We start from the raw sequence: 225,995 nt of genomic DNA, 5'->3' as shown, positions 1-225,995 counted from the left end.
GGGTTCACTGCCCGCGCTCGGCCGCGAACAGGCGCGCGCGGCGGACCCGTTCGGTCTCGTCCGCGGCGTCGGCGACCACGCGCGCGAGACCGCTTCCGGACACCCACGCGCCGACCACTCCGAGCCCGTCGACCCCAGCGGCACGGGCGCGGATCTCCTCCGCCTCCTCGGGCTGTCCGAGGGCGGATGCGGGCCGCGCGAGCTCGAAGCGGGCGCGGTGGGCGTCCGCGACGGTCGGGAGGTCGACGCCCAGGAACGCCTCCGCCTCGGTGCGCGCGAGTTCGATCGTCTCGGCGTCGCCGAGCGCCGCCGTCGCGGGGGCCTGAAGAGAGGAGCCGAAGGCGACGGTGACGAGCTGACGCCCGGCGCCGAGCGCTCCGGTGAGCCACGGCCAGCGTGCCGACTCGACGACCACACTGTCGGCCGCGCCCGTCCCCGGCACGGCGTGCACGGTCGCGGCCCGCGGCGCGGCATCCGTGTCCGGTGTATCGACGACGAGGGTGACCACCTCCCGGGCGACCGAACGCGACGTCCCGAGGTCGCGGCCGAGAAGTCCGCCGAGCAGGCGCCGCGCATCGGTCTCGCCGGTGGCGACGATCACGAGGTCGGCGACGCGGGTGGGGGACGACTCTCCCTCGTCACCCTCGTCGTCCACGAGCACATGGTCCTCGTCCACGGCGACCTCGTACACGTCGCCGACGCGGACGATGCGCTCCACGCGCGTGCCGGTCTCGATCTGCACGTCGCGCTCGACCAGGCGCGCGACGAGCGCGTCGACGAGCTGCGGCATCCCGCCGTCGAGGCTCTTCAGCGGAGTGCTCTCCCCCTGCTCGGCGCGTTCGGCGCGCAGCTCCGCGACGGCGGCCTGCAGCGATCCGGTGCGCGTGAGCGCGGCGTTGAGCTTCGGCACGGCGTGCCCCACGTCGATCTCGTCGGGTGCCAGCCCGAACCCGCCGACGCTGAGGGGAGCGACCAGGCGATCCACGACGTCCTGCCCCATCCGGGCGCGCACGAGCGTGCCGAGGTTGCGCTCGCTGCCGATCGTGAGCGGGGGGCGCACGCGGTCGAGATAGGCGCGCCAGGTGCCGCCCCATCCGATCACCGCGCGCACGGACTCGTCCCACGCGTTCTCGGGGATGCCGAGGATCGTCGTCTCCGGCGCGGGCACCGCCCCGACCTTGGGCACGCGCGCGATCCAGGTCGCGGTCTCCGCAGCCTCGACGACCCGGTCGGTCAGACCCGCGTCGTCGACGAGCTCGTCCACGGCACCGCCGCGCGACGACCAGCCCCACGGGCCCGCACTCACCGTGGTCCCGGCCAGCTCGACGCGTCGGAGCGTGCCGCCGAGCTCGGGCGCGGCCTCGAGCACCGTGACGGCCATGCCGACCTTCGCGCACTGCCATGCCGCGGCGAGGCCCGCCAGGCCTCCGCCCACCACGACCACGCGGGTCTCGCGGGCGCGGGCGGCCAGATCATCGACGGTCATTCCGGTTGCACTCACGGCATCCATCCTTCCATTCGGACCTCCCCGCCACCTGGACGCGCCGGCGCGGCATGATGGAGCGCATGACGCTGCACATCACCGGGGACGCCGCGGCCGACGAGCTGCTCACCGACGACCCGCTCGCGCTCCTCATCGGCATGCTGCTGGACCAGCAGGTCGCGATGGAGGTCGCCTTCGCGGGTCCGCTGAAGATCCGCGAGCGCACGGGGGCGATGGATGCCGCAGCCCTCGCCGGCTACGACCCGGACGCGCTCGTCGAGGCCTTCCGCGAGAGCCCCGCGGTGCACCGCTATCCGGGGTCGATGGCGGGGCGCGTGCAGTCGCTCTGCCAGGCGGTCGCCGAGGACTGGGACGGGGACGCCGCGCAGATCTGGACACGGGACGACCCCGACGGCGCCACGGTGCTGAAGCGCCTGAAGGCCCTCCCCGGCTTCGGCGAGCAGAAGGCGAAGATCTTCCTCGCGCTCCTCGGCAAGCAGTACGGCTTCACGGGCGACGGATGGCGCGAGGCCGCGGGCGCGTACGGAGACGAGGGATCCTTCCGGTCGGTCGCCGACATCGTGTCGCCGGAATCGCTCGCGAAGGTGCGCGAATACAAGCGGGAGATGAAGGCCCGCAAGGCCTGACGGCGCTTAGCACAACCAGCCTGTCCTCCGAAAGGGGGACAGACCATGTCCACGAGCCTGGGTTAGCCTGTCGGAGTTCTTCATCGAGGACCTGATCGGTGCGCGTGCGCGGCCGAATGACGAGAGGAAGTGGACGCATGAAGTTCGCCATGGGTGCTGACACGCTGAGCGTGCTGACCAAGACCACCTCGGGCTCCAGCGACGATCTCGCCACGCTGGTGCGCCAGCTGCTCGAGGCGGCCGAGCCGCTCGAGGGCCGCTTCCAGGGCGCCGGCCGCTCCGCCTTCGATCGCTTCAAGGCGCGCACCGACGCGATCTCCGGTGAGCTGAAGGCATCGCTGGACGCCGTCCTCGTCGGTATCGGCGGGATGAACCGTTCCTTCCTCGAGGGCGAGTCCGCCATGGTCGACTCCACCCAGTCGCTCGAGTCGGGGTCGCAGTTCGACGCCGCCCGTTTCGGATCGCGCTGAGCGCAGAGAGGACGATCACCATGGTCAATCAGGGCGACCGTCGCGACTACGACATCGCGGCATCCCAGAACGCACAGGACAACTTCAACCGCGTCGCATCGCAGCTCGAAGCCGTCATCGACCAGCACGACCGCGATGTGCAGGCGGCGATGGCCGACTACACCGCGGAAGGCGTGTCGGAGGACTACCGCGCCAAGGAGCTGCGGTGGAAGAACGCCGCCGCCGAGGTCCGCGGCATCATCCAGACCCTGCGCTCGTCCCTCGAGCGCAACGATGAGTCGGCGCAGGATGCCCTCCGCAAGGCCCGCGCCGCTGTGGAGTCGATCGGCTGAGCCGGTCTGAATCGAGCCCATGACGAACTGGAGTATTCAGCCGTCGGGGGTCGCCGAAGTTCTCCAGTCCGTCAACCCGCACGCCGAGGCGCTCGGGACGGCGCTGGCTGAGCTCGCGCCGGCCCTCGAACTCGCCGTGACGGCGACGCAGTCGCCTGCCATCTCCGAGGCGGTGCAGTCCTACTTCCAGCAGGAGGAGGCACCGCGCATCCGGGCGATGAACGAGCGCATCGGCGCGGCGGCGAACGGCGTGGTCACCGCCACGCAGGCGTATGTCACCGGAGACCTGGAGATGGCCGCCAACGCGCAGTCGGCCAGTGTCGCCGCGATCTTCCCGCCCTCGCTCCCGCGGGGGGTGATGTGATGGCGACCGCGATCAATCCCGACGCCATCCCCGGCGCCGACCTCGATCCCGACACGATCGAGGCGCAGGCCGGCGTCGTCACCTCCGTCGCATCGCGCGTGCGCGAGAACGGCTCGGACGTCCACCTGAAGTGGCAGGGCATGGCGGGGGTGTACTCCGCTCCCGAGTCGGGGCGTCTCCTCGGCCTCATGCAGCCGGTGTCGTCACAGGCGACGGCCGTCGGAGACAACCTCGACGTCGTCGCCGGGGCTCTGAAGCGCTTCGCCGCCGACATCCGTCCGATCAAAGCGGAGCTGGACTCCCTCCGCGCCCAGGCTGTCGCGTTCAACGCCGAGATCGCCGGCGGTGTGAGCGTGCGCGAGGTCAACCCCGCGTGGATCACCTCCCAGTCGGGCTACGGGGGCGCGGCCTCCTACTCGTACTCGTCGTCGTCGCTCGGCGGCGGGTCGACCTCGACCGCCGACATCCCGCAGTACCGCACAGTCAGCAAGGAGTGGCACGAGGTCCAGTCCTACGTCGACCGCAACAACGACCTCATCGGTCAGGTCAACGCGCAGCAGACGGCCCTGTGGGAGGCCGAGCGCGCGTGCGCCAACACGATCCGCGCGCTCTACGGCGCCGCGGGCCTGCGTGCCTACCAGTCCGAAGACGACGCGCTCGGCTACGGACTGTCGGAGATCCCCGAGGGCACCGAGATGCCGTGGGGCGCCGAGGTGGAGCGCACCGAGGGCTGCGGTGAGGCCACCGCGAAGTTCGTGTTCAAGGACTTCCTGTGGGAGGGCATCGCCGTCGGCGGCGTATGGGGGACGATCGAGGGCCTCGGCACTCTCGTCCTCGGCTACAACCCCGAGACGGGCGACTGGTTCTCCGGCGACGCCTACGGTGCCGCGTGGGGCAACCTCGGCATGCTCGGAGCCGCCGGGCTCATGAACAGCGGGCTGCTCGCCCCGATCTTCCAGGCCGATTCCCTCGCCCAGTCGATGGGCGGGGACGGATTCCTGCCGCAGGAGGTGCGCGACTTCAAGGCGGATGCCGACGAGGTCGCCGTCAACACCGGCAAGGCGCTCATCGCGTGGGACAAGTGGGCCGATGACCCGGGTACCGCGCTCGGCGAGAGCGTGTTCAACGTCGGCACGATCCTGATCCCCGGCGGCGCCGCCGTCGCCGGTGTGAAGACGGCCGGGACCGCGGCATCCGTGCTGTCGAAGATGTCGCGCGCGGTCGATGTGATCGACCCCGGCGCGTGGGCCGTCAACGGCGCGACGCGCCTCGGCTCGCTCGGACTCGGCAGCCTCGACAACCTCATCGGCAAGGTCGACGGGTTCGAGTCGCCGAACATCGAGGTCTACACCGCCACCGACGCCGCGTCCGGCATGCGCCTCCTCGACGACTTCGGGGTCGACCCGAACACCGTCACCGCACGCGTGGACGGCGCCGGCAACAACGTCCTCGAGTTCCCCGGCGGAAAGATCGAGATGCCCGCGGGTACCTTCGACAACGCCGCAGGCGGCGCAGTGCGCGCCGGCGACGGCGGGGCGGAGACCTCGGTCGCGGCTCCCGTCCGCGAACCCGAGCTCGTCACATCGGGCGGCGCGCGCGGAGAGACGACGCCTGGAGCGGTGAACTCCATCGTCGACGACGCCCCCGTCCGCACCGAGACCGGCGGCACCGGTGGCGAGTCCACGGTCGTCCGCGAGCCCGAAACCGCCACGGGCGGCGACGCATCCGGAGGCGAGGGTCCGGGCGGATCCGGTGGTTCCGGCGGGGAGGGCTCCGATCTCTCCAGCGGAGGACCGGACGATGTTCCTCCCCCGGGTGGAAACGGTGGCGACCCCGCTCCCGCCGCGGCGGGAGACGAGGGTGGATGGCGAAGCTCCGAAGGGGCCGACCTCAGCCTCGACCCGGCGCAGCGCGCCGCCGTCGACGAGTACCTCGCCGGATCCCGCGCCGCCGAGCCGCGCATCACGGCCGACATGCAGGCCGTTCAGGATCTGCACCCCGAAGCACGGATGGAAGGCCTCGAGTATCGCCTCAAGGGCGACGAGTCGATGTACCGGAAGGTGGCCACCGAACTCGACCAGATGGCGCCGGGCGCGCCGGCCGGTCCGGTCGTCGGCGGGATGAAGGACAGCATCCGCTACACCTTCGTCGTCGCCGAGGATTCCTACACCGCCGGCGTGAACGGCATCATCGGCGACCTCTCCGCGCGCGGATACGAGCCCGTCGGGGCGCTCAAGAACACCTGGGGCTCCGACGGATACCAGGGCATCAACAGCAACTGGGTGGACCCGCAGAGTGGCCGCATCATCGAGGTGCAGTTCCACACGGACGCGAGCCTCGCCGCGAAGATGGACGCGCACGGGCTGTACGAGCAGTCCCGACTCCCGGGGGTCGACAGTGAGACCCTTGCGCAGCTCAACGCGGAGCAGGCGGACATCTTCGGACGCGTGGATCGCCCCGACGGGGCCGCCGACATCGACTGGCCGGCGCCGAGCCGCGGGGTCGGCATCGACGACCACGCGTTCTTCACCGGAGCCCTCGACGACCAGGGCTGGTCGACGGCCGAGGCGAACACGATTCGACGGACCCCCCTCAGCGATCTGACCGACGCGCAGGCCGAGGGTATCCACCAGTTGCGTGAGTCCGTCCCTCCCGTCACACCAGGAACTCCGATGTCGAAGGTGATCCCCATCGACGACATCGACAAGTACATCGGCGGGGAGTACTCGCAGCTGGGCGGGTTCATGACGCGCGCCGGCGACTACGACGGGGGGAGTCGCTCCCTCGCCGAGGTCGTCGACGAGCTTCGCCTCGACTACACCGACAGTCCGTTCACGCGCCCGGACGCGGACCGGTTCGCGGTCATCGACTTCGAGGCGGGGGCCGGGGTGTCCTTCGACGTCCCGTACGGACCGCGCCTCGGTGGTGACCACGATTGGCCCGCACCGTTCACGGGCAACGGGTTCACGGCTGCCGGGAGCGATGTGATGGTTCCTGAGTTCGTTTCTTCCGGCCGCTTCACTCCGCCCGAAGGCGCGGTGATCTCTGTCGTGGAGAATGGCTCCAAGACCCCGGTCGCGGTTTACACGAACGGTGAGTTCCGGCGAATCGGAATCGGAGGGGCGCAGTGACGAGCGGATTGCGGCGTGACGGCCTGTACGGGCGTCTGGATGGGGTCCTGTACGCCGCCAATCGCGACACCCGGGGCGATCTCGTGGTGACGTCCGACGATCCGGCGACCCTCGAGCACGGGTTCGAGGATCGCTACGGCGTCGGGACGTACACCCGGGCGGTCTCTCCGGGCGAACTCGACGAGCTGTTCTCGGTCTCCCACGAGGGGACCTATCGCGGGGCTGAGGTCTCGGTGGCCGTCAACGCGCGGGGGCGGGTGCTGGTCGGGACATCCCGTGCCGATCTCGCCGACACGCTCGATCTCCCGCGGGTCGACAAGGGCTGGTGGGAGCGCGAGATCGATCCCGACGACCCGGATCTGGTGATCCGCGAGGTTGTCGAGCGGCATCCGGTCGGCGGGACGGAGAACAGCGCACAGGCGGATGCCGGCATCGACCCCGACCGCTATTTCGCACAGTTCGGCCCCGACCGCACGCCGAACGGAATGCTGCGCCGCCACTTCACGCCGGCCGGTTTCGAAGACCAGGTCCTCCGGGACGTCGATGTCTGGGCTCCCGATCGCCACGCCAGCGTGCAGGCCGCGATCATCAACGCCCTCGAATCACCCCTGGAAGAGATCACCGCCGACCAGGCCCGCGAGTTCGAGCAGATGGTGGCGCGACGGAGCTACCGGCCGTTCTCGTCCTGATCCACAGTCCCGTCTCGAGCGGACCACGCTTTCCGAGAGATGTGGACACTTTGTCCACATCTCGGGACGCCGTGCCCAACCCGAGTGGCCCCGCCCCCTAGGCTGAGGGCACACTGCCGAAGGGGGATTCGTGCTGCTGCCGTTCCTGATCGTGGGCGGGGTCGGTCTGGCCGTCCTGCTCATCTCGCTGATCGTCGGCGACATCTTCGACCACTTCGAGATCGGCGAGGGGGCGATCTCCGGCACCGCCCTCGGCATCGCCGCCGTCGTCTTCGGCGCCGCGGGGGTCTTCACCTCGCAGTCCGGCCTCGACACCATCTGGGCCTACGTGCTCGGCGCCGTCTTCGCGATCGCCGCCTACGTGCTCGCCCTCGTCGTCGTCAAGCGCCTGACCAAGACCTCCGACGGCGCACCGCTCAGCGCCATCGGACTCACCGGCGTCTCGACGTCGCCGATCTCCGCGTCCGGCGGCGAGGTCAGCCTCGACGGCCCCGGTGAGATCGAGCGGCGCCTCGCGTACTCCGACGAACCGATCGCCGAGGGTCTGCGCATCCGCGTCATCGCGCACAGCGGCACGCGCGTCAAAGTCATCCCCGAGTAAGTCCCCTCGGGTACCACCCTGTCGTCCCCACTCCCCATCTCCGAGAGGACCCCATGTTGGACCCGCTCCTGATCCAGGTCATCGCGATCATCGCCCTCATCATCGCGGCGGTGGCACTGCTGATCTTCATCGCCCGCCGTATCCGTCGCGTGCCCCCGAACGAAGCCCTCGTCATCGTGGGCCGTGGCGCCGGGCGCGCCGCCCCCGGCGAGAGCGTCGGCCAGCGGGTCGTGATCGGCGGCCGCACCTTCGTCTGGCCGATCCTCCAGCAGGGCTTCTCGATCTCGCTCGAGCAGCGCCAGATCGGCATCACCGTCGAAGGTGTGGACAAGAACCGCATCAAGATCGCCATCAAGGCGTCCATCAACTTCAAGGTCTCGGGAACCGAGGAGGGCGTGCGCCGCGCCGCGCAGCGCTTCCTCTCGCAGCAGGGGACGCTGACCGACATCATCCGTGAATCCCTCGAGGGGTCGCTCCGCTCCATCGTCGGCGACATGACGATCGAGCAGATCATCTCCGACCGCAAGAGCCTGTCGGACCGCGTCGTCGCCGAGACGAAGGCCGACCTCGTCGAGCAGGGCCTCCAGGTCGACCTCCTCAACATCAGCGACATCTCCACGCCCGGCAGCGACTACCTCGCCAACCTCGGTCGCGCCGAGGCCGCGCGGGCCCGCCAGGTCGCCGAGGTCAGCGAGGCCGAGGCGTCGCGCGCGTCCGAGTTCGCCCGCATCGAGGCGCAGGAGCAGATCGCCGAGCGCCAGAAGGCCCTCTCGCTCCGCCAGGCCTCGATCAAGGCCGAGACCGACCGCGCGAACGCCGAAGCCGACGCCGCGGGTCTGTTCACCAAGGCCGAGCAGGATCGCCTGGTCGCCCAGCAGGAGCGCGAAGCGCTCGTCGAGCAGGCCCTCGTCACGCAGGAGCGCCTCGACATCGAGATCCGCAAGCCCGCCGAGGCCGAGGCGTACGCCGAGGTGCAGCGCGCGACCGCGCAGCGTGACGCGGCCAACGCCGCCACCGAGGCCGACGCGTTCAAGCGCACCAAGATCGCCGAGGCCAACAAGGTCGCCGCCGTTCAGGATGCCGAGGCCGCGGCCACGGCCGTGCGCCTGTCGGGTGAAGCCGACCGCGACCGCCAGGTGGCCCTCGCCGCCGGTATCGCCGCCGAGGGTGAAGCGCGCGCCGCCGCGACCCGCGCGGAGGGTGTCGCCGAGGCCGACGCGACCGACGCCAAGGCCGAGGCACTCAAGAAGTACGGCGAAGCCGCCCTCGCGCAGGAGATCATCTCGCGCCTGCCGGAGATCGTCCGCGCCGCCGCCGAGCCGATCGCCTCGATCGACACCCTCACCGTCGTCTCGACCGACGGTGCGTCCGAGATGACGAAGACCGTGGGCAAGGTCCTCGGCGAAGGCACCGAGGTCGTCAAGGGCCTCACCGGGCTCGACCTCTCCGCCCTCCTCCAGGGGATCGCCGCGCGCTCCACGGCGGGCGCCGGAGCGGGATCCGCCCCGAGCGGGGGTTCGACCTCGGCATCCTGAGTCGACGACGCGGGCGGTGTCCACGTCCCCCATTTGGGGGACAGGGCGCCGCCCGCCACCTGCGTTAGCCTGGATCGGCCATGAAAACCGGCCCCCGACCGGCGATTTCCCCCCTGATATGACGACACTTCCGAACGCTCCGATCCCCGAGGTCGATCCGCTCGTCGGCACCGCCCCTGCGCGGCCGCTGTCACGGGTCGCGGCGGCGACCATCGATCTCGCCGTGGTGCTCGTCCTCGCGGCCCTCGCGGTGATCGCCCTCGCCGCGGGGCTCGCCCTTCTCGGCGGGGTGCTGATCGTGCTGACCGTGCTCGCCGCCGGTGCGATCGTGCGCGGCCTCGCCCGCTCCGGCCGGACCCCCGGCCACGCGGCGATGGGGACGCGCACCGTCCGCCGCTCGACCGGCGCCTCCACCGGGCGGGCGCTCCTCCCCGCGCTCGCGCGACGCGATCTCGGCACGGTCGACCTCCGGCGCGGGCGCGATCCGTTCGCCCCGGCGCTGGCTCCCTTCGCGTTCCCCGACCGCGCCACCCTCCCGCCGGCACGTCCGGTGCGCGGCCGGGTCCCGGTCATCGAACTCGATTCGGGACAGCGGGTCTCCCTCGCCTCGGCGCTCGTGCTCGGCCGCAACCCCTCGGCACCCGACGACGCGCCCGCAGAGGTCTACCAGTGGCCCGACCTGTCGCGGAGCCTGTCGAAGTCGCACGCGCGCCTGGAATGGGACGGCCGTCGCGTGTGGGTCACCGACCTCGGCTCGACCAACGGCACGTTCCTGCGCACCGACGCGGGTTCCCAGCCCTTCCTCGCCTTCCAGCGCACCCCCATCCCGGCCGATGCGACCCTCGAACTCGGAGACCGCGAGCTCTCCGTCCGGACGGAAGGCTGACATGGGCCCCTCCTTCGCACCCCACCCTCTCGAGGACGGCGCCGGCCCCGGCTGGTCGGCGACCGAGACCCGTGCGCCGGTGATCGCGCTGACCGCGGGGATGAGCGACTACCTGCACCGCGTCACCGGCGACGGCGCGCGCGCGATCGTCATATCGGGTCCGCACAGCCGGATGACCCCCGTCCTTGCGGACGCCCTCGCGGCGGTCCGCGGGCACTGGGTGATCCGCACCCCGGAGGATCCCGCCGCGGTCGGCTACGACGCGCGCACCGGCCGCCGCCTCGCGCAGATCACCAACGTCCTGTCGGCGACGGCGCAGCTCGCGGCATCCGATCTCCACCCCGTGTTCCTGCGCGCACCGATCTCGAGCCGACTGCAGCTGGTGGCGACGATCTCCACGCGCCACCGGGTCTCGCGACCGGTGCGGCTCGGCGGCGTCATCGAGGCGGCCACGGAGACACTCGTCGACAGCGCGCCCTCGGCATGGGGTCCGACCGAGCCCCTCGTGGCCGCGTGGGACCGGGACGACCTCACCGAGCGCACGCGTCGACGGATGCCGACCGAGAGCCGCTGGGCGGCGAGGGCGTCGGCCGACCACGCGCTGCTGTCGACCCTGCAGGTCGCCCGCACCTCCGAGGGCCTGGAGGAGACCAGCCGCGTCTGGGCGGAGCTCGGCGGCCCGGGCGACGCGAGGACCGCGGATGCCGCGCTCTTCGCCCGGCGCCTCCTCGCGCGCGCCGCCGACATCGGGATGCCGCTCCTCGGCATCGCCTTCGCCACGATCGGCGCCCCCGACCTGGCCGTGCGACCGCTGACACCCGCCACCCCCGAACCGCTCGCGCTCCTCGTCGGCCCGCCCGGCATCCGCGCGCTCGGTGTGGACGCGGCGTCCTGGGTCGCTCAGCACGGCGGCACGGTCGTCGGCAGCCCCCGCATCCCGGGCGCCCTCGTCCCCCTCGGCTCGGTCGACGGCGGCGGCTGGACGCGTCTGACGGAGATGCTCGGCACTCTCGACGGAACGCGCCTGTCCGCCCTCCTCGGCGTGGCGCCGGAGGTCGCCGCGGCGCTGCGGACCGCCGACGCGGACGCCGCCGCCTCCTCGGCGGCTCCGGCCGCGCCTTCCTCACCTCGGCCCGGAAGCGAGGCCTGATGCCCGACCAACGCGACACGGTCCTCATCGAGCAGGCCAAGATCGAGCGGATGAGGCTCGGCGCCGCCCTGCTCTACGGCCACATCGGCGAGCGCCGCACCGTCAACGACCACCTGAAGCGCCTGATCGGGTCGCTCATCGTCGCGGCCGTCGCCTGCGCGGTCTGCGTCGGGGTGTCCTTCGTCGTGCAGCTCCTCGCCGACCGCGCCGAGGCGAGCACCGCCCCGGCCGCGGCATCCGTCACCGTCGTCCTCGCGGAAGAGTCCTCATGAGCATCTACACCCGCCTCACCGTCGCCGGCGCCACCCGTCGCAGCGAGGTCGTCGTCGCCAGCCGCGAGCCCCTCGGGGCGGCCGTGCCGCGTTTGCTCGACCTGCTCGGCGAGACCTCCGGCACCGTGTCGCGCCCGCTCACGCTCGTCACCCCGGACGGTGAGCAGCTCGACATCGGTCTCTCGCCCGAGCAGCTCGACCTCGTCGACGGCACCCTGGTGCGCCTCGTGCGGCTGGATGCCGCACCGCCGCCCCCGGTCGTCATCGACGTGACCGACGCCGCCGCCGACGCCCACGACGCCCGCCCCGACCGATGGGACGATCGCGCCCGGATGATCGCCGGCGGCACCGGGATCGCGCTCGCGTTCGCCGCGGCGGGCCTGCTCGCGCCGTTCGCCGAATCGGGGGTCGCTGTGGCCACCCTGCTCGCGGCGGTCGTCGTGCTGCTCGGCACCGCGGTCGGCCTCGGGCTCCTCGGCCTCCGCCGCGTGTCCGCGTGCGTCGGCGCCGCCGCGGCCGGTCTCGTCCTGCCCCTCGCCATCGCCTCGTCGAGCGCCGCGCTGGCCGCCGGTGCTGATCCGGGCGCGGCGCTGCTGCTCGCGGCATCCGTCGCCGTCGCCGCCGGCGGCACCGCGGTGCTGCTCGGACGCGGCGTGGCCCTGCGCGCGCCCGGTGCCGCCGCGGGCGGGGCGTGGGGCGCGGTGCTTGCGAGCATCCTCCTCGGGATGCTGATGGCCGGGGTCGCTCCGGCACCCGCCGCGGCGATCGCCGGGACGCTCGCCGCCTTCGCCACCGGGCCGCTCCCCTGGATCGCACTGTCGGCCGCGGGCCTCACCGACCTCGACCGCCGCGTCGCGCGCGGCGAGCGCCTGGACCGCCCGCGCGCCTTCGCCTCGATCGACGACGCCTACGCCGCCCTCACCTGGAGCGTCGTCGGCGTCGCCGCGCTCCTCGCGATCACGGGCACAGCCCTCGTGCTCGCCGACGAGCTGTGGAGCGGCCTGCTCGCGCTCGCCTTCGCGCTGATCGCGGCGCTCCGCTCGCGCGCCTTCCCGCTGCGGATGCAGGGCTGGACCCTCTGGGCCGCCGTCGCGGCGATCGCGCTCACGGCCCTCCTCACACAGCTGGCGGGCGAGCGGTCGTGGCTCGGCGTCGCCGCCGCCGCGGCCACCGCGACCCTCGTGGCCGTCGCGACCCTCGTCGCCCCGCGCGAGCACACCCGCGCGCGCCTCCGCGGCTTCGGCAACGCCCTCGAGACCCTCGCGGTCGTCTCTCTTCTCCCCCTCCTCGTCGGCGCGCTCGGGATCTACCCCGAACTCCTCGGCATGTTCGGCGGCGGATCGTGAGCCTCGACGTCCGCGCTCTCCCCGCCGCCCTGTTCGGCAGCGCCGCCGCCGAACGCGCGCGCGTGACCGGCTGGCACCGCGCAATCGCCACCGAGCTTCCCACCACCCGGCGGATCGGCTTCATCTCACTCGCCCCCGGAACGGGCACGAGCACCCTCGCCCACCGCGTGACCGGCATCCTGGCCTCCCGTCGCAGCGAACCCATCCTCGCCGTCGACCTCTCGTCCGGCGCGCGTTCGCTCGGCGCCCGACTCGGGGCGGACCCCACGTCGCCCGACGACACCCGCGCGGGGGCGCGCACGAGCGACGACGCCCGGACCGGCCTCCCCTCCGGCGACGGCTGGTTCGCCGTCCGTCCGGCTCCGCACGACGCGACGGATGCCGAAGAACCCGCCGCCGCCGAGAGCTGGCTGTCCGAGGTCGCGCCCATCGCCCGCTTCTTCGAGGTCACCGTCACCGACTTCGGGGTACGGCATCCGCTCGTCGACCTCGCGACGTGCGCGGCGCTCTGCGACGTGGTCTGCCTCGTCGCGGACGCCGGTCGGACGGCCACCGAGCTCGCCCGCGCCGTGGCGCCCGCCATCGTGTCGCTCCCCGAGCGACCGGGCGTCGTCCTCGCCCTCGTCGACCACGCGCGAGCGGGAGACGCCGTGGCCCGCGCGGTGGACGGCGACCCCGCCCCGGCCGTCGCGATCCCGTTCGACGGCGGACTCCAGGCGGATGCCGCACCCCGCACGCGACCGGCTGAACGGGCGCTGCTGCGCCTGACCGCCGCCCTCATGGCGGCATCCGCATCGGAGGTCGCCGCATGAGCGTCCACGTCGTCCACCGCCCCGCGCGCATCACCGAGCCCGTCAAGGCTCCCGCCGACATCACGCTCGCGCCGCCACCGCCGATCGGCGAGGGGTCCACGGGATTCCCGATCCAGTCGCTGCTGCCGGTCGTGGGCAGCCTGTCGTCGATCACGATGATCGTGCTGCTGCGCAACAACCCGATCATGGTCGTCGTCGGCGCGGTCATCCTCGTCGTCGCACTGGTCGGCGGTGTCGGTATGGCCTTCAGCGCGCGCGGGAACGCCGCCCGCCAGCGCCGGGTCCAGCGCGAGCGCTACCTCGACTACCTCGAAGAGCTGCGCGCCGACGTCCGCGAGACCGCCGACGCCCACCGGGAGGCCACGCGGCGCCTGCACCCCGACCCGGCGACGCTGGTGGAGATCGCCGCGAATCCCGCCCGGCGATGGGAGCGGCGACCGAGCGACGCGGACTTCCTCCACGTGCGCCTCGGCACCGGCGACCTCCGCGCGGTGGACGTGCTCCTCCCGCCGGAGCAGAACCCGGTGCAGCCGTTCGATCCGGTCATGAAGAGTGCCGCCGAGCGGGTCGTCCGCCTCGCCGGTATCGCCCAGGGCACCCCCGCGGTGCTCGACCTCGAGCGCGGCGGACACGTCTCGCTCATCGGCGAGCGCGCGCAGACCCTGCCTGTGTGCCGCGCCCTCGCCGCGCAGATCGCGGCCCTGCATTCCCCCGACGACGTCCACCTCGCCCTCGTCGTCCCCGAGGAGCGCCTCGGCGACTGGCGCGGCTTCGACCTCCTCCCGCACCTCGCCGGCGCCGAGCCCGCCCCGGGCGCCGTCGCCGCCCGCCGGGTCGCCCCGACCGTCGACGATCTCCTCGCCCTCATCGGCGGGGAGCTCCGCGACCGCAGCGCGACGGCCGCCGCGGCCCGCCGCGCGGGGCGACGCACCAAGCCCGGCCGCCTCATCGTCTTCATCGACGAGGGCACCGAGGCCGCCCGCGCACTCCCGCCGCTGGACGCCGTCCTCGACCTCTCCGCCCTCGGCATCACGGTCATCCACGTCGTCGACGACCGTCTCAAGGAGCCCTCCACCGTCATCGCGCGCGTCACCGTCACCGGCGGTGGGGGCGTGGCCGGGGCGGGCGCCGACAGTGACGGTGAGGACGCGCCCGTCGAGGCCGTGATCGAGACACCGGGGAGCGGCGAGCCGGCGGTCACCGGCATCCGTCCCGATCCGGTGGATGCCGCGCTGCTCGAGGTGATCGCCCGCCCCCTCGCGGGTCTCCGCCTCACCCGAACGAGCGCCGTCGACGCGCAGGGCGCCCTCGCGCCGGATGTCACCGAGCTCCTCGGCATGGACGACGTCGAGAACATCGACCTCCGCGAGGCGTGGCGCCCGCGCTCGGCTGCGGACTTCCTCCGCGTCCCGATCGGCGTCGACGACCGCGGCGGCCCCGTGCTGCTCGACCTCAAGGAGTCCGCGCAGCTCGGCATGGGCCCGCACGGCATCTGCATCGGCGCGACCGGGTCGGGCAAGAGCGAGCTGCTGCGGACGCTCGTGCTGGGCCTCGCCCTCACGCACTCTCCCGACGACCTCGCGATGATCCTCGTCGACTACAAGGGCGGTGCGGCCTTCGCGCCGTTCGCGCACCTCCCGCACGTCGCCGGCCTCATCGACAACCTCGCCGACGACCCGCAGCTGACCGAGCGGGCGCGCGAGAGCATCCAGGGCGAAGTCGTACGACGCCAGCGCCTGCTGAAGGAGGCCGGGAACGCGGCATCCATCGGCCACTATCGCGAGCTGCGCCGTGAGAGGCAGGACCTGCCCGCCCTTCCGCACCTCTTCCTCGTCATCGACGAGTTCGGCGAGCTGTTGACGGCCGAACCCGACTTCGTCGAGCTGCTGCTCACCATCGGCCGCATCGGCCGCTCGATCGGCGTGCACCTGCTGCTGTCGAGCCAGCGGATCGAAGGCGGACGCCTGCGGGGCCTCGACACCTACCTGTCGTACCGCATCGGACTCCGCACCTTCTCGGAGGCCGAGTCGGCGGTCGTCCTCGACACCCCGGACGCCTTCCACCTGCCGGCGATCCCCGGCTTCGGCTACCTCAAGGTCGACACATCGGTCTACACCCGCTTCCGCGCCGGGTACGTGTCGGGGCCCGTCCCCGAGCGGCGCGAGGACGTCCGACCCGACGACGCGCCCCCGCCCGTGCGCGAACTCCCCGCCTACGACCTCGTCGCCGACGAGACCGAGGACGACACGGATGCCGCGCCCGGCCCGGCCGCGCCGACCACCGGCCGAACCCTCGTCCAGGCCGCGACCTCGCGTCTCTCGCGCGGTGTCGCCCGCACCATGCCGGTCTGGTTGCCGCCGCTTCCGCCGGTGCTCACCCTCGGCGGCGTCCTGCCGAGCGCCGAGCAGCGCGCCGTGGGCGACCTGCGCGCCCCGATGGGACTCCTCGACGACCCGACGCGCCAGCGGCAGGCACCGTGGATGCTCGACCTCACCCGCTCGGGCGGCCACGTGTCGATCACCGGCGCCCCCCAGTCGGGGCGATCGACGTTCCTGCGCACGCTCGCGGCATCCCTCGCCTTCTCCCACTCGCCGCGCGAGGTCAGCATCTACGGCATGGACCTCACCGGCGGTGGCCTCAGCCGGATCGAGCCGTTCCCGCACGTCGGCGGCGTCGCCACGCGCGGGCACCGTGAGCGGCTCACCCGTCTGCTCGAGGAGCTCACCGCGATGCTCGCCACGCGAGAGCAGGTGTTCCGCGAACAGGGCCTCGACTCCCTCGCCGACCTCCGCCGACAGCACGCCGCGGGGCGGATCCCGCAGCTGCCGAGCGCCGACGTGGTCCTCCTCGTCGACGGACTCGGGGCGATGCGCACCGACTTCGAAGACCTCGAGCCGGCGCTGTCGGAGCTCCTCGAGCGCGGCGGCAGCTTCGGCATCCATGTCGTGGTCACCCTCTCGCGGTGGAACGAGCTGCGGATGAACCTGCAGAGCCTCATCGGCACCCGGCTGGAGCTGAAGGTCAACGACCCCGCCGACTCGCAGATCGCGCGGAAGCTCTCGGCGACGCTGCGCGCCGACGAGCCGGGCCGCGTGCTCACCGACGACAAGCTGTTCGCGCAGATCGCGCTGCCGCTGCTCGAAGAGGTCGACGACGCCGACGTGGGCGAGGCGCTCGAGGCGATCGCGCGCGATGCCGCCGCGCGCTGGGGCGGTCCCGGGGCGGCGCCGATCCGGCTGCTTCCCGACGACCTCGCCCCCGACGAGCTGCCGGACCCCCTCGACGAGCCGGACGAGATCCCGCTGGGCCTCCGTCAGGACACGATGCAGCCGGTGACACTCGACCTCGCCACGCGCGATCCGCACCTGCTCGTCCTCGGCGACAGCCGCTGCGGGAAGACGACCGTGCTGCGCGGCATCATCCAGGGAGCCATCGACCGGCACTCCCCGGAGGAGCTCGTCATCGCGCTCATGGACGCCCGCGGCGACCTCGTCGGCGACATCCCCGACGCCTACCTCGGCGGACACGCGACCAGCGGGCGTCAGGCACGGCAGCTTGCCGAGTCGATCGCGGTCGAGCTCGACAAGCGGGCCGGGAACCGGGATGCCGCGGGCCCGCGCATCCTCGTCGTCGCCGACGACTTCGACATCCTCGCCGCCGGCGGGGCCGAACCGCTGCGGCCGCTGCTCGCCTCGCTCGCGTCGGCGCGCGATCTGCGCCTGAACGTCGTCGTGGCGCGGCCCGTCGCCGGGGCATCCCGCGCGATGTTCGATCTCGCCCTGCAGTCGGTGCGCGACACCGGCGGCACCGCGCTGGTGATGTCCGGCGACCGTTCGGAGGGGCAGCTGCTGCCCAAGCTCTACGCCGAACCGATGATCGCCGGACGCGGACGCCTCGCCCGCCGTGGCGAGCGCCCCGCCCTCGTGCAGATCGCCCACTTCGCGCCCGAGGGGGATGACGTGCGGGCCGTCGCGCCGCAGCCCGCTGCACCGGTGCCGGTGGAGGCCGTGGAGCCGGAGCCCGTTGCCGCGGAGCCGGGTGTGGTGGATGTGCCGGACGCGGCCGCGCCGACGCCCCCCGCCGAGCCGGTGACCCCCGATGTGCCGGACTCTGGCCCGGACGACGACCCGCCGGCGCGGCGCCGAAGGAGACGCGATGCCCCGTAGCAGCGTGGTGCTGAGCCCGAGCGCGCTCGGCGCCGACGAGATCGAGGCCGCCGCACGGCGGGTGTGGGAGCTGGCGGGTGCGACCGCGCCGCTGAACCTGCGCGAGGTCGACGACGGTGCGGCGCTGCAGGTGCGCGGCGGCGAGACGGTCGTGCTCACCGTGCTGCGCCCGCGGCTCCTGCCGACGCTCGACGAGGTCGCGCGGCTCCTCCCCGGGGTGGCCGACCTGCCGTCCGGCACCCGGTTCTGGTCAGATGCCTACACGCCGTGGGAACCCGAGGGCGCGATCGGCGTCGCGATCCTCGACGCCGTGGTATCGGCATCCGGTGCCCGCGTGGTGCACCACGGCCTCCGCTGACCCGCCGCCGCCCACCTCCCGTGTCGAACTCCTCAGATTCGCGCCCCAATCCGCCCGATCCGCCCGTTCCGGCGCGAATCAGCCCGGATCAGAGGAGTTAGGCACGCCCCGGCGCCACCCCCGCGGTCGCCCGTGGGCGCGCGCGTCTACCCGCGCTCCCGTACCGAACTCCTCCGATCCGCGCCCGCACCGGCCCAAACACCCCGATCCGGGCCTCACCCGCACGGATCAGAGGAGTTAGGCACACCCCGGTGCTATCACCCGGGCCCGCGGCTGTCACCACGGCACGCGACACCCGCCGGAGGAAGGCCCTCAGGTCGGGTCGGAATCGCGGCCTTCAGCCGCCGCGCGCGCCTCGGCCTCGCGCAGCTCGCGGAGCTTCGTCCACGGGACGAAACAGATTCACGCGATCGAGGCGATGGACATTCCCATGATGATCGACGCGACATCCATACTCCGACGGTAGGTCGACGTCGGCGCCGACGCCTCCCCCCGAAGGCGGAGATCCGGCATCCGCTCCCCCTGCCCCTGGCCGAACTCCTCCGATCCGGCACCGCAAACGCCGAAACTCCCCCGGATCCGCCGCGGCGGGCAGGATCGGAGGAGTTCGGTACGGGACGGCGTGTACGCCGCCGGCCGATCAGGCGCCGCGCAGGCGCTCCGAGAGGTAGCCGATGAGCCCCTCGAGCGGCACGCGCTCCTGGGCCATGGTGTCGCGGTCGCGCACGGTCACCGCGTCGTCGTCGAGCGAATCGAAGTCGACCGTGACGCACAGCGGCGTGCCGATCTCGTCCTGACGGCGGTAGCGGCGGCCGATCGCGCCGGCGTCGTCGAAGTCGGTCGCCCAGCCCTGCGCGCGAAGGCGGTCCGAGACCTCCCGCGCCAGCGGCGAGAGCTTCTCGTTGCGCGACAGCGGCAGCACCGCGACCTTCACCGGAGCCAGACGCGGATCCAGGCCGAGGACCGTACGGGTGTCGGTGCCGCCCTTGGCGTTCGGCGCCTCTTCTTCGCGGTACGCGTCGACGAGGAACGCCATCATCGCGCGCGTCAGACCGAACGACGGCTCGATCACGTAGGGCGTGTACTTCTCGCCCGACGCCTGGTCGAAGTAGGTCAGGGACTGTCCGGATGCCTCGGTGTGGCTCTTCAGGTCGTAGTCGGTGCGGTTGGCGACGCCCATGAGCTCGCCCCACTCCTTGCCCGGGAAGCCGAAGCGGTATTCGACGTCGATGGTCCCGGCGGAGTAGTGTGCACGGTCTTCCTCGGGCACGTCGAAGCGACGCATGTTCGCCGCGTCGATGCCGAGGTCGATGAACCAGTTCCAGCACTCTTCCACCCAGTGCTCGAACCACTCGCCGGCGTCGGCGGGCGGGGTGAAGAACTCGATCTCCATCTGCTCGAACTCGCGCGTGCGGAAGATGAAGTTGCCGGGGGTGATCTCGTTCCGGAACGCCTTGCCGACCTGGCCGATGCCGAACGGCGGCTTCTTCCGCGACGCGGTGAGCACGTTGGAGAAGTTCACGAAGATGCCCTGCGCGGTCTCGGGGCGCAGGTAGTGCAGGCCGGACTCGTCGTCGACGACACCGAGGTAGGTCTTGACCAGACCCGAGAACGCCTTGGGCTCGGTGTACTGCCCCTTCGTCCCGCAGTTGGGGCACGGGATGTCGGCCAGGCCGTTCTCGGCCTTCCGCCCCTTGCGCGCCTCGAAGTCCTCGATGAGGTTGTCGGCGCGGAAGCGCTTGTGGCACTGGAGGCACTCGACCAGCGGGTCGGTGAAGGTCGCGACGTGGCCGGAGGCCTCCCACACGCGCTTGGGCAGGATGATCGACGAGTCGAGGCCGACCATGTCGCCGCGGCCGCGCACGAAGGTCTGCCACCACTGGCGGCGGATGTTCTCCTTCAGCTCCGTCCCGAGGGGGCCGTAGTCCCACGCCGAGCGGGATCCGCCGTAGATCTCGCCCGCCTGGAAGACGAACCCGCGGTGACGGGCGAGGGCGATGACTTTGTCGAGGCGGGACTGCTCGGCCACGGTGGCTCCAATGGTCGGGTGGGGGCGCGGGATTCCGCAGGACGCCGCGATGCGCGGCATCCCCGATTCTAGGTCAGCGGATGCCGCGCCCACACGCTGCCGCGACCGCCACCGCCGGCCGACGGGGGGTCAGCTGACGAAGCGGATCGTGAGCGGGTACGTGTACCAATCGCCCTGATTGGCCCTCACGGCCGCGACGATGCAGAACACGACGTTCAGCACGTAAGCCGCGAGGATGACGAAGAGCCCGATGACGACGATGGACAGGATGCCGCCCACGAGGTAGGCGATGAGGAGCGTCAGCTGGAAATTGAGTGCCGTGGCGGTGTGCGCGCGGACGAAGGGGCCCCGGTCCTTGAGGATCAGGTATCCGATCAGCGGGGCGAGGAAGCCGAAGAAGAGCCCGCCCAGGTGAACCAGGGTGGACCAGAGCTTCTCGTCGGCGGGCGACATCGCGGCCGCGGAGGGCGCACCGGCGGGCGGCGGCCCGTAGGGAGGGGTGGTCATGCGGTCAGCCTAGGACGCACGACCGACTCGGCACACGGGGGCTGTCCCCCAGTTCTGCGGGGGATCCGGGGCGTGGGCCGGGTCGGGCGCGTACCGAACTCCTCAAGAACGTCTGGTGGGACCGGTTCCGGTAGGCGGAGACGGCGTCCAGCACGCGGATCGGAGGAGTTCGGCGCGGCCTGCGCCCCTGTACCCCGCGCGCGCACCGGTCGGGCCGGACGCACGGGTCATCCCCGATCCTCCGTGCCGAACTCCTCAGAAACGGCGGGTGGGACCGGTTGCAGCCGGCCGTCCCGGGTCCGGGCGCGCGGATCGGAGGAGTTCGGCATCGGCCGCACCCGTCCCGCCCGGATCAGCGCCGGAGGGTCTCGCGGGCCACGGTGACGTCGTCGAGGGCGACGGGGTCGATGTCGATCCCTAGGCCGGGGCCGGTGGGCACACGGACGTGGCCGTCCTCGAGCACGATCGGGTCGCAGACGATGTCGCGGGCGTAGAACCGGTTCGACGCCGACACGTCGCCCGGCAGGGTGAAGCCGGGCAGGGCGGCGAGCGCGGCGTTCGCCGCCCGCCCGATGCCCGTCTCCAGCATCCCGCCACACCAGACCGGGATACCGGCGTCGCGACAGAGGTCGTGGATCGCGACCGCCTCGAGGTACCCGCCGACCCGGCCGGCCTTGATGTTGATGACGGATGCCGACCCCAGGGCGAGCGCATCGACGGCGGCCTTCCGCGACACGATCGACTCGTCGAGGCACACAGGGGTGCGCAGACGCGCAGCCAGCGTCGCGTGGTCGACGAGGTCGTCCTCCTGCAGAGGCTGCTCGATGAGCAGCAGATCGAACCGGTCGAGTTCGGCCAGGACGTCCGCGTCGGCGAGCGTGTAGGCCGAGTTGGCGTCGACCTGCAGCGCGATCGCCCCGAACGCCTCGCGCACCGCGGCGGTGTCATCGACATCCCGCCCGGGTTTGATCTTGATCTTGATCCGCGCGTATCCCTCGTCGAGGTAGCCGCCGACGACGTCGACGAGGGCCGTCGGATCGCGCTGGATTCCGACGCTCACCCCGCTCGGCACGCGGTCGCGCGTGACTCCGAGGTGCGCCCCGAGGGAGATGCCGTCCAGGCGCAGCGACGCGTCGAGCACCGCTAGCTCCAGCCCCGCCTTCACCATGCGGTGTCCGACGAAGGGCTCCAGGATGCCGGAGACCTCGGCCGGCCGCATCCGGTGCGCATCGAGGAGCGCGGGGATCATCCACCGGAGCGCCACGTCCCACGCACCCTGCGTGTACTCGCTGGAGTACAGGGGAGCCGCGGAGGTGACGATCTCGCCCCATCCGTCACCGTCCGGGGTGAGTGCCCGCGCGACGATCACCTCGCGGACGGTCTCGGTTCCGAACGACGTGGTGAAGGGGGCGACGAGCGGCAGGTGGAGCACACGCAGCTCGACGCCGTCCAGGGTGATCGGTGCGCTGTCCATGCGCCCAGGCTAGCGACCCGGGTCAGCGCCCGAAGATGTCACCGAGACCGGGGAGCTCGAACCCGCCGAACTGCTCGCCGAATCCCGAGATCTGCTCGCCGAGCCCCGACACCTGCTCGCCGAGCCCTGAGACCTGATCTTCGGCGAAGCCGCCCATGCTGCCGGCGATGCCCTCGACGTCGACCCCGCCCGCGAGGGCGTCGAGGTCGATCCCGAGGCCGGCCGCCTCGGCGAGCAGGGGTCCCGCGACCGTGCTGACCACCGCACCGCCGGCGACGAGTCCGAGCAGGCCCACTCCGGCCGCGGCCCCGGCCCCGACGGCTGCCCCGGTGCCGACGCGGGCGAGGAGGCCGCGCATCCGTCCGGGCTGGGAGGCCTCGGCACGGCCGGCCGCGCGCGCGAGGTCGGGAGCGCTGGCGGATGCCGGCCGCAGCGCCGGCGGGAGCTCGGACCGCATGCGCGCCTCGACCTGCTCCCGCTGGCCCGGGGTGAGCCGGGCGAACGCGTCGCGGTGGATCTGCTCGACCTGGTGCGGGTCGGCCGTCTGCAGCAGGTAGTCGTAGCGGGCGATGGCGCGGCGATCGGCCTCCGACCCGACGACGGGACGCGCAGCGGTCGCGCCGGCCGGCGGCGGTGCGAGCGTCGGCCGACCCGCGGATGCCGGGGCCGTCGGCGGCGTGTACGCCGGCGACGGAGCCGGATGACCGCTGGGCGCTGAGGTGCCCGACTGCCCTGCGCGGCCGTCGCCGGTCACCGCCTCGGCGACCTTGCCCACGAGGCCGTGCCAATCGGTGGCGCCGGCCGCACCCGGCCGGGTCGCGCCCGCACCGGACGGGGTCGAACCCTGCGCGCTCGATCCGGAGGCGGATCCGAGCGCCTTGGAGGCGATGTCGAACAAGCGGGAGAACGTGCTCATGACGAACCTTTCGAAAAGCCCATCAAGGTCTCCTCCACCCGGATGCCGGGCCGGCGGACCGGGACACGATCGCGTGTCCGTACTGACGGTTCCGCCGCATCGGGAGTACTCCCCTTGCGTCGGGAAGAACGTAGCTCTCCGTGCCTATGAATTCGCTCGACGCCGGCCCCGCGCGACCGGCCCCCGGTCAGTGGACCGTCGCGTGCGCCGGACCCCGCGCCCCGCCCCGCCGCGCCGCGACGGCGCGCGCGTGACGGGCGGTGCGGGTCTCGCGCCGCACCCGGCGCCGTTCGGCGCGCACCGCGGCGGGGTCGACGGCGACGAACGTCTCGCGGGTGACGCGAGGACGACGTCGGGCGTGGCGGCGCTCGGCGGAGAAGAACGTCCTGATCGCCTCGAACAGCGACTCCGTGTGCTCGTGCATGATCTGCTCCTTCGGATGATCGCGGCGAGGGCGATCGTGAAGAAGGAGGCGCGCACCCCCGCGGTGATACGACACGCGCACGATCCGCTGCGGCGGCAGACCCTCAGGAACGGACCCCCAGGGACGGACCCCCAGGGACGGAACGTCAGGGCCGGAACGTCAGGGCCGGAACGTCAGGGCCGCACGAGCAGATAGCCGCGGCGATCGAACCCGCCGATCGCGAGACCGTCGGCGAGTCCCGCCAGCAGCTCGTCGCGGACGCGGCGGCGCCAGGCCGCGGCATCCGTCACCGATCTCGCACGGATCGCGGCGATGTCGTCCGGCACCACGACGGTCGCCACGATCCGTTCCTCGGCAGGAGCGCCGATGCCGGGGGCGGCGAGCGCCCACGACACCATGATGCGGTCCGATTCGTCGCCGCGGTTGACGCCGTCGTCCATCGGGCCGTAGTGGTCGACGAGGAAGTCGGTGACCCGCGCACCGAGCACGGCGAGGTTGAAGTGGGCGTTCCGGGCGACGAGCGGGTCGAAGGTCCACGTGATGTGCCCGACGCCGCGGGCGAGCGCCCATTCCCGCTGGTGCTCCTTGAGCGCACGCCCGAGCCCGTGCCCCTGATGGGCCGGCAGGATCCCGGTGATGTGGCTGTGCATCGAGCGGGCGGCGGGAGCGGCGAAGAAGGCGACGGATGCCCCGATCATTCGCTCGTCGTCCCACAGACCCACCGCGTAGTTGCCCGAGTGCGCGAGCGCGCGGAGGAGGTTCGGCGGCATGCCGGAGCGGTCGCCGCCCCAGACGTCCGCGAGCACGGCGGAGGCGGTGAAGACGTCGGCGACCGTGTCGAGGTCGCGGATCCGGATGCCGGTCACCGACGCACCTCTAGGCCGATCGCCGATCGGGCCGGTTCGGGCGTCCCGTGGGCAGCGTGATCGCACCGGTGGCGGGGGTTTCGACGCCCGCGGTGATGACGTGTTCGGCGAAGAGCCCCGGCCACGCCATCACGCCGTACGGGGTGCGCGCGACGACGAGGCGACTGTGCGGGAGCGTCTCGTCGAGCTTCGTGGCGGTGCGGAGCGGATGCGTGTGGTCACCGGTCCAGGCGAGGATGAGCGTCGGCGTCGCGACGTCGACGAGGCGCTTGCGGGGCGGCAGGTCGGCGAGGGCGGCACCGCGGAGCACGGTGGGGAGGAGCGCCTCGTCGACCGCCGGCCCCGTCTGCGGCGCCTCGGCGAGGGCGGGCGGTACGGGGGTCGTGCTCCCGAGCTCCACGAATGCCGCGATCCCCTCGCGCTCGATGAGGTCGGCGCCGACGAGGTAGGACTGCGCCTGCGCAGGCCGGGTCCCCCATGCCGTCGGGGGCAGCATCAGCGTGAGGCTGTCGAATCGGGCCGGCTCGCGCAGCACCGCGTGCAGCAGGGTCCCGGTGCCCATGGAAGGCCCGAGCCCGTGCACGCTCTCGCCCGGGACGATGGCGTCGAGCGCGGCCAGCAGGTCGTCGGCGAGCCGATCCCACGCGTAGTCGCCCGGATCCCGCGTGCCGGACGAGCCGCCGTGACCGCGCGCGTCGAGGCGGATGACGCGGTGTCCGCGCAGGGCGCGCCCGAGGTCGAGGCCGAGCTGCGCGTCGCGCGTGCGGCTGGACATGAGCCCGTGCAGCTGGACCACGACCGGACCGTCGGCTCCGGTGATGTCGTATTCCAGGCGGGCGCCGTTCACGAGGACGGTGGGCACGGCACCTCCGAGGGAGGGAGAACGGACGTGGAAGCGAGAACGAAACGTCGAACCCCTACACTACGGCGAATGCGCCTGACCAACGTCACCCGAGTGGTCCTGCCTCGCGGCCGCGTGGGCAGCTACGCCGTGCGCATCGTGCCCGATGAGACCCGCCCCCTCCCGGTCTCGTTCGACCAGGGGCGTCACGTCGGCGCGGGCGATCGCCCGGGGTCGTGGATGTCGATCGCCCTGCGCCTCCCGGACGGGACGACGCGGGATGCCGTGGCCCGCGCGTGGGACGGCGTCGTCGCCGCGCACGGAACCCTCCGGACCGTCTTCTCGCGCGACGACGACGACGCCGGCGCCGTCCGGCTGCACGAGGGCACCGCATCCGCCGGAGAGTGGAGCGAGCACCCCCTCGAGGGCGACGGTGCGGGCGACGGTGCGGGCGAGGGCACGGGCGACGGTGCGGGCGAGGGCACCGTCCGCGACACGATCCGGCAGGTCTTCGATGCCCGGTGCCGCCCGTTCGCGGCACCGTCGCACCGGGTCGCCCTCATCGAACCGGGCGCGGGCTCCGCATCCGACGGCGGAACGGATGCCGCACCCGGGGGCGATCCGCGCCCGATCGCCGTGATCGCGGCTGACCACGCGCACGTCGACATGTGGTCGCTGCTGGTGCTCGCGCGGGACCTCCTCGCGCTCCTCGGCGAGGACGCGGCATCCGTCGTCGGCGAGCGGGAGTCGTTCGCCGCGCACACCACCGCCCTCGAGGCGCGCGCGTCCGCCCCCGCGGAGGTCCACACCGCGTGGCGCGAGATCCTCGACGCCGAGGGCGGCGTGATGCCGCGCTTCCCCCTCCCGCTCGGCGACCTGTCCGCGCCGCGGCCGGAGGTCGTCGAGGTCCGGGACGTGCTCGACGCCGCCGAACTCGCCGCGTTCACCGCGCGCGCAGAGGCGGCGGGGGTGCGCGCGACGGCTCTGGCGCTGTCGGCGCTCGCGCGGGCCTGCGCGGAGGTCGCGGGGGCACCGCTGCGCGCGGTCTTCCCCGTCCACAGCCGCTACGAGGAGCGCTGGCACGACGCCGTCGGGTGGTTCATCACGAACTCGGTGATCGCGTGCGCCGATCCCGATCCGCGCGCGTGCGCGGCATCCCTCCGCCTCTCCCTCGCCCTCGGGTCGCACCCGCTTGCGCCGATCCTCGCGCCGTGGGGCGGGATGCCGCAGTCGCCCGGGATGTTCGCACTGTCGTGGCTGGACGTGCGGCGCCTGCCCGTGCGCCTGGCCCGCGACACCGAGGCGCAGTGGGTGTCGGCCTCCATCGAGACCGACGGGGTGATGATCTGGTTCGTCGTCGGCGACGACGGCCTGCATCTGCGCTGCCGCTACCCCGACACCCCGGAGGCGCTGCAGAACGTGGGGCGCTGGCTCGACGCGGTCGAGCGCGCCGTCCGAGACGAAGCCGTGGCGGGCGAGACCCCGGCGGCGGGCGAGAGGGTCGTCGCCCGGGGTTAGCCTGATCGGATGGGCGCGCGCGGAGATGACAGCAGATCGCGCCTGACCCGGATGCCGCCGCAGGGCGCGATCGTCGCGGTCCTCGCCCTCGCGGGCCTGGCGTCGTCGTTCATGTTCACGCTGGTGGTGCCGATCCAGTCGCAGCTTCCCGACCTGCTGAACGCCTCGCGCGATGACACCGCGTGGGTGGTTACCTCCACGCTTCTCGCCTCCGCCGTGATCACCCCGATCGCGGGACGTCTCGGCGACATGTACGGCAAACGCCGCATCGTCCTCGTGCTCCTCGCGCTGCTCGTCCTGGGTTCGGTCGTCGCGGCGCTCTCCCCGGGCATCCTCGGCGTGATCGTCGGGCGCACCCTGCAGGGCGCGGTGACCGGGGTCGTGCCGCTCGGCATCTCGATCCTCCGCGACGTGCTGCACCACAAGCGCGTGGACACCGCGATCGCGCTCATCAGTGCGACCCTCGGTGTCGGCGGCGCCCTGGGCCTGCCGGTGTCGGCGTTCATCACCGAGTACGCCGACTGGCACCTGCTGTTCTGGGTCTCGGCGGCTCTCGGCGCCGTGGTGTTCGCCCTGGTGCTGTGGATCGTGCCGGTGAGCGTGCTGCGGACGGCGGGCCGCTTCGACCTCGTCGGCGCCGCGGGGCTCGCCGTCGGCCTCATCGGCATCCTGCTCGCCATCTCGCGCGGCAACGAGTGGGGGTGGACGTCGCCGATCGTCCTCGCCCTGGGGCTCGGCGGTGTCACGGTGCTGGTGGTGTGGGGATGGTACGAGCTGCGCATCCCCGAGCCGCTTCTCGACCTCCGGGTCGCCGCGCGCCCCGCGGTGCTGCTGACGAACATCGCGTCGGTGGCGATGGGGTTCTCCCTCTTCGCCTCGAACGTCATCTACCCGCAGATCCTCGAGCTTCCCGAGAGCGCCGGCGGCTTCGGGCTCTCGCTCATCGCCGCGAGTCTCGTGGTCATGCCCGCCGGCATCATGATGATGCTGCTCTCGCCCTTCTCCGGACGCCTCGCGCGCACCGTCGGCCCGCGGCTGCTGCTGATCCTCGGCGCGGTGTCGCTCATCGTCGCGTACGGCTACACCCTGCTGTTCTCCGCGGAGGTCTGGCAGCTCGTCGTGGCGAACATCCTCATCGGCGTGGGCATCGGGTTCGGCTACGCGGCGATGCCGATGCTCATCATGCGCGCCGTCCCGGCGACCGAGACCGGTGCGTCGAACGGGCTGAACGCGCTGTTCCGCTCCCTCGGCACGTCCACGGCCGCCGCGGTGGTCGCCGCCGTCCTCGCCGCGAACACCGTGGACGTCGGCGGGATACCGACACCGACGCCCGCGGCGTTCACCACCTCGTTCGTCCTCGGCGGCCTCGCCGCGGTCGTCGCGCTCGTGGTGGCGGCGTTCATCCCGCGCCGGCAGAACCCCCTCGAGCGGCATCCGTCACTCCGGGATCAGTGACCGAGCGAGATGCCCGACGATACGCCCGACGCGTCCGAAGACGCCGACCGCGCACTGCCGGGCCCCGCCGCCGTCGGCCCGTACGACATCGAACCCTAGCCTACGCGCACGGGAAGCCCGTGTCCGGTGTGCCGGCACCCGATGTCGGAGCACACCGTCGACCGCATCGACCCCAAGCCCCTGCTGCACTGCCCGTGAGCGCCTTACCAGAAGACGACACCCCGGAGAAGAACCGAGGCGATTTCATCGGATCACGCCCGATCGGGACTGGGCGGCGACATAATCGGGGGCATCAGCGTCGCCGGACGGCCGGGACGCGCGGTGGAAGGACAGTGCGATGACGGACTCGAACCCCCAGAACCCCCAGGCCCAGGCCCAGGCCCAGGCCCAGGCCCAGAACGACCCCTTCGCGTCGCCGGACGGCCCCGAAGGGCACTCGATCACCGACTGGACCGACCTCGGCCGGGAGATGTGGTCGTATCTCACGGGCCGCGGCGCCGCGGTGAACTACTCCTTCGTCGACATGACCGTCGAGGTGCCGCGCGACATCGGGCCGGATGCCCCGCGCGCGACCTGGAAGCTCAACGGCACGCTCCGCGTCACGACGAGCGATGACGTGTCGGCGGGGTCGGACGAGTTCCGGAAGTCCTGAGCCTCCGGCGATGATCCGCCTGGACATCGACCTCGCCCTGGCGGAGGTCGTCACCGGCGACGGCGTGCCCTTCGAGGCCACGGTGCGCGCGTCGGGCACCGAGGTCGTCGTGTACGTCAGCGATCCGACGCGGTTGCCCGGGAACGGCCGCCGCTCCCTCCGCGACCTCGACGTCGTCGGCAAGGGACTCGCCGACCGTGGCATCTCGGTCCGCGTGGACGGGCCGGACGGCCCCATCCTCGCGCTCGGCAACGTGCAGCGGAGCGCGGTGCAGCGGGCAATCACGGGGTCGCCGTACGTGCGGGTCGGCAGTCCGTCCGCGCTCGCCCCGCTCCTGCGGCGTCGGAAGGATCGCGCGGCGACCATGATCGCTCCGCCCCCGACGACGATGCTGCCCCTCGCCCCGACGCTCAACCGCTTCGTCCAGCGACGCGTCACAACGACGCACTACCTCCCGGGATCGGGCCGGCCGCGGCTGATCTTCGCGGTGGGCTCGACCACGTGGGACGGTCGCCGCCCGCGCGAGTTCGACCTCACCGCCGATCGAGTGACCATCGGGTCGGATGCCGCGTGCGACCTGGTGCTGGACGGCCTCGCCCCGCTCCACGCCGAGATCCGGCACGAACGGGGCGACGAGTACATCCTGTACGCGATCGAGGAGGTCGGCGGGGGCAGCGCGCCCGAACCCGGCCGGCCGCCGGAGAAGCGACGGATCCTCCGCACGGGAGCGCGGATGGAGATGGGGCCGTGGCGTCTGGCGTTCTTCCGCGAGGAATTCGCCGACCACGGGCGCCCCTTCGGCGGACGCCAGGGCGGTGAGTACGCGGTGCAGCGGCGGCAGAGCCCCCGTCGCACGACACCCGGCACCGCCGGCACGGACGACCGCTCGATCTACCCGCAGGGCTGAGCAGCCGCCACGGCGGATCGGTCGCCGGCTGCGCGTCGACCGTCGTGGGACGATGGCGGACGTGGCGAACTCCTCCTCCGGCGACTCGGTGACCGACCGCCTCGTGCGGGTCCTCGAGACCTTCACGCCGACCCGGACGGCGCAGACCGCCGCCGAGATCGGGCGGCGGGCGGGACTGCCGAGCTCGAGCGCGCACCGGATCGTCGGCGAGCTCGTCGAGAGCGGACTGCTCGAGCGCGACGACGACCGGCGCGTGCGCATCGGCATGCGCCTGTGGGAGCTCGCCACGCGCTCCTCCCAGGCCCTCCGCCTCCGCCAATCCGCAATGCCGGCGATGGAGCGGGTCCAGGCCCGGATCCGCGAGCACACGCAGCTGGCGATCCTGGAGCAGGACGAGGCGCTGTTCCTGGAGAGACTGTCGGGGCCGGCATCCGGATCCAACGTCACGCGCGTGGCCGGGCGCCTCCCCCTGCACGCCTCGTCGTCGGGCCTGGTGCTCCTGGCCTTCGGCGACCACGATCTGCAGGAGCGCATCCTCTCCTCCCCCCTGCCGCCGCTGACGCGGGAGACGATCACCGACCCCGCCGCCCTCCGGCGGAAGCTCGCCGAGGTGCGCTCCCTCGGGCACGCCGTCGCCCGCGGGTTCATCGAGGCCGTCTCCACCGGCGTCGCCGTCCCGGTGCGCGATGAGACCGGTCAGGTGGTGGCGGCGCTGTCGGTCGTCCTCCGGCGGGACGCGCCCGTCGAACCGGCGCTCGTGGAACTGCACGCGGGCAAGCGCGAGATCGAGCGCGCCCTCGGCTTCCGCGGCTGACCGAGAGCAGAATCCCGTTCAACGGGAGTCATCCGGCGCATCCTGCGCGACGCTCCGCACAATGGGCCCATCGTCCCGGAGTCGAAGGAGACACCCATGACCGCCGCCCCCACCGCCGTCCGCACGCAGGTCGCCATCGTCGGCGCCGGACCCGCGGGCCTGCTCCTGTCGCACCTGCTGGACGAGGCCGGCATCGACTCGGTCGTCGTCGACCAGCGCACACGCGACGAGATCGAGACCACCATCCGCGCCGGCATCCTGGAGCAGGGCACCGTCGAGGTGCTCGACCGGCTCGGCGAGCACAGCCGCGCCCGCACCGTCGGCAACCGCCACGACGGCATCGAGCTGCGCTTCGAGGGCGCCGGTCACCGCATCGACTTCCCGAGCCTCACCGGGCGGAGCGTCTGGCTCTACCCGCAGCACGAGGTACTGAAGGACCTCATCGCCGCCCGCCTCGCCGCAGGGCAGGACCTCCGCTTCGGCGTGAGCGTCGACGGTGTCGACGGCGTCGACTCCGACCACCCGGTCGTGCACGCCCGCACCGCCGACGGTGAAGCCCTCGAGATCACGGCGGACTTCGTCGTCGGAGCCGACGGATCACGCAGCGTCGTGCGCGCCGCCGTCACCGGCTCGAGCACGGGCGGCTACTTCCGCGAGTACCCGTTCGCGTGGTTCGGCATCCTCACCGAAGCGCCCCCGAGCGCCGAGGAGCTCATCTACTCCAACTCCCCCGACGGCTTCGCGCTCATCAGTCAGCGCAGCGCCACGGTCCAGCGGATGTACTTCCAGTGCGATCCGGATGCCGACCCGAATGCGCTGAGCGAAGAAGAGGTGTGGGAGAACCTGCAGCGCCGCGTCCCCGGCACGACGCTGAAGGAGGGCCCGATCTTCCAGCGCGACGTGCTGCGCTTCCGGAGCTTCGTGGCGTACGAGCTCCGACGCGGTCGTGCGGCGATCGTCGGAGATGCCGCGCACACCGTCCCGCCGACGGGCGCGAAGGGCATGAACCTGGCCGTGGCCGACGTGGTGCTGCTGAACCAGGCCCTGCAGGCCCTCATCCTCCACGGCGACGCGCACCTGATCGATGCGTTCGCGGAGGCGGCATCCCGGCGGATCTGGAAGGCGCAGCACTTCTCGTGGTGGATGACCTCGATGCTCCACACCACCGACGAGGCGACGCCCTTCGACCGACGCCGTCAGGTGGGCGAGCTCCGCAGCGTCGTGGAGTCCGAGGCGGGCATGACCTACCTCGCCGAGGCGTACACCGGGTGGCCGCTCGCCTCGATGGACTGAGCGGCTCCTCGGGAGGGGGATCAGGCGCGGGCGACCGCCGCGACGGCGGCGAGCGCCTCGCTGTGCCCGCCGGTGAAGCTCAGGCTGTCACCGGTGACCAGGCTGAGGATCACCATCGACATCACGAACCCGATCGATGCCATCATCACCGCGGTGGCCCCGACGGCCACGAGCACTCGAATGTCCATCCCCCCATCTTGCCCTCTCACGAACCGGGGCGGACGGCCTGGCCGCGCTTGGCGCGCTGGATCTGCTCGTAGATGTGCGTGCGCAGCTCTGTGAAGCGCGGAAGGGCGCGCGTGGTGATCTGGTCGCGGTCGGCGTCCAGATCGATCGCGATGTCCTCCTGCACCCACGTCGGCGACTTCGAGAGCACCACGACCCGCTCGCCGAGGTAGACCGACTCGTCGATGTCGTGAGTGACGAAGAGGATCGACATCCCGCGGTCGAGGTGCAGGCGCCGCACGAGGTCCTCGAGGTCCGCGCGGGTCTGCGCGTCCACGGCGGCGAAGGGCTCGTCCATGATGAGCACCTCCGGCTGGTACGCCACCGCGCGGGCGATCGCCACGCGCTGCTGCATCCCGCCCGACAGCTGCCACGGATAGCTCTTGTCGGCGTGGTCGAGTCCCACCGCGACGAGGGCGTCGTCGACGAGGCGCGTGCGCTCGGCGCGCGAGTGCTTCTTCCTCCGCGGCTCCGACGCCATCCGGCTGATCTCCGACACCGCGATCAACTCGGTGGCGAACTTCGCCGTGAACAAGGCCAAGCAGTACGTGCCGACCACCGCGTCTGGCCACGTCATCGGCGACGGCATCCTGTTCCGCGAAGCCGAGGACGAGTACGTCTACGTCGGCCGTGCGCCGGCGTCGAACTGGCTGATGTTCCACGGCGAGACCGGCGGCTACCAGAACCTCGACATCGAGGTCGACCGCCGCTCCCCCTCCCGCCCGTACGGTGACGCGGTCTCTCGGAAGTACTACCGCTTCCAGATCCAGGGCCCGAAGGCGTGGGACGTCATCGAGAAGCTCAACGGCGGACCGCTGGAGAAGCTCGGATTCTTCAACATGTCGACGATGCGCGTCGCCGACATGAACGTCCGCACTCTCCGCCACGGTATGGCGGGCGCCCCGGGTCTGGAGATCTGGGGTCCCTACGCCGACCACCACCGCATCCGCGACATCATCGTCGAGGCGGGGGCGGAGTTCGGCCTCGTCCCCGTGGGATCGCGCGCGTACCCCTCGAACACGCTGGAGTCGGGCTGGATCCCCTCGCCGCTGCCGGCGATCTACTCGGGCGAGGCCGAGCGCGCCTACCGCGAGTGGCTCGGCGTGGACAGCCACCGGCTACAGCGCGAACGAGAAGCGCGCCCTCTCGCTCGCCACCGTCGCCCCCGACGTGCCCGAGGGCGCCGAGGTCACGGTGGTCTGGGGCGAGCCGAACGGCGGCACGTCGAAGGCCTCGGTGGAACCGCACCGTCAGCTCGAGGTCCGCGCCGTCGTGAGCCCCGTCCCCTACTCCACCGTCGCCCGCCAGACCTACCACGGCGGCTGGCGCACGGGTTACACCGCCTGACGCCTCGGGCCCCTTCCGCTGGCCGCGAGACTGCATCCTCCGGTCGAGACTGCGTGCGCGACGTGCAGTCTCGACGGGGAGATGCAGTCTCGCCGTCAAGGGAGGGCCGGGCGGTGGGGGGCGGACAGGGTCGGTACGGTGGGGACGGGAGGAGAGCGATGAGCCTGCGATACGCGCTGCTGGCGCTGCTGCGCGTCGGCCCGTTGTCGGGATACGACCTGCAGAAGCAGTTCTCGCAGTCGGTCGGGCACGTCTGGCATGCCCCCGACTCCCAGATCTACCCGGAGCTGCGCAAGATGGCGTCCGAGGGCCTCATCGAACCCGAGGAGCAGACCCGCGGTCGCCTCGGCACGCGCCGGGTGTACCACGTGACGGATGCCGGAGACCGCGCCTTCCTCGACTGGATGCGCGGCCCCCTCGACTACCAGCGCGTGCGCGACCCCGCCCACCTCCGCGCCGCCTACCTCGAGACGACGGATGCCGAGTCCGCACGCCGCTTCCTCCACGCGCACATCGCGCAGTGGGAGGCGGAGCTCGCGCAGTGGGAACGCGAGATCGAGCGCATCGACGCCGTGGAGAACCCCATGCTGGCGCGGCGCCTCGCGGTCACGGCGGAGGAGGACCGCGAGCGCACGATCGCCTACAAGCGGTTCGCCTACGAGGGTCTCGTCGAACGCGCGCAGGGCGAGATCGCGTGGGCGCGCCGCGGGCTCGACCTGGTCGACCGGCTCGGCCGGTGACCGACTCGCCGACCGCCCCGCGCGATCTCGGGCGCGCTCCCGCGACGTGGGCGCTGGTCGCGACGGTCTGCCTCGTCGCGATCAACATGCGCCCGACGATCACGTCCGTCGGGCCGCTCCTCGAGCAGATCGGCGCCGACACCGGACTGACGGCCGCGACGCTGGGGTTCCTCGGCTCCGTCCCACTGCTCGTCTGGGCGGTCGTCTCCCCGTTCGCCCTCGCGGTCAGCCGGCGGTTCGGGATGTCGGCGACCGTGTTCGGCGCGCTCGTCCTCCTCGCGATCGGCACCGTGGTGCGGTCCCTGCCGGGGCCCGTGGCCGCGCTGTGGCTCGGGACCGTCCTCATCGGCGTCGCCCTCGCGCTCATGAACGTGCTGATGCCGGCGGTCATCAAGCGCGACGCTCCCACGCGGGTCCCCGCCCTGATGGCGCTGTACACCGCGCTCCTCGGCGGTGCCGGCGCGATCGCCTCGGGTGTCGCCGTGCCCCTGTCGAACGCGGGTCCCACGCCGGACGACTGGCGGCTCGCCCTGGCGATCACGGGTCTCGCAGCGCTTCCCATCGCGGCGGGGGCGTGGGCGTGGTTCCGCCGGAACGAGCCGGGTCGCGGCATCCGCTCGGCACGGATGCCGGGGCGCACAGGGATCTGGACCGACCGCGTCGCCTGGGCGGTCGCCGGATACATGGGCGTGCAGGCGACGCTGTTCTACATGACGCTGACGTGGCTCGCGGCGATCTCGACCTCGCTCGGGCGATCGCCGGTCGCCGCGGGGGTGGACGTCATGGTCTACCAGCTCGTGTCGATCGTGAGTTCCCTGGCCCTGCCGCTGGTGCTGCGCGGGCGGATCCGCCGGTGGATCCCGGCGCTCCTCCCCGTGCTCGCGGTGATCGGCGTGATCGGGCTCATGCTCCAGCCCGCCGCGCTGTCGCTCTGGATCGTGCTGATCGGGCTGTCGTCGGGCGCATCGCTCTCCATGGCGCTCACGCTGATGGCCGACCGCGCGCGCGATCACGACCAGTCGACGGCGCTGTCGGGGATGGCCCAGTCGGTCGGTTACATCATCGCCGCGGCCGGTCCGGTCGCCTTCGGCCTCGCGTACGCCCTCACCGGCGGATGGCTGCTCTCGCTCGGCATCCTTCTCGCCGTGCTCCTGGCGCAGATGATCATCGGCGTCGCCGCCGGTCGCGACCGCCACGTCCTCACCCCCATCCCCTGACCGCGAGACTGCATCTTCCGGTCGAGACTGCACGCCGTGCACGCAGTCTCGTCGGCAGGATGCAGTCTCGCGGCCAACGAGGGGACGGCAACGGCGCGGGCGCGGATGCGGCGGTGCGGAGAGGGACTGGCAGAATCGAACAATGGCCGCGCCCCTCCCGCACCTCGCACCCGACCACGCCTGCCTCATCGTCCACGGCACCGACCGCCCCGGCATCGTCGCGGCGGTGTCGGCGCTGATCACCCGGCACGACGGCAACATCGTCGCGTTCGACCAGTACTCGAACGACCCGGTCGGCGGCGACTACTTCCAGCGCGTGGTGTTCCACCGGCAGAACCTGACCGCCGCGCTCCCCGAGATCGAGGCCGACCTCGCCCGCACCCTCGGCGACGGCTTCGACCTGCAGTGGTCGGTGACCGACCAGTCGGTTCCCAAGCGCATGGCGATCCTCGCCTCCCAGCAGGACCACTGCCTCCTCGACCTGCTGTGGCGCCACCGCCGCGGCGACCTCCCCGTCACCGTGCCGATGGTGATCTCGAATCACACCACGTCGGCCGAGGACGTCCGCTCGTTCGGCGTGCCGTTCTTCCACGTCCCCTCGGTGAAGGGTCCCGACAAGAGCGCATCGGAGGCGAAGATCCTCGAGCTGCTGCAGGGCAACGTCGACTTCGTGGTCCTCGCCCGGTACATGCAGATCCTCTCGGGCGACTTCCTCCGCGAGCTCGGGGTGCCGGTGATCAACATCCACCACTCCTTCCTCCCGGCGTTCATCGGCGCCGAGCCGTACCGCAAGGCCAAGGAACGCGGCGTCAAGCTCATCGGCGCGACCAGCCACTACGTCACGTCCGACCTCGACGAGGGTCCGATCATCGAGCAGGACACGGTCCGGGTCACGCACGCCGACTCGGCGTCGGAGCTCGCGCGTCGCGGAGCGGATGTCGAGCGCCAGGTGCTCTCCCGTGCGGTGCTGTGGCACGCCCAGGACCGCGTCATCCGGCACGGGAACCACACGATCGTCTTCTGAACGGACGGTGCCGAGCCCGGCGCGGGCGTCCGGCCTCAGCCCTCGCGGGTGCGCGCCGCGCGCGGGACCTCCGGCGGCACTGCGTCCAGGAGGCGCCGCGTGTACTCCTCGCGCGGGTTCGCGAAGAGCTCCGCGGAGGATGCCGCCTCCACGGCCTTCCCCTCCTTCAGCACCACGACGGCGTGGCTCATCTCCTGCACGATCGCGAGGTCGTGGGCGATGAAGAGATAGGTGAGGTCCTGCTCGCGCTGGAGGCGCCGAAGGAGCTCGAGCACGTGCGCCTGCACCGAGACGTCGAGCGACGCGGTCGCCTCGTCGAGGATGATCAGCTCCGGCTCGAGCGCGAGCGCCCGCGCGATCGAGATCCGCTGGCGCTGACCGCCGGAGAGCTCGTGCGGGAACCGGGTCGCGAACGCCCCCGGCAACCCGACGAGGTCGAGCAGCTCCGCGACCCGCTTCTCCCGCCCGCGCCCTCCCCCGGAAACGAGACGGTGCACCCGCAGGGGCTCGGCGATCGCATCGCCGACGCTCCGGCGCGGGTCGAGCGAGGCGAAGGGGTCCTGGAACACCATCGCGATGCGGCGCCGGTCACGCCGCGAGGCGCGCAGCACGTCGGAGCCGGCGAGCGTCGCCGTCCCCGCGCGGGGCGTCACGAGCCCGGTGAGCGCACCCGCGATCGTCGACTTGCCCGACCCGGACTCCCCCACGAGCGCGAGCGTCGTGCCGCGGTCGAGCGTGAACGAGACGTCGTCGACGGCGTGGATGCTCCGATGCCCGGTCGGGGTCGAGATGGTGAAGGACACGTCGAGTCCCTGCACCTCCAGCAGAGGAGCGGATGCCGCGGGCGCGGCGGGGCCCGCCCCGGCGACGATCCGCGGCCGGGCGCGCAGAAGCTCGCGCGTGTAGTCGTGCTGCGGGTCGGCGTAGAGGTCGCCCGCGGGGCGCTGCTCGAGCGCGGCTCCCTGGCGAAGGACGAGCACGTCGTCGGCGACCTGCCCGATGACGCCGAGGTCGTGACTGATCCACACCACCGCGGTGCCGCGCTCGCGCTGCAGGTCGCGGACGAGTTCGAGGATCTGCGCCTGGGTGGTCACATCGAGCGCGGTGGTCGGCTCATCCGCGATCAAGAGCGCCGGGTCGCACGCGAGGGCGATCGCGATCATCGCGCGCTGCCGCTGGCCACCGGAGAACTGGTGCGGATAGGCATCGACGCGCTCGTCGGGGTTCGGCAGACCGACGGCCTCGAGGAGGTCGATCGCGCGGGTTCGCGCCGCCTTCCCGGTCAGACGTCGGTGCACCTCGAGCGACTCGGTGATCTGGCGACCGATCGTGAGGAACGGGTTCAGCGACGTCGAGGGGTCCTGGAAGACGAACCCGATGCGGTCGCCGTGGACGCGGCGGAGGGTCCGCTCCGAGGCTCCGACGAGCTCCGTGTCACCGGCATCCGATCCCGAGGCGGGGAGGAGGATGCTCGACCCCGACACCCGCGCCCCGGGGGCGTCGATGAGCCCCGTGGCGGCGAGCACCGACATGGTCTTCCCCGACCCGGATTCGCCGACGATCCCGAGGGTCTGCCCGTCGGCGACGTCGAAGTCGATGCCGTGGACGATCTCGCGCGGTCCGATCGAGACCCGCAGGTCCCGCACGCTCAGCACGTTCGCGCTCATCGCGCCCTCCTCGCCTCGATGAGGCTCCGCTGTCGGGGGTCGAGCACGTCGCGCAGGCCGTCGCCGACGAGGTTGAACGCCAGCGCGGTGACGAAGATCGCCGCTCCCGGGAAGACGCTCATCCACCAGGCCTGGCCGAGGAAGCCCTGCGCGGTGAAGAGCATGCCGCCCCACGACGGGGCGGGCGGCTGGATGCCGAGGCCGAGGAACGACAGCGCCGCCTCGGACAGGATCGCGAACGCCAGCGAGAGCGAGGTCTGCACAACGATCGGCCCCGAGATGTTCGGCAGAACGTGGCGGAAGAGGATCGACCAGCCGGGCGTCCCCATCGTCTGCGACACCTGCACGAAGGGCGAGGTCCGCACCGACAGGGCGCTCGCGCGGGCGACGCGGGCGAAGATCGGGGTGTAGACGACGCCGATCGCGATCATCGTCGTCAGCTGCCCGGGCTGGAAGATCGCCACGATCGCCAGCGCCAGCAGCAGCACGGGGAAGGCGAACATGACGTCGACGACGCGCATGAGCGCGGCATCCGCCCATCCGCCGCGGTAGCCCGCGACCGCGCCGATGGCGAGGCCCAGGACGAGGGCGAACAGCACCGCGACCACGGCGATCGACAGGGAGGTCGAGCCTGCGACGAGCACGCGCGAGAAGACGTCGCGGCCGAGCTCGTCGGTGCCGAACCAGTGCGCGGCACTCGGGGGCTGGAGGGCGTTCGCGACGTCGATGTCGTTGATGCCGTAGGGGGCGAGGATGCCGGAGAACACCGAGGCGACGATGATGACGAGCAGCACCGCCGAACTCGTGACGGTCACGGGGTTCGCCAGCAGCAGGCGCCAGGCGGGGGTCCGCCCGCTCGCGGCGGCGGGGGTCGGGGAGCTCAGCTGGTCGACGCTCATGAGACGCGGATCCTCGGGTCGGCGATGGCGTAGAGGACGTCGACGATGAGGTTCACGATGATGAACATCACCGCCACCAGCAGCACGGCGCCCTGGATGAGCGGGTAGTCGCGGGCGGCGACGGCCTCGTAGACGAGGCGGCCGAGACCGGGCCAGGCGAAGACGACCTCGACGACGACGACTCCGCCGAGGATCGTCGCGAGCTGGATGCCGGCGATCGTGAGCACCGGGACCAGGGCGCCGCGGACGATGTGGCGGAACGTCACGATGTGGCGCGGCAGGCCCTTCGACACCGCGGTGCGGACGTACCCGGACGAGGCGACGTCGATGACGGCGGCGCGGATGTAGCGGGTCATGATCGCGCCCGCCACGAGTCCGACCGTCAGGCCCGGGAGGAGCACTTGGCGCAGCCACCCCGCCGGGTCCTCGCCGAACGCGACGTACCCGCTCGCGGGGAGCAGGCCGAGGGTGACGGAGAACAGCGAGATGAGCAGCATCCCGAGCCAGAAGTCGGGGATCGAGACGCCGAACTGGCTGGTGAGCCGCACGATCACGTCGCTCAGGCGACCCTCGCGGAGCGCCGAGTAGATGCCGGCGGGCACCGACAGGATGATCGCGATGACGAGGCCGACGAGCGCCAGCGAGATCGTCGCCGGCAACCGGTCGAGGAGCGTGACGGTCACCGGCTGGCCGTTGCGGAAGCTCACCCCGAGGTCGCCCGTGAAGGCGCTTCCGAGATAGCCGAAGAACTGCTCCCACAGCGGACGGTCGAGTCCGGATGCCGCACGCAGAGCTTCGTAGGCCTCGGGGGTGTAGCGGGTCCCGAGCGCGAGGCGCACGGGGTCGCCGGGGACGAGCTGGATGAGGGCGAACACCACGATCATCACCCCCAGCAGCACGATCGCCGACGAGAGCAGACGCACGCCGAGGAACCGCGCGATGCGTGCGGGTCTCATTCTCATGTCGTCTGCTCTCGTCGGGTTTCGTGTGCTGCGGGGGCTCTTCGGCGATGCTCGGGATGCCGCGGCTCAGTCGGCCAGCGACGCCTCGTCGAAGCGGATCGCGCGGTCGGCGCGGGTGGTGTAGCCGGTCACGTCCGGGGACCAGACCTGGATGACCGAGGGGTTGTAGAGGTAGATGTAGCTGACCTCGTCGGCGATGATCGTCGCGGCCTGGGCGTACAGCTCCTTCCGCGCCTCGGGATCGGTCTCGATGCGTCCGGCGTCCAGCAGCGCGTCGACCTCCGCGTTGGAGTACTTCTGTGCGTTGCTGGCACCGTCGCTGTGGTGCTGGGCGTAGTAGAAATCGTCCGGGTCGATGTTGCCGAGCCAGCCCATCATGAGCATGTCGAAGTTGCCGGTGTTCTGCTCGTCGAGCCACGTCGAGAAGTCGGGCTGGCGGATCTCGACGTCGATCCCGAGGGGCTCGAGGTTCGACGCGATGATCTGTGCGGCGGTGACGGTCTCGGGGTAGTCCGAGGTCGCAAGCAGGTCGAGCGTGCCACCGGTGAAGCCGGCCTCGTCGAGGAGGGCCTGGGCGGTGTCGAGGTCGGTGGAGTACTCGTCGTAGGCGGTGTACCAGACGCTCTGCTCCGGGATGGCGAGCTGGTTGAGCGCCGCGGTGCCGTAGCTGACGGCCTGGACGATCGCGTCGCGGTCGATGGCGTAGGCGAGCGCCTGGCGGACGCGGACGTCGTTCCACGGCTCGCGCGCCTCGTTGAGGGCGAGGTACCAGTAGTCGCTGGAGGGCGTCAGGCCGAGCTGGACGGTGTCGTCCGACTCGAGCTCGCTCACCTGCTGGGGCGGCACGACGTCGGTCCAGTGGATGTCGCCGGCGCGGAGGGCGGCGAGGGCCGTCGCGGGCTCGGAGATGAAGCGGTACTCGACGCCGGCGAGCTCGGGGGCGCCGCCCCAGTAGTCGGAATTGGCGGCGAGGGTGATGCGGTCACCCGAGGAGTATCCGGTGACCGAGAAGGGACCCGTGCCGATCGGGGCGGTGGTGATGTCGCCCGACTCGACGTTCTCCTGCTGCACGATCGCCATGCCCTTGAAGCCGCCGAGGTTGCTGAGCAGGTTCGGGGTGGGCTGGGCGACGGTGATGACGACGGTGTCGTCGTCGGGAGCGGCGATGTCGGTGATCGCGGCGAACTTCCACGCGTTGGCGAGCTGCTCGTCGATGATGCGGCGGTACGAGTAGACGACGTCCTCGCTGGTGAACTCGGATCCGTCGTGGAAGGTGACGCCGTCGCGGAGGTCGAAGGTCCAGGTGAGCTGGTCGTCGCTGACCTCCCAGCTCTCGGCGAGCGCGGGCTGCATCTCGAGGTTCTCGTCGGGGGCGACGAGGGTGTCGAAGACGTTCTCCAGCACCTCGAAGGCGAAGTACGAGCTGGTGCGCTGCGGGTCGAGCTGGTCGGGCTCGCCGCCGATCGCGGCGATGAGGACGTCGCCGTCGACGCTGTCGGCGCCGTCGATGTCGACGCTCTCACCGGCGGAGCAGCCGGCGAGCGTGAGCGCGGCGACGAGGGACGCCGCGCCGAGTGCGGTGCGCTTGTTCATGGTGTGCCTATCGGGTTGTCGGACAGAACATCATCTCGGGGGGCATCATTTTGATGATGATTCGATCAGTATGTGCCACCATGGGGGGACGGGACAAGCCTCCGGCGATCTCGAAACAGAATCTTCACAATCGGCTCCACCCCCGGCGAGAGGAAGAGATGACCTTCACCGTCCTGGCCCGGCATCCGCAGTCCGGCCTCCTCGGCGCAGCCACCGCGAGCCGTTCGCTCGCCGTCGGCAACGCCGTCCCGGCGGTGCGAGCCGGGGTCGGAGCGGTGGCGAGTCAAGCCTGGACGAACCGCGCACTACGGGGTCTGCTCCTGGACGCGACGGATGCCGGAGCAGACGCGCAGGCTGCGATCGACCGCATCGCGGACTGGGATTCCGGCGCGCCGCTGCGGCAGGCGCTGCTCCTCCCCGCGCGCGGCGCCGGGGCCGCACACACGGGCACGGAGACCACGCCGTGGACCGGGCACCTCGTGCTCGAGGACGCGATCGTCGCCGGCAACCTCCTCGCCGGCCCCGGCGTCCTCGAAGCGATGCGGGACGCTCTCGCGCCGCTGTCGACGCTCGATGCCCACGCACCGGATGCCGCGGCGCGCTTCGCGGGCGTGCTGGTCGGCGTCCTTGCCGCGGGCGAAGTGGCGGGCGGAGACGTCCGTGGTCGGCAGAGCGCCGCCGTGCTTGTGGCGGGTGCGACGGAGGCCGACGGCACGGTCGACCTGCGCGTGGACGATCACGCCGATCCGCTGGACGACCTCGCCCGGCTCGTCGACCTGCGGGCCGCGGATCTCCGAGGCACGGTCACCGCCCGGTAGGCGCGACCGCTCACCGCTCGAACGGCGTGACCGCGCCGAGCACCACGGTCTCGGCGTCGTGGCCGTTGGCCCACCAGTGCGCCTCCGAGCAGCCGTAGGTGACGGTGTCCCCCGCCTCCAGGCGGACGCGACGCTCACCCTGCGCGACGATCAGCACGCCGGATTCGACCGTCACCGTCTCGGTGCCGATGTGGCGGAACGGGCGGCTCTCGTTGCTGAATCCCGGGGGCAGGGTCGAGCGGATGAGCTGCAGCATCGACTCGCCGCGCGGGGTCAGGAGCTCGCGCACCGACTGCTGATCCGCGGGGATGTCGGCGATGGGCGGCATCCGATGCCCTTGACCGGCGAGGACGACGGCGAGCTCCCCCGCCGGTTCGTCGAGAAGCTGCCCGGCGGGGACCCCGAGGGCGCCCGCGAGACGGTGGATCGACTGCAGCGACGGATTGCCCATCCCGCGCTCGAGCTGGCTGACGAGGCCGAAGCTGACTCCGGCCTTCTCGGACAGCGCCTGCACGCTCAGCCCCAGGCGGCGTCGGGCGTCGCGCACCGCGGTGCCGAGCGTCTGGACCGCTCGCGTCTCCTCGGTCTCGGTCTTCCGGCTCATCCGCTTCACCCTACCCGGGGCCCCTCCACGCAGAGGGGGCCACGTCCGAATCGACGTGGCCCCCTGTGGATGGATGCCGTCGGTAACGGTTGGATAACAGGCTTTGCGTCAACGCGTTTGACGTCCTTACGTTCGCATCAAACGTTTGACGCAATGGACCGCAAACCCGTCAAACGATTGATGCCGAAGGAGTCAGAGTGATCACGTTGAAGGATCTCGCAGCTGCAGTAGGGGTTTCACCCTCTGCCGTGTCGCTGGTCCTTAACGATCGGGCCGCGGGTCGCGTGAACGAGAAAACCGCCGAGCGGATCAGACACGCAGCCGAGGACATGGGGTACATCCCTAACCAGCTCGCACGAGGCCTGAAGACGAAACGAACCCACACTATCGGCGTGCTCACCGATCAGGTGGCCAGCGTACCGTTCGCGGGACGCATGCTTGAGGGAGTCCAGAGCGTGGCCTGGGAATCCGGGTATCTCGCGATGATCATCGACACAACCAACCGCTCCGAGCTTCTTGAGCAGTCCTCTCGGGCCTTACTCCAGCGCGACATCGACGCGCTCATCATCGCCGCGGAGTACCATCGCGCTGTTGAGATCCCGGCTGTCCCCCCTGCGATGCCTGTGACGGTCCTCGACGGATTCCCTGAAGGTGATGTCGTGGCAGACGGCGTCGTACCGGATGAGCAGACCGGTGCGTACGACGCGACGTATCACCTCGCACAGGCGGGTCATCGCCGTATCGCCTTCTGCAACATCGGCGGCGATGTGTTCGTGGCGGCCGGGCTGCGCCACGCAGGCTATACGGCAGCGCTTCGTGACCACGGCGTGGAACCCGACCCTCAACTCCACCTGTCCCTCTCCAGCGTCGCGACCTCGGCCGCATACAGACCGGTGCGGGCACTACTGGAAAGTCCAGACCGTCCCACCGCGGTGTTCTGCTTCTCTGATCAGATCGCCTTCGCCGTATACCAGGCCGCTAGCGACCTCGGACTGCGTATCCCCGACGACCTGTCCGTCGTGGGATTCGACGATCAACGCTTCATCGCGGACGCGCTCAGACCTGGCCTCACGACAGTGCGGCTCCCGCATCACGACTTGGGCGCATGGGCGGCCAAGCGAGTCATCGACCGCATCCACGGCGATGAGACCGGCTCCCCTCTGGTCCAAAAAATCCCGTGCCCGCTAGTGGTCCGCGCGTCGGTCGCACCCCCGAGCACCTAACCCAGACGCTACTCCGAACCATCCGGTCTCACACCACCAGAGACCGGTGCCCGGCGCGCCCTTGCGCCACCCATCCATCGAGGAGAAGAAAGATGAGATCGACTAAGCGCAACCTGATGCGCACGGCCGTCGGCGCCGCCGCCGTGGCCACCGTGGCAATCTCCCTGGCCGGCTGCGCCGGCGCGGGCGGCGACGCAGGAGGAGACGACACCTTCACCATCCTGCAGTACGAGAACCCCGACTCCGCGCAAGGGCAGGGCTGGCAGCTGGCCCTGGAGATCTTCAAGGAGAAGCACCCGGACGTCAAAGTCGACTTCCAGACCACCAGCTTCGACGCGATGCGCCAGAACGCCAAGATCACCCTGACCGGCAACGATGTGCCGGACGTGATCGAGTTCAATAAGGGCAACGCTGACGGCGGCCAGCTCGCCGCCCAGGGTCTGCTCGCCCCCCTCACGGACGCGGTCGCAGAATATGGCTGGGACGAAAAGATCACCGGCGGGATGCAGGCGTTCGCACAGTACGACGAGCAGGGCCTCGCGGGCTCCGGCGATTGGTACGGGATCCCGAACATCGGCGAGTACGTGATGTTCTACTACAACAAGGATCTCTTCGCGCAGGCGGGCATCACCGAAGAGCCGACAGATCTGGCCGAGTTTGAAGCGGCGATGGACAAGCTTCTCGCCGCGGGAATCACCCCGATCTCGTCCTCTGCGGCGACAAGCCAGGGGTTCAACCAGATGTGGGTGTGGTACTCCCTCGTCTCTGCCGGTGCCGACCGGGAATCGATCGACGACTTCATGTTCCTGCGCGAACCAGTGGACTTCTCCGCAAGCCCATGGGGAGACGGCGCTGAGAAGTTCCAGGAATGGATCGACAAAGGCTACGTCGGAACCGAGCTGGGCGGCCTGAACTTCGAGCAAGCGACGGTGAACTTCCTCAGCGGCGAAAAGGCGATGCTGATCTGGAACCAAGGTGAATTCGCTCGTATCCGCGAGCAGGCACCCTTCGAGTGGGGCTACTTCACCCTTCCCGGTGCCAACATGCAGATGGGCTCCAGTGGCCACCTGTGGGGCGTGCCCGCCAATGCGACCAACAAGGAACTCGCATACGACTGGATCGACATCACGCTGAGCGAAGAGGTTCAGAACAAGATCGGCCAGCTCGGCGGCCTTCCTCTGGCCGGTGACGCGTCCACGATCGAAGACGACCTCACCCGGGAGTACACCGAACGGTTCAACGAGCTCGTGGCGGCTGACACGTTGAGCTTCTACCCCGACTATCCCGTTCCCGGGTTCCTGGACTTCATCCAGTCCGGCATGCAGGCCATGTCGAACGGCAACATGACCGCCGAAGAGTGGACCTCGAACCTCCAAGAGTTCTACGACGAAGGTCGCGAAATCGCCCTCGCCGGCTAACCCAGTGGGGGCCCCACGTGCGGGGCCCCCACCTCCTGGAGACAACCATCATGGCTACACCTCTGAAAACCACCCGCCGCCCACACGAGCGAAGCGGCACCTACTGGCTCTACGTGATCCCGCTCGCCGCAGGATTTGCCATCGTGGTCGCCGCGCCGTTCGCGATGAACGTCTACACCAGCCTGTTTCATTGGAAAGGCGGGCAAGCCCCCATGCGGTGGGCCGGGCTGGAAAACTACACGAATCTGTTCACTGACGAGACGTTCTGGCGATCCTTCCAGAACAGCATCGCGATGATCGTCGCCATCACCGTCATCCCCACCATCATCGGCATCCTCTTGGCTGCGCTCCTGTTCGACTACCTCGGGCGACGCTACGGCGATAAAGCAATCGCGACCCTTCGAGCGACCTACTACCTACCGCAAATCCTGCCGATCGCTGTCGCCGGGTTCATCTGGTCCACCATTCTCAACACCCAGCAGGGCTCGCTCACCCTGATGCTCAAGAGCATCGGCATCCCGTCTCCGCCCGATTGGCTCGGCGATCCGAACATCGCCATCTACTCCGTCATGCTCATGCTGGTCTGGCTCCAGATCGGGTATCCGGTCGTGATCTTCATGTCCGCTCTGCAGAGAGTTGACCCAGAGCTCTACGAAGCCGCTGAACTGGATGGCGCCGGGTGGTGGCGACGGTTTCAGGCGATCACCATCCCACAGATCCGACCCGAGATCTTCGTCGTCGTCCTCACCGCCACCATCGCCGCTCTGAAGGTGTTTGCTCCGATCCTCATCCTCACCGGGGGTGGGCCTGAGAACTCCACCGTGGTGCCGTCCTACTACGCCTACCGGAACTTCTTCGAGCTATCCCGCGTGGGCTACGGATCAACCATCGCAACCGTGATGTCGGTGGTCATCTTCATCGTCGCGGCCGCGATGCTCATCTGGCAAAACCGAGAAACCCGGAAGGAGCACCGCTGATGTCTGCAACGCTCTCCCCCACGCTTCCTCTGAACAAGACGAGACGCACTCCCACCAACTGGGTCATGCTCGGGCTCGCGATCCTGGTCGCTGTCGTGATGGCTGCGCCGTTCCTGCTGCTCGTGCTCAACGCATTCAAGACCGGCGCGGACTACTCAACCAACGGCCCGCTCGCCTGGCCCACTACCTTCACACTCGACGCCTTCATCAGTTACCTCAACCGAGTCGACTTTCCTCGTGCACTGTGGAACTCCATCCTCAGCTCCACCATCATCGCTTTCGCCGGGACCGCCCTCGCCCTACTGGCCTCGTACGCGATCGGTATCGGGCGCATCCGGGCGAACACCCTCATCACCGCACTGCTGCTGATCGCCACCATGGTGCCGCACGAAGCGCTGATCTACCCGCTGTTCTACGGTGCTCAGGCAACCGGCCTGCTGAATTCGATCTGGTCCATCATCATCGTCTTCATCATTCTCTGGGCCGCGTACGGCACCTACATCCTCTCGAGTGTGATGTCCACCTTCCCGCGAGAGGTGCTGGAAGCCGCCGCAATCGACGGGGCGGGTCGATGGCGAATCCTCTGGCAGGTCGTCTTTCCCATCGTCCGCCCTACCCTCTCCGTCCTCGTCGTGTTCATCTTCATCTGGTCGTGGAACGAGTTCTACATCCCGCTGATCCTTCTCGGTGACCCGGCCTCTCAGACCGTACCGATCGCCCTGTCCACACTGCGCGGGCAGCACTCGATCGACATCACCGTCATCAACGCCGGGTCGCTCCTCTCCCTTATCCCCACGCTGGTGTTCTTCCTTCTCTTCCAGCGCACCATCAGTCGCGGCGTCACCGCCGGCGCAGTGAAATAAGCCAACCCACCGAAACGAAAGTCACGCAATGCCCACTCAGTGGAACACCCTCCGCAACGACGGAAGCCTTCGCAGCCGCGCCATCAACGCCGAGAACCCTGCCGGTGAAGCCGGATCCGCCGGCACCGCCAGCTCCCCCCTCGGCCCCGGCCGGAAGGGAAGCGCGTGGTACGAACTCCCTGCCGGGGAAGTACTCACCCTTGCGAATATCACCGGACCTGGCGTCATCCGTCATATCTGGATCACCGTCACCGACAAGACCGCCGCCGGCCCTTTCGTCCTCCGCGACCTCGTACTCCGCGCCTACTGGGACAACTCGCAACACCCATCCGTCGAGGTCCCCCTCGGCGATTTCTTCTGCAACGGCTTCGGCGAACGGGCCCTCGTCACCTCGGAACCGATCGTGGTGGCACCCACCGGCGGCATGAATTCCTACTTCCCCATGCCGTTCCGCGCCGGCGCCCGAATCGAACTCGCCAGCGAGCACGGTGGCGACCTCGGCCATGTGTTCTTCCAAATCGATTACACCACCGGTGACGACTTTGACCAGTGGCCCGGATATTTCCACGCCCAGTGGCGGCGCAGCAACGGCACTACGGCACTCGGAGAAGACCATGTCATCCTCGACGGTGTCGAGGGTTCGGGGACGTATATCGGGACCTACGTTGCCCTCGCCTCCCTGCACCGCTACTGGTGGGGCGAAGGAGAAGTGAAGTTCTACATCGACGACGACACCGATCTGCCTAGCCTCTGCAGCACCGGCCTCGAGGACTACGCGGGCGGTGCATGGGCATTCCAAGATGCGCTCCGCGCCGACCCCGAACCCAATATCCTCACCTTCAGCGCCCCCTACTTCGGATATCCGTTCGCGAGCTCTACGGACACCACGAAAGCCTCAGAGTTTTCGACCGCCATGATGCCCATGCACGGTCTCTACCGGTGGCACCTACCCGACCCCATCTACTTCCAGGAACGACTCCGAGTTGCCGTCCAGCAGATCGGGGCCTGGGAGCACGGCCTCTTCGAGCGATCCGACGACGTCTCCACCACGGCCTACTGGTATCAGACCGAGATCAACAAGGCGTTTCCAACGCTCCCCTCAGCAGCGGACCGCACGCCGCGCTGATAGGCGTCTGGAACAGCTCTCGCACCGGAGTGTTGCGCGGCGGGCTTGGGATGACGTCGTTTCCTCCAGGTCACCGTGGGTGCACGAGCGCCCACCGACAGCTGCCCTCCATGCCGGGGGCACCCCGCACCGCCCCACCGGGAACCCTAGAAGACGTACTCCATGAGGTCCGTCCCGAGGATGCGGAACGCCTCGTGGGCGCGGAGACGGTGGGCGATGGAGAGGTCGTCGAAGCACACGATGAGCGCGTAGGCGACGCCCGCGCGCGGGCCACCGAGCACACCCGCCTCAGCACGGATGCCGACATCCCGACCGGTCTTGTTCACGAAGAGCAGCCCGTGGGCGTCGTCATCGTGCGCGAACGGATCGAGGCCCGTCGCCGAGCCGACGAGCGAGAGATCCTGGTTGAGACTCAGCCACTCGGCGACCTGGACGCTGACCGCGGGTGTCACCGCGGAGGAGTTCACGAGCGCGGCGAACAGCTCGGCGAGTTCGCGCGCCGACGCGAGCGCGACGTGCGGCGCGTCGTCGGGTCCGCGGTCGTCGCGGAACCGGTCCATCAGCGCGGTGCGGCGAAGGCCGAGCGCCTCGATCCGCTCCCGCACAGCCGGGAGTCCGACCCGCTTGAGCAGAATGTTCGCGGCGAGGGCGTCGCCCGCCGCGGCGGCGAGGACGGCGAGATCGGTCAGCGGCAGGGCAGGAGCCTGGAGGTGGCGCCAGATCCCCCCGCCGGGGGCGTCGGTGTCGGCACCGCGATCGGCGATCTCGAGCGGGTCGAGCGCGCCGGTGGCGAAACCGGCCGCCACGTCGATGAGCAGGGGAACCACCCCGAGCCCCGCCACCGGCAGCGTCAGGTGGTCGTCGCCCTCCAGCACCACGTCGCCGCGGTCGAGGTCGGCCACGTGCACCGCGACCTTCGCCCCCGACGCGGCGACGGACTCCAGGGCCTTCATCGACGGCGCGAACGACCGCCGCCCGACCGCCGCCCGGCGCGGGAGCCGGCGCTCGGTGCGCTTGCGGGCGCTCCGCAGCGGCGCGGCATCCTTTCGGGGTTCGGTGGCCACGCTCGCGCGTCCTTCCTGGTTTTTCGGGTCAGGCGGTTCGGGTTCCGCCCGGGATCACCAGATCGTCACGCGCTGGTCGGCCGGTAGCCACAGCGCGTCGTTCTCAGTGACGTCGAAGGCAGCGTAGAACGCATCGATGTTCCGCACGATCTGGTTGCAGCGGAACTCGTTCGGCGAGTGCGGGTCGATCGTCAGGAGGCGGATGGTCTCGGCATCCCGGCCCTTCTGCTGCCAGATCTGCGCCCAGCTCAGCAGGAGCCGCTGGATGCCGGTGAACCCGTCGATCTCGCCGCCGTCCGCCGGCTCGCCCGCCTTCTCGAGGTGCAGCGCGTACGCCTTCAGCGCGATGCCGAGCCCGCCCAGGTCGCCGATGTTCTCGCCGATCGTGAGCGACCCGTTGACCGTGTGCTCCTCACCGAGGCCGACCGGCGAGAGCGCGTCGTACTGGGCGATGAGGTTCGCGGTGCGCTCTTCGAACGCCGCGCGGTCCTCGGCGGTCCACCAGTCGTTGAGCGCGCCGGTGCCGTCGTAGCGGCTCCCCTGGTCGTCGAACCCGTGGCCGATCTCGTGACCGATGACCGCGCCGATGCCGCCGTAGTTGGCCGCGGCATCCCGGTCCGCCTCGAAGAACGGGTACTGCAGGATGGCCGCCGGGAAGACGATCTCGTTGTACAGCGGGTGGTAGTAGGCGTTGACCGTCTGCGGGGTCATGAGCCACTCGTCGCGGTCGATCGGCTGGCCGATCTTCGCCAGCTGACGGTCGTGCTCGAGCACGTGGGCGCGCAGGGCGTTGCCGACGAGGTCGCCGGCGTCCACGGTCAATCCGGAGTAGTCGCGCCACTTCTTCGGGTAGCCGATCTTGGGCGTGAACGCGTCGAGCTTCTCCAAAGCGCGCTCCCGGGTGGCCGGGCTCATCCACTCGAGGTCGGTGATGCTCCGGCGGTAGGCCTCGATGAGGTTCGCGACGAGTTCGTCCATCGCGTCCTTCGCCGCCGGCGGGAAGTGCCGGTCGACGTAGACCTTGCCGACGGCCTCGCCCATCGCCGCCTCGACGAAGCTCACGCCCCGCTTCCAGCGCTCGCGCAGCTGCGGGACGCCCGAGAGCTGGGTGCCCGAGAAGGCGAAGTTCTCGGCGACGAAGTCCTCCGACAGCAGCGACGCCCACGAGCGGATGACGCGGAAGCGGAGCCAGTCCTGCAGCACCGGCAGACGCTCGGGGACGAGGATGCCGGCGAGCGCCTCGACGAAGCTCGGCTGCGACACCACGACCTCGGCGAACGCCTCCGCGCGGCCCGGCGCCAGCGCGTCGCGCCACGGTGCGAGATCGACACCGGCGCGGGCGACGAGGTCGTCCCAGCCGAGGAGGTTGTAGGTGGCGACCGCGTCGCGGCTGCGGACGTTGTCCCAGTGGTGGGTGGCGACCTCGGTCTCGAAGGCGAGGATGCGCGCGGCGGCGGCCTCGGCATCCGGAACACCGGCGAGAGTCAGCATCCGCTGGACGTGCCCCTCGAACACGCGGCGGAGCTCGGTGAAGTTCTCGAGGCGGTAGTAGCTCTCGTCGGGGAGCGACAGCCCCGACTGCGCGACGAAGGGGACGTATCGCTGCGGGTCGCCCGGGTCGGCTTCGATGTAGAGGCCGAGGAGTCCGCCGACACCCTCGCGCTCGAACTGGCCGAGGAGCACGAGGAGCTCCTCGATCGAGGAGACCGCGTCGATGCGGGCGAGGAGCGGATGCAGCGGCTCGGCGCCGAGCCGCTCGATGCGCTCGGTGTCCATGAAGCTGGTGAAGAGGTCGCCGATCTTCCGCGGCTCGGTGCCGGGATCGGCGCTGACCGACTCCTCGATGATCGCGTGGACGTCCTTCTCCGCCTGCTCGGCGATGAGGTGGAACGACCCCCAGCGCGCCTTGTCGTCGGGGATCTCCGTCCGCTCGAGCCACGAGCCGTTGACGTAGCGGTACAGGTCGTCCTGGGGGCGGATCTCGGCGCTGAGTTCATCCAGCGCGAGGCCGGAGCGGAGGGCATCGGTCATGCGTCCCAGGATAAGCACCGCATCCGATGTCTTCGCTGGGTGCTCCGGGAGTTCGACGGACCGTCACCGGCCGGACTCCCGTGTCGGGTGGGGCTTCTAGGCTCGTGGGGTGAGCACGAGTCCGAGTTCGAGTCCGACGACCCTGAATCGTTCGATCCTCGCGCTCGCCGTCCCCGCCCTCGGCTCGCTCATCGCCGAGCCGCTCTTCCTCATCGTGGATGCCGCGATGGTGGGGCACCTGGGCGTCACGCCCCTCGCCGGGCTCGGCATCGCCTCGGCGGTGCTGCAGACCATCGTCGGGCTGATGGTCTTCCTCGCATACTCGACGACCCCGGCCGTCGCGCGGCGCTTCGGCGCGGGCGACCCGGGCCGCGCGGTCTCGGTCGGAATCGACGGCATGTGGCTCGCACTCGGGCTCGGCGGGGTGCTCGCGCTCGGCGGGTCGCTGCTCACCCCCGCGCTCGTCGGGGCGTTCGGAGCGACGGATGCCGTGGCGGAGCAGGCCCGGATCTATCTCGGCATCTCGATGTGGGGTCTTCCCGCAATGCTCGTCGTGTTCGCCGCCACCGGCCTCCTCCGCGGCATGCAGGACACGGTGACCCCGCTGTGGATCGCGGGGCTCGGGTTCGCCGGCAACGCCCTCCTCAACGCGCTGTTCATCTACGGCTTCGGGTGGGGTATCGCCGGTTCCGCCGTGGGCACGGTCGTCGCGCAATGGGCGATGGTCGGGGCCTACGTCGTGGTGATCGGGCGCCTGGCGCGTCGGCACGAGGCATCCGTTCGTCCACGGCGCGAGGGGGTGTCGGGGTCGGCCCGCTCGGGCGGATGGCTGTTCGTGCGGACGGTGTCGCTGCGCGTCGCGCTGCTCGCGACGGTGGCGGTCGCGACCGGTCTCGGAACGGAGGAGCTCGCGGGCTGGCAGGTGGCGTTCACGATCTTCTCCGCCGCCGCGTTCGCCCTCGACGCGCTCGCGATCGCCGCGCAAGCGCTGATCGGCAAGGCCCTCGGCGCCGGCGACGTGCCGTTCGCACACCGGGTACTGGGGCGCACGCTGGCGTGGGGGGCGTGGTTCGGGGTGATCGTCGGCGGTGTGATCGCGGCGTCGTCGGGAGTGATGGGGCTGCTCTTCACCGGGGATGCCGAGCTCGCGGCGCTGATCCAGCCCGCGCTGCTGATCCTCGCCGTCGCCCAGCCGATCTGCGGCATCGTCTTCGTGCTCGACGGCGTGCTGATCGGCGCCGGCGACGTCCGCTACCTCGCCGCCGCGGGCGTGCTGACCCTCGCGCCCTTCCTCCCCGCACTCGCGCTCGTCGCCGCCCTCGCGCCGGCGGGCGCCGTCGGCCTCGCGTGGCTCGGCGCCGCGTTCTTCGGCGTCTACATGCTCGCCCGCCTCGCGACCCTCGGCGCCCGCGTGCGCGGCCAGGCCTGGGCCGTCGCCGGCGTCTGAGCGCGGACGCGGCTTCGGTTCACTTGTCCCGTCTTGCGGGTGCGCGACGCCCGAACCCGCAAGAGGCGACAAGTGAGCGGGGTGGCCGGGGCGGCCCTTCGCCGTTCGGTGGCGCCTGGCTGCGGGTGCGCGGGGCCAACACCCACGCAAAGGCGCCACCGAACCGGGCGCTCTCGCACGGCGCCGGACTACGGTGGGGCGGGTGAACGCCCACGACGACAGCGGATCGAACGGCGACGCGGCCCTGATGCGCCAGCTCGGTCGCCTCATGCACCGCCTCCTGGCACTCCCCGACGATCGCGAACCCGAGCTGACGGGCCTCGGCGACCGCGTCGCGGCGCACCTCGGTGTCGACCCGAGCGGTCTTCCCATCACGTCGGAGGAGGTGCGACCCCACCGCCTCGTCGACGCCGACCTCGCCATCGACGAGATCGCTCGCGCGGATCCGGATGCCGAGACCCTCGGCGTCGCCGGGATGAACCGGCTGCACGACGACCTCGCGGGCATGCTCCGCAGCGCACACACGAACTACTCCCTCGGGGGCCCCGTCGAGTACACCTCGGCCGCGACCGGCCCCGACGCCACGCGCCAGACCGTATCGTTCGCCCTGCGCCTGCTCCGGCTCGACGGCTCACCGCTCGTCGTCCTGCAGCGCGGACCCGCCCCGCAGTTCGGACGCGAGGCCGGGTCGCTGGAGATCGTCGCCGTCGACACCGCCACCGCGGCATCCTTCGTCGCAGAGGTCCGCCGGTTGATGACGGAGCGCAGCGTCGTGCGCGGGAACGTCGTGACGTTCACCCGCGACGAGTACGGCAACAGCCTCGGACGCCTGACGTTCGTGCCGCGTCCGCACGTCCCCGCCGACGCCCTGATCCTGCCGGACGGGGCCCGGGAGCGCATCCACACTCACGTCGTCGGCATCTCGCGGCAGGGTGCGCAGCTCGCAGCCCACGGTCAGCACCTGAAGCGAGGCGTGCTGCTCTACGGCCCGCCGGGCACCGGGAAGACCCTGACCGTGCGCCACCTGCTGAGCGAAGCGCCGGAGGCGACCGTCGTCCTCCTCCAGGGCGGAGCCCTCGGCCTGGTCGGTGAGGCCACGCGACTCGCGCGCACGATGACGCCCGCGATCGTCGTGCTCGAGGATGTCGACCTCGTCGCCGCCTCGCGCGATGCGTACGGCATCCAGCCTCTGCTGTTCGAGGTCCTCGACGCGCTGGACGGTCTCGACGGCGATGCGGACGTCGCCTTCATTCTGACCACGAACCGTGCGGACGCCCTCGAGCCCGCTCTCGCCGCCCGCCCGGGCCGGGTCGACCTGGCGGTGGAGATCCCGCTGCCGGATGCCGCGGCGCGCCGTCGCCTGTTCCGCCTGTACGCCGAGGCCCTGCCCCTGTCGCCCGAGGTCGTCGACGCGTGCGCCGACCTCGCGGAGGGGTCTACGGCGTCCTTCGCGAAGGAGCTCATGCGTCGCGCGGTGCTGCGCGCCACCCTGGACGAGCGGAGCGTCACCGACGAGGACCTCGTGCAGGCGCTCGACGACCTCCTCGCCTCCACGAGCGGGATCTCGCGCGTGCTCTTCGGCGGGTCCGAGGCCACCGATCTCGAGACCGGCGACAGCGCTGTCGGTTTCGGCGCCCACTACTGACCCCCGCCCGCTCATTCTCCCCCGTTGTTGGCGCCTCGAGAACGACACGCGTCACGGGCGCAGCGCGGGGGTCAGGCCCAGCGGCGGCACCACTCGTACATGACCACGGCGGCGGCGGCGCTGGCGTTGATCGAGCGGGTCGAGCCGTACTGCGTGATCTCCACGACGCCGGATGCCGCGGCCACCGCCTCCGCCGACAGACCGGGCCCCTCCTTCCCGAACAGCAGCACGCATCGCTCGGGGAGCTCCGCCCGGTCCACCGGAACGGACCCCTCGACGTTGTCGACCGCGATCACCGGGATGCCGGCATCCGTCGCCCAGGCCGTGAACGCCGCGACGTCCTCGTGATGCCGGACGTGCTGATACCGGTCGGTCACCATCGCGCCGCGGCGATTCCACCGCCGGCGCCCGATGATGTGCACCTCGGCGGCGAGGAACGCGTTGGCGCTGCGCACGATCGAGCCGATGTTCATGTCGTGCTGCCAGTTCTCTATCGCCACATGGAACGGATGCCGCCGCTCGTCGAGATCGGCGACGATCGCCTCCATCGTCCAGTAGCGGTAGCGGTCCTCGACGTTGCGCCGGTCGCCGGCGGCGAGCAGCTCGCGGTCGTACCGCTCGTCCGTCGGCCACGCGTCCGGCCCGCCGGGCCACGGCCCGACACCCACCTCGTGCAGGGCCTCCTGCAGAGACTCGGGCACAACCTCGGACGCGGCCCCCCGAGCGGGCTCGGCACCGTCGGCGGGCTGGGCGTCGATCATCGGATCAGCGTATCCGCCGCGCCGCCGGGCGCCTCTGCGACGACCGGGGAGCATACCCCACACCCGCATATGCCCACGAAGCTATGCGGGACGCGTAAAATCAAGGCTTTGGGCGACGCGGGCGCGTACGTCCCGTGACGGAGGTTTCGTGGCCGGTAATGCGACGACGCGCTTCGACAACGTCTCCCTGTTGTCGGTCGCGAGCGTGCTCCCTTCGCGGGTGACGACGTCCGCCGACATCGAGCAGCGCCTCGAGGGCGCCCTCGCGCGTCTGAAACTCCGGCCCGGCCTCCTGCAGCGCGTCGCCGGCGTCGTCGAGCGGCGCAACTGGGCCGACGGTGAAGCCACCGACGACGCCACCATCCAGGCCGGCGCCCGCGCCTTGGCCGACGCCGGCGTCGACCCGAGCGAGGTCGGCCTCCTCATCAACACCTCGGTGACCCGCAAGCACCTCGAGCCCTCGGTCGCCGTGCGCCTGCACCACGGCCTCGGCCTGCCGACATCCGCCATCAACTTCGACGTCGCCAACGCCTGCCTCGGCTTCGTCAACGGCATGAGCCTCGCCGCGAGCATGATCGAGTCGGGTCAGATCCGCTACGCGATCGTCGTCAACGGCGAGGACGCCGACGAGATCCAGGTCAACACCATCAACCGCCTCGTGAATTCGGATGCCGACCGCGACGGGTTCATGAGCGAGTTCGCCTCGCTGACCCTCGGCTCGGGGTCGGCCGCCGCCGTCCTCGGTCGCGCCGACGAGCACCCCGAAGGCCACCGGATCCTCGGCGGCGTGACCCGTGCAGCCACGCAGTTCCACGAGCTCTGCGTCGGCAGCGTCGACGGCATGTTCACCGATGCCAAGGCGCTCCTGAAGGGCGGACTCGACCTCGTCGTGTCGGCCTGGAAAGAGGCGGCACCCGAGTGGAACTGGTCGAAGATGGACCGCTACATCACCCACCAGGTCTCCTCCGTCCACACGAACGCGATCGTGAAGGCCGCCAAGCTCGACCGCTCGCGCGTTCCCACCACCTTCCCGACGCTCGGCAACGTCGGCCCCGCGTCGATCCCGATCACCCTCGTCGAGGAGCAGAAGACCCTGCAACGAGGCGATCGGGTCCTCCTCATGGGCGTCGGCTCGGGCCTCAACACGGCGATGATGGAACTGGCCTGGTGACCTCTCCCGCGGTGGACGCGGGCGCGGGCGCGCCTGCCCGATCCGGCCGCGCGCAGGTTCCGCCGCCGGGGCTTCCCGGTCTCGACCCCCGCTTCTCCCGCATCGTCACGGTGCCCGGACGCGGAACGGATGCCGGCGCCTCCCGCTCGTGGCACATCCTGGACTCGCAGCCCGCGCTCGACGATCTCGGCCTCACGCCGGTCGGGACGATCCTCGCGGTCCACGGAAACCCGACCTGGTCGTACCTGTGGCGGAGCGTGGTGTCTGGTTCCGTCGAGGCGGCCCGTACGGGTGCGCCCGCGTGGCGCGTCGTCGCGGTGGACCAGCTCGAGATGGGCTACTCCGAACGGACCGGCATCCGTCGCCCGCTCGCGCAGCGCGTGCAGGATCTCGGCGCCCTCACTGACGCGCTCGAGCTCGACGGCGATGTCGTGACCCTCGGCCACGACTGGGGCGGGGTCGTCTCGCTCGGCTGGGCCGTGGACCACCCCGAGCAGCTCGCCGGCGTCATGATGCTCAACACCGCGATCCACCACCCCGAGGGCGTGCCGATCCCGGCACCCCTCCGCCTCGCCGGTGCGCGCGGCGTCCTCGCGGCCTCGACCGTGCGCACGACCGCTTTCCTCGACACGACGCTCTCCCTCGCCTCGCCCGCGCTCGATCCGGCGGTCCGCGACGCGTATCGCGCGCCCTACGCCTCGGCCGATCGTCGCGACGGCATCGGCGGATTCGTCGCCGACATCCCCGTCGACGCGCGCCACGAGAGCTTCGCCGAGCTCGAGCGCATCGCGGCCGGCGTCGCCGCGCTGACCGTGCCGGCCCTCATGCTGTGGGGTCCGCGCGACCCGATCTTCGGCGACCGCTACCTCGACGACCTCGTCACGCGCCTGCCGCACGCCGACGTCCACCGGTTCGAGGGCGCGGGCCACATGATCGCCGAAGAACGGCCGGTCGCCGACGCGCTCTTCGCGTGGCTGGGCGAGCGGGTCGCGGAGCACTCGGGAACGGATGCCGCGCCCGCGGCCGCCGCCCCGGGCGCACCCGCACCCGCATCCGGAGCCGGCGAGCCCGGACCCTTCACCCCGATCTTCCGGGCCCTCCAGACTCGCGCCGACGACGACAGCACCGCCGTCATCGACATGACGCGGAGCGCCGCGGGCACCACCTCGAACTCGACCACCGAGCCCCTCCGGGTCAGCTGGCGGCAGCTGAACGCCCGCGTGCGCCAGATCGCGGCGGGTCTGTCCGCGATGGGCGTCGAGCGCGGCGACCGGGTGTCGCTCCTCGTCCCCCCGGGCCCGACCCTGTCGGCGATCGTGTACGCGTGCCTCCGCATCGGCGCGGTCGTCGTCGTCGCCGACGCAGGCCTCGGCGTCAAGGGACTCACCCGCGCCGTCCGCGGCGCCTGGCCCGACGTCATCATCGGCGAGCTTCCCGGCCTCACCGCCGCGCGCGTGCTCGGCTGGCCCGGCCTGCGGATCTCGGCCTCGCGTCTGCCGCGCGTCACCGCCGCCGCCCTCGGCGTCGCGACCTGCCTCGCCGACGTCGCCGCCCTGGGCGCGCACTCCGACCTCCCCGACGAGCCCGGACCCGACGACCCCGCCGCGATCCTCTTCACCTCCGGCTCGACCGGACCGGCGAAGGGCGTCGCGTTCACGCACGGCCAGCTCGCCGCGCTCCGCGACGTGCTCGCCGCGCACTTCGGCGTCACCGCCGACACCGGCCTCGTCACCGGGTTCGCGCCGTTCGCGCTCCTCGGACCCGCCCTCGGCACGCGGTCGGCGACGCCCGACATGGACGTCTCGGCTCCCCGCACCCTCACCGCGGCATCCGTTGCGGCGGCTGTGCGCGCATCCGACGCGCGGGTGGTGTTCCTCTCGCCCGCCGCGGTGCTGAACGTCGTCGCCACCGCCGAGTCGCTCACCGATGCCGATCGCGAGGCACTCGCGCGCGTCGACGCGTTCCTCTCCACCGGCGCCCCCGTCGGCGCGCCGCTGCTGACCTCGATCGGCGCGCTCATGCCGAACGCGACCGCGCACACCCCCTACGGCATGACCGAGTGCCTGCTGGTGACCGACGTCACGCTCGACGAGATCACGGCAGCCACGGATGCCGCTGACTCCGGCGTGCTCGTCGGCGCACCGATCGGGGCGAACCGCGTCCGGATCAGCGCCCTCGACGCCGACGGCCGCGCGACCGGGACCCCGAGCGAGGACCCGGGGGTCCTCGGCGAGGTGCTCATCAGCGCCGCGCACCTGAAGGACCACTACGACCGCCTGTGGCTGACCGATCGGGCGGCCGCGCGCGACGTGCCGGAGGACGGCGCCCGCTGGCACCGCACCGGCGACATCGGGCACCTCGACGCGGCGGGACGCCTCTGGATCGAGGGGCGTCTGCCGCACGTCATCGTCACGGAAGACGGGCCCCTCGCGCCGGTCGGACCGGAGCAGCAGATCGAGCGGGTCGACGGCGTGCGCCGCGCGGCCGTCGTCGGCGTCGGGCCGCATCGGCTGCGTCAGGCCGTCGCCGTCGTCGAGACAGTGCCCGCGGCATCCCGTCCCGGGCTCGCCGATCCCGCACTGACCGAGGCGGTGCGCGCAGCGACCTCGACGCCGCTCGCCGCGGTGCTCGCCGTGCCGGCGCTGCCGACCGACATCCGTCACAACTCCAAGATCGACCGCACCCGCCTGTCGGAGTGGGCTGAGCGCGTGCTCGCCGGAGAGCGTCCGGCGGCGCCGTGATCGTTCTCGCCACGGGAACCTCGGGCTTCCTCGGCCGCGCCGTCGCCGCCGAGCTCGTCGCGCAGGGGCACGAGGTGCGGACGCTGCAGCGCCGGCCCTCGGGAGTCGCCGGCGTCACGGACATCCTGGGCTCCGTCACCGACGCGGGCGTGCGCGAGCGCTCGGTCGACGGGGTCGAGGGGGTCGTGCACCTTGCGGCGAAGGTGTCGCTCGCCGGGGACGAAGCGGAGTTCCGCGCGGTGAACGTCGACGCGACGGTCGGGCTGCTCGACGCCGCGCGGGCCGCGGGGGTCTCGCGGTTCGTGTACGTCTCGTCGCCGTCGGTCGCCCACGCCGGGTCGGCCCTCGCCGGGGTCGGGGCGGACCCCGCCTCGCCCGCCGACGCGCACGGAGCATACGCCCGCACGAAGGCCGAGGCCGAACTCATCGCGCTTGGCCGCGACAGCGCCGCGATGCCGATCACCGCGATCCGCCCGCACCTGGTGTGGGGGCCGGGCGACACCCAGCTCGTCGAGCGCATCATCGACCGCGCCCGCCGCGGGCGCCTACCGCTCCTCAACGGCGGCACGGCGCTGATCGATTCGACGTACGTCGACAACGCCGCATCCGGGATCGCCGCCGCCCTTCGCCGAACGGACGCCGCACGCGGCCGCGCCTTCGTCCTCACCAACGGTGAACCCCGGCCCGTCGGCGACCTGCTCGCGGGCATGTGCCGCGCGGCCGGTGTGCGTCCGCCGCGCTGGAGCATCCCCGCCACGGTCGGTCGCGGCGCGGGTTCGCTCATCGAGAAGGTGTGGGCGCTGCGACCCGGGGAGGACGAGCCGCCGATGACCCGGTTCCTCGCCGAGCAGCTGTCGACCGCGCACTGGTTCGACCAGCGCGAGACCCGCGCCGCTCTCGACTGGGCGCCCGCCGTGTCGATCGACGAGGGCCTCCGCCGCCTCGCTGCCCACTACGCCTGAGTCGCGGCATCCGTCCGGGCGTGTCGCCCGGGGAATCTCCGCGCGACTGCGCGGCGAACGCTGAGCCGAACTCCTCGAAACCGGCGCGTGCGCACGCGAAACCCCGGTCTGGGGCGCCCCGGCCACCACATTGGAGGAGTTCGGTACGCGCGGGTCGTGCCCCGCGCCGCGCCGCGCCGCGCGGCGAGCGCGAACCGAACTCCTCAGAAATGTCACCGAATCGCCCGAAATCACCCGCGGGCAGCAGCCGGACCCTTGGATCAGAGGAGTTACGTCCGCCCGGACGTCGGCACAGCGCCTCCGGTGGGCCGGTCAGAACGCGTAGCGGACGCGGCAGTACGGCAGCTTCGCGGCGATGAGCGCCTCGAGCTGCGCGACGGCGACGCTCTTGAGTCCGTAGCGATACCGGACGTTGACAGCGCCGTTCTGCGAGAGCTTCGGTTCCTGGTTCTCGGTCGTCCAGAGAAGCTCCTCGGCCTTCGGGTGCCAGCCGAGGTTGACGTCGTGCAGCTGCTCGTTGTGGGTGAGGAAGATCACCTCGCACGCGAGCTGCGCCTTGGCGCGAGCGTGCAGGGAGGCGTCGAGCTCCTCGAAGAGCGCGGTCCACTCCTCGGCCCAGCCGGGGGTGAGGATGACGGGCGAGAAGTTGACGTGCACCTCGTAGCCCGCGTCGACGAAGTCGTTGATCGCGGCGATCCGCTCGCTCATCGGAGAGGTGCGGATGTCGGTGACCTTCGCCACGGCGTGCGGCATGAGCGAGAAGCGCACGCGGACCCGTCCCGCGGGGTCCCAGTCGAGGAGGTCGCGGTTCACGAACTTGGTCGCGAACGAGGCCTTCGCCGTCGGGGTCATGCGGAAGAGGTCGCACAGATCGCGGACGTTTTCGCTCAGCATCGCGTCGACGGAGCAGTCGCTGTTCTCACCGATGTCATAGACCCAGGCTTCCGGGTCGCACTGGTTTGGCGTGGTCTTGGGACCCTGCTTGGCCACATGCCGTGCGACGTGCCGAGTGATCTGGTCGATGTTGGCGAAGACGGTGACCGGGTTGCTGTAGCCCTTCCGCCGGGGCACGTAGCAATACGCGCACGCCATGGCGCAGCCGTTCGCCGTCGACGGCGCGATGAAGTCGGCGGAGCGACCGTTCGGACGAGTGACGACGCTCTTCTTCACGCCGAGGACGAGGGCTTCGGTCTTGATCCGCACCCATCGGGAGACATTGGTCTCATCGCCGTGGACTTCGGGGATCTGCCAGTGCGACGCGATCGGGACGACCTCCGCGTCCGGCCATCTGCCCACGACCTCCTGGCCGCGCGGCAACGCCAGTGCGGCATCCTCCGCATAGATGCGGGCGACGCGCATCAGCGGCGCGGTGGTCTCCGGCATCCGTCATGTCTACCTCGAACCCCCGACATCCGCGCCGCGACCCTCGATGGGCGAGTCACCCCGTACCGAACTCCTCAGATCCGGCCACCGCACCTGCGGAAAACACCGCCGCGCGCATTCAGCGCCCCGGATCTGAGGAGTTCGGTATGCGTGAGACCTGGGACGCTATGTCCGGCGCGCCCACGAGCGCACAGAGGACCAGGGCCGTGCCGGATCAGCCCTCATCGACGTCGACGATCCATCCTGCCCGCGCGCGGATCAACCTCACTGCGGGTGGGTCGTCCGCGTCGACGTCACCTTCCGGGTGGGCGATGTCGGAATCGTCCTCGTCGGTCGGCACGCGCACAGCGGTGCGGGGTTGGAGCGCCGCGGTGCCGGGTACGTCGACGATCGTGGTCACGTAGCGCGAGGGCCGCGAGCCGGCGAAGACTCCCTCGCCGAGGCCGAGGCGATTCATCGGCCATTCTTCGCCCTCAGCGGGCACCGCAGCGTCCGGCGGGGCGCCGTGGCCCGGGCGGCGGAGGGATCGTCGCTCCTCGACATCGTGCACGACCGCGTGTATCCCGACGACGCGGCCGCGCACGCGATCGGCGAACTCCTCCTCGTGGTGCGATTCGAACGCGTCGATCGTCTTCGCGAGCTCCGGCCCCAGCAACTCGGTGACGAACGGTTCCGGCACGCGCGCGGAAATCCCGAATTCGATGTCGTCGCCGACCACGAAGGAATCACCGCAGCACTCCCACTCCCAGGTCGTCAGCCACACGCGGGTCATGCTCACCACGCTACCGAGGCGCAGGATCGGCGATCACCCCCGTACCGAACTCCTCGAATCCGCCACCGCACCTGTGGAAACAGCCGCGACACGCATTCAGCGCCCAGATCTGAGGAGTTCGGTACGCGCAGCCTCGACAGCCGCACCCACCACCACCGCCCAGCACTTTTCGGCGCACCGAAAGATCCGTATGATTTCGGTGTGCCGAAAAGTGCCCGACGAGCCGCAGCCGGTGTGGCGACAGCCGTCGTCGCCGCGCTCGCCCTCGCGGGCTGCACCCCCGCGACCACCCCCACCCCACCCGCGACCACCCCCACCCCACCCGCGGCCGACGACCGCCCCGTCGTCCTCACGACGTTCACCGTGCTGCAGGACATCGCCCAGAACGTCGCGGGTGAGCACCTCGTCGTGCAGTCGCTGACGAAGATCGGCGCCGAGATCCACGGCTACGAACCGACGCCGGGCGACGTGCGTCGCGCGCAGGACGCCGACCTCATCATCGACAACGGACTCGGACTCGAGGCCTGGTTCGCCGCCTTCACGCGCGACCTCGACGTCCCGACCGTCGTCGCGAGCGAGGGCGTCGAGACCATCGCCATCGCGGGGGGCGAAGCCGCGGGCCGCGTGAACCCGCACGCGTGGATGTCGCCGCGCGCGACCGCGATCTACGTCGAGAACATCGCCGCCGCCTTCGCCGATCTCGATCCCGACAACGCCGCCGCGTACGCAGCGAACGCCGAGACGTACACCGCCGAACTCGACCGACTGGATGCCGAACTCGCCGCCGCGGTCGCCGCGATTCCGGCATCCGAGCGCGCACTTGTCACGTGCGAGGGGGCGTTCTCGTACCTCGCGCGCGACGCCGGGCTCGGCGAGGCCTACCTCTGGCCCGTCAACGCCGAGCAGCAGGCCACGCCGCGCAGCACCGGCGACGTCATCGAGTACGTCCGCGACCGCGACGTGCCCGCCGTCTTCTGCGAGTCGACCGTGTCGAACGAGGCGATGCTGCGGGTGACCGAGGAGACGGATGCCGCGTACGGCGGCACGCTGTACGTCGACTCGTTGTCCGAACCCGACGGCCCCGTGCCGACCTACCTCGACCTCATGGGGCACGACATCGACGTCATCGCCGCCGGCCTCACCGGAGGGACCGGACGATGACCACAACCCCCGCGATCGAGGTCACCGACCTCTCCGTCGCCTACGGCGAGACCCCGGCGCTCGTCGACGTCGACGTGACGATCCCCTGGGGCACCGTCTGCGGCCTGGTCGGCATCAACGGTTCGGGCAAATCCACGCTGCTGAAGGCGGTGATGGGCGTCGTCCGGCCCGACATGGGCGGCATTCGCATCGATGGCGGCACCCCCGCCCGCGCCCGCCGTCGCGGCACGGTCGGCTATGTCCCGCAGGCCGAGGACGTCGACTGGGCGTTCCCGATCAGCGTCGGCGACGTCGTGATGATGGGGCGCTACGGGTTCCTCGGCCCCACCCGGCGCCCCCGCCGCGCCGATCGGGAGGCGGTCGCCCACGCTCTCGACCGCGTCGGACTCGGCGACCTCGCCGATCGGCAGATCGGGCGCCTCTCCGGCGGACAGCGCAAGCGCGCCTTCGTCGCCCGCGCCCTCGCGCAGGATGCCCGCATCCTCCTCCTCGACGAACCCTTCGCCGGCGTCGACACCCGCACGCAGCAGTCGCTGACGGCGCTCTTCCGCGACCTCGCCGCCGAGGGGAGGTCGGTCGTCGTCTCGACCCACGACCTCGCCGGGCTCGCCGACCTCTGCGACGAGGCGGTGCTTCTCGCGCGGCGCGTGATCGTCCACGGAAGCCCGGCCGAGGTGCTCCGTCCGGACAACCTCATCCGCGCCTTCGGCGTCGACGTCCTCGACCGCGACGAGGCGCGCACCGAAGGGGAGGACCCGCGATGACCCTGATCGACCTCCTCCTCGAGCCGCTGCAGTTCGTCTTCATGCAGCGGGCCTTCACCGTCACCCTGATCGCGGCGGTGGTCTGCGGCATCCTGAGCTGCTGGCTCGTGCTCATCGGCTGGTCGCTGATGGGAGATGCCGTCGCCCACGCCGTGCTCCCCGGCGTCGTCATCGCCTACCTCGTCGGCACGCCGTTCGCGCTCGGGGCACTCGTGTTCGCACTCCTCGCCGTGCTCCTCATCGGCGGTGTGCGCGCGACCGGACGCGTGAAGGAGGATGCCGCGATCGGCGTCGTCTTCACGTCGCTGTTCGCGCTCGGCATCGTGCTGATCTCGGTCTTCCCGAGCCAGACCGACCTCAGCCACATCCTCTTCGGCAGCCTCCTCGGCGTCGGAACGGCGGAGCTCATCCAGGTCGCCATCCTTGGAGCACTGACAATGGCGGTCCTGCTGTTGAAGCGTCGCGACCTCGTCCTTTACGCCTTCGATCCCGCCCACGCCCGCACGATCGGCCTCAGCCCACGCGTGCTCGGCGCGGTGCTGCTGACGGCACTGGCGGTCACCGTCGTCGTGGCCCTGCAGGCGGTCGGGGTGATCCTCGTCGTCGCGCTGGTGATCACCCCGGGCGCGACGGCGTACCTCCTCACCGACCGGTTCGGACGCATGCTCTGGATCGCCCCGACCGTCGCTGCGGTGAGCGCCGTGGTCGGGATCTACCTCTCGTACTTCCTCGACGCCTCCCCCGGCGGCACGATCGTGCTCGTCCTCGGAGCCCTCTTCGCCCTCGCCTACCTCTTCTCGCCGCGCCACGGGCTCATCGGACGCGTGATCCGCCGACGCCGCCGCAGGCGGACAGCGCCGAACCGGCCCGCCCCGGCACCCCGGCTACCCTGAATACCGTGGCCTCCCCTGCCGTCGACGACTACCTGAAGACGATCTACCACCACACCGAGTGGCAGAACGATCCGATCACGCCGTCGCAGCTCGCGTCGGTGCTCGGCCTCGCCCCCTCCAGCGTCACCGAGATGGTGCGCAAGCTCGCCGCCCAGGGCCTCGTGTCGCACCGCCCCTACGGCCCGATCACGCTGACGGATGCCGGACGCCGCCGCGCGGCATCCATCATCCGCCGCCACCGGCTCATCGAGACGTGGCTCGTGCGCGAGTTCGGCTACGCGTGGGACGAGGTGCACGACGAGGCCGAAGTCCTCGAGCACGCCGTGAGCGACCGTCTGCTCGACGGCATCGACACCCTCCTCGGACACCCGCGGTTCGACCCCCACGGCGACGCGATCCCCGACGCGGACGGCGACGTCGACCGGGGCCCGTTCGTGCTGCTCGCCGAGGCGTCCCCGGGACACACCGGTGAGGTGATCCGGGTCAGCGACCGCGATCCGGAGCTGCTGCGCGCCGTCGAAGCGGTCGGCATGCACGTCGGCACTCGCGCGACGGTGCAGGATGCCGCGCGCGTGCGGATCGGCGAGGCCGAGGTGGCGCTGCCCGAGGGCGCGGCATCCGGGATCTGGCTGAGCGCGTAAGTTCCGCGTTTCGGGGTCAGCGCCGCGCGGGCTCGCGCGTCGACCACAGCGCCCACGCCACCAGGACCGGCTGCAGGAAGAGCCGCGCGAATCGCTTCGCATCGGTGTCGAGGCCCGGCACCGAACGGCCGCTTCGCCAGTGATGGATGTTCCCGGGGAACACCGCGACGAAGAACACCGCGACGATCGTCCCCACCCGGCGGAGAGCGGATGCCGAGCCGCCGACCCGCGCTCGCGCGGCGGCGCCGGTGAGAGCGGCCGCGAGGCCGATCTCGACCGCTCCGGACCACAGGACGACCTGATCCTTCGAGAGCCCGGTGGCGCGGGGCACGGCATCCGGAACGGCCAGCCGGAATCCGCGACGCCCCCACGTGAAGTGCATCGCACCGGCGACGGCGAGGACGACGACGAGCGCCGCCCGTGCGATCCGGCGCATCACGCGGCGCGCTCCGGGCCGTCGACACCGTCGGTCGCGTCGGACCCGTCGGTCGCGGGATTCGCCGCGGCTGCCGCGGCCAGCGGCCACTGCACGCCGGTCGCCGACTCGCCGAGATCCCACAGGCGCTGGGCGACCGCGGGGTCGCGCGTGATGCGCGAGGCCTTCTGCCGACGCGGCTCGCCGCGGGCGACCGTGCGCGGCCCCCAGAACTCACCGCCCTCGATGTCGGGATCGACGAGCGCGCGCACGAGCGACCAGGCGCCGTGCTCCTTGGACTGCGTGATCGGAGCCTGCAGGTTGTCGGCGAACCGCGTGAGGCGACGGGGGGCGTTGACCCCGACGATGCCGGGGGTGCGTCCGCTCGTGGAGTAGCCGGGGTGGGCGGCGACGCTCGAGACGGGGACGCCGGCGGCGCGGAGACGTCGGTCGGCCTCGAAACCGAGCGCGGTGCACGCGACCTTCGACTGCACGTACGCCCGCCACGGCGAGTAGTCGCTCGTCAGCTGCGGGTCGACCGGGTCGTACGGGGTGAGGGACGTGGACATGCTGCCGACCCACACCATGCGTCCGCGCGCTTCGGCGAGGCGGACGAGCAGTTCGCCGGCGAGGGCGAAGTGCCCGAGGACGTTCGTCGCGAGGACGACCTCGTGCCCATCGACGGTCGCCTCACGGGTCTTCGGCGGGTGGACGATGCCGGCGTTCAGGAGGAGCCCGGACAGCGGACCACGCCCGCGCACGCTCGCGGCGGCCGACCGGATCGATCCGAGGTTGCTGGTGTCGAGGAGGAGGGTGTCGGCGCGCTCGGGATCGGCATCCGGAGTCCTGCGGCGGACCGCCGCCCGCGCCGCCGCGAGTCGGTTGGGATTGCGGCCCGTGAAGATCACGCGCGCGCCGGCGCGGAAGAGCTGCTCGCCGGCGAAGAAGCCGAGCCCGGCGTTCGCTCCGGTGATCAGATACGAGTGGGCAGAGAGGTCCGGCAGAGTGCGGGGGTCCCATTCGTCTCGCGCCACGCTCCGACCCTACGCCTCGAGGCCCGTAGGCTGAGCATCATGCGGACCCGCAGTGACATCGAATGCTGGCTCACCGACATGGACGGCGTGCTCGTCCATGAGAACACGCCCGTCCCCGGGGCATCCGAACTCCTGCAGACGTGGCGGGATCAGGGCGTGCCGTTCCTGGTGCTGACGAACAACTCGATCTTCACGCCGCGCGATCTCTCGGCCCGGCTGCGGGCGTCGGGACTGGTCGTTCCGGAGCAGTCGATCTGGACCTCCGCCCTTGCGACAGCCGACTTCCTGCAGAGTCAGATGCCCGGCGGCACGGCGTTCGTCATCGGCGAGGCGGGACTGACGACCGCCCTGCACGAGGCCGGGTTCATCATGACCGAGACCGATCCCGACTACGTCGTGGTCGGCGAGACGCGCAACTACTCGTTCGAGGCGATCACGAAGGCGATCCGGTTCATCCGCGGAGGCGCCCGGTTCATCGCGACGAACCCCGACGCGACCGGACCGTCGACCGAGGGCGTGCTGCCCGCGACCGGTGCGATCACGGCGCTCATCACCAAGGCGACGGGCATGGAGCCGTACGTCGTCGGCAAGCCGAACCCGATGATGTTCCGGTCGGCGCTGAACCGGATCGGCGCGCACTCCGAGACCACGGGCATGATCGGCGACCGGATGGACACCGACATCGTCGCCGGCATCGAGGCGGGACTGCACACGGTGCTGGTGCTCACGGGCATCAGCGACCCGGCCGAGATCGAGCGGTACCCCTTCCGTCCGGACGAGATCCTCGACTCCGTCGCCGACCTTCTCCCGCCCGAGCCGGTGGAGTCGGAGATGCCCGAGGGCATCTGACCCCGGGCGCCGCCCGCGCCCCCGGCCGGGCCGCGCCACAGGGCCCGCGCGTCCGGCGGGCCGAACTCCTCCGTTCCGGGCCCGAAACCGCCCGAAACCCCACCCGCCGGCCCCGAACCCGCCGGATCTGAGGAGTTCCGCACGGCCGCGCCCGCGCACCCGCCCGGCGCCCCGACACGCGCACGGCGCGCATCGCACGTATCGTTGCGGATGCCGCCGACGGAAAGAGACCGCAATGATGAGCAAGCTGGAGCAGAACCTGCTGTTCGGCATCACGGGGTTGGCCATGCTCGGCACCCTGATGGTGTTCGTGTGGAGCTACATCCGCAACCGCGACAAGTAGGCCCCACCCGAACCCGAGCCGCTACTGCGGTGCGAGCCCCAGGTCGTCGAGGTCGATCGCCGCGAGCCACTGCAGCCCGGCCTCCTCGACCGCGGCCTGAGCCCCGGTTTTGCGGTCGACGATGACGGCGACGGCCACCGGCTCGGCGCCCTCGCGGCGCAGGGCCTCGACGGCCTTCAGCGCCGACTGCCCGGTCGTGGAGGTGTCCTCGACGACCACGACGCGCTTGCCCGCGACATCCGCGCCCTCGATCTGACGTCCGCGCCCGTGGTCCTTCGGCTCCTTGCGCACGACGAAAGCGTCGAGCGGGGTGCCGGCGCGCACCGACTCGTGCAGCACCGCGTTGGCGATCGGGTCGGCGCCGAGCGTGAGTCCGCCGACCGCGACGACGCCGTCGATCTCACCGATGAGGTCGAGCATGATGCGGCCGATCGCGGGGGCGGCGCGGTGGTCGAGCGTGAGCCGGCGCATGTCGACGTAGTAGGTGGCCTTCTTGCCGCTGGAGAGGGTGAAGTCCCCGTGGAAGACCGCTTCGTCCGTGATCAGGGCGATGAGGTTCTGGCGATCGGCTTCGAGCTCGGGCGTGGAGGCGACGGTCACCCCTGCAGTCTACGAGGGCCGCCCGCCGGCGCTGTGCCCGCGCGCGCCTATTCTTGAATCCATGCGTCTGGCCACCTGGAACGTCAACTCCATCCGCGCCCGCGTCGACCGCACCGTCGACTTCGCCGTCCGCGAGAGCATCGACGTCCTGGCGATGCAGGAGATCAAGTGCAAGGTCGAGCAGTTCCCCTTCGAGAAGTTCGAGGAGGCCGGCTACCACGTCGAGGCGCACGGATTCTCCCAGTGGAACGGCGTCGCGATCGCCAGCCGAGAGCCGCTCGAGGACGTCCGCACGTCCTTTCCGGGCATGCCCGGTTTCGCGAAGGGACACGAGGGACCGGATGCCCCGCAGGAGGCGCGGGCCATCGGCGCCCGCGTCGGCGGGGTCGACGTGTGGAGCCTCTACGTTCCCAACGGCCGCGCCCTCGAAGACCCGCACTTCACCTACAAGTTGCACTGGTTGAAGGCCCTCGAGGAGTTCACGCGCGACACCCTGACCGCCTCCCCCGCGACGCCGCTCGCCCTGGTCGGCGACTTCAACATCGCTCCGACGGATGCCGACAACGGCGACCCGACGATCGTCCCCGGCTTCTCCACGCATGTCTCGCCGGTCGAGCGGGAGGCGTTCGCCGCGCTCGAGGCGGCGGGGCTCCGGGACGTCGTCCGACCGCTCGTTCCCGAGGGTTTCACGTACTGGGACTACAAGCAGCTCCGCTTCCCCCGCAACCAGGGGCTCCGCATCGACTTCATCCTCGGGTCGGAGGCGTTCGCGGATGCCGTCACGGGCGCGTCGATCCACCGGAACGAGCGCAAGGGCGACGGGCCGAGCGACCATGTCCCGGTCGTCGTGGACCTCGATCTCGACGGTCCGGACGACGACGATCGCCCGATGATCTGGTGACCTGACGGGCGTCGCTCACTCCGGCGACGGCGTACATCCCTCGGGGGGCATATTGCCCGCGATCGTGAAGTCGTCGCACGTCAGGAAGTGGGGGTGGAGGAGTCCCAGGATGAGCGACACGACCGCGACGCCGAGCACCACCACGGTGATCAGCCATTTCGTTCCGGCGCTCATATCGTGCGCGAAGTCCGGCCAGACGATCCGCGTGAGCACCCAGAGGGTGAAGGGCAGCCCGATGAGCACGGCGATGATCGCGGCCACGTCGAGCAGGATGATGAAGACGTCCTCCTCCTCGTCGTTGATGAAGAACAGCAGGATGAGGAAGGCCGTCGGGAGCAGGAGCAGAAACGCGCGGACGAAGCGCACCCCGACCGGCCGCCGCTCCACGAGCACGAACACGAATGCCGCGGTCGACGCCGCCCACAGCGCCAGGAGCTGGGTGTAGAAGATCTCGCCCCACACCCCGATCGTGAAGGCGGGCCACCAGACCACGAGCGACATGCCGACCATGACCACGCCCACCGGGACGTCGCGTCGGCGGCGGGCGAGGGTGGCGGCATCCGTTTCGCTCACAGCCGCACCGTAGCAGTACCCGCCGTCAGCCGCGCACCTGCGCCGCGAGGAACCTCGCCGGCTTGAGCGACAGCCTCGGTTCCGCGTCGCGCAGCGCCCGGATGACGCGCAGCTCGTCCGCGGGATCGAGGCCCGCGTCGGCGATGACGCCGCGCGCCCATTCCTGCGCCCGCACCACGCTCGACGCCCCGACGGCACCACCGCCGGGGAAGATCTCGGCCAGCTCACGCCGGGGGTCCGTGTTGTCGCCCCACAGCAGCTTCTCGAACGATGCCATCTCGGCCCCTTCCGGTGAACGATGCACCTCCAGCGTGCGTCACCCGCGCGCCGCCCCGCATCCGTCTCACGGGGGATGTCCGCGTCCTTCCTCCCCCGTACCGTGGAGGGATGCCTGGACCCCTTCTCGAGCCGCCGACCGGGCGTGAGCCGGCAACCATCCGGGACGTGCGCGCGGACGCCCTGCTCGCCGCCGTGCTCCTGATCTCGGCGATCGTCAGCACGGCACTCAGCGCAGCATCCGGGATCTACGGCGTCGACCCGCCCGCGATGCAGTGGGTCCTGCTCTACGCCGCCGGCCTCACCGTTCCCCTGGCCCTCCGGCGCATGCACCCCGAGATCGTCGCGATCGTCATCGCCGTGGTGTTCTTCGTCGGGATCAGCGCCCGCATCCCCGAGGTCTACGTCGGCAACATCGCCATCTTCATCTCGATGTACACCGTCGGCGCGTGGGTGGACAACCGCCGCCGAGCCCTGCTCGTCCGCTCGGGGATCATCGTCGGGATGTTCATCTGGCTGATGGTCACGACGTTCCAGTCCGCCATCGATCCGAGCGACGACGGGCTCTCGCGCGAGGGGATCCTCTCGCCCTGGCTGTCGTTCATGCTCATCCAGTTCCTCGTGAACATCGCGTTCTTCGGCGGCGCGTATTACATGGGCGATCGAGCATATGCCGCGGCGATGGAACGGCGGGTGCTCACCTTCCGCACCCTCGAGCTCGAGCGCGAGCGCGAGCGCACCGCGGCGCAGGCGGTCGCGCTCGACCGCGTCCGCATCGCGCGCGAGCTCCACGATGTCGTCGCCCACCACGTCTCCGCGATGGGCGTGCAGGCGGGCGCAGCGCGCGCCGTGCTCGATCGGGATCCGGATGCCGCGCGCGGCGCCCTTCGTCAGGTCGAGGCAGAGGCGCGCGAGGCTCTGACCGAGCTCCGCCACCTCCTCGAGACCCTTCGGACATCGGATGCCGAGGCCGACGACCCCGGCGACACCCTCGCCGGATCGATCCTCCGACTCGACGCGCTCGACGACCTCGTGGCGCACGCCGCGGCGCACGGGCTCCCCACCTCGATCGAGCGCATCGGCGCCCCCCGTCCTGTTCCCGAGACGGCCCAGGTGAACCTCTACCGCATCACGCAGGAGACCCTCACGAACGCGCGGCGCCACAGCGGTCCCGGCGCGACCGCGGAGGTGCGCGTGCGGTACGGGCAGACGGATGTCGAGATCGAGGTGACCAGCACCGGTCGCGCGCCGGTCGAGGTGCGTCCGGGCCTCGGCCTGCTGGGCATGCGCGAGCGCGCCGCCGCCTCCGGAGGCACCCTCGAGGCGGGACCGCGCGCCCGCGGCGGTTTCCTCGTCCGGGCGCGCATCCCTCTTCCCGCGAGCACCGCACCGGAGACCGCTCCGGTCCCCGCCCTCACGACTGATCCCCGGGAGGTGACCTCATGACCGCGACCGCCGCGCCGCTGCGGGTCCTCCTCGTCGACGACCACGCCGTCGTCCGCACCGGCTTCCGCATGATCCTCGAAGCCGCCGGCATCGAGGTCGTGGGCGAAGCCGCCAACGGAGCGGATGCCGCGGCCTCGGCATCCGCTCTCCGCCCCGACGTCGTGTGCATGGACGTGCAGATGCCCGGCGTCGACGGGATCGAGGGCACCCGCCGGATCGTCGCCGACGAGACCCTCGACACCGCGGTCGTGATCGTGACGACCTTTGATCGCGACGACTACCTCTTCCAGGCCCTGCAGGCGGGGGCCAGTGGGTTCCTGCTGAAGAACGCCGACCCCGATGACCTGGTCACCGCGGTGCGCGTCGCCGCCGCCGGCGACGCGCTGCTGGCGCCGGAAGTCACCCGGCGGGTCATCGCGCGTTTCGCCCCGCCGCCGCCCGCGGAACCGGAGAGCTCGACTCCGCAGCCGTCACCCGCCACGAGGCCCGCATCTCCGAGCGCCGCCCCGGCCGTCATCCCCGACCTCACCGAGCGCGAGCGGGAAGTGCTCGCGCTCGTCGGTCAGGCGCTCAGCAACGCCGAGATCGCCCAACGCCTCTACATCGGCGAGGCGACGGTGAAGACCCACGTCTCCAACGTGCTGCAGAAGCTCGGGGCGCGCGACCGGGTCGCCGCGGTGGTCTACGCCCACCGGCACGGACTGGTCTGACGCGCCCCGAGCCTCTCGAGGATCCGGGGGGGATCCGTCGGCGTCACGCCGAGGCGGGGACGCGGGCGTAGCGGTCGACGAGGGCACCGAAGGCCTCGAGGTACGACACGAGGAACTCCGCCGTCTGGTCGTTGGTGACCTCGCCGGCATCCGTGAACAGACCCGGCGTGGTCTGCACGTACCCCTCGGGCTGACCGAGGGTCGGGGCGTTGTAGTGGCTGAGGATCGCCTTCAGGTGCTGCTGCGCGGCGGCGGTGGCGATACCGCCCTGCGAGGTGCCGATGACGGCGGTGGGCTTGCCGTCGAACGAGCCCTGACCCCACGGACGCGCGGCCCAGTCCAGCGCGTTCTTCAGCACGCCCGGGATCGAGCGGCTGTACTCGGGCGTGACGATGATCACACCGTCGACCTCGTCGATGGCGTTCTTGAACTCGGTCGCCACGGCCGGGTAGTCGGCGTCGTGGTCGGGCGAGTAGAACGGCAGGTCCTTGATCGGGATCTCCACCAGGGTCGTGCCGGCGGGCGCGAGACGCTCGAGCGCCTTGGCGAGGCGCCGGTTGATGGAGGTCGACGAGATGCTGCCGACGATGTAGCCGATGGTGCGGTCGCTCATGGATACTCCTTGCTCGGAGAACGAACGACGTCCACGGCGGAGACCACCGTGGACGTTCCACGAGGCTCGAACCACCCCTCCCCCGCGTCTATTCCCGTGAATGAAGCCCTCTCCCCTCCCCGGGGGATGTCGGATCTCCCCCGCCGGGCGGAGGTGCCCGGAGGCCGCCCTCCCTAGCGTGGAGTCATGCTCGCCAAACCCGGCGGAGCGCGAGTCTCAGGAGGAGAAGATGCTGCAGCTATCGGGCGTCACCAAGAACTACGGCAGTCGCCGGGTGCTGGACGACGTGTCCTTCACTGTCAAGCCCGGTCGACTCACCGGCTTCGTCGGCGGCAACGGCGCGGGGAAGACCACGACGATGCGCATCGTGCTCGGCGTCCTCGGCAAGGACGGCGGGTCCGTCACCCTCGAGGGGGCCGACGTCACCGCCGCCGACCGCCGCCGCTTCGGCTACATGCCCGAAGAGCGCGGGCTCTACCCGAAGATGAAGGTGCTCGAGCACATCGTCTACCTCGCGCGGCTTCACGGCTTCACGAAGACGGATGCCGAGGCACGCGGCCGCGCCCTGCTCGAGCAGCTCGGACTCGGCGAGCGCCTCGGCGACAACGTCGAGACCCTGTCGCTCGGAAATCAGCAGCGTGCGCAGATCGCCGCGGCTCTCGTCCACGGCCCCGAGGTGCTGATCCTGGACGAGCCGTTCTCGGGCCTCGACCCGCTCGCGGTCGACGTCGTCGCCGGGGTCCTGCAGGACCGCGCGGCGCAGGGGACCGCCGTGCTCTTCTCGTCCCACCAGCTCGACGTGGTCGAGCGCCTGTGCGACGAGCTCGTCATCATCGCAGGCGGGACGATCCGCGCGGCCGGCGAGCGCGAGGCGCTGCGCGCCCAGCACGCGAACCGCCGCTTCGAGCTCGTCTCCGCGGGCGACGCGGGGTGGCTCCGCGACCAGCCCGGCATCGAGGTCCTCGACTTCGACGGCGGCTACGCCGTCTTCGACGCCGACAGCGACGACGCCGCGCAGCGGGTGCTGCGCGAAGCCCTCTCCCGCGGCGATGTCGCGAGCTTCGCGCCGCAGCATCCGTCCCTCGCCCAGATCTTCAAGGAGGTCATCCGATGAGCACCGCCACCCCCGCAGCCCCCACCACCGCGCAGAGCGTGTGGCTGGTCGCCGAACGCGAGATCGGGTCGAAGCTGCGCAGCAAGGCCTTCGTCATCTCGTCGGCGATCCTCATGCTCGTCTCGCTCGCCGGTGTCATCTGGGCCGGCTTCGCCGCCGGGTCTTCGAGCGAGACCCCCGTCGCCGTCACCTCCGACTCGGCGCGCTACGTCGAGCAGGTGCCGAACCTCGAGCTCACTCAGGTCTCGTCGCGCGGCGAGGCCGAAGAGCTCGTCCGCGCCGGAGACGTCGACGTGGCGATCCTCGCCGACCCGGCATCCCCCGTCGGATTCTCGGTGCTCGGTGACGAGAGCGTCTCGTCGACCCTGCTGATGCAGTTCGCGCAGGTGCCGACGGTGGAGCTGCTGCAGCCGCAGGACGGCGTCGCCGCCCTCGGGTTCATCGCCGCGATCGGATTCGGCGTGGTCTTCCTCTTCGCCGCGTCGATGTTCGGCGGCACGATCGCCCAGAGCGTCGTGGAGGAGAAGCAGACCCGCGTGGTGGAGCTCCTCATCTCCGCCGTCCCGGTGCGGGCGTTGCTGGCCGGAAAGGTGATCGGCAACACGATCCTCGCGATGGGGCAGATCTTCGTCCTCGCCGCGATCGCGGTGGTCGGGCTCACGGTGACCGGGCAGACCGCACTGCTCCAGGGGCTCGGGGCACCGATCGCCTGGTTCGGTGTGTTCTTCCTCTTCGGGTTCGTGCTGCTGGCCTCCCTCTTCGCCGCGGCGGCGTCGATGGTGTCGCGGCAGGAGGACATCGGGTCGACCACGACGCCGCTCACCATGCTCGTGATGGCGCCGTACTTCCTGGTGATCTTCTTCTTCGACAACCCGCTGGTGCTGGGGATCATGTCGTACGTGCCGTTCTCGGCGCCGGTCGGCATGCCGATGCGGATCTTCCTCGGCGACACCCAGTGGTGGGAGCCGCTGCTGTCGCTGGCGATCCTCGTCGCCACCTGCGTCGCGGCGATCGTGGTCGGCGCGAAGATCTACCAGAACTCCCTCCTCCGGATGGGCGCGCGCGTGAAGCTCCGCGAGGCGCTCTCCCGGTAACCCGGGTCGGCGCCGCCGCCGCGGCGGGCCGAACTCCTCCTGTGGGGGCCGATTCTGCACAGAATCGGCCCCCACCGCCGTTCTCCGCGCGGATCTGAGGAGTTCGGTACGGGGCCGGCCGCGCACCCGGGCGTAGCAGGCCTGACGGATGACGCAAGGCCCGCGCGCGCGGCGGGGGTGACGGCTTATCGTGAAGCATGACCGCACGCATCCTGTCGATCGGCACCGCGACTCCGCCGACGACGATCCGCCAGGAGCAGATCCGCGACTTCTTCGCCGCGCAGCCGTGCGCCGACCGGCTGACCCAGCGCCTCATCCGCGCGACCTTCGACGCCGCGCAGATCGACCACCGTTTCACGGTCATCCCGGAGCTCGGCGAGCCCGGGGCATCCGGGCTCTTCGTCGACGAACACGGGGTGCTCCGCGCCCCCGGCACGGCGCTCCGCAATGCCGAGTACATCCGTCACGCTCCGGACCTCTCGCGCCGGGCGGCCGAGACCGCACTCGCGGAGGCGGGTGTCGCGGCATCCGATGTCACCCACGTCGTCACGGTCTCGTGCACCGGATGCTTCGCCCCGGGCCCCGACTTCCGTCTCGTCCGCGACCTCGGCCTGTCTCCGTCCACCGAGCGCTACCACCTGGGGTTCATCGGGTGCGCCGCGGCGTTCCCCGCCCTTCGCGCGGCCGAGCGGTTCTGCGCCGCGCGGCCCGACGCCGTCGTCCTGGTGGTGTGCACCGAGCTGTGCAGCCTGCACGTGCGCCCGAACACCACGCCCGACCAGATCGTGTCGTCGTCGGTGTTCGGCGACGGGTCGGCGGCGGCGGTCATCACGGCGGCTGCCGGCGACCGACCGGGCCTCGACCTCGACCGCTTCGCCACCACCCTCACCGACGACGGCGAGAGCGACATGGCCTGGACGATCGGCGACGACGGATTCGAGATGATCCTCACCGCCGAGGTTCCGCGCATCATCGGGCGGGAGATCCGCGGCGCTGTCGACGCGTTCCTCGGCGACGCGCACCCCGATGCGTGGGCCGTGCACCCCGGCGGTCGGAGCATCCTCGATCGCGTCGAGAGCGGTCTCGAGCTCGACCCCTCCGCCCTCGCCGCGTCCCGCGACGTCCTGCGGCGATACGGCAACATGTCGAGCGCGACGGTGATGTTCATCCTCCGCGAGCTGCTCCACGACCCCGACCTCCCGACGGACGCCTCGGTCGCGGGGCTCGCCTTCGGCCCCGGCCTCTCCGTCGAGTCGGCTCTGCTGACGGTCCGCGGCGCCCGACCCGCGAACGCACCCGACGATCTCGACACCGCAGCGCGCGCGTTGACGGCGACGGCATGAGTCTCACCGCGCGCGATACCGCCCTCCGCGAGCTGATGGACGATCCCGACTGCGATCCGGAGCGCCTGCGCGCGACGCTCCGCCGCTTCGACACGGTCAACCGGCTCGTCTCTGGGTGGGGCGGGGTTTACACCCGGCGCATCCGACCGTTCCTCGCCGGACTCGGCCGCCCCGCGCGCGTCCTGGACCTCGGCTGCGGTGGCGGCGACGTCATCGTGCGCCTCGCCCGGATGGCCGCCCGCGACGGGATCCCGGCCGGATGGGTCGGCGCCGACCCCGACGCGCGCGCGATCGAGGTCGCCGCCGAACGCGACGCCCCGGCGAGCGTCCGCTTCACCCGCGCGGACAGCACCGCCATCCTCGCCGCGGGCGAGCGCTTCGACCTCGTGGTGTCGAATCACGTGCTCCACCACCTCGACACCGCAGCCCTCGTTTCCTTCACCGCCGACTCGCGCGCCCTGGCCACGGGCCTCGTCCTCCACGGCGACATCGCCCGGAGCCGCCTGGCGTACGCCCTGTACGCCGCCGGGATCACCCCGCTCCAGCGCGGGACGTTCCTCCGCACCGACGGTCTCCGCTCGATCCGCCGCAGCCACACGCCCGCCGAGCTCCAGCGCATCCTGGACGCCGAGAGCCCGCGGACGTGGCGCGTCGCCACCCCGGCACCCTTCCGCCTCCTCGCCGAGAGCCGGCCGGGATTCGAAACGGCTCACCGAGCCGAAGGGGGATCCAGTGACTGACGTGCTGATCGTGGGCGCCGGACCTGTGGGGATGCTGCTCGCGGGCCTCCTCACGCGAGAGGGTGTGGATGTCGAGGTGTACGAGCGCCGCCCGACGCCCGGCGACGGTACCCGAGCGATCGGCCTGCACGCTCCCGTCCTCGCCGCTCTCGAGGCCCCGGGCCTGACCGACGAGCTCCTCGCGTCTGCCGTGCGCGTGGACCGCGGCGAGGCGCGCGCGGGCGGAGACCTCCTCGGCACTGTCCGCTTCGACCGGCTCCGCGCGCGATTCCCCTTCGTCGCGACCCTCCCCCAGGCCGACACCGAGCGGATCCTCGCCGCCCGCGCCCCCGAGCCGCTCCGCGGCGCGCGCGTGATGGCCCTCGACCCGCGCGCCGACCACGTGCGCGTGCGCGCCGGCGTCGGCGGGCGACCGACCGAGTTGGCCGCACCGATCGTCGTCGTCGCCTCGGGGGCGTGGGGGCGCGACCTCGTCTACCGTCCCGGGGCGCTCGCACGCCACGAGTACCCGGACCGCTACCTGATGACGGATGCCGCAGCCCCCGCCGACGACGACCCCACCACCGCGCGGGTGCACCTCGACCGCGACGGCGTGATGGAGTCGTTCCCCCTGCCGGGCGGCATCCGCCGGTATGTGGCGTGGGATCGGAACGCCCCCGACGCCGTCGAGGCCGACGCCCCGGAAGACACCGACACCGACCGCGCGCAGCGGCTCCGTGATGCCGTCGCGCGTCGCGGCGAGCCGGACGCCGCGGCGGAGATCACCACCGCGACCGCGTTCGGCGTGCGCCGCGTCATCGCTCCGGCGCTCCGGCGCGGACGCCTCCTCGTCGTCGGCGACGCCGCGCACGAGGTGAGTCCGATCGGCGGTCAGGGCATGAACCTGGGGCTCCTGGATGCCGCGACCCTCGCGCCGCTCCTGACGTCCTGGGTGCGCTCCGGCGCGGCGCCCGAGGCGGCTCTCGCCCGATGGGAACAGCGCCGCGTCGCCTCCGCACGGCACGCCGCGCGCCTCGCCGCACTCAACACCGCGCTCGGGCGCCCGCTCGGCGCGCGCGCCGATGCTCTCCGGCGCGCGGCGGTCCGCACCATACTCGGTCCCGCGGCCGGCCAGACCTTCGCCCGCGCGTACGCGATGGGCTTCGACCGCGACGCCTGAGCCCTCGGCGCCTGAGCCCGCTCAGCCGGTGACGACGAGCTGCACGGCGAGGAGGAGGGCTGCGAGCATCGTGAGGCGGAACAGAACCCGGTGCGGGCTCCGCGTGAGCGCGAGCACGACCGCGGCGACGGCGACGACGGCCACCGCAGCGAAGAACGCCCACGCCACGACGGGGATGACCGGCGCGGCCCCGGCGATGACCGGGCCGACGAGCACCGCGGTGGCCCCGACGAGGATGCCGAGCGCGGCGAGGACCGTCGACACACGCGCCCCGAGCCGGTGGGGAAGTCCACGGATGCCCGTGCGCGCGTCATCGTCGAGGTCGGGGAGCACGTTCGTGAGGTGCACGGCCGCGCCCAGGGCCGCACCGGCGACGCTCACCCAGACGGGCGCGAGCGTGCCGCCCGGCGCCGACAGCGTCGCGAACGACGGGAAGAGCCCGAAGCTCACGACGAAGGGGACGAGCGAGAACGGTGTCGCCTTGAGCCCGGCGTTGTACGCCCATGCCGAGGCGAGCGCCACGGCATGGGCGGCGAGCATGCCCGCCCCGAGCGGCACCGACAGCGCCAGCGCCAGCCCCAGCGCGACGAACGCCGCGGTCCACGCGGCCCGCTCGGAGACCTCCCCCGTCGCGATCGGCTTGTCGGCGCGTCCGACCGCGCGGTCGCGCGCCGCATCGATCGCGTCGTTGGAGATGCCGACCGACACCTGACCGGCGAACACGGCGACACCGAGCAGGGCGAGGCGCCCGGCATCCACTCCTGCCGCCACACCGAGCGCGACGGCGAGCACCGTGACGACGAGGGTCGGCCCGGGATGGGTGGAGCCCCCGAGCCCGCGCACCAGCATGTGTCGACCGTACCGTCGGCGGCCGCCCGTCGCGCCCGTCGCGCCTGACGGCTCAGTCCTCGAGCAGCTCCGCCTCGATCACGTCGTCGTCCGCGTCCACCGACGCGCCCCCGCCGGCCGGAACCGCCGGGCCGTCGCTGGAGAGCGCGAGCTGCGCCCCCGAGGCGTCGACGTCCACCCGCACGACGTCGCCGTCGCGGACACCGCCGGACAGCAGCGCCATGGCGAGGCGGTCCTGGATCTCGGACTGGATGAGACGACGGAGCGGCCGCGCCCCGAACACCGGGTCGTACCCGCGCTCGGCGAGCCAGGCCCGCGCATCCGGGGTCACCGCCAGCGTCAGGCGCCGGTCCTTGAGCCGCCGCTGCAGGGCGTCGACGGTGAGTTCGACGATTTGAGAGAGGTCGTCCTCGGTGAGCGCCTGGAAGATGACGATGTCATCGAGACGGTTGACGAACTCGGGCTTGAAGGCCTGACGGACGAGGGCCTGCACCTGGTCGCGCTTGACGTCCATCGACAGCGTCGGGTCGATGAGGATCGGCGAGCCGAGGTTCGAGGTCAGGATCAGGATGACGTTCTTGAAGTCGACCGTCCGACCCTGCCCGTCGGTGAGGCGCCCGTCGTCCATGACCTGCAGGAGCACGTCGAAGACCTCGGGGTGGGCCTTCTCGACCTCGTCCAGCAGCACGACCGAGTACGGACGCCGCCGCACGGCCTCGGTGAGCTGACCGCCCTGCTCGTAGCCGATGTATCCGGGAGGGGCTCCGACCAGGCGCGAGACGGAGTGCTTCTCGCCGTACTCCGACATGTCGATGCGGACCATGGCGTGCTCGTCGTCGAAGAGGAACTCCGCGAGCGCCTTCGCCAGCTCCGTCTTGCCGACACCGGTGGGGCCGAGGAAGAGGAACGAGCCCGTGGGGCGGTTCGGGTCGCTGATGCCCGCGCGCGAGCGACGGACGGCATCCGACACCGCCTTCACGGCCTCCTTCTGGCCGATCAGGCGCTTGCCGAGCTCGGCCTCGAGGTGGAGCAGTCGCTCGGTCTCGCCCTGGAGCAGCCGGCCGACCGGGATGCCGGTCCACGCGGCGATCACGGCGGCGATGTCCTCGTCGGTGACCTGGTCGTTGACCATGCGCTCGCCCGTCGGCTCCTCGCGCTCGGCGATGACGAGCTGACGCTCGAGCGCCGGGATCTCGGCGTACAGCAGCCGCGAGGCCTTCTCGAGGTTTCCCTCGCGCTGGGCCCGCTCGGCCTCCATGCGGGCGGCGTCGAGCTGGGTCTTCAGGTCGCCGACCCGGTTGAGCGACGCGCGCTCGCGCTCCCAGCGCGCCTGCAGTTCGTCGAGGCGCTGCTGCTCGGACGCCAGGGTCTCGCGCAGGGTCGCCAGACGCTCCTTGGAGGCGTCGTCCTTCTCCTTCTTCAGCGCGAGCTGCTCGAGCTTGAGGCGATCGACGTGGCGGCGGAGCTCGTCGATCTCGAGCGGCGCCGAGTCGATCTCCATGCGCAGGCGGGAGGCGGCTTCGTCGATGAGGTCGATGGCCTTGTCCGGCAGCTGACGGCTGGGGATGTAGCGGTGCGAGAGGGATGCCGCGGCCACGAGGGCGGCGTCCGCGATGGCGACCTTGTGGTGCGCCTCGTAGCGCTCCTTGAGCCCGCGCAGGATCGCCACGGTGTCCTCGACACTCGGCTCGCCGACGTAGACCTGCTGGAAGCGACGCTCGAGGGCCGCATCCTTCTCGATGAACTCGCGGTACTCGTTGAGGGTCGTCGCCCCGATGAGGCGCAGCTCGCCGCGGGCGAGCATCGGCTTCAGCATGTTGGATGCCGCGACCGACCCTTCCCCGCCGCCCGCGCCCATGAGCACGTGCAGCTCGTCGATGAAGGTGATGATCTTTCCGTCGGACTCGGTGATCTTCTTGAGGACGCTCTTCAGGCGCTCCTCGAACTGGCCGCGGTACATCGCGCCGGCGACGAGCGCCGAGATGTCGAGCGTGACCAGCTCTTTGTCCTTGAGCGACTCGGCGACGTCACCCGCGACGATGCGCTGGGCGAGGCCCTCGACGACGGCGGTCTTGCCGACGCCGGGTTCGCCGATGAGGACGGGGTTGTTCTTCGTGCGGCGGGTGAGCACCTGGCTGACCCGTCGGATCTCGCTGTCCCGGCCGATGACGGGGTCGAGCTTGCCCGCGCGTGCGCGGTCGGTGAGGTTGATCCCGAACTGCTCGAGGGCGCTCTGCGCCTCCTCCTGCCCGGGCATCTGCGTCGCGTTCATGTTCTCTCCTGAAATCTCCGCCGACCCGAAGTTGAGTCGCGCTGACTCAACTTTAGCATCGCGGAGATCAGCCGGCAATGGAGAGGGGTGCATCCTCCTCGACGCAAGCGAAACGTGCCCGGTACGCGGTGGGGGTGGTCCCGAGCGTCCGGGCGAAGTTCTGCCGCAGCACCGCGGCCGAGCCGAAGCCGCACTCGTCCGCGATGCGGTCCAGGCCCCAGTCGGTGCGCTCGAGCAGACGCTGGGCGTGGAGGATCCGCTGGCGTCCGAGCCACGCCGCCGGCGTCGCACCGAAATCGGCCTTGAACCGGCGAGCGAACGTGCGGGCCGACATGTGGGCACGCGCCGCGAGCTGGTCGACCGACAGGTCTCGGTCGAGGTTCTCCACCATCCAGTCCGCGACGGGTGCGAGCGAGTGCGAGGCGGCGACGGGCAGCGGGTGGGCGATGAACTGCGCCTGTCCGCCGTCGCGCTGGGGCGGCACGACCATGCGGCGCGCGATCTGGTTCGTCGCCTCCGGGCCGAGCTCCTGGCGGAGGAGGTGCAGGCACGCGTCGAGCCCGGCCGCGGTTCCCGCGCTGGTGATGACGCGCCCGTCCTGCACGTAGAGCACGTCGGGGTCGACGGAGATCTCGGGGTACATCTCCGCCATCGTGGCGGCGTACCTCCAGTGCGTCGTCGCCCGGCGCCCGTCCAGCACGCCGGACGCCGCGAGCACGAACGACCCGCTGCAGACGCTCAGCACCCACGCGTCGCGGTCGACCGCGCGCTGGATCACCGCGGCGATGCGCGGGTCGATCGCACCCCAGCTCGCACGGGGCACCGGCGTGACGACCACGAGATCGGCCTCGTCGGCGAAGGCGAGGTCGTGCTCGACCGTGATCGAGAACGACATGTTGCTGCGGATGAGGCCCGGTTCGGCGGCGACGATGCGGAAGTCGAAGTTCGGGATGCCGTCGTCCGAGCGGTCGAGGCCGAACGCCTCGCAGGCCAGGCCGAACTCGAACGGCGCGAATCCGTCTTGGACGATGACGGCGACGGTCTCCATGACGCTCCTCGCGGCTCGGTGGCAGTTTTCGTGCGACAGAGCTTCATCCTGCCACCCCGCGCGCCCAATCGACACCCGGGAAGGGCTATAGGCGGCTGGGCCGGGAGATGTCGGATCGCGACGTGACGGTGTCGCCGGAGAGCCAGCGGAGCCACAGCGACCCCGGATCGCCCTCCAGCACGAGCGCGCGGACGGCGAGGGTGAGCGGGATGGAAAGGATGGCCCCGAGCGGTCCGATGATGAACGTCCAGAAGATCACGGAGAAGAAGCTCAGGGTCAGGCTGAGGCTCACCGCGTCGCTGACGAACTTCGGCTGGATCAGCACCTGCAGCGTGACGTTGACGACGCAGTAGATCGCCACGACGGCGAGGGCGAGCGGCCACCCGCCGACGACGAGCGCGAGGAGCGCGGGCGGGACGAGACCGATCACGAAGCCGATGTTCGGGATGAAGTTCGTCACGAACGCGAGGATCGCCCACACCGCCGGCGCCGGAACCCCGAGGGCCCACAGGGCGAGGCCGTCGATGATCGCGACCACCGCACCGAAGCTGGCGTTGACGACGTAGTAGCGACGGACGCCGATGTTGAACCGCTGGAAGCGGCGGAGCGGTCCGCCGGCCGTCGCGCCGAAGGCCCGCTGCGCGTGCCCGTAGCGGGCGCCGTCCGCGGCCATGAAGATCACGTACGCGATCACGAAGAACAGCGCGGTCAGCACGCCGATCGCCGTGCCGCTGAGAGACGTCACGAACGACAGGATCGTCGAGGGCTGCAGCAGCGAGGCCGCGGCATCCGACGCCTGCTCGTCCAGCCCCGCGGTGCCGAGCCAGGAGATGACCGACTGCGCGGTGGCCTGCAGGTCGTCGGCGTAGTCGGTCACGAGCCGCACGAACTGGACGCCGGCGAAGTACAGCAGCCACCCGAGCACGCCGAGGATGAGGTACGCGACGACGATGACACCGGTCGTGGCGGCCCAACGGGGCCACCCGAGCCTTTCGAGCGGATGCCGCACCGGGTGGCAGATGATGACGATGACCGCCGCGAGCACGAGCGGTCCGACGATGTCGCGTGCGACGAAGAGGCCGGCGAGGACGACCACCGCCGCGGCGAGGCCGAGGAGGACTCGCAAGCTGGGAGACAGCGCCGGGGGCGGAGGCGGAGGCGGAGGTGCGGGCGCCGCCGGGACTGCGGGCATCGGGACGCGTCCGCGGAACGGCCGGAACCGACGGGGTGGACGCTGTTCCTCGCTCATCCCCGCACTCTATTGCCGATTGCGCTCTGGCAGTTTTCCTGCGGGCAACGGCATTCCTGCCACTCGTGGCGGAAAATCGAGCGGCGTAGCTTTTCTGCCATGATCCTCGTCCTGCTTCTGACAGCCCTCTCCGCGATCGGCGTCGTCGGCACCGTCCGCGCTCTGCGGAACGACGGCTACCGCCGCACCCCCACCGATTGGTCCCGCCTCCCGTGATCCCGACGGCCGGACTCTCGCGTCAGCCGAGGAGGACGCGCTCGTAGACCTCGACCATCGCGGCGGTCCGCGAACTCTGCCGGAAGCGCTCGCGCACCGTCGGATTCGCCGGCACCGCGCGGTCGGCATCGATGTCGGCCACCGCCTGCCGGAGGGTGCGGGCGAGCGCGTCGACCGAGGCGTCGGAGACGTCGGGCGGAGCATCCACTCCCCCGCCGACCGCCCAGAATCCGCTGCCGAGCTCGCGGGCGATGTCGGGGTCGCTCACGATCGAGGGCGTGCCGAGCGCCGCCGCCTCGAACGGGGTCATGCCCTGGGTCTCGAACCCGATGGAGGTCTGCACGAGCGCATCGGCGGCTCGCAGCCGCGCGAGCGAGTCACCGTAGGGGCGGCGACCGGAGAAGACGACGGATGCCGCGGGCTTCGACCGTGCGACGAGGCGCTCCGCCGCGCGGCGCTGACCGCCGCCGCCGAGCACCTCGACGCGCGCGCGGATCCCCGACCTCGCGACGGCCTCGAGGAAGGGCAGCAGACGCTTCTCCGGGCTCATGCGTCCCATCCAGACGAGCAGGGGCCCGGCATCCGACCTCTCCGACGGACCGTGCGCCTCGGCGAGCGCGGCGTCCAGGACGTCGTCGTCGATGCCGTTCCAGATCACGTCGACGCGCGGCGCCACGCCGTGGGCTTCGAGCCGTCGGGCGAAGTGCGCGGACGGTGCGGTGACGGCATCCGACTGCACGGCGAGACGGCGGAGGTAGGCCCACCCGTCGTGACCGCGCGGGACGTCGCCGACCGCGCGCCGCTCCCACGCCCGGAGGGCTCGGCGCTCCCACGCGTTCAGGACCCGGAGCACCGTTCCCGGGAACGGCGTCGTCGCCTCGATGCCGACGTCGACGCGGTTGTGCAGGGTCTGGACGACCGGAAGCCCGTGCCTCTCGGCGAACCGGTGCCCGATGAAGGCTCCCCAGAAGTCGGCCTGCACGTGCACGATGTCCACCGGCGGGCGGCGCCTCATCGCCCGGTCGAGCCACGCGTCGATGCGGCGACCCGGCCACGTCAGGGAGTACTCGCGGTCGGGCGTGATCGGCACCGACGGCAGGTCGACGAACGCGTCGTCGGGAGCCACGGCGCGCCCGCGCGGACCGTGCATGCGCGGGGCGACGACGGTCACGGTATGACCGGCGCGCTCCAGGAACCGGCGCTGCAGACGCATCGACACCTGCGCCCCGCCGAAGGATTCGACGTGCTGGTCGCCGAAGAACACGACGTGCACGGGACGCGCCTACGCCGGCAGGGGCTCGTCGCGATACAGCGCCTCGAAGGTCTCGAGCGTGCGTCGGATGTCGTGGACCTTCACCCCGTCGAGGGAGGACTTCTGCATGTGCTCCCGCTCGGCAGGGCTCAGCGTGAGCACCGCGGTGAGCTTCGCGGCGAGATCGTCCACGTCGCCCGGACGGAAGAGGTACCCGTTCTCGCCGTCGTGGACGAGGTGCGGCAGGGCGACCGCGTCGGCGGCGACCACGGGGAGACCCGACGCCATCGCCTCCATCGTGGCGATCGACTGGAGCTCGGCGATCGAGGCGATGACGAACGCCGAGGCGTGGGTGAGGAACCCGCGAAGCTCGGCGTCGGTGGTGTGACCGTGGAACCGCACGCGGTCGGCGATGCCGAGCTCCGCGGCCAGCTGCTCGAGGTTGCGCCGCTGATCCCCGTTGCCGACGACGTCGAAGCTCACAGCGAGCGCGGGGTCGAGCGCCGCGATCGCGCGGAGGATGACGTCGATCTGCTTCTCGGTGGTCAGGCGCCCGACGAAGACGAGACGGTTCGCATCCCGCGGACCGAGATCGGCGGTGTACTGCGCGGCGTCGATCCCGCAGCTGACCGGGATGACCGAGGAGACCTCGATCGTCTGCTCGAGGAAGGTCGCCGCGTTCCGGGTCGGCGTGGTCACGGCACGCGTCATCGCGAAGGTCCGCTGCGCGTCGGCCCACGCGAGCCTCACCACGACGCGGTTCAGCGCGTCGGGCAGCAGCGTGAAGTCGAGGATGTTCTCGGGCATGACGTGGTTCGTCGCGATGACCGGGATGCCGCGCTTGCGCGCCTCGCGGGCGAGGCCCCGTCCGATGACGATGTGCGACTGGATGTGCACGACATCCGGCCGGACGGTGTCGAGCACCTTCCGCGCGTAGTGCTTCGAGCGCCACGGCAGCACGAAGGTCAGCCAGTCGTGCGGGAGGTACCGGTACGACGGCAGGCGGTGCATCGTCATCGGCTGCCCCTCGATCACCTCCGTGCGGGTCCCGTGGTTGCGGTGACCGTCGCTCGGGGCCATGACGTGGACATCGTGGCCGCGCGCGACGAGGCCGGCAGCGAGCCGCTCGGCGAAGCGCGCGGCTCCGTTGACGTGCGGGAGGAAGGTGTCGGCGCCGATGAGGATCCTCAACGGGCGCACGGAGGCGGCGGTGTCGTCGGTCGTCGCAGGGTCGGTCACGTGTGCGGGGCCTGTCTGTGCGGCGGGGCGCTCGGGGGATGGCTGAGGTGCGGTCCCACTGTACCGGAGGGGTTCAGACTCGCCGTTTAGGCTGGGGCGATGTCCCGACTCGACGCGCACGCCGACACGTCTCTGTGGGTTCCGGTGACCGGATCCTTCGGGTTCCGAGGACGTCGTCACCGGAAGGCGGCGATCCGGATGCTGCTCACCCAGGCGAACTCGGCGATGGGCGCGACCGAGCGACCCGGGAGCTCGGTGGCCGCGTGGGCGGCGAGCCAGGCCGCGCCGCTGCTGATGCGGCGCATGGCGGGGCGGATGCTCGTGTGGGTGTGGAAGGCCGACCCCGAGCTGGGCGTGGTCATCGCCCAGCTGCAGGAGGCGACTCCCCAGGTGCGGGCGGCGCGGGCGATGATGCCGATGGAGTACGACGACACCGAGGATTTCCGGAGCCCGCACCTCGGCACCGGCGAGAAGCTCGAGCTCCCCTTCGGCGCGCCGAACCCGATGGACCCGGAGCGGCGCGGGTCCCCCACGGCGACCTACACGTGGGACACCGGCACGCATCTCGTCACCGTGTCGGCGATGTCGCCCGACCGCGAGCGGTTCGGGATCTTCGTCTCCTCCGTCGACGACCTGGTGCGCACGCTCCGGGTCGTCGACGACCTTCCCGCGGGCGAGACGCCCGGCACGCTGCGGATCGACCCGGCCTGAGCCTCGCGCCCGGCCCTCAGCGCGCGGCTCTCACGGCGCCGCCCTTTGCAGTCGGGCGTCGGCCTCGGGCTCGGGGAGGAGTCCCAGCTCGATCGCGCGGGTGACGGCGGCGCTGCGCTCCTGCACCCCGAGCTTCCGGTAGATGTGCGACGCGTGCGTCTTGATGGTGTTGACCGAGACGTAGCAGCGCTGAGCGAGCTCGACGTTGGTGAGCCGCGTCGGAAGATAGGCGAGGAGCTCGCGCTCGCGCGAGGTGAGCGGCTCCGCGAGGACGTCGGCGCCGAGCGACGCACGGCGCCGGGCGCGCTCGAGCACCTGCCGCCGGAACGGGCTCGGCTCTCCGGGCAGGGCGGCGACGAGCGCGAGCACGTCGTCGCCGGCGCGGAGGAAGCCGTGCACGAGGCCCTCCCGCTCCCCGACGGCGAGCGCCGCCCGCAGATGCGCCTGCGCCAGCGGCATCCGTGCCCCGGCGGCGGGCCGCCCACGCGCTGCAGAGCTCGTACTCGACGACGGAGGTCGGATCGGCGGAGGACAGATCCCGGGAGTCCATCCCGGCGCCCATCGTCAACGCCTTCCTTACCGCGAACGTCGACGACGAGGAGGACGCATCATGATCCGGAGAATGGGACGCCCCGGGCTCATCGGGCTCGCCGCGCGCACGGCGGTCGTCGCGGGGACGGCCAGTGCCGTCTCGGGCGGCATGGCCCGGCGGCAGCAGGAGAAGGCCCATGACAGCCAGCAGCAGCAGGCGTACGAAGCGCAGCGGCAGCAGATCGCGATGGAGCAGGCAGCGGCTCAGGCCGTCGCTCAGGCGCAGGCCGCGCAGGCCGCGGCGTCGGCACCCGCTGCCGCACCGGCTCCGGCCGCGGCGGGTGGCGTGGACCTCGTCGCCGAGTTGCAGAAGCTCGGCGCCCTGAAGGAGGCCGGCATCCTCACCGACGACGAGTTCGCCGCGGCGAAGGCGAAGCTCCTGGGCTGATCAGGATGTGCGAGGGGTCGGCCCGTCGGGGACCGGCCCCTCGTCGTCTGCGGGAGTGGACCCGGGCGGGGCACCGCGCAGCTCGTCGATCTTCTCGGCGATGATGCGGAACTGCGCGCGGGTGGCCGGTTCCTGGTCTTCGTGCCCCTGGGCGGCACGCTCGAGCACCCACGAGGCCAGGGTCGCGGTGACCACGCCGACCACGGCCACACCGCCGATCATGAGCAGCACGGCGACGAAGCGCCCCCATCCCGTCACCGGGTAGAAGTCGCCGTAGCCGACAGTGGTGATCGTCACGAACGCCCACCAGACGGCGTCGCCGAAGTTCTCGATGTTCGCGCCGGGAGCGCCCCGCTCGGATTCGAGGACCGCGAGCGCGGCGATCCAGATGAGCACCGCGGCGGCGCCGATGCCGTAGATCGCGATGCGGCTGCGCAGCGCCGTGCCGGCGGTGCGCTGGAGGACGTGCAGCAGGGTCAGCGCCCGGAGCAGCCGCAGGGGCCGCAGGGCGGGGACGCTCACCACGAGCAGATCGAAGATGTGATGACGGAACCACACGCCTCGGGGCTTCGCGATGCTCAGCCGCACGAGGTAGTCCACGACGAAGACGAGCCACGTGACGCCCATCACGACGCGCGCAATGAGGTACGGGGTCCCCTGCAGGTCGGCGATCACCTGCCAGGAGTAGGCGACGATGAACAGCAGCGACGCCGCGAGGAGCGGCCAGTAGGTGATGTCGTGCCACCGTTCGAGGGTCATCCCGCGCCGGGGCGCGGCATCCGTCGCGGTGGGGGCGTGCGTCACGTCGCCAGGCTATCCACCGCCGGGCGCGCGGCCGTGGATTTCACGCTCGGGATCACCCCGCCGACCGTGTCGCGCGCCGGCCCCGGTGCCACACTGACCCCATGACACCCGAACGGTCCGGCCCCGTCGCCGATGCCTGGGTCGCTCCTCCGTCGCTCGCGGCGCAGCTCGAGGCGGGTCGCGCGGCACGCGCCGAGGTGCCGCGCGAGCGACTGGCGAACCTGCCCTCCGGCGCGCGCGACCTCATGGCGATCCTCGACGCGCAGGATGCCTCGCGCGTGGTCGAGCTGGTCACGATCCGCACCGAGCGGATGGCCGCGGAGCCCGTTCGCGTTCTACCGGGGGACGGCGGCGCTCACGAGGACGGTTCGTTCGTCTGGTACGCCCAGGCCTGCGCGGCGACCCTCGCGCGTGCGCACGGGCAGTCGCCGACGGCGCCGATGGTCTCGGGGTACCTCGGCGGCGGGCGGGTGGCGGGCGAGGCGATCCTGAAGTGGTCGCACGCGTACGCCGCACTTTCCCACGCCGACTGGGAGCTGTTCCGCCGCCACCACGGCGTCGCCTGACCCGGTCAGCCCTCGCGGCGCGGGTCCTCGTCGAGCGGGGCAGGGCGCGGGCGCCACACGACGAGCTCGGTGGCGCGGCGGACGCGGGCCCCGTGGCGCAGCGTCACGACCGACCCGGACGGCCCCGCGGCGAAGACGCGGGCACCGGGGCGGGACTGGCGTTCTCGATCGAGCTGCTGCTCGAGGTCGCGGACGCGGCGACGCAGGTCGTGCACCTGCTGTTCGAGCGAGATGAGGCGGGCGATCGCGGGAAGACTCATGCCGTCCGCGGACAGGCGGGCGACCTCGCGAAGCTGCTCGACGTGGCGGAGGGAGTATCGACGCGACCCGCCCTGGGTGCGGGCGGGAACGACGAGACCGAGCCGGTCGTACTGACGGAGGGTCTGCGGGTGCATGCCCGACAGCTCCGCGGCGACGGCGATCGCGAAGATCGGGACCTCGTCATCGATCTGCTCGTTCACTCCGCCTCCTCTCAGCCGCGCGCCTTGGCCATGAGGTCGGCGCGCGGGTTCTCCTTCGGCTCGAGCTCGTGGAACTTCTCCAGAGCTTCGCGCGCGCGGTCGTCGAGGTGGGTGGGCACGGCCACCTGCACCTCGGCGAGGAGATCGCCGAGGCCCTTGGCGGTCTGGACGCCGCGCCCCTTGACGCGCAGCACGCGACCCGACGGGGTCCCGGGCGCGACGCGGAGCTTGACCGGGTCGCCACCGAGGGTCGGCACCTCGATCGTGGCGCCGAGAGCCGCCTCGGTGAAGGTCACCGGCACGGTCACGCGCAGGTTGAGCCCGTCGCGGGTGAACACCGGGTGCGGGCGCACCGTGACCGAGACGACCACGTCGCCGCTCTCCCCGCCGTCCGGCGACGGGCGGCCGCGGCCGCGGAGTCGGATCTTCTGTCCGTCCGAGACGCCCGCGGGGATCTTCACCTTGAACGGCTTGCCGTCCTCACCCTGGAGCGAGATGGTCTCCCCCTTGGTCGCGGTGACGAAGTCGATCGTCGTGCGCGCGGTGACGTCGGCGCCGCGGGTGGGTCCCCCGTATCCGCGGAACCCGCCCGTGGACTGTCCGAACCGGCCGGAGCCGAAACCCGATCCACCCTGGTTGAACATCGAGAAGATGTCCTCGAAGTCCTGAGCCTGGTAGCGACCGCCGCCCCGACCCTGACCGAATTGGCTGAAGACGTCCTCGAAGCCGCCGGCACCCTGGCCACCCGCGGTGAAGCGGGCGCCCGAGCCCATGGCGCGCATCTGGTCGTACTCCTCACGCTGCTCGGGGTCGGACAGCACGGCGTACGCCTCGCTGATCTCCTTGAACTTCGCCTCCGCCTTCGCATCGCCCTGATTGGAGTCCGGGTGATACGTGCGCGCGAGCTTCCGGTAGGTCTTCTTCAGATCGGATGCCGTGACATCTTTGGCCACGCCGAGCGTCGCGTAGAAGTCCTTCTCGAACCAGTCCTGACTGGCCATGTGTCCTCCGGTCTACTCCGCCGGAACCGCGACGACGACCTTGGCCGGCCGCAGTTCGACGGAACCCAGGCGGTAGCCGATCTCGACCACCTCGAGGATCGTCGCCTCGGTCGCACCGGGGGTCGGCGCCTGGAAGATCGCCTCGTGCTGCTGCGGGTCGAAGACCTCGCCGGCGGCACCGTAGGTCTCGAGTCCCATCCGCTCGGCGAGGCCCCGGAGCTTCTCGGCGATCGCGGCGAAGGCGGTGCCCTCGGTCAGATCGCCGTGCTTCGCGGCCCGATCGAGGTCGTCCAGGACCGGCAGCAGTCCCTTGGCGACGGATCCCTTGGCGCGGGCGATCTCGATCTCCCGCTGGTCCTCGGTGCGTCGACGGTAGTTGGCGTACTCGGCCTGCAGGCGCTTGAGGTCGCCCAGCAGCTGCGACTCGAGGTCGGCGAGGACGGCATCCTCTGCGGCGGCGTCGACGTTCTGGTCGGTGCCGAGGATGTCGTCGACGGTGAGGTCGTCACCGTCGAAGTCTCCGGGCACGCTCCCGTCGCCCGCGTTGCTGTCGTTCCGGCCCACCTGCGGGTCGGACCCGGAAGCCTGCGCTTCCGGGTCCTCGCCGCCGGGGACCTCGTTGTCGAAGTCCTTGTCCGTCATGATTACTTCTTCTCGTCCTCGTCGTCCACGACCTCGGCGTCCACGACATCCTCATCCGTGGCGGAGGAGGTGCCCTCGGCGGAGTCGCCGGCCGGCGCGTCGGCCGGCTGCTCGCCCTGCGCCTGCGAGGCCTGGTAGATGGCTTCGCCGATCTTGCCCTGCGAGGCGTTGAGCTTGTCGAACGCGGTCTTCACGGCCTCGTCGTCGTCACCGGCGAGCGCGGTCTTCAGCGCGTCGACGTCGGCCTGGACCGACTCCTTGACGTCGGCGGGGAGCTTGTCCTCGTTCTCCTTGATGAGCTTGTCGATCGAGTACGACAGGGTCTCGGCCTGGTTGCGGACCTCGGCGGCCTCGCGGCGCTTCTTGTCCTCGGCCGCGTGCTCCTCGGCCTCGCGCACCATGCGCTCGATGTCGTCCTTCGGCAGCGACGAGCCACCGGTGATCGTCATCGACTGCTCCTTGCCGGTGCCCTTGTCCTTCGCCGAGACGTGGACGATGCCGTTCGCGTCGATGTCGAAGGTGACCTCCACCTGCGGGATGCCGCGGGGGGCGGGGGCGATGCCGGTGAGCTCGAAGGTGCCGAGCGGCTTGTTGTCGCGGGTGAACTCGCGCTCGCCCTGGAAGACCTGGATCGCGACCGACGGCTGGTTGTCGTCGGCCGTGGTGAAGGTCTCGCTCCGCTTGGTCGGGATGGCGGTGTTGCGCTCGATGAGCTTGGTCATGATGCCGCCCTTGGTCTCGATGCCGAGGCTCAGCGGGGTGACGTCGATGAGCAGCACGTCCTTGCGCTCACCCTTGAGGACACCGGCCTGGAGGGCGGCACCGACGGCGACGACCTCATCCGGGTTCACGCCCTTGTTGGGCTCCTTGCCGGCTTCCTTCTTCACCAGCTCGGCGACGGCGGGCATACGGGTCGATCCACCCACGAGCACGACGTGGTCGATGTCGCCGACCTTGATGCCGGCCTCGCGGATGACGTCCTCGAACGGCTTCTTGGTGCGGTCGAGGAGGTCCTTGGTGAGGTCCTCGAACTTCGCGCGGGTGATGGTCTCGGACAGCGAGACGGGGCCCGAGTCGGTGAGCGACAGGTAGGGGAGGTTGACCGAGGTCGAGGTGGAGCTGGAGAGCTCCTTCTTCGCCTGCTCGGCCGCTTCCTTCAGACGCTGCAGCGCGATCTTGTCACCCGAGACGTCGACACCGGTGGTGTCCTTGAACTGCTTGATGAAGTAGTCGACCAGACGCTGGTCCCAGTCGTCACCACCGAGGCGGTTGTCACCGGAGGTCGAGCGTACCTGGATGGTGGAGAAGTCGTCGTCCTTGCCCACTTCGAGCAGCGAGACGTCGAACGTTCCGCCACCGAGGTCGAAGACGAGGATGAGTTCGTCCTCCTTGCCGCGGTCGAGACCGTAGGCGAGGGCGGCCGCGGTGGGCTCGTTGATGATGCGCAGGACGTTGAGGCCCGCGATCTCGCCGGCCTCCTTCGTGGCCTGACGCTCGGCGTCGTTGAAGTACGCGGGAACGGTGATGACGGCATCCGTCACCGTGTCGCCGAGGTACTGCTCGGCGTCGCGCTTCAGCTTCTGGAGGATGCGCGCGGAGATCTCCTGCGGCGTCCACTTCTTGCCGTCGACGTCGAACGTCCAGTCGGTGCCCATGTGGCGCTTGACCGAAGAGACGGTGCGGTCGACGTTGGTGACGGCCTGGCGCTTGGCGGTCTCGCCGACGAGCACCTCGCCGTCCTTGGTGAAGGCGACCACCGAGGGGGTGGTGCGGAAGCCTTCGGCGTTGGCGATGACCTTCGGCTCGCCACCCTCGAGAACGCTCACGACGGAGTTCGTCGTTCCGAGGTCGATGCCCACAGCACGTGCCATGTGTTTCTCTCCTTCTGTGTGGACCCACGGGTCCGGGTTGATGGAAGTCTGCTCGCGTTCCCAGACCCCTCCCGAGGAACCTGAGTCGCGATGGCTCAACGTTACTCCCGCCGGTTCGGCATGTCAAATGAACTTGATACGAGCTGGCTCAACTTCTGCGGCGCGGGCTCGCATGCAGGATCACGGAGATGTGCAGGATCACGGATGCCGCGCCTGGGGTTCGTCCGTCATCGTGCGCATCTCCGCCCCCGTGCACGCCCGGCCAGGGCTGCGGCCCGGCGCGGCGCCACCGCGCGTTCACCCGCGCGGCCTACCGTGACGGACATGAGCGCCACGGGAGACCTCGACCGCACCACGCCCGATCCCTCGCGCCCCGAACGCACCCGCCGCCGCGCCGTCGTCGCCTGGGGGCTGTGGGACTGGGGCTCGGCGGCGTTCAACGCCGTGGTCACGACCTTCGTCTTCGCCGTCTACTTGACCAGCTCCAGCTTCGGGCCCGAGGGCACCGTCGAGGCGCAGCTCGGCTGGGCCCTCGCCGCCGCCGGCCTGCTGATCGCCCTCCTCGCCCCCATCACCGGGCAGCGCTCGGACACCTCCGGTCGGCGGAAGCTCTGGCTCGCGGTGAACACTTACCTGGTGGTCGCCCTCACCGCCGCGATGTTCTTCGTGCGACCCGATCCGTCGTACCTCTGGCTCGGGCTGTTCCTCCTCGCCGCGGGCAACGTCTTCTTCGAGTTCGCCGGCGTCAACTACAACGCGATGCTCTCCCAGGTCTCCACACCCCGCTCGATCGGGCGGGTCAGCGGCTTCGGCTGGGGCATGGGCTACATCGGCGGCATCGTGCTGCTGCTGATCGTATACTTCGGCTTCATCCAGGGCCTCTTCGGCGTGCCCGACGAGGACGGCCTGCCCGTGCGCATCGCGATGATCGTGTCCGCGGTGTGGTTCGGATTGTTCGCCCTCCCGGTCCTCTTCGCCGTGCCCGAGTACCGCGGGGCCGGCGTGCGCCGGGAGAAGGTGGGCTTCTTCGCCTCCTACGCGCGGCTCGGCCGCGACGTCGCACGCCTGTGGCGCGAATCGCGACCGACGGTGTGGTTCCTCCTCGCCAGCGCCGTGTTCCGCGACGGGCTCGCGGGCGTCTTCACCTTCGGCGGTGTTCTCGCTGCATCCGTCTTCGGCTTCTCGCCGGGCGAGGTGATCCTCTTCGCCATCGCGGCGAACGTCGTCGCGGGCATCTCGACGATCGCCGTGGGCGCGCTCGATGACCGCCTCGGCGCGAAACCCGTGATCGTCGCGGCCCTCACCGGCCTGGTGATCTCCGGCCTCCTGGTGTTCTTCCTCCGCGACGGCGGGCAGGTCGTCTTCTGGACCGCGGGCCTCGCGCTCACCCTGTTCGTCGGACCCGCCCAGTCGGCCTCACGCACCTTCCTCGCCCGCATCATCCCGCCGGGACGCGAGGGCGAGGTCTTCGGTCTCTACGCGACGACGGGGCGCGCAGTGTCGTTCCTCGCTCCGACGATGTTCGCGCTCTTCGTCACCATCGGCGGCGCGGCGGCCTTCGGCATCCTCGGCATCGTGCTCGTGCTGCTGCTCGGACTCGTGATGCTCCTGCCCGTGCGCGCCGCGCAGGAGCGCCTGAAGGGCTGAGCGCTACTTCGGCGCCCGCGACCGGCGCAACCACGACGGGAAGCGCAGACCGCTCTCGTTCGGCGACTCGACCTCGAGCCCGTAGTGCTCGCCGATCTGGTCGACGAACTCCCGCCGACGGGCCCTCTCGTAGAGCTTCCGCTCGCGCTGGAAGGCGATGATCGTCGACCAGCACATCAGCAGCATCACGACGCTGAACGGCAGGGCGATGAGGATCGCCGCGGTCTGGAGGGCGTTGAGTCCGCCGGCGATGAGGAGGGCCACGGCGAGGATGGCGGTGGCGAAGGTGAAGAGCGTGCGGACCGGCCGCGACGGCTCGGGGTTCCCGCCCGTGGCGAGCATCCCCATCACGAGGGCCCCGGAGTCGGCCGAGGTGACGAAGAAGATCACGACCAGGACGATCGCTCCGATCGTGAGCGCCAGCGTGCCGGGGAGGTAGGTGAAGAGCTCGAACAGGCTGCCCTCGACATCCACCTCACCGCCGGGGGTGAGCGCGCCGGGCCGATCCATCTCGATCTTGATCGCCGATCCGCCGAGAACGGCGAACCAGAGGATGCCGACCAAGGTGGGGACGATCAGGACGCCCATGACGAACTGGCGCACGGTGCGTCCGCGGCTCACGCGGGCGATGAAGACACCGACGAAGGGGGCCCACGAGATCCACCAGCCCCAATAGAACGCCGTCCAGGCGGCCTGCCACTCCTGGCCCGCCTCTCCCTGGAACGCGCTCACCGAGAAGCTGAGGCCGATGAAGTTCTGCAGGTACGCGCCGATCGACTGCACCCACTCGCGCAGGAGGTAGGTCGTGTCGCCCGCGATGAGGATGAAGATCAGCAGGATGCCGGCGAGGATGAGGTTCGCCGTCGAGAGCCATTTCATCCCGCGGGTGAGCCCGGAGAGCACCGAGCCGAGCACGGCCACGGTGACGACGGTGATGATCGCGATGTGGACGACGAGGCTCGGTTCGTCGATGATGCCCGCGGCGCTGAGGCCCGCGCCGATCTGCAGGACCCCGAGGCCGAGGGAGGTCGCGACGCCGAAGAGCGTGCCGACGAGAGCCACCGTGTCGATCGTGTTGCCCCAGCCGCCCTTGACCCGACGACCGATGAGCGGCTCGAGGGCGTAGCGGATCGACAGCGGACGACCGCGGCGGTGGATCGCGTAGGCCAGGGCGAGGCCCACCACGACGTAGATCGCCCACGCGTGCACACCCCAGTGCAGATACGTCTGGGTGAGCGCCGACTGTGCGAGCTGCGCGGGGGTTCCTGCGACACCCGGCTTCGGATCCACGTAGTGGCTGAGCGGCTCGCTGACGCCGTAGAAGACCAGGCCGATGCCCATTCCGGCGGCGAAGAGGAGCGAGACCCAGCTGAGGAAGGAGAACTCCGGCTCCTCGTCATCGCGTCCGAGCTTGATGTCGCCGTACCGGCTGAAACCGATGAACACCGCGAACACGACGAAGAACGCGGCGATGAGGACGTAGTACCAGCTGAAGGTGTTGACGACGACCGTCTGGATCGCGCCGAACGCCGCCTCCGCGGCCGCCGGGAAGATGATCGCGAATGCGCTGAAGATCGCGACGACGATCGCAGCCGGCCAGATCACCCACGGGGTGGCGCGGGCGCGGGGACCGGAGATCGCGGCCTCGGCAGAGGAGACGGGGTCGACGACGACTGCGTCATGACCGGCATCCGTCGGCTCGTCGGCGGGCGGGTCGGCGGGCGCCGGTTCGTCGGAGGGCCGGTCGGACGTCGGATCCTGCGTCTGGCTGCTCACCGCACCAGCGTAGTCGGGGTGCTCTCAGGCGCCGCGGGACCCGGCATCCGTCTCGCCGACGTCGGTGCGGTGGAAGTTCTGCGCCGAACGGGAAGCGGTCGGGCCGCGCTGGCCCTGATAGCGGTTGCCGTAGGGGCCGGAACCGTACGGGTTCTCGGCGGGAGAGGAGAGCCGGAAGAAGCAGAGCTGACCGATCTTCATCCCCGGCCACAGCGTGATCGGCAGGGTCGCGACGTTGGAGAGCTCGAGGGTGACGTGCCCGGAGAAGCCCGGGTCGATGAACCCCGCGGTCGAGTGCGTGAGGAGCCCGAGACGGCCGAGCGACGACTTGCCCTCCAGTCGCGCCGCGACGTCGTCGGGGAGGCTCACCTGCTCGAAGGTGGATCCGAGCGCGAACTCGCCCGGATGCAGGACGAAGGGCTCGGTCGGGTCGACCTCGATGAGGCGGGTCAGGTCGGGCTGATCCTGCGCCGGGTCGATGAAGGGGTACTTGTGGTTGTCGAACAGTCGGAAGTAGCGGTCGAGCCGCACGTCGACGCTCGAGGGCTGAACCATCTGCGCGTCCCACGGGGACAGGCCGATGCGCCCGGACTCGACTTCGAGGCGGATGTCGCGATCACTCAGCAGCACGGGGCCAGCCTACGCCGAGCCAGTCGGCGAGCTCGCGGATCTCGGCGTCCACCATCGCGCGTTCCTCGTCGTCGAACGGGAGCAGCTCGTGGACGGCGGTCACGACGAGGTTCTCCTTCTTCTTGTCGAGCCGCGCGTCGAGGAGCCCGACGAAGCGATCGCCGAGGAGGATCGGGTGCGCGAACGCCCCGTACAGCCGCTCAGCCTTCGGCTTGAACTGCTCGGAGATGTAGGCGAAATCGAACAGCTCCGCCAGGCGCGGGCGGTCGAAGAGCATGCGGTCGTAGGGGTTCAGGATCGCCGCGCGACCCCCGGGGTCGTCGTCGAGGGCGGCGAGCGCGGCGGGATCGACCCGCCACCTCCACGTGCTGCCCTCCACCTCGGCGGGTTCGCCGGCGTCGCCCACCCGGGCCCACGGCGACGTCCGTCGCACGATGCCGTAGGCCTGCAGCCGCCGCTCGGCGAGGATGCGCTCGGCCTCCTCCGACGGGATCTCGGGGACATCGTGCGGCCACACCCGGTCCGGGATGTCCCACACGCGCTGTCGCCCCCGGCGCCCCGCGACGGCGACCTCCCCGCAGACGGCCATGAGCTCCAGCATCCGCGGTACCTGATTCGACCCGTACCACCCGCTCTCGTCGTTCGCCTGGACGACGCTGGTGTCGGGGATGTCGGCGGCGGTGAGCGGACCTTCTGCCCGCAGCCGGGCGAGGATGTCGCGACGGAACGCCGCGTTCGCCTCCACGTACTGGGCGGCGGTGGCGCGGAGCGTGCGGTGACGCATGAGGCTCACCATCGCCGGGAGAAGGCTCGCGGCATGGAAGGAGCCGTCGAACTCGAAGACCGTGCGATCGGTCTCGACCGCCTTCCGCAGGTGCCCCTGTTCGTACGCCCGGCCGATGCGGGTCCACGGGATGAGCTGCTCGGCCGGGGCGATCAGCGCGGTGGGGTCGATCTTGATGGACCCCAGCTGCTCGATCACCTCGACGAGGTCGCCCGGCCGCTCGGCATCCAGCAGCTGCGCACGCACGGCGAGCCGGCGCGCGTCGTCCCTGCTCAGGCGGTGCATGCGGGTGAGGCTACTCCGGGGTGGGGACACCGGCGAGGCGGCCTGTAGAGAGAACAACGAATGTCGGAGGGTGCGAATACAGTTCATGTATGAACACATCTTCGGCACACGCGGAGCACTCCTCCTCGCGTGCCGAGCTTCACCTGATCGACGAGGCGGATGTTCTGGACGCTCTCTACGCCGACCAGACGAGCGACGCCGACCGTGACGCGTGGGAGGGATTCATCCGCGCGCAGCACGTCGAGGCAAGGTATGACGCGTCCCTCGACCAGCTGGATGACCTGGCGTCGGTCTCGCGTCGGGCGACGGCCACCCAGTGGCGCGTGATCGATGAGACGCTGGGCCTCGCGCGTCAGGACCCCGAGCCGTGGGTGGGCGTGGACCCGACCGCGGACCCGGCGTGGTCGGATCCCCGAGGCCGGTCGGTCGCGACGGTGCGCCGCCTGCGGTCCGAGTTCGCCGTCCGGGCCGCCGTGGCCGACATCGGCACGCGGCTGCGCATCGCGGAGGTCACGGTGCACGCGATCGCGGCGCGGGCGGCGACCCTCCGCGCGCGGTGCCCGCGCGTCTGGGCTGACTTCCTCCATGGGCGCGTGTCGCCGGAGAATGCCGCGATCGCGGCCGACGTCGCCGCCGCGCTCCCCGATGACCCGGCCGCCTGGTCGCTCTTCGACGACGCCGTCGCCGACGCGGCGCAGCGCTGCACGCCGAGCGGATTCCGTCGCCGCGCCCGCGCCGCGCGGGAGCGCGTGCATCCCGAGCCGATGGACGAACGGCACGCTCGCGCACGCGAAGACCGCTCCGTGTGCTCGACCCCCGAGTTCGACGGGCTCGCGACGATCTCCCTGACGACGGATGCCGCCGACGCGGCGTCCGCGCTCGACCGCGTCGACGGCATCGTCGACCACCTGCAGGCGCAGGACGGCGAAACGCGGACTCGGGCTCAGCTGCGCGCGGACGTCGCGATCGATCTTCTGCGAAACGGGTCCTCGCCACTCACGGCGGAGGCACCTTCCGACACCGCGATCTCGATCACCATCCCGATGATGACCCTGCTCGGTCGAGGGGATGCGCCGGCGACCCTCGACGGGTACGGCCCGATCCCGCTCGAGACCGCCCGGCGTTATGCGGCCGGTGCGAAGAGCCTGGTGCGAATCCTCACCGACCCGGTGACGGGGACGGTGCTCGACATCGACCGGCGCACGCGGCGAATCCCCGCCGACCTCCGTCGGTGGCTCTGGGCACGCGATCCCGAATGCGCGTTCCCCGGCTGCGCACGGTCCTCCCGAGAATGCGACATCGACCACCGCCTCGATTGGCAGTACGGCGGGAAGACGTCCGCTGAGAACAACGAGCCGCTCTGCACCTCGCATCACCCGGTCAAGCACGAGTCCCTATGGTCACTGTCACGGGATCCCGTCACCGGCGCCCTGCAGTGGACGAGTCCCTCCGGGATGACCGTCGGACTCGATCCACCCCCGTTCTGACGCCCTGTTATAGTTGCCACGCGCTGTGTCGGTTCGCCGACGCGGCTCTGCGGGGATGTAGTTCAATGGCAGAACATCAGCTTCCCAAGCTGAGAGCGCGGGTTCGATTCCCGTCATCCCCTCCACGGCTCACGATGGCACCACTGGTGCCGGCGTGAGCCGTCCGCGGTGATGCCGTCGGAACCGACCCGCTTCGGGGGGTCCCGCTCCGCCGGAGGCTCCGCGGGCCGCGCAGCGGCACGTGGAGGGGCGGAGCGGCCGATTCCCGTCATCCCCTCCGAAGAAGTTCGATTCAGTTCCTCCCCCGCCCGAACACGCGGCGGCGCGCCGACTGGGCGAGCTTCGCCAGCATCCGATCCGGTGAGATACCGCGCGTCTGCGTGAACGGCGGGTTCAGCGCCTCCCCCATCGAGATGCGCAGGCGCGTGCGCACGGTCGGGCGCGCATGGGTGAACGTGTCGAAGCCGGCGCGCCCGTGGTACGCGCCCGAGCCGCTCTGCCCGACGCCCCCGAACGGCAACCCCGGCACGGCGACGTGCAGGGCGATGTCGTCGACGGTCATTCCGCCGAACCGCGTGCGGGCGGTGAACTCGGCGAAGTCCTCCCCACGCGGCCCGAACCAGTAGGCCGCGAGCGGCGATGGGCGCCCCGCGACATCCTCGACGACCTCCCGCATCGAGCGGTAGGTGCGCATCATCAGCACCGGACCGAAGATCTCCTCGGAGTCGATGTCCATGTCCGCGGTCACCCCCGTCACGACGACCGGGGGGATGCGGCGCGATGCGGCATCCGGCACCGCGCCGGGCACCGCCTCGTGCACCTCCGCACCCTTCGCGCGGGCATCCTCCACCAATGCGCATACGCGTGCGAAGTTGGCGTCGTTCACGATCGTGACGGGTCCGTCCTCGGACTCCCAGATCTCCCGCGCCCGCCGCAGCGCCCGCGCGAGGAACTGCTCCTGCACGGACTCCGGCACGTACACGACCTCCGGGCACAGGCAGACCTGCCCGCCGTTCATGAGGCGGCCGGCCATCGTCTTCTCGGCCGCGACGGCCACGTCCGCGCCCTCGGCGACGACGACCGGGTTCTTCCCGCCGAGCTCGAGCGTCACCGGCACGAGGTTTCTCCCCGCCGCCTGCGCCACGAGGGCGCCGACCTTCGGCGACCCGGTGAAGAACAGGTGGTCGAAAGCGAGCGCGCTGAACGTCGCTCCGGCCTCGGACCCACCGGTGACCACGATCATCTCGTCGGGCCCGAAGAACTCCGCCACCTTGGCGGCGAAGAGCGCCCCGGTGCGGGGCGTGATCTCGGAGAACTTCACCATGACGCGGTTGCCGCCGGCGAGGGCCGCCGCCGCCGGCTGGGCCACGAGTCCCAGCGGGAAGTTCCACGGACCGATGACACCGACCACGCCCAGCGGGACGCGCTCGACCTTCGCGGCGAGTCCGAAGGGACGGAGGGCGGCGAGTGGTCGCTTCGGCCGCGACCACGCGCCGAGTCGGCGCCGGATGATCTCGATGTCCAGCAGGATGCCGGTGATGTCGGTGAGCGTGCTGACGGACGCCGGACGATGCCCGAAGTCGGCATCCATCGCCTCGCCGAACTCCTGCGCGTTCTCCGTCAGGAGCAGGATCAGGCGGTCGAGCCGGTCCCGCCGGACCGCGAGCGACGGCGGACCCTCGGCGAGGAACGCACGGCGCTGCCGCTCGAACGCGGCGCCGATCTCGTCCGGCGACCACTCGCGGGCCTGGACGCCCGCGTCCGGTCGAGCCTGGGTCTGTGGGACGTCGCTCATGATGCTCCTCCGCCGGGATCCGCTCGCGCCGGGGGACGCGCGCTCCCTCGATTCTCCCCGACCCGCGGATGCCGCGGCCCCGCGAACGCGGAGGTCACCCCGTCAGCGGCGACGCTCCAGCCGCGGGCCCGCTCACGGCAGCGGCTCGGCCGCCTCCCGCGCCGCGCGGGCGGATGCGCGCACGGCGCCGATGCTGGCGGCGATGACGAGACCGATCCCCACGAGTTCCCACGGCGACAGCTCCTGGCCGAGGAGCAGGAAGCCGGCGAGCGCGGCCGTCGCCGGGGCGAGGCTCATCAGGATCGCGAACGCCGCAGCCGGGAGGCGTCGGAGGGCGATGAGCTCGAGGGCGTACGGGATGGTGGACGACAGCACGGCCACGGCCGCGCCGAGCGCGACGAGATCCCACCGCAGCAGCGCGGACCCGGCATCCAGGATGCCGAAGGGCAGCGCGATCGCCGCTCCGATGAGCATCGCCCACGCGAGCCCGTCGAGCCGCGGGAAGGTCCGCCCCACCCGCGCGGACGCGAGGATGTAGAACGCCCAGCTGGCCGCCGCACCGAGGGCGAACAGGACCCCGATCGGATCCAGGCGATCCCACCCACCGCCGGCGAGCGCGACGACACCGGCGAGCGCGAGGAGCGCCCACAGCCATGCCGACGCCCGCCTGCTCGCCACGATCGACAGGACGAGGGGCCCCAGCACCTCGATCGTCACGGTGATGCCGAGCGGCAGGCGCTCCAGCGCGAGGTAGAACAGCCCGTTCATGGTCGCCAGGACCAGGCCGAATCCGGCCACGGCGAGCCAGTCGCCGCGCCCGTACCCGCGGAACGTCGGCCGCGCGATGGCGAGGAGGAGTGCGGCGGAGAACACCAGCCGCAGCATCACCATGCCGAGCGGGCCGACCTCGGGGAAGAGGAGGACGGCGAGCGACGCGCCGATCTCCTGGCAGGAGAGCCCGACGACGACGAAGAGGACCGCGGGAGCCGCGCCCCGGGAGCCTCTCACCGGATCATGAGATGGGCTCGGCGCAGATCGCGCTGTCGCTGATCTCCTGGTGGAACTGCTCGGGCGTCCAGGGGAGACCGGCCGCCGGAGCCGTCTGACCCGACGCCGCCGGGGCCTTGGAGGCGATGGCGGCGAGCTCCCACGCGAGGCGGGCCCCGAAACCCGATCCGCCCGCGGACTGGTTGAGGACGACCGCGACCGTCAGGCCCGACTCCGGGTCGGAGTAGGCCGCCGTGGTGTAACCGGGGAAGACGCCGTGCTGTCCGATGAGCGAACCGGCCTGGTAGACGCCGCCGCCGACGGTGAGCCACGATGCCGACGAATCCGACTCCGGGAGGGCACCCTCCAGGCGCTCCCCCGCGGGGACGAGTGCACCGGTGGCGAGTGCCTGCGCGTAGCGACCGAGGTCGGTGATGTCGGTGGTGACTCCGGCGTCCGTGAATCCGACGGTGCGGGAGATGCCGGTGATGTCGACGGGCTCGAGGCAGTTGCGGCGGTCGCCCTCCTGCCGCGCGAAGAGTCCGGTGAGGACCGGCGCCTCATCCGTCGGCGCACCGAAGGTCGTCGCCGTGAGGTCGAGCGGGTCGGCGACGTACTCCTCGACGAGCATGCGTGCGCTCTTCCCGGTCGCGCGCTCCAGCGCGAGCCCGAGGAGCAGGTAGCCGGCATCCGAATCGCGGTACTGCGCGCCCGGCTCGGCGGTGCGCTCCTGGCCGAGACCGAAGGCCGCGAGCTCCCGCGGACCCCACCGGCGCTCGGGGTTGTCGAGCCACAGACCGAGCAGCCGAGAGGTGTACGAGCCGATGCCGGACGTGCCGTCGCACAGCTGCCCGAGGGTGATCGCCTCGAGGTCGGGCACCGCCGCGACGTACTCGGTGATCGAGTCGTCGAGCGCGACCAGTCCCTGATCGGCGATCTGGTAAAGGATGTCGCAGGTCATCGACCGCGTGGACTTCGCCGCGGCGAACTGCATGTCCGTCGTGACCTCGCCCCCGCCGGCGGGGGTCTGCGTGCCGACTCCGGCGACCCACGACCCGCTCCATGGCGCCCAGACGCCGACGATCGCCCCGGATGCGCCGGCGGCCGACATGGCGTTCGCGACGGCGGCCTCGAGCTGCTCCTGCGTCTCAGCGGGGAGGGCCCCCTCGACCTGCGGGGGCACGTCGATCGACACGCTCCGGTCGGGTGTGCAGGCCGCCAGCGACAGCACCATGCCGATGACCGCCGCCGCGGCGACGACGCCCCGGCGCACGCTGAATCGACCGTGCATCCTCACCCCCAGCTGATCGTGACTTGCATTCAAACACACCCGCCCGTGATCCCTATGGTTGAGGGATGAGCCATCGCTTCGACGACGCCGCACGAGCGGGCGTTCTCGGCCACATGAACGGCGACCACGCGGAAGACAATCTTCTCATCACGCGAGCCCACGCGCCCTCGGATGTGGAACCCGCCGACATCGTCGGAGCCGTCATGACCGACCTCGACGGCGATACCGGCACGTGGGTCGCGACGCTCGTCGGCGGCCGCGAGATCGAGGTCGCCGTCGCCTGGCCCGGCGCCCCGATCACCGAGCGCCCGCACCTCCGCCGCGAGATCGTGGCCCTCTACGACGAGTCCTGCCGGCGCCTCGGCATCGAGCCGCGCCCGCACGACTGAGCCGGTCGCCCGTCACCCGGCGGAAGGCCACCCGGGCTGCTCGGTCCGGTCCGATCCGCGGAGGAGCTCCGCGGTCCACGCGCGCGTGACCGATCCGTCGCGTGCGCGGATCATGCCGTCCTGCTCACCCGTGTAGCGGAACCCCGCTTTGGCGGCCACGCGCATCGACGGGGCGTTGCCGACGACGCACTCCCACCGCATCCGCTCGAGATCCGTGCGGGCGAACACCTCGTCGATCACGGCGGAAAGGGCCTCGGGAAGGATGCGGCGCCCGCGGTGCGGGGCGCCCAGCCAGAATCCGACCATGCCGCTCGGCATCCGCACCCCGATCACTCCGAGCAGCGGTCCGCCGGCGGACTCGCGGATCGCCCACGTCCACTCTTCGCCGCGCAGCCACCCCTTCGGCACGAACTCCGCGACGAACCCGACCGCATGCTCGCGCCGGTAGGGCCACGGGATCGACAGGTACTCCTCGAACAGCGGATCGACGCAGTACCGCGGGATGTCGTCGACGTCACCGGGCAGGGGCTGGTCCAGAACCAGCCGTTCGGTCCGGATGCCGAACGGCAGCGTTCCGCCCGGGCTCACCCCGCCGTCCGGGCGATGATCGGCATCGTGCGGGTGACGGGGTGAGCGTCGTCCTCGGGATCGGGATCGGTCAGCAGGAAGAAGCGCCCCTGGTAGGGACCGAGGTGCAGCGGGAAGCTCTGCAGATCGTCCACCCGGGCGACGGCCTCACCGGTCTCGGCATCCGTCACACCGCTCCGCGGCACGAGGCACTCCGACCGGACCGTGGCGTCGATGCGCTCAGCCGAGAAGTTCAGCACCGTCAGCTGGAGCGGCGCGTCCTCGATCCGCCGATCCCCGCCGTCGAGGCGATGCACGAGCACGAGCATGCTCGGATGCCCGACCGACGGCACATCGATCTGCGACGCCGTGGCGATCCCGTGCTCCCGACGCACGCGCAGCAGCGACCGGAGCCCGCTCGCGAACGATGCCGGATCCTTCAGCTGCGTCGGGAGCGGCCCGTACAGCGACCGCGCGCGCGGCATGCCGGCCGCCGAGCGCGTCGCCTCCGGCGCGACGTCGAGCAGGTCGTGCGCGCCGCGCTCGATCCAACGTGTGTCGCCCGAGGCGATGAGCGAGCGCACGTCGTCCGCGGGCAGCGTGAGGGCGCCCGTGAGGTCCCAGCCCGACAGCGCGAAGACGCCCGGCTGCCATGCGTTGTACTTCGCCAGCAGCAGGTGGGCGTCACGGATGCCGGGCACATCGGCATCCGTGATGTCCTCCAGCCGGGGCTTCCCCTGCGTCGCGGCGATGAGCGAGGCCGTCGTGCAGGCGATCCCGTTCTGCGTGAACGGGAGGTTGTAGTCGGCGGCGACCGTGAGCACCTCGGTGAGCTCGGCGCGGATGAGCGCGGCGAGGTCGTGCCCCGAGATCTCACCGTGACGGAAGGGGTAGACGTCATCGCGGTGCGTGGTCGCCCAGTGGACGAGCTCGTAGGTCAGCTCGTCGTGGTTCTGCATCCCGTGCACGAGTTGCGCGGGCTCGACCCCGGTCTCTAACGAGGTCATCAGCGCGAGGCGGAGGAACTCGGTGTCGGCGGTGGCGAGGGCGTGGTGGTACGCCGGCCGCGTCACGAAGTCGTACGACAGGTCGGCGCCGACCGCCGCGGTGTCGCGGATGTCCTCCATCGTGAGGTTGAGCTCCTGGAAGGTGAAGCCCCCGACCTTCCGGACCATTCCGGCGATGATGTGGTTCGCCGCCTGGGAGAGCGGATGCCCCTCCGACCACGCCGGGAGTCCTTCCGCGCTCTTCTCCACACCGAGGAATCCGTTGGCGTCGAGCCGCAGCGCGCTCGTGCCGAGGTCGCCGAGCGAGTGGAGCGCGTCGCCGATCACCAGGCGCATGCCTGCGAACGTGGGGTCGAGCCAGTTGATGGAGGGCTGCCCCTCCTTGAAGTAGTGCAGGTACACCCAGCGCCGCTCGACCCCGTCGGTGCCGGTGACGGGCGCCGTCGCGCTCCAGTTGGTCTCCTTCACGCCCGGCGTGTAGAAGATGACCCGCTGCAGCTCGCCGATGATGTAGCCGCGCGCGCTCAGTTCGCGCTCGCGATCGGCGTCGAGGTTGACCGAGTCGCGTCCCTCGGGCACGTCGGGGAGGAGGTTCCAGTCCTCGGGCTGGATCTCCACCATGTGGTAGATCCCCGGGTAGTCCTTGTAGGCCATCTCGGCGAGACGGAAGTCGGCGCCCTTCCCGGTGTGCCCCGGGACGATGTCGTCGATGACGCTTCCGCCGTGGGACTCGGCGACGTCGGCGAGGCGACGGAAGGCCGCCTCGTCACCGAACTCCGGATCGATCTGCGTGCTGATCCGGTCGAAGTGCCCGTCGACGCTCGGCGTCTGCTGCCAATCGGTGATGCCGCCGGCGCGCTTGACCGGACCGGTGTGGATGCCGGTGATCCCGATCCGCTCGAAGGTCCGCCACAGCGCGTCCTCACCCAGCGCCTGCAGGAACGATTCCCCCGGCCGCGTGATGAGCGAGATCGGATACGCGGTGAACCAGACGTCCGTCGTCTCGATCGCCCGGCGCGCATCAGGGCGCGCGTAGGGGTTCCGCCACATCGACGGCTGACCCGACAGCTGTCGGCCGAGGACGTCGGCATCCTTCAGCATCGACTGCCGCACGAGCCATTCGACGTACGCCGGGTTGGTCCCGTTGGCCGTCCGCGGGTCGGAGGCGAAACGGCGCAGGCTCCCGCCGCGCATCTGATCGCGCGGACGCAGCCGGCGCGGACGTGCGGGGTAGCGCTGTTCGTCGTAGCTGATCTCCGCCGGATCGTGTTCGATCGGCTCCTGCTCGCCCGGCGCGTGGGCGGTCATCTCGTGCGCGGTCGTTTCGTGTGCGGCCTGCTCGTCCACCCGGCATCCGTTCTCCCGGCTCGTCCGGCGCGGGTGACAGCGACGCTACCGGCCGGCGTCGCCGAGGAGAAGCCGCTTGACCGTCCCGGGCGCGGCGGGTATCGGAGGACGGGCGGACACCCCTGGGTAAGGCGACCCTAAGTCGCTAGGATGGGCGCATGAGCGACCCGACTCCGTTCTCCGCCGCCCTGCGCGAGCGCTCCAGCGGTGCGCACTCCACGAGCGAGCAGGCCGGCTTCATGGCCGACCTGATGAAGGGCGAAGGCACCCGCGACGACTACGTCGCTCTCGTCGCACAGCACTGGTTCATCTACGACGCGCTCGAGGCGGCCGCCGACCGCATGCGCGAGAACCCCATCGCCGCCCCCTTCATCTCCGACAAGCTCACCCGCCTGCCCGCCCTCGAAGCGGACCTGTCCTTCCTGCTGGGTCCGCAGTGGCGCGATCGGATCACCCCGCTGCCCACCACCCAGCGGTACGTCGAGCGCATCGCCCAGGTCGGGACGACATGGCCGGGCGGCTTCGTCGCGCACCACTACACGCGCTACCTCGGCGACCTCTCGGGCGGTCAGTTCATCGGCCGCCTCATGGCGCGCCGCTTCGGCTTCGACACCAACGGCATCGGCTTCTACGTCTTCGACGACATCGCCGACCCGAAGGCCTTCAAGGAGGTCTATCGCGAGCAGTTGGATGCCGCCCCCTGGGACGCCGACGAGCAGGCCCGGGTGATCGACGAGGTGCTGCTGGCGTATCAGTTCAACACCGAGCTGTTCGACGATCTCGCCGCAGCGAAGGCCGTCCCCGTCGCCTGAGGTCCGTCTTGGTTCCGCCCGTCCGGAACACTCAGCCCCGCTCGGCCGCCGCACGGGAACGCGCCTCGGCCATCCACCGCGCGACGTCCGGGTCGACGCGGATGTCGCTCGGACGCAGCGGGCGCGACAGGTACAGTCCGTCGAGCGACGTCAGCCGCGACAGCGCGACGTAGGTCTGACCGGGCGCGAAGGCCCCCGAGCCGAGGTCGATCACGGCCCGCTCGTACGTCTTGCCCTGCGACTTGTGGATCGTCACCGCCCACGCCAGGCGCAGCGGGAACTGGGTGAACTCCGCCACGATTTCGCGCGAGAGCGACTTCGACCCGGGGTCGTAGGCGTAGCGGAACCTCTCCCACACCGCCGGCTCCACGTCGAACTCCTCGCCCTCGACCTCCACCCGCACCGACTCGCCGGCGATCCGAGTGACGGTCCCGATCGTGCCGTTGACCCAGCGCGGCGGCTCTCCGCCGAACCCCTGGGTGTCGTTGCGGAGGAACATCACCTGCGCCCCGACCTTGAGCTTCAGCTCGACGTCGGCCGGATAGGCGGCATCTCCCCGCCCGAAGTCGCCCGAGATGTCGGCCATCGCGGTCTGCTCGCGCCCGACGAGCTCGGTGAGATGACGCCGGTTGATCTGGTTCACGATGTCGTTGCGGGTGGCGAGCGTGATGATGGGGTGCTCGCCGTCGGCGGGGTCCGGGGGCGTGCGGGCACCGGTGTCGTTCAGGATCTGCGCGATGTCGGCCGTGACCCGGCCGTACCGCACCGCGTTGAGCATCGCCTTGAACGCCGGATCGCTCTGCCGGTGGATGTCGACGAGCTCCCGCACGTGCAGCGCCGCGCCGTGGGACCCGATGTCGAGGATGCCGTCGGCCGCGCGCTCCCCCACCCAGACCCGCGCGTCGAAGAACCAGAACGAGCGGTAGTGATCGCGGACGTACCGCATCTCGTCGCCGCGCGGCGGCACCGGCGCGAGCTGGTACGGGTCGCCGAACATGACGATCTGCACGCCGCCGAAGGGCTCGGCCCGGCGCCCGCGCGCCTGACGGAGCGACCGGTCGATCGCGTCCATGAGGTCGGCGTTGACCATCGATATCTCGTCGATCACGAGGGTGTCGATCGCGTTGAGGATGCGTCGCGTCGGATCGGTCTGGTCGATCGGGCTCCCCGCGATCAGACCGATCGGCAGACGGAACAGCGAATGGATCGTCTGGCCCTCGACGTTCAGCGCCGCCACTCCCGTCGGCGCGCAGATCGCGATCTGCTTGGAGGTGTTCCACGCCAGGTGCTGGAGGAGGGTGGATTTGCCCGTTCCGGCGCGGCCGGTGACGAAGACGTGCTCCCGCGTGTCCTCGATCAGACGGAACAGCGCCTCCTGCTCGGCGGAGAGGGCGGGCGTGGTCACCGACTCATGCTAACGAGCGGAGGGGCGCGGTCTTCCTAGACTGGACTCGTGGACCAGAGCGAACGAGGCGAGCGGGTGCGTCGTCGACCGCGCCTCGGTCTCGAATTGACCGTCATCGGCGTGGGACTCGCCGTGGTCGTCGGTGCGGCGTTCGCGGGGTGGGCGGCACTGGAACGCGCCCTCTACAGCCCGTCCGCGTTCGTGGAGCGCTACCTCGGTCTCCTCGCCGACGGGCGGGCGGCCGACGCGCTGCAGATCCCCGGTGTCTCCGTGGACGCCCTCGAGCTCGAGGCGGCCGGTCTCCCGGTGACCTCCGACGAGGCGCTTCTGCGCTCCGCGGCCCTGGCGTCGCTCACCGACATCTCCGTGGTCTCGGAGGAGCAGCTCGATGACGGACGCCTGCGCGTCACCGCCGAGTACCGCGCCGGAGCGTATCCCGGCTCGACCACCTTCGACGTGGAGCGCGAGGGCACCGTCGGCCTCGCGCCGACGTGGCGCTTCGCGACCAGCCCGCTCGCGGTGATGGAGCTGACGGTGAAGGGGTCGATGAGCTTCGACGTCAACGGCTTCCGCATCGACAAGCGCCAGGTCTCCCCCGACGGAGCGGATGCCGATCCCCTCGCTCCGCTCCCCCTGCTCGTCTTCTCGCCCGGGGTCTACTCGGTCTCGGTTGACACCGCGATCGCGGCCACCCCCGGGATCGCGGTGCTCTCGGACATCCCGTTCCACGAGATCCCGGTGGAGCTGCAGGCCACCGCGACCGAGGAGTTCGTCGCGGTGGTGCAGGAGCGCGTGGACGAGTTCCTCACCGGCTGCGCCGGTCAGCAGGTGCTCCAGCCCACCGGATGCCCGTTCGGGTACGTCCTGCAGGACCGCATCGTGTCGCTGCCGACGTGGGAGATCGTCCAGCAGCCGGAGGTGCGCCTCCAGCCCGACGGCGCCGGCTGGCGGATCGTTCCCGCCGAGGCGGCGGCGCGTCTGGACGTCGAGGTGCAGTCCCTCTTCGACGGTGTCATCTCGCCGCTCAGCGAGGAGGTCCGCTTCCCCGTCGCCGGTGACATCACCGTGCTCCCCGACGGGACCGCGACGATCGTCGTCCGCGCGCCTGACTGAGCGGCATCCGCTCCGGACCGACCGCTGTCAGAGACCGGCGCGCGCGTCGCGCTCGGCCATCTTCGCGAGCCGCGCGTTGTACTCCTCGAGCTCCGCGTCACCGGTGCGGTCGGCGTGCCGGTCGCTGCGCTTCTGATCGCGCGCGTCGCTGCGGCTCCACTGGATCGCCACCGTCACGGCGAGGATCAGGGTGGGGATCTCGCCGACCGACCAGGCGACACCACCGCCGATGTACTGATCCTCGAGCGGGGTCGGACCCCAGGTGCGCCCCATCGAGCCGTACCATTCGGCGACCATGAGGCCCGTCTGCATCATGATCGCGATGCCGAAGAAGGCGTGCATCGCCATGACGCCGATGAGCAGCAGCAGCCGCCCGGCGTACGGCAGACGCCACGGCACCGGGTCGACCCCGACGAGGGTCAGAGCGAACAGGTATCCGGTCAGGAGGAAGTGCGCGACCATCCACTCGTGACCGAGGTGGTCGTAGAGGGTCCAGCGGAAGAGGTCGGTGAAGTAGAAGACCCACAGCGACCCGATGAACAGCCCCGCCGCGACGAAGGGGTTGGTGAGGACCCGGGCGACCGGTGAGTGCACGGCCCACAGGATCCACTCGCGTCCGCCGCGCGTGCCGTCGTCGCGCTTGCGGATCGCCCGCGCGGCGAGGGTGACCGGAGCGCCGACGACCAGGAGGACGGGGATCGCCATGCTCAGCAGCATGTGCGCGATCATGTGCATGCTGAACAGGTAGTGCCCGTAGACGTTGACCGAGCCGTTGGTGACCCAGACCAGCAGCAGGAGGCCCGTCATCCACAGGATCGTGCGGTGGATCGGCCAGCGGTCGCCGCGACGACGCATCCGCACGACCCCGGCGAGGTAGAAGAACGCGAGGAAGCCGGCGAGCATCACCCAGAGCAGGTCGATGCTCCACGCCGTGATCCAGCGCTCGGGGGTGAGTTCGGGCGGAAGCGGCGATTCCGACAGGATCTGGGCGGCGCTCAGCTCGGCGGGAAGGAGCGCACCTCCCGGGGTCGGCGTCCGAGCCAGGGCCGCCGCGGCACCGCTGGCCGCACCCATGAGCGCGAGCTCGCAGGCGATCAGCAGCCAGAAGACACGGGAGGCCGCCTCCTCGCGGAGACGCCCGATGAGCCGCGTGCGGTACCAGGCGCCGAGGGCGCCGAGGGCGATGAGGGCGACGACCTTCACCATGAGGATCGCGCCGTACGGCGAGAACAGTGCATCCCAGTCGAGCAGGCCGATGGCCGCCCGCACGGTCCCCGACACCGCGACGATGACGAAGGCAGCCAGCGCGATGCTCGAGTACCGCGCCAGAACCGTCGCGAGCTGCGGCTTCGGCAGGAGCGGCCGGACCAGCACCATGAGGATCAGGCCGCCCAGCCAGATGGCGGCGCCGATGATGTGCAGGATGAGCGCGGTCATGGCCTCGTGGTGGAAGGCCTCCTCGCCCGAGTGGCCCTGCGTGCCCATCGGGACGAGCGTCGCCATCGCGAGGATCGCGACGAAGAACGTCGGTGTCCACGAGCGCACGGCGAACGTGAGGATCGTCAGCACCGCACCGGCGATCGTCGTGATGAGCCACGTGCGGCCGAGCTCCGTCTCGACCAGGTAGCGGCCGAGCTGCGCGCCGAACTCCGGTCCCGGTCCCACCTGCGGGTTGAAGGCGTCGACGAAGGTGAGGAATCCGGTCGCCGCCGATGCGACGGTGAACATCGCGGCGGAGACGGATGCGGCATCCAGCGCCGTCTCGAACGGACGCTCGCCGGCGCGGAGGGTGAACAGCGCGGTGACGAGGATGCCGACCATCCCGGCGGCGGCGAGGTTCACCGTGAGCTTGACGACGGGGACGCTCCAGCGGACGAACGGCCCGGGGTCGCCGATCGCGAGCGGCGCCACCGCACCGCCGTAGATCAGAGCCCAGACGAGGACGATCAGCGACGAGACGACGAGGATCGCCGGGCCCGCCAGGCGCAGCGCGCGCGGTCCGATCCCGCGGTCAGCGGGACGACGCGGCGCGGGGGCGCGCAGGGTGGGGGCGGAGGTCACCGTTCAAGCCTACGGCGGCATGCAGAAGGGGGATGCCGTGCGAGCACGGCATCCCCCTTCTGGAGGTCGGTGTCGTTATTTAACGGCGGCCTTGAGCTTGGAGCCGGCGGTGACCTTGACGCGCTTGCCCGCGGGGATCTTGATCTCCTCGCCGGTCTGCGGGTTGCGGCCCGTGCGCGCCGACGTCTCGACCTGCTCGAAAGCGATCCAGCCGGGGATCGAAACCTTGCTGCCCTTGGCGACCGCCTCGGAGACGGTGGAGAAGAGGGCGTCGAGCACGCCCGACACCGCGGACTGGCTCTGTCCGGTGGCGCTTGCGATGCTCGCGACGAGCTCGGTCTTGGTGATGGACTTGTCGGCCATGTGGTTGTCCTCCAGGCGACGGACGTCGCCTCTCGTTACTGCGGACGAAGGATTCGCACCTCCGTTGGTCGGATGGACCGCCTCGACAGTACCAACCACCCCCGTGTTTCCGCGGATTCACGGGCATTTCGGGCTCAATCGCCCGGCGTGTCGCCCTCTGGTCGGGGAAAACGACGAAGGGCGGGTCTCCCTCGGGAGGCCCGCCCTTCGCTGTTGCGTCTGGTGCTTACCAGGACGACTTGGTCACACCGGGGAGTTCCCCACGGTGGGCCATGTCGCGGAAGCGCACACGGGAGATGCCGAACTTCGTCAGCACGCCACGGGGGCGGCCGTCGATGACGTCGCGCGAGCGCAGACGCACCGGCGAGGCGTTGCGGGGAAGCTTCTGCAGGCCCAGGCGAGCGGCTTCACGCTGCTCGTCGGTCGACGTGGGGTCGACGAGGGCCTTCTTCAGCTCGGCGCGCTTGGCGGCGTAGCGGTCGACGACCTCCTGGCGCTGCTGGTTGCGCGCGATCTTGCTCTTCTTAGCCATGTGATCAGCGCTCCTCTCGGAATTCGACGTGCTTGCGGATGACCGGGTCGTACTTCTTCAGCACGATGCGGTCGGGGTTGTTGCGGCGGTTCTTGCGCGTCACGTAGGTGTACCCCGTGCCGGCGGTCGAACGCAGCTTGATGATCGGACGGACGTCCTGTGCCTTCTTGGCCATCAGAGCTTCACACCCTTCGCGATCAGGTCCTTCGCGACCGACTCGATGCCGCGGGCGTCAATGACCTTGATGCCCTTGGCCGAGACGTTCAGCGTGATCTTGCGACCAAGCGAGGGAACGAAGTAGGTCTTCTTCTGCACGTTCGGGTCGAAGCGGCGCTTCGTCCGGCGGTGCGAGTGCGAGATGTTGTGACCGAAGCCGGGAACCGCTCCAGTCACCTGGCACACTGCTGCCATGGTGATGTCTCCTTCTGTACCGTGACACCGGACGGTGCCACCCAAGATCCCTTGTCTGCACCCCGCGAGACACCGCCGTTTCCGGCGGGGATTCGAGGAGGGGTGCGAACTGTCCCGCTGGAGTGCGGGCAGACAAACGAGGAGTCTAGCACGCGCGCACGGCGAGCCTTGATCCGCCTCAGGCGGTGAGGGTGTATCTGCGGGTGCCGGTGGGGCGTGGGGTGCGGTGGGGGTCGATCCAGGGTGGCGGGATCAGCCACACGGTGGCGTGGATGCCGGTTCCGTCGATGTGGATGTCCCATCCGTCGGCGTGGAGGCGATGGTGGCAGCCGGTGCACAGCAGCACCCCGTTGCCCAGGTCGGTGGTGCCGGTGTCGCGTTTCCACCAGTTGACGTGGTGGACGTGGCACCAGGCCGGGGGTGCCCCGCAGGACACGCATCCCCCGTCCCGTTCGACGAGCGCGAGCTTCTGCGCCGCACTGAACAGGCGTCTTGTGCGTCCCCAGTCGAGGATCTCGCTGCCACCGCCGAGGACGCACGGGATGATCTGGCCGTCGGCGGCGAGGCGCCGCACGGCCCCGGCAGGGATGGGCTGTGTGAGTCCGTCGATGGTCGCCGCGCCGGTGCCGGCTTCCAGGTCGGCCAGGTCCACCCGCACCACGATCGTGGCCTGAGGACCGGTGGGGACCTCCCCGCAGCCGATCGCGTGGCGGCACAGGTCCGCGAGGGCATCGGCCTGGATCTGTTTCACCGACCGCGGGTCTCGCTCCCCGGCGTCGGTGTCGGCGTGTTCGTTGCGGCGCAGCACGCCGCCGACGATCGCTTCGATCGCCGCTTTCACCGGCGCCCCGGTTTCGGCATCCAGCTTCCCGGTCAGGTGCAGCATCCCGTCGCGCTCCTGGAGGGTGAACGACCGGTCCGCGACACACTCCTCGTGACGCGGTTCAATGCCGTCGGGGTCCAGGTGCGCTTCCGCGCGGGCGAGGAGCTTCGACAGTTGATCCGGGCGAAGACCCGGCACCAACCCCACCAGTTCCTCCTCCGCCCGTTCGAGACGTTCCGGGTCCACCCGGAGAGCGACACGATCCAGCAGGGCGGTGATCGCCGCAGCCCCCGTCATCCCGAGGACACCGTCTGCGACCGCGCGGGCCACGTGCGGATGCTTTGCGGGGAGTGCCTCACCGGTGAGGGCGGTACGGGGTGCGGTCGCTTCCCCCACCTGCACCCACCGCACCGCCTCCCCCACGCTCGTTCCGACCGTGGTCGCCACCAACGCCGCAGCGGAGGAGAACCCCGCCTTCCGCGCCAGGGAATCCGACCCCAACGCACGCCGCGACTGCCGGGCGACCTCCGCGACCACCGGCGCGAGCCCCGCATCCACGTGACGCTTCAACGCCCCGAACGCCTCCACCAGGCCCAGCAACTCCCCCGGCGACAACGCCGTCACCGGCCGGCCACCGCCCGCCGCGACCACCGCCGCCAACGCCCCCGCGATGCCCTCGAGCCTTGAACTATCCATACCCGAATACTAGAACAGATATACGACATTCGAGCGACGCAACATCTCTTCATCGTCGTTCTTCTGTATGTCCGACCTCGCGGGCGCCGCGGCCCCAGCGGAAGGGCGAGACCGTCTCGTCGCCGGGGATCCAGAAGCGCCAGGGGAAGGCCGCGGTGCCCGCGACACCGGCGACGCCCACGCGCGGCCCCGACGCCACCCCGTCGAGCGCCACCTCGGTGAGCTCCAGCCGCGCGATCGCGCCGTTCAGCTCGATTCCCCGGAGCGCGTCGATGCCGTCGTGCAGCGCGTGGCGCAGGCCGACGGTCGAGCCGAAGCGGCCGGGCCCGCGGGCCAGGTCGCGCACAACGCGGGCGGCCGGGCGACGCGCTCGCGCGGCATCCGTTCCGGCGATCACCTCTCCCGCGCGGAGGAGCACACCACCGGCGACCCCCTCGGGGCCGCAGACGACGTTCACACACGAGTGGATGCCGTGGCTGAGGTAGACGTACAGATGGCCGGGCGGACCCCACATCGTGGCGTTGCGCGGCGTCGGTCCCATTCGCGCGTGCGATCCAGGGTCGGGCAGGTCGCCTGTTCCGCGGCCGTGGTACGCCTCAACCTCCGTGATACGGACGGTCACCGCCTCTCCCGCAACCACCGTCGTCAGGTGCGCGCCCAGCAGGCGCGGCGCGACCTCCAGCGGGAACGCGACGAGATCCGCGGCGAGCGCGGGACGGACGGAAACCATCCGCCCAGGCTAGGCGCAGGTGTTCACGTGATGTGGCGAGCGACCTCTACGGCCCGCGGTGCGGGCCCGCATCCTGAGTGCCGAGATAGTGGGCCACAGCCAGGTCCACTTCGGCGAGCTGATCCCGGGTGAGATAGTCGACGGGATCACCCACGACGTAGTCGACATCGATCGAGCGGATCTGATCCACCAGCAGTCGGGTGCGTCGGCCGGCGATCTCGAGCTCTGGACGGTGGATCGAACTCCCCGCGGAGGTCGACGCCGGGATGACCGTCGCGACCGACAGCGGTGAACGCGCCGGCGAGACCACCAGCCCTAAGCGCTTGCCACCCTGCTCATGGCCGCGAGGCTTGCCCAGGTCGATACGGTAGACGGCGCCCCGAATCACCAGGCGTCGGGCTCCGCGTCGAGGTCCTCGTCCTTCAGCGCCTCAGCATCGGCTCGGAACTTATCCAGCCACCGCTCGTGATCCAGCAGCCTCAGGGCGCGCCGCAGCGTGTCGGTCGTACTCTCGCCCGCCTGCGCTGCCTCGCGGAGTATGCGCTCGTCATCCGGAGTCGGTCGGAATCCGATTGTTGTGGCCATGCACCCAGAATAGCGCGCGTTCAACAAATGTAGAACAAAGGAACGGGTACTCGGATGGGTATCGACGACGCTGTGGCCCGCGCGATCTCATCCGCCGCGGGGGATGCCCTCGGCCCGGCGCGGTCGTAGCGTCCCGCGCATGGGTCGATGGTCGGTGCTCCTGCTCCTGTGCGTGTCGCAGTTCGTGATGATCCTCGACAGCACGGTGATGAACGTGTCGATCTCGACGGTCGCGTCCGACCTCGGCACCACGATCACGGGCATGCAGGCGGCGATCACCTTCTACGCCCTCACGATGGCGGCCTTCATGCTCACCGGCGGCAAGCTCGGCGACCGCTGGGGACGCGCCCGCGCCTTCCGCATCGGCGCCGTCGTCTACGGCCTCGGGTCGCTCACGACGGCGCTCAGCCCCAACCTGACCGTGCTGATGCTCGGCTGGTCGCTCGTCGAAGGACTCGGCGCGGTCCTGGTCATCCCCGCGATCGCCGCTCTCGCCGCCGTGAACTACTCCGGTCGCGAGCGCGTCGTCGCCTTCTCGGCCCTCGGCGCCGCGACCGGCATCGCCGCCGCCGCGGGTCCGCTCATCGGCGGGCTCGTCACCACATACGCGTCGTGGCGGTTCGTCTTCGCCGCCGAGACGATCGTGATGATCGTCGTGCTGCTCCTCTCCGGACGGATCAAGGATGCCGCTCGCGAGGACGCCGTCCGCATCGACCTCGGCAGCGTCATCCTGTCGGCGGGCGGCATGGCCCTGCTGGTCTTCGCCGTCCTTCAGAGCAAGAGCTGGGGCTGGATCGTGCCCCTGGACCCGCCCGTCGTCGGCGGTGTCGCGATCGCTCCGTTCGGCGTCTCGCCGGTGGCGTACCTGATCCTCCTCGCGATCGTGGTGCTGTGGCTGTTCGTCCGCCGCCAGCGCCACCTCGAGCGCACCGGCGGAAGCCCTCTGCTGAAGGTCGGCCTGCTCGGCATCCCCGCGCTCCGCAGTGGCCTGGCGATGTTCCTGTCGCAGTACTTCGCGATCGCCGCACTGTTCTTCGTCGTCCCCGTCTACCTGCAGACGATCCAGGGCTACGACGCCCTGCAGACGGGCCTGCGGATCCTCCCGCTCTCGCTCGGGCTGATCCTCTTCTCGGTGGTCGGCTCGCGTCTGTCGACGGTGCGATCGCCGCGCCAGATCGCGCGATGGGGCCAGGGGGTGCTCGCGCTCGGCGTGCTCCTGGTGTTCGCCGCGGTGCAGCCCGACCTCGCCGGCGTGATCTTCGCGATCGGCATGTTCATCGTGGGCTCCGGCTTCGGCCTCCTCGCCTCCCAGCTCGGGAACGTCAACATGTCGGCCGTCAGCGCCGCCGACACCTCCGAGGTCGGCGGCCTGCAGGGGACGTTCCAGAACCTCGGCTCCTCGTTCGGCACGGCCCTGGTCGGATCGGTGTTCATCCTGCTGCTCACCTCGGGCTTCACCGGCGCGATCGAGAGCAGCGACCTGCCCTCCAGCATCCGTCAGCAAGTGGTCGCGGCCACCGAAACGGGCACGCCGATCCTGTCGCAGGCCGAGGCCGAGCAGGCGCTCGAGGCGGGCGGGGCGACCCCCGACGAAGCCGCCCAGATCGCACAGACCTATGCCGAGACCCAGGTCGCCTCGCTACGGCAGGCGCTGTTCCTCGTGTTCGCCCTCGCGGTGGTCGCGCTCATGCTGTCGTGCGGCCTCCCCCGCGAAGTCGCGACCGCCGCCGAACCGGAGCCTCAGGCGCGCGGGGTCTGACACCACGCGACCGACGATCCGATCAGCGCGACGGCCTCCGCGCCGTCGGCGATCTCGATCACGCGCGTCTCCACCCGCTCGGGGAGCGGGAGGCCGTAGGTGTCGTAGCGGTTGTCCACGGCATCCGGTGCCACCATCACCGCGAGGTACCGGGCGCTCGGCGAGACGCAGGTCTGCAACACGGCATCCGTCGCGGCGATCTCGGCCAGCTCGGTGGCCCCTCCGTCGACCCCGACGAGGGAGACAGCCGTCCGGCCGGTCGGGGCGCCGTCCTCGAGCACCGCGCCGGTGCGAATGGTCGAGCCGTCCGGGAGAGGGGTGACCGTGGTCGCTCCGCCGAGATCGGGGTCGGGCTCGACCAGCGGCGACTCGGACGCGTCGGTCAGGTCGATCTCGACGAGCCCCTCGACCCGCTCGACGACCGCGACGGACGAGCCGCGCGCGATCCCCTCGATGTCGAGCGCCGAACCGAGAGCGGTGGCGCCGTCGCCTCCCGAACCGGTGAGGAGCAGCGTCCCGTCGAACGAGATCATCAGGATGCTGTCGGTGTCGGGCACGAACCGCCATGCCGCTACGCGCGGATCGGCGCCGGTCACCTCGACAGGAGCGGCGACGGGGTCGGTGCCGCGCGCGGACGCGGTGTACAGCCGGCTCTCGCGCCCGCCGTCGGCGCCGAGATCGCGGTCCGAGAAGGTGAACCCGATGAGGTCGCCTCGGTCGGCGCTCTGCAGGTTCGACACGTAGCCGACGTCGGGAAGCGCGATCTCGCGGAGGTTCTCGCCGTCGAGGTCGGTCACGAGCAGATCGGAGGTGCCGTCCTCGCCCTGTACCGAGATGACCAGGTGCGTGGTGGTCGCACGGAAGTCCTCGATGTGCGGATGCCGGAACACCGCCGATCCGGTGCCCTCGAGGTCGGTGCGGGCGATGACGTCCTCGTCGTCGCCGCGCTGCAGGAGGTAGGTCTGCAGCGGCGGCGTGCGGAAGGTCTCGGTGACGCTCGCGGTCGGTCCTCCACCGATGCCCTCGACGTCGTCGATCGTGACGGTGTACTCGGTGTCGTCGTAGAGGGGCAGCGTGAAGCGGACCCCGACGCTCCGCCCCGACGTGTCGACGGCGAAGGGGGTCGCGGGGGTGATGGTGATCTGCGACGGATCGACCTCGGCGAGCGACTGCGTGGTCGTGACGATCATGCGCGAGCCCGAGGTGGTCGTCGCCGCCTCGGGATCGACCTGCACCGACGTGACGCGCGGTCCTTGGATGACGGTGACGGCCGCGCCGGCCACGCCGAACACCGCGAGGACGCCGACGACCGCGAGCACCCCCGCGACGAACGACCGCGAACGCCGCCGGCGCGCGCGGGCGCGGCGGGAGACGGGCTCAGCACTCATGAGGCTCAGTACTCATACGGGTCAGCGGGCTCGGGGATCTCCTCGATCGACGCCGCCGCGATCTCGAGGCGCCCGTCGGATGTCGAGCGGACGGTGCCGGTGAGGCTCACCCACTGCCCCGTCTCGGGGGTGTCGACCTCGACGACGGGGATGCTCGCCGGCTGCGCATCGATGACGCAGTGGGTGATCACCAGGCGCGTGAGCGAGAAGTCCCCCGACTCGCTCGGGGTCGCGAATCCCACCAGCTCCACCTCGTCGCCGGCGAACGCGTCGGGATTGGTGGACGTCGCGAACACCGCCGCCCACTCGCCCACGCCGAACGAGGCGGTGTCGCCGGTCGTGGCGAGGGTGACGGCATCCGATCCGGCGAAGAGGGGCGCGGCGCCGGTGTCGCGCGACATCGCCAGCTCCGCCGACAGCGTCGCGGGGGCGAGGACGAGGCTCAGGACGACGACGCCGGATGCCGCGACCCCGCCGACCGCGGTCCCCACCGCACCCACCGTCGTGAGCGGGGCGGCCGGGGTAGGCGCGTGATCGTGATCGTGGTCGAGGCCGTGCGGGACCGGAGCGGCCGCGTCGCCGTGGTCATGACCGTGATCGGCCTCGGCGCCGAGCGGAAGGGCGAAGGTGCCGATCGTGCCGATCAGGATGACCACCGACATCCCCGCGGCGAACCAGGCCGAGTCGGGGTTGATGTACAACGAGATGCGCCCGGTGATCACGAGCGAAAGGGTCACGACGGAGAGGATCGCGGCGAGGCCGACCCCGAGCCATCGGGTCAGGAGCGACTGGCGCCGGAGGAGATCAGGCAACGAGGTTCACCCCCGTCCCGATCGCGAAGGCGGCGAGGACGACGACGACCGTGATGACCGCGAGCGTGCGGGTGGTGAAGGTCGTGCGCAGGAGCGCCAGCATCTTCACGTCGACGATCGGGCCGACCAGCAGGAAGGCGACGATCGACCCGGGCGTGAAGGTCGAGGCGAACGACAGCGCGAAGAACGAGTCGACGTTCGAGCAGATCGAAACGACCATCGCCAGCGCGATCATCGCCGCGATCGACAGCGCCGGGTTCGACCCGATCGCCAGCAGCGCCTCACGCGGGACGAGCACCTGGATCGCGCCGGCGAGCGCGGAGCCGATGATGAGGGCCGGCATCACGGCGCGGAGCTCGACGACGAACTGGGCGAGGCTCCGCTGTGCGCGGCCGCTGGTGTCGTGGGCCGCGAGCTCGCACGTCGCCCGGAACCGGTCGGTGAGCACGGCGTCCGGATCCGGGTGGCGCGAGTACAGCCAGCCGATGAGGTTGGCGATGAGGTAGCCGCCGACGAGGCGGACGATCAGGATGCCGTCGTCGAAGCCGAACGCCTGGTGCGTGGTGATGATGACGATGGGGTTCACGATCGGCGCGGCGATGAGGAAGGTCATCGTCTCGGACACGCTGAATCCGCGCATGAGGAGCCCGCGGGCGAACGGGACGTTGCCGCACTCGCAGACCGGAACGACCATGCCGAGGAGTGACAGCACCGCGCGGCGCGCCCACGCCCGGCGCGGCATCCACCGCTCGATGACCCCCGGCGGCACCCAGACCTGCACCGCGATCGAGAGCACGACGCCGAGCGCGACGAACGGCAGCGACTCGATCAGGACGCTCAGGGCGAGGGTCAGTCCGTCCTCGGCGCGGGTCGGCAGGGAGGCGGAGAAGAGCGCCGGCGCGAACAGGTCGATCGCGAAGAGCGCGGCGACGACGACGGCGCCGATCCCGAGCGCGACGAGGGTCTTCGTCGGGCGCGCGGGCGGCGCCGTGCGGGCCCGCTCAGTCGCCGGCACGCTCGTTCTCGGCGGCGGCCGTGCACACCGCGCACACGCCGAAGATGTCGACGATGTGCTCGGCGCGGGTGAACCCGTGCTTCTCGGCGGTGTCGTGCGCCCACTGCTCGACGTCGGTCGCTTCGATCTCGACGGTGCGTCCGCAGGAGCGGCAGATCAGGTGGTGGTGGTGCCCGGTGCTGGTGCAGGCGCGATAGAGCGCCTCGCCGTCCGGGCTCTGGAGCGAATCGGCGTCGCCCTGGGCGGCGAGCCCGGCCAGCGCGCGGTACACCGTGGCCAGGCCGATGCCGGTGTTCTCGTCGCGCAGGAGCGCGTGGAGCGCCTGGGCACTGACGAATCCGGGGGCGTCGGCGAGCGCCTCGCGGACGCGCTCGCGCTGCCAGGTGTTGCGCTGAGCCATGGCGGGAAGTCTACCGGCGGGCCTTCCGAGCCGCCTGGGAGCGGCTCATGCGGCGGCCACCGCGGTGCGCGCGGCCTCGCGTCGACGCGTCACACGCCCCCGGCGTCCGCCGGCGAGACGGCAGACGAGGTAGATGAGGAACGAGATCGTCGTGATGTACGGACTCACCGGGAGCGTGCCGGCGATCGCCAGCAGGATGCCGCCCACGGCCGAAACGAATCCGAACACCGCCGCGAGCACGGGCACCGCGATGGGTCCCGTGGCGATGCGCATCGCCGCGGCCGCCGGGGTGACGAGAAGCGCCATCACCAGGAGCGCGCCGATGATGTGGACCGCGACGGCGACGATGAGGCCGAGCAGCAGCATGAACCCGAGCGAGACGACGGTGTTCGGCACCCCGCGGGCGGCGGCGGACTGCGGGTCGAGCGAGTCGAAGCGCAGGGGGCGCCAGATCATGAGCAGCGCGACGAGGACGAGCGCGCTGATGACGATGAGCATGCCGAGCTGACTCGACGGCACCGAGACGATCTGCCCGGTGAGGAGGCTGAAGCGGTTCGCCGAGCGCCCCTGGTACAGCGCGAGGAACAGGATGCCGAGCCCCAGCCCGAAGGGCATGAGGACGCCGATGATCGAGTTGCGCTCCCGCGCGCGTGCCCCCAGCCAGCCGATGAGGGCGGCGGCGATGAGGGATCCGACGATCGATCCGGTGACGACGTCCCACCCGATGAGGAGAAAGGCCGCAGCTCCCGCGAACGACAGCTCGCTGATGCCGTGGACGGCGAAGGCCATGTCGCGCTGCATCACGAAGACCCCGATGAGGCCGCCGACGAGGCCGAGGATCGCGCCCGCCCACACCGAGTTCGACACGAGTGCGAGGATCTGCCCGTACACCTCGACCCCGCCGAAGAGGGCTTCGGAGATCTCGTCCCAGTTCATCGGTGGTCCTCGTCGTGGTGGTGGTGGCTCTCTTCGGCATCCGGTGCTCCGACGACCACGAGCCGGTCACCGGCCTGGAGGACGAAGACCGGGGCGCCGTAGAGATCGGTGAGGACCTCCGAGCGCAGGACGTCTTCCGGGGTGCCGAGGGTGAAGCGTCCGCCCACGATGTAGAGGATGCGGTCGACGCGGTCGAGCACGGGGTTGATGTCGTGGGTGACCAGGAGGACCGCGGCGTTGCGCTCCTGCCGCTGGCGGTCGATGAGGGCGACGACAGCCTGCTGGTTGGCGAGGTCGAGGCTCGTGAGCGGCTCGTCGCACAGGAGGATGCCGGGGTCGTCGGCGAGCGCCTGTCCGACGCGCAGACGCTGCTGCTCGCCGCCCGAGAGGAGTCCCACGGGGCGGTCGGCGAACGCCGTCGCTCCGACCTCGGCGAGGAGGGCGTCGACCTTCTCGCGATCCGCGCGACGCGGGATCGGCGGACCGAACCGGTGCCCGCTGACGCCGAGGGTGACGAGATCGCGGCCGCGGAGCGAGGTCTCGGGCGGGAGGGGCCGTGACTGCGGGATGTACCCGATGCGTCGGTTGCCGCCGCGGCGGACGGGACTCCCGAGCACCTCGATCATGCCGGTGCTCAGCTGCTCGAGGCCGAGGATCGCGCGCAGGAGCGTGGTCTTCCCGGATCCGCTGGGGCCGAGGACGGCGATGAACTCGCCGGGCTGCACGTCGAGGTCGAGCCCGCCCCACAGCTCGCGCTCGGCACGCCGCAGCCCCGCACCGCGGATGCGCAGTGCGGGGCTCGAGGCCTGTACGGGGTCGGCGCTCACTCCGACAGAGCGTCCGAGAGCGCCGTGATGTTCTCCTGCATCCACGAAAGGTAAGTCTGGCCCTCCGGGAGGGTTTCCGAGAACTCGATCACCGGGATGCCCCGTCCCTCGGCATCCGCGATGATCTGCGTGGTCTCGGCACCGCCGGTCTGCGCGTTCGCGATGACGACGCGCACGTCACCGTCGGCGAGGAGGTTCATCGCCTCGAGCAGGGTGGCGGGCGGGACGTCCTGACCCTCTTCGACGGCCTCGCTGAAGGCCTCGGGGGTCACGTTCTCCAGGCCCGCGGCGGTGGCGAGGTAGACCGGGACGGGCTCGGTGACGAACACGGCCTCGCCCGCGTGGGCGGCGTCGATCTCGGCGAGGGTCGCCTCGAGGTCGGCGATGCCCTCGATGAAGGCGGCGGCGTTGGCCTCGAACGCGGCGGCGTCCTCCGGGCGCTGCTCGGCGAACTCCTCCGCGAGCGCCTCGGCGAAGTGCTCGATGGTGTGCGGGTCGTACCAGACGTGCTCGTTGAAGCCCTCGACGTGGTCGTGACCGGCGTGGTCGTCGCCCTCGGCGTGCTCCTCGCCCTCGTGGGCGTGATCGTGGTCGTCGACCTCGGCCCCGGCGGTCGCCTCGGGCTCGGCGGTCGTCGCGTCATCGGCGTGGGCGTGGTCGTGGTCGTGGTCCGCGGCATCCGCACCGGGCCAGTCGTGCGAGAACTCCGCGACCGTGATGACGTGCGCGTCCGAGCCGCTCGCCTCGAGCAGGCCGTCGACGAACGCGTCGTACCCGCCGCCGTTCTCGACGACGATGTCGGCATCCGCCACGGTCAGCTGGTCCTGCGCGGACGCCTCGTACGAGTGCGGGTCCTGCGAGCCGGACGTGACGATGGAGGTGACCTCGACGAACTCGCCGCCGATCTCCTGCGCGATCTGGCCGTACACGTTCGTCGAGGTGACGACGATGATCGGCTCGGCGACCGTGGACTCGGCTGCAGGAGTCGCGGCGGAGGTCTCACCGGAGGCGCAGCCCGCGAGCGCGAGGACGGAGACGGCGCCGAGCGCTGCGGGAACGAGGAGACGTCGGGTGGTCATTCCTCGATGATAAGCATCCTGATAATCGTTATCAACTCGGGGTGCGCCGGCTCAACACTCACCCAGGTGGGACGCCTTCAGGTGTCACTCCGCGCCCCTCCCCGCGCTCCGAGGCGGCCACAACTGCCACCCGAGCGCGCGTGGCCACCCGAGCGCGCGTCACGCCGACCTCAGTCGAGGAGGAGGGCGGGTTCCTCGAGGATCGAGGCGACGTCGGCGATGAAGCGCGACATGCCGTCGCCGTCGATGACGCGGTGGTCGAAAGAGCCGGCGACCGTGGTGACCCAGCGCGGGCGCACCTCGCCGTCGACGACCCAGGGCTTCTGGCGGATCGTGCCGAGCGCGACGATGCCCGACTCGCCGGGGTTGATGATCGGAGTGCCGGCATCCATCCCGAAGACCCCGATGTTCGTGATCGTGATCGTGCCGTTCTGTTGATCAGCAGGCGAGGTCTTGCCCTCGCGCGCGGTCAGCGTCAGCTTCTCCAGCGCCCGCGCCAGTTCGCGCAGCGACAGGTCCTGCGCGTCCTTGACGTTCGGCACGAGCAGGCCGCGCGGCGTCGCCGCCGCGATGCCGAGGTTCACGAAACGACGGACTCGGATCTCGGCCCCGTTCTCACCGTCGACCCACGCGGCGTTGACCATCGGCGTCCGCTGCACGGCCCAGATCACGGCGCGCGCCATGATCAGCAGCGGCGAGACCTTGATGTCGGCGAAGTCGGGCGAGGCCTTCAGGCGCTTGACGAGTTCCATCGTGCGCGTGGCGTCGACGTCGGTCCACACCGACACGTGCGGCGCCGAGTACGCCGACTGCACCATCGCCGACGACGTGGCCTTGCGTACGCCCTTGACCGCGATCGTCTCCTCGCGGTCGCCCGCGGGTGCGGGCGCGGCGACCGGAGCGGGAACGGATGCCGGGGCGGTGCGCGCCGGGATCGACTCCTCCCGCACATCGCCCCACGCGGGCGTCTCGATGTTGCGGAAGACGCTCGCCTGCGAGGCGTGCTTCACCACGTCCTCGCGCGTGACCTCGCCGGCGGGGCCGGAGGCCGCCACCGCACCGAGGTCGACGCCGAGGTCACGGGCGAGCTTCCGGATCGGAGGCTTCGCGATGACGCCGACCGACGACGCGACGCGCTCGCGCGCGCTCGGCGCGGGCTTCTTCCGCCGGGACTGCACCTGTCCGCCCGTGCCGTAGCCGACGAGCACCGCGCCCTCACCCTCGGCGGCCGGCGCCTCGGCCGGGGCCCCGTGCTCGCTCTGGCCGACCGTCGCCGGCGCCGCGGGGGATGCGGCATCCGTCGCGGCGGTCACCGTGATGATCGGCGCGCCGACATCGACCGTGTCGCCCTCGGCGACGAGGAGCTCGCCGACGGTGCCGGCGAAGGGCGAGGGGAGCTCGACGAGCGACTTCGCCGTCTCGATCTCGACCAGGACGTCGTTGACGGCGACGGTGTCGCCGGGGCCGACCCGCCACGAGACGATCTCAGCCTCGGTGAGGCCTTCCCCGACATCGGGGAGGACGAAGGTCTGCGTGCTCATGCGTGCTCCTGGCTCAGGGGTCAGTAGGCGAGGGACCGGTCGACGGCCTCGAGGATGCGGTCGGCGTCGGGGAGGTACGCGCCCTCGAGCTTCGCGGGCGGGAACGGGACGTCGAAGCCGGACACGCGGATCACCGGCGCCTCGAGCGCGTAGAACGCGCGCTCCATGACGGTCGCCGCCACTTCGCTTCCGAGCGAGGTGAACCCGGGCGCCTCCTGCGCGTAGACCATGCGGCCGGTCTTGCGGATCGAGTCCAGCAGCGGCCCGTAGTCCACCGGCGAGAGCGACCGGAGGTCGACGACCTCGCAGCTCGTGCCCTCGGACTCGGCGAGCGCCGCCGCCTGCAGAAGGGTCGTGACCATCGCACCGTGCCCGACGAGGGTGACGTCGGTGCCGCGGCGGACGACGCGCGAGGCGTGCAGCTCAGCGGCGCGGGCGGTGGTGTCAACCTCGCCCTTCATCCAGTACTTCGCCTTGGGCTCGAGGAAGATCACCGGATCGTCGGAGGCGATGGCGTCCTGGATCATCCAGTACGCGTCGTTCGGCGTCGACGGGCTCACCACGCGCAGGCCCGGCGTGTGCGTGAAGTACGCCTCCGGGCTCTCCTGGTGGTGCTCGACCGCGCCGATGTGTCCGCCGTAAGGGATGCGGATGACGATCGGGAGCGACAGGGCACCCTCGTGACGGTTGGTGAGCTTCGCGAGCTGCGTGGTGATCTGGTCGAAGGCGGGGAAGACGAACCCGTCGAACTGGATCTCGATCACGGGCCGGAATCCCGCCATCGCCAGGCCGATCGCCGTGCCGACGATGCCCGACTCCGCAAGCGGGGTGTCGAGCACGCGGCGATCGCCGAAGTCGGCGATGAGGCCCTCGGTGACGCGGAAGACGCCGCCGAGGCGACCGATGTCCTCGCCCATGAGCAGCACGCGGTCACTGTCGGTCATCGCGGCGCGGAGGCCCGCGTTCAGCGCGCGGCTCATCGGCATCGTCGTCGGAGCAGCGGATGCGGATGCCGGGGCGGCCGAGGCTGCCGTGGTGGTGTCGGTCACGCCGTTCCCTCCTCGTAGGACGCCTCGTACGTCGCGAGCCACGCGGCCTGCTCGGCCACCAGCGGGTGCGGCTCGGAGTAGACGTGGGCGAACATCGACGACGCCTCGATCGTGCCGAGCGCGTTCGTGCGGGTGCGGACGTCGTCGGCGAGCGCCGCGCCCTCGGCGGTGACGTCGGCGAAGAACGCCTCGCTCGCCCCGCGTCCACGCAGGTAGGCCTCCATGCGCGCGAGCGGGTCGCGGCGGCGCCACGATTCCTCCTCGTCGCGGGTGCGGTACTTCGTCGGGTCGTCGCTCGTGGTGTGCGCGCCCATGCGGTAGGTGAGCGCCTCGATCGCGCGGGGGCCCTCGCCCGCGCGCGCCTCGTCGAGCGCGCGGCGGGTGACGGCGTAGCTCGCGAGCACGTCGTTGCCGTCGATCGGGATGCTCGGCATGCCGTATCCGGACGCGCGCTGATGCAAAGGCACCGGCGACTGCGTGGCCACCGGGACGGAGATCGCCCACTGGTTGTTCTGCAGGAAGAAGACCTCGGGCGTGCGGTAGCTCGCCGCGAACACCATCGCCTCGTGGACGTCGCCCTGGCTCGATGCGCCGTCGCCGTAGTAGACGATGACGGCCTCATCCCGCGTGGGATCGCCGGTGCCGCAGCGCCCGTCGAAGACGAGACCCATGCCGAAGCCGGTGGCGTGGAGGGTCTGGGCGCCGAGGACCAGCGTGTAGATGTGGGTGTTGCCGTTGCGCGGATCGAAGGGGTTCCAGCCGCCGTGCGTGAGCCCGCGCATGAGCCGGATGATGTCGATCGGGTCGACGCCCCGGATGCGGGTCACGGCGTGCTCGCGGTACGACGGGAAGAGGTGGTCCTGCGCGCGGGTGGCGCGGGCCGATCCGACCTGCGCCGCTTCCTGGCCGAAGCTCGGCGGCCAGAGGGCCAGCTGCCCCTGACGCTGCAGGTTCGTGGCCTGCACGTCGAAAGCGCGGATGACGGCCATGTCGCGGTACAGACCCTCGAGCGTGGTGTCGTCGATCGCGTCGATCAGGTCGAGGTAGGGCTCGGCGGCGGGCGTCGGGGCGAAGACGCCGTCGGCGTCGAGCACGCGGACGAGGTCCGCAGGATCGTTCGCCGCCGAAGCGGACGCGTTCTCGGGCGGAGTCACCGTTCTACGCTATCCGTCGTCCGGAATGCCCCGTTGGGAGGTCTTTCACAACGGATGCCGCGATCTCTAGGACTTTGGCGACAGATTCGTGCTCGCCGACGGAGATGCGGATGCCGGCCCCGTCGAACGGGCGGACGATCAGGCCCGCCGCGTCGAAGGCCGCCGCGAGCGTCAGCGACTCGGCGCCGGTGGGCAGCCACACGAAGTTCCCCTGCGCCTGCGGGACCTCCCACCCGGCCTCGCGGAGTCCGTCGGCGAGCCGGTCGCGCCGGTCGGCGATCTCGCGGACACGGGCGAGGAGCTCGTCCTCAGCGTCGAGGCTCGCCAGCGCCGCGGCTTCGGCGGCGGCGGTGACGGAGAGCGGGATCGTGGTGCTGCGCGCGGCGTCCAGGATCCGCGGGTGCCCGATCGCGTAGCCGACCCGGAGGCCGGCGAGCCCGAACGCCTTGGAGAAGGTGCGGAGGACGACCACGTTCGGGAACTCCTCACCCCCGAGGACCCGCAGGCCGTCGACGGCGTCGGGGTCGGTGACGAACTCGGCGTAGGCCTCATCGAGGATGACCAGGACGTCGCTCGGCACCGCGCGGACGAAGGCGTCGAAGTCGTCGTGCCGGACGACGGGGCCCGTGGGGTTGTTCGGGCTGCAGACGATGACCGCGCGGGTGCGCGGGGTGACCGCGGCCGCCATCGCGTCGAGATCATGGCGGGCGCCGTCGGTGAGCGGCACGGCGACCGAGGTCGCGCCGGCGACGACCGACAGCCACGGGTACGCCTCGAACGACCGCCACGCGTAGACGACCTCGTCGCCGGGGCCGGAGACGGCCTGCACCAGCTGCGCGAGGATCGACACGCTCCCGGCGCCGACGTGCACCTCATCGGCGGTCCGGTCGAACCGCGCGGCGAGACGCTCGCGGAGGGCTGCGGCCGTCGCGTCCGGATAGCGGTTGAACTCCACCGCGGCGGCCACCGCCTCCTGGACACCGGGGAGCGGCGTGTACGGGTTCTCGTTGCTGGAGAGCTTGAACGCCTCGGCGCCGGCCTGCCGACCCTGACGGTAGGCGGGGAGGGCGGCGATCTCCGGGCGCACGCGGACGGGGATGTCGGGGGCGTCGGTCACCCGTGCAGTCTACGAGCGCGACGCCGCACGGCGACAGGAATCGACGCCCGCGTGGAAGACTGACCGCTATGGGATTCCTCATCCGAGTCGTCGTCAATGCCTTCGCGATCTGGGTCGTGACCCTGATCCCCGCACTCCAGGTGACGGTGATCGCCTTCCCGCCGGGCGAGACGCTGCAGCTCGTGCTGACGCTGCTGCTGGTCGCGGCGATCTTCGCGCTGGTGAACACCATCATCGGGACGGTCATCAAGATCCTCGCGTTCCCGCTGTACATCCTGACGCTCGGCCTCATCGGCCTGCTGATCAACGCGTTCCTCCTGTGGCTGACCGCGCAGATCACGACGCTGTGGAACTTCGGCCTCCGTGTCGAGGACTTCTGGTGGGGCCTGGTCGCCGCCATCCTGATCTCGCTCATCAACTGGGTGTTCGGCATCATCCTCCGCCCGAAGAAGGACTGACCGGGCCCTCCGCCCGTTCCGCGGCGTACTCGGTCGCACGGATGTCGGTGGCCGTGGCCAGCTCGTCGAAGACGTCGCGCACCGTGTCGATGCGCGGATCGGTCGACGCGTCGATGAGGGCCGCCGTCTCGGCGTAAGCGGTGAGTCGGTGCGCGGGCACCGTCGTGTCGTGGGGACCGGTGTTCGGATCGGCGGCCCGCTCGACCAGGACGCTCCCCGCCGCCCCCGTCGCCGCGATCGCGCCCCCGCCGGAGAGGGCCACCGCGGGATCGTCGGTGTGCCGCACCGACATGCTCCACGTGTCGGCGCCGACGTCCATCTCGCGGGGCGTCCCGAACGACACCAGCGTCTCGGTCGCGTACGGGCCCTCCATCGCCAGATGGCCCGTGATCATGGCGCCCTGCGAGTGCCCGAACGCGTGCACGACGTCGCCGGGTTCGGCTCCGGCATCCTCCAGCGCCTGCAGGGTCGCGGCGTACGACGCCGACGTATGACCGGTGTACAGCTCGACGTTCGAGCGGTTGTCCCACGGGTTCTTCCCACCCACCGCCGCCGTGGAGGTGCCGGCGACGTAGACGGCGAACTGCCGCGAGCCGTCGGGCATCGTGTACTTCTCCACGCGCACCCGCGCCTCGCCAGGACCCGGGATGCGGGAGGCGGCGTCGGCGAGATTCCGCGGCGGAACGGATGCCGCGCCCGCCCCGGTCGGCAGTGCGCGCACGACGACCGGCGGTGTCGCGCCGTCGAGGCGGGTTCCGGCCGGGACGCGACCCATCCCCGTCGTCCCGATGACGGACGCCAGGAGGACCGTCGACAGCCCGAGCGCCGCGCCGCCCATCACTCCCGCCTGCCAGCTGTAGTCGCTGCCGACGAGGAGACCCAGCTCCGTCGCCTGACGGACCAGCTCCCCGGGCCACATCGCGGTCCGCTCCGCCTCGGCCCCCCACGCCGCGAGGATCAGGGCGCCGTCTTCCGCACGGAGGTCGCTGATCCGCGCCGCGAGGATGCGGGCGGCGTCCGCGTCACCGGCCAGCACGGCGGCGCGATGCGCGACGACGGTCTCGACGAGCTCGTAGAGCGTCGCCGCATCACAGAGTGCCGTCGCCACCCGTTCGCCCTCGGTGACGGCATCCCGCATCCTGGACGCGAGGTCGGCCGCCTCGGCGGCCGCCGACCAGGCTTCGGCCCGCTCGGTGAACAGCATGTTCTGCAGCGGACCGAGGTCGCCCACGAGCGCCTCCAGCTCCCCGATCGCCCCGTCGAAATCCGCCGCCGTGCGCCGCAGCGTCTCGGTGTCGACGGCCACGGCGCCGCCCCCGCGGATCTCCAGCTCGCCGGCCGGGGGCGTCGCCGCGCTCACGCGCAGTCCGTCTCGGCCCGCCACCGCTGCAGCTGCAGGGCCGCTCCCGCGCTGAAGCGCACCTGCGCGAGCGTGCACGCCAGCGCGCCGACCCGGCCCGCCCACGCCGTCGCGGCCGTGTGGAACTCGCGCGCGGCCTCCGCCTGCCAATCGGTGCGCTCGCCGAGGGTCCGGGTCCGCGCGATGAGGTCGTCCAGACGCACGGCGAGAGCGTCGAGCTCGCGCACCACGATCTCGAGCGTGACGGTGGAGGGCGGGGTGCACAGCAGCGGCGGCATGCGCCCATCGTCGGCCTCGCCGCGCCCCCGCGGGTACGGCATCCGTCCGACTGTGCAGACTCGGTGCGTCGAGCGCGTGTCACCGCGCCTGTGCAGGAGGGCCCCGGCGCGACGCGCGTGCGCGACCGACGCCGGCGGGACAGAATGGAGCCCATGTCCGACCCCCGCGTGGAGCCCTTCCGCGTCGTCTTCGTCTGCACGGGCAACATCTGCCGCTCCCCGATGGCGGAGGTCGTGTTCCGGTCCCTGGCGTCATCGACCGGCCTGTCGGCCCGCGTGGTGTCCTCCAGTGCCGGCACCGGAGACTGGCACGTCGGCGAGCGCGCCGACGAGCGGACGATCGACGCGCTCGCGCGCCACGGGTACGACGGCGAACGACACCGGGCCCGCCAGTTCGCCCCCGCGGACTTCACGCAGAACGACCTGGTCGTGGCCCTGGACCGGTCGCACGAGCGGATCCTGCGCGGCTGGGCGCGCTCCGAGACGGATGCCGACAAGATCGCGCTGCTGCTGTCGTTCGACCCCGCCGCCCCCTCGCTCGACGTGCCCGATCCGTACTACGCCGGCCCCCGGCTGTTCGATCAGGTGCTCGGTATGATCGAGAGCGCGAGCCGGGCGCTCTTCCGGCAACTCGAACCCGCGATCCGACCGCACGTGTGAGCATGACCCGTGCTCTCTCGGCGCCGCGGGGAGAGCCTCGTCCCGACGGGAGTACCGTGACCTCTCTGCCGCCGCAGCCGCTCAGCCCCCTCGACGGTCGCTACCGCGCCGCCGTGGCCCCTCTCGCCGACTACCTCTCGGAGGCGGGCCTGAACCGGGCCCGCGTCGAGGTGGAGGTCGAGTGGATCATCACGCTCACCGATCGCTCCCTGTTCGGCACGACGCCGCTCGGCGACGACGACAAGACGCGCCTGCGGGCCCTCTACGTCGACTTTGGCGCGGACGAGATCGCGTGGCTGGCCGAGAAGGAGGCGGTCACCCGCCACGACGTCAAGGCGATCGAATACCTCGTCCGCGACCGGCTGGACTCCCTCGGCCTCTCGGGCCTCGCCGAGCTCACACACTTCGCCTGCACGAGCGAGGACATCAACTCCGCCTCCTACGCCCTCACGGTGCACCGGGCCGTCGAGCGCGTATGGCTCCCTGCGCTCCACCGCGTCATCGACGCCCTCGCCGCCCTCGCCGACGCCCACCGTGATGCACCCATGCTCTCGCGCACGCACGGCCAGCCCGCGACGCCCACCACGATGGGCAAGGAGCTGGCGGTGTTCGTGTGGCGCCTCCGCCGGGTCGCCGCCCAGGTCGCGGGCGGGGAGTATCTTGCGAAGTTCTCCGGTGCAACCGGCACCTGGTCGGCGCACGTCGCCGCGGCGCCCGACGTCGACTGGCCCGAGGTCTCCCGCGGATTCATCGAGGGCCTCGGCATCGGATTCAACCCGGTGACGACCCAGATCGAATCCCACGACTGGCAGGTCGAGCTGTACGACCGGATCCGCCACGCCGGCGGCATCCTGCACAACCTCGCCACGGATGTGTGGACCTATATCTCCCTCGGCTTCTTCGCGCAGATCCCCGTCGCGGGCGCGACCGGGTCCTCGACGATGCCCCACAAGATCAACCCGATCCGGTTCGAGAACGCCGAGGCGAACCTCGAGATCTCCGCCGGGCTCCTGCAGACCCTGTCGCAGACGCTCGTGACCTCCCGCCTCCAGCGCGATCTCACCGACTCCACCACCCAGCGCAACATCGGCGTCGCCCTCGGCCACTCCCTCCTGGCGCTGGACAACCTCACGCGCGGACTCGGCGAGATCTCGCTGTCGCAGCACGTGCTGGATGCCGACCTCGACGCGAACTGGGAGGTGCTCGCCGAGGCGATCCAGACCGTCGTGCGCGCCGAGATCGCCGCGGGTCGCTCAGAGATTACCGACCCGTACGCCCTGCTGAAGGACCTCACCCGCGGACGCCGTGTCGGCGCGGTCGAGCTGGCGGAGTTCGTCGACGGCCTCGACATCGGCGACGACGCGAAGGCGCGCCTGCGCGCACTGACCCCGGCCGGGTACACCGGTCTCGCGGCGCGCGTGGTCGACCTGGCCTGAGCGCGGCGGCGCCGCGCGCGGGCGGAACGCCTCAGCGGGCGGGCGGGGTCTCCGGTCCGTCGGTCGCGTCCGGTTCGGGGTCGTAGAGCACCGGGCGGTCGACCGGTGTCGCCACCTGCGCCGGGTCGACGACCAGGAGCAGCAGCGAGACGATCAGCAGCGTCGCGATGAAGACGATCCCGGCGACGATGAGGGCCAGCACCAGGGCGCCCTGCGCCTCCTCGGCGGGCTTGGACTGGAAGAAGCCCATCGACACCAGCGTGACGCCGCCGGCGAACAGCGCCGCGACGAAGGCGAGCCCGACCAGCTGGAGCGGCTTCATGAGGTCACGGCGGGAGGGCTGGTTCTCGGTCACGCGGAATCCTTCGGGTCGGCCGGCGTCGGGGCGCCGGTCGCGGTGACGCCGAGAGCGGCGGCATCCGCCGTCTCGGGCGATGCGGACGCGGTCGCGGGCCGCGGGGAGAAGCCGGCGATGGCGAGGTAGACCGCCACGATCGCGGCGTAGGCGCCGAAGATGCCGACGGCGATGATGATGCCGGTGAGCGTGAAGGTCTGTCCGACCTCCTCGATCGTGTAGCGGAGGGCGTAGCCGGTGGGGACCAGCAGCATGCCGACGGCGAGGAGGATGCCGAGGACACCGACGACGACGGCGTCGCGCGCGTCGCCGCGAGAGAGCGAGGCCACGGGGGTCGCGCCGTCGCGCGGGGTCCACGGGGCGACGTATCCTGCGCGACGCGGTGCGGCATCCGCATCCGACGCGTCCGTGCGGGCGGCCTTCCGCGCGCGGAGGAGGGCACGCGCGCCCACGGCCAGTTCGACGGCTCCGGCGATGACGGCCCAGGCGATCACGACGATGAAGAAGCCGGCCACCGAGCGGACCGGCGGGAGGCTCGCGACGATTCCCGCCACGACCGTGACGGCGCCGAGGGCGATCGCCGCACCGCGCCCGCCGGTCGGCGAGACGAGCCACGCCGCCAGGAGGAAGACCAGCCCGGTGGCGATCGCGAACCCGCTGAAGACCGCTGCGCCGACGGCGGCGGAGTGGTCCGGGGAGAAGGTGATCATCAGCGCCGCGAGCGCCGCGAAGCCGGCGCGCGCGAGCTGCACGTGGCGCACCTCGAACGTGCGGACGGAAGAAGAAGGGGTCACGGGGGCATTCCTGTGGCGGCGGAACGAACCCTTCCAGTGTAGATCGTGCGCCCGAGACGCGGCCGGCGGGCGGGAGAGAGGCTCAGCGCAGCGAATCGAGGACGTCGACGAGGAGCTCGTAGGTCGTCAGAGGCGAGATGATCGCGAAGCGGAGCACCGGCTCCCCCGCGTGCGAGCTCGGCACGACGAAGGCGCGCTGGTCATCGAGGAGGCGATCCGACCACGCCTTGTAGTCGGCCATCGTCCAGCCGTGCCTGCGGAAGACCACCACCGACAGCTGCGGGTCTCGCACGAGCGACACCTCGTCGCGGGCGCGGATGTCGTCGGCGATCCGTGCGGCGAGGTCGATCCCGTACGCGATCGCGGCGCGGTAGTGCTCGGTGCCGTGGGTCGCCAGCGAGAACCACAGCGGGAGGCCCCGCGCCCGGCGGGTGAGCTGGATGCCGAGGTCCGACGGGTTCCAGTCGGGGGTGTCGGTCAGGGTGTCGAGGTACTCGGCCTTCTGCGTGTGCGCGGCCAGGGCGAGCGAGGGATCGCGGTAGATCAGCGCGCACGCGTCGAACGGGGCGAACAGCCACTTGTGCGGGTCGACGATGACCGAGTCGGCGTGCTCGACCCCGGCGAACGCGCCGCGCGCCTCCGGGACGAGCATCGCCGCGAGGCCGTACGCGCCGTCGACGTGCAGCCAGACTCCGCGGGCGGCGGTGACGTCGGCGATCGAGGCGATGTCGTCGACGATGCCGAAGTTGGTGGTGCCCCCGGTGGCGACGACCGCGAAGACGGCGTCACCGTGCTCGTCGAGCGCACGGGCGACGGCGTCCCCGTGGAGCCGCCCGGCGTCGTCGACCGGCACCGGGAGGACGTCGACGTCCATGACCGCCGCGGCGGAGGCGATCGATGAGTGCGCCTCGGCGCTGCAGACGACGAGCCAGCGCGCAGGCATCGGGCGGTCGGCCGCGCGCAGGCGCCGGCGTGCGGCATCCCGTGCCGTGACGAGCGCGGACAGATTGCCGATGGTGCCGCCCTGGACGAAGACACCGCCGGCGCCCTCGGGCAGGCCGAACTCGCGCGCGAGCCAGTGCAGCACCTCGTTCTCGGCGAACACGGCGCCGGCGCCCTCCATCCACGATCCGGCGTAGACGGCGGATGCCGAGACCACGACATCGAAGGCGAGCGCCGCCTTGCTCGGCGCCGAGGGGATGAAGGAGAGGTAGCCGGGGTGGTCGGTGGAGGTGCAGGCCGGAGCGAGGACGTTCTCGAACAGGGCGATCGCCCGGCGCGCCCCGATGCCCTCCGGCGTCACCGTACGCGGGGCGAGGCGCGCGAGATCGCTCGGCCGCAGCGGCTTGTCGAGCGGGATGTCCTCGTAGAGGGCGCGGCGTCGGGCGTACTCCAGCACGTCGTCGACGACCGCACGCGTCTCGGGGGAGATCGCGTGCATGCGGTCGGGCGGGGTCATCTCGGTCATGGCGGCTCCGGTCCTCGCGACCCGGTTCGGGTCGGATCCACGGTAGCCGTGTACGGGCGGGCGAGGGAGGCGTTCAGAGGAACGCGAGTCCGACGCCGCCGACGGCACCGACGATCACCACCACCCACGGCGGCACACGCCACGAGATCAGCAGCACGAAGCAGACGAGGGCGAGCGCGAAGGACGCGGGCCCCGTCACCGCGGTGACGAAGACCGGGTCGTAGAGGGCGGCGGCGAGGATGCCGACGACGGCGGCGTTCGCGCCGCGCAGGAGCGCTTGGGCCGCGGGTCGCGTCCGCAGGGCGTTCCAAAACGGCAGCACACCGACGAGGAGGAGGAAGCCCGGAACGAACACCGCCACCAGAGCGATCGCCGCCGTCGCGAGGCCCGCGGCCCCCGGGGCGGCGAGCGCCCCGAGATAGGCAGCGAAGGTGAACAGCGGACCCGGGACCGCCTGGGCGACGCCGTACCCGGCGAGGAACTGCTCGGCGTCCACCCACCCGCCGGTGACGACCTCGGCCTCCAGCAGCGGCAGGACGACGTGGCCACCGCCGAAGACGAGCGCACCGGCACGGTAGAACGCGTCCGCGACGCCGACGGCCGTCCCTCCGAGGGTCGCGGCGGCGATCGGGAGCCCGACGAGGAGCACCGCGAACACCGCGAGGGAGGTCGCGCCGACCCGCCGCGAGACGCCGAAGTACAGGTCCGGTCCCGGCGTCTCCCCCGGCATCCGGCAGAGGAGAAGGCCGGCGAGCGCGCCGAGGACGATCGCGGCGACCTGGCCGAGAGTCCCCGCCACGATCAGGACCAGCACCGCCGCGCCGACGGCGATCGACGCGCGTCGGGCATCCGGGGTGAGCGACCGGGCCATGCCCCAGACCGCCTGGGCGACGATCGCGACCGCGACGATCTTCAGCCCGTCCAGGATGCCGGAGCCGATCGTGCCGCCGAAGAGGTCCGCGCCGTACGCGAAGGCGACCATGATGATCGCCGACGGCAGCGTGAAGGCGAGCCATGCGGCGAGCGCGCCCAGGGGACCGGCGCGGAGGAGGCCGAGCCCGAATCCGACCTGGCTCGAGGCGGGACCGGGGAGGAACTGGCTCAGCGCGACGAGCTCGCCGTAGCCGCGATCGTCGATCCAGCGACGGCGCGTGACGAGCTCGTCGCGGAAGTAGCCGAGGTGCGCCACCGGTCCGCCGAAGGACGTCAACCCCAGCTTCAGGAAGGCGCCGAACACCTCGGCGGGGGAACCATCGCGTCGGGGGGAGGTCACGGGCGGGACAATACCCGGTAACGGTGTCCTACAATGATCAGCATTCTCACTCGGAGGTGCATACCAGCACTTGAACGGACACTCACGCGCGGGGTCGTCGACAGACGACCCCGGTCATAGTCCGGGCGTCCTCGCCCCTGTCCCCTTTTCCTCGCGTTCGGCGCGGGGGGTGATCCTTTCATGATCACCGCACTGCTCTTCCTCCTCCTCGGCATCGTCCTGACGGCCGTCATCATCGCCGCGAACGGCTACTTCGTCGCGCAGGAGTTCGCCTACATGTCGGTGGACCGCGCCAAGCTGCGCGCGCGTGCCGACGCCGGTGACACCGCCGCTCGTCGGGCACTCAAGGTCACCCAGCGCACCTCGTTCATGCTCTCCGGGGCGCAGCTCGGCATCACCGTGACCGGCCTCCTCGTCGGCTACGTCGCCGAGCCCTTCATCGGCGAGTCCCTGGGAACACTCCTCGGCGGCATCGGCGTCCCCGCGGCCGTCGGCATCACGATCGGCACCGTCGGCGCGCTGGTCCTCGCCTCCGTCGTGCAGATGATCTTCGGGGAGCTGTACCCGAAGAACCTCGCGCTGGCGAATCCCGAGCCGCTCTCCCGCGCGCTCGCGCCGACCACCCTGGGTTACCTGACGATCTTCGGATGGCTCATCTGGGTGTTCGACAAGTCCGCCGAGGGTCTCCTCCGTCTCGTCCGGGTGGAACCCGTCCACGACGTGGACACGTCGGCGACGGCGAAGGATCTCGAGCACATCATCGAGGATTCGCGCGACAGCGGCGACCTCCCCGAGGAGCTGTCGCTGATGCTCGATCGCATCCTCGATTTCCCCGAGCAGGATGTCGAGCACGCGATGATCCCGCGCGTCCAGGTCGACGTGGTCCATGTCACCGACCCGATCTCCCACGTCCGGGCCCTGATGGCGGAGGCGCACACGCGCTACCCGGTCATCGGCGAACGCGACGAGCCGGTCGGCGTCGTCCATCTCGTGGATGTCCTCGGGACCGACCGGGACGACGCGCGCCCCGTGACCGCGATCATGCGCGAGCCGCTCGTGCTCGCCACCCTCATGCCCCTCCCGGATGCCTTCGGCCAGCTGACCGAGACGAAGAACGAGCTCGCCTGCGTCATCGACGAGTACGGCGGATTCGCGGGTGTCCTGACCCTGGAGGACCTCGCTGAGGAACTCGTCGGCGAGATCTCCGACGAGCACGACGCCGAGGACGGCGCGGGCGCGGTGCAGACCGCGGACGACATGTGGGAGATGGACGGCGACCTTCACATCGACGAGGTCGAGCGCGTCATCGGCGCCGATCTGGAACGCGGCGACTTCGAGACCCTGTCCGGACTCGCGATCGCCGCCGCCGGGCGTCTGCCCGAACCGGGCGACACCGTCCGCGTCGAGCTCCCCCTCCAGGGCGCCGACGTCATCGAGGATGACCACACCTCCCGCGCGCTCCTGATCGAGGTCGTGGAGCTCGAACGGCACGTCCCGCACGTCCTGCGCGTGCAACTCGTCACCGAACGGGACGCCGACCGGGAGGCATCCGAGGCCCTGGGGGACGCTGCCCACGAGTCCGAGGAGGCACCGCGATGAACGGCTGGATCGTCCTGATCGCCACGGTGGCACTCATCGTCTTGAGTGCATTCTTCGTCGTCATCGAGTTCGCGCTGCTCGGCGCGCGTCGACACCGGCTGGAGGAGACCGCCACGACCGACCCGTCGGCACGCGCGGCGCTCCGGGGCATGAACGAGCTCACCCTCATGCTCGCCGGCGCCCAGCTCGGCATCACGGCCTGCACGTTCGCCCTCGGTGCCGTCACCAAGCCCGCGGTCGACGCGTGGCTCGGTCCGGTCTTCGCCTCGTGGGGTGCGCCGGAGTGGCTCGCCGGCGGCGCCGCGTTCGCGCTGTCGCTGCTCGCGGTGACCTTCCTCCACCTCGTCGTGGGCGAGATGGCCCCGAAGTCGTGGGCGATCGCGCACCCCGAGACGGCGGCGCGGATCGTCGGCATCCCGGCACGCGCCTACGTCTGGCCGCTTCGTCCCTTCCTCCTCTGGGTCAACCGGATCGCGAACGCCCTCGTGGCCCGCAGCGGCGTCGAGCCGGTGGACCGCGCCGCGGTCGGCGGCCGCGACGCGGACACCATCCGTCACCTCGTGGAGTACTCCGGCCAGGTGGGCGTGCTCGAACCGGAGCTGCGCACCCAGATCTCGCAGGTCATCGAGCTCGAGAACCTGACCCTCGGCGACATCACCGTCCCGACGGCGACGCCGACGGCCGTGACGACGGATGCCGATCTCGCCGCCGTGCGGGAGGCGGCGCGCCGCACCGGCCACCTGCGGGTGCTCGTCCTCGACGGGGACGGTGAGCCGCGCTCGGTCGTGCACGTACGCGACACGCTCCTGCGCGACGACACGGACCCCGTGACGACCCTCGCCCGCCCGGCCCTGCGCCTGCCGGAGGATCTGCTCGTCCACGAGGCGCTCCGGCGCATGCGCGAGGCGAGCGTCCAGCTGGTCGTCGTCGAATCCGAGGAACGCGCGATCGGCGTCGTCACCCTCACCGACGTCGTCAAGCGGGTCCTCCCCGGCGAGGCGACCGTCGGCGCCGGGTAGCGGCCTCAGTCAGGCCGCGGACTCCTCCACGCGGTAGACCACGCACTCCCACGGCCGCAGCCGCAGGCGTCCCGACGGCGCCTGCGGCGGGTCGTCGTGGTTGGCGATCACGACGCTCGCCCCCTCGACGCGCAGCTCGGCGGCATCCCTCTCCACGGTGTCGCTCGAGCAGTTGGCGACGAGGGTGAGACGGATGCCGTCCTGCGCGCGGTGGAACGCGTAGACCTCGGTGTCCTCCGGCCAGACCAGGGTGAACGCCCCGGTCTGCACGACGGGATCGTCGTGGCGGAGCGCGATGAGCCGTCGGTAGTAGTGGAACACCGACGCCGGATCGGCGCGGGCGTCCTCCGCGTTGATCCGGTCGTGGTTCGGGTTGACCTGGATCCACGGCTCGCCCGTGGTGAAGCCGGCGTGCGCCGAGGCGTCCCACTGGACGGGGGTCCGCGCGTTGTCGCGGCTGCCGAAGGCGAGGGCGCGCAGCAGCTGCTCGTCGTCGAATTCGCCGATCGCCCGCTTCTCCTCGACGTAACGCAACGACTCGATGTCGCGGTACTGATCGAACGACGTGAAACCGGCATCCGTCATCCCGAGCTCCTCGCCCTGGTAGATGTACGGGGTGCCGCGGTGCAGGTGCAGGACCGTCGCGAGCGCCGTCGCGGAGGCGACACGGTGCTCGCCGTCGTCGCCGAAGCGGGAGACGACGCGCGGCTGATCGTGGTTGTCCCAGTAGAGCGAGTTCCACCCCGTCTCGGCGAGGCCCGCCTGCCACCGCGTGAGCGTCGCCTTGAGGTCGCGGAGGTCGAGGGGCCGGTGCTGGAAGCGGTCGCCGTCGACGGTGTCGAGTCCCATGTGCTCGAACGTGAAGACCATGTCGAGCTCGGCGCGCGCAGGGTCGGTGAACAGCTGCGCGTCCTCGACGGTCGCACCGGGGGTCTCGCCGACGAGGAGCAGCGACTCCCGGCGTCCCGCGAACACCTCGCGGTGCATCTCCTGGAGGAACTCATGCAGCCGCGGGCCGTTGGCGCTCGCGGCGGTGGCATCGCCGTACAGGCCGCTCGCGACCGGGGCGTCGGAGAGCGCACCGTCCGGACCGACGTCTTTGGAGATGAGGTTGATGACGTCCATCCGGAAGCCGTCAACCCCGCGGTCGAGCCACCAGCGCATCATCGCGTAGACGGCCTCGCGCACCTCCGGGTTCTCCCAGTTGAGGTCGGGCTGCTTGCGGCTGAACAGGTGCAGGTAGTACTGCCCGGTCTGCTCGTCCCACTCCCAGGCGGGGCCGGAGAAGAAGGAGCCCCAGTTCGTGGGTTCGGAGCCGCGTGTCCCGGGCTCGAATCCGTCGCGGGGGTCGCGCCACCAGTACCAGTCGCGCTTCGGGCTGTCGCGGGTCGAGCGCGACTCGATGAACCACGGATGCTCGTCGCTGGTGTGGTTGACGACGAGGTCCATGACCACTTTGATCCCGCGCTCGTGCAGAGCTCCGATGACCTCGTCGAGGTCGTCGAGGGTGCCGAACAGCGGATCCACGTCCTGGTAGTCGCTGATGTCGTACCCGTTGTCGTCCTGCGGGCTGCGGTACAGCGGCGAGAACCACACGACATCGACGCCGAGCTCGTCGAGATGGTCGACGCGGCGGAGGATTCCGCGCAGGTCGCCGATGCCGTCGCCGTCGGAGTCCTGGAACGAACGGGGGTAGATCTGGTAGACCACCGCGGAGGTCCACCATGCGTACTCGGCGCTCATGGCCCCCACCCTACGGGCCGACGTCGACGACGTCCCGAAGGGTGGGGAACCGCAGAGCGCGGTCTCGATCAGGAGACGCGCGAGGGCTCGTCGTCGTTGCTGTCGTCGCCGGGGATGTGCACGTCGTTCACCTCGACGTTGACCTCGACGACCTCCAGGCCCACGAGGCGCGAGATGGCACCGGCGACGGCGGCGCGGACGTTCCCGGCGACCTCCTGGATGGGCGACGGGTACTCCACCACGATGGTCAGGTCGGCCGCGGCCTGCGTCTCGCCGACCTCGACCTTGACGCCCTGCGTGAGGTCGGTGGCGTTGATCGCGTCGCGGATCGCGCCGAACGCGCGGGCTCCTCCGCCGCCGAGGGCGTAGACCCCGGGGACCTCGCGCGCGGCGATGCCGGCGACCTTGGCCACCACGCCGTCGGAGATCGTGGTGCGGCCGGCGGCGTTCTCGTCGCGCGCGCCCGTGAAGGCCGAGGCGGGACGGTCCACGCGCGACGCGGCGCTCTTCGGGGCACGCGTCTCGTCGGCGGAGGTGGTTGTGATGTCGTTGGTGGCCATGAGCCGGCTCCTTTATCTGTCGAACGAGGGGAAATCAACCCCGATTCGGGGCGATAGGCGAGCGTTACCTTTGCTCTGCGAATAGGAGGGTCGTCCCGCCGAATTCGTCACGATGAAGATCCTGAGCGTTTGCTGGGAGGTGGGGGATGGGCGGCACCACGGGGGACGCTGCGGCGACGGGATCACCGTTGTCCGCGGCATCCGATCAGATCCTGGTCGAGCGCGCCGTGGACGGCGATGCGACCGCGTTCGGTGAGATCGTACGGCGGCACAGCTCCCTCATGCGCGCGTACGTATCCCGGATCGTGGGATCGCTGAGCGAGGCCGACGACGTCGTGCAGGACGCGTTCATCACCGCGTGGAAGCAGCTCCCCTCCCTGCGGGACGGCTCCGCCGTCCGCGCGTGGCTGATGCGCATCGCCAGCCGCGAGGCGTTCGCACGCCTCCGCCGCCGTACCGCCGACGTTCCGATCGAGGACGTCCCCCTGGTGCAGAGCGCACACCCCGATCCGGAGGTCCGCGCGGTGCGGCAGGCCCAGCTCGCCGCGCTGTCGGCGGCGTTGGACGAACTGCCCGAGGACCAGCGACGCGCGTGGCTGCTGCGCGAGGTCGCCGACCTCAGCTACGCCGAGATCGCCGAGGAGATGACCACGAGCGCCAGCACCGTGAGAGGCTTGCTGTCACGAGCACGGAGTTCGATCGCGATCCGGATGGAGGACTGGCGATGACCCAGACTCCCCCCGAGGTCCTGGACTGCGGGCGCACCGTCGACGAACTGAGCGACTACCTCACCGCCGGTCGCATCCCCGCCGACGCGCACATCGAGTCCTGCCCCGACTGCCTCAACGCCCTCGACGCGCTCGAGCGGGTCGGCCGGCTGTCGCGCGACCTCATGGTCGACGACGCGGAGCGCCTTCCCCCTCCCCCGCAGGACTGGCTCAACGGCATCCTGTCGGCGGTCCGCTCCGAGCTGCGCGCGGGGCGCAGCTTCCCGATCCACCACGACGACCCGCGCGTGTCGATCTCGGTCACGGAGGGCGCGGTGCGCGCGCTCATCCGCGAGACGGGGGATGCCGTGCCGGGCGTCTACATCGGCCGCACCCAGATCATCGGCGACGCCGAGATCCCCGGGGAGCCCGTCGAGGTCGATGTCACCGCCAGCATCGCGTGGGGGTTGCCCGTGCCGGAGACGACCGCGCGCGTCCGCGACCTGGTCTACACGGCCCTGAACCAGCACACCGAGCTGAAGGTCGTGGGGGTCAACATCACGGTGGAGGACCTCCACGGCTACGCGTCCGACAAGGAATCGTCATGACTCTCACCACTCCTGAACCGGACGGCGGTCTGGTCTCCCGCGTGCGCGCGGTCGACGGCGTCGTCGACGTGTACGGCTCACCGCTGCAGCAGATCTCCGGCATCCTCGCCGCCGCGACCGGGCGCTCCGGCGAGCGGCAGGCCGACATCGCCGTGTCGGTGCGCGACGGCATCCCCCGGGTTGCGGCCCGCATCGCCACGGATCCCGAGTACGACACACCGGAGACCGCGCGCCGCGTCGCCGACGTGCTCGCCGAGAACTCCCCCGAGGACGCGACGATCACGGTGCAGATCGCCCGCATTCACTGAGACCGGCGTGGGCCGGTCGCGATCGACACCCGACCCACGGTCGGAATCGAAGACGTGCGCATCGTGCGGCCGCGAGATGCAGTGGCGTAGGAAGTGGGCGGCGAACTGGGACCAGGTCGCCTACTGCTCGGACGCGTGCCGGCGCCGCGGCGTGCGGACGGTGGACACCGCCCTCGAGGACGCGATCCGCGAGCTTCTCGCCGCGCGGGCGGCGACCGCGACGATCTGCCCGTCGGAGGCCGCGCGATCGGTCGGCGGTGACGACTGGCGCGACCTCATGGAACCGGCGCGGCGCGCCGCACGCCGGCTCGTCGCCGCCGGCGAGGTGGAGATCACCCAGCGCGGCACGGTCGTCGACCCTTCCACCGCGCGCGGTCCCATCCGCATCCGTCGCGCGCGCTGAGCGCGGGGCACCGCCCGACCTGTGTCAGATCCGGCGGGCCCGCGCGAAGCGGGTGACGAACCCCGGATGCCCCGCCGGCATCGCGAGCACCGAGTCCGGCGACCGCGCCGCGAGCCCGGGGAACCCCGCATCGGCGACGAGCTCGTCGTCCAGCTCGAGGAGCTCCGCGGTCCGCAACGGCCATTCCTCGTGGCAGTTCTGCGCCCACCGCGTCGCGCCGAGATGGCGCTCGTGGAACCCCCATCGCGCGGTGAGGAAGCGCGAGAGGTCGCTGTCGACGACCTCGTCGCCCACGCGGACGGCGATGCGCGTGCCCGGGCCGCGCGGGCGGCCCCTCGCGTCGCGCCGGCGCGAGCGGAAGGCCACGACCGATGCCGCGGCATCCGTCTGGAGTCCGATCGACGCCCACCGGTAGGGCAGGCCGAACAGCGCCCGCGCCGCGAGCACCGGCGGGAGGTGCTCGGCCTCGAGCGTGCGGAAGACGACCCCCCGACGCCCGGCGGCATCGACGCCGTAGGTGCGGACGTTGATCTCGGCGAAGGTTCCGAGCCACGGCACCGCGGGAAGCGGCAGGAAGCGGAAGCGCGACAGGACGAACGGCACGAGCCCCACCCATGCCGACCCGTCGAACACGTCCGGGCGGACACCCGGCGGAAGCAGCGGGGCGACCTGCGCGGGATCGACCCGCCAGTGCACGAAGACGGCGTGGCTCCACACCTGCGACAGCACTGCGCGCGAGGGCAGCGCGGGGGCGTGGGCCGGGATCGTCACCCTTCGATTCTCCGCCGGGGAACGCCGATCGGGGCCGCGCGGCAGGATCGACGCGAGCGTCAGGGACGCGGGTCGCGGGGGTCCTCGCTCACGACCACACGCACCGATGAGATCCGTCGGCGATCGAGTCCGGTGACCTGGACGACGACACCGTCGACCTCCACCGTGTCACCGACCACTGCGAGGCGACCGAGCTGCTCGGTGACCCACCCCGCGACCGTGTCCGAGGCGCCGCGCGGAAGCGAGACACCGGTCAGCTCCTCGAAGTCTTGGAAATTCAGGCGACCGTCGACGTCCTCGCCGTTCGCGAGGGGCTCGGCATCCGTGTCGTACTCGTCGAAGATCTCCCCCACGACCTCTTCGACGAGGTCCTCGAGCGTCACGATCCCGTCGGTTCCGCCGTACTCGTCCACCACGACGGCGATGTGCTGGCCCTCCGCGCGCATCTTCGTCAGCGTCGGCAGGACCCGCGCCGTCGACGGGAAGTACGAGATCGGCCGCACGATGGCCGACAGCGCGGCCTCGGGCGAGGTGCGGACGGTGTCGAAGAGGTCGCGCACGTGGACGAAGCCCGTGAGGTCGTCGATCGACTTGTCGGCGACGGGGTAGCGCGAGAACGGGAGATCGCTCACCTGCGCGACCGCGTCGGCGACGGTGTCGGTCTCGTCGAGGGCGACGACGTCGGGTCGGGGGCGCATCACCCCGCTGATCTGCCGATCGTGGAGCGAGAGCACGTCGTCGAGGATGCGGCGCTCGTCCTCGGGGAGCCCCTGGTGCGTCGCGACGATATCGCGGATCTCCTCGTCGGTGATCTCGTCGGCGGTCTTGTGCGGATCACCGCCGAGGAGGCGGACGAGAGCATTCGTCGACACCGAGAGGAGCCAGATCACCGGACGCATCAGCGTGGCGAAGCCGTCGAGGATCGGTGCCACCGCGTAGGCGAACTGGGCGTTGCGTTGGATCGCCAGACGCTTGGGCACGAGCTCTCCGAGCACCAGGGAGAGGTACGCGATGACGAGCGTCAACAGGATCGTGGCGATGGTGAGCGCCGGCGCCGCATCGACGCCCCAGGCCACGAACAGCGGCGCAACCGATGGAGCGATCGACGTCGCTCCGTACGCCGCCGAGGCGAAGCCGGCGACGGTGACGCCGATCTGCACCGCGGAGAGGAACGTGTTGGGGTTCCGCGCGAGAGCCGCGACCTTCTCGCCGCGGCGGCCGCGCGCGGAGATGGCGTTGAGCTGGCTCTCGCGGAGCGTGACCAGCGCCATCTCGGTCGCGGCGAAGACGCCGCCGATGAGGACGAACGCGACGACGAGCGCGATGTTCAGGAGGAGATCGCCCATCACCGGCCCTCCTCCCCGTGCTCCAGGGTGCCCGGGGTCATCCGGGCGCCGGGTCTGTCAGGGTCGGCGGTCTCGGTGCGGTGCCGCGTGCTCACAGGAGTGTTCCCTCTTCGAGGTGATGGATGGGGTGCGGGAAACGATGGGGGCGTCAGGGGCGCGGGTCGCGGGCGTCCTCGATGTCCTGCGTGACCTCGACCGGGCGACGCAGGCGGTCGCTGCGGGTCTTCGCGAGGCTCGCGATCGTCGCGACGGTGACGGTCGCGGCGATGAACAGCAGGGACAGCCAGATCGGGATCTCGGGGATCCACAGCACCGGCTCGCCGCCGTTGATGAAGGGGAGTTCGTTGACGTGCAGGGCGTGGAAGACGAGCTTCACACCGATGAAGGCGAGGATCACCGCGAGACCCTGCGCGAGGTAGATGAGGCGCTCCAGCAGTCCTCCGATGAGGAAGTACAGCTGGCGGAGCCCCATGAGGGCGAACGCGTTGGCGGTGAAGACGATGTACGCCTCGTTGGTGAGGCCGTAGATGGCCGGGATCGAGTCGACGGCGAAGATGAGGTCGACGAAGCCGATCGCCACAATGACGAGAAGCATCGGCGTGACGAAGCGTCGGCCGTCCTTCTTCACGAACAGGCGGTCGCCGTTGTACTCATCGCTCACCGGCAGCACGCGACGGACGAACGTCATGAACTTGCCGTTGGCGGGGTCGGACTCGCCGTGCGAGAAGGCCTGGCGGTAGGCGAGGAAGAGCAGCAGCGCGCCGAAGATGTAGAAGATCCAGGAGAAGTTCTCGATGAGCGCCGCCCCCACCGCGATGAACGCACCGCGCATGATGAGCGCGATGACGATGCCGATCATCAGCACCTTCTGCTGGTAGATCTTCGGCACCGCGAACCCGGTCATGACGATCAGGAACACGAAGAGGTTGTCGATCGACAGCGCCTTCTCGGTGAGGTAGCCGGCGAAGTACTCGCCGCCGTAGGTCCAGCCCGAGACGATGCCGATGCCGACGCCGAAGAGGAGCGCGAGCGCGATGTAGAACACCGACCAGCGGGCGGATTCCCCGATCGTGGGCGCGTGGGGCTTGCGGACGTGCGCGAAGTACTCGAAGACGAAGAAGGCGATGGTCACCGCGATGGTGATCCCCCACACAAGGGGCGTGATGTTCAAAGGGTCTCCAGACCGAGGCGTGAACGAATCGACGCCAAGGTCTTCCCCATCTCCGACGGAGACCGGCGACCCGGGAGGCGCAGAGCCTCCGTGATGACGAATCCACCGTGTCGGGGTACTCCCCTTGGACCGTGTAACAGTAGGCGAAGACCCGCGCCGATGGCTGAGAATCTCCTGTGGAGGTGACCGGCAAGGGGCGGCGGGTCAGGCCAGCTGGAAGCCGCCGTCGCTGCTGATCACCTGGCCGACCACCCAGCTCCCCTCCGGCGACGCCAGCCACGAGATGAGCGCGGCCGGGTCCTCGGGACGACCGAACCTGCCGAACGGCGTCCCGGCGACGCGCGCGTCGAGGCCCTCGAGATCGCGATCTGCGGTCTCGGCATCCAGGTATCCGGTGTTGACCGGACCGGGATCGATCGTGTTGAGGACGATGCCGAGCTCGAGGAGCTCCGCCGCGACCGTCGTCGTCACGCCGGCCAGCGCCGCCTTGCTCGTGGCGTAGGCGACCTCGCCGCGCATGGGGCCGTGGATCTGACCGGATGTCATCCAATAGACGTGCCCGGTCGGACCCGCGTAAGGCCCGCCGCCGGCGATGCGGTCGCCCGGCCGCCGGGGCTCGGCGGGGGCGTGGTGGCGGGCCGCGAACGCCGAGGTGAGCAGAAGCGTCGCGCGCGTGTTGACGTCCCAGAACGCATCGAGGGTCTCCGGCGTCATGTCGAGGATGCTGCCGTCACCGCCGCTCCGGGCGTGGTTGCACACGAGGATCTCGATCGACCCGGTGATCGCGGCGGCGGCCTCGATCACCCGCGGGATCGCCGCGGCATCCGACAGGTCCGCCCCGATGTCGACGAGCTCGGCACCGGGCACGAGCTGGGAACGGATGCCGTCCCTCACCGCGTCGAGATCGTCGGCGCCCCATGGCTGCTCCTCGTCGTGGGCGCGGTGGTGGTGGATGACGATGTGCGCACCCCGGCGCGCGAACGCCGACGCGACGGCGTAGCCGATGCCGCGGCGCCGGGAGACGCCGGTGACGAGGGCGGTGCGGCCGAGGAGCGGGGCGTCGGAGTCAGGGGCGGAGCGGTGGGTCACGAGGGCCGAGTGTGGCACACAGGCAGGGACGCGTCGAGCCCACCCGCAGATCCGAGCGGGCGCTTACGCTGGGAGGATGCCGCCCACCACCGCCGGAGGACCGACGCCCTCATCGGCGAGCGGCGGCGCCCCCGATCCCGACGACCGCGCCTGGCGGCAGCTCCTCGCCGGCGACGAGCCCGCGTGCGCGCAGCTCGCGGAGATCTACACACCTCTGGTGGAGGCCCGTGGCCCCTTCGCCGTCGCTCAGCTCGGCCAGAGTCTCGACGGCTTCATCGCCGCCCGCACCGGAGACGCCTGCTATGTCACCGGCGAAGAGGATCGCCGCCACCTGCATCGCCTGCGGGCCCTCGTCGACGCCGTGGTCGTGGGCTGGCGCACCGTCGCCAACGACGACCCGCGCCTGACCGTCCGCGCCGTCGCCGGACCCAACCCCGTCCGGGTCGTTCTGGACGCGTCCGCGCGCATCCCCGCGGCATCCGTTCTCCTGCACGACGGCGCCGCCCCCACGCTCTGGCTGGTGGATGCCGAGACCCCGGTCGAGACGCAGGTCGGCCCGCACGTGCAGATCGTCCGCGTGCCGGAGCTGCGGTCGCTCACACCGCGCGAGATCCTCGCCGTGCTCGAGGCGCGAGGCCTCTCACGGGTGCTGATCGAGGGCGGGGGAGTGACGGTGTCGCGGTTCGTGGGCGACCACGCCCTCCGCTGGCTCTACCTCACCACCGCGCCGGTGCTCATCGGCGACGGCGTGCCCGGCATCCGCTTCGACGGAGAGGATCGTCTCGCCGACGCCCTCCGCGGACCGGTCCGCCGCTTCCCCCTCGGCGCGGACCTCTGCACCGAGTTCACCTTCTGACCCACGCGCGTTCTCGGACGACGCCCGGGCTCGACGACGTTCGCGCGCCCGACGCACCTCCCGCGCGCGCGGAAGGACGCGGACGGCGACGACGACGGCACCGGGAAGGGTCGACGCGAGCGCCAGGATGCCGTAGCCGATCGACACGGTGATGCCGAGCTCGGCGGTGGAGCCGGCGAGATCGAACGCCCACGCCGACGCCGCTTCGCGCGTGCCCCACCCGCCCACGCCGAGCGGGATCGACATACCCGCGATCGCGACCGCCGCCGTTCCGGGCAGGACGGAGAGGCTCAACGCGGGCGCCAGGGCCAGCGCCGAGACGACGAAGATCCCCGCGAACGCGGCCCACCCGGCGACGGCGAGCGCGACGACGGCGACCAGCTCGCGCGCCGACAGCTGCCGGAGCCACCGCCACGCGATCACGGAGACGAGCACCGCGATCCCCAGGCTTCCGAGCGCGAAGAGAGGGGCGGGGGCTGCGAGGGCGACTCCGGCGGCGAGGAAGACCACCGCGGTGCCGGCCAGGCGCTCCCCCGCCATCGCGGCGAATCCGCTCGCGAGGGCGCGGCGGCCGGCGCTCACGTCCGCGTCACTGCTGTCGTCCGCGGCGCGGAGCGCGTCTCCGGCGAGCCCACCGGGAAGCACGCTGTTGAGGAAGGAGGCCTGCCAACAGCGCGCTATCGCCGGTCCGAGCGGGATGCGGATCGCGTGATGACGCGCGACCACCCGCCAGCGGAGAGCCTGGACGACGACGCCGGCGGCGCCCAGCGCGATCCCGATCGGGTAGGCCCACCAGGGCAGCTGCGTCACCGCGTCCACGAGCGGCGCGAGACCGAAGCGCCACACCACGACGGCGAGGATGCCGGCGGTGACCACCACCTGGAGGAGCGCGACGAGGATCAGCCGACCTCGGCCTGGACCCGGCATCCGTCCGGCTCCGCTCACGCGGACGCGGGGAGGCTCAGGATGTCGGCGTGTCCGACGTGGACGACGAGCGCGCCCCGGTCGATCTGGGCCTGACGCTCCTCGCGCCAGGCGGTGACGAGGTCGGCGAGCGCGGGGGCGTGCTCGATCGCCACGTCGGCCCGATCGTGGAGGTAGCGCTGCACGAGCGCCGCCTGCTCGGCGGCGTCCAGACGCCACGGGGTCTCGGCGACCCGCACCCGCTGTCCGCGCTTACGGAGGAGCCCGGCGACATGGTCGACGGCGTCCGGACCGAGGAGGTCGTCGCGCCGCTGATGGGCGTCGAAGGCGTCGGTGATCGCGGTGTCGGCGGGGTGCGGCGGGTCGATCGACACCGCACCGGTGACGCTGAGGCTGAGGAGCGCCGCGGACCCGGTCCGGGCGATCGCGTCGACGAGGACCGCGGCATCCGCCGGGGAGAGGAGATCGAGGAGGGCGGCGCAGGTGAACAGCACGGGGCCCTCGTCCTCGGCGACGATGTCGGGGAGCTCGGCGACCGTGGCGATCCGACGCGTGAGCGAGGAGACCGAGGTCGGCGCGACGGGATCGACCGCGTCGATGAGATCGGCGTCGTGGTCGACGAGGATCCAGTGCTGCTCGAGCGGCACGAGGCGGTCGGCCAGCCACGCCTGGTTCGATCCGGTTCCGGCGCCGACGTCGATGACGCGGACCGGGGCGTCTTCCGTGCCGAGCGCGGCCACGGCTTCCGCCACGAGCGGGAGCGCCGCCTCGCGGGCGGTGTGATCGGCCTGGCGCCGCAGCGACAGCCAATCGGCGGGGACGGGACGGCTCACCATCGGAGCAGGTCCCGCAGCTGCGTCGCGGCGTGCGGCCATCCTCGAAGTCTAGACCGGGCATCGGATGCCGCGGCCCGCCAGGCGGCCCGGAGATCGGCGTCGTCGAGCCAGCGCGCGAGCGCGTCGGTCCACGCGTCCGGCTCGTCCGCGGGGAGAGCGAGGCCGGGGAGGGATCCGCCGGCGTCGGTCCCGGCGGCGAGGGCTTCGACCGCGCCCGTGCCCGAGGCGACGAGCGCCGGGATGCCGCGGGCGAGGGCCTCCGTCACGACCATGCCGTAGGGCTCGACGAGCGAGGGCAGCAGGAGCAGGTCGGCCTCGCGCCAGACGCGCTCGCGACGACGCCCCGTGACGGGTCCGACGACGCGCGCGCGATCGGCGCCGAGCGCCTCGACGGCGGCCTCGACCTCGGCGACATAGGGGTGCGCGGCGCGGGCAGGGCCGGCCACGACGACCTCCCAATCGCGCGCGCGCAGGGGGGCGAGCGTCGAGAGGGCGAGGAGCGCGTTCTTGCGCGGGGTCACCGCGCCGAGGATCAGCAGGCGCGGCGGCGCGCTCCCGGTGGCAGGGTCAGCGGCATCGACACCCGGTCGCACGACCTCCGCCGCGATGTCGTAGCGCGCCCGCAGGTCGTCGCGCGCCCACGCGCTCGTGCAGAGCACCAGGTCGGCCGCCTCCAGCGCCGCCCGCTCCCCGCGCGCGAGGGTGTCGGCATCCGCGTCGGAGAGACCGGATTCGGCGGGCAGTGGGAGGTGGACGAGGATCACGACACGGATGCCGGCCGCCGCGGCATCCGCGATCCGATCCGGAGCCGCGCACGCCACGATGCCGTCGACGACGACCTCCCGCGCCGAGGCGAGGGCGTCGTCGAGGGCGTCGAGATCGTCCTCCGTCGGGCGCGGCCAGGCCCCCGGGACGCGGTGTTCGACAACGGCGACGTCGTCCGCGCGGAGGGCCGCGATCATCGCGGCGTTGTAGGCGCTCCCGCCGCTCGGACCGCCGAGGTCGGCGGGGACGACGAAGACGCGGTCAGCGCCCAGCGACGTCGAGGTCATACGTCACCCACGCGTCGGGGTGCTCGCGCACGACGATGCCGATGCCGGTGATGCCCGCTGCCGGGTCGAGCCGCTCGGCGAGCGCCCGGGCGATGTGCGCGGCGACCGCCTCGGTGGTGCTGAGCGTGCCGGCGAACGCGGGGTGCTCGTCGAGGTTCGCGTACCGCAGCGGGTCGAGCACCTCGGAGAGGTGCCGGGAGGCCTCGCCGATGTCGATCACGACCGCGTGGTCGTCCAGGCGCGGGCTCCGCCAGGTCGCCTCGACGACGAGGGTCGCGCCGTGGAGACCCTGGGCGGGGCCGAAGAATTTGTCGGGCAGGCTGTGGGCGATCATGACGTGATCGCGGACGGTGAGTCCGAACATGGTGTCCTCTCGGAGGTCGGGGCGGGTCGGGTTCAGGGCGAGTCGGGGTACGCCACGACGACGCATCCGGGGCCGATGCGGCCGTCCTCCAGCGCGGCGTACGCATCGTCGATCTCGTCGAAGGCGACGTCGGCCGCGATGAGGGTGTCGAACGCGGGATCCGCGAGGAGCTCCAGCGCGGTCGCGAGACGGGCGGCCGGGTCGCGGCGCGCGCGCCGGGCGGCGCCGATCCGCGACACCTGGCTGGCGGTGATCCGCAGTCGGCGGGAGTGGAAATCCTCCCCGAGCGGTACGCGGGGTTCGCGCGCACCGAACCACGACATCTCCACGAGCTCCGCCTCGTCGCCGAGGAGTGCGAGGGCGGTCGCGAGCCCGGACTCGGATGCCGAGGCGTGGAAGACGAGGTCGCAGTCGCCCGTCGCGTCCTCGGGCGCCACGGTGTCGAGACCCGTCTCGGCCAGCTGCCGCCGGCGTGCGGCATCCGGATCCACGATCTGCAGCCGGGCGAGGGGGAAGCGGCGCAGGAGCAGGGCGACCGCCCCGCCCACGAGACCGCCGCCGACGACGGCGATGCGGTCGCCCGCGCAGGGCGGCGCGTCCCACAGCGCGTTGAGCGCCGTCTCCACCGTGCCGGTGAGCACCGCGCGGCGCGAGGGGACGGCGTCGGGAAGGGGCGTGAGCATGGACGCGTCGACGACGTAGCGGTCCTGGTGCGGGTGCAGGCAGAACACGCGACGCCCCACGAGGTCGGCGGGTCCGTCCTCGACGACACCGACGGAGAGGTAGCCGTACTTCACCGGGAAGGGGAAGTCGCCCTCTTGGAAGGGCGCGCGCATGCGCGCGTGCTGCGAGGGCGGGACGTCGCCGCGGCGGACGAGCAGCTCGGTGCCGCGGCTGATGCCGGTGTAGAGCGCCCGGACGCGGGCCTCCCCGGCGCGCGGAGACGGCAGGGTTTCGAGCCGGATCTCGCCGGCGCCGGGCGCGACGGACCAGTGGGCGCGCGCGGTGTGCTCGGCGTCGGTGGCCCTGTCGGTGTCGGTGTCGGTCATGCGGCGACCGCCGCGGCCACGCCCGACCACACTTCTTCCGCACCGGAGTGCCCGACGAGGAACGTGAAGACGCACGCGACGACGCCGGCCACGGAGGCGAGGATGCCGGTGACCCGCTCGGCGATAGAGCGACCGCGCGCGGGCGCGGTGCCCCGAGCCGCCGCCCGGTGAAGCAGCACGGCCTGGACGTACCACGCGACCGCGAGCACGCCGAAGACGATGGCCGCGGCGAGCGCGGGGTCGGCCCACGCCATGTGCTCGTACGGGGTGCCGACGATCTCGGCGAGAGCCGACCCCGAGCGGTGGGCGACGAAGAACGAGACGGTTCCCAGGAGCGCGAGCACCGCACCCACGGCGCCCACCTGCACGCGCACCCGCGCCCAGAACACCGCCGTGATCACCAGCACCGCGGCCAGCGGGACCAGGACGACGGCGGCGTGCACGACAAGGGGGTGAAGGGGCAGATCCATGACTCTCTCGTCCGGTCGGGGCGGAAAGCGGGCTCAGGCGCGCTCGAGCGCAATGATGTCACGCCCGAAGGACGCCGCCAGGAGCACCAGCGCGATCGCGGCCGACGCGGCGGCGAGGGGCACCGGCACGATCGGGATGAGCGCGACCAGAAGAGCGACGCCCTGGATCGCCGCGACCGTGCGGCGGAAGGAGCTGTAGGGGAGGTCGCCGCGGAGCTTCGGGCGGATCCAGGATGCCGCGACGAAGACGTAGCGCATCGCGCCGATCGCGAGCACCCACCAGCCCGCCGTCGGAGCCGCGAGGATCGACAGCACCAGCAGCAGCGCGGCGTCGGATTCCATGTCGAGGCGGGCGCCGGCATCCGTCGCCGTTCCGGTGCTCCGCGCGACCCACCCGTCGATCGCGTCGAGGAGGAGGGCCGCCCCGATCACGGCGGCGACCACCCACGTGCGGGCGGGGAGGCTGCCGGCGAGAACCAGGACGGTCGCCGCGGCGACGACGCCGGTGAGCCCGACACGGCCGAGGGTGACGCGGTCGGCCGGGGTGACCGCGCGCGGGCGGCGCCGGAGGATCGACACCGCGGCGACGCCGGGGACGATGAGCGCCGCGACCATCGCGAGGAGGATGACCAGGCCGTGCGGCGTATGCAGCAGGGCCCAGAGCGCCGCCGCGGCGAGCGGCACGAGGACGACCACACCGGCTTCGGCGACCCCGCCGAAGCGCGCCGGGTGCGCCGCCGAGGGGGCGTTCGCGAGGCGCAGCTGGGTCATGCAGTCACGATAATGCGGCCAGAACGGGGCAGGGCCGATCGAGGGGGATCTTTACCCGGGGGGTGCGCGAGGTCTACAATGCGCTCGCCCGCCCGGATCACGGGGCGGCGGCGGACCATCCGGATCGCAGCCCTCGTGCTCGTGCTGCCGGGGAGCAAGTTCCTGGTGCTGGAGCTCGTCGACCTCGTCTTCGGCGACGCAGTGCGCCTCGGCGGGTTCTTCGCCGTCACCGCGCTCATCATCGTTCTGATGCTCGCGCGCGGGGGCGTGCGGCGGCTGTTCGAGCGGGAGGGACCCGGTGTCTCTGCCGGAGCGGATGCCGTTACCGGAGCGGCACCGGGACGTCCGAGCCGCCCTCGACCGTGAGGCGCGCGCCCATCTGCACCAGCTGCGGGGCGGCCGTGAACCCGCCCGCGAAGATCGCCTGACCCTGACCGAACACCGGCGAGCGCATGAGGAGGTCCTGCGGGACGAAGCCGAACGACTCGGCGAGCGCGGCGAGGTCGTTCGGGGCGTTCATGCGCATGAGCGCGACGTTGTCGCATTGCGACAACGCGTTGGGGTGCACCTTCGACGGCCGCTGCGTGGACAGCACGAGCCAGAGCCCGAACTTCCGCCCCTCCGCGGCGATCTGCACGATGCGCTCGGTCAGCAGCCGGTCGGCGGGCGTCTGCGGATCCGGCGAGCAGAGGTTGTGCGCCTCGTCGATGACGATGAGGCGCGGCCGGCGCTGCTCGCGGTTCTGCCACAGGTGGTCGAGCACCGACAGGGCCGCGGCCTTGAACTCCCCCGGCTCGCGGAAGGCGCCGAGGTCGAGGACCGTCGCGTCGTGCTCCTCGTCGATGACGTCGGAGGCGTCGCGTCCGCCCCAGGCCCAGATATCCCAATCGAGGATGCCGAGGTTCTCCAGCCGCATCGCGAAGCGGCGGCGGTCGGGGTCGTCATCTCGGTGAAGCCAGCGCGCGAATTGCTCGGGCGTGGGGGTGTGGCCCTGGAACCGCTCGCTGACCCGCAGGGCCATGTTGAAGAACTCGGGATCCATCACCGGATCCAGGCGCATGATCGCCGCGCGGCTGCGGGTCGGAAGGTCGACGAAGCGGATCTTCAGCGGCTCGTCGCCGCCGGGGCCGAGGACACGGATGCTGCGCGAGGCCCACGCGGACGCGGCGGCGGGATCGGCATCCGTCCGTGTCTCGCCGAGCCGGACGAAGTCGGAGTTGGGATCGAGGATCACCACCGGCAGTCGCGTCGCACCGATGAGCTGCTCGAGCACGACCCCGAGCGCGTAGGTCTTGCCGGACCCGCTCTGCCCGCACCAGAACGTATGGCGGTTGAACTTCGTCGGCAGGAGCTCGGCAGGGTCGCCGGAATCGACCTGGGCGCCGATGATCAGTCGCGGATCCACGGGTCTCACGCTAGCGAAACCGGGGGTCCATGCCCATAGGATCGCACCGGGTCGCACCGGGTCGCACCGGATGGATCCGGATGGATCCGACGAGCTCCGACGAAGGGGACGACATGACCACGCCCGCACCGATGCCGGCGCCTGCGCGCCCGCGGCGCCGCCTCGACGTCCTCGGCCTGATCGCCGTGATCGTCGCCGCCCTCCTGCTCCTGCCCTCACTGGCGGTCTTCCTCATCGGGCTGATCCCCGAGATGAATGCGATCTGGTGGCTCGGGATCGTCCTCGTGCCGCTCCTCGCGATCGCCGGAAGCATCGCCCTGGTGCTGGGCGTGATCGGGGTGATCGTGGCCGTGCGGCGGGGGACGCGCTTCGTCCTGTCGATCATCGGCGGCGTGCTCGGCATCCTGATGCTCGTGCCTCTGGCGCTGATCTACCTGGGCCCCTGACCCCCTCCCCTGACCGCGTCCCCCGACCGCGAGCCCCGACCGCGAGACTGCATCCTCCGGTCGAGACTGCGTGCGCGACGTGCAGTCTCGACCGGAGGATGCAGTCTCGGTGTCAAGGGGGGCGTCAGGGAGGGGGCGGGAGGCGGAGGACGGCCTGGACGGGGAGGTGGTCGGACGGCCAGCGACCGCGCACGGACTCGCCGTTGATCGCGGCGATGTCGACCTCGTCCTCGAGACCCCCGCCGACCAGGATCCAGTCGATGCGACGGGCGTCGGCGCGGGGCCGCCGGTAGTTCGGCCGCGTCCCCCACTCCGGGGTGCGGCGCACTGCCGCCCGCGACCACGCGTCCGCCAGCAGGCCGTCGCCGAGGAGCACCCGGAGCGGACGCGACCCGGCTCCGGCGTTCAGGTCCCCGAGCACCACGACGGGGCGTCCGCCCTCGACCACCATCCGACGGATCTGCTCCGCCGACCGCATTCGCGCAAGCGGCGACACGTGATCGAAGTGGGTGTTGACGACGTCGCACACCGATCCGGTCGCCCGGTCGCGCAGGGTCGCGATCACCGCGGTCCGCGGCGCCGCGGCGAACCACCCGCGAGACCCCGGCACCTCGGGCGTCTCCGACAGCGCCACCTGCCGGTGCGCGAGGATGTCGAACCGCGCGGTGTCGACGAAGATCGGACACCCCTCGCCGCGCCCCTCGCGCTCGCGCCCCCGACCGAGACGCCGATAGGTCTCCCCGAGGGCGAGGGCCACGGCATCCGCCTGATCCGGTAGCGCCTCCTGGATGCCGAGCACGACCGGCCGCTCGGCACGGAGCACCTCGGCCACGAGCGAACGCCGACGCTCCCACCTGTCGGCGATCGGACCGCCGGGACGCGAGGAGCGCCTCCGGATGTTGAAGGTCATGATGTGGATGCCCGGCGCGGCGACGGGACCGATCACGGGGAGCGCCATCACCCGACCGCCACCGTCAGCAGCCGGTCGTCGCCGTCGCGCGGGCCGGAGCCGCGGCCGTCGGTGTTGCTCGTGAGGATCCACAGATCGCCGTCCGGCGCGGCGACGACGTCGCGGATCCGCCCGAGCTCCCCGACGTAGAACTCCGTCGCCGTCGACGGGTCGGCGACCGGAACGGCGCGCACCCGCTCGCCGCGCAGGTTCGCGATGAACACGGTGCCCTCGATGACGGCGATGCCGCTCGGGCTCGCCTCCGCGGTCGCCCACTGCTGCACCGGGTCGACGAAGTCCGCCCCGTCGCCCTGGCCCTCCACGACGGGCCAGCCGTAGTTCGCGCCGGGGGTGATGATGTTGAGCTCGTCCCACGTGTTCTGTCCGAACTCCGACGCGAAGAGCGTCCCGTCTTCCGCCCACGCGATGCCCTGCGGATTGCGGTGCCCGTAGCTGTAGACGAACGAGTCGGGGAACGGGTTGTCCGCCGGCACCGCGCCCTCCGGCGTCATCCGCAGGATCTTCCCGGCGAGCGAGTCGCGGTCCTGCGCGAGATCGGGCACGTTCGCGTCACCGGTCGTGACGTAGAGCATCCCGTCCGGGCCGATCGCGATCCGTCCCCCGTTGTGCGTGCGGGCGGAGGGGATGCCGTCGAGGAGGGTTTCCGCGTCACCGAGCGCGAGCGACCCCGGCGCTCCGGACACGTCGAACCGCTGCACGCGGTTGCCGTCCGGTCCGGTCGAGGACACGAAGAGCCCGTCGTCGCCGTCGGCGGCGACCCCGAGGAGCCCGCCCTCGCCGCCGAAGACGACGCCCGGCACCGTCCCGACCACGCGCGTGGAGTCCCCGACGATCTCGCGGATGTCGCCGGTGTCGCGTTCACTGACGAGCACCGCACCACCGACGACGGCGACCGACCACGGCGCCGCGAGGTCCGCCGCGACCGTCGCGGGCTCACCCTGCGGCACCACCGCCGCCGACTCCCCCGGCTCCGACGTCGACGGCGCGGACGAGGAGGGAGACACGGATCCCGCGCACCCCGCGAGCACGAACCCGCCCACGGCGAGCGCCGCCAGCGCGACACCGAGTCGGCGGGACGAGGTTCGGACGGCGAGCATCAGCGCACCGCCCTCAGACCGTCAGCAGGACTTTGACGGCCCGACGCTCGTCCATCGCGCGGTAGCCCTCGGCGGCCTCCTCGAGCGGCAGCACGAGGTCGAACACCACGCCCGGGTCGATCTCGCGGTCCCAGATGAGCCGGATGAGATCGGGGAGGAAACGCCGCACCGGAGCCGGTCCGCCGTGCAGGTGCACACCCGAGCGGAAGAGCTGGGACCCGTCGATCGCGACATCGTGCGACACCCCGACGAAGCCGACGTGCCCGCCGGCGCGGGTCGCGTGGATCGCCTGCATCATCGCCTCCTGGGTGCCCACAGCCTCGATGGTGGAGTGCGCGCCGAGTCCACCGGTGAGCTCCTTGATCCGGGCGACGCCCTCCTCGCCGCGCTCCTCGACAATGTCGGTGGCGCCGAACCGCCGCGCGAGGGCCTGCCGATCGGCGTGCCGCGACATCGCGATGATCCGTTCGGCGCCCAGCTCCTTCGCGGCGAGGATGCCGAGGAGTCCCACCGCACCGTCACCGACGACCGCGACGGTCTTCCCGGGGCCGACCTCCGCGGCGACCGCGGCGAACCAGCCCGTGCCGAGGACGTCGGATGCCGCCAGCAACGACGGAATCAGATCCGGGTCCGGCTGCCCGGGCGTCGCCACGAGCGTGCCATCGGCGAGGGGGATCCGCGCGTACTCCGACTGCGCCCCGCCCGGGGCTCCCTGCTGCCGGTGGACGCAGTGGGTCTGGTAGCCCGCGCGGCAGATCTCGCAGGTGTTGTCGGAGGCGAAGAACGATCCGACGACGAAGTCCCCGACGGCGAGGGTGCGGACGTCCGCACCGATCTCGGTCACCGTGCCGACGTACTCGTGCCCCATCGGCTGATGATCGACCGGCTCCGCGCCGCGATACGGCCAGAGGTCGGAGCCGCAGATGCAGGTCGCGGCGAGCTTGATGACGGCATCCGTCGGCTCGACGACCGTCGGGTGGTCGCGGTCTTCGACCCGGACGTCGCCGGGGGCGTGCATGATGACTCCGCGCATGGGGGACCTTTCGTGAGGAGGACGAGCGCGCCCGCCGCGGAGGCCACACGGAGCAGCAGCTGCGAGACGAGGACGGCACCCATGGGTCGAGTCTGCACGCCGGAGCGGCCATGATGGGCGGATGGACGCAGACGTCATCGTCGTCGGCGCGGGCCTGGCGGGCCTCGTCGCGACCAGCGAACTCGTCCGCGCGGGCAAGCGCGTGGCGATCGTCGAGCAGGAGAACGGTCAGAACCTCGGCGGGCAGGCCTTCTGGTCGTTCGGCGGGCTCTTCCTCGTCGACTCCCCCGCGCAGCGCCGCCTCGGGGTGAAGGACTCGTTCGATCTCGCGTGGCAGGACTGGCAGGGTTCCGCCGGCTGGGACCGCCTCGACGGCGATCACCCCGAAGACGAGTGGGCGCAGCGGTGGGGGCGCGCGTACGTCGAGTTCGCGGCCACCGAGAAGCTCCCGTGGCTGCGGGAGCACGGCATCCGCTTCGCGCCTGTCCTCGGCTGGGCCGAGCGCGGCGACGGCACCGCGGGCGGTCACGGCAACTCCGTCCCCCGGTTCCATGTCGCGTGGGGGACGGGCACCGGGATCTCCGAGCCGTTCGCCGACCGGGCGCGGGAGGCGATGGCCTCCGGCCTCGTCCGCCTGCACTCGCGCCACCGGGTCGACGGGCTGATCGTGGAGAACGGCGCGGTCGTCGGGGTAAACGGTACGCGGCTCGCGCCCGACGACGCCGCGCGCGGCATCCGTTCGAATCGCGAGCCGATCGGGGCGTTCGAGCTCCGCGCGCAGGCGGTCGTGCTCGCCACCGGCGGCATCGGCGGCGACCACGACCTGGTGCGGAAATGGTGGCCCGAGCGCCTCGGGACACCGCCGCGCTCGATGGTCACCGGCGTCCCGCACCACGTCAACGGACGGATGCTGGACATCGCCGACGCCGCGGGTGCCCGCCTGGTCAACCGCGATCGCATGTGGCACTACACCGAGGGCATCCGCAACTGGGATCCGATCTGGCCGGGGCACGCGATCCGCATCCTCCCCGGGCCATCGTCGATGTGGCTGGATGCGCGCGGGAGGCGCCTCCCCGCGCCCGGGCTCCCCGGCTACGACACGCTCGGGACGCTGAAGCTCCTGCGGACCACCCCCGACCTCGCCGAGTTCGACCACTCGTGGTTCATCCTCACCGAGAAGATGCTCGAGAAGGAGTTCGCCCTCTCGGGGTCGGAGCAGAACCCCGACATCACGAACCGCGACTACCGCCTGCTGATCAAGAGCCGACTCGGCCGCGGGGCGCCTCCCCCGGTGCGCGCCTTCCGCGACCTCGGGCCCGATTTCGTCACCGCCACGACCGTCCGTGACCTCGTGGCGAGGATGAACGCGCTGACCGACGACCCGATCCTCGACGCCGATCACATCGAGCGGCAGATCCGCCAGCGCGACGCCGAGATCGCCAACCCGTTCTCGAAGGACCAGCAGGTGATCGGCATCCACAACAGCCGCCGCTTCCTCGGCGACCGTCTCACCCGGACGGCGAAGCCCCACCGGCTGCTCGACCCGAAGGCCGGCGGACTCGTCGCGGTGAAGCTGCACATCCTCACCCGCAAGTCGCTCGGCGGCATCCAGACCGACCTCGAAAGCCGCGTGCTCGCCCCGGACGGATCGCGGATGCCGGGTCTCTACGCCGTCGGCGAGGCCGCGGGCTTCGGCGGCGGCGGCGCTCACGGTTACAACGCGCTCGAGGGGACGTTCCTCGGCGGCTGCATCTTCACCGGCCGCGCCGCCGGGCAGTCGCTCGTCGCGCGGCTCTAGGCGGGGGTGCGCGCGGCGCGGGCGGCGTTCATGTGGCAGCACTGGCCGCCTCCCCCACGCTGAGGCGGCCACAACTGCCACCCGAACGGCGCATGACGCCGGATGACGCGGAATGACACCGCGTGACGCCTTTCGACGGCGTGTGTCGGCGCGGATCGAGGACGACGCCCGGGTTCTTCACACTCGGGCTGAACCTGTCCTCCGTACCCGGGAACGCCGATGCCCTCTCGCCGTCACCGCCTGCTGCCGCTCACCGCCGCCGCCGCGTCCCTCGCCCTCCTCTCCCTCACCGCCTGCAGCACGGGCGCCACCGCACCGGGTCCCGACGCCGCGCCCGTCGAGGGCGGCACGATCGTGTACGCCCACCAGCAGGAGCCCTCGTGCATCTTCGGCGGCTGGATCGAGCAGGCCTACATCTCGTACCAGGTGCTCGACAGCCTCTTCTCCCTCGACGAGGACGGCGAGGTCGTGCCGTGGCTCGCCGAGGAGTGGGAGGTCTCGGACGACCGTCTGACCTACGAGATCACCCTCAAGGAGGGTGTCTCCTTCACCGACGGATCCCCGGTGGACGCCGAGGCGATCGCCTACAACTTCGACTACTGGGTGGAGGGCGGCAACAGCACCGCCGCGGTGTGGCTCGGCGGGTACTACGACCGCGCCGAGGCGATCGACGAGCTCACCGTTGCGGTGCACCTGTCGCGCCCGTACACGAACTTCATCCAGAACCTCACGCAGGGGTACTTCGGCATCCAGTCGCACGAGGCCCTGGAGACCCGTACGGACGAGGAGAACTGCGCGGCGCCGATCGGATCGGGCGCATTCACGGTCGAGGAGTGGAACCGCGGGCAGAACGTCATCCTCGCCCGCAACGAGGCGTACACGTCCTGGCCGGCCAATGCGCAGCACACCGGGCCCGCGCTCGTCGAGAAGGTCGACTGGCGGTTCGTCTCCGACCCGACCACGCGGGTGGCGGCGCTGCAGTCCGGCGAGGCCGACCTCATCTACGACGTCCCGGCCACCTCGTGGCAGAGCCTCGACGATGCGGGCTACACGCTCGAGAAGTACGTCACCGCCGGTCGTCCTCAGCAGATCTCCTTCAACACCATGCAGGGACCGTTCGTGGACGAGGACGTGCGGAAGGCCTTCGCGTACGCGCTCGACCGCCGCACCATCGTCGAGACGATCGGGCAGGGCGTCATCCCGTTCGAGGGGAATGGCGCGGTCAGCCAGGCGACGCCCGCGTACAGCCAGGCGGCAGCCGACACCTACGACTACGACCCCGCGCAGGCGGTGGCGCTGCTGGAGGGAGCCGGCTGGACCGAGGTGAACGACGAGGGATATCGCGTGAAGGACGGCGAGGTCCTCGAAGCGCTCCTCCCGTACGGCGCGGGGTCCATCATCAACACCGACGGCGCGTCGATCCTCCAGGCGGTGCAGGAGCAGGCCAAGGCCGTCGGGTTCAAGGTGGAGCTCCTCCCCCTGAGCACCGCCGAGCTCTGGGGCGGGAAGTACAGCACGCCCGACGCGTACGACCTGTCGGTCGGGTACTGGACGGCCATCAATTCCGGCATCCTCTACATCAACTGGCGTCCGAGCACCGAAGACAACCCGAACTACTCCAACAGTTCCTTCTACGCGGATGCCGAGCTCGAGGCGCTGATCCTCGCGGCCAACTCCGAGCCCGACGCCGAGACCCAGGCCGATCTCTACGCCCAGGCCCAGGAGCTCATCGCCGACCGCGCGACCTCGATCGGTCTCTACGCGCGCCTCAGCACCCTCGCGGTGAGCCCCGGGCTGCGGGGGGTCTGGCAGGAGAACGCACAGGGAGGACCGACGTTCTATGACGCTCACTTCGTCGAATGAGGCGGTGGCCGGGGTTCTCGGGACCCCGGCCACCCGCCCCGCGGGCGACCCCGCCCGCCGCATCCGCGCGGTCCTCTCCGCCTTGGTCCGAGCCGTCATCGTGCTGTGGGGTGCGGCGACCGCGGCCTACCTCGCCCAGCTCGCCCTGCCGGGAGACCGCGCGACCGCGATCCTGAACATCCGCACGGGACAGGCGCAGCAGCGCACCCCGGAGGAGCTCGCGCCGATCATCGCGCAGTTCGGCCTCGATGATCCCGTGATCACGCAGTATCTGACGTATCTCGGCGGTCTCGTGCGCGGCGACCTCGGCACCTCGTACCAGCAGTTCCGTCCCGTCGGCGACATCATCGGCGAGCAGCTCGGCGCCACCCTCGCCCTGACCCTTTCGGCGATCGCCCTCTCGTGGATCATCATGGTGTTCTGGGTGACCCTCACCGCCGGTCGTGGACCGCGGGTCAGGTCGCTCGGCTCCGGCGCCGACACCGCCGCGGCGGGACTCCCGCCGTACTGGCTCGGCATCCTGCTGCTCCTCGTCTTCGCACTGCACCTGCGCTGGTTTCCGGTGATGGGCGGCACGGGGCTCGCGGGGCTCGTCCTTCCCGCACTCACCCTCGCCATCCCGCTCGCCGGGTTCATGGGACAGGCCACGCGCACGGAGTTCGAGAAGACACTGCGCCAGCCGTTCATCCTCAGCGCCCGGCTCCGCGGCGCCGGCGACCTGAGCGTGCGCCTGCGGCACGTCCTGCGCCACGCCGCCCTCCCCGCCCTCACCCTCACCGGCTGGGCGCTCGGGGCGACGATCTCGGGCGCGGTCATCGTCGAGGCGATCTTCTCCCGGCCCGGGATCGGCGAGACCCTCGTCGCCGCGGTCGGATCGCAAGACCTTCCCGTCGTAACCGGCATCGTCGTGCTCGTCGCCCTCGTCTACGTCGTCGCGAATCTGCTCGTGGACCTGCTGTACTCCGTCGTCGACCCGAGGATCACCACGTCATGACCGTCTCCGACATCGCCCCGCCCCGCCCCGGCGCTCCGGCTGATCGGAAGAGGACACCCCGACCGGCATGGGGGCTCATCGTCTCGCTGGTCGTCCTCGGCCTGTTCGCCCTCGCCGCCGTCGCGCCCGCCGTGCTGGCGACGCACTCCCCGACCGCGCAGGACTTCGCCAACGCGCTGCGGCCGCCGTCGGCGCAGTTCTGGTTCGGCACCGACGAAGGAGGGCGCGACCTCTATAGCCGGGTCGTCTACGGCACCCGGGAGTCCCTGCTGATCGGCGTCGGCGCCGCGGGGCTCGCGATGGTGATCGCGGTCGTGTTCGGGTCGGTCGCCGCACTCGGCGACCGGGTCACCGCAGCCGTCGTCAACCGCGTGATCGAGGTCGCCTTCGCGTTCCCGATCCTCCTGTTCGCCCTGCTCATGGTCGCCATCCTCGGCCCGTCCGCGGGGACGGCGATCCTCGCGGTCGGCATCAGCACCGCACCGGGCTACGCGCGCATGGTGCGCGGTCAGATCCTCGCCGAGCGGAACGCCGGCTACGTCGAAGCGGCCCGGGCACTCGGCCACCCGCGCGGTCGCATCATCGGCCAGCACATCCTGCCGAACGCCATGCGGCCCCTCGTCGCCCTGTTCACGATGTCGATCGGGCAGTCGATCGTCTGGGCGTCGGGACTCGCGTTCCTGGGACTCGGCGTCGCGCCGCCCTCCTCGGAGTGGGGAGCGCTGCTGGACGCCGGCCGCGCGTACCTCCTGCAGGCGCCGTGGCTCACCTTCATCCCGGGAGCCGTGATCCTCGTGCTCGCCCTCGCCGCGACCACCGTGGGCCGCCGCATCCAGAACCACCTCGAGAAAGCGCAGTGACATGACCCTTCTCGGCATCAGCGAGACCAGTGACCTCGCCCGAGCAGACCTGCCCGAGCCCCGCCTGGCGGTCGAGGGTCTCACCGTCGGGTTCACGCGCGACGGTCGGCACCGCAGCGTCGTGCGCGACGTCAGCTTCTCCCTTCCGGCCGGTCACTGCCTGGCGATCGTGGGCGAGTCGGGGTCGGGCAAGAGCGTGACCGCCCGCACCCTTGTCGGCCTCACCGGCGAGGGGTCGGTCATCGAGCGCGGCAGCGCGCGCCTGGACGACCTCGACCTGACCCGGCAGTCGGAGGCCGGCTGGCGCGGCATCCGGGGTCGGCGCATCGGGTTCATCCAGCAGGACGCGCTGGTCTCGCTCGATCCGCTGCGCCCGGTGGGCGCCGAGATCGACGAAGCCCTGCGCCTCCACGGGTGGGGCGACCGCGCGTCGCGGCGGCGCAAGGTCGTAGACCTCCTCACGGATGTCGGGGTGCCCCGCCCGGAGCTGCGCGCGCGTCAGCGCCCGGGGCAGCTCTCGGGGGGCCTGCGCCAGCGGGCGCTCATCGCCTCGGCGCTCGCGTGGGATCCGGATCTCGTGATCGCCGACGAACCGACGACCGCCCTCGACGTCACCGTGCAGGCGCAGGTGCTCGATCTCCTCGGCGACATGAAGCGCCGCGGCACGGCCCTCCTGCTCATCAGCCACGACCTGTCCGTGGTCGCCGAACTCGCGGACGAGATCCTGGTGATGCAGGGAGGTGACGTCGTCGAGCAGGGACCGGCGGAGGAGGTGCTGCAGTGGCCGCGGCATCCGTACACGCGTCGACTGATCGCGGCCGTCCCGAGCGGGCGGACCCGCGGCGAACGCCTCGCGCCCGACACCGCGACTCCTCCGGACCTGCACCTCGTGCGCGCACACACCGACACCGCCCGGGTCGATCCGGTGCTCGACGCGCGCGGACTGACGCGCCGTTTCACCGCGCCCGACGGGTCGCGCACCATCGCCGTCGACGACGTCTCCTTCGCCCTCCGCCGGGGCGAGACGCTCGGGATCGTCGGCGAGTCCGGCTCGGGCAAGAGCACGACGGCGCGGATCGCGCTGGCCCTCGAAGACGCCGACGAGGGGGAAGTCACCCTCCTCGGTCGAGCCTGGTCGGCCGTGCCGGAGCGCCGCCGCAGAGACCTGCGCCGACGTATCGCGGTCGTCTATCAGGATCCGCTGAGCTCGTTCGATCCGCGGTGGAACGTGGAGCGCATCCTCGTCGACGCGATCGGCGCCGATGTGCGCGGACGCGACGCGCGACGCGCCCGCGCCGCAGACCTGCTGGCACAGGTCGCCCTGCCGCCCGAGACCCTCGAACGGTCGCCGATCCGCCTCTCCGGCGGTCAGCGCCAGCGGGTCGCGATCGCGCGGGCGCTTGCGACGTCGCCCGAGATCATCGTCCTCGACGAGGCGGTGTCGGCCCTCGACGTGTCCGTCCAGGCGCAGATCCTCGACCTCCTGGTCACGCTGCAGGACGAGTACCACCTGAGCTACCTGTTCATCTCGCACGATCTCGGCGTCATCCACCACATGAGCGACCGGGTGCTGGTGATGAAGGACGGGCGCGTGCTCGAGGAGGGCGCGTCCGAGCAGATCTTCACCGATCCGCAGCATCCGTACACGCAGGAGCTCGTCCGCTCCCTGCCCAACCTCGACGACCCCCGGAACGGAGTCCCCGCATGACCACCCCTCTGCACTTCAACGCCTTCGTGATGAACACGAACTCCCACATCCAGCACGGCCACTGGCGCCGCCCCGAGGCGCAGCAGGTCGACTTCGAGAACGTCGACCTCTGGATCGACCTGGCGCGCCTCCTGGAAGAGGCGAAGTTCGACGCGATGTTCTTCGCCGATGTCACCGGGCACTACGGCGACGCGGATGCCGACTTCGAGGTCTACGCCCGGCACGGGCTGCAGATCCCGAGCAACGATCCGACCGTGCTCCTCGGCGCCCTCGCGGTCTCGACGCGCGAGATCGGGCTCGCCCTGACCTCGAACGTCGCGCAGAACCACCCCTACAACTTCGCCCGCCAGGTCTCGACCCTCGATCACATCTCCCGCGGACGCATCGCGTGGAACATCGTCACCGGCACCCAGGACAACGGTGCGCGCAACTTCGGCCTGCCGCAGCTGACCGATCACAGCGAGCGCTACCGCTGGGCCGAGGAGTACGTCGACGTCGTCTACAAGCTGTGGGAGGGGTCGTGGGACGACGGGGCGGTGCTCAAGGACAAGGCGTCCGGCGTCTACGCCGACGCGACGAAGATCCACAAGATCTACCACGAGGGCGAGCGCTACCGCGTCGAGGGCCCGCACCTGCCCGCCCCGTCCCCGCAGCGCACACCGCTGCTGTTCCAGGCCGGGTCGTCGGCATCCGGTCGGGAGTTCGCGGCGCGCAACGCGGAGGCGACCTTCATCATCGCCCCGACCCCGGAGATCGCGCGGCGGCAGATCGAGGACACCCGCCGCCTGGCCGTCGAGGCGGGACGCGAGCCCGGCGACATCAAGTTCTTCCAGGGGCTCAGCTTCATCATCGGCGACTCCGAGGAGGAGGCCCGCGAGAAGGCCACCGAATACGACCGCTACTCGAGCACCGAGGGGTACCTCGCCCACTCCGCGCTGGTCGACAAGTTCGGCCGCGTGTACGACCCCTCGACTCCGATCAAGGACATCGACACGAACACCGCACGCGGATTCCTCTCGTGGGTGTCGCAGGCGGTGACCGATCGCGAGCCCATCGTCGGGGACGTCGCGATCCTCGGTCGCCGCAGCTCGCGCGTCATCGGCACGCCGGGGCAGATCGCCGATCGTCTGGCCGAGTGGCAGGCGGCGGGGGTGGACGGCATCAACGTCATCAACTGGGTGCTGCCGGGATCCTTCGAGGAGTTCGCCGAGAAGGTCCTGCCGGTGCTGCGCGAGCGCGGGCTGGCGCAGTCGGAGTACGGCGCCGGACCTCTGCGGCAGAAGCTCTTCGGCGCTCCGCTGCTCAACGACCGGCACCCGGCGGCCCGCTATCGCGGCGCGTTCGCCACGGGCGCGCAGTCGTGGGAGGAAGCGCGCGCCCTCAGCACCGTCTGAGCCTCGGCCGGGGGTGCGGGTCGTCGTTCGGGTGGCAGGTGTGGCCCCCTCGTCGCGCGCGAAGGGGCCACGACCGCCACCTGGACGACGGATGCCGCGGTCGCACTCGACGGCGCGGATGTACACCGGCCCCGCCCCGGCGATCGACACCGACGGGATCTTCGGGATCACGAGCCTGGAGCTCGGCTGACGGCATCCGGAGGGACGTGTCCGCGCCAGGTCGTCACGGCGCGGAGGGTGGCCTCGTCGAGCTGCGCGTGCCGGAACCACTCGTCGAGGTCGAGCCGGTCGTAGATCGCGCGGAACGCGGAGTCGGCGGTGTGTCCGTGAGCGTCGAGCACCTCGAGGCGGCGCTCCACGTCGAACGACCGCTCGTGCAGCGCACTCATCGCCCCCGCGTTGGCGAACGAGGCGAGGTAGTCGGCGAGCGCGGCGTCACTCGTGACCTCGACGGCGCGCAGCAGCACGGCCGCGACGAGACCCGTGCGATCCCACCCCGCCCCGCAGTGGAACAGGATGCCGCCCTCCGGCGCGGCCGCGATCGCCTCGAGCACCCCGGCGAGGCGATGCGGCAGCTCGCGGAGATGCGCGGCGTAGTAGAGAGGCGTGCCCCACCGCCCGTCTCGCTCGAGCTCCTCCCAGAAGTCGCGCTCGTCGCCGTCGAGGTCGACGCGGAGAACGGTCAGGTCATCGGGAACGGCATCGGTCACTTCGTCCGGACGCCGGAGGTCGAGGACCGTGCGCACGCCCGCCTCCCGGAGCGAGGTCCATCCCCTCCCCGTCACGCGATCGAGGTTCTCGGCACGGAAGAAGACGCCCTCGGGCGTCAGCGACCCGTCGCGCCGCTCCCGGCCGCCGAGATCGCGCACGTTCGCCAACCCCTCGACACACAGGCCGCGCCCCACCTCATCCTTCATCCGGGTACCCTCCCACCTCGCCCTGGGAGGTCCCGGCGAAAGTTAGAATCGCGTCACACCCCATCGCGTGCGGCACCCGCCGTCCTCAGGAGTCGGAGTCCTGCCATCGCCGTTTTCCGCGCACCCGCGTCGCCCGCTCCCCGCGGAGGCCGCCATCTCTGAGCACGCCGGGGCAGTCCGCCGCACCGGACCGGCCGTCGCCTGGCACGCGCTCGTGCGTCTCATCCACATCTCGCGGCCCGTGCTGTGGATCAACACGATCGGATCGGGCGCGGTGGGCATCTGGCTCACGGGCGTGCCGTTCGACCTGCGGGCGCTTCCGATCCTCCTGTGGCTGACTCTGCCGTTCAATCTGCTGATCTACGGCGTGAACGACATCTTCGATCAGGACACCGACGCCCTGAACTCCCGCAAGGGCACGATCGAGGGCGCGCGCATCCATCCGCGCGAAGTCCGGCTGATCGTGTGGGCCGTCGCGGCGCTGAACATCCCTTTCCTCCTCTACTTCCTGCTCACCCTCCCCCTCCCCGCCGTCGGGCTGATCGCGATCTACGCGGGCGTCTTCGTCTTCTACTCCGCCCCGCCGCTGCAGTTCAAGCGGCGCCCGTTCCTCGACTCGCTCAGCAACGCCGCGTACGGGATGCCGCTGCTGATCATGCCGATCGCCCTCGGCGCCGCGCCCGTGTGGCCGGCGATCCTGGGCCTGTTCGCCTGGAGCATCGCCAAGCACGCGTACGACGCCGTGCAGGACATCGACGAGGACCGCGAGGCGGGCATCACCACCACCGCCGTCCGACTCGGCCCCCGCGGCACCGCGATCTGGAGCGGCGCCTGGTGGATCGTCGCCACCGTGCTGTTCGCCCTGATCAGCATTCCCGTCGCCGCGGTGAACCTCGCGATCTCGGGGGTCCTCGTCGTGTGGATGCTGGTCCGCCCGACCCCGGCGACGGGGCGGCGTCTGTACCCGCTGTCGATCGCGTTCCCCTACATCGCCGGTTCCGTCGCGAGCGGTCTGCTGCTCGCCGCCATGTTCTTCGGGCTCTACCCGTGAGCCGCATCGTTGTCGTCGGCGCCGGACTCGGCGGGCTCGCGGCATCCGCTCTCCTCGCCCATGCCGGACACGACGTCACCCTCCTCGAGTCGCGCGAAACCGTCGGCGGCAAGAGCCGACGCCTCGACGTCGGCGGCGAGCGCATCGACACCGGCCCCTCGCTCGTCACGTTCCCCGGAGTCTGGGAACGGCTCCTCCGCCTCCTCGCCTCGGGACCGCGGCCGATCACCGGGGTCGCCGACCTCGAGCTGGAGCGCCTCCCCGAGGTCGGTCGCTACTACTACGACGGTGAGGACGTGACGCTCCCCGTCCCGCCGGAGCACCCCTGGTATCCCGCATGGAAGCGCTTCAGCGACCTCCACGCGCCGCTCGCCGACGATGCGACCGCACTCCTCGTCGCCGATCCGCTCGACCGGTCGTCGCTGCCGGCGCTGCGGCGGCTGCTGGCCGTCTACGGCCGGCGCCTCAGCACGACCGCGTACCTCGACAGTCTCGACTGGATGCCGGAGGGGCTCCGCGAGATCATCGCGATCCACACGCTGAACGCGGGCGTCTCGCCCGCTCGCACCCCCGCGCTCTACGCGAGCATGCCGGCGATCATGGCCGCGTCGGGTGTCTGGGTGCCGCGCGGCGGTGTGTACGAGATCGTCCTGGCGCTGCAGCGCCTCGCCGAGGCGGCGGGGGTCGACATCCGCACCGGCGCAGCCGTGACGCGCATCGACCGCGGACGGGTCACCACGACGGATGCCGCGTACCCCGCCGACATGGTCGTCAGCGGTCTCGACGCCGACCGGCTCGACGCGCTCCTCGGCCGAGACCGGCCGCGGAGGTCATCGCAGACCCTGTCGTGCTCGGCGGTGGCGATCTACGGGGTGCTCCAGACCCCGCTGCCGGAGGACACCTCCGCGCACAGCGTCATCCTCCCCACCAAGCCCGCGGCGCTCTACCGGAGCCTCGCCGCGGGTGACGAGCCCGCCGACACCATGGCGTTTGTGAACCACTACCGCGCGGGCGAGATCTACCCCAACGACCGGAGCACGCTGGGCGTCCTGCTCACGAGTCCCGCCGACGGCGCGGAGTACTCGCTGGAGCACTCGTTCGTGCGCCGCGAGGTCGAGCGCATCTCGCGGACGATGGGCCTCGACACACCCCTCACGGACGCGATGACCGACATCGTCGTGCTCGACCCGCGGTACTTCGGCACCTTCGGCGAACCCCACGGCGCCCTCTACGGCACGGCGCGCCCGCTGTGGATGAGTGGCCCGTTCCACCGGCCGGCGCAGCACGACCTCCGGACGTCCTGGCTCTGGCGGGTCGGCGCCTCGGTGCACCCCGGCGGCGGCATCCCGGCCGTCCTCGGCGGCGCGATGATGACCGTGTCCAAGCTCCTGGCGAAGCACCCCGCCTGAGCGGGAGCACCCCGGTGGCGGGCAGTCGACGCGGCCTCAGCCCTCGAGACGCGAGCCCTCGCTGAGGCGGTGCCAGCTGCGGTTGTGGTGCACGAGGGCATCGCCCGGCTCCCCGGGTGCGACGTCGCGCTCGATGTGCGACTGCAGCGCGTGCGCGGCGATCACGGTGGACGTGCCGGCATCCATGCGGTTGATGACCGCGCAGCGCACCCATGCGCGAACGCCCCGGTACACCGGCTCGCCCGTCGTCAGGCGCGTCCAGCGGCTCTCGTCAGCGAAGCGGTCGACGCCGCTGGTCGCACCGAGCCTCGCGAGGTCGATGTCGTCGGCGTCCAGGAGGTGGACCACGACTGTCTCGGCCCGCGCGAGGGTCGCCGCCGCCGACGACAGCGTCGAGATCGAGAAGATCAGCAGCGGCGGATCGGCGCTCACCGACGCCACCGACGTCGCCGTGAGCGCGACGGGTCCGTCGCCGGCATCCGCCGTGATGACGGAGACACCCGCGGGGTGACCGCGGAAGAGCGCCTTGAAGTCCTCCGCGGGGAGCGACGTGGCGAATCCGGCCTCGGTGACCTCGGCGGGTTCGAGGGGGTGCGTCGGCGCCCAGGCGTGGGGCGACGAGGCGTTGTCAGGACTGGGCACCGGCGATCTCCTCCCGAACGATGCGGGCACCTGCGCTCAGTGCGCTGAGCTTGCCGAGGGCCACATCCCGAGGCAGAGGCGCCATGCCGCAGTTCGTGCTCGCAACGAGCTTATCCGCGTCGACGAAGGTCAGCGCCCTCCGGAGGGTGTCGGCGACCTCATCGGGTGTCTCGACGGTTTCGCTCGCGACGTCGATCGCCCCGAGCATCACCTTCTTGCCGCGGAGGATCTCGATGAGGTCCATCGGAACGTGCGAGTGCTGGGATTCGAGGGAGATGGTGTCGATGCTCGAGCGCTGCAGCAGCGGGAACGACTCCTCGTACTGGCGCCACTCCGACCCGAGGGTCGCCTTCCAGTCGTTGTTGGCCTTGATGCCGTAGCCGTAGCAGATGTGCACGACGGTCTCGGCGCGGAGCCCCTCCGCCGCGCGTTCGAGGGCCGCGACCCCCCAGTCGCGGACGTCGTCGAAGAAGACGTTGAAGGCCGGCTCATCGAACTGGATGATGTCGACCCCGGCGGCTTCGAGTTCCCTCGCCTCCTGATTGAGGATGCCGGCGAACTCCCACGCGAGCTTCTCGCGGCTGCCGTAGTGCCGGTCGTACAGGGTGTCGATCATCGTCATCGGGCCGGGAAGAGCCCACTTGATCGGCTGATCGGTCTGCTGACGGAGAAATCGCGCGTCGTCGACGAAGACCGGCTTCGGGCGGCTCACCGCGCCGACGACGGAGGGAACGCTGGCGTCGTACCGGTCGCGGATGCGGACCGTCTCGCGCTGCGTGAAGTCGACGCCGTCGAGGTGCTCGATGAAGGTCGTCACGAAGTGCTGACGGGTCTGCTCGCCGTCGCTGATGACGTCGATGCCGCGGCGGGACTGCTCGGCGGCGACGATGCGGAGCGCATCCTGCTTCCCCTCCGCGAGCTGGTCGCCGTCGAGCTTCCACGGCGACCAGAGGGTCTCGGGCTCGGCGAGCCAGGAGGGCTTCGGCAGGCTGCCGACGAGGGAGGTGGGGAGGAGGGTGTTCATATCAGCGGGTCTTCCGAGTGTGGTCCGGGTGTCATCCGACGGGGGCGGGGTGGGCCGCCGCCCAGCGCTGGAGCTCCGCGCCGTGCGGCCTCATGAGGTGCTCCTCCGCGAAGGCCCCCTGGACGACGGCGAGCCGGCTGCGCTCGTCGCGGTCGTACGCGATCAGCGTGCGCGAATAGTCCTGCTGGTCGAGGGTCGGGCGGTAGACGTCGGCGGCGGCGGAGTTGGCGTTGTAGATCTCCGGGCGATAGATCTTCTGGAACGTCTCCATCGTGCTGATCGTGCCGATGAGCTGCAGGGTCGAGTAGTCGCCGAGCAGATCGCCGCGGAAGTAGAACGCCAGCGGGGCCTTCGCCCCGGGCGGGAGGAAGTACCGGCTCTGGAGCCCCATCTTCCCGAAGTAGGCATCGGTCAGCGACGGTTCGTCCTGGCGGTACTCGACGCCGAGCACCGGGTGGTGGTTGCCGGTGCGCCGATACGTCTTGCTGGTCGACACGCTGATGCAGATCACAGGCGGCGCCGCGAAGCGCTCCTCGAACGCCTCGGAGTCGACGAACTCTTGGAAGAGGCGCCCGTGCAGAACACCGAAGTCCTCCGGGATCGTGAACCGTCCGGCCGCCGCGGTGGCCGCCGGCAGGGCGATGCTGAAGTCGTAGTCGCGGATGTAGGAGGAGAAGTTGTTGCCCACGATCCCGTGGTGGCGCTCCCCCGTCCGCCGATCGACGATGAAGACGTCGAGCACCTCGAGGAGCGGGAACTCGCGGTCCTCGCCTTCCGCGGCGAACCGGAGTCCGACGGAGACGATCTCGAGCTCGACCGTGTAGCGGTCGCCGTCGGGGTTGTCCCAGCGGGCGAGATCGTTGAAGCGCCGGTCGATCATCGTCAGCGCGTTGCGGAGGTTCTCGCGACGGTCGTCGCCGCGGGCGAGGTTGGCGAAGTTGGTGGTCGCCCGGGTCCCCTCAGCCGGCGCGTAGTCCTCGTCGAAGCGGGTGGTCGTCGTGGTGAACGTGAACGTGGTGGTCATGGCGGTCGATCCGTGGCTCGTTCGGCCGGGCTCGGCCTTGCGGAGGTCAGTGGTCCATCGTGTAGCCGGGGCGCAGCTATCGAGAAACCACCCCCGGCTATCCGGATCTATAGGATGCCACTATGGCTCGCGGTTCGGACGGCGTCACCCTGCAGCACCTGCGGTACTTCATCGAGGTCGCCGCGGAGGGGTCCATCACCGCCGCCGCCGACCTCCTCTATGTCGCGCAGCCCACGATGTCGGCCGCGATGAAGGACCTCGAGGCGCGGGTCGGCCGGACGCTCCTCCTCCGCTCCGCGCGGGGGGTGACGCTCACGGCCGACGGGACGGAGTTCCTCGGATACGCGAAGCAGGTGGTCGAGCAGATGTCCCTCCTCGAGGAGCGGTACATCGGGCGTCCCCCGTCCCGGCGTCTACTCGCCGTGTCGGCGCAGCACTATTCGTTCGCGGTCGACGCCTTCGTCCGGATGGTCCGGGCGAGCGACGCGGCGGAGTACGACTTCTCGCTCCGCGAGACCCGCACGTGGGACATCATCGAGGACGTCCGCACCCTCCGCAGCGAGCTCGGCATCCTGTATCGGAACGACTTCAACGGCAACGTCCTCGACAAGCTGCTGCGTGACGCGGGGCTGGTCTTCCGCCCGCTCTTCCTCGCGACGCCGCACATCTTCATCTCGCGGAAGAACCCGCTGGCCGCGCGCGACCGCGTGACGCTGGACGATCTCGTGGATCTGCCGCGGCTGACGTTTGACCAGGGCGCGAACAACTCGTTCTACTTCGCGGAGGAGATCCTCTCCACCCTGTCCAGCGCGCGGGAGATCCGGGTCTCGGACCGGGCGACGATCTTCAACCTCATGATCGGCCTCGAGGGGTACACGATCTCGACCGGCATCATCAGCGACGACCTCGACCCGGAGATCGTCGCGATCCCGCTGGACGTCGACGAGCGCATCGAGATCGGATGGATCGGTCGATCGGCGATTCCGCTGACGGATCAGGCCGAGGCCTACCTCGCCGAGGTGCGCACCGTCGTCGCGGAGTTCGGGGTCACGCTGCTGGGATAGGCGCGGGAGCCCGAGTCCGCGGGTTCCCGTAGCGATCGCGGTCCCGCCCCGCAAGTCCCCCGTCGGGGAAATCCCCGCGGGTTACCGTCGCACCATGACCGACACCTTCAGCCCCCGATACGCGATCGTCACCGCATCCGATTCCGGCATCGGCGCCGCCACCGCCATCGCACTCGCGGAGGCGGGGATGGATGTCGGGATCACGTGGCACTCCGACGAGGAGGGCGCGAACGAGACCGCCGACGCCGTACGCGCCCGGGGTCAGCGCGCGGTGGTCGTGCAGTTCGACGCCATCGACCTGGAGGGGGCGCCGACGGTCATCGACGCCCTCGCGGACGAGCTCGGCGGCGTCGACGTGTTCGTCAACAACGCCGGTGGCGGCACCGGCGGCCCGTTCCTCGACATCGACCTCGACGAGTGGCGGAAGATCGTGAGCCTCAACCTCGACGGCGCGTTCGTCGGGATGCAGGCGGCGGCCCGCCGCATGGTCTCCGCCGGTCGCGGCGGACGCATCATCGCCATCACGAGCGTCCACGAGCACCAGCCGCGTGTCGGCAGCTCCCCGTACGTCGCGTCCAAGCACGGCCTCGGCGGTCTCGTGAAGACGATGGCGCTGGAGCTCGGCCAGCACGGCATCACCGTGAACTCCCTTGGGCCCGGCGAGATCGCCACGCCCATCAACGACATGGACGCGGAGGATGCCGAGACCACGCATCGCGCCGGCATCCCTCTCGGTCGCCCCGGCACGCCGGACGAGATCGCCGCGGTCGCCGTTCTCCTCGCCTCCGCCGCCACGTCCTACGTCACCGGAGCCAGCTGGGTGATCGACGGCGGCATGCTGCAGATGGGCCCGCAGGCAGGGTCCCACCTCACCTCCGACGACTGGCGCAGCGCCGGGCAGTGAGTATCGACGGACGCTCCCCTCGATTGATACCCCCCGGGGTATGTTACGATCTCTCCGAACCGACGAAAGGGGCGAGACATGTGCGCTCGAGTGACGTGTGACCAGTGCGGCAAGGCGACCTGGGCCGGGTGCGGCCAGCACGTGGAGGACGCACTTCGGGGCGTCCCGGCGGATGAGCGATGCCAGGGGCACGCGTGATGCGTCGCTGCCTGCGAGCGTCGGCGATCGGCGTGGCCCTCCTCCTCGCCGCGACGGTGAGCGGGTGTGCAGCCACCGTGTCCCCGTCGATCGCCGTCGATGAAGACACCGTCATCGTCGACGTGCGCACTCCGGCGGAGTACGCCGACGGTCACCTGGACGGTGCCGTCAACATCGACCTCCAGTCCGCCGAGTTCGAGTCGACTGTCGCAGCGCTCGACCCCGAGGACGAGTACGTCGTCTACTGCGCGTCGGGCAACCGGTCCGCGCAGGCGGTGGCTGTGATGGAAAGCGCGGGACTCTCCGTGACGGATGCGGGAGGCATCGCCGCGGCCGAGCGGGCAACGGGACTGCCTGTCATTCCGTGAGATGAATGGCCGTGCGGCACCGGGCCGCTCAACTCCGATCAGAGGCGAGAGCGAGACCCAGGGCGTGGCCTGACTCCCACGCGGTGCGCACCGCGGAGCGATCGCCCCACGCGTCGCCGCAGGCGGAGAGCCCGGGCTCGCGGTGGAACGGCGCGCCCTCGGCATGCGCCGGGCGTGCGAACGTCCAGCGGTGGGCGAAGGACTCCGCGGGATCGACACCGATGCCCAACGCCGCGCGGGTCGCCGCGATGACGGCGGGAACGGCGCCGGTCGGTTCGTCGAGGTGCCGTCGCGCGAGGTAGGACGTGGTGTGAACCACGAGCACCGGCACTCCGTCACCGCGGCGGTCCCCATCGTCGGCGATGAAAGCGATATCGGGGTGGCCGTCGACGAACGCGCCATGCAGGTCCTCGGGCCACTGGCGCGCATCCCATCGCAGCGCGACGGCGATGACCGGCTCCCAGTCACCTCCGGCACCAGGCGCGTTCTCGCTCAGGCGCGCCGCCTGCGGTCCGGGCATCGCGAGGACGACCTCTCCGGCGTATTCGCCGCCAACGCGGTACGGCTCGACCTTCTCGATCGTGGTCTCGAGCCGAACGTCGAGGCCCTCTGCGAGATACTCGGCGAGTGACCGCAGACCGCGCGGGGCGGCCCAGCGCACGGGCCCGCTCATGCGGGTCTGGGCCCCCTCGGCGTCGACCACCGAGAAGGTGTCGGTCCAGGGCCGGGCGAGGCCGCGCTCCTGCCAACCTGCGACGACCTGCGCGAAGGGTGTCGACCCGGCGACCACAAAGTACGACGCGCCGAGGTCGACGGGCCGACCCCACAGCGTCCGGCTCGCGAGGCGACCGCCGACACGGCGCCCGCGGTCGAGGACCCTCACGGACAGCCCTCCGGCCTTCGCCGCGCGTGCACACGCGAGTCCCGAAATGCCGCCGCCGACCACCGTCACATCCACTGCCATACGCCCCATCCTCCCGTGCGAACACCCGGGACGGGCTCGAACCGCGTCGCGGGCGGGGAGGTGGGCGCCGTCAGTTCTCGGCGTCGCGGAAGAACTCCAGCCCGGCCGCGCGGAAGTCCCGGGATCCCGGAGTGTTGAAGTGGTGCCGGCCCGGGATCTCGACGAATGTGCCGTTCGGGGTCGCCTCGGCGAGGCGTAGCGACCGCGGCAGGATCGCGTCCTCACTGCCGGTGGCGAACAGCACCGGCTGCTGCGGAGGTCGAGCCGGATCGGGGTCGCCGTCCTCACCGAAGCGCATCCCCTCGGCCAGCGCGACGAGAGCTGTCAGATCATTCCCCGCCACGCGCTCGGCCAGGGTCACGTAGTTGCCGGTGACCTTGTCGGTGACCGGTGTTCCGTCTGCGACGTAGGCCTTCGCCTGATCGAGCTGGAGGCGCGCCAGAGGCGTGCCGTCCGGGATGCCGCCGAGAACGGCGCGGGTCACGAGCTGCGGGCGGTCGACGGCGAGCTGCCATCCGACGCGGGCCCCGAGGGAGTATCCGAGATACCGCGCGGAGTCGATCAGGTACGTGTCGAGCACCGTCGCGAGGTCATCGATGAACGCACGCATCTCGTAGGCGCGAGGATCGTGCGGCTTGTCGCTCGCCCCGTGCCCGCGCTGATCCACGCCCACGACGCGGAATCCGGCCCGGGTCAGGTCGCGAACCCAGCCGGTGCTCACCCAGTTGTCCCGGCAGCTCGACGAGAATCCGTGCACGGCGAGCACCGTCTCGGCATCCGGATCCCCCCACGAATACGTGGCGATGCGGTAGCCCTCGCCCACCATGACGTACTGCGGATCGGGCATCTCGGTCAGCGGGCGCGGTGCGGCATCCATGCGCCCATTCTCGCGCCGACAGGATGCCGGGTGAGAGTCGAGGGCAGTGCCCGCCTCACCGCGTTGACACCTGCACTAGCTTGAGATCGTGGACAACAGGAGCTTCTTCTTCGCCCTGTTTGTCATGCCGATCATCATCGGGCCCTCCTCGGCGGGCTCTTCGCGCTCCTCGCCGCGCTCGTCACCGTCAATCTTGGGTTATCCAAGCTCGTGGGCGCTTCGCTGGATCTGCTTATTGCTCGAATGAAGGGCCGCGCCGCGCGCAAGCGGGATGTGGGTGCAACCGCAGATGCGGTGCTCCGGCGGCGTGACTGCGGTTCGCGCCGCCGACCGGATGTAGGGATCGCTAGCAGTTGTCCACCTGGCGACGTTAACCTGCGGTGTCCGTAGACAAGATGTCTACGAGAGCAGGGTCTAACAACGCTCCGTCTTGTCCATAGCCGGCCACCAGGCCAGGTGCAGGCCGCGCTAACCACCGCGATGCTGCAGCCCCACGCCGGCCGGTCCACCCCCCGTGGGGGCGGACCGGCCGGCGTGGGACATTGCGCGTTAGCGGAGGTCTGGGTGGTCTGCGTAGACCTCCTCGAGGAGGCTGAGGTCGAACAAGTCGGCGGCGCTGATGGTGATGCCGGCCCGCTGCAGGCTGGTGATGGTGCTGTCTTGGAGGTCCTCACTGACGGTCAGCATGCCGTTCGCGGCGGTGTCGTCGGACGTCGCCAACTCGATGATCTGTTCCGCGCTGAGGATCGCCTTTTGGGGGTCGAGGTCGAGGTCCTTTCCGTACTGGGAGAGGGCGAGGTCGACACCCACCTGGGGGTCGGCGGCGAAGTCGTTCCAGCCGCGGACTTTAGCCTCGAGGAAGGCCTCGAGGTCGGCGCGGTGGGTGGCGATTTCGTCGTTGGTCACGGCGATCACCTGACCGACGAAGGGCATGCCGTTGTCCGCCAGGGAGAGGTTGGCAACGTCGAGCCCCTGCATCGAGAGGGTGATGGGTTCGTTCGTGAGGTAGGCGACGAACGCATCTACCTCGCCGTTCGCGAGCGGTGCCGGGTCGTACTGCACGGGCACGATCGTCACCTGAGACTCGTCGATGCCGTTGGCCTGCAGGAACGCGGCGATCAGTGCGGTATTTCCGTCCTGCACGCCGATCCGCCTGCCCACGAGGTCCGCGGGGGTTTCGATCCCGCTGGAGGCGAGTGAGACCAGGGTGTAGGGGTTGCGTTGGAGCCCGGCGCCGATGACCTTCAGCGGCGCCCCCTCGTTCGCGATCGCCGCGCCGATGGACACGATGTCGGTGATGGCGATGTTGGCGGAGCCTGCCAGCAGCTCGCCCACGCCGTTTGAGGGACCGGGGATGAGGGTGACCTGACCGAGGCCGGCGGCGGTGTTGTAGCCGTTCGCGTCGGCGAGGTAGTCCGGGGAGAACTGCTCGTTGAGGATCCAGCTCAGCTGCACGGACAGGTCGCGGTCCTCACCTGCCGCGCCCGATGAGGTGCTCGTCCCGGCGGTGCCGGCGCAACCGGCCAGGGCGAGGACGGCGGTGGCGACGACAGCCACGAAGGTGGCCGCTCGCCGGGTAGGGATGCGGTGGTGGCTCATTGGATCTCCTGGGCGATCGGGGTGGAGGGCGAGGGCGAAGGTGCAGTCGAAGAGGGTGCGTCGACGATGCGCAGGAACGTGAGCAGCTCGGACACGAGCGCCGCCGGTGCGGACAGCTGGGGTGCGTGGTCCGCGGGAAGCGTCACGACGCTGCCGCCGGGCGTGAGCTGCTGCATGAAGCGCTGAAGCGAGAGGGGGATGGACCGGTCGTTCGCGGCCTCGATGTAGAGGCGGGGAATGCTTCCGAAGCGCGCGGTGGTGGTGGTGACGGTCATCACGAGGCCGTGGTGGTGCTGCGGGGTGAGACGACGAGCGGCGGTGATCGCTGCGGCCGGGGGTGCGTCGTGGAAGAACACGGCGACGCCGGCGTCGGCAGGCACCACCGTGGTGAACTCGTCGGGCCGCTCCAGGAAGGGTAGGACCCCATCAGTGAGCTGGATCACCGACGCGGCCTCGGCACACAGCTCCGGGAAGGTGCGGTTGGGCGGCAGCAGGATGCCGGTGACGTAGACGATGCCCGACACACGATCGGGAAGAAGCTCCGCGACGGCGGAGACGACGACCCCGCCCCCGGAATGGCCGACGAGAACAACGTGGTCGCGTTCCCCCATCTCCTCGATGACGGCTGCGACATACCCGTCGAGGTTCGCGTCCTCGACGGCTGTAGGAAGGTCGAGGGCGGCGACGGCGTACCCTGCGTCGCGAAGGTCGGGAGCGATGGTGTCCCACACCCACCCCGCCGCCCAGGCGCCGTGAATTAGGACCACCAGCGGCGCCTGGGCGGGGGTGGTCACTGGGCGGCCAGGACGCGAGCGGCCTCCCGCTCAGCGGAGACGTTCTTACGGCCCTGCTGCGAGCCGCCGAGCTTGGCCATGATGTGTTCGAGGACCGTGACCGGGGCGTAGTGCGGCTCAGTTCCTTTCGGGACAAACGTGGGGATGGTCTCGATGAGCGCATCGGCGTTGCCGTCGTGGAAGAAAGCGACGGAGCGGCGCCGTTCGATCTTCCCGTCGATGACCGGAGGCTTGACGCGGTGCAGCGTGGACATCCACTGGTCGTTCGTGTAGCGGGCGGCGACGTCGCCGAGGTTCACCAGCAGGGCGCCGTCGGCGGGCTGCACGTCGTGCCACGCCCCGTCCGCGCCGAGCACCTGCAGGCCTGCCACTTGGTCCGCCCACAGCACGGTGACCAGCCCGAAGTCGGTGTGCTCACCCATGCCGGTGAGGTCCGCGCCGAGCTCGATCGCCCCCGGCGGCAGGGCGTAGTTGTTCATCCGCAGCACATCTAGGGAGTGATCCGTGACGGTGTCGAAGAAGTCGGACGGCACCGACAGCGCGTCAGCGAACACTCGCGTCAGAACGCGGGCCACGCGCGCCGCTTCGTCGTAGTACGCCGACACCTGCACGCGAAACTGCGGGTTGGTCTCGTCCGGCCACGTGTTCTCGGCGTACGCCTCGACCGCCTCACCCGCGTCGGGGTAGTCGCTGGCAGCCGCGCCGACGTTGAACGCCTCGAAGAAGTCGTTCATCCGGGTGACGGGATCCACGCCGAGGCTGTAGGACAGCGACTCGCTCTTGGGTGGGCTGTAGCCGCGGTTCTCCCCCTTGGGGCGCACGTACTGCTTCTTGGTGTCGAGGTCCTGGCCGAAGAACTCGTCGACCGCGACCTGCAGGCCGGCGATGGTCTCGTCGGGAACGCCGTGCCCGACGATCTGGACGAAGCCGACCGTGCGGCAGGCCTGGTCCATCTCCCGGGCGGTGGCGGCACGCTCGGCGTCGGTCCCGCCGCGCACGTACGAGGTGATATCGACCGTGGGTACGGTGAAAGAACTCATGGGTCTGCTCCCTGCGTCAGATGATCCGAACCCCGCATCGTGCAGGGCCTTGGGTGGAACGGCACCACGGTAGGAAGTTAAATTTTCTAATCCAGAACAAAATTGTTTCATGGTGGTTAAATTGTCCGAGGAGGTGCGATGGACGATCCGGTGGATCAAGCCCAGTTGCAGACCGCGATCGGACAGGCGGTCAGGGCCGCGCGTCGAGGCCGCTCGCTGACCTTGCAGCAGGTGGCGACGGCCAGCGGGGTGTCAGCGGCATTCCTCAGCCAGACCGAGACCGGCAAGGCAGTGCCGAGCATCATGACGTTGCACCGCATCGCGATCGCACTCGGCACGACCACCCATGAACTCCTTGCGCAATCCACTCGATCCTCACCCACGCTCATCGACGCCGATGTGGAGCCGGTGCGATTCCGGGACGGTGTCGACATCCGGTTCCTTTCCGCCGGCCGCCCGAAACTCACCGTCAACGAGCTGCACGTCGCACCAGGTGCGGATGCCGGCGAGCACACGTCTCACACCGGCGACGAGCTGGTCTACGTGATCACGGGGATCGTCCTCGTAGAGCTGCAGGACGATCGGCTCTACCGCTTAAAGGCAGGTGACGCGCTCAGCTACTCCGCCGAGACGGGACATCGATGGTCCAACCCCGGAACGGAGCCGTCCACCTTCCTGATTGTGAATGCCCCGCCGTCGTTCTGACCCGCCCACCCGGAGCGCAAGACCGGTGGTGACCCTGCGGGGTGCAACCACGTCCACGCGGATGCCGTGGATCCGTACGGAGGGTCGCGCATTCGATGCAGCCACCGGCTCAGGCCAGCGAAATGTCCAGATGGACACCGCGCGGACATCTCTGCCGCGAGATGGACATCTTCGAGCGATCCCTACTGTAGGTTCCCGCTCGAGATGGCGAGGAATGCCGCGATTCCACGGTAGTTGGCTGGGGTTTCGGGTTCAGGATTCCGCGAGTAGTGGCGGATTCTTACAAGAGCTCATGGCCGTCGCGGCGATCGGCTACACACCATGCAGCGTGTCCGAACCGGCAGCGACGCGCTCTCCCCGGCCGCAGCAGCGCCCCCCGACGTGAACGGGAATACTCTCGTCAATCGGGGAGCTCCGGCAGGCGTCATCCTCCGCCGGGCAGATGCTCGAGGTGCCCGATGGCCTCCTCGAGCAGTTCGGAGACGTGGTCGTCGAAGAGCGAGTAGTGGATGTGCCGGCCGTCGCGCGTGCCAAGGACCAGGCTCAGATGCCGCAGCAGCCGCAAATGGTTCGATGTGGTCGTCTGTCCGATGTGCAGCTGTTCGCTGAGGTCGGTCACGGTGCTCGGCTGAACACTCAGCGCGCTCAGAATGCGCAGCCGCACAGGTGACGCCAGTGCCTGCATGATCTCGGCGAGACGCTCAGCATCCGCTACGGACAGGGTGCCTGCTTCCCGACGCGTCTCAGTACCGGCCATGCTCACCATTGTGCCCTCCGATCACGATAATCATTCACAACTACAATATATCATGATCTTGTGATGTATCCTGGTCGCATGACTGCTTCTTCCCCGACGACTACCGCGCCCGCTGCGGAGACGCACGACCATTCCCACGGTTCGGCCCGGTGGGAGCTGTGGTTCGCGATCGCCGCGGGCGTGACCTACGCCGGCGGGATGATCGCCGAGTTCGCGTTGGGGCTGCCGATGGTCGGGTGGCCGTTGGTGTTCTTCCTCGCCACCTACTTCTTCGGTGGGTTCTTCACGTTCCGCACCGCGATCGCCTCGACGATGCGAGGGAAGTTCGAGGTCGACTTCCTCATGCTGGTGGCCGCGATCGGCGCCGCCCTCATCGGCCGGTGGGCGGAAGGGGCGGTGCTGCTGTTCCTGTTCAGCCTCGGCCACGCGCTCGAGGAATACGCCCTCAGCCGTGCCAGCAAGTCCATCGAGTCCCTGGCCGAGCTCGCTCCCCGCAGCGCCCTGGTGCGCCGCGGCGGGGACGAGCCGGTGGAGGTGCCGGTGGAGGAGATCGTCGTCGGGGACATCGTCGTCATCCGCCCGAACTCCCGCATTCCCTCAGACGGGTTCGTGATCTCCGGGGTGTCCGCGGTGGATCAGTCCGCGGTCACCGGGGAGTCGATTCCGGTGGGGAAGGAGCCGGTGGCCGACCCGGAGCGGGCGATGCGCACCGTCGACACCCTGCCCGCCGCCAACCGTGTGTTCGCCGGCACCGTGAACGGGTCCGGCGTGCTCGAGGTCGAGGTCACCGCGACCTCCGCGGACTCGACGCTCAGCAAGGTCGTCGAGCTCGTCCGCTCCGCCGACCAGGCCGCCTCCCCCACACAGCAGTTCATCGACCGGTTCCAGCGTTGGTACGTGCCCGCCGTGATCCTCGGGGTCGCCGTCACCCTCCTGATCTCCTGGCTCGCGTTCGCGCAACCGTTCCCCGACGCGTTCTACCTCGCCATGACCGTGCTCGTCGCCGCCAGCCCCTGCGCGCTCGCGATCGCAACCCCGGCCGCGGTGCTGGCAGGGGTCGCCCGTGCTGCGCGTGCCGGGGTGCTCGTCAAGGGCGGCGCCCCGCTCGAGACGCTCGGGCGGGTCAAGGCGATGGCGTTCGACAAGACCGGCACCCTGACCTGGGGTGCCCCCCGGGTGACGTCCGTCACCCCCGCCGCCGACGTGCCCGAGTCCGAGCTGATCCGCACTCTGGTCGCTGTCGAAGCGCTCAGCGATCACCCGCTGGCCGAGGCGATCGTCCGCGACCTCGAGCCCCGCGTCCCCCAGGCCGAGCGCCTCACCGCGACAGACCTGAACGCGGTCGTCGGGCGTGGCGTCACGGCGACGATCGACGGCGAGCGGGTCGACGTCGGCAACCTGCGCATGTTCGACGAGCAGCAACTCGCGCTGACCGGCACGCTCGCCGACGCGTACACGCAGGCGCGGGACTCCGGGCAGACGCTGATGATCATCCGCCGTGGCGACCGGTTCCTCGGCATCGTCGGCGTGATGGATGCGTCCCGCGCGGAGTCCGCCCAGGTGCTCAGCGCGCTCCGGGGCGCGAACGTGGGGCAGCTCGTGATGATCTCCGGCGACAACCAGCGCGTCGCCGACGCGGTCGGCCGGGAAGTCGGCGTCGACACCGCGATCGGCGAACTGCTCCCCGAGGACAAAGTCGCTCAGATCACCCGCCTCGCCGAAACCCACCGACCGATCGCGATGGTCGGCGACGGCGTCAACGACGCCCCCGCGATGGCCCGCGCCGACGTCGGCATCGCGATGGGCGCCGCCGGCTCCACCGTCGCGTTGGAAACCTGCGACATCGCGCTGATGAGCGACGACCTCGGCCGCGTCCCGTTCGCCGTGCGGCTCAGCCGCGCCACCAGCCGCATCATCCGGCAGAACCTCATCGCCAGCCTCGCGATCGTCGCGTTCCTCATCCTCGCCACCTTCCTCGGCCTGAACATCGGCGCGGTCGTACTCATCCACGAAGGCTCCACCCTGATCGTCGTCGGCAACGCACTCCGCCTGCTCAACTTCGAGCGCGGCAAAGAGCACCACGGCATCGACCACGAAGACAGGCCCACCGCTTGAGAGACTCAGCCGGCGCAGGCGACGGCCTCCCTTGCGCGGCTATGTGGCCCAGCAGGATTGCACGGTGCCGGTCGTTGCCTGCGCGACGGTCGGGATGGTCTCCACGAGTGCTCGTGTGATCTCCTCGGACGCGGGGTACTCGATGACCCGCCAACCGACGATGCCGAAGTCCTCATCCAATGCCTGCACCGCGCATGCGAACGACGTCCCAGCGGGTGGCGTGGCTTGGAAGGATACGGTCACGGTGCGCGCATCGACCAGCTCGTATCCGGTCTCGTCGAATCCGACGTCGTCGAGCGAGTTCGAGACAGTCAGCCACGAAAGCCCGGCGACAGACAGGATTGCCGCCGTCGCGACGGTGACCCAGAACACGCGGCGGCGGATGGGCCGCGGTCCCCGACCGTAGCGGTCGGCGAGCTCCTCTTTCGTCGTCACGTAGTGCGCCCTATCTGCGGCTGCGAGCATCGCGGTCGGCGAGCTCGGTGAGGCGTGCGTTGTAGGCCTCGAGCTCGGCTTCGCCGGTGCGGTCGGCGTGCCGGTCTCGCCGCTTGGTCTCGCGGTCGTCGCTGCGACTCCACTGAATCGCGACCGTGATCGCGAGGATCAGGGTGGGGATCTCACCGATCGACCACGCGATACCGCCGCCGGTGTACTGATCCTCGAGCGGTGTGACACCCCAGGTGCGACCCATCGACCCGAACCAGTCGGCGACCATCAGCCCCGACTGCATCATGATGGCGATGCCGAAGAACGCGTGCATCGCCATCACACCGATGAGCAGCAGCAGCCTGCCGGCGTAGGGAAGCCGCCACGGCACCGGGTCGATGCCGATCAGGGAGAGCGCGAACAGGTAGCCGGTGATGAGGAAGTGCGCGATCATCCACTGGTGGCCGAGGTGGTCGTACAGCGACCAGCGGAACAGGTCGGTGTAATAGAACACCCACAGTGAGCCGATGAACAGGGCGGCCGCGACGAACGGGTTCGTCAGGATGCGGGCGACGGGCGAATGCACCGCCCACAGGATCCACTCCCGCCCGCCGCGGGTGCCGTCGTCGCGTTTGCGGATCGCCCGGGCGGCGAGGGTCACCGGGGCGCCGGCGACCAGCAGCACCGGGATCGCCATCGTGAGCAGCATGTGCCCCACCATGTGCATGCTGAACAGGTAGTCCTGGTAGACGTTGACGACGCCGCCGGTGACCCAGACCAGCAGCACCATGCCGGCGACCCACATGATCGTGCGATACACAGGCCACGCGTCGCCGCGCCGGCGCAGCCGCCACACCCCGGCGAGATAGAAGAAGATCGCGAACCCGGCGAGCACCGCCCACAACATGTCCACGTTCCACGCGGTGACCCACCGTTCGATCGTGAGCTCCGGGGGCAGCGGGGCACCGGTGAGGCGTTCTGCCGGCGAGGGGATCTCGGGAAGCGGGGCCGGGTTCGGTGGCGGAGTGCGGGCCAGCGCTGCGGCGGCGCCGCTGGCCACACCCATCAGTGCCAGCTCGAACGCGATGAGCATCCAGAAAGGGCGGGATGCCGCGTCGGAGCTGCGCATCCTGCCGATCAGGCGGGTGCGGTACCACGCCCCGAAGAGGCCGAGGCCGACGAGCGCGACGACCTTGATGCCCAAGATCGCGCCATAGGGCGAGAGCAGATCGGACCACTCCTGCAGGCCGATGGCGGCGCGCACCGTGCCGGACACGGCGACGAGCACGAACGCGGCCAGAGCGATGCTCGAGTAGCGGGCGACGAGATCGGGGATGCGGCGACGGTCGAGGGCTGGACGGACGGCGATGAGCAGCAGGAGCCCGCCGAGCCACACCGCGGCGCCGATGATGTGCAGGATGAGCGCCATCATCGCCTCGTGGTGGAAGGCGTCATCGCCGGAGTGCCCCTGCGTGCCCATCGGCACGAGCGAGGCCACCGCCACCAGGGCGACCAGAAGCGTCCCGACCCAGGACCGCACGGCGAATGTCAGGACGGTGAGGGCGGCGCCGGCGACCGTCGTGATCAGCCATGTCCTGCCGACCTCGAGCTCGACGAGGAACCGGCCGAGCTGGGCACCGAACTGGGGGCCTGCGTCGATGGCCGGGTTGAACACGCTGAGAAGCGTGAGGAACCCGGTCGCGCCCGCGGCCACGGTGAACAGGGCTGCAGAGATCGACGCGGTATCGAGGGCGACGTCGAACTCGCGCTCACCGGCCCGCAGCGTGAACAAGGCGGTCACGAGCACACCGGCCATGCCCGCGGCGGCGAGATTCACGACCAGTTTCGTGACCGGAAGCCCCCAGCGCACAACAGGGCCGGCGTCGCCGAGTGGGATCTGCGCAGCACCCCCACCGAACCACAACGCCCCGACCAAGGCGATGAGTGCGACCCCGCCGAGGATCGCAGGCCCTGCGACCCGCAAGACGCGAGGAGTCATTCCTGTCGCGGTCGGAGTGACCGCTGTCCGCGTTCAGTGGCATCCGCACCCGTGGTGGCGGGAATCGAGAGTATCGGGGTCATGTGCGTGCTTTCGGCTCGGGCAAGAGGGCGGGGCAGGGGTGCGGGGTCATGTGAGCCCGGAGTAGGAGTGGAGGCCCTGGAAGAACATGTTCACGATCGTGAAGTTGAACAGCACCGCGACGAACCCGATGATGGACAGCCAGGCGGAGCGGGTGCCGCGCCAGCCGCGGGTCGCGCGGGCGTGGATGTAGCCGGCGTAGAGCACCCAGATCACGAACGTCCACACCTCCTTGACATCGAAGCCCCAGTAGCGACCCCAGGAGTCGTTGGCCCAGATCGCGCCGGCGATCAGGGTGAACGTCCAGAACACGAACCCCACGATCGCGAACCGGTACGCGAGGGACTCGAGCACGTCGGCGGCGGGCAGAGTGCGCAGAAACCCAAGACCGTCGGCGCGGGCAGTGTCCGAGGATGCTCGGGTGCGGCGCTCCCGGCGGGCCTGCAGGAGCTGGGTGATGGAGATGCCGCAGGCGATCGCGAACAGGGCGGTGGCCAGGGACGCGACGAAGACGTGGATGACCAGCCACACGCTCTTGAGCGGATCCATCAGCGGAACGACCTCGACGTAGAACGAGACCGTCGCGCCACCCAGCAGCAGCACCACCATGCCGATCAGGAACGCACCGAGGAAGCGGAGGTCGTAGCGGCGCAGCACCAGCAGGTAGACGGCCACGATCAAGACCGTGCCGGTCAGCGCGAACTCGTACATGTTCGCCCACGGCACCCGCTCCGCGGCGATGCCGCGCAGGATGGTGCCGGCCAGGTGGAACAGGAACGCGAGGACCGTCAGCGACGTCCCGATCCGCGCCCACAGCAGCCGTTGACGCTGCGCGGGCGGCGTGCGAACACTGTCCACCGACCCACTCTGGGCGTTGTCCGTCTGCTGGCCCGCCCGTGCGGTAGCGCCGGCCAGGACCGGCTCCCGCTGCGGGACGCTGGCGGGGACGGAGCGCCCGGCCAGGTCGATGGTGTACGCGATGAACGCGAGCAGGTAGGTGGCGATCGCCGTCCACACCAGCAGCAGTGAGATGCCGTCGAGGGAGAGCGCGTCGGTTCCGGTCATGGCAGGGTCGTCCTCTTCGTCGTTGCGGTCAGGGGGTGCCCGCGAGCGGGGTGGCGCGGTAGATCCGTGCACATCGGTCAGCCCGCGTTCGCTTCCAGCCAGGCCAGCGAGTCCACGGCGGTTCCGTCGAGGTAGACCTCGAAGTGCAGATGGTTCGCGGTGGAGCGTCCCGTGCTGCCGACGAGTCCGACCAGCTGCCCGGCCGTGACGGTCTGCCCGGCGGCGACCTGCCGGCTTCCGGTCTGCATGTGCGGGTACACCGTGCTCACCTGTTGCCCGTTCAGCACGGACTCCACCACCACGGTCACCCCGTATCCGCCGTAGCTGTCCTGCGAGATCCGCACGACGCCGTCGACGGACGCGTAGACGGGGGTTCCGCCGGCAGCGACCATGTCGGTGCCCATATGCGCGCCGCCTCGAGCACCGAAGCGGTCGGTCACGGTGAACGGACCGCCCACCGGCCACCGCACGGCTCCACTGCCTTGGGGCACGATGCTGTAGTCGAAGGGCACCGAGGCGACTTGTGCGGAGGCGCGGGCACGTTCTGCGGCTGCTTCTGCCGCCTTCTTCTGGTCGATCTCCGCCTGGGTGGTGGCCGAGTAGCTCTCCCGTGTGAGCTGCGTCCCAGTCGCGTCGGAGGCGACGATCAAGGATTGCGCGTCCTCGGACGCGACTTGCTGCAGTGTCGGGATCTCGAGGTCCGCCGGCTGCCAGGCGGCATACGCGGGGAGGGCGAAGGTGGCGATCAGGCCGGTGACCACCGTCAGGACCGCCAGGGAGCGCACTGGGCGCAGCGCGATTACCCGACCACGGGCGGACGTTTCTGCGGGCGGGCGCCGTGGGGGGCGGGTGGTGATGCTGGTGACTGGCGGGGTTGCGGCGCGGCGGAGGCTGCGGCGCGTGGGGGGCGTCTGGGGCTGGTCGCCGCCGCCGGGTGGGGTGGTCTGGTCAGTCATGATGTCCTGGTTCGTTTCGGATCAGATGGACACGCCGCGGTCGGCGAGGAAGGGGATGGGGTTGACCGGGGAGCCGTTCACGTAGGCCTCGAAGTGCAGGTTGCAGCCGAACGCGTTGCCGGTGTTGCCTTCGCTGCCGATCAGGTCGCCGGCGTTCACGCGTTGGCCGTATCCGACGTAGAAGCCGCCGGGGCGGATGTGGGCGTATCCGGTGCCGATCCCGCCGCCGTGGTCGATCTTGATGTAGTTGCCGTAGCCGCCGTTGTACCCGGCGTAGACGACGGTGCCGGCCGCGGCGGCGTAGATCCCCGCGCCGCATCCGCCGCTGAGGTCGACGCCGTAGTGGTAGCTGGTCGAGCAGTACCCGTTGCCACACTGGGAGCTGCGCGGCCCGAACCCCGAGGTGCGGTGCCCGGAGGTCGGCCGTGCCCACCCGGAGCTGACCACACCCCCACCAGCACCTCCCGAGGCGGCGAGCCGTTCCGCTTCGGCGCGCTCCGCCGCTCGCCGCTGCTCCTCGGCGATGCGGGCAGCCTCCACCCCGGCCTGATAGTCGGCGATGGTCTTCGCGGTGGTGTCCTCGAGGGCGGCGAGCTGGGCCTGCAGCTCGCCGAGGTGGAGGGTCTGCGCGTCCAGCGCGGCCTGCGCAGCATCGGCGGCCTGCTGCGACTCGAGCATCTTCTGCTCGGCGACCTGCTGCAGCCGGTCGCGCTCATCCCGGGCCACCACCGCCTGATCGGTCAGGCTCTGCGCGGCATCGCGGGCGGTGAGCGCCGCAGCGTAGACGGCCTGGTTGCGTTCCAGCAGCTTGTCCATCACGCCCAGCCGGGACAGGAGATCGTCCGCGGTCGCGGCCGACCCGGAGAGGAACAGCTCGAGGGAGGTGGTGTCGCCCCCGTCGCGGTACAGCTGCGCGGCGATGCGGCCGGCCTTGTTCGCCGCGTCGGTCGCGTTCTGCGCTTCCAGGTCGGCTTGGGACTGCAACGTGTCGGCGCGGATGGATGCGTCGAAGTACTCCTGCTGGGCGGTGTAGAACGCGCCGGCGGCCTGCTCGGCGGCGGTGCGGGTGCGCGCCACCTCGCCGGTCAGGCTTTGGATGAGGCCCTGGATCCGCTGCACCTCGGCAGCTTTGGTGGCCTCGTTCGCTTTCGCGGCCTGCACGTCCTCCCAGGACGGATAGGTCGCCGCGAACGCTGCCGGCAACAGCGGGCCGGCGACCAGGACGGCTGCCGCGCTCAATGTTCCCGCCGTCAGCAGAGTGCGCCGGCTCACCCCGGCCCGGAATGCGCGGCTCTCCGCGGGCGTGGGCGCGCACCCACACTCCTCCGCCGTCAGGTCACCAGGAAGGGTGAGATCGCTGCCCGTCGCCAGCGTTCGCAGCGACCAGGCCAGTCGACCTCCGGCAGGCCTCATCCGTGGCGTGTTCATGGGTGCCTCCCCGGATCAGTCGAACGATCTGCGGCGGCCGCACGCGTGCGGGCACGGTGGGAGAACCCCGCCGCGGTGAGAGCGCCGGCGGCAGCGAGGACGATGAGAGCGGTGAGCCAGGGACCGAGGATCACCGCCGGGGTGAGTCCGGTGCGCAGCGGGACGGTGGTGATCGACGCGTCAACGGTGTCGACGCCGATGCTGTCGACGGTGGTGCCGTCCGGGGTGATGACCTGGCTGGTGCCCACCGTGGAGACGTTGACGACCGCGCGGCCGGTTTCGATGGCGCGCATCCGGGCGAACGCGAGCTGCTGCAGGTTCTCGTCGGTGCCGCGGAAGTCGGCGTTGTTGGTCTGGAACACGAACACCTCTGCGCCGGCGCGGGCACCGTCCCAGATCACGGCGTCGTAGATCACGTCGAAGCAGATCGCCAACCCCACCCCGACGTCGCCGACCTGCACGAGCGGCGGGTTGCTGCCGGGGGTGTATTCGCGTTGGATCAAGCCCACCAGGTCGGGGACGATCAGCTCGTAGAACCACCGGTCCGGCACGTACTCGCCGAACGGGACCGGGTTGACCTTGTCGTGCCACTGCCGGCCCGTGGGATCCGCGGTCCACAGCAGGGACGTGTTGAAGACATCGTCGCCGCGGGTGGTGGCGGCGTTCATCAGCAACGGCGCCCCGGCCGAGCGCACGACCCGGTCCAACGCCTCGGCGGCGGCGGGATCACTGAGCGGGTCGGCGTCGACGCCGCCCTCCGGCCAGGCCAGCAGATCCATCGGCTGCCCGTACAGCGGCACCGTGGCGGCGGTCTGCGCGGCCAGGACGTCGCCGGGCACCTTGTCGTCGAAGTACCCGGTGGGGCCGTTGCCCTGCACCCATCCCACGCGGAACTCCCCGGCCGGCGCGGTGGGGAACTGCGGCGCTATCACCAGGAGAGCGGCGACGCTCACAGCAGGGTGCAACCCGAGCATGAAGCGGATGCCGCCGGCGCGGATCCACTGCACCACAGAGGCGCACAGAATGACGATCAGCAGGGACAGGCCGGTCACGCTCGTCCACGACACGGCCTCCGCGAGCGGGCCGCCCACCTGGGTCATCCCGAGGCGCGCCCACGGGAACCCGGAGTACGGCCACGCACCCATCACCACCTCACGGGCCGTCCACAGAACCCCGATCAGCGGCGGTACCGCGAGCAGCTGCACGAGGCCGCGGGCCGGATAGCGGGCGGTCCACCGGTAGGCGAGCGCGATCGGCACCGCGCCCGCGCCGAACAGGACCGCTTCCAGCCCGGCGAGGGCAAGCCACGGCACCGGGCCGAGGAACTCCCCCACCCACACCAGATGGGTCGTGTAGAACACGGCGCCGAACACAGTGCCGACCAGCAGCGCCCCGCCGATGCTGCGGCCGATCAGGGCCACCAGGGCGACCGTGACACTCACGAACGTCAACGGCCACCACCCCACCGGTGCGGAGGCGAGATCCAGCAGCAGGCCGGCGGCCGCGGATGCCAGCACCGCCGCCCACACCGGCAGCGACCATGCCGCCACGGTGCGGCGCGGCGTCTCCTGCTCCGGCGCGGCGGCCGGGGCGGGTGTCGGCAAAGGCGTGCGCATCGGTCAGGTGTCTTTCTGGTGGAGTCGGGTGAGGTAGTCGTTGTACGCGTCGAGCTCAGGGTCGCCGTGTGCGTCGGCGCGACGGTCGGCGGCGACCGCTTGGGCGGTGTCGTCGCGGAACCAGCGGTGCATGACGTAGATGAGCATCAGCAAGGTGGGGGCCTCGCCGTAGGACCAGGCCAGCCCGCCGGCGAGGCGCTGGTCTTCGATCGGGTCGATGCCCAGCGCGCTCGTCGGGCCGGCGAACCCGTCGATGAGGGTAGTGGTGGCCATCATCAGGAAGACGCCGAAGAAGGCGTGCAGGGCGGCCTCGGCGAACACGTCCAGGGCGCGGCCGCCGTGGCTCATCCGCACCGGCAGCGGGTCCGACGACAGGATCGGGATGGTGAACAGCATCCCGGCGACCAGGAACCCGACCTCGAGGAGGGTATGGCCGGTGACGGTGGACAGGATCGGATCGGCGAAGTTCGCCAGGTACAGACCGTAAAACGCGGCCAGGTATAGCGGCACCGCCAGCCACGGGCTGAGCAGCCACCGTGCGGTGCGACTGCGTAGCCCGGCGTGCGCGGCGCGGAGCACCAGGAGACCTGGGCCGTGGTGCGGGGTGGCGCGCAGCAGCAGGGTGCCGGGAGAGCCGAGGACCAGCAGCGGCGGGATCGCCATCATCAGGGTGAGCTGCTGGAACATGAACACCGAGAACAGGGCGTACCCGAAGTTCTCCACCGCCAGGCCGGTGACCGCGGCGAGGGCGACGCAGCCGAGCAGGAAGCTGACCGTCCGCCACACCGGCCAGCCGCGGCCGCGGACCCACATCCGGATCGCACCGGCCAGGTAGGCGACCGCGAGGAGTCCCGCGAGGAGCGGTAGCACCGGAGCCGGAAGCGGGGCCGGGGTGAGGAACCCGCCGAGGGTCGGCGGGGCGTCCGGGATCCACACGGTCGTCACGGTGTGTCCTTCGCAGGCTGGTCTACGCCGAGGGCGTGCGCGTGGCGGGTCGCGAACTCGTCGACGGCGCGCGCCAAAGCGGGGTCTTCGCCGCGGGCCAGTCCCGCGTACTCGACGTGCACACCATCCGGGGTGGTGCGGGCTTTCACCCAGAGCCGGCGGCGGGGCACGAACAGGCCGGCGAACAGGCCGAGGGTGGCGAGCACGGAGAACGCGAGCACCCAGCCGCTGCTGGGGTCGCGTTGGATCTGCAGCGACGCGAACCGCTTCACCGGCTCCTCCGCCGTGACCTCCTCCCAGGTGATCGTGCCCCACCCGTTCGGCAGGTCGACGGTGGCGCCGGGGGTGAGCTCAAGGGAGTCGGCGGCGGTGTCGCCGCCGGTGTGCTGGGTGAGCCCGTCGACCTCGAGCGTGTACACCGACCTCGGGGTGCCGTCGTCGATGCCGAGATCCCCGCTGAACACGTTGAGGGTGATCACCGGGTTGACCACGTCCGGGTAGACGGAGGTGAACGCGCCGGAGGGCAACACCCCCTGGGTGGGGTAGAAGAACCCGACCAGTCCGACCTGCTCAGGCAGCCCGTCCGGGACCTTGATGATTCCCAGCGAGGTCATGTTGGAGTCCTGCGGCAGGAACGGCTGCGATTCGCTGTACACGACCTCGCCTGCGGCGTCGCGGATCGTGAGGGTGGGGGCGTAGCCGTTTCCGAGCAGGTAGATCCGGTCGCCTTCGACGGTGATCGGATAGTTCACGATCACGCTCTGCGCCCGGTCGTCCTGCCCGGGCTGGCGAATGGTGACGTCGGCGGAGAAGTCGCCCGCCTGGCCTGCGCCAGGGGTGCCGGGCAGCCGGTAAGAGACCTGGAAGTCATCGAGGGTGAGCGAGTAGGGGGCAAGCCCGGTGCCGTCGACGAACCGGCCGGGGTCGAACGAGGAATAGTCGCTGAGCGCGTTCACAAACGTGGTGCCCTCCACCACCACCCGCTGCCCGGTATACGCGAACGACCCGCCGATCGCGACCGAGACCAGCACGCCGACGAGGGCGACGTGGAAGATCAGGTTGCCGGTCTCGCGCAGGTAGCCGCGCTCGGCCGACACCGACGCGGCTCCGCGGGCGTCGTATCGCTCCACCCGGTATCCGGCCTTGCGCAGCTGCTCTGCCGCGACGTCGATCGCGTGCGCGGCCGGGTCGGTCCTCCCTTCCTCTCTCGGCAAGGTCAGTTCCCGGTACTCCGAGAGCCGCGACAGCCGGGCCGGGGTGCGCGGGGGGCGGGAGCGGAGCGCCTTGTAGTGGTGCTTGGCGCGCGGGATCACGCAGCCGATCAGGGAGGTGAACAGCAGCAGATAGATCGCGGAGAACCACGGCGACAGGTACACGTCGAACAGGCCGACCGCATCGGCGAGGGGGAACACGTCGGGGTTGTCCCGCTCCCACTGGATGACACCGTTGGGGTCGGCGCTGCGCTGCGGGAACAGGGACCCGGGGACGGCGGCGATCGCGAGGAACAGCAGCAGGACCAATGCGGTGCGCATGCTGGTCAGCTGCCGCCATGCCCACCGCAACCACCCGGTGATGCCCAGCGCCGGCTGGGTGATCTCCGTCGCGGATTCGCTGTCGGCGTGGTCGCCGGGGCGTAGCGGGTCGGCGGTGACGTCGGTGCCGGTGTCAGAGCGGGAGGGGGACATTGATCACCACCTGTTGCAGCTGCGACATCAGCGCCGTCCACAGCCCGGTCACCATCAGCAGGCCGAGGGCGATGAGCATGGCCCCGCCGATGATGTTCAGGGCGCGGATGTGGCGGCGCAGGAACGTCACCGATCGGGACGCCCACCCCCATCCGGCCGCGAGGATCAGGAACGGGATGCCCAGGCCCAGCGAGTACGCGAGCCCGAGCAGGCCCGCGCGGGCGGGGTCACCGAGGTTCCACGACATAGAGATGATCGCTGCGAGCGTCGGGCCGATACAGGGGGTCCAGCCGACGCCGAGCGCGAACCCGAGAAGCGGCGCCCCGATCAGCCCGGTCCTACCCTGGGCGCGAGGGCGGAGGGTGCGCTGGGCAATGCCGAAGAAGCCGAGGAACACCAGGCCCAGGGCGATGATGACGACCCCGAAGACGCGAGTGAGCACATTGGCGTATTGCAGCAGCAGGTACCCGAAGGTGCCGCCGAGGATCGTGACGGCGACGAACACCACGGTGAACCCGGCGATGAACAATGTCACGCCCAGCAGCAGCCGCGCGCGCTCCGCCGTCACCGTGCGCCCCCCGTCCAGCGTGGGGGCCGCGGTCGTCGTGGTGGTGCTGCCGAGGTAGCCGAGGTAGCCAGGCACCAGCGGCAGCACGCACGGGGACACGAACGACACCAGCCCGGCGAGGATCGCGACCGGGATCGCGACCCACAGGGCGCCGTCGACGATCACCGCTCCCGGATTCATGAGGTGTCCTCGGCGAGGGTGTCGGCGACCAGGGTGGACAGGATCGACGCGCTGGCCAACTGCCCGATGATCCGCGCCGCGACCCGCCCCTCCTGGTCGATGACCAAGGTGGTGGGGGTGGCCTGGATCGGAGTGACCTGCGCGAACGCGAGCTTGACCCGCCCGTCGTTCACGTCGATCACGCTCGGGTAGGTGACGTTGTTGTCTCTCGCGAACGACAATGCGGTGGCTGGCTGGTCGTAGGTGTTCACCCCGAGGAACGCCACACCCTGGTCCTGATACTCCTGCCAGACCTCCTCGAGCATCGGGGCTTCGACGATGCACGGCCCGCACGCGGCGTACCAGAAGTTCACCACCAGCACCCCGCCCCGGTAGTCGTCACTGGACACCGTCTCCCCGGTCTCGGTGACGCCCTCGAACACCACCGGCTCCCCGCGGTCGGCATCCGGGATCTCGACGATCTGGAAGTCACCGGCGATGTAGCCCTTCTCGTTCCCGTCCCGGTACTGCTGCGCGAGCGAGTCGCTGGACGTGCACCCGGCCAGCAGCAGCGCCGCGACCAGCGTCACGGCGGCAAGGACGCGGCGGCGGATCATGCGCGCTTGACCTTGATCAGGGCGCCGGCGACCAGAAACACGACTGCCGCGACCGGCTGCGCCGCAGTCCACACCGGGCCGGTGAACGGGAACGGGAACACCGGGTTCCAAATCACGGCGATCACGACGAACACAGGCAACCACCACCACTGCCGCGCCTGGATCGCGAACCACCCCACGATGACCGCGAAGATCGCGGCGACGAACAGCACAACGGTGAACCAGTCCCCGCCCATCAGTACCGGCGCGAGGAACAACACCGCCGCCGCGAGCAGCCCCGGCGCGAACGCGTTGCGCTGGTATACGGACGAGGTCCGCTGCTTCGCCATCATGACCCGCTCACCACGGAGCCCGTCGCAGGCGCCGCGCTGTCCGCGCTGACGCGGGAGCGGCGGTGTCGGGTCCACAGGCTCAGGCCGAGGACGATGACGCCGGCACCGAGGGCGACGTCGGCGAGGTTGCCGATGAACAGGTTCCCGTAGGCGAGGAAGTCGGTGACGTGCCCGACCCCGAACCCAGGGGGGGAGAACAGCCGGTCGATCAGGTTCCCGATCGCGCCCCCGAGGATCAGGCCGATCCCCATCGCCCACCATCCGGTCCGCGCCCGCGCGGCGGCGACGACCAGCAGCACCACGGCACCGACCCCGAGGAGAGTGAGCAGCCCGGTGACCCCGGCTCCGAGGGAGAGGATCGCGCCGGGGTTGAACGCGAGCTGCAGCCCAAGCAGATCCCCCAGCAGCGGGATCCGCTCCTCCTGACTCAACCCTCCCAGTGCGGCCGCCTTCGTCGCCTGGTCGACCAGGACCACCACAGCGGCGGCCAGGCACGCGACCGCGAACCGCCGGGTCTGCTCACGAACCATCAGCGGCTCCTCCTGCGTTCGCGAGGGCCGCTGATAACCCGGTCATCAGACCGGCTATCAGGAAGAGGTTTTTGGTGTCAGAAGTCGAAGAGGTCACCGAGGAACCCTTCCTTCCGCCGACGCCCGGAGCGACCGTGATGATCCCTGTCGCGGTCAGAACGGTGGTCGCCCTCGCGCGGATAGGGGGCGGTGCTGGTTTGCCGGCCGCCGCCGGCAAGGTCGGCGGCGCGGTCGATGATCTTGTCGAGCTCGCCACGGTCCAGCCAGACGCCCCGGCACTGCGGGCAGTATTCGATCTCGACCCCGGAGCGTTCCGTGATCAGCAGGGCGGTCCCGTCGACCGGACATTTCATGAGGGGTTCTCCTTCTGTTGCTGGTCGTCGGCGGTTCCACCATCCGCGGCGGCCGCGGCCGCGGCTGCTCGGTCGCGGCGACGACGCTCTCTGGCCACCATGAGCACGACCACCAGCGCGCCGCCCAGCACGATTACGCCACTCAGGACCGCAAGGACGGGGAGGAGTTCCCCACCTCCGGATGGCCCGTTGTGAACCTCTCCGGACGTATTGGCGGCAGATGTGGGAGACGGGTCGGGTGTCTGCTCCTCGGTCGCTTCGGGGGTAGGGGCGCTGGTGGGGACGGTGACCGCTTCGACGGTGTACTGGTACTCGTTGCTGATCGGGTGCCCGTCGCTGGACACGACCCGCCACCGCACCGTGTACACGCCCGCCTGACCAGGCGTCACCGCCTGGGTGACCGTGGTCCCGTCGATGACCGGATCCCCCGATGCGATGTTCTGCCCGTCCGGGGCGACCACCTCAATGATCACGGCGCTGAAATCGGTGAGGATCTCGCCGCTGAACGTCAGCGAAATCTCCTCCGGGACCACGCTGACCGTGGATCCGGCTTCCGGGGAGGAGGAGACGATCTCATCGTGCGCGGCTGCGGGCGCCGCGGTGGCGAACAGGAGCCCGGCGGCCAGCAGCAGCGTCGTCAGAGTGGACAGGAGGAGGATGCGTCTCCGTGAGCCGGATCGGTGCGGGTGTTCGTGGTCGGTGACGGTGGTCAAGGCGGTGGTCCTTTCAGGGCCGGTTGATGATGTGCTGGGCGATCGTCGTCGCGTCTTTCCAGACCCCGGCGAGGGTGTCGGAGCCGCGGCCGCCGTACTGCGGCATCCCCGCCACGAACAGCCCGGGCAGGCCGGTCAGGGTGCGCCGCGGCCGGTCGACGCGGGCCGGTTCCGGGAGCCAGTCGTCGCCAGGGGTGTAGCCGGTGGCGAGGATCACCGAGCGGGGGGATGCCTGCGTGCCATCGGCGAAGGTCACCCCGGCGCCGGCCGCGTCCTGCACCGCAGCTGCGATCGTGACCCCGACGCGGCGCAGCTGCTCATAGCTGTCGCCGAAGATCGGCTCGGGGCGACGCTCCCGCGAGAACAGCGGCACCCTCTCCCCCGCCGCGGCGGGATAGCTCATCGCAGGGCGATGCTGCCGCCGGGTTCGCACGGACAGCGTCACGGTGTGCGACGCGGACAGTTCGCGGGCCAGCTGCACACCGCTGTTCCCGCCGCCCACGATGAGCACGTCGCCGACGGGGATCTGCTTCGGGTACAGGTACTCGCTGCTGTGCAGCACCACCCCGGGCATCGTCAGCAGAGACGCCCACTCCGGAATCCGCGGGTGCGCGGCCGCGCCCGTCGCGCAGATCACGTTGCGGGTCTGCACCTCCCCTGCCGTCGTCGACAGCAGCAGAGTCGAGCCGTTCCCGCGATGCTCCACCCCGGTCGCCTGGATGCCCCAGACCGTCTCCACGCCCAGCCCGGCTTCCACGAAGGTGAGGTAGTCCGCCATCTCGTCCACTCGCGGATGCCGGCGCTGGTCACCCAGCAGCCGCCGCGGAGACAGCGCGCTATGCCGGGCGTCGCTGAGAAGCTCCATCGAATGCCACCGTGAGGACCAGGAACGCTGCCCCGTGCTGGCGGCGTCGATCACCACAAACTCGTGCTGCGGCCGCAGCCCTTCCGCGGCCAGAGCCGCGGCAACCGCGAGCCCAGACTGCCCGGCGCCGACGATGATCGCCCGCCGATGCGTCAAACCCGCCCGCATCACCGGCCACCGTTCACCGCAGCCTGGATGGCGTTCTCGAGGTCGTCCCACTCCTGCAGCTCGAGCAGCTCACCGTCGAGGAAGAACGTCGGCGTGCTGCTCACCCCGAGCGCCTGGCCCTCCTCGAAATCCAGCTCCACCCGCTCCGCCGTAGCCGGGTCCGCCACGGCGGCGTCATAGGCGGCCATGTCCAGACCGATCTCCTCCGCGAAGCCACGGAACAGGTCGGCGCGAGACTCCTGCGCCTCACCCCACTCCGCCTGCGTCTCGAACAACCGGACATACATGTCCTCGAACCGGTCCTGCTGCGCGGCCGCTTCCGCCGCGACCGCCGCGTTCTTCGAATTGAAGTGACCGGGCAGCGGGAAGTAGCGGACCACATACGTGATCTCCCCAGCGAACTGCTCCCGCATATCCTCCACGATCGGGAAGAACGCGCCACACGCCTCGCACTCGAAGTCGAGGAACTCCACCAGGGTGACAGCGCCCTCCCCGCCGTCGTCGAGGACATGCGAGCTCTCCCGCACCACCTGCGGGGATGCGTCACCGCCCCCAGATGAAGGTGGAGCGGACTGGCTCTGATTGACAAGGACATAGATCAACGCGGCGATCACCATCACCACCACAACGGCAATGGTGACGAGCGTCGCCTTCACAGGGGTTTTCATCGGGTACTCCAAACCAAGACACGGCACAGGACAGAACCCGGGCACGCAGCCCGGGACGAAGCGCCACCCGGAAAGGGTGGCGTGCCAAATGTCAGGTTCGGGAAAGACCCAACTGCGTCAACGAAAAGACAATCGGGTGAGCACGGGCAGCCGGCGCCGGAAGCAGCGAAGGCATCCGTGGCCCGTCACCGAGAACCGGAGGCATCCGCCGACGCCACAACCCCCGCAGCACCACCATGAACGTCAGCCCGCACAACACGCCCAACATGCACAGCGCAGCGCCCACCAACGCGTTCGGCCCAGAAACGACGCCACCGGCGACCGCCTCATGCTCGACTGGGGCGTCTGCCACGGGCTCGACGTGGGGGTCCATGAACCCAGAAATCACCAGCGGAACAGGAGTCGAACCGTCCGCCTCTGTGTGACCCGTCGCTGCCAGACCCAACATCAGCAGCAGCGCCAAACCGACGCTGGTAATGAGCCTCATTATCAACAATTGCTCATTCAGCGTCGTGGAGCGCGGAGTCCGGGCCGAAGAGACCATCGCCCACAGCCTACCGTGCGCACCTAAACCCATTCGGAGCCCGGTTCACCCGAGCACGGGAGCGCCGGCAGCGCCGGCCGGGTCCGGCGCGGCTAGCCGGTCAACCAGGACGATGACGACGGCAACGGTGGCGAAGGTGGCTTTGATGGGGGTCTTCACAAGGGCCGGTTCCAAGTCGGGCGGTGTTCTGCCACCGCGGGGCGAGGGGTCGGTGGTCAGGCGTGGGCGGGTTCGGGCTGGCGAGCGGGCACCGTGGCGAGTTGCCGTAGCGCAGCGGGGCGACGGGCGGCGCGGACGCCATTGAGGATGACGACGACCTCGGCGATCTCATGCACCAGCACGACGCCGGCGAGCCCGAGGATGCCGAACAGGGCGAGCGGGAACAGCGCGACGATGATCGCCAGAGCCAGACCGATGTTGGCGGTCATGATGCGTCGGCCGCGGCGGGCGTGGGCGAGGGCGCCGGGGATGAGGCGGAGGTCGTGGCCGATGAAGGCGACGTCGGCGGACTCGATCGCCGCCGCGGAGCCTTTCACACCCATCGCGATCCCGACCGTCGCCGTCGCCAGTGCCGGGGCGTCGTTGATGCCGTCGCCGACCATCGCGGTCGGTTGCTGCGTGACGAGCGCCTCAATCGCGGCGGCCTTGTCGGCGGGCAGCTGCTCGGCGCGAACGTCGGTTACGCCCGCCTCGGCGGCGATGGCGTGGGCGGTGCGGGTGTTGTCGCCGGTGAGCATGATGGTCTCAATGCCCTGCGACTGCAGCATCCGGACCGTCTCGGCCGACTCCGGGCGCAGCTCGTCCCGCACGCCGATCAGGCCGGCGATCTGCCCGTCCGCCTCGACCACGACGACGGTCATGCCCTGCGCGGCAATCGCCTCCGCGTTCAACTGCTGGCCGGCGGGATGGAGCCAGCGGACATTGCCGACCCGGATCGCCCGGCCGTCGACGGTCCCGGTGATGCCATGCCCGGCCTCCTCGACCACCTCCGTTGCGGGGCTGGCGACGGGTGCGGCCGCGATGATGGCCGCGGCGAGGGGGTGGGTGCTGGTGGCCTCCACGGCGGCGGCCCAGGCGAGCAGGTCGTCGCGGGTGATACCGGGTGCGGGCTGGACGTCGACGACGGTGGGCTCGTTGCGGGTGAGGGTGCCGGTCTTGTCGAGGGCGACGGCGCGGATCGTGCCGAGCTGCTCGAACGCTTCACCTGACTTGATGACGACGCCGAACTTTGACGCCGCTCCGATCGCGCTGATCACCGTCACGGGCACCGCGATGGCCAGCGCGCACGGGGATGCCGCAACCAGGACGACGAGGGCGCGTTCGATCCAGGTCCACGGGTCGCCGACCAGCAGCCCGAACAGGGCGACCACGGCAGCGGCGATCAGGACGACGGGAACGAGCGGCTTCGCGATCCGGTCGGCGAGGCGTGCCCGGTTGCCCTTGCGGGCGTGGGCCTGCTCCACGAGGGCGACGATCTGGGTGAGGGAGTTGTCGCGGCCGTCCGCAGTTGCCTCGATCCGCAACGTCGCCGCCCCGTTGACCGAACCGGCGGCGACCGGATCGCCGGGGCCGACCTCGACCGGGATCGACTCGCCCGTGATCGCCGACGTGTCCAGGCTCGACCTACCCTCCACGACCACGCCGTCTGTGGCGATGCGATCGCCGGCACCGATGACGAGGATGTCCAGCTCACGCACGTCCGCGGCGGGGATCGTGACGTCGCTGGTTAGGCGGGAGACGCGGACAGTGTCGGGGATGAGGGACAGAAGGGCGCGCAAGCCTTCCTTGGCGCGGTCCATCGCCCGGTCTTCAAGCGCCTCGGCCAGGGAGAACAGGAACGCCAGGGTCGCGGCCTCGCCAACGTGGCCGAGCAGGACCGCGCCGATCGCGGCGATGGTCATCAGCAGCCCGACCCCGAGGCGACCGCGGATGAGGCGGCGGATCGCGCCGGGGACGAAGGTGTAGGCGCCGGCGAGCAGCGCCGCCCACTGCAGCACCAGCGCCGGGATGTGCAGACCAGTCCACTCGAACGTGTATCCGGCGAGGAGGAACAGCCCGGACAGCGCGGAGGGAAGCAACGCGAAGTCGCGCCACCAGGGCGGGCGGACCTCCGGCTCCTCGTCCGCCTCGGTGGGGGTGGTGGCGAGGTCGGGGCCGCAGCAGGCATCGCCCGCATCGTGCACCGCGCTTGGCGCCGCGGTCTTGGAGGAGGGTTCCGCGGCGCAGCAGGCGTCACCGGTCGAGAGCGGCCGGGACAGTTCGATGCGCCGGACCGTACCGGGCTTGCGCGGCTCGTTGGGGCCGCAACACTCTTCGCTCACTGCACGCTCTCCTTCGTTGCGGGGGCGGGCGTCTGCTCTAGGAACGTGAGCGCGGCCAGTGCGTCATCGGTGCCGGTAACGGAAAGGCGCAGGTCGGGGTGGGTCGTGTCGATCGCCCAAGTCGCGAACGCGCAGCAGGACTGCTCGGTGCGGACCAGCTCCGTCAGCCGGGCGGTCGCGTCGTCGATCTTTGGGTAGTGGACGGTGATCTGGGCGGCCGTCCTGTCGATGTCGAGGAGGTAGTCGTCGTTGAATTCCTGCCACGCGGCTAGCTGTGCAGCACCAGCGCCGGGCGTCAGCGTGCAGGCCACCGGCAGCAGGTCACGGTCGATGAGGCTCATGCGCAGCACTCGCACTGATCGTCCATGCACGGGGCGCCCTCGTCGACGGCGACGACCGCCTCGAGCAGCTGTCGCAACCCCTGGGTCAGATGCGGGTCGGCGATCTCATACCGGGTGCGCCGACCTTCCGGTGTGGCGACGATCAACCCGCAGCCCCGCAGGCACGTCAGATGATTCGAGACGTTCGTGCGGGTCAGCTCGAGATCTCGTGCCAGCTCAGCCGGGTAGCCGGGAGCGTCCAGCAGTGTGAGGAGGATCCGGGAACGGGTCGGGTCGGCCATCGCCCGACCCAGCCGGTTCATCACATCGAGGCGAGAAGTAAGAGTCAGCACAGGCTGACTATACATTCTCCGCTGTACTAATGCGAGGGCGGATGAGTCGCGGTACCCCGGCGACCATGACCACCATTGCGACGAGCTCCACCAAGGTCTGAGTCACTACAACCAACGGCGTCAGAGCGAAAGATGCCGGCAGCGCGAGAGCGAGCGGGAGCACGACCAGCGAGTTGCGGGTGACCCCGCTGAACGTGGCCGCCCGGCGGCTGGGAACATCCAAGCGTGCCGCGCTCCCGAGGAGCGCACCGAGTGGTGCCACGATTAGGACGAACACGACGAACACGGGAACCGCGATTAGCAGCTGGCCGAGAGCGCTGCTCACGCCGAAGACCTGCGAGCCGATCACCACGGCGAGAGTCAGCATCATCAGCGGCACCATTGCCGCCAGCACCACGCCCTCGATCGCGCGGCCGGCACGGAACCGTTTCGCCAGCAGCTGCGTGGCGGCGGCGAGAACGAGCGGCAGCACGATCAACAACAGAAATGCCTCCACGAACGGATGCGGGTCGAACGCACCCACCACCTCGGCGCCGGCCATCAGCCACAGGTACACCGGCAGCAACACGATCTGCAGAAGCATCAGCAGGGGCGTGGCAGCAAGCAGCCGCGCACGTGCACCGCCAGCCAGGCCAGTGAACACAATCACGTAATCCACACACGGCGTCAGCAGCACGAACAACACCCCAACGAGCACCGCCTGATCAGCCGCCACGGCGCGACTCAACCCGAACACGACCACCGGCACGACGACGAAGTTCAGGACGAGCACGACGCCCAGGAACCGCCAATCCGTGAAGGCCCGGCCGATCGCCGTGAACGGCACCCCCAGGAACGTCGCGTACAGCAACAACCCGAGCACGGGATTGATCGCCGACTCGAGCGGATCCGCCACCGCCGGCACGAGTAGACCGACCACCGCACCCACGGCGATCGCTGCGAGGTAGAGCACTACCTGATGCCGCTCCCACCACTCCACAGCTGTGCACACGAGCACAAGCCTGTCGAATGTAGCCGGTTCGCCCCTAATCGAGTGAGCGAGTAACCCTTCACCCCCAGCCAATGGCAGGACTGCTAGGTGCATGCCAACTACCCGCGGAATCTGTCATTTCGGATAGGAACCGACACGGCACTTACACGCATCGTTCTCACCAATCTTTCGGATCCGCCACTTGTCCGCCACTTCATCTAAGAATCCGCCATCTTCGCCGAGAACCTACAATCAGCCGAAGTCGCCGACGGCCATGTCGGTGAAGCGCGAGAAGTGGCCCTGGAAAGCGACGGTAACCGTGTCGGTCGGACCGTTTCGGTGCTTCGCGACGATCAGGTCGGCCTCGCCCGCGCGAGGGCTGTCCTTCTCGTAGGCCGCCTCACGGTGCAGCAGGATCACCATGTCGGCATCCTGCTCGATGGAACCCGATTCACGCAGGTCGCTGATGGCGGGCTTCTTGTCGGCGCGCTGCTCGGGACCACGGTTCAGCTGCGACAGCGCAATCACCGGCACCTGCAGTTCCTTCGCGAGGAGCTTCAGCGCACGCGAGAATTCCGAGACCTCTTGCTGACGCGACTCGACGCGCTTGCCGCTCGTCATGAGCTGGAGGTAGTCGATCACGACCATCTTGAGACCGACGCGCTGTTTAAGCCGCCGGCACTTCGCCCGGATCTCGACGAGCGTCATGTTGGGGCTGTCGTCGATGTACAGCGGGGCGTCGTTGATCTTGCCGCGGACGGAGGCGATCGTCGTCCAGTCTCGGGAGTCGAGCGTGCCCTTGCGCATGTTCTGCAGCGGGACGGCCGCTTCGGCGCTCATGAGGCGCATGGCGATCTCGCTGCGACCCATTTCGAGCGAGAAGAAGATCGTCGGCTGGTTGGCCTTGATCGCCGCCGCGCGGGCGAAGTCGAGCGCGAGGGTCGACTTACCCATTGCGGGACGTGCGGCCACGACGATCATCTGGCCGCCGTGGAGGCCGTTGGTGAGGGCATCGAGTCCCGAGAACCCGGTCGGGATGCCGGTCATCTGGCCGTCCCGACCGCGAGCGGCCTCGATGTCTTCGACCGCCGCATCGACGGCGACGTTCAGCGGGACGTAGTCTTCGACCGCCTCGGCGCCGGTGACGGAGTAGATCTCGGCCTGCGCGGTGTTGACCAGGTCGAGCGCCTCGCCTTGCCCGGCGTACCCCATCTGCACGATGCGGGTGCCCGCCTCGACCAGGCGGCGGAGGAGCGCGCGCTCGGAGACGATCGACGCGTAGTAGCCGGCGTTCGCCGCGGTCGGGACGATCGAGGTGAGGGTGTGGAGGTAATCCGCTCCCCCGGCACGCTGCAGCTCGCCGGCCTTGATCAGTTCGTCCGTGACGGCGACGACATCCGTCGGCTCGCCGTGCGAATAGAGCGTGAGGATCGCCTCGAAGATGACCTCGTGCTTGGGGATGTAGAAATCGGTGCCGCGGAGCGACTCGATGACGTCGGCGACGGCATCCTTCGACAGCATCATGCCGCCGAGCGCGCTCTGCTCCGCGACGAGGTCGTGAGGAGGCGTGCGCTCGTACTCTCGGGGTCCGCCCAGTCGCTCTTCCGAGATGTCTGCGATCGACATGTGCGCTGTCGTCCTCCTCGAAAAGGGATGCGGATGGTGGAGCGGAGACCGTGTGTTCGCGGGGCCCGCGAAAGCGAGCAGGCCATCGGGACGGCGTGCCTCGATGGCCGAACCCCACGGTATGAAGGGGGTCCGACATGCGCAAACACCCCTGTGGATAACTGTGTGGAGAACATGCGGGAAACGCCGTCACGCCTGTGAACAACACCTGTGGACAAAACCCGTGGATATCTCCGAGTTGCGACCACAGCCCCCGTCTGATCTGGGCTTTTCTCTTTCACAGCCTGTGGAGAAACTCCGGGTTGAAGCAGGCGTTGAAGGTTTGATGTGCTGTGTGGACCTGTGTACAAATCGACACGCCCGACACACGCCTCGAGTTGCATTCACGGGCATGGAGACCCGCGGCCGGACACCCGCGCAGCGGCCCCTTCCATTCCACTTTTCAGAGGAAAGGGATAGACAACGCACACCGCCGCGGGTAACGTCCGTGATCCAGGCACCCTCTCGACCGCGTCGTGTTCTCGACGCGCGACGCGCATCCGTCTCAGGAGGTGAACGTGGAAGCGACGCACTCGACGCTGTCGAGGACGTTCCGCCTGGCACTCGCCGGCTGCTTCCTCGCGCTCGCCTGGATGGTCATCTCGCTGGCGGGGTCTTCTGGTTCCGCACACGCCGCCGAGGACGATCGCGATCGCCCTGGTCTTCTGGGTGCCGTGGTGGGCGTCGTCGACACCGCGGCGAACGCAGTCACGGGCACCGTCGACGTCGTCGGCGGCACCGTGGGCGGAGTCGCGGAGTCTGCCGTCGAGGTCGCTCCCGCGCCGGTCGCCGAGCCCGTCTCCGCGGTCGTTGAGACGGTCGGCGAGGTGACCGAGCCGGTCATTCAGCCGGTTGCAGAGGTCGTCACGGGTGGCGTCGTCGAGTCGATCACCACGCCGGTCGTCGATCTCGTGACCGAGGTTCCGGTCGTGGGCACCGTGGTGACCGGGATCGGAGCGGATGACGCGGTCACGGACCTGAGCAGCACGGCCGATCGAACCCTCGGCTCGGTCGTCGACGCCGTCTCCGACACCGGCGAGTCCGTCGGCCTTCCGCCGGTCGCCCCTGCAGCCCCCGACATCGATCCCGTCACTCCGGCGCCGACGGCTCCGCCGATCGGGGAGGACATCACGAACGGTACGGGCACGGTCGACGTCCCGAGTGCCGGCTCTGAGTCGCTGCCCGTCGAGGCCGCGTTGCCCGTGGGCGTCGCGTCGGCCTCGTCGATGCCCTCCGCGACGTTCGCCTTTGCCGCGCATTCCGACGCGATCTCTCCTGCCGTTCAGACGGCGGCATCCGTCGTATCGAGTGGCGACTCCTTCCCCACGACGACCTTCTTCGCCGGAGGCCTCTGCCTCCCGGCGGCAGCATCCGGACCGGGTGGCACCGGTTCGGGCGCCCTGGCCCTCGCGGCGCTCGGGCCGTTCGTCGCACACCGTGCCTGGGTGCGACGCGGTCGACTCGAGAGCCACGCGACGCCACCGGCGCCCCTCTTCGCCACCGACGTCTCCCCCGACTGATCGCGGCTCCGCCGCTCCCGTTGCGGCACCGCATCCATCGCGCGCCGATGCGCGCTCAGATCAGTCAACTTTCAGGAGAGACACCCATGAACACCATGCTCACGCGCGCCCTGTGGGGCACGCTCCTGGCCGGCGGGATCACCCTCGCCGGCGGCGCGGCGGCGAACGCCGTCGACCTTCTCGGAGACACGACCGGCGAAGACGGGCTCCTCTCGGGCACCCAGGCCGTACTGAACGTCGATCTCCCCGTCACGATCGGGGGCAACGCCCTCTCGATCATCGGCGACGCGACGTCGGTCGGCGCGGAGACGGCAGCACCCGCCGCCGAGCCGGCTCCGGCCGTGGCCGAGACCAGCGGTCACGACAGTGTCGGAGGCGGTTCGCAGGCGATCATCGACGTCCATGTTCCGGTCACCGTCGGCGGCAACGCCGTGTCGGTCATCGGGGATGCCACGACGGTCGATGCCATCACGGAGACGGATGCCGCGCCCGCGGCACCGGTCGCGGAGGAGGTGCCCGCGGCAGAACCTGTCGCCGACGCTCCGGTGGTCGGGGTCACGGACGGAACGGACTCGATCCTCGGCGGGACGCAGGGGATCGTCGCCGCAGACGCACCCGTGACGATCGGCGGCAACGCCGTCTCCGTCATCGGCGACGCCACCACCGTGGACACCACCACCACCGGCGGCACCACCGGACACGGAGACGGACTCCTGGGCATCACCGACGGAACGGACTCGATCCTCGGCGGCACCCAGATCCTCGCCCCCATCACCGCACCCGTCACGATCGGCGGCAACGCCGTCTCCGTCATCGGCGACGCCACCACCATCGGCGCTGAGACGGGAGCACCGGGAACCCCGGGGACGCCTGGTGAGCCCGGCACGCCCGGTGAGCCGGGCACGCCCGGTGAGCCCGGTACCCCCGGAGAGCCGGGCACGCCCGGTGAGCCCGGTACCCCCGGAGAGCCCGGTACCCCTGGAGAGCCGGGCACGCCCGGTGAGCCCGGCACGCCCGGTGCCCCTGGTGCCCCTGGCACCCCGGGAGAGCCCGGAACGCCCGGCACCCCCGGTACGCCTGCAGGCGAGGCAGCGCCGACCGGTATGACCGCGACGGCGATGACGGCATCGGCATCCGGATCCGCGTCGCTGTTGGCGGCAACGGGAGTCTCTGAGCTGCCGATCGTGCTGATCCCGCTGGCCGTGCTGCTCATGCTCGCGGGGGTGGTCGCGACCGCCACCCGTCGACGCACCGTCTGAACGGTCGGGGAGGGTCGGCACCGCCTGAGCCGGCCCTCCCCGATCCCGACGCCCGCGCGCAACCCCCGTGACCGGAACCGATCCACCACGTAACGTGGATCGGTATTCGTGCGCGCGCACCTGATCGCAGAGAGGAGTCGTCGATGACGAACCCCCCGTCGCATCACGACCCGCAGATCGGCACCACCCTCGACGGCCGGTACACCCTCCTCGAGCTCGTCGGAGAGGGTGGGATGGCCAAGGTGTTCCGCGCTCACGACCGCACGCTCGGACGCATTGTCGCGGTGAAGGTGCTTCGAGGTGCCGCCGGCGACGCCGACGTCATCGAACGGGCCCGGTCGGAGACGCGCCTTCTGGCCTCCCTCAATCACCATGCCCTGGTGACGCTGTTCGATGCCCGGATCGACGACGACGCCGGCGGTTACCTCGTGATCGAGTACATCCCGGGCCTGACGCTCCGCGACCTCATCACGCAAGGTCCGGTCGATCCGACGGAGCTGGCCGGCGTGGCGGTCGACATCGCCGACGCCCTCCACTATGCGCACGACGCGGGCATCATCCACCGCGACATCAAGCCCGGCAACGTGCTGCTCACCCGGTCGTCACGCCCCGGACGCACGTGGCGCGCGAAGCTCGCCGACTTCGGCATCGCGCATCTGCTCGACTCCGAGCGCCTCACCAACCCCGGTCTCGTCGTCGGCACCATGGCCTACCTCGCCCCGGAGCAGGCGCAGGGCGCCCCGCCCGCGCCTCCGGCCGATGTGTACTCGTTCGGCCTCCTGCTGCTCGAATCCCTGACCGGGGAGCGGGCGTTCGACGGCGCGGAGGGCATCGCCGCGCTCACCGCGCGCCTGACCTCGGCGCCGGAGATCCCCGCCGACCTCCCCGACGCCTGGCGGACGCTCATCGAGCGCATGACCGCCACCGACCCGGGCACACGGCCGACGGCGCTCGAGGTCCTGATGACCGCGGAGGAGCTGCCCACGGATGCTGCGGCGTTCGCCCGCTCGGAGGACACCGTACCGATGCCCGGTGCGCGTCGGATCCCGGCCATCCCTGCGGTCCCGGCGGATGTCGCGGCCGGCGCCATCGAGACACGCTCGGAGACGGGCCGGACCGCCGTCATGCCCTCACCCACGCCCGCATCGCTCGGAGGCGCACCAGCGGCGAAGCGGGAACGTCGACGCCGCCGTCCGGCGATCGTCCCCATCGGCATCGCAGCGGGAGTCGTCGCGGCGATCCTCACGGTGGGGGGGATCTGGTGGGGCAACGCCGCCGGCTCCCCCGTCCCCGCGAGCACGCCCGCTCCCGCCGTGGAGGTGCCGGCGGAAGAGACTGATCCGGAGGACACCGCGGTGGTGGAGGAGTCCCCTGCCCCGGCGGTTCCTGACGTGGTGGAGGAGCAGCCGGTCGTGGAGGAACAGCCCGTCGTCGAGGAGCAGCCCCAGAACGACAACCGTGGCCCGGGCAACAACTCCGGCAAAGGGAACGAGAAGAAGGAGGAGAAGGGCAACGGCAAGCCCTGATCCGAGAACAACGGATGCCGCGGACCCGAAGGTCCGCGGCATCCGTTCTGCTCTGCCGAGCCGTCGTTGATTATTTCGCGGCGACGACCTGGAGCGTGATCACGGCGGTGAGGTCTTCCGCGAGGCGAACGGTCGCCTCGTGCTCGCCCACCGACTTGATCGGGGAGGTGATGTGGATCTTGCGCTTGTCGAGCTCGCCGAGGCCGGCGGTCTTGACCGCGTCGGCGACGTCGGCGGTCTTGACCGAACCGAACAGACGACCCTCGGCGCCGGCCTTGACGGCCAGACGGACCTTGTTCGACTCGAGCGTGTTCTTCAGCGCCACGGCCTCTTCGCGGTCGTGGATCACGCGGGCGTCGCGAGCGGCGCGAATGGACGCGACCTGCTTCTCGCCACCGCGCGACCACGCCACTGCGAAGCCCTGGGGGATGAGGTAGTTACGGGCGTACCCGTTCTTGACCTCGACAACGTCGCCGGCGCCACCGAGCCCGACGACCTCATTAGTGAGGATGAGCTTTGCCATGTCGGTTCTCCTTAGCGGCCAGCGCCGGCGTAAGGCAGGAGCGCCATTTCGCGCGCGTTCTTGATCGCCTTGGCGATCAGACGCTGCTCCTGCACCGAGACACCGGTGATACGACGGGCGCGGATCTTCCCGCGCTCCGAGATGAACTTGCGAAGAGTGGCGACGTCCTTGTAGTCGATGACGCCGACGCGGATCGCCTTCGCGGGAGCGGCGTTCTTCGCGCCCTTCCGCGGCTTGCGGCGGTCGCCGGTTGCCTTTCCAGCCATGTGTGTTCCTTTACTTCAAGAGGGAGATCGGATGCCTCGACGCGACGCATCCGGTGATCTGTCGATCGTGCGATCGAGGGATCAGAAGGGGGTGTCGTCGCCGTAGGTGCCGGGAGCGCTCCACGCGTCAGCCCCGCCGGCGTTGCCGGAGTTGCTGTTGCCGCCGGCCGAACCGGGGGTCGACCACGGCTCGTCGGCGACCTGCGCCTGACGGGCCTGACCGCCGCCACCCGACGCACGCGTGACCTGAGCGGTCGCGTAACGCAGGCTGGGGCCGATCTCGTCGACCTCGAGCTCGATCGAGGTGCGGTTGTTGCCTTCGCGGTCCTGGTAGTTGCGCTGCTTCAGACGCCCGGTCGCGATGACGCGGGAGCCCTTCGTCAGCGAACCGGCCACGTGCTCGGCGAACTCGCGCCACACGCTCGCGCGGAGGAACAGCGCGTCGCCGTCCTTCCACTCGTTGGCCTGACGGTCGAAGGTGCGCGGCGTCGACGCGATCGTGAAGTTCGCGACGGGCAGCCCGTTCTGCGTGTACCGCAGCTCGGGGTCAGCCGTGAGGTTTCCCACCACGGTGATGATCGTCTCGCCGGCCATCGGACTCAGGCCTTCGCAGCCTTGGCGGGTGCGGCAGCCTTGCGGGCGGCCTTGGCCTCGGCGCGCTGCTTCTCAGCGGCGACCTGCGCGATGGCTTCCTCGGCCCGGAGGACCTTGGTGCGCATGATCTGCTCGTTGAGGTTCAGCTGACGGTCCAGCTCCGCGGTCGTCGCGCTGGTGGCGGTGAAGTTGACGACGGCGTAGATGCCCTCGTTCTTCTTCTGGATCTCGTACGCCAGGCGGCGACGACCCCAGATGTCGATGTTCTCGATCGTGCCACCGTCGGTCGTGATGACCTTGAGGAACTTGTCGAGGGCCACGGGAACCTGGCGCTCGTCGATCTCGGGGTTCAGGATGAGCATGAGCTCGTACTGGTGCGAGTGCGTCACTAACCCACCTCCTTCGGACTAGAACGGCTGCCGGGCATTTCCCGACAGCAGGAGGGTGTGTTGCACGTCATCCGAGGACGCGCGCGAGTGCACGGTCATGCGGACAACCCTCCTATGGTAGCGGATATGCCTTCCCCGCGCGAAAGGATGCCGTCGTGGCCGCGTCACCGTCCCCGATCGGGGTGTTCGATCCCCGCCCGCTGACCGACCCGGTCGACCGCGCCGCCGTGCGCGCGCACGCGGCGGCGCGGCGGGAGCGGGGCGCGTCGACGGGCGGATTCCGGATGCCGCAGATCGTCGGCGTGATCCTCGCCGTCGTGTTCGCCGGGTTCTTCGTGTGGATCGGCGCGACGATCCTCTCCGCGGTGCTGTCGGTCTTCTTCGGCATGGGAAGCGGCGCGCTGACCGACGTGCTGGTCGTCCTGGTGGGCGTGGGCATCCCGGTGCTCGCGATCGCTGCCTTCGTGGGCGCCGTGGTGGTGATCGTCTACCGCACGTACTTCGGATCGGCCGCCCGCGCGTACCGCCTCGACCGTTTCGCGCAGGCGAACGGGATGAGCTTCGTGGGGGAGGTGTCGGCGCCGCCGCTGCCGGGCATGATCTTCTCGCTCGGCCGTGCCCGCAGCGCCGACGACGTCCTGCGCGGCGAGCGCCCGCGATGGGTCGAGTTCGGCAATCACCGCTACACGACCGGATCGGGGAAGAACAGTCGCACCCACCGCTGGGGGTACGTGGCGGTGAAGCTCGACACTCCGCTGCCCCACATCGTGCTGGACGCCGTGGGCAATAACGGGCTGTTCGGCTCGAACCTCCCGCAGTCGTTCGAGAAGGAGCAGCGCCTGGGGCTCGAGGGCGACTTCGACCGCTACTTCTCGCTGTACTGCCCCACCGGGTACGAGCGGGATGCACTGTACCTGTTCACGCCGGATGTCATGGCGCGCTTCATCGACAACGCCGCCGCCCTCGACGTCGAGATCGTCGACGACTGGCTGTTCCTCTACTCGCACCGCTCGTTCTCGACGCTCGATCCGGCGACGTGGGCGTGGCTCTTCTCGGCGGTCGGCGCGCTGCTGGACAAGCTCGACCAGTGGGCGCGGTGGCGCGACGACCGTCTGGCCGCGGCACGTGCGGCCGGGGCGGCCGACGCTCCCGCGCACGACACGTTGCCGTTCGCGCCGCCCCTGGAGGGGCTCCGCCCGCCGCCCGGCGTCGCCGCTCCCGGCAAGCGGCTGCGGCGCCGCTTCTCGTGGCTGTCGATCGTCGCCGTCGTCGGCCTCGTGCTCTTCTGGCTGCTCGAGGTGATCTGGAACGCCTTGTAGCGCTCGACCCAGTCCCGCTCAGGCTTCGGGGATCGGCTGCTCGCGCACCCGCATCGCGCCGGCCCCGGAGGGCTCCTCGCCGATCTGCACGCGCTGCAGGGGGAGCGCCTCGGGGTGAGCGGTGCGGACCCACTCGGCGAGCTTCTCGCGCACGAGGCACCGCAGATCCCACAGCTGGCCGGAGTCGCTGGCGCTCACGACGACGCGCACCTGCAGCATCCCGCCGACGGCATCCGTCACCTGCACGCTGTGCGACGCGCGGTCCCACAGCTCGGTCTCGGTGAGGATCCGCTCGAGCTCACCGCGCATCTGCTCGACCGGCACGCGCCAGTCCAGATCGAAGTAGACCGTGCCGAGGAGCGCCCGGCCGAGCTTCGTCCAGTTCTCGAAGGGATTGGTCGTGAAGTAGGTGCAGGGGAGCACAAGGGTCCGCTGATCCCACAGCTCCAGGACGACGTAGCTGAGGGTGATCTCGTTGATCCGACCGAACTCGCCCTCGACCACGACGACGTCGCCGACGCGGATCGCCTCGCTGAAGGCGAGCTGCACCCCGGCGAAGAGGTTGCTCAGCACCGACTGGGCGGCCAGGCCCGCGACGATCGACGCGATGCCGGCCGACGCCAGGACGCTCGCGCCGACCGCACGCACCGCGTCGAAGGTCATGAGGATGGCTCCGGCGGCGACGACCACGATGACGACGATCACGAGGCGCCGGACGATCTGCAGCTGCGTGCGGATCTTGCGGGCCGAGAACGTGTCGCTCTCGACGAGGCGGTAGCGCTGGCTGCCGCTGTCGATGAAGAAGAGGAACAGCTGCGCGAGCAGCCAGGCCCCCGAGATGATGATCAGGATGCCTAAGAGGTGCGTCAGTCCGCCGCGGAGGTCGTCGTCCACCGGCAGCGCCGACATCGAGACCACGAGCGCGAGGATCAGCAGGGTGATCCGGAACGGCCACCGCACGCGTTCACTGAGCCGGCTCGCCCAGCTCTTGCGCCGCCCGATCAGGTTCAGGGCGACGGCGACCACGACCATGACCGCGATCACGACGGCCAGGGCGACGCCCGCGACGATGGCGAATCCGGTCCAGGTCTGCCAGTTCTGCTCGATCTCTTCGGTCACGCGTGTCCTTCCGCAGGTGTGCGTCCACGGTAGAGCCCCGCCCCGGGGAGGGGGCAAGCGGACGGCGGCGATATCGCGCGACGCGAACAGACACGCCGTGAGGCGGCGTGCGAGGCGCGCGTCACGACGCCCGGCGCCACCCGTCGCCGTCGCGCTCGATCGCGCCCGCCGCTGCGAACGCCTCCAGCCAGCCCTCCATCGGCCACGTGCCCCAGCGCTCGGCGAAGATCCGGCCGTTGCGGAGGATGTCGTCGAGGTGGCGCCACGGCGGCGTCCCCGATGGATGCCACTGGTGGTACGCGTGCGCTCCGCCGACCCAGGTGAGGGCCACGCCGCGCTCCCGGGCGCGGAACGCGAAGTCGGTGTCTTCGGCGCCGTAGCCCTCGTAGGCCTCGTCGAAGCCGCCGATCCGCTCCCATACCCGCGGGGTGACCGCGAAGGAGAGCGACCAGAAGAGCGCGTAGTCCGTCGGCGCGGCGTGGGCCAGGGCGCCGGGAGCCGGATCGGGCCGCGCGGGGTGCGGGCGGGTCAGGGCGGGGAGGTCGGCGAGCGCGTTCGGGCGCTGCACGCTGGCGAGGTAGGTCACCGGGCCCGCGAGGAGGTCGTCGGGGCGCCGGCGCGCGGCATCCGTGGAGAGAGGCAGGAGATCGGGTCCGGGCAGGCAGTCGACGTCGAGGAAGAGGAGCAGGTCTGCGCCGGCCTCGATCGCGTGGCGCGCGGCGGCGTTGCGCGCGGCGCCGACCCGCATCCCGTGGGCGCCGGGTGGGAGGTGGAGGACGGTGGCGTTCCCGACTTCCTGCGGCGCCGCGTCGTCGAGCCAGACCTCGATGCGGAGGAGGTCGATCCCGGCGGTGGAGGTCTCGCTCTGCGCCTCGCGCAGGAAGCGCCGCTGCCGGTGCAGGTGCGCGAGGCGCGCGGACGAGGCCGTCGTGATGACGGCGACCCGCGTCGTCATGACGCCTCCTCGATAGCCCGGGCGGCACGCTGCGCGGCGCCGGTCACGCGCCACGACGTCCAGTCGGGCGCGCCGGAGACGCATGTCGCGGCCCGCTCGATCAGGTCGGCGAGATCGTCGGAGGAGACGGTGTCGGGTGCGGTGAGCGCGAGGCCGCGGGCGGCGATGACCCGCGCGGTGTGCCGCTGCTCATCGAAGGGCCGGTCCTGCGCGATGACGACCGCGGCGACGCCGGCGGCGGCGAGGTCGGCGATGCTGTTCTGCCCGGCGGCACTGACCACGACTGTGCTCCGCCGGAGCGCCGACCACACGTCGTCCACGCGATCACCGTCATCCCGAGCACCCGCGAGGTCGGTGAGCCACCCGCGCGCGTGCAGGGCGGCGACCGTCGCCTCCAGCCGCGTGACGTCCACGGTCCGGCCGAGGAACAGGGCACGGTTCGCGCCGCGCGCGGGATCCTCGCTCCTCGCGCCGGAGACGCGACCGTCGAAGCGCGAGATGCCCCCGACGTAGGCGACGCGGTCACCGCGGTCGCGCAGCGCGGCGGCGTCGATGACGCCCTCCGCCCACGGGGCGACGATCCGGTCGGCGAGGTCGTAGGCGAGTCGGTGCGGCGCGTCGGTGCGGGCTCCGGGCTGGGCCATCACGACCGTCCGGACCCCGAGGAGGCGCACGAATGCGGTGACCTCGGCGCTGACGTCGACGACGAACGTCGACACGTCGTTCCCGGCGATCCACTGCGCGATCGTCGCGAGGCGCGCGCGGTGCCCGGGATGTCCGAGCGGCGCCCAGTGCAGGGCGCCCCGTGCCGTCGGATCGAGCTGGGCCGGGTCGATCTCCCCACCGTCGGGGGTGGGGATCGGGTCCGCGTCGCCGTCGAGCCGCACCCAGGTGATGTCGGGGGGAAGCCCCTCGGGGGCCGCGAGGCTGGAGAACACCGTGACGGGTTCGCTGAGGTACGGCTGCACTGCGCGCATGCGGGTCACGTGTCCGAACCCGTGATGGTGGACGTACCAGCCGATCATGCGCCGACCTGCGCGACGGCTTCGGCGGCGAGACCGCGATGAGGAGCATCGGATGCCGCGTGGAGGAGCACCCGCTCGACCTCGCGCTGTCGGTGCGCGAGCGAGTAACGCGCCTCGGCGGCGCGGCGGACCGCGCGCCGGGTCGCGATGTCGGCGCCCGCCGCCGCGAGCGCGGACGCGGCCCGCGAGAGGGCGACGACGTCGCCGGCCGGGACGACTGCGGTCCCGGGCATCCGGGACAGGACTTCGCGGATGCCGCCGGAGTCGAACGCCGCGACCGGCGTGCCGGTGGCGAGGGCTTCGGCGAGGACGAGGCCGAACGGCTCCGACCACACCGGGGTGACCAGCGCGACCGCCGCCGCGCCCACGAGCGCGTTCAGTTCGGGCTGGCGCAGAGCGCCCGCGTAGCGCGCGTCCGGCCCGAGGAGGGGGCGCACCTCACGCGCGAAGTACCCCTCGTCGCCGATGCGTCCGGCCAGGACGATACGGGCACCTGCGGCGCACGCCGCTCGGATGGCGAGGTGGGGTGCCTTCTCGGGGACGATGCGTCCGGACCACACCCAGTCCGAGCCGCCTGCACCTGCCGTCCAGTGGTCGGTGTCGACGCCGTTGGGGATCACGATGGCATCGATACCCTCGGCCGACCACGCCTGCGCGGTGTACTGGCTGACGGCGAGGAATCGGTGGGGTGCGCCGCTGATGGCGGCGGCGGCGACGACCATGTCGGGCAGCGGCGGGGTGTGCAGCGTCGTGACGACCGGGATGCCGAGCGTGCGACTCCACCGCACCGGCGCGCCGTGCAGGCTGTGGTTGTCGACGACGTCGATGCCTCCGTCGCGGGCGATGTGGTCGGCGACGCGGGCGAACGCCGCCGCCATCGCCCGCCGGTGTCCTTCGGGGTACTCGCTGTCGGAGGCGTCGGCCGCGCGCGTCCAGCGTGGGCTCGGCAGGTGAAGCGAGGGGTTCGGACCGAGCAGGTCGGACCCCGCGGCCGCGCACAGCACGACCTCGTGGCCGCGGCTGCGAAGCCACCGCGCGCGATTCCAGACGACGGCCTCGAGCCCTCCGGCGTGCGGCTGGCGCAGCGCGTGTCGTTCCGGAGCGACGAGCAGGACGCGAAGGGGGATCCGCGCGACGCTCACGCGCTCCACCGTTCGGCTCGCGCGACGCGCTGGAGGGCGTCGCGATAGAGCGCGGTGTGCGCGTCGCGGACGGTCTCCCGCTCGGCGAGGCGGTCGTGACGACGACGTTGCACGTCGTCGCGCCGGGTCGTCGACCGGCGGCGACGGGCCTCGTCGACCGCGGCCACAAGGGTCTCCGGGCGGTCGAGGTCGATCGCGAGGAAGTCGGACGGATGCTGTGCCCCGACGCTCCCGACGAGCGTGCCGGCGACGGGCGTCGCCAGATCCCAGCAGAGCTCGACCCAGCCGGAGTGGGTGCCGTGACGGTAGGGGAGCACGAACAGGTCGAGTTGCGCGATCCATCGCTCGACGGCGGCGTCGGACAGCCGGCCGACGCGTTCGATGCGGACCCGATCGCCGGCCGTCGCGATGACCCGCTCCGCGAGCGCCGTGTCGCGGACCCGGTCGTTCATGAGGACGACGACGTCGACCTCGGCGCCGACGAGATCGGCGACGACGGCGAGGGCCCGCACCGCCCCGAGGGCGTCGATGTTGGGACGGAGGTCGCGCACGTGCACGCCGACGCGGACGGGGGACGCGGCATCCGTGACGGGCGAGTCGGTCGCGTGCGTGCCTGTCGGCACGTCCGGTTCTCCGGTCAGCACGGTCGGGTGGGGGAGGACGGTGCAGTCGCGGTTCCAGCGTCGGCGGACCTCGTCGGCCGCGGCATCCGTCAGCGTGATGAGGTGATCGGCGGCCGGGACGAGCGTGTGGAGGATCGCGCGGTAGGGCGCCTGGTCGGTGAGCTGGGGGTTGTCGAGGTCGTGCACGGTGTAGACCACCGGGCGCCCGGCCCGGCGCGCGGCGGCGAGGCCGGCGGCGATCTCGTCGCTGTCGAACGACTCGAGCCCGAAGTGGAGATGCAGGATGTCGAACTCGTTCGCGTGGGCGTCGATCCACGCGGGGGTCACCGTCTGCGGCGGCCACCACTGCCCGGCGGGTGCTCCGGGTACGGGCGGATCGGGCAGCAGGTCGACCGTCGCCGGGTCGATCGCGGCCCGGATGTAGGGGTGCTGCGACGGCACGGAGGCCACCCGGATCCGAGAGGGACTGCGGAGTGTGATGTCTTTTCCTTTCTGCGCGCCGGACCCGCGCGCCGCCCACCGCTAGCGCACGGTCGGACAGACCGCAATCCGCAAGGGGAAAAGGGGGACGCCGGAACCGGCGAGGTAGGTTTCACATCATGAGCGGCGCCACGGATATCCCCTACGGGATTGCGGAGATCGACTCCGCGGTGCTAGGGCGGAGAAGGCATTACGGCGCCTTCTTCGGGCTCGATCCGCTCCCCGCGCGCTTCGGTGTCGTGGTCGGCAACTGCCAGGCCGAATCACTGCGCATCGTCCTCGACGCGCCCGGGCGACCCCTCGTACGCGTGCCGCCGGTCCACGAGATGACGGCGGCCGAGGCGGACCGCCTGCACGAGGTCGTCTCCCGCGCCGCGTACGTCGTCAGCCAGCCGATCCGCCGCGATTACCGGGATCTGCCGCTCGGCACCGCCCAGCTTGCGACGTCGCTCGCGCCGGGCGCGCGACTGATCACGGTCCCGTCCGTGCGCTTCGCCGGACTGCACCCGTTCCAGGCGGCGATCCGCGTGCCGGGGGTGGAGGGCGACCCGCCGCTCGTGGCGTACCACGACGTGCGTCTGCTCGCGGTGGTGGCGGGCTCACCGGTGGGGCCGATGCTTCCGCCCGACGGCGTTCGGGCCGTCGCCGACGACGCCCTCGCCGAGCTCCGACGCCGCGAGGCCGATATCGACGTCCCCGTGTCGGACCTGTTCTCGCCACTCACCGCCGACCACATGCGGACGGTCAATCACCCCGGGAACGCCGTGTGGCTTCCGCTGGCCGCGCGCGTGATCGACGTCCTCGGCCTCGAGGGGGAACCGACCGATCCGGGTCGTCCGCTCCTCGCGTCGGTGCGGGCGCCGCTCGAGTCTTGGGTCGTGGAGGCGTGGGACCTTCCCGACGCCCCGCGCGATCACTGGCTCGTCGACGGGGCGCCGGTGACGACGGATGCCGTGCGCGAGGCGCATCGGGCCTGGTACGCCGCGCACCCCGGCTTCGTCGACGCCGCGATGGCGCGGCTCGCGCCACTCGTACGCCGCTGGAGGACCGCGTGACCGCGCGGGCTGCGCGGGGCGGGGCTGCCCCGGTGATCGTCACCGATCCCGGTCCGCACGGCGTCGCGGTGCACGGGCGGGCGTTCGCGCACGCGGTGACAGCCCTCGATCCCGGCGTGACGGTGTGTGCCCGGGGCGACCTTGCCCGTATCCCGCCGGGAGTTCCTCTCCACGCGCAGTTCACCGATCGGCTCTGGGCGGAGAGCCTGGAGGAGGCGCTCACCGCGTTCGAGGCGGTCGCCGATCGGCATCCGATCTCCGTGACCCTGCACGATGTGCCGCAGGAGTCCGACGGCGAGCGCAACCTGCCGCGGCGCCGCGCGGTGTACGCGGCGGTCGCCGCGCGCGCCCGTGGGGTCGCCGTCAACAGCGGGCACGAACGCGGGCTCCTCGCCGAACACGGCGTGTGGGATGGGCCCGTCGCCGTCATCCCGCTTCCCGTGGGCGCGCCGGCCTCCGGGGAACGCCCGGGTGCGGACGGATCCGTCGGGGTGCTCGGCTACTTCTATCCCGGCAAGGGGCACGACGAAGCCGCCGCGGCGGCGGCGGAGGCCGGGATGACGCGGCTCACCGTCCTCGGGCGTGCGTCCGACGGGCACGCGGACGATCTCGCGGCGTTCGTCGCGCGCGCCGCGGCGTGGGGCGTCGAGGTCGAGGTCACCGGGTGGCTCGACGACGAGGCGATGGCGGCACGCTGCCGGGCGGTGTCTGTGCCGGTGATCGCGCACCGGCACGTGTCGGCGTCCGGCTCGCTGTCGTCGTGGATCGCGTGGGGACGCCGCCCGCTCGCCGTCGAGAACCGGTACATCACCGAGATGGCGGCCCTCCGGCCGGGGACGATCGCGGTGACGGCGGCCGATCGCCTGGCCGACGGCATCCGCTCGGCCATCGATCGACCGGAGACCACGTGGCACGGGGTCGGGGCGCTGCCGATGGACGCGCGCGAGGTCGCCGCTGCGTATCGGGCGTGGTGGGGAGAGCTGACGTGAGCGGTGGCGGCCCGGTGGAGTCGGGGATCGTGCCCGGCAACCGATGGGATCTCGTGGGCGACGCGCGCCCCGCGACGCCGCCGCGGGTGTCGGTGATCGTCGCGCACTACGACCAGCCCGACGAGCTCGCGAGGACGCTCGCGGCCCTCGCCGCGCAGGACCACCCCGCCGACCGGCTCGAGATCATCGTCGCCGACGACGGATCGCCGCACCCGGTCAGCGTTCCCGCCGGGGTGCAGGTCGTCCGGCAGGAGGATCGCGGGTTCCGCCTCGCGGCGGTGCGGAACCTCGGCGTCCGCGCGAGCACCGGCGACATCCTGTGCTTCCTCGACGCCGACACCGCGCCCGAGCCGGGGTACATCTCCGCGCTGACCCGGCTTCCCGCTCTGCTCCCGGATGCCGTCACGGTGGGCCGACGCCGTCACGCCGACCTGGCGGGGGTGCCGGTGCAGACCCCGGTCGCAGAGGCCGTCCGCGGACGCGAACTCGCCGAACCCGCATGGCTCGCCGACGCCTACGCACGGTCGCGGAATCTGCTCGACGCCGACGACCGCTCGTACCGGTACGTCATCGGCGCGGTGATCGCGTCTTCCCGGCGGCTCTTCGACGATGTGGGCGGCTTCGACGAGTCCTTCACCGCGTACGGCGGCGAGGACTGGGAGTGGGCGCACCGGGCGTGGCAGGCGGGAGCGCTCCTCGCCCATGTTCCGGATGCCGTCGCCTGGCACGACGGACCCGAATGGGCAGGGCGCGAAGGCTCGGATCGCGAGCGCGCGAACGCGCAGACGCTGCGGCTCGCGGCATCCGTTCCGGTGTCGGGCTCGGCGGGGTTCGGGGTGCGGCGGAGCGTGCCGGATCTCGCCGTGCACCTCACCGGCGAGCACAGCGACGCGTCCCTGTTCGTGTGCGTCGATTCGATCCTCGCGACGTTCCCGCACGCGGTCGTCGTGCTCGACGCGGAGCCGGCGGTCGAGGCGCTGCGGTCGGATGCGCGGGTGCGGGTGCGGGACGGGGGCGAGTCGGGGGGCGGCGCGGTGGATGCGCGGGTGACGTGGACGCTTGACCGGCCGATGCTCGTCGACGATGCGGCGGGTCTCGCGGAGTGCCTCGCGGCGCTCGGAAGCGGAGAGGTCGGGACCATCGAGGTGGAGTCGAGCGGCGGGGTTCTGCGCTCCCGTCGCGCAGAACGTCGCGCGGCGCGATTGTGCACCGAGGTCGGATTCACCTCGGTGCGGCGACGGGTTCCCGGCATCCATCCGCTGCGGCCGGATCCGCACGTCGAGGCCTACGTCGGCGGATGGGGTTCGCTCGACGCGTTCGTCTGAGCGACCTGCGGCGCCCGGCGGTGCGGGGGTCTCGATCGTCGTCTTTTTGTACGAGAATTCCCTCTGCTGCTCTGGTCAATGTCGTAGCTCTGTTCTATACTGAGGGAACGGAACGCGATCGAGACGAGAAGCCATGAACGACCCCCTCGAGCCGGATGAGGCTCACCGTCGGAAGACGCGGGCGTTCCGGCAGCGCGTGGAGGCGTCCTTCGCGGCGGAGGCGAGGATCCTCGCCGAGCGGGCGGAGATCTACGCCGAGGCGTTCGCGTACACGCAGGAGCAGACCGCGAAGATCCCCTCGGCCACCTCGAGGGAGCGCGACATGCCTCTCCGGGCGATGGCCGCGGAGCTCGGTCCGGCAGTGCACGTCGACGACCGCACGATGCAGACCCACCTGTTCGAGGGGCACCGGCTCCACACGGAGTTCACCGCGACGTGGGAAGCGTGGCGGGACGGCAAGATCCAGAAGGCGCACACCCGGGTGATCGTCGAGTTCGGCGCGGAGCTGCACGATCCCGCGGCCCGAGCGGCCTACGAGAACGACGTGCTGGCCTACGCGGTGAAGACGACCGCCGGGCGGGTGAAGCCCTACGCGCAGCAGGTCGCGGACAAGCTCAACCCCGCCACCGTTCAGGAACGGCACGATGTCGCGGCGTGCAAGCAACGCGTGTTCGTCGAGGACTTGCCCGATGGGATGTCGATGCTCGGAACGATCGCGCCTTCCACCTACGTTCACGGGGCGTA

At 70.9% G+C, this 225,995-nt stretch carries 221 protein-coding genes, 1 tRNA gene and 3 pseudogenes (1 of these 225 only partly in view); 94 read left to right on the top strand and 131 right to left on the bottom strand.

What is annotated here, in order from left to right; genetic code table 11:
• Positions 1-4 precede the first annotated feature (4 nt).
• Positions 5-1,510, bottom strand: a complete 1,506-nt coding sequence (locus LTL01_RS01675) for a protoporphyrinogen/coproporphyrinogen oxidase (protein WP_236967143.1) — start codon at positions 1,508-1,510, stop codon at positions 5-7.
• 56 nt (positions 1,511-1,566) lie between these two features.
• Here LTL01_RS01675 and LTL01_RS01670 point away from each other — a divergent pair, with 56 nt between their 5' ends.
• The 15 genes from LTL01_RS01670 (at position 1,567) to LTL01_RS01600 (ending at position 18,242) form a co-directional block, all read left to right on the top strand.
• Positions 1,567-2,130 carry an HhH-GPD-type base excision DNA repair protein gene (locus LTL01_RS01670; protein WP_236967142.1) on the top strand — a complete coding sequence of 188 codons (564 nt, stop codon included), beginning with the start codon at positions 1,567-1,569 and terminating at the stop codon, positions 2,128-2,130.
• A 137-nt stretch (positions 2,131-2,267) separates the two neighbouring features.
• Positions 2,268-2,600, top strand: a complete 333-nt coding sequence (locus LTL01_RS01665) for a hypothetical protein (RefSeq protein ID WP_236967141.1) — start codon at positions 2,268-2,270, stop codon at positions 2,598-2,600.
• 20 nt (positions 2,601-2,620) lie between these two features.
• A complete protein-coding gene (locus tag LTL01_RS01660; RefSeq protein ID WP_236967140.1) occupies positions 2,621-2,932 on the top strand; it encodes a pore-forming ESAT-6 family protein in 312 nt (103 codons plus the stop codon).
• Positions 2,933-2,951: 19 nt separating this feature from the next.
• Positions 2,952-3,296: a DUF6507 family protein gene (locus LTL01_RS01655; RefSeq protein ID WP_236967139.1), complete on the top strand. Its 345-nt coding sequence runs from the start codon at positions 2,952-2,954 to the stop codon at positions 3,294-3,296.
• Positions 3,296-6,427, top strand: a complete 3,132-nt coding sequence (locus LTL01_RS01650) for a hypothetical protein (protein WP_236967138.1) — start codon at positions 3,296-3,298, stop codon at positions 6,425-6,427. Before LTL01_RS01655 ends, LTL01_RS01650 begins: the two co-directional genes overlap by 1 nt.
• Positions 6,424-7,116 carry a UCP033725 family protein gene (locus LTL01_RS01645; protein ID WP_236967137.1) on the top strand — a complete coding sequence of 231 codons (693 nt, stop codon included), beginning with the start codon at positions 6,424-6,426 and terminating at the stop codon, positions 7,114-7,116. Before LTL01_RS01650 ends, LTL01_RS01645 begins: the two co-directional genes overlap by 4 nt.
• A 130-nt stretch (positions 7,117-7,246) precedes the next feature.
• Positions 7,247-7,717, top strand: coding sequence for an NfeD C-terminal domain-containing protein (locus tag LTL01_RS01640; RefSeq protein ID WP_236967136.1), 471 nt, complete (start codon positions 7,247-7,249; stop codon positions 7,715-7,717).
• A 53-nt stretch (positions 7,718-7,770) separates the two neighbouring features.
• On the top strand, positions 7,771-9,252 hold the full coding sequence (locus LTL01_RS01635; protein WP_236967135.1) for a flotillin family protein: 1,482 nt from the start codon (positions 7,771-7,773) through the stop codon (positions 9,250-9,252).
• A gap of 118 nt (positions 9,253-9,370) precedes the next feature.
• A complete protein-coding gene (locus LTL01_RS01630) occupies positions 9,371-10,138 on the top strand; it encodes an FHA domain-containing protein (RefSeq protein WP_236967134.1) in 768 nt (255 codons plus the stop codon).
• 1 nt (position 10,139) lies between these two features.
• The gene (locus LTL01_RS01625; RefSeq protein ID WP_236967133.1) at positions 10,140-11,288 is read left to right on the top strand and encodes a DUF6177 family protein; all 1,149 of its coding nucleotides are present in this window, start codon (positions 10,140-10,142) and stop codon (positions 11,286-11,288) included.
• Positions 11,288-11,560: a hypothetical protein gene (locus LTL01_RS01620; RefSeq protein WP_236967132.1), complete on the top strand. Its 273-nt coding sequence runs from the start codon at positions 11,288-11,290 to the stop codon at positions 11,558-11,560. Before LTL01_RS01625 ends, LTL01_RS01620 begins: the two co-directional genes overlap by 1 nt.
• The gene (locus tag LTL01_RS01615; protein WP_236967131.1) at positions 11,557-12,906 is read left to right on the top strand and encodes a ubiquitin family protein; all 1,350 of its coding nucleotides are present in this window, start codon (positions 11,557-11,559) and stop codon (positions 12,904-12,906) included. Before LTL01_RS01620 ends, LTL01_RS01615 begins: the two co-directional genes overlap by 4 nt.
• Entirely contained in the window at positions 12,903-13,718 is an 816-nt protein-coding gene (locus LTL01_RS01610) for a P-loop NTPase family protein (RefSeq protein WP_053546969.1), read from the top strand. The genes LTL01_RS01615 and LTL01_RS01610 overlap by 4 nt, the downstream gene beginning before the upstream one ends.
• Positions 13,715-17,884 (top strand): type VII secretion protein EccCa, encoded by a 4,170-nt coding sequence (eccCa, locus tag LTL01_RS01605; protein WP_236967130.1) that lies wholly within the window; start codon positions 13,715-13,717, stop codon positions 17,882-17,884. The genes LTL01_RS01610 and eccCa overlap by 4 nt, the downstream gene beginning before the upstream one ends.
• Positions 17,874-18,242: a hypothetical protein gene (locus LTL01_RS01600; protein ID WP_236967129.1), complete on the top strand. Its 369-nt coding sequence runs from the start codon at positions 17,874-17,876 to the stop codon at positions 18,240-18,242. The genes eccCa and LTL01_RS01600 overlap by 11 nt, the downstream gene beginning before the upstream one ends.
• A 640-nt stretch (positions 18,243-18,882) precedes the next feature.
• Here the strand turns inward: LTL01_RS01600 and LTL01_RS01595 are convergent.
• From LTL01_RS01595 to LTL01_RS01565, 7 genes are all read right to left on the bottom strand, one after another.
• On the bottom strand, positions 18,883-20,271 hold the full coding sequence (locus LTL01_RS01595; protein WP_236967712.1) for a glycine--tRNA ligase: 1,389 nt from the start codon (positions 20,269-20,271) through the stop codon (positions 18,883-18,885).
• Between the two features lie 129 nt (positions 20,272-20,400).
• Entirely contained in the window at positions 20,401-20,778 is a 378-nt protein-coding gene (locus LTL01_RS01590) for a DUF4870 domain-containing protein (protein WP_236967128.1), read from the bottom strand.
• Positions 20,779-21,130: 352 nt separating this feature from the next.
• A complete protein-coding gene (gene menC, locus LTL01_RS01585; RefSeq protein ID WP_236967127.1) occupies positions 21,131-22,252 on the bottom strand; it encodes an o-succinylbenzoate synthase in 1,122 nt (373 codons plus the stop codon).
• Positions 22,253-22,274: 22 nt separating this feature from the next.
• Positions 22,275-23,168: a cation-transporting ATPase gene (locus tag LTL01_RS01580; RefSeq protein WP_236967126.1), complete on the bottom strand. Its 894-nt coding sequence runs from the start codon at positions 23,166-23,168 to the stop codon at positions 22,275-22,277.
• 187 nt (positions 23,169-23,355) lie between these two features.
• A complete protein-coding gene (locus tag LTL01_RS01575; protein WP_156305127.1) occupies positions 23,356-23,592 on the bottom strand; it encodes a hypothetical protein in 237 nt (78 codons plus the stop codon).
• Between the two features lie 173 nt (positions 23,593-23,765).
• Complete coding sequence (locus LTL01_RS01570) at positions 23,766-24,458, bottom strand: GNAT family N-acetyltransferase (RefSeq protein ID WP_236967125.1); 693 nt, start codon at positions 24,456-24,458, stop codon at positions 23,766-23,768.
• A 10-nt stretch (positions 24,459-24,468) separates the two neighbouring features.
• A complete protein-coding gene (locus tag LTL01_RS01565) occupies positions 24,469-25,320 on the bottom strand; it encodes an alpha/beta fold hydrolase (protein ID WP_236967124.1) in 852 nt (283 codons plus the stop codon).
• 69 nt (positions 25,321-25,389) lie between these two features.
• Between LTL01_RS01565 and LTL01_RS01560 the strand changes: the two genes are divergently transcribed.
• The 6 genes from LTL01_RS01560 to LTL01_RS01535 all read left to right on the top strand — a co-directional run bounded on the left by LTL01_RS01560 (position 25,390) and on the right by LTL01_RS01535 (position 31,938).
• Complete coding sequence (locus tag LTL01_RS01560) at positions 25,390-26,817, top strand: condensation domain-containing protein (RefSeq protein ID WP_236967123.1); 1,428 nt, start codon at positions 25,390-25,392, stop codon at positions 26,815-26,817.
• Positions 26,818-26,868: 51 nt separating this feature from the next.
• On the top strand, positions 26,869-28,272 hold the full coding sequence (locus LTL01_RS01555; RefSeq protein WP_236967711.1) for an MFS transporter: 1,404 nt from the start codon (positions 26,869-26,871) through the stop codon (positions 28,270-28,272).
• Positions 28,273-28,609: 337 nt separating this feature from the next.
• Positions 28,610-28,924, top strand: a complete 315-nt coding sequence (locus tag LTL01_RS01550; RefSeq protein ID WP_236967122.1) for a hypothetical protein — start codon at positions 28,610-28,612, stop codon at positions 28,922-28,924.
• A gap of 10 nt (positions 28,925-28,934) precedes the next feature.
• Positions 28,935-29,831: an FHA domain-containing protein gene (locus LTL01_RS01545; RefSeq protein ID WP_236967121.1), complete on the top strand. Its 897-nt coding sequence runs from the start codon at positions 28,935-28,937 to the stop codon at positions 29,829-29,831.
• A gap of 61 nt (positions 29,832-29,892) precedes the next feature.
• On the top strand, positions 29,893-30,645 hold the full coding sequence (locus tag LTL01_RS01540) for an IclR family transcriptional regulator (RefSeq protein WP_236967120.1): 753 nt from the start codon (positions 29,893-29,895) through the stop codon (positions 30,643-30,645).
• Positions 30,646-30,741: 96 nt separating this feature from the next.
• Entirely contained in the window at positions 30,742-31,938 is a 1,197-nt protein-coding gene (locus LTL01_RS01535; RefSeq protein ID WP_236967119.1) for a 4-hydroxybenzoate 3-monooxygenase, read from the top strand.
• A gap of 20 nt (positions 31,939-31,958) precedes the next feature.
• On the opposite strand, the gene LTL01_RS01530 is transcribed toward LTL01_RS01535, so the two are convergent.
• Entirely contained in the window at positions 31,959-32,126 is a 168-nt protein-coding gene (locus LTL01_RS01530; RefSeq protein ID WP_236967118.1) for a hypothetical protein, read from the bottom strand.
• Between the two features lie 17 nt (positions 32,127-32,143).
• Positions 32,144-32,611, bottom strand: a pseudogene (locus tag LTL01_RS01525) (ABC transporter ATP-binding protein); the annotation flags it as partial.
• Between the two features lie 10 nt (positions 32,612-32,621).
• Here LTL01_RS01525 and LTL01_RS01520 point away from each other — a divergent pair.
• From LTL01_RS01520 to purU, 4 genes and pseudogenes are all read left to right on the top strand, one after another.
• Positions 32,622-33,510: pseudogene (locus LTL01_RS01520) on the top strand (hypothetical protein); the annotation flags it as partial.
• Between the two features lie 158 nt (positions 33,511-33,668).
• Entirely contained in the window at positions 33,669-34,250 is a 582-nt protein-coding gene (locus LTL01_RS01515; protein WP_236967117.1) for a PadR family transcriptional regulator, read from the top strand.
• A complete protein-coding gene (locus LTL01_RS01510; protein ID WP_236967116.1) occupies positions 34,247-35,467 on the top strand; it encodes an MFS transporter in 1,221 nt (406 codons plus the stop codon). Before LTL01_RS01515 ends, LTL01_RS01510 begins: the two co-directional genes overlap by 4 nt.
• A gap of 142 nt (positions 35,468-35,609) precedes the next feature.
• A complete protein-coding gene (gene purU / locus LTL01_RS01505; RefSeq protein WP_053546957.1) occupies positions 35,610-36,491 on the top strand; it encodes a formyltetrahydrofolate deformylase in 882 nt (293 codons plus the stop codon).
• 35 nt (positions 36,492-36,526) lie between these two features.
• Here the strand turns inward: purU and LTL01_RS01500 are convergent, their stop codons facing one another.
• From LTL01_RS01500 to LTL01_RS01485, 4 genes are all read right to left on the bottom strand, one after another.
• Complete coding sequence (locus tag LTL01_RS01500) at positions 36,527-38,158, bottom strand: dipeptide ABC transporter ATP-binding protein (protein WP_236967115.1); 1,632 nt, start codon at positions 38,156-38,158, stop codon at positions 36,527-36,529.
• A complete protein-coding gene (locus tag LTL01_RS01495; RefSeq protein WP_236967114.1) occupies positions 38,155-39,057 on the bottom strand; it encodes an ABC transporter permease in 903 nt (300 codons plus the stop codon). The genes LTL01_RS01500 and LTL01_RS01495 overlap by 4 nt, the downstream gene beginning before the upstream one ends.
• Complete coding sequence (locus tag LTL01_RS01490; protein ID WP_053546954.1) at positions 39,054-40,019, bottom strand: ABC transporter permease; 966 nt, start codon at positions 40,017-40,019, stop codon at positions 39,054-39,056. The genes LTL01_RS01495 and LTL01_RS01490 overlap by 4 nt, the downstream gene beginning before the upstream one ends.
• Before the next feature lie 66 nt (positions 40,020-40,085).
• Positions 40,086-41,612 (bottom strand): ABC transporter substrate-binding protein, encoded by a 1,527-nt coding sequence (locus tag LTL01_RS01485; RefSeq protein WP_236967113.1) that lies wholly within the window; start codon positions 41,610-41,612, stop codon positions 40,086-40,088.
• A gap of 158 nt (positions 41,613-41,770) precedes the next feature.
• On the opposite strand from LTL01_RS01485, the gene LTL01_RS01480 reads away from it, so the two are divergent.
• On the top strand, positions 41,771-42,430 hold the full coding sequence (locus LTL01_RS01480) for a DUF1028 domain-containing protein (RefSeq protein WP_236967112.1): 660 nt from the start codon (positions 41,771-41,773) through the stop codon (positions 42,428-42,430).
• Positions 42,431-42,440: 10 nt separating this feature from the next.
• Here the strand turns inward: LTL01_RS01480 and LTL01_RS01475 are convergent, their stop codons facing one another.
• A complete protein-coding gene (locus tag LTL01_RS01475; RefSeq protein WP_236967111.1) occupies positions 42,441-43,034 on the bottom strand; it encodes a helix-turn-helix domain-containing protein in 594 nt (197 codons plus the stop codon).
• A 197-nt stretch (positions 43,035-43,231) separates the two neighbouring features.
• Between LTL01_RS01475 and LTL01_RS01470 the strand changes: the two genes are divergently transcribed.
• The 5 genes from LTL01_RS01470 (at position 43,232) to LTL01_RS01450 (ending at position 48,641) form a co-directional block, all read left to right on the top strand.
• Entirely contained in the window at positions 43,232-44,257 is a 1,026-nt protein-coding gene (locus tag LTL01_RS01470) for a LacI family DNA-binding transcriptional regulator (protein ID WP_236967110.1), read from the top strand.
• Positions 44,258-44,349: 92 nt separating this feature from the next.
• Positions 44,350-45,675, top strand: a complete 1,326-nt coding sequence (locus tag LTL01_RS01465) for an ABC transporter substrate-binding protein (RefSeq protein ID WP_053546949.1) — start codon at positions 44,350-44,352, stop codon at positions 45,673-45,675.
• Between the two features lie 50 nt (positions 45,676-45,725).
• The gene (locus tag LTL01_RS01460) at positions 45,726-46,652 is read left to right on the top strand and encodes a carbohydrate ABC transporter permease (protein WP_236967109.1); all 927 of its coding nucleotides are present in this window, start codon (positions 45,726-45,728) and stop codon (positions 46,650-46,652) included.
• Complete coding sequence (locus LTL01_RS01455; RefSeq protein WP_236967108.1) at positions 46,652-47,515, top strand: carbohydrate ABC transporter permease; 864 nt, start codon at positions 46,652-46,654, stop codon at positions 47,513-47,515. Before LTL01_RS01460 ends, LTL01_RS01455 begins: the two co-directional genes overlap by 1 nt.
• 28 nt (positions 47,516-47,543) lie before the next feature.
• Entirely contained in the window at positions 47,544-48,641 is a 1,098-nt protein-coding gene (locus LTL01_RS01450; RefSeq protein ID WP_236967107.1) for a glycoside hydrolase family 172 protein, read from the top strand.
• Positions 48,642-48,787: 146 nt separating this feature from the next.
• On the opposite strand, the gene LTL01_RS01445 is transcribed toward LTL01_RS01450, so the two are convergent.
• Positions 48,788-49,705 (bottom strand): serine hydrolase, encoded by a 918-nt coding sequence (locus tag LTL01_RS01445; RefSeq protein WP_236967106.1) that lies wholly within the window; start codon positions 49,703-49,705, stop codon positions 48,788-48,790.
• A gap of 54 nt (positions 49,706-49,759) precedes the next feature.
• Positions 49,760-51,736: a M13 family metallopeptidase gene (locus LTL01_RS01440; protein WP_236967105.1), complete on the bottom strand. Its 1,977-nt coding sequence runs from the start codon at positions 51,734-51,736 to the stop codon at positions 49,760-49,762.
• Positions 51,737-51,845: 109 nt separating this feature from the next.
• On the opposite strand from LTL01_RS01440, the gene LTL01_RS01435 reads away from it, so the two are divergent.
• Together LTL01_RS01435 and LTL01_RS14790 are read left to right on the top strand one after the other, a co-directional pair.
• Positions 51,846-53,183 carry an MATE family efflux transporter gene (locus LTL01_RS01435; protein ID WP_236967104.1) on the top strand — a complete coding sequence of 446 codons (1,338 nt, stop codon included), beginning with the start codon at positions 51,846-51,848 and terminating at the stop codon, positions 53,181-53,183.
• Between the two features lie 202 nt (positions 53,184-53,385).
• Positions 53,386-54,828, top strand: coding sequence for an AAA family ATPase (locus LTL01_RS14790; RefSeq protein ID WP_236967103.1), 1,443 nt, complete (start codon positions 53,386-53,388; stop codon positions 54,826-54,828).
• A 71-nt stretch (positions 54,829-54,899) separates the two neighbouring features.
• Here LTL01_RS14790 and LTL01_RS01425 read toward each other — a convergent pair whose 3' ends face one another.
• Positions 54,900-55,589, bottom strand: coding sequence for a TrmH family RNA methyltransferase (locus LTL01_RS01425; RefSeq protein ID WP_308195161.1), 690 nt, complete (start codon positions 55,587-55,589; stop codon positions 54,900-54,902).
• A 148-nt stretch (positions 55,590-55,737) separates the two neighbouring features.
• Here LTL01_RS01425 and LTL01_RS01420 point away from each other — a divergent pair, with 148 nt between their 5' ends.
• Genes LTL01_RS01420 through LTL01_RS01410 form a run of 3 tightly spaced genes read left to right on the top strand, consistent with a single transcriptional unit; the run spans position 55,738 to position 60,463 of the window.
• A complete protein-coding gene (locus LTL01_RS01420) occupies positions 55,738-56,760 on the top strand; it encodes a 3-oxoacyl-ACP synthase III (protein ID WP_236967101.1) in 1,023 nt (340 codons plus the stop codon).
• Entirely contained in the window at positions 56,757-59,501 is a 2,745-nt protein-coding gene (locus LTL01_RS01415) for an alpha/beta fold hydrolase (RefSeq protein WP_236967100.1), read from the top strand. Before LTL01_RS01420 ends, LTL01_RS01415 begins: the two co-directional genes overlap by 4 nt.
• Positions 59,498-60,463, top strand: a complete 966-nt coding sequence (locus tag LTL01_RS01410) for an NAD-dependent epimerase/dehydratase family protein (RefSeq protein WP_236967099.1) — start codon at positions 59,498-59,500, stop codon at positions 60,461-60,463. The genes LTL01_RS01415 and LTL01_RS01410 overlap by 4 nt, the downstream gene beginning before the upstream one ends.
• Before the next feature lie 312 nt (positions 60,464-60,775).
• Here LTL01_RS01410 and LTL01_RS01405 read toward each other — a convergent pair whose 3' ends face one another.
• A complete protein-coding gene (locus LTL01_RS01405; RefSeq protein ID WP_236967098.1) occupies positions 60,776-61,846 on the bottom strand; it encodes a spore photoproduct lyase family protein in 1,071 nt (356 codons plus the stop codon).
• Between the two features lie 214 nt (positions 61,847-62,060).
• Positions 62,061-62,618, bottom strand: coding sequence for a DUF6578 domain-containing protein (locus LTL01_RS01400; RefSeq protein WP_236967097.1), 558 nt, complete (start codon positions 62,616-62,618; stop codon positions 62,061-62,063).
• 201 nt (positions 62,619-62,819) lie between these two features.
• Here LTL01_RS01400 and LTL01_RS01395 point away from each other — a divergent pair, with 201 nt between their 5' ends.
• The 4 genes from LTL01_RS01395 to LTL01_RS01380 are packed head-to-tail and all read left to right on the top strand — an operon-like array spanning position 62,820 to position 66,077.
• A complete protein-coding gene (locus LTL01_RS01395; protein WP_236967096.1) occupies positions 62,820-63,779 on the top strand; it encodes a metal ABC transporter solute-binding protein, Zn/Mn family in 960 nt (319 codons plus the stop codon).
• Entirely contained in the window at positions 63,776-64,543 is a 768-nt protein-coding gene (locus LTL01_RS01390; protein ID WP_236967095.1) for a metal ABC transporter ATP-binding protein, read from the top strand. Before LTL01_RS01395 ends, LTL01_RS01390 begins: the two co-directional genes overlap by 4 nt.
• Positions 64,540-65,436, top strand: a complete 897-nt coding sequence (locus LTL01_RS01385; protein WP_236967094.1) for a metal ABC transporter permease — start codon at positions 64,540-64,542, stop codon at positions 65,434-65,436. The genes LTL01_RS01390 and LTL01_RS01385 overlap by 4 nt, the downstream gene beginning before the upstream one ends.
• 5 nt (positions 65,437-65,441) lie before the next feature.
• Entirely contained in the window at positions 65,442-66,077 is a 636-nt protein-coding gene (locus tag LTL01_RS01380) for a metal-dependent transcriptional regulator (protein ID WP_053546935.1), read from the top strand.
• 16 nt (positions 66,078-66,093) lie between these two features.
• Here LTL01_RS01380 and LTL01_RS01375 read toward each other — a convergent pair whose 3' ends face one another.
• Both LTL01_RS01375 and LTL01_RS01370 read right to left on the bottom strand, forming a co-directional pair.
• Positions 66,094-66,513, bottom strand: coding sequence for a DoxX family protein (locus LTL01_RS01375; protein WP_053546934.1), 420 nt, complete (start codon positions 66,511-66,513; stop codon positions 66,094-66,096).
• Entirely contained in the window at positions 66,513-67,526 is a 1,014-nt protein-coding gene (locus LTL01_RS01370) for an SDR family NAD(P)-dependent oxidoreductase (protein ID WP_236967093.1), read from the bottom strand. The genes LTL01_RS01375 and LTL01_RS01370 overlap by 1 nt, the downstream gene beginning before the upstream one ends.
• A 39-nt stretch (positions 67,527-67,565) precedes the next feature.
• On the opposite strand from LTL01_RS01370, the gene LTL01_RS01365 reads away from it, so the two are divergent.
• Positions 67,566-68,375, top strand: a complete 810-nt coding sequence (locus LTL01_RS01365; RefSeq protein ID WP_053546932.1) for an HAD-IIA family hydrolase — start codon at positions 67,566-67,568, stop codon at positions 68,373-68,375.
• A gap of 364 nt (positions 68,376-68,739) precedes the next feature.
• Here LTL01_RS01365 and pyrE read toward each other — a convergent pair whose 3' ends face one another.
• A complete protein-coding gene (gene pyrE / locus LTL01_RS01360) occupies positions 68,740-69,318 on the bottom strand; it encodes an orotate phosphoribosyltransferase (protein ID WP_053546931.1) in 579 nt (192 codons plus the stop codon).
• Positions 69,319-69,379: 61 nt separating this feature from the next.
• Here pyrE and LTL01_RS01355 point away from each other — a divergent pair, with 61 nt between their 5' ends.
• Entirely contained in the window at positions 69,380-70,219 is an 840-nt protein-coding gene (locus tag LTL01_RS01355; RefSeq protein WP_053546930.1) for an exodeoxyribonuclease III, read from the top strand.
• Positions 70,220-70,234: 15 nt separating this feature from the next.
• Here the strand turns inward: LTL01_RS01355 and LTL01_RS01350 are convergent, their stop codons facing one another.
• Together LTL01_RS01350 and LTL01_RS01345 are read right to left on the bottom strand one after the other, a co-directional pair.
• A complete protein-coding gene (locus tag LTL01_RS01350; RefSeq protein WP_053546929.1) occupies positions 70,235-70,792 on the bottom strand; it encodes a hypothetical protein in 558 nt (185 codons plus the stop codon).
• A gap of 25 nt (positions 70,793-70,817) precedes the next feature.
• Positions 70,818-71,069 carry a hypothetical protein gene (locus tag LTL01_RS01345; protein WP_236967092.1) on the bottom strand — a complete coding sequence of 84 codons (252 nt, stop codon included), beginning with the start codon at positions 71,067-71,069 and terminating at the stop codon, positions 70,818-70,820.
• A gap of 110 nt (positions 71,070-71,179) precedes the next feature.
• Here LTL01_RS01345 and LTL01_RS01340 point away from each other — a divergent pair, with 110 nt between their 5' ends.
• Together LTL01_RS01340 and LTL01_RS01335 are read left to right on the top strand one after the other, a co-directional pair.
• Entirely contained in the window at positions 71,180-72,514 is a 1,335-nt protein-coding gene (locus tag LTL01_RS01340; protein ID WP_236967091.1) for a sensor histidine kinase, read from the top strand.
• Positions 72,511-73,224: a response regulator gene (locus LTL01_RS01335; protein WP_236967090.1), complete on the top strand. Its 714-nt coding sequence runs from the start codon at positions 72,511-72,513 to the stop codon at positions 73,222-73,224. The genes LTL01_RS01340 and LTL01_RS01335 overlap by 4 nt, the downstream gene beginning before the upstream one ends.
• A gap of 43 nt (positions 73,225-73,267) precedes the next feature.
• Here LTL01_RS01335 and LTL01_RS01330 read toward each other — a convergent pair whose 3' ends face one another.
• Positions 73,268-73,837: an NADPH-dependent FMN reductase gene (locus tag LTL01_RS01330; RefSeq protein ID WP_053546926.1), complete on the bottom strand. Its 570-nt coding sequence runs from the start codon at positions 73,835-73,837 to the stop codon at positions 73,268-73,270.
• A 229-nt stretch (positions 73,838-74,066) separates the two neighbouring features.
• On the opposite strand from LTL01_RS01330, the gene LTL01_RS01325 reads away from it, so the two are divergent.
• The 5 genes from LTL01_RS01325 to LTL01_RS01305 all read left to right on the top strand — a co-directional run bounded on the left by LTL01_RS01325 (position 74,067) and on the right by LTL01_RS01305 (position 79,287).
• On the top strand, positions 74,067-74,951 hold the full coding sequence (locus tag LTL01_RS01325; RefSeq protein WP_236967089.1) for an ABC transporter ATP-binding protein: 885 nt from the start codon (positions 74,067-74,069) through the stop codon (positions 74,949-74,951).
• Positions 74,948-76,045: an ABC transporter permease gene (locus tag LTL01_RS01320; protein ID WP_236967088.1), complete on the top strand. Its 1,098-nt coding sequence runs from the start codon at positions 74,948-74,950 to the stop codon at positions 76,043-76,045. Before LTL01_RS01325 ends, LTL01_RS01320 begins: the two co-directional genes overlap by 4 nt.
• A gap of 197 nt (positions 76,046-76,242) precedes the next feature.
• Entirely contained in the window at positions 76,243-77,388 is a 1,146-nt protein-coding gene (locus tag LTL01_RS01315) for a type III polyketide synthase (RefSeq protein ID WP_053546924.1), read from the top strand.
• The gene (locus tag LTL01_RS01310) at positions 77,385-78,128 is read left to right on the top strand and encodes a methyltransferase domain-containing protein (RefSeq protein WP_053546923.1); all 744 of its coding nucleotides are present in this window, start codon (positions 77,385-77,387) and stop codon (positions 78,126-78,128) included. Before LTL01_RS01315 ends, LTL01_RS01310 begins: the two co-directional genes overlap by 4 nt.
• A complete protein-coding gene (locus LTL01_RS01305) occupies positions 78,121-79,287 on the top strand; it encodes an FAD-dependent oxidoreductase (RefSeq protein ID WP_236967087.1) in 1,167 nt (388 codons plus the stop codon). Before LTL01_RS01310 ends, LTL01_RS01305 begins: the two co-directional genes overlap by 8 nt.
• A gap of 21 nt (positions 79,288-79,308) precedes the next feature.
• Here LTL01_RS01305 and LTL01_RS01300 read toward each other — a convergent pair whose 3' ends face one another.
• From LTL01_RS01300 to LTL01_RS01275, 6 genes are all read right to left on the bottom strand, one after another.
• The gene (locus tag LTL01_RS01300) at positions 79,309-80,136 is read right to left on the bottom strand and encodes a UbiA family prenyltransferase (RefSeq protein ID WP_053546921.1); all 828 of its coding nucleotides are present in this window, start codon (positions 80,134-80,136) and stop codon (positions 79,309-79,311) included.
• Between the two features lie 52 nt (positions 80,137-80,188).
• Positions 80,189-82,408 carry an ATP-dependent Clp protease ATP-binding subunit gene (locus LTL01_RS01295; RefSeq protein WP_236967086.1) on the bottom strand — a complete coding sequence of 740 codons (2,220 nt, stop codon included), beginning with the start codon at positions 82,406-82,408 and terminating at the stop codon, positions 80,189-80,191.
• Positions 82,409-82,475: 67 nt separating this feature from the next.
• Positions 82,476-83,456, bottom strand: a complete 981-nt coding sequence (locus LTL01_RS01290) for a GlxA family transcriptional regulator (RefSeq protein ID WP_236967085.1) — start codon at positions 83,454-83,456, stop codon at positions 82,476-82,478.
• Between the two features lie 85 nt (positions 83,457-83,541).
• Positions 83,542-84,582 carry an AI-2E family transporter gene (locus tag LTL01_RS01285; RefSeq protein ID WP_236967084.1) on the bottom strand — a complete coding sequence of 347 codons (1,041 nt, stop codon included), beginning with the start codon at positions 84,580-84,582 and terminating at the stop codon, positions 83,542-83,544.
• A 361-nt stretch (positions 84,583-84,943) separates the two neighbouring features.
• Positions 84,944-86,194, bottom strand: a complete 1,251-nt coding sequence (locus LTL01_RS01280; protein ID WP_236967083.1) for a glycosyltransferase — start codon at positions 86,192-86,194, stop codon at positions 84,944-84,946.
• A gap of 9 nt (positions 86,195-86,203) precedes the next feature.
• Entirely contained in the window at positions 86,204-87,412 is a 1,209-nt protein-coding gene (locus LTL01_RS01275; protein WP_236967082.1) for a glycosyltransferase, read from the bottom strand.
• 99 nt (positions 87,413-87,511) lie between these two features.
• On the opposite strand from LTL01_RS01275, the gene LTL01_RS01270 reads away from it, so the two are divergent.
• Positions 87,512-88,123 (top strand): hypothetical protein, encoded by a 612-nt coding sequence (locus tag LTL01_RS01270; RefSeq protein ID WP_236967081.1) that lies wholly within the window; start codon positions 87,512-87,514, stop codon positions 88,121-88,123.
• A gap of 30 nt (positions 88,124-88,153) precedes the next feature.
• On the opposite strand, the gene LTL01_RS01265 is transcribed toward LTL01_RS01270, so the two are convergent.
• The gene (locus LTL01_RS01265; RefSeq protein ID WP_236967080.1) at positions 88,154-88,582 is read right to left on the bottom strand and encodes a response regulator transcription factor; all 429 of its coding nucleotides are present in this window, start codon (positions 88,580-88,582) and stop codon (positions 88,154-88,156) included.
• Between the two features lie 2 nt (positions 88,583-88,584).
• On the opposite strand from LTL01_RS01265, the gene LTL01_RS01260 reads away from it, so the two are divergent.
• A complete protein-coding gene (locus LTL01_RS01260) occupies positions 88,585-88,737 on the top strand; it encodes a hypothetical protein (protein ID WP_236967079.1) in 153 nt (50 codons plus the stop codon).
• Positions 88,734-89,102, top strand: a complete 369-nt coding sequence (locus LTL01_RS01255; protein WP_236967078.1) for an SHOCT domain-containing protein — start codon at positions 88,734-88,736, stop codon at positions 89,100-89,102. The genes LTL01_RS01260 and LTL01_RS01255 overlap by 4 nt, the downstream gene beginning before the upstream one ends.
• Here the strand turns inward: LTL01_RS01255 and LTL01_RS01250 are convergent, their stop codons facing one another.
• Positions 89,103-89,906, bottom strand: coding sequence for a potassium channel family protein (locus LTL01_RS01250; RefSeq protein ID WP_236967077.1), 804 nt, complete (start codon positions 89,904-89,906; stop codon positions 89,103-89,105).
• Between the two features lie 101 nt (positions 89,907-90,007).
• Between LTL01_RS01250 and LTL01_RS01245 the strand changes: the two genes are divergently transcribed.
• Complete coding sequence (locus LTL01_RS01245) at positions 90,008-90,472, top strand: DUF2252 family protein (RefSeq protein ID WP_236967076.1); 465 nt, start codon at positions 90,008-90,010, stop codon at positions 90,470-90,472.
• Positions 90,473-90,477: 5 nt separating this feature from the next.
• Here the strand turns inward: LTL01_RS01245 and LTL01_RS01240 are convergent, their stop codons facing one another.
• From LTL01_RS01240 to dnaK, 4 genes are read right to left on the bottom strand one after another with little or no spacing between them, the layout of a single operon-like run.
• Positions 90,478-90,933, bottom strand: coding sequence for a heat shock protein transcriptional repressor HspR (locus tag LTL01_RS01240; RefSeq protein WP_308195160.1), 456 nt, complete (start codon positions 90,931-90,933; stop codon positions 90,478-90,480).
• Positions 90,934-90,944: 11 nt separating this feature from the next.
• Positions 90,945-91,934, bottom strand: coding sequence for a DnaJ C-terminal domain-containing protein (locus LTL01_RS01235; protein ID WP_236967075.1), 990 nt, complete (start codon positions 91,932-91,934; stop codon positions 90,945-90,947).
• 12 nt (positions 91,935-91,946) lie between these two features.
• Positions 91,947-92,576 carry a nucleotide exchange factor GrpE gene (locus tag LTL01_RS01230; protein ID WP_236967074.1) on the bottom strand — a complete coding sequence of 210 codons (630 nt, stop codon included), beginning with the start codon at positions 92,574-92,576 and terminating at the stop codon, positions 91,947-91,949.
• A 2-nt stretch (positions 92,577-92,578) separates the two neighbouring features.
• A complete protein-coding gene (dnaK, locus tag LTL01_RS01225) occupies positions 92,579-94,447 on the bottom strand; it encodes a molecular chaperone DnaK (RefSeq protein WP_236967073.1) in 1,869 nt (622 codons plus the stop codon).
• 324 nt (positions 94,448-94,771) lie between these two features.
• Here dnaK and LTL01_RS01220 point away from each other — a divergent pair, with 324 nt between their 5' ends.
• Complete coding sequence (locus LTL01_RS01220; RefSeq protein WP_236967072.1) at positions 94,772-96,094, top strand: MFS transporter; 1,323 nt, start codon at positions 94,772-94,774, stop codon at positions 96,092-96,094.
• A gap of 3 nt (positions 96,095-96,097) precedes the next feature.
• Here LTL01_RS01220 and LTL01_RS01215 read toward each other — a convergent pair whose 3' ends face one another.
• From LTL01_RS01215 to LTL01_RS01205, 3 genes are all read right to left on the bottom strand, one after another.
• Positions 96,098-97,732, bottom strand: a complete 1,635-nt coding sequence (locus LTL01_RS01215; protein WP_372461296.1) for a BCCT family transporter — start codon at positions 97,730-97,732, stop codon at positions 96,098-96,100.
• Positions 97,733-97,894: 162 nt separating this feature from the next.
• A complete protein-coding gene (dcd, locus tag LTL01_RS01210; RefSeq protein ID WP_053547145.1) occupies positions 97,895-98,500 on the bottom strand; it encodes a dCTP deaminase in 606 nt (201 codons plus the stop codon).
• Entirely contained in the window at positions 98,487-99,569 is a 1,083-nt protein-coding gene (locus LTL01_RS01205; RefSeq protein WP_236967071.1) for a DNA glycosylase AlkZ-like family protein, read from the bottom strand. Before LTL01_RS01205 ends, dcd begins: the two co-directional genes overlap by 14 nt.
• An 89-nt stretch (positions 99,570-99,658) precedes the next feature.
• On the opposite strand from LTL01_RS01205, the gene LTL01_RS01200 reads away from it, so the two are divergent.
• Positions 99,659-101,056, top strand: coding sequence for an HNH endonuclease signature motif containing protein (locus LTL01_RS01200; protein WP_236967070.1), 1,398 nt, complete (start codon positions 99,659-99,661; stop codon positions 101,054-101,056).
• A gap of 51 nt (positions 101,057-101,107) precedes the next feature.
• A tRNA-Gly gene (locus LTL01_RS01195) sits at positions 101,108-101,181 on the top strand.
• Positions 101,182-101,348: 167 nt separating this feature from the next.
• Here the strand turns inward: LTL01_RS01195 and LTL01_RS01190 are convergent.
• The 3 genes from LTL01_RS01190 to LTL01_RS01180 form a co-directional block, all read right to left on the bottom strand.
• Positions 101,349-102,851 (bottom strand): aldehyde dehydrogenase family protein, encoded by a 1,503-nt coding sequence (locus tag LTL01_RS01190; protein ID WP_236967069.1) that lies wholly within the window; start codon positions 102,849-102,851, stop codon positions 101,349-101,351.
• A gap of 132 nt (positions 102,852-102,983) precedes the next feature.
• The gene (locus LTL01_RS01185; protein ID WP_053546906.1) at positions 102,984-103,859 is read right to left on the bottom strand and encodes an EamA family transporter; all 876 of its coding nucleotides are present in this window, start codon (positions 103,857-103,859) and stop codon (positions 102,984-102,986) included.
• A 4-nt stretch (positions 103,860-103,863) separates the two neighbouring features.
• Positions 103,864-105,129, bottom strand: a complete 1,266-nt coding sequence (locus LTL01_RS01180) for a serine hydrolase domain-containing protein (protein ID WP_236967068.1) — start codon at positions 105,127-105,129, stop codon at positions 103,864-103,866.
• A 65-nt stretch (positions 105,130-105,194) separates the two neighbouring features.
• Between LTL01_RS01180 and LTL01_RS01175 the strand changes: the two genes are divergently transcribed.
• On the top strand, positions 105,195-105,518 hold the full coding sequence (locus LTL01_RS01175) for a DUF2470 domain-containing protein (protein WP_236967067.1): 324 nt from the start codon (positions 105,195-105,197) through the stop codon (positions 105,516-105,518).
• Positions 105,519-105,530: 12 nt separating this feature from the next.
• Here the strand turns inward: LTL01_RS01175 and LTL01_RS01170 are convergent, their stop codons facing one another.
• Both LTL01_RS01170 and treS read right to left on the bottom strand, forming a co-directional pair.
• Positions 105,531-106,106 (bottom strand): GNAT family N-acetyltransferase, encoded by a 576-nt coding sequence (locus LTL01_RS01170; RefSeq protein ID WP_236967066.1) that lies wholly within the window; start codon positions 106,104-106,106, stop codon positions 105,531-105,533.
• Positions 106,103-108,400 (bottom strand): maltose alpha-D-glucosyltransferase, encoded by a 2,298-nt coding sequence (gene treS, locus LTL01_RS01165; protein ID WP_236967708.1) that lies wholly within the window; start codon positions 108,398-108,400, stop codon positions 106,103-106,105. Before treS ends, LTL01_RS01170 begins: the two co-directional genes overlap by 4 nt.
• Before the next feature lie 197 nt (positions 108,401-108,597).
• Here treS and LTL01_RS01160 point away from each other — a divergent pair, with 197 nt between their 5' ends.
• On the top strand, positions 108,598-109,251 hold the full coding sequence (locus tag LTL01_RS01160; protein WP_236967065.1) for a biliverdin-producing heme oxygenase: 654 nt from the start codon (positions 108,598-108,600) through the stop codon (positions 109,249-109,251).
• A gap of 31 nt (positions 109,252-109,282) precedes the next feature.
• Here the strand turns inward: LTL01_RS01160 and LTL01_RS01155 are convergent, their stop codons facing one another.
• Positions 109,283-110,656 carry an ATP-dependent DNA helicase gene (locus LTL01_RS01155; protein ID WP_236967064.1) on the bottom strand — a complete coding sequence of 458 codons (1,374 nt, stop codon included), beginning with the start codon at positions 110,654-110,656 and terminating at the stop codon, positions 109,283-109,285.
• 48 nt (positions 110,657-110,704) lie between these two features.
• On the opposite strand from LTL01_RS01155, the gene LTL01_RS01150 reads away from it, so the two are divergent.
• Positions 110,705-111,769, top strand: coding sequence for a hypothetical protein (locus LTL01_RS01150; RefSeq protein ID WP_236967063.1), 1,065 nt, complete (start codon positions 110,705-110,707; stop codon positions 111,767-111,769).
• Positions 111,770-111,796: 27 nt separating this feature from the next.
• Here LTL01_RS01150 and LTL01_RS01145 read toward each other — a convergent pair whose 3' ends face one another.
• From LTL01_RS01145 to LTL01_RS01105, 9 genes are all read right to left on the bottom strand, one after another.
• A complete protein-coding gene (locus LTL01_RS01145; RefSeq protein WP_236967707.1) occupies positions 111,797-113,773 on the bottom strand; it encodes a bifunctional copper resistance protein CopD/cytochrome c oxidase assembly protein in 1,977 nt (658 codons plus the stop codon).
• A gap of 132 nt (positions 113,774-113,905) precedes the next feature.
• Positions 113,906-114,193, bottom strand: coding sequence for an HU family DNA-binding protein (locus LTL01_RS01140; protein ID WP_053546899.1), 288 nt, complete (start codon positions 114,191-114,193; stop codon positions 113,906-113,908).
• 226 nt (positions 114,194-114,419) lie between these two features.
• The gene (gene rpsN, locus LTL01_RS01135; RefSeq protein WP_053546897.1) at positions 114,420-114,725 is read right to left on the bottom strand and encodes a 30S ribosomal protein S14; all 306 of its coding nucleotides are present in this window, start codon (positions 114,723-114,725) and stop codon (positions 114,420-114,422) included.
• A 4-nt stretch (positions 114,726-114,729) separates the two neighbouring features.
• Complete coding sequence (gene rpmG, locus LTL01_RS01130; protein ID WP_005051772.1) at positions 114,730-114,900, bottom strand: 50S ribosomal protein L33; 171 nt, start codon at positions 114,898-114,900, stop codon at positions 114,730-114,732.
• Positions 114,900-115,136 (bottom strand): 50S ribosomal protein L28, encoded by a 237-nt coding sequence (gene rpmB / locus LTL01_RS01125; RefSeq protein ID WP_053546896.1) that lies wholly within the window; start codon positions 115,134-115,136, stop codon positions 114,900-114,902. Before rpmB ends, rpmG begins: the two co-directional genes overlap by 1 nt.
• Before the next feature lie 178 nt (positions 115,137-115,314).
• Positions 115,315-116,655, bottom strand: coding sequence for an HNH endonuclease (locus LTL01_RS01120; protein ID WP_236967062.1), 1,341 nt, complete (start codon positions 116,653-116,655; stop codon positions 115,315-115,317).
• Between the two features lie 49 nt (positions 116,656-116,704).
• Positions 116,705-117,385, bottom strand: a complete 681-nt coding sequence (locus tag LTL01_RS01115; RefSeq protein WP_236967061.1) for a DNA-3-methyladenine glycosylase — start codon at positions 117,383-117,385, stop codon at positions 116,705-116,707.
• A 46-nt stretch (positions 117,386-117,431) separates the two neighbouring features.
• A complete protein-coding gene (locus tag LTL01_RS01110) occupies positions 117,432-117,773 on the bottom strand; it encodes a type II toxin-antitoxin system PemK/MazF family toxin (RefSeq protein ID WP_308195159.1) in 342 nt (113 codons plus the stop codon).
• Positions 117,770-117,970, bottom strand: a complete 201-nt coding sequence (locus LTL01_RS01105) for a hypothetical protein (RefSeq protein WP_053546890.1) — start codon at positions 117,968-117,970, stop codon at positions 117,770-117,772. Before LTL01_RS01105 ends, LTL01_RS01110 begins: the two co-directional genes overlap by 4 nt.
• A gap of 139 nt (positions 117,971-118,109) precedes the next feature.
• Between LTL01_RS01105 and LTL01_RS01100 the strand changes: the two genes are divergently transcribed.
• A complete protein-coding gene (locus LTL01_RS01100; RefSeq protein WP_236967060.1) occupies positions 118,110-119,729 on the top strand; it encodes an MFS transporter in 1,620 nt (539 codons plus the stop codon).
• Here LTL01_RS01100 and LTL01_RS01095 read toward each other — a convergent pair.
• From LTL01_RS01095 to LTL01_RS01045, 11 genes are all read right to left on the bottom strand, one after another.
• On the bottom strand, positions 119,711-121,117 hold the full coding sequence (locus LTL01_RS01095; RefSeq protein ID WP_236967059.1) for a hypothetical protein: 1,407 nt from the start codon (positions 121,115-121,117) through the stop codon (positions 119,711-119,713). The genes LTL01_RS01100 and LTL01_RS01095 overlap by 19 nt on opposite strands.
• 5 nt (positions 121,118-121,122) lie before the next feature.
• The gene (locus LTL01_RS01090) at positions 121,123-121,929 is read right to left on the bottom strand and encodes a TIGR03943 family putative permease subunit (protein WP_236967058.1); all 807 of its coding nucleotides are present in this window, start codon (positions 121,927-121,929) and stop codon (positions 121,123-121,125) included.
• Positions 121,922-122,944, bottom strand: a complete 1,023-nt coding sequence (locus LTL01_RS01085; RefSeq protein WP_236967057.1) for a permease — start codon at positions 122,942-122,944, stop codon at positions 121,922-121,924. The genes LTL01_RS01090 and LTL01_RS01085 overlap by 8 nt, the downstream gene beginning before the upstream one ends.
• Positions 122,931-123,344, bottom strand: coding sequence for a Fur family transcriptional regulator (locus LTL01_RS01080; protein WP_236967056.1), 414 nt, complete (start codon positions 123,342-123,344; stop codon positions 122,931-122,933). Before LTL01_RS01080 ends, LTL01_RS01085 begins: the two co-directional genes overlap by 14 nt.
• Positions 123,345-123,389: 45 nt before the next feature.
• Complete coding sequence (locus tag LTL01_RS01075) at positions 123,390-124,280, bottom strand: metal ABC transporter permease (protein ID WP_236967055.1); 891 nt, start codon at positions 124,278-124,280, stop codon at positions 123,390-123,392.
• Positions 124,277-125,107: a metal ABC transporter ATP-binding protein gene (locus tag LTL01_RS01070; RefSeq protein ID WP_236967054.1), complete on the bottom strand. Its 831-nt coding sequence runs from the start codon at positions 125,105-125,107 to the stop codon at positions 124,277-124,279. Before LTL01_RS01070 ends, LTL01_RS01075 begins: the two co-directional genes overlap by 4 nt.
• On the bottom strand, positions 125,104-126,186 hold the full coding sequence (locus LTL01_RS01065; RefSeq protein ID WP_236967053.1) for a metal ABC transporter solute-binding protein, Zn/Mn family: 1,083 nt from the start codon (positions 126,184-126,186) through the stop codon (positions 125,104-125,106). Before LTL01_RS01065 ends, LTL01_RS01070 begins: the two co-directional genes overlap by 4 nt.
• Before the next feature lie 170 nt (positions 126,187-126,356).
• Positions 126,357-127,727: a dihydrolipoamide acetyltransferase family protein gene (locus LTL01_RS01060; protein ID WP_236967052.1), complete on the bottom strand. Its 1,371-nt coding sequence runs from the start codon at positions 127,725-127,727 to the stop codon at positions 126,357-126,359.
• Positions 127,728-127,747: 20 nt separating this feature from the next.
• Positions 127,748-128,713, bottom strand: a complete 966-nt coding sequence (locus tag LTL01_RS01055) for an alpha-ketoacid dehydrogenase subunit beta (protein ID WP_236967705.1) — start codon at positions 128,711-128,713, stop codon at positions 127,748-127,750.
• A 59-nt stretch (positions 128,714-128,772) separates the two neighbouring features.
• Positions 128,773-129,930 (bottom strand): thiamine pyrophosphate-dependent dehydrogenase E1 component subunit alpha, encoded by a 1,158-nt coding sequence (locus LTL01_RS01050; RefSeq protein WP_236967051.1) that lies wholly within the window; start codon positions 129,928-129,930, stop codon positions 128,773-128,775.
• Positions 129,931-129,934: 4 nt separating this feature from the next.
• The gene (locus tag LTL01_RS01045) at positions 129,935-131,047 is read right to left on the bottom strand and encodes a histidinol-phosphate transaminase (RefSeq protein ID WP_236967050.1); all 1,113 of its coding nucleotides are present in this window, start codon (positions 131,045-131,047) and stop codon (positions 129,935-129,937) included.
• A 68-nt stretch (positions 131,048-131,115) separates the two neighbouring features.
• Here LTL01_RS01045 and LTL01_RS01040 point away from each other — a divergent pair, with 68 nt between their 5' ends.
• Positions 131,116-131,505, top strand: a complete 390-nt coding sequence (locus tag LTL01_RS01040) for a phage holin family protein (RefSeq protein WP_236967049.1) — start codon at positions 131,116-131,118, stop codon at positions 131,503-131,505.
• Here the strand turns inward: LTL01_RS01040 and LTL01_RS01035 are convergent.
• Together LTL01_RS01035 and LTL01_RS01030 are read right to left on the bottom strand one after the other, a co-directional pair.
• Positions 131,480-132,865, bottom strand: a complete 1,386-nt coding sequence (locus LTL01_RS01035; RefSeq protein ID WP_236967048.1) for a hypothetical protein — start codon at positions 132,863-132,865, stop codon at positions 131,480-131,482. The two genes, LTL01_RS01040 and LTL01_RS01035, sit on opposite strands and share 26 nt — an antisense overlap.
• A complete protein-coding gene (locus LTL01_RS01030) occupies positions 132,862-133,185 on the bottom strand; it encodes a hypothetical protein (protein ID WP_236967047.1) in 324 nt (107 codons plus the stop codon). The genes LTL01_RS01035 and LTL01_RS01030 overlap by 4 nt, the downstream gene beginning before the upstream one ends.
• A 111-nt stretch (positions 133,186-133,296) precedes the next feature.
• Between LTL01_RS01030 and LTL01_RS01025 the strand changes: the two genes are divergently transcribed.
• Both LTL01_RS01025 and purB read left to right on the top strand, forming a co-directional pair.
• Complete coding sequence (locus tag LTL01_RS01025) at positions 133,297-133,803, top strand: low molecular weight protein-tyrosine-phosphatase (RefSeq protein ID WP_082334578.1); 507 nt, start codon at positions 133,297-133,299, stop codon at positions 133,801-133,803.
• 56 nt (positions 133,804-133,859) lie between these two features.
• The gene (purB, locus tag LTL01_RS01020; protein ID WP_236967046.1) at positions 133,860-135,239 is read left to right on the top strand and encodes an adenylosuccinate lyase; all 1,380 of its coding nucleotides are present in this window, start codon (positions 133,860-133,862) and stop codon (positions 135,237-135,239) included.
• 31 nt (positions 135,240-135,270) lie between these two features.
• Here purB and LTL01_RS01015 read toward each other — a convergent pair whose 3' ends face one another.
• The 4 genes from LTL01_RS01015 to chrA all read right to left on the bottom strand — a co-directional run bounded on the left by LTL01_RS01015 (position 135,271) and on the right by chrA (position 139,129).
• Positions 135,271-135,594, bottom strand: coding sequence for a hypothetical protein (locus LTL01_RS01015; protein WP_053546875.1), 324 nt, complete (start codon positions 135,592-135,594; stop codon positions 135,271-135,273).
• The gene (locus tag LTL01_RS01010; protein WP_236967045.1) at positions 135,591-136,388 is read right to left on the bottom strand and encodes an acyl-CoA synthetase; all 798 of its coding nucleotides are present in this window, start codon (positions 136,386-136,388) and stop codon (positions 135,591-135,593) included. The genes LTL01_RS01015 and LTL01_RS01010 overlap by 4 nt, the downstream gene beginning before the upstream one ends.
• A gap of 82 nt (positions 136,389-136,470) precedes the next feature.
• Positions 136,471-137,847 (bottom strand): pyridoxal phosphate-dependent decarboxylase family protein, encoded by a 1,377-nt coding sequence (locus tag LTL01_RS01005; RefSeq protein ID WP_236967704.1) that lies wholly within the window; start codon positions 137,845-137,847, stop codon positions 136,471-136,473.
• An 82-nt stretch (positions 137,848-137,929) separates the two neighbouring features.
• On the bottom strand, positions 137,930-139,129 hold the full coding sequence (chrA, locus tag LTL01_RS01000) for a chromate efflux transporter (RefSeq protein ID WP_236967044.1): 1,200 nt from the start codon (positions 139,127-139,129) through the stop codon (positions 137,930-137,932).
• Between the two features lie 180 nt (positions 139,130-139,309).
• Between chrA and LTL01_RS00995 the strand changes: the two genes are divergently transcribed.
• Positions 139,310-140,728 (top strand): hemolysin family protein, encoded by a 1,419-nt coding sequence (locus LTL01_RS00995; RefSeq protein ID WP_236967043.1) that lies wholly within the window; start codon positions 139,310-139,312, stop codon positions 140,726-140,728.
• Positions 140,725-141,747, top strand: a complete 1,023-nt coding sequence (locus LTL01_RS00990; RefSeq protein WP_053546871.1) for a CNNM domain-containing protein — start codon at positions 140,725-140,727, stop codon at positions 141,745-141,747. The genes LTL01_RS00995 and LTL01_RS00990 overlap by 4 nt, the downstream gene beginning before the upstream one ends.
• A 9-nt stretch (positions 141,748-141,756) precedes the next feature.
• Here LTL01_RS00990 and LTL01_RS00985 read toward each other — a convergent pair whose 3' ends face one another.
• Positions 141,757-143,490 carry an alpha-glucosidase gene (locus LTL01_RS00985; protein WP_236967042.1) on the bottom strand — a complete coding sequence of 578 codons (1,734 nt, stop codon included), beginning with the start codon at positions 143,488-143,490 and terminating at the stop codon, positions 141,757-141,759.
• Positions 143,491-143,558: 68 nt separating this feature from the next.
• Positions 143,559-144,050 carry an Asp23/Gls24 family envelope stress response protein gene (locus LTL01_RS00980; protein ID WP_236967040.1) on the bottom strand — a complete coding sequence of 164 codons (492 nt, stop codon included), beginning with the start codon at positions 144,048-144,050 and terminating at the stop codon, positions 143,559-143,561.
• Between the two features lie 146 nt (positions 144,051-144,196).
• On the opposite strand from LTL01_RS00980, the gene LTL01_RS00975 reads away from it, so the two are divergent.
• The 4 genes from LTL01_RS00975 to LTL01_RS00960 are packed head-to-tail and all read left to right on the top strand — an operon-like array spanning position 144,197 to position 146,076.
• Positions 144,197-144,778 (top strand): RNA polymerase sigma factor, encoded by a 582-nt coding sequence (locus LTL01_RS00975; RefSeq protein ID WP_236967039.1) that lies wholly within the window; start codon positions 144,197-144,199, stop codon positions 144,776-144,778.
• On the top strand, positions 144,775-145,365 hold the full coding sequence (locus LTL01_RS00970) for an Asp23/Gls24 family envelope stress response protein (RefSeq protein ID WP_236967038.1): 591 nt from the start codon (positions 144,775-144,777) through the stop codon (positions 145,363-145,365). The genes LTL01_RS00975 and LTL01_RS00970 overlap by 4 nt, the downstream gene beginning before the upstream one ends.
• The gene (locus LTL01_RS00965; RefSeq protein ID WP_236967037.1) at positions 145,362-145,673 is read left to right on the top strand and encodes a hypothetical protein; all 312 of its coding nucleotides are present in this window, start codon (positions 145,362-145,364) and stop codon (positions 145,671-145,673) included. The genes LTL01_RS00970 and LTL01_RS00965 overlap by 4 nt, the downstream gene beginning before the upstream one ends.
• 7 nt (positions 145,674-145,680) lie before the next feature.
• Complete coding sequence (locus LTL01_RS00960) at positions 145,681-146,076, top strand: DUF3253 domain-containing protein (protein WP_372461274.1); 396 nt, start codon at positions 145,681-145,683, stop codon at positions 146,074-146,076.
• A 24-nt stretch (positions 146,077-146,100) separates the two neighbouring features.
• Here the strand turns inward: LTL01_RS00960 and LTL01_RS00955 are convergent, their stop codons facing one another.
• The 4 genes from LTL01_RS00955 to LTL01_RS00940 all read right to left on the bottom strand — a co-directional run bounded on the left by LTL01_RS00955 (position 146,101) and on the right by LTL01_RS00940 (position 150,453).
• Complete coding sequence (locus LTL01_RS00955) at positions 146,101-146,847, bottom strand: YqjF family protein (protein WP_236967035.1); 747 nt, start codon at positions 146,845-146,847, stop codon at positions 146,101-146,103.
• Between the two features lie 59 nt (positions 146,848-146,906).
• Entirely contained in the window at positions 146,907-148,193 is a 1,287-nt protein-coding gene (locus LTL01_RS00950) for a hemolysin family protein (protein ID WP_236967033.1), read from the bottom strand.
• A 148-nt stretch (positions 148,194-148,341) separates the two neighbouring features.
• Positions 148,342-149,364 (bottom strand): TerC family protein, encoded by a 1,023-nt coding sequence (locus tag LTL01_RS00945; RefSeq protein WP_236967032.1) that lies wholly within the window; start codon positions 149,362-149,364, stop codon positions 148,342-148,344.
• A gap of 204 nt (positions 149,365-149,568) precedes the next feature.
• Positions 149,569-150,453, bottom strand: coding sequence for an SDR family oxidoreductase (locus tag LTL01_RS00940; protein WP_236967031.1), 885 nt, complete (start codon positions 150,451-150,453; stop codon positions 149,569-149,571).
• Positions 150,454-150,529: 76 nt separating this feature from the next.
• Between LTL01_RS00940 and LTL01_RS00935 the strand changes: the two genes are divergently transcribed.
• Positions 150,530-151,309, top strand: coding sequence for a RibD family protein (locus tag LTL01_RS00935; RefSeq protein WP_082334576.1), 780 nt, complete (start codon positions 150,530-150,532; stop codon positions 151,307-151,309).
• Positions 151,310-151,426: 117 nt separating this feature from the next.
• Here the strand turns inward: LTL01_RS00935 and LTL01_RS14960 are convergent.
• The 7 genes and pseudogenes from LTL01_RS14960 to LTL01_RS00900 all read right to left on the bottom strand — a co-directional run.
• A pseudogene (locus LTL01_RS14960) lies at positions 151,427-152,236 on the bottom strand (lysylphosphatidylglycerol synthase domain-containing protein); the annotation flags it as partial.
• Between the two features lie 14 nt (positions 152,237-152,250).
• On the bottom strand, positions 152,251-153,108 hold the full coding sequence (locus LTL01_RS00925) for a small ribosomal subunit Rsm22 family protein (RefSeq protein WP_236967030.1): 858 nt from the start codon (positions 153,106-153,108) through the stop codon (positions 152,251-152,253).
• A complete protein-coding gene (locus LTL01_RS00920; protein WP_236967029.1) occupies positions 153,063-154,121 on the bottom strand; it encodes a glycosyltransferase family 4 protein in 1,059 nt (352 codons plus the stop codon). Before LTL01_RS00920 ends, LTL01_RS00925 begins: the two co-directional genes overlap by 46 nt.
• Entirely contained in the window at positions 154,096-154,485 is a 390-nt protein-coding gene (locus tag LTL01_RS00915; protein ID WP_236967028.1) for a 6-pyruvoyl trahydropterin synthase family protein, read from the bottom strand. Before LTL01_RS00915 ends, LTL01_RS00920 begins: the two co-directional genes overlap by 26 nt.
• A 32-nt stretch (positions 154,486-154,517) precedes the next feature.
• Positions 154,518-155,534, bottom strand: coding sequence for a zinc-dependent alcohol dehydrogenase (locus LTL01_RS00910; RefSeq protein ID WP_236967027.1), 1,017 nt, complete (start codon positions 155,532-155,534; stop codon positions 154,518-154,520).
• A complete protein-coding gene (locus LTL01_RS00905) occupies positions 155,531-156,004 on the bottom strand; it encodes a DUF2231 domain-containing protein (RefSeq protein ID WP_053546858.1) in 474 nt (157 codons plus the stop codon). The genes LTL01_RS00910 and LTL01_RS00905 overlap by 4 nt, the downstream gene beginning before the upstream one ends.
• Before the next feature lie 33 nt (positions 156,005-156,037).
• Positions 156,038-156,775 (bottom strand): CDP-alcohol phosphatidyltransferase family protein, encoded by a 738-nt coding sequence (locus tag LTL01_RS00900; RefSeq protein ID WP_236967026.1) that lies wholly within the window; start codon positions 156,773-156,775, stop codon positions 156,038-156,040.
• Positions 156,776-156,853: 78 nt separating this feature from the next.
• On the opposite strand from LTL01_RS00900, the gene LTL01_RS00895 reads away from it, so the two are divergent.
• Entirely contained in the window at positions 156,854-157,141 is a 288-nt protein-coding gene (locus LTL01_RS00895) for a hypothetical protein (protein ID WP_236967025.1), read from the top strand.
• Here the strand turns inward: LTL01_RS00895 and LTL01_RS00890 are convergent.
• Positions 157,098-158,180 (bottom strand): ATP-binding protein, encoded by a 1,083-nt coding sequence (locus tag LTL01_RS00890; RefSeq protein ID WP_236967024.1) that lies wholly within the window; start codon positions 158,178-158,180, stop codon positions 157,098-157,100. The genes LTL01_RS00895 and LTL01_RS00890 overlap by 44 nt on opposite strands.
• Positions 158,181-158,293: 113 nt before the next feature.
• Here LTL01_RS00890 and LTL01_RS00885 point away from each other — a divergent pair, with 113 nt between their 5' ends.
• Complete coding sequence (locus LTL01_RS00885; protein WP_236967023.1) at positions 158,294-158,626, top strand: hypothetical protein; 333 nt, start codon at positions 158,294-158,296, stop codon at positions 158,624-158,626.
• Between the two features lie 124 nt (positions 158,627-158,750).
• On the opposite strand, the gene LTL01_RS00880 is transcribed toward LTL01_RS00885, so the two are convergent.
• The 3 genes from LTL01_RS00880 to LTL01_RS00870 are packed head-to-tail and all read right to left on the bottom strand — an operon-like array spanning position 158,751 to position 161,726.
• Complete coding sequence (locus LTL01_RS00880; RefSeq protein ID WP_236967022.1) at positions 158,751-159,584, bottom strand: endonuclease/exonuclease/phosphatase family protein; 834 nt, start codon at positions 159,582-159,584, stop codon at positions 158,751-158,753.
• Entirely contained in the window at positions 159,584-160,693 is a 1,110-nt protein-coding gene (locus LTL01_RS00875; protein WP_236967021.1) for a PQQ-dependent sugar dehydrogenase, read from the bottom strand. Before LTL01_RS00875 ends, LTL01_RS00880 begins: the two co-directional genes overlap by 1 nt.
• A 13-nt stretch (positions 160,694-160,706) precedes the next feature.
• Positions 160,707-161,726 (bottom strand): zinc-dependent alcohol dehydrogenase family protein, encoded by a 1,020-nt coding sequence (locus LTL01_RS00870; protein WP_236967020.1) that lies wholly within the window; start codon positions 161,724-161,726, stop codon positions 160,707-160,709.
• A 121-nt stretch (positions 161,727-161,847) separates the two neighbouring features.
• Between LTL01_RS00870 and LTL01_RS00865 the strand changes: the two genes are divergently transcribed.
• The 6 genes from LTL01_RS00865 to LTL01_RS00840 all read left to right on the top strand — a co-directional run bounded on the left by LTL01_RS00865 (position 161,848) and on the right by LTL01_RS00840 (position 170,343).
• Positions 161,848-163,524, top strand: coding sequence for an FAD-binding dehydrogenase (locus LTL01_RS00865; RefSeq protein ID WP_236967019.1), 1,677 nt, complete (start codon positions 161,848-161,850; stop codon positions 163,522-163,524).
• A gap of 219 nt (positions 163,525-163,743) precedes the next feature.
• Positions 163,744-165,387 (top strand): ABC transporter substrate-binding protein, encoded by a 1,644-nt coding sequence (locus tag LTL01_RS00860; RefSeq protein WP_236967018.1) that lies wholly within the window; start codon positions 163,744-163,746, stop codon positions 165,385-165,387.
• A complete protein-coding gene (locus LTL01_RS00855) occupies positions 165,365-166,381 on the top strand; it encodes an ABC transporter permease (protein ID WP_236967017.1) in 1,017 nt (338 codons plus the stop codon). Before LTL01_RS00860 ends, LTL01_RS00855 begins: the two co-directional genes overlap by 23 nt.
• Entirely contained in the window at positions 166,378-167,241 is an 864-nt protein-coding gene (locus tag LTL01_RS00850; protein WP_236967016.1) for an ABC transporter permease, read from the top strand. The genes LTL01_RS00855 and LTL01_RS00850 overlap by 4 nt, the downstream gene beginning before the upstream one ends.
• A 1-nt stretch (position 167,242) precedes the next feature.
• Positions 167,243-168,949, top strand: a complete 1,707-nt coding sequence (locus LTL01_RS00845) for a dipeptide ABC transporter ATP-binding protein (protein ID WP_236967015.1) — start codon at positions 167,243-167,245, stop codon at positions 168,947-168,949.
• Positions 168,946-170,343, top strand: a complete 1,398-nt coding sequence (locus LTL01_RS00840) for an LLM class flavin-dependent oxidoreductase (protein ID WP_236967014.1) — start codon at positions 168,946-168,948, stop codon at positions 170,341-170,343. Before LTL01_RS00845 ends, LTL01_RS00840 begins: the two co-directional genes overlap by 4 nt.
• A 167-nt stretch (positions 170,344-170,510) precedes the next feature.
• Here the strand turns inward: LTL01_RS00840 and LTL01_RS00835 are convergent, their stop codons facing one another.
• Positions 170,511-171,260, bottom strand: coding sequence for a tyrosine-protein phosphatase (locus LTL01_RS00835; protein ID WP_236967013.1), 750 nt, complete (start codon positions 171,258-171,260; stop codon positions 170,511-170,513).
• 223 nt (positions 171,261-171,483) lie between these two features.
• Here LTL01_RS00835 and LTL01_RS00830 point away from each other — a divergent pair, with 223 nt between their 5' ends.
• Both LTL01_RS00830 and LTL01_RS00825 read left to right on the top strand, forming a co-directional pair.
• Entirely contained in the window at positions 171,484-172,311 is an 828-nt protein-coding gene (locus LTL01_RS00830; RefSeq protein WP_236967703.1) for a UbiA family prenyltransferase, read from the top strand.
• Positions 172,308-173,720 (top strand): phytoene desaturase family protein, encoded by a 1,413-nt coding sequence (locus LTL01_RS00825; protein ID WP_236967012.1) that lies wholly within the window; start codon positions 172,308-172,310, stop codon positions 173,718-173,720. The genes LTL01_RS00830 and LTL01_RS00825 overlap by 4 nt, the downstream gene beginning before the upstream one ends.
• Before the next feature lie 36 nt (positions 173,721-173,756).
• Here LTL01_RS00825 and LTL01_RS00820 read toward each other — a convergent pair whose 3' ends face one another.
• Genes LTL01_RS00820 through LTL01_RS00810 form a run of 3 tightly spaced genes read right to left on the bottom strand, consistent with a single transcriptional unit; the run spans position 173,757 to position 176,410 of the window.
• Positions 173,757-174,362, bottom strand: coding sequence for a flavin reductase family protein (locus LTL01_RS00820; RefSeq protein WP_236967011.1), 606 nt, complete (start codon positions 174,360-174,362; stop codon positions 173,757-173,759).
• Positions 174,349-175,386, bottom strand: a complete 1,038-nt coding sequence (locus LTL01_RS00815) for a methionine synthase (protein ID WP_236967010.1) — start codon at positions 175,384-175,386, stop codon at positions 174,349-174,351. Before LTL01_RS00815 ends, LTL01_RS00820 begins: the two co-directional genes overlap by 14 nt.
• 31 nt (positions 175,387-175,417) lie before the next feature.
• A complete protein-coding gene (locus tag LTL01_RS00810; RefSeq protein ID WP_236967009.1) occupies positions 175,418-176,410 on the bottom strand; it encodes a putative oxygenase MesX in 993 nt (330 codons plus the stop codon).
• A gap of 122 nt (positions 176,411-176,532) precedes the next feature.
• Between LTL01_RS00810 and LTL01_RS00805 the strand changes: the two genes are divergently transcribed.
• The 4 genes from LTL01_RS00805 (at position 176,533) to LTL01_RS00795 (ending at position 178,944) form a co-directional block, all read left to right on the top strand.
• The gene (locus LTL01_RS00805) at positions 176,533-177,474 is read left to right on the top strand and encodes a LysR family transcriptional regulator (protein WP_236967008.1); all 942 of its coding nucleotides are present in this window, start codon (positions 176,533-176,535) and stop codon (positions 177,472-177,474) included.
• Between the two features lie 94 nt (positions 177,475-177,568).
• Positions 177,569-178,378 carry an SDR family oxidoreductase gene (locus LTL01_RS00800; RefSeq protein ID WP_236967007.1) on the top strand — a complete coding sequence of 270 codons (810 nt, stop codon included), beginning with the start codon at positions 177,569-177,571 and terminating at the stop codon, positions 178,376-178,378.
• 78 nt (positions 178,379-178,456) lie between these two features.
• Positions 178,457-178,576, top strand: coding sequence for a DUF8730 family Cys-rich protein (locus LTL01_RS14955; protein ID WP_488180693.1), 120 nt, complete (start codon positions 178,457-178,459; stop codon positions 178,574-178,576).
• A complete protein-coding gene (locus tag LTL01_RS00795) occupies positions 178,558-178,944 on the top strand; it encodes a rhodanese-like domain-containing protein (RefSeq protein ID WP_236967006.1) in 387 nt (128 codons plus the stop codon). Before LTL01_RS14955 ends, LTL01_RS00795 begins: the two co-directional genes overlap by 19 nt.
• 28 nt (positions 178,945-178,972) lie before the next feature.
• Here the strand turns inward: LTL01_RS00795 and LTL01_RS00790 are convergent, their stop codons facing one another.
• From LTL01_RS00790 to LTL01_RS00770, 5 genes are all read right to left on the bottom strand, one after another.
• The gene (locus tag LTL01_RS00790) at positions 178,973-179,908 is read right to left on the bottom strand and encodes an NAD(P)/FAD-dependent oxidoreductase (protein WP_236967005.1); all 936 of its coding nucleotides are present in this window, start codon (positions 179,906-179,908) and stop codon (positions 178,973-178,975) included.
• A 70-nt stretch (positions 179,909-179,978) separates the two neighbouring features.
• A complete protein-coding gene (locus tag LTL01_RS00785; protein WP_236967004.1) occupies positions 179,979-180,785 on the bottom strand; it encodes an alpha/beta fold hydrolase in 807 nt (268 codons plus the stop codon).
• Between the two features lie 549 nt (positions 180,786-181,334).
• Positions 181,335-182,384 (bottom strand): ABC transporter substrate-binding protein, encoded by a 1,050-nt coding sequence (locus tag LTL01_RS00780; RefSeq protein WP_236967003.1) that lies wholly within the window; start codon positions 182,382-182,384, stop codon positions 181,335-181,337.
• The gene (locus LTL01_RS00775) at positions 182,381-183,178 is read right to left on the bottom strand and encodes an alpha/beta fold hydrolase (protein ID WP_236967002.1); all 798 of its coding nucleotides are present in this window, start codon (positions 183,176-183,178) and stop codon (positions 182,381-182,383) included. The genes LTL01_RS00780 and LTL01_RS00775 overlap by 4 nt, the downstream gene beginning before the upstream one ends.
• Positions 183,175-184,218: an isopenicillin N synthase family dioxygenase gene (locus LTL01_RS00770; protein WP_236967001.1), complete on the bottom strand. Its 1,044-nt coding sequence runs from the start codon at positions 184,216-184,218 to the stop codon at positions 183,175-183,177. The genes LTL01_RS00775 and LTL01_RS00770 overlap by 4 nt, the downstream gene beginning before the upstream one ends.
• A 138-nt stretch (positions 184,219-184,356) precedes the next feature.
• Here LTL01_RS00770 and LTL01_RS00765 point away from each other — a divergent pair, with 138 nt between their 5' ends.
• Positions 184,357-184,923, top strand: a complete 567-nt coding sequence (locus tag LTL01_RS00765) for a helix-turn-helix domain-containing protein (protein ID WP_236967000.1) — start codon at positions 184,357-184,359, stop codon at positions 184,921-184,923.
• Positions 184,924-185,347: 424 nt separating this feature from the next.
• Here the strand turns inward: LTL01_RS00765 and LTL01_RS00760 are convergent, their stop codons facing one another.
• A complete protein-coding gene (locus LTL01_RS00760) occupies positions 185,348-185,680 on the bottom strand; it encodes an ArsR/SmtB family transcription factor (protein ID WP_045246029.1) in 333 nt (110 codons plus the stop codon).
• 78 nt (positions 185,681-185,758) lie between these two features.
• Here LTL01_RS00760 and LTL01_RS00755 point away from each other — a divergent pair, with 78 nt between their 5' ends.
• A complete protein-coding gene (locus LTL01_RS00755; protein WP_236966999.1) occupies positions 185,759-187,795 on the top strand; it encodes a heavy metal translocating P-type ATPase in 2,037 nt (678 codons plus the stop codon).
• A 39-nt stretch (positions 187,796-187,834) separates the two neighbouring features.
• Here LTL01_RS00755 and LTL01_RS00750 read toward each other — a convergent pair whose 3' ends face one another.
• The 22 genes from LTL01_RS00750 to dnaB all read right to left on the bottom strand — a co-directional run bounded on the left by LTL01_RS00750 (position 187,835) and on the right by dnaB (position 209,103).
• Complete coding sequence (locus LTL01_RS00750) at positions 187,835-188,230, bottom strand: DUF4307 domain-containing protein (RefSeq protein ID WP_045246023.1); 396 nt, start codon at positions 188,228-188,230, stop codon at positions 187,835-187,837.
• Between the two features lie 10 nt (positions 188,231-188,240).
• Positions 188,241-190,220 carry a bifunctional copper resistance protein CopD/cytochrome c oxidase assembly protein gene (locus LTL01_RS00745; RefSeq protein ID WP_236966998.1) on the bottom strand — a complete coding sequence of 660 codons (1,980 nt, stop codon included), beginning with the start codon at positions 190,218-190,220 and terminating at the stop codon, positions 188,241-188,243.
• 129 nt (positions 190,221-190,349) lie between these two features.
• Positions 190,350-191,366 (bottom strand): c-type cytochrome biogenesis protein CcsB, encoded by a 1,017-nt coding sequence (ccsB, locus tag LTL01_RS00740; RefSeq protein ID WP_045246027.1) that lies wholly within the window; start codon positions 191,364-191,366, stop codon positions 190,350-190,352.
• Between the two features lie 77 nt (positions 191,367-191,443).
• Entirely contained in the window at positions 191,444-192,322 is an 879-nt protein-coding gene (locus tag LTL01_RS00735) for a M23 family metallopeptidase (protein ID WP_236966997.1), read from the bottom strand.
• Positions 192,323-192,343: 21 nt separating this feature from the next.
• Positions 192,344-193,750 carry a M23 family metallopeptidase gene (locus tag LTL01_RS00730; RefSeq protein ID WP_048809230.1) on the bottom strand — a complete coding sequence of 469 codons (1,407 nt, stop codon included), beginning with the start codon at positions 193,748-193,750 and terminating at the stop codon, positions 192,344-192,346.
• A complete protein-coding gene (gene lnt / locus LTL01_RS00725; protein WP_101305216.1) occupies positions 193,747-195,366 on the bottom strand; it encodes an apolipoprotein N-acyltransferase in 1,620 nt (539 codons plus the stop codon). Before lnt ends, LTL01_RS00730 begins: the two co-directional genes overlap by 4 nt.
• A 3-nt stretch (positions 195,367-195,369) precedes the next feature.
• Complete coding sequence (locus tag LTL01_RS00720; RefSeq protein ID WP_045246896.1) at positions 195,370-196,311, bottom strand: cytochrome c oxidase assembly protein; 942 nt, start codon at positions 196,309-196,311, stop codon at positions 195,370-195,372.
• A complete protein-coding gene (gene resB / locus LTL01_RS00715) occupies positions 196,308-197,996 on the bottom strand; it encodes a cytochrome c biogenesis protein ResB (RefSeq protein WP_236966996.1) in 1,689 nt (562 codons plus the stop codon). Before resB ends, LTL01_RS00720 begins: the two co-directional genes overlap by 4 nt.
• The gene (locus tag LTL01_RS00710; protein WP_045246898.1) at positions 197,977-198,744 is read right to left on the bottom strand and encodes a cytochrome c biogenesis CcdA family protein; all 768 of its coding nucleotides are present in this window, start codon (positions 198,742-198,744) and stop codon (positions 197,977-197,979) included. Before LTL01_RS00710 ends, resB begins: the two co-directional genes overlap by 20 nt.
• Positions 198,741-199,340: a TlpA family protein disulfide reductase gene (locus LTL01_RS00705; protein ID WP_135012743.1), complete on the bottom strand. Its 600-nt coding sequence runs from the start codon at positions 199,338-199,340 to the stop codon at positions 198,741-198,743. The genes LTL01_RS00710 and LTL01_RS00705 overlap by 4 nt, the downstream gene beginning before the upstream one ends.
• Positions 199,337-199,672, bottom strand: a complete 336-nt coding sequence (locus LTL01_RS00700) for a DUF6804 family protein (RefSeq protein WP_045246900.1) — start codon at positions 199,670-199,672, stop codon at positions 199,337-199,339. Before LTL01_RS00700 ends, LTL01_RS00705 begins: the two co-directional genes overlap by 4 nt.
• Entirely contained in the window at positions 199,669-200,202 is a 534-nt protein-coding gene (locus LTL01_RS00695) for a signal peptidase II (RefSeq protein WP_045246901.1), read from the bottom strand. Before LTL01_RS00695 ends, LTL01_RS00700 begins: the two co-directional genes overlap by 4 nt.
• Before the next feature lie 77 nt (positions 200,203-200,279).
• On the bottom strand, positions 200,280-200,555 hold the full coding sequence (locus tag LTL01_RS00690) for a TFIIB-type zinc ribbon-containing protein (RefSeq protein WP_236966995.1): 276 nt from the start codon (positions 200,553-200,555) through the stop codon (positions 200,280-200,282).
• Positions 200,552-201,268, bottom strand: a complete 717-nt coding sequence (locus LTL01_RS00685; protein ID WP_048809232.1) for a copper resistance CopC family protein — start codon at positions 201,266-201,268, stop codon at positions 200,552-200,554. Before LTL01_RS00685 ends, LTL01_RS00690 begins: the two co-directional genes overlap by 4 nt.
• 13 nt (positions 201,269-201,281) lie before the next feature.
• Complete coding sequence (locus LTL01_RS00680; protein ID WP_231902747.1) at positions 201,282-202,289, bottom strand: NAD(P)-binding domain-containing protein; 1,008 nt, start codon at positions 202,287-202,289, stop codon at positions 201,282-201,284.
• An 11-nt stretch (positions 202,290-202,300) separates the two neighbouring features.
• Positions 202,301-202,969, bottom strand: a complete 669-nt coding sequence (locus LTL01_RS00675) for a DsbA family protein (protein WP_045246904.1) — start codon at positions 202,967-202,969, stop codon at positions 202,301-202,303.
• A gap of 91 nt (positions 202,970-203,060) precedes the next feature.
• The gene (locus LTL01_RS00670; protein WP_045246905.1) at positions 203,061-203,513 is read right to left on the bottom strand and encodes a hypothetical protein; all 453 of its coding nucleotides are present in this window, start codon (positions 203,511-203,513) and stop codon (positions 203,061-203,063) included.
• A gap of 215 nt (positions 203,514-203,728) precedes the next feature.
• The gene (locus LTL01_RS00665; protein ID WP_048809234.1) at positions 203,729-205,834 is read right to left on the bottom strand and encodes a heavy metal translocating P-type ATPase; all 2,106 of its coding nucleotides are present in this window, start codon (positions 205,832-205,834) and stop codon (positions 203,729-203,731) included.
• The gene (locus LTL01_RS00660) at positions 205,831-206,175 is read right to left on the bottom strand and encodes a hypothetical protein (protein ID WP_048809235.1); all 345 of its coding nucleotides are present in this window, start codon (positions 206,173-206,175) and stop codon (positions 205,831-205,833) included. Before LTL01_RS00660 ends, LTL01_RS00665 begins: the two co-directional genes overlap by 4 nt.
• Positions 206,172-206,507, bottom strand: a complete 336-nt coding sequence (gene cmtR, locus LTL01_RS00655) for a Cd(II)/Pb(II)-sensing metalloregulatory transcriptional regulator CmtR (protein WP_067165134.1) — start codon at positions 206,505-206,507, stop codon at positions 206,172-206,174. The genes LTL01_RS00660 and cmtR overlap by 4 nt, the downstream gene beginning before the upstream one ends.
• A gap of 7 nt (positions 206,508-206,514) precedes the next feature.
• On the bottom strand, positions 206,515-207,459 hold the full coding sequence (locus LTL01_RS00650; protein WP_431779296.1) for a bile acid:sodium symporter: 945 nt from the start codon (positions 207,457-207,459) through the stop codon (positions 206,515-206,517).
• A gap of 270 nt (positions 207,460-207,729) precedes the next feature.
• A complete protein-coding gene (dnaB, locus tag LTL01_RS00645) occupies positions 207,730-209,103 on the bottom strand; it encodes a replicative DNA helicase (protein WP_236966994.1) in 1,374 nt (457 codons plus the stop codon).
• 557 nt (positions 209,104-209,660) lie between these two features.
• Here dnaB and LTL01_RS00640 point away from each other — a divergent pair.
• The 3 genes from LTL01_RS00640 to LTL01_RS00630 all read left to right on the top strand — a co-directional run bounded on the left by LTL01_RS00640 (position 209,661) and on the right by LTL01_RS00630 (position 213,447).
• Positions 209,661-210,662 carry a hypothetical protein gene (locus LTL01_RS00640; protein WP_236966993.1) on the top strand — a complete coding sequence of 334 codons (1,002 nt, stop codon included), beginning with the start codon at positions 209,661-209,663 and terminating at the stop codon, positions 210,660-210,662.
• 86 nt (positions 210,663-210,748) lie between these two features.
• Positions 210,749-211,921, top strand: coding sequence for a collagen-like triple helix repeat-containing protein (locus LTL01_RS00635; protein WP_236966992.1), 1,173 nt, complete (start codon positions 210,749-210,751; stop codon positions 211,919-211,921).
• Positions 211,922-212,064: 143 nt separating this feature from the next.
• Positions 212,065-213,447, top strand: coding sequence for a serine/threonine-protein kinase (locus LTL01_RS00630; protein WP_236966991.1), 1,383 nt, complete (start codon positions 212,065-212,067; stop codon positions 213,445-213,447).
• Positions 213,448-213,517: 70 nt separating this feature from the next.
• Here the strand turns inward: LTL01_RS00630 and rplI are convergent, their stop codons facing one another.
• The 4 genes from rplI to rpsF form a co-directional block, all read right to left on the bottom strand.
• The gene (rplI, locus tag LTL01_RS00625; protein WP_053546747.1) at positions 213,518-213,970 is read right to left on the bottom strand and encodes a 50S ribosomal protein L9; all 453 of its coding nucleotides are present in this window, start codon (positions 213,968-213,970) and stop codon (positions 213,518-213,520) included.
• 11 nt (positions 213,971-213,981) lie between these two features.
• Positions 213,982-214,236, bottom strand: coding sequence for a 30S ribosomal protein S18 (gene rpsR / locus LTL01_RS00620; protein WP_005054609.1), 255 nt, complete (start codon positions 214,234-214,236; stop codon positions 213,982-213,984).
• Between the two features lie 81 nt (positions 214,237-214,317).
• Positions 214,318-214,830: a single-stranded DNA-binding protein gene (locus LTL01_RS00615; RefSeq protein WP_053546746.1), complete on the bottom strand. Its 513-nt coding sequence runs from the start codon at positions 214,828-214,830 to the stop codon at positions 214,318-214,320.
• Positions 214,831-214,835: 5 nt separating this feature from the next.
• A complete protein-coding gene (gene rpsF / locus LTL01_RS00610; protein WP_236967702.1) occupies positions 214,836-215,192 on the bottom strand; it encodes a 30S ribosomal protein S6 in 357 nt (118 codons plus the stop codon).
• Between the two features lie 182 nt (positions 215,193-215,374).
• Between rpsF and LTL01_RS00605 the strand changes: the two genes are divergently transcribed.
• Positions 215,375-216,538, top strand: a complete 1,164-nt coding sequence (locus LTL01_RS00605; RefSeq protein ID WP_236966990.1) for a hypothetical protein — start codon at positions 215,375-215,377, stop codon at positions 216,536-216,538.
• Between the two features lie 18 nt (positions 216,539-216,556).
• Here the strand turns inward: LTL01_RS00605 and LTL01_RS00600 are convergent, their stop codons facing one another.
• The 5 genes from LTL01_RS00600 to LTL01_RS00580 form a co-directional block, all read right to left on the bottom strand.
• A complete protein-coding gene (locus LTL01_RS00600) occupies positions 216,557-217,657 on the bottom strand; it encodes a mechanosensitive ion channel family protein (RefSeq protein WP_236966989.1) in 1,101 nt (366 codons plus the stop codon).
• 121 nt (positions 217,658-217,778) lie between these two features.
• Positions 217,779-218,612: a galactosyltransferase-related protein gene (locus tag LTL01_RS00595; RefSeq protein WP_053546743.1), complete on the bottom strand. Its 834-nt coding sequence runs from the start codon at positions 218,610-218,612 to the stop codon at positions 217,779-217,781.
• Positions 218,609-219,637: a glycosyltransferase gene (locus tag LTL01_RS00590; protein ID WP_236966988.1), complete on the bottom strand. Its 1,029-nt coding sequence runs from the start codon at positions 219,635-219,637 to the stop codon at positions 218,609-218,611. Before LTL01_RS00590 ends, LTL01_RS00595 begins: the two co-directional genes overlap by 4 nt.
• Complete coding sequence (locus LTL01_RS00585) at positions 219,634-220,779, bottom strand: glycosyltransferase (protein WP_236966987.1); 1,146 nt, start codon at positions 220,777-220,779, stop codon at positions 219,634-219,636. The genes LTL01_RS00590 and LTL01_RS00585 overlap by 4 nt, the downstream gene beginning before the upstream one ends.
• A complete protein-coding gene (locus tag LTL01_RS00580) occupies positions 220,776-221,852 on the bottom strand; it encodes a glycosyltransferase (RefSeq protein ID WP_236966986.1) in 1,077 nt (358 codons plus the stop codon). Before LTL01_RS00580 ends, LTL01_RS00585 begins: the two co-directional genes overlap by 4 nt.
• A 149-nt stretch (positions 221,853-222,001) precedes the next feature.
• Here LTL01_RS00580 and LTL01_RS00575 point away from each other — a divergent pair, with 149 nt between their 5' ends.
• From LTL01_RS00575 to LTL01_RS00560, 4 genes are all read left to right on the top strand, one after another.
• On the top strand, positions 222,002-222,937 hold the full coding sequence (locus LTL01_RS00575) for a WcbI family polysaccharide biosynthesis putative acetyltransferase (protein WP_236966985.1): 936 nt from the start codon (positions 222,002-222,004) through the stop codon (positions 222,935-222,937).
• A 32-nt stretch (positions 222,938-222,969) separates the two neighbouring features.
• Entirely contained in the window at positions 222,970-223,926 is a 957-nt protein-coding gene (locus LTL01_RS14785; RefSeq protein ID WP_236966984.1) for a hypothetical protein, read from the top strand.
• Positions 223,923-225,251, top strand: a complete 1,329-nt coding sequence (locus LTL01_RS14780) for a glycosyltransferase (RefSeq protein ID WP_236966983.1) — start codon at positions 223,923-223,925, stop codon at positions 225,249-225,251. Before LTL01_RS14785 ends, LTL01_RS14780 begins: the two co-directional genes overlap by 4 nt.
• 133 nt (positions 225,252-225,384) lie before the next feature.
• Positions 225,385-225,995, top strand: the 5' portion of a protein-coding gene (locus LTL01_RS00560) for an HNH endonuclease signature motif containing protein (RefSeq protein ID WP_236966982.1). The gene runs 733 nt beyond the window's last position; the window shows 611 of its 1,344 coding nt (coding positions 1-611); the start codon lies at positions 225,385-225,387; the stop codon falls past the right edge of the window.

Origin of the sequence: Microbacterium aurantiacum (assembly GCF_021654035.1) — a bacterium.
In the GTDB taxonomy this organism is placed as follows: domain Bacteria; phylum Actinomycetota; class Actinomycetes; order Actinomycetales; family Microbacteriaceae; genus Microbacterium; species Microbacterium aurantiacum.
The sequence above is the reverse complement of the archived record's forward strand: the minus strand, read 5'-3'. Positions and strand labels throughout refer to the sequence as shown.

Excerpts from the sequence above, each read along its gene's own strand:
- LTL01_RS01265 (WP_236967080.1), bottom strand. The coding sequence starts at position 88,582 with ATGCCGCTGGCGCAGGCGCATCTGCGGGCGGCGCTCGCCGTCGGGGAG.
- LTL01_RS01580 (WP_236967126.1), bottom strand. The coding sequence starts at position 23,168 with ATGAGCACGTTCTCCCGCTTGTTCGACATCGCCTCCAAGGCGCTCGGA.
- treS (WP_236967708.1), bottom strand. The coding sequence starts at position 108,400 with ATGACCGCCCACGCGCCGGGCGAGCAGGAGCCGATCGAACACGATCCG.
- LTL01_RS01545 (WP_236967121.1), top strand. The coding sequence starts at position 28,935 with ATGATCCGCCTGGACATCGACCTCGCCCTGGCGGAGGTCGTCACCGGC.
- LTL01_RS00595 (WP_053546743.1), bottom strand. The coding sequence starts at position 218,612 with ATGACGACGCGGGTCGCCGTCATCACGACGGCCTCGTCCGCGCGCCTC.
- menC (WP_236967127.1), bottom strand. The coding sequence starts at position 22,252 with ATGGACAGCGCACCGATCACCCTGGACGGCGTCGAGCTGCGTGTGCTC.
- LTL01_RS00835 (WP_236967013.1), bottom strand. The coding sequence starts at position 171,260 with ATGAAGGATGAGGTGGGGCGCGGCCTGTGTGTCGAGGGGTTGGCGAAC.
- LTL01_RS00780 (WP_236967003.1), bottom strand. The coding sequence starts at position 182,384 with ATGAGCCACCACCGCATCCCTACCCGGCGAGCGGCCACCTTCGTGGCT.
- LTL01_RS01670 (WP_236967142.1), top strand. The coding sequence starts at position 1,567 with ATGACGCTGCACATCACCGGGGACGCCGCGGCCGACGAGCTGCTCACC.
- LTL01_RS01575 (WP_156305127.1), bottom strand. The coding sequence starts at position 23,592 with ATGCACGAGCACACGGAGTCGCTGTTCGAGGCGATCAGGACGTTCTTC.
- LTL01_RS01500 (WP_236967115.1), bottom strand. The coding sequence starts at position 38,158 with ATGAGCGCGAACGTGCTGAGCGTGCGGGACCTGCGGGTCTCGATCGGA.
- LTL01_RS00860 (WP_236967018.1), top strand. The coding sequence starts at position 163,744 with ATGCCCTCTCGCCGTCACCGCCTGCTGCCGCTCACCGCCGCCGCCGCG.
- LTL01_RS01385 (WP_236967094.1), top strand. The coding sequence starts at position 64,540 with ATGACCCTGATCGACCTCCTCCTCGAGCCGCTGCAGTTCGTCTTCATG.
- LTL01_RS01345 (WP_236967092.1), bottom strand. The coding sequence starts at position 71,069 with ATGGCATCGTTCGAGAAGCTGCTGTGGGGCGACAACACGGACCCCCGG.
- LTL01_RS00845 (WP_236967015.1), top strand. The coding sequence starts at position 167,243 with ATGACCCTTCTCGGCATCAGCGAGACCAGTGACCTCGCCCGAGCAGAC.
- LTL01_RS00795 (WP_236967006.1), top strand. The coding sequence starts at position 178,558 with ATGCCAGGGGCACGCGTGATGCGTCGCTGCCTGCGAGCGTCGGCGATC.
- LTL01_RS01205 (WP_236967071.1), bottom strand. The coding sequence starts at position 99,569 with ATGCACCGCCTGAGCAGGGACGACGCGCGCCGGCTCGCCGTGCGTGCG.
- LTL01_RS01635 (WP_236967135.1), top strand. The coding sequence starts at position 7,771 with ATGTTGGACCCGCTCCTGATCCAGGTCATCGCGATCATCGCCCTCATC.
- LTL01_RS01255 (WP_236967078.1), top strand. The coding sequence starts at position 88,734 with ATGATCCGGAGAATGGGACGCCCCGGGCTCATCGGGCTCGCCGCGCGC.
- LTL01_RS01480 (WP_236967112.1), top strand. The coding sequence starts at position 41,771 with ATGACCTTCACCGTCCTGGCCCGGCATCCGCAGTCCGGCCTCCTCGGC.
- LTL01_RS01200 (WP_236967070.1), top strand. The coding sequence starts at position 99,659 with ATGAACACATCTTCGGCACACGCGGAGCACTCCTCCTCGCGTGCCGAG.
- LTL01_RS01120 (WP_236967062.1), bottom strand. The coding sequence starts at position 116,655 with ATGGATAGTTCAAGGCTCGAGGGCATCGCGGGGGCGTTGGCGGCGGTG.
- LTL01_RS01400 (WP_236967097.1), bottom strand. The coding sequence starts at position 62,618 with ATGACCCGCGTGTGGCTGACGACCTGGGAGTGGGAGTGCTGCGGTGAT.
- LTL01_RS01485 (WP_236967113.1), bottom strand. The coding sequence starts at position 41,612 with ATGAACAAGCGCACCGCACTCGGCGCGGCGTCCCTCGTCGCCGCGCTC.
- LTL01_RS01220 (WP_236967072.1), top strand. The coding sequence starts at position 94,772 with ATGAGCGCCACGGGAGACCTCGACCGCACCACGCCCGATCCCTCGCGC.
- LTL01_RS01160 (WP_236967065.1), top strand. The coding sequence starts at position 108,598 with ATGAGCGACCCGACTCCGTTCTCCGCCGCCCTGCGCGAGCGCTCCAGC.
- LTL01_RS01290 (WP_236967085.1), bottom strand. The coding sequence starts at position 83,456 with ATGGAGACCGTCGCCGTCATCGTCCAAGACGGATTCGCGCCGTTCGAG.
- rpsN (WP_053546897.1), bottom strand. The coding sequence starts at position 114,725 with ATGGCTAAGAAGAGCAAGATCGCGCGCAACCAGCAGCGCCAGGAGGTC.
- LTL01_RS01190 (WP_236967069.1), bottom strand. The coding sequence starts at position 102,851 with ATGAGCGACGTCCCACAGACCCAGGCTCGACCGGACGCGGGCGTCCAG.
- LTL01_RS00760 (WP_045246029.1), bottom strand. The coding sequence starts at position 185,680 with ATGGCCGGTACTGAGACGCGTCGGGAAGCAGGCACCCTGTCCGTAGCG.
- LTL01_RS01440 (WP_236967105.1), bottom strand. The coding sequence starts at position 51,736 with ATGACCGATGCCCTCCGCTCCGGCCTCGCGCTGGATGAACTCAGCGCC.
- LTL01_RS01245 (WP_236967076.1), top strand. The coding sequence starts at position 90,008 with ATGACACCCGAACGGTCCGGCCCCGTCGCCGATGCCTGGGTCGCTCCT.
- LTL01_RS00710 (WP_045246898.1), bottom strand. The coding sequence starts at position 198,744 with ATGAATCCGGGAGCGGTGATCGTCGACGGCGCCCTGTGGGTCGCGATC.
- LTL01_RS01030 (WP_236967047.1), bottom strand. The coding sequence starts at position 133,185 with ATGCCGTACCCGCGGGGGCGCGGCGAGGCCGACGATGGGCGCATGCCG.
- rplI (WP_053546747.1), bottom strand. The coding sequence starts at position 213,970 with ATGGCAAAGCTCATCCTCACTAATGAGGTCGTCGGGCTCGGTGGCGCC.
- LTL01_RS01330 (WP_053546926.1), bottom strand. The coding sequence starts at position 73,837 with ATGAGCGACCGCACCATCGGCTACATCGTCGGCAGCATCTCGTCGACC.
- LTL01_RS01065 (WP_236967053.1), bottom strand. The coding sequence starts at position 126,186 with ATGACCACCCGACGTCTCCTCGTTCCCGCAGCGCTCGGCGCCGTCTCC.
- LTL01_RS01460 (WP_236967109.1), top strand. The coding sequence starts at position 45,726 with ATGGCTACACCTCTGAAAACCACCCGCCGCCCACACGAGCGAAGCGGC.
- LTL01_RS00875 (WP_236967021.1), bottom strand. The coding sequence starts at position 160,693 with ATGCTCGCCGTCCGAACCTCGTCCCGCCGACTCGGTGTCGCGCTGGCG.
- LTL01_RS00660 (WP_048809235.1), bottom strand. The coding sequence starts at position 206,175 with ATGAGCCTCATCGACCGTGACCTGCTGCCGGTGGCCTGCACGCTGACG.
- dnaK (WP_236967073.1), bottom strand. The coding sequence starts at position 94,447 with ATGGCACGTGCTGTGGGCATCGACCTCGGAACGACGAACTCCGTCGTG.
- rpmG (WP_005051772.1), bottom strand. The coding sequence starts at position 114,900 with ATGGCCAAGAAGGCACAGGACGTCCGTCCGATCATCAAGCTGCGTTCG.
- LTL01_RS01060 (WP_236967052.1), bottom strand. The coding sequence starts at position 127,727 with ATGAGCACGCAGACCTTCGTCCTCCCCGATGTCGGGGAAGGCCTCACC.
- LTL01_RS00885 (WP_236967023.1), top strand. The coding sequence starts at position 158,294 with ATGACCACGCCCGCACCGATGCCGGCGCCTGCGCGCCCGCGGCGCCGC.
- LTL01_RS00745 (WP_236966998.1), bottom strand. The coding sequence starts at position 190,220 with ATGACTCCTCGCGTCTTGCGGGTCGCAGGGCCTGCGATCCTCGGCGGG.
- LTL01_RS00690 (WP_236966995.1), bottom strand. The coding sequence starts at position 200,555 with ATGAAATGTCCGGTCGACGGGACCGCCCTGCTGATCACGGAACGCTCC.
- LTL01_RS00895 (WP_236967025.1), top strand. The coding sequence starts at position 156,854 with ATGCGCTCGCCCGCCCGGATCACGGGGCGGCGGCGGACCATCCGGATC.
- LTL01_RS01325 (WP_236967089.1), top strand. The coding sequence starts at position 74,067 with ATGCTGCAGCTATCGGGCGTCACCAAGAACTACGGCAGTCGCCGGGTG.
- LTL01_RS01320 (WP_236967088.1), top strand. The coding sequence starts at position 74,948 with ATGAGCACCGCCACCCCCGCAGCCCCCACCACCGCGCAGAGCGTGTGG.
- LTL01_RS00855 (WP_236967017.1), top strand. The coding sequence starts at position 165,365 with ATGACGCTCACTTCGTCGAATGAGGCGGTGGCCGGGGTTCTCGGGACC.
- LTL01_RS01365 (WP_053546932.1), top strand. The coding sequence starts at position 67,566 with ATGCGGACCCGCAGTGACATCGAATGCTGGCTCACCGACATGGACGGC.
- LTL01_RS01560 (WP_236967123.1), top strand. The coding sequence starts at position 25,390 with ATGCGCCTGACCAACGTCACCCGAGTGGTCCTGCCTCGCGGCCGCGTG.
- LTL01_RS00815 (WP_236967010.1), bottom strand. The coding sequence starts at position 175,386 with ATGAACACCCTCCTCCCCACCTCCCTCGTCGGCAGCCTGCCGAAGCCC.
- LTL01_RS01600 (WP_236967129.1), top strand. The coding sequence starts at position 17,874 with ATGCCCCGTAGCAGCGTGGTGCTGAGCCCGAGCGCGCTCGGCGCCGAC.
- LTL01_RS01005 (WP_236967704.1), bottom strand. The coding sequence starts at position 137,847 with ATGACCCCGCCCGACCGCATGCACGCGATCTCCCCCGAGACGCGTGCG.
- LTL01_RS01235 (WP_236967075.1), bottom strand. The coding sequence starts at position 91,934 with ATGGCCAGTCAGGACTGGTTCGAGAAGGACTTCTACGCGACGCTCGGC.
- LTL01_RS00920 (WP_236967029.1), bottom strand. The coding sequence starts at position 154,121 with ATGACCTCGACGTCGCTGGGCGCTGACCGCGTCTTCGTCGTCCCCGCC.
- LTL01_RS00790 (WP_236967005.1), bottom strand. The coding sequence starts at position 179,908 with ATGGCAGTGGATGTGACGGTGGTCGGCGGCGGCATTTCGGGACTCGCG.
- LTL01_RS00735 (WP_236966997.1), bottom strand. The coding sequence starts at position 192,322 with ATGACTGACCAGACCACCCCACCCGGCGGCGGCGACCAGCCCCAGACG.
- LTL01_RS00630 (WP_236966991.1), top strand. The coding sequence starts at position 212,065 with ATGACGAACCCCCCGTCGCATCACGACCCGCAGATCGGCACCACCCTC.
- LTL01_RS01115 (WP_236967061.1), bottom strand. The coding sequence starts at position 117,385 with ATGGTTTCCGTCCGTCCCGCGCTCGCCGCGGATCTCGTCGCGTTCCCG.
- resB (WP_236966996.1), bottom strand. The coding sequence starts at position 197,996 with ATGTCCCCCTCCCGCTCTGACACCGGCACCGACGTCACCGCCGACCCG.
- LTL01_RS00755 (WP_236966999.1), top strand. The coding sequence starts at position 185,759 with ATGACTGCTTCTTCCCCGACGACTACCGCGCCCGCTGCGGAGACGCAC.
- LTL01_RS01055 (WP_236967705.1), bottom strand. The coding sequence starts at position 128,713 with ATGCCGATGAGCCGCGCGCTGAACGCGGGCCTCCGCGCCGCGATGACC.
- dnaB (WP_236966994.1), bottom strand. The coding sequence starts at position 209,103 with ATGTCGATCGCAGACATCTCGGAAGAGCGACTGGGCGGACCCCGAGAG.
- LTL01_RS01530 (WP_236967118.1), bottom strand. The coding sequence starts at position 32,126 with ATGGACATTCGAGTGCTCGTGGCCGTCGGGGCCACCGCGGTGATGATG.
- LTL01_RS01490 (WP_053546954.1), bottom strand. The coding sequence starts at position 40,019 with ATGAGAATGAGACCCGCACGCATCGCGCGGTTCCTCGGCGTGCGTCTG.
- LTL01_RS00985 (WP_236967042.1), bottom strand. The coding sequence starts at position 143,490 with ATGAGCGCCGAGTACGCATGGTGGACCTCCGCGGTGGTCTACCAGATC.
- LTL01_RS01615 (WP_236967131.1), top strand. The coding sequence starts at position 11,557 with ATGAGCATCTACACCCGCCTCACCGTCGCCGGCGCCACCCGTCGCAGC.
- LTL01_RS01450 (WP_236967107.1), top strand. The coding sequence starts at position 47,544 with ATGCCCACTCAGTGGAACACCCTCCGCAACGACGGAAGCCTTCGCAGC.
- LTL01_RS00730 (WP_048809230.1), bottom strand. The coding sequence starts at position 193,750 with ATGAACACGCCACGGATGAGGCCTGCCGGAGGTCGACTGGCCTGGTCG.
- LTL01_RS00965 (WP_236967037.1), top strand. The coding sequence starts at position 145,362 with ATGACTCTCACCACTCCTGAACCGGACGGCGGTCTGGTCTCCCGCGTG.
- LTL01_RS00975 (WP_236967039.1), top strand. The coding sequence starts at position 144,197 with ATGGGCGGCACCACGGGGGACGCTGCGGCGACGGGATCACCGTTGTCC.
- LTL01_RS00765 (WP_236967000.1), top strand. The coding sequence starts at position 184,357 with ATGGACGATCCGGTGGATCAAGCCCAGTTGCAGACCGCGATCGGACAG.
- LTL01_RS00700 (WP_045246900.1), bottom strand. The coding sequence starts at position 199,672 with ATGATGGCGAAGCAGCGGACCTCGTCCGTATACCAGCGCAACGCGTTC.
- LTL01_RS01550 (WP_236967122.1), top strand. The coding sequence starts at position 28,610 with ATGACGGACTCGAACCCCCAGAACCCCCAGGCCCAGGCCCAGGCCCAG.
- LTL01_RS01655 (WP_236967139.1), top strand. The coding sequence starts at position 2,952 with ATGACGAACTGGAGTATTCAGCCGTCGGGGGTCGCCGAAGTTCTCCAG.
- LTL01_RS01315 (WP_053546924.1), top strand. The coding sequence starts at position 76,243 with ATGACCGCACGCATCCTGTCGATCGGCACCGCGACTCCGCCGACGACG.
- LTL01_RS01675 (WP_236967143.1), bottom strand. The coding sequence starts at position 1,510 with ATGGATGCCGTGAGTGCAACCGGAATGACCGTCGATGATCTGGCCGCC.
- LTL01_RS01310 (WP_053546923.1), top strand. The coding sequence starts at position 77,385 with ATGAGTCTCACCGCGCGCGATACCGCCCTCCGCGAGCTGATGGACGAT.
- LTL01_RS01515 (WP_236967117.1), top strand. The coding sequence starts at position 33,669 with ATGAGCCTGCGATACGCGCTGCTGGCGCTGCTGCGCGTCGGCCCGTTG.
- LTL01_RS00670 (WP_045246905.1), bottom strand. The coding sequence starts at position 203,513 with ATGGTCTCTTCGGCCCGGACTCCGCGCTCCACGACGCTGAATGAGCAA.
- LTL01_RS00880 (WP_236967022.1), bottom strand. The coding sequence starts at position 159,584 with ATGGCGCTCCCCGTGATCGGTCCCGTCGCCGCGCCGGGCATCCACATC.
- LTL01_RS00805 (WP_236967008.1), top strand. The coding sequence starts at position 176,533 with ATGGCTCGCGGTTCGGACGGCGTCACCCTGCAGCACCTGCGGTACTTC.
- LTL01_RS01555 (WP_236967711.1), top strand. The coding sequence starts at position 26,869 with ATGCCGCCGCAGGGCGCGATCGTCGCGGTCCTCGCCCTCGCGGGCCTG.
- LTL01_RS01340 (WP_236967091.1), top strand. The coding sequence starts at position 71,180 with ATGCCTGGACCCCTTCTCGAGCCGCCGACCGGGCGTGAGCCGGCAACC.
- LTL01_RS01465 (WP_053546949.1), top strand. The coding sequence starts at position 44,350 with ATGAGATCGACTAAGCGCAACCTGATGCGCACGGCCGTCGGCGCCGCC.
- LTL01_RS14955 (WP_488180693.1), top strand. The coding sequence starts at position 178,457 with ATGTGCGCTCGAGTGACGTGTGACCAGTGCGGCAAGGCGACCTGGGCC.
- LTL01_RS01375 (WP_053546934.1), bottom strand. The coding sequence starts at position 66,513 with ATGCGCCGGATCGCACGGGCGGCGCTCGTCGTCGTCCTCGCCGTCGCC.
- rpsR (WP_005054609.1), bottom strand. The coding sequence starts at position 214,236 with ATGGCTGGAAAGGCAACCGGCGACCGCCGCAAGCCGCGGAAGGGCGCG.
- LTL01_RS00925 (WP_236967030.1), bottom strand. The coding sequence starts at position 153,108 with ATGGCCGCACGCCGCGACGCAGCTGCGGGACCTGCTCCGATGGTGAGC.
- LTL01_RS00915 (WP_236967028.1), bottom strand. The coding sequence starts at position 154,485 with ATGTTCGGACTCACCGTCCGCGATCACGTCATGATCGCCCACAGCCTG.
- LTL01_RS00995 (WP_236967043.1), top strand. The coding sequence starts at position 139,310 with ATGATCACCGCACTGCTCTTCCTCCTCCTCGGCATCGTCCTGACGGCC.
- LTL01_RS00770 (WP_236967001.1), bottom strand. The coding sequence starts at position 184,218 with ATGAGTTCTTTCACCGTACCCACGGTCGATATCACCTCGTACGTGCGC.
- LTL01_RS00870 (WP_236967020.1), bottom strand. The coding sequence starts at position 161,726 with ATGCGCGGAGTCATCATGCACGCCCCCGGCGACGTCCGGGTCGAAGAC.
- LTL01_RS00705 (WP_135012743.1), bottom strand. The coding sequence starts at position 199,340 with ATGATCCGCCGCCGCGTCCTTGCCGCCGTGACGCTGGTCGCGGCGCTG.
- LTL01_RS01180 (WP_236967068.1), bottom strand. The coding sequence starts at position 105,129 with ATGCACGGTCGATTCAGCGTGCGCCGGGGCGTCGTCGCCGCGGCGGCG.
- LTL01_RS01100 (WP_236967060.1), top strand. The coding sequence starts at position 118,110 with ATGGGTCGATGGTCGGTGCTCCTGCTCCTGTGCGTGTCGCAGTTCGTG.
- LTL01_RS01175 (WP_236967067.1), top strand. The coding sequence starts at position 105,195 with ATGAGCCATCGCTTCGACGACGCCGCACGAGCGGGCGTTCTCGGCCAC.
- LTL01_RS01295 (WP_236967086.1), bottom strand. The coding sequence starts at position 82,408 with ATGAACGCGACGCAGATGCCCGGGCAGGAGGAGGCGCAGAGCGCCCTC.
- LTL01_RS01665 (WP_236967141.1), top strand. The coding sequence starts at position 2,268 with ATGAAGTTCGCCATGGGTGCTGACACGCTGAGCGTGCTGACCAAGACC.
- LTL01_RS01270 (WP_236967081.1), top strand. The coding sequence starts at position 87,512 with ATGTCCCGACTCGACGCGCACGCCGACACGTCTCTGTGGGTTCCGGTG.
- LTL01_RS01335 (WP_236967090.1), top strand. The coding sequence starts at position 72,511 with ATGACCGCGACCGCCGCGCCGCTGCGGGTCCTCCTCGTCGACGACCAC.
- LTL01_RS01625 (WP_236967133.1), top strand. The coding sequence starts at position 10,140 with ATGGGCCCCTCCTTCGCACCCCACCCTCTCGAGGACGGCGCCGGCCCC.
- LTL01_RS00935 (WP_082334576.1), top strand. The coding sequence starts at position 150,530 with ATGCCGCCCACCACCGCCGGAGGACCGACGCCCTCATCGGCGAGCGGC.
- LTL01_RS01630 (WP_236967134.1), top strand. The coding sequence starts at position 9,371 with ATGACGACACTTCCGAACGCTCCGATCCCCGAGGTCGATCCGCTCGTC.
- LTL01_RS00810 (WP_236967009.1), bottom strand. The coding sequence starts at position 176,410 with ATGACCACCACGTTCACGTTCACCACGACGACCACCCGCTTCGACGAG.
- LTL01_RS00850 (WP_236967016.1), top strand. The coding sequence starts at position 166,378 with ATGACCGTCTCCGACATCGCCCCGCCCCGCCCCGGCGCTCCGGCTGAT.
- LTL01_RS01230 (WP_236967074.1), bottom strand. The coding sequence starts at position 92,576 with ATGACGGACAAGGACTTCGACAACGAGGTCCCCGGCGGCGAGGACCCG.
- LTL01_RS01535 (WP_236967119.1), top strand. The coding sequence starts at position 30,742 with ATGACCGCCGCCCCCACCGCCGTCCGCACGCAGGTCGCCATCGTCGGC.
- rpmB (WP_053546896.1), bottom strand. The coding sequence starts at position 115,136 with ATGGCAGCAGTGTGCCAGGTGACTGGAGCGGTTCCCGGCTTCGGTCAC.
- LTL01_RS01040 (WP_236967049.1), top strand. The coding sequence starts at position 131,116 with ATGGGATTCCTCATCCGAGTCGTCGTCAATGCCTTCGCGATCTGGGTC.
- LTL01_RS00990 (WP_053546871.1), top strand. The coding sequence starts at position 140,725 with ATGAACGGCTGGATCGTCCTGATCGCCACGGTGGCACTCATCGTCTTG.
- LTL01_RS01455 (WP_236967108.1), top strand. The coding sequence starts at position 46,652 with ATGTCTGCAACGCTCTCCCCCACGCTTCCTCTGAACAAGACGAGACGC.
- LTL01_RS01425 (WP_308195161.1), bottom strand. The coding sequence starts at position 55,589 with ATGATCGACGCCCAGCCCGCCGACGGTGCCGAGCCCGCTCGGGGGGCC.
- LTL01_RS01390 (WP_236967095.1), top strand. The coding sequence starts at position 63,776 with ATGACCACAACCCCCGCGATCGAGGTCACCGACCTCTCCGTCGCCTAC.
- LTL01_RS00905 (WP_053546858.1), bottom strand. The coding sequence starts at position 156,004 with ATGGATCTGCCCCTTCACCCCCTTGTCGTGCACGCCGCCGTCGTCCTG.
- LTL01_RS00590 (WP_236966988.1), bottom strand. The coding sequence starts at position 219,637 with ATGATCGGCTGGTACGTCCACCATCACGGGTTCGGACACGTGACCCGC.
- LTL01_RS00615 (WP_053546746.1), bottom strand. The coding sequence starts at position 214,830 with ATGGCCGGCGAGACGATCATCACCGTGGTGGGAAACCTCACGGCTGAC.
- ccsB (WP_045246027.1), bottom strand. The coding sequence starts at position 191,366 with ATGACCGGAACCGACGCGCTCTCCCTCGACGGCATCTCACTGCTGCTG.
- LTL01_RS00950 (WP_236967033.1), bottom strand. The coding sequence starts at position 148,193 with ATGGGCGATCTCCTCCTGAACATCGCGCTCGTCGTCGCGTTCGTCCTC.
- LTL01_RS01590 (WP_236967128.1), bottom strand. The coding sequence starts at position 20,778 with ATGACCACCCCTCCCTACGGGCCGCCGCCCGCCGGTGCGCCCTCCGCG.
- LTL01_RS01300 (WP_053546921.1), bottom strand. The coding sequence starts at position 80,136 with ATGCTGGTGCGCGGGCTCGGGGGCTCCACCCATCCCGGGCCGACCCTC.
- LTL01_RS00800 (WP_236967007.1), top strand. The coding sequence starts at position 177,569 with ATGACCGACACCTTCAGCCCCCGATACGCGATCGTCACCGCATCCGAT.
- LTL01_RS01495 (WP_236967114.1), bottom strand. The coding sequence starts at position 39,057 with ATGAGCGTCGACCAGCTGAGCTCCCCGACCCCCGCCGCCGCGAGCGGG.
- LTL01_RS00695 (WP_045246901.1), bottom strand. The coding sequence starts at position 200,202 with ATGGTTCGTGAGCAGACCCGGCGGTTCGCGGTCGCGTGCCTGGCCGCC.
- lnt (WP_101305216.1), bottom strand. The coding sequence starts at position 195,366 with ATGCGCACGCCTTTGCCGACACCCGCCCCGGCCGCCGCGCCGGAGCAG.
- LTL01_RS00900 (WP_236967026.1), bottom strand. The coding sequence starts at position 156,775 with ATGACCCAGCTGCGCCTCGCGAACGCCCCCTCGGCGGCGCACCCGGCG.
- LTL01_RS01620 (WP_236967132.1), top strand. The coding sequence starts at position 11,288 with ATGCCCGACCAACGCGACACGGTCCTCATCGAGCAGGCCAAGATCGAG.
- rpsF (WP_236967702.1), bottom strand. The coding sequence starts at position 215,192 with ATGCTCATCCTGAACCCCGAGATCGACGAGCGCCAGGTTCCCGTGGCC.
- LTL01_RS01660 (WP_236967140.1), top strand. The coding sequence starts at position 2,621 with ATGGTCAATCAGGGCGACCGTCGCGACTACGACATCGCGGCATCCCAG.
- LTL01_RS01025 (WP_082334578.1), top strand. The coding sequence starts at position 133,297 with ATGTCCGACCCCCGCGTGGAGCCCTTCCGCGTCGTCTTCGTCTGCACG.
- LTL01_RS01140 (WP_053546899.1), bottom strand. The coding sequence starts at position 114,193 with ATGGCCGACAAGTCCATCACCAAGACCGAGCTCGTCGCGAGCATCGCA.
- LTL01_RS00910 (WP_236967027.1), bottom strand. The coding sequence starts at position 155,534 with ATGACCGACACCGACACCGACAGGGCCACCGACGCCGAGCACACCGCG.
- LTL01_RS01105 (WP_053546890.1), bottom strand. The coding sequence starts at position 117,970 with ATGGCCACAACAATCGGATTCCGACCGACTCCGGATGACGAGCGCATA.
- purU (WP_053546957.1), top strand. The coding sequence starts at position 35,610 with ATGGCCGCGCCCCTCCCGCACCTCGCACCCGACCACGCCTGCCTCATC.
- LTL01_RS00980 (WP_236967040.1), bottom strand. The coding sequence starts at position 144,050 with ATGGCCACCAACGACATCACAACCACCTCCGCCGACGAGACGCGTGCC.
- LTL01_RS00970 (WP_236967038.1), top strand. The coding sequence starts at position 144,775 with ATGACCCAGACTCCCCCCGAGGTCCTGGACTGCGGGCGCACCGTCGAC.
- LTL01_RS00785 (WP_236967004.1), bottom strand. The coding sequence starts at position 180,785 with ATGGATGCCGCACCGCGCCCGCTGACCGAGATGCCCGATCCGCAGTAC.
- LTL01_RS00865 (WP_236967019.1), top strand. The coding sequence starts at position 161,848 with ATGGACGCAGACGTCATCGTCGTCGGCGCGGGCCTGGCGGGCCTCGTC.
- LTL01_RS01355 (WP_053546930.1), top strand. The coding sequence starts at position 69,380 with ATGCGTCTGGCCACCTGGAACGTCAACTCCATCCGCGCCCGCGTCGAC.
- LTL01_RS00675 (WP_045246904.1), bottom strand. The coding sequence starts at position 202,969 with ATGAAAACCCCTGTGAAGGCGACGCTCGTCACCATTGCCGTTGTGGTG.
- LTL01_RS00575 (WP_236966985.1), top strand. The coding sequence starts at position 222,002 with ATGAGCGGCGCCACGGATATCCCCTACGGGATTGCGGAGATCGACTCC.
- LTL01_RS00635 (WP_236966992.1), top strand. The coding sequence starts at position 210,749 with ATGAACACCATGCTCACGCGCGCCCTGTGGGGCACGCTCCTGGCCGGC.
- LTL01_RS01080 (WP_236967056.1), bottom strand. The coding sequence starts at position 123,344 with ATGGCTCAGCGCAACACCTGGCAGCGCGAGCGCGTCCGCGAGGCGCTC.
- LTL01_RS01095 (WP_236967059.1), bottom strand. The coding sequence starts at position 121,117 with ATGAGTGCTGAGCCCGTCTCCCGCCGCGCCCGCGCGCGCCGGCGGCGT.
- LTL01_RS01650 (WP_236967138.1), top strand. The coding sequence starts at position 3,296 with ATGGCGACCGCGATCAATCCCGACGCCATCCCCGGCGCCGACCTCGAT.
- LTL01_RS00840 (WP_236967014.1), top strand. The coding sequence starts at position 168,946 with ATGACCACCCCTCTGCACTTCAACGCCTTCGTGATGAACACGAACTCC.
- LTL01_RS01475 (WP_236967111.1), bottom strand. The coding sequence starts at position 43,034 with ATGAGCCGGAAGACCGAGACCGAGGAGACGCGAGCGGTCCAGACGCTC.
- LTL01_RS01075 (WP_236967055.1), bottom strand. The coding sequence starts at position 124,280 with ATGAACTGGGACGAGATCTCCGAAGCCCTCTTCGGCGGGGTCGAGGTG.
- eccCa (WP_236967130.1), top strand. The coding sequence starts at position 13,715 with ATGAGCGTCCACGTCGTCCACCGCCCCGCGCGCATCACCGAGCCCGTC.
- LTL01_RS01405 (WP_236967098.1), bottom strand. The coding sequence starts at position 61,846 with ATGCCGGAGACCACCGCGCCGCTGATGCGCGTCGCCCGCATCTATGCG.